The organism is Stenotrophomonas sp. STEN225, from assembly GCF_056756445.1.
On the sequence record NZ_JBRRBV010000003.1, the window covers coordinates 113,160 to 298,656 of the forward strand.

The window sequence follows — 185,497 nt, forward strand, 5'->3', positions numbered from 1 at the left end:
GGGTCTGGCCGTATGACCGACGGCCACTGCGACGCCGGCTGCGGGCTGCGATCATGGCGTGGTGTTTCCTCTGCTGAGCCTGACCATGTCTGTGATCTTCCGCCCTGCCCGTCCCCTGCTTGGCCTGGCCATCGTGCTGGCGCTGGCCGGCTGTGCCGCGTCTGCTGCCCGGCCGACCGCCGTCGAAGCCAACGTCACCACCAAGGCCGTGGGCTATCTGGACGCGCGCGCCGTACCGGCCAGCCTGGCCCTGGTTCCGGCGCCACCCACCGCGGGCTCGGCGGGCTTCGCCCTGGATGAACAGGTCAGCCGCGAAGCGCGTGCACTGCGCGGCAGCCCACGCTTCGCCCAGGCCACGCTGGATGCCGAACTGGCCTTTCCGGAAGGTGCCAACCAGTTCTCCTGCGCGGTCGACATCGATGTGGACGCGGTGAAGACGCCCGCGCTGTACCGCCTGCTGGAGCGCAGCCGGATCGACGCCAGCGCTGCCACCAAGGTCGCCAAGAACCACTACCAGCGCCCGCGCCCGTTCATGGTCAATGGCGAGCCGACCTGCACGCCGGATGATGAAGCGGGCCTGCGCAGCAACGGGTCCTATCCGTCCGGCCACACCTCGATCGGCTGGGCATGGGCCCTGATTCTGTCGGAGATCGCGCCGGATCGTGCCGATGCCATCCAGGCCCGTGGCCGCAACTATGGCGAGAGCCGCCTGGTGTGCAACGTGCACTGGCAGAGCGACATCCTCGAAGGCCGTTTCATGGGGGCTGCCGCCGTTGCCCGGCTGCATGACAATGCCGCGTTCCAGCGCGACCTGCTGGCGGCACGCAGCGAGATCGCCGCCGCGCGCAAGGCCGGCCTGCACTCCAGCCGCAACTGCACCGCCGAAGAGGCAGTGTTGAAGGTACGCCCGCAGAGCGCGCTGTAAGCGCTCGCGGCGCAGAGGTGGCGCCGGGCCATGCCCGGCGGACACCGAACGCAGAAGGGCCGGCATTGCGCCGGCCCTTCTGCATTGCCTCGGTACAGCGACCGCATCAGAACTTCGCGGTGAACTCCACGCCCCAGGTCCGCGGCTCGTTGAGGAAGCCGGTCAGGTTGTTGAAGTCGATCGCACCGACCACGCGGGTCTGGTTGGTGAGGTTGCGGCCGAACACCGCCACGTCGTACTGGCCGTACTCCCAGTTGTAGCCCAGGCGCAGGCCGCCTTCCAGCGAACTGCGGCTGCGGAACTCCGGCGACTCGTAGATGAAGAAGTTCACCGGGCTGCGGTAGGCCCAGTCGGTGTAGGCGTACAGCTCGCTGCCATCGGTGAGCGGGAAGCCCACGCGCAGGGTCATGTTGTGGATCCACTTCGGCGCCTGCGGCAGCGGATTGCCGTTGACCAGGGCGTAGGTGCCGCCGTTGATCACCGTGGTCGGGTCGGTGATGGTGCAGCCACCGCCGCAGATCGCCACGGCCAGGTTTCCGTCCTTGATCTCGGTGTCGTTGTAGCTGCTGCCCAGGGTCAGCAGGACGTTGTCGGCCAGGTAGGCTTCCAGGTCCAGCTCCACACCCTGGCCGATGGTCTTGTCGGCGTTGAGCAGGGTGGCGGTATTGTTGCTGCCGCCGACCGCGATCAGCTGCTGGCCGTCGACGTCGTAGCGGAACACGCTGAAGCCCAGGCGGGCGCGGCGATCGAACAGGTCGGCCTTGATGCCGGCTTCGTACGAGATCACCTTCTCGGAATCGGCCTGCGACACGCCACCGAAGGCCAGACGGCCCTGGATCGACGGCGCGCGGAAGCCCTTGGCCACGCGTGCATACGCATTGACGTTGTCGGTCAGCTTGTACACACCGCTGACATCCCAGCTGACGTCATCGACGTCGGTGTTGGCCAGGTACGGCCCGCTCACCGGGGTGCCGCCCTGCACGGCCTGCAGCACGCGCGCGGTGAAGTCCTTCTTGTCCTGCGTGTAGCGCACGCCGGCGCGCAGCTTGAAGCGGTCGGTGACATCGAAGTCGCCCGATGCGAACACCGCCCACGCCTTGTTGCGCTGGCTCTGCACGGCATGGCCGGTCTGCGGATTGCCCGGCGTCAGCGAGTCGTAGTTGAAGCTGTCGATGGTGACGTCTTCATCGAAGTAGAAGACACCGGCCTGCCAGTCGAAGCGGCCCCACTCATTGGATTCCACGCGGAATTCCTGGGTCCACTGGCGGTGGTGCGGCAGGCCATCGGCCGATTCGGACGGGAACGGAATGAAGCCTGGGCCATAATTGCCGGCGCCGAGGAACGAAGCACCGTAGCCACCGTCGATATCGCCGCGGTTGAGCGATTCGGCAGTCTCGTAGCCGGTGATGGAGTGCAGGGTCACCGAGCCGAGGTTCCACTGCAGGCGCGCGCTGCCGCCCCAGGTTTCCAGGTCGGAGAAGTTCACGCCGTCGTTGGCCACCTTGTCGCGGTCGAAGTTCTCGACCAGCGCGTTGCTGCCCTTCTGGATGATGTTGGCGCGGAACAGGCGGGCGGTGCCGTTGAGCTTGCGCTTGTGCAGGTTGAACAGGGCCTCGAAATCGTCGCCCTCGTACAGGAACTGCACGCGGCCGGCAGCCTCGTCATAGCCTTCAAAACCACTGTTGGGCGCGCCGACGCGGGTGTTGTCGACCCAGTCGTCGCGGCGCTGGTAGATCGCCGAAACGCGTGCCGACCAGCGGTCGGTCAGCGGGCCGCCGTAGGCGCCCTGCACGTTCCAGCTGTTGTAGCTGCCGTAGCCGACGCGGACGTAGCCATCGGCATCCTGCGACGGACGCGCCGAATCGAACTTGACCACGCCGGCCGGGGTGTTGCGGCCGAACAGGGTGCCCTGCGGCCCACGCAGCACTTCCACGTTGGCCAGGTCGAACAACGGGAAGCCCTTCAGCAGCGGGCTTTCCTGCACCACGTCGTCGTACACCAGCGAGACCGGCTGCGAGGCATTGAGGTCGAAGTCGGTGTTGCCGAGGCCGCGCATGTAGAAGCGCGGGAAGGCACGGCCATAGGACGATTCGATGTTGAGGCTGGGTACGCGCGCGGCCAGGAAGCGGATGTCGTCGCCGGCCGAGCCGAGCACATCAAGTTTCTCGCCCTGGATCGCGGTGATCGCGACCGGCACGTCCTTGGCATTCTCGACGCGGCGCTGGGCCGTCACCTGCAGGGTATCGAGCGCGACCGGATCCTTGGCGGCGGGGGTTTCCTGGGCGGCTGCAACCAGCGGCAGCAGGGCGGAGAGAGCGGCAACGAGGGGGCGCGCGACCGGAATACGGCCGCGGGAAGTGCGGGTCGGGGACATGGCGGTAGGCTGTGTTTGGAGGGGTGGTAAAACGGCGCTACCAGATAATTGTTGCAATACAGCACCTGCGCCGCAAATGGCCGCTGTTCATGGCGCGGTCGCGGGCCACCGGGGAGGGTCGCTAGACTCGGGCTTTCCCACCCCGACCCGGCGCACCGCCATGACCCAGTGGTACTTCCATTCCTCCGCCCAGGCCGACCGCATCGGGCCGCTCGATGACGAAGCCGCGCGCCGCTACGCGCAGGCCAACCCCCGCGCGCTGGCCTGGTGCCAGGGTATGAGCGGCTGGACCGCGATCGCCGAGGTGCCCGAGCTGCAGGCGCCCGCCCCGGGCATGCCCAACACGCCGCCACCCGTGCCGGGCGGGCCTGCGCGGGGCCGGGCCGACGACATCGACTTCCGCATCGTCGGCCATGAGATGCAGTTCGTGGAGATCGAGCTGGATCCCGGCGAGAGCGCCATCGCCGAAGCCGGCGCGCTGATGTTCAAGGACGCCTCGGTGCAGATGGATACGGTGTTCGGCGACGGCACGCACAGCGGCCAGGGCGGCGGCATCATGGACAAGCTGATGTCGGCCGGCAAACGCGTGCTGACCGGCGAGAGCCTGTTTGCCACGCTCTATACGCATACCGGGCAGGGCAAGGCCAAGGTCGCGTTCGCCGCGCCCTACCCCGGCACCGTGCTGGCCATGAAGCTGGACCAGCACGGCGGCCGCCTGGTCTGCCAGAAAGACAGTTTCCTGGCCGGGGCGCGCGGCGTGCAGATCGGCGTGCAGTTCCAGCGCAAGATCATGACCGGCCTGTTCGGCGGCGAAGGCTTCATCATGCAGAAGCTGGAAGGCGATGGCTGGGTGTTCATCCACGCCGGAGGCTGTGTGGTCGAGCGCGAACTGGCCGCCGGCGAGCGCCTGGACGTCGATACCGGCTGCGTGGTCGCCTACCACCCGACGGTGGACATGGACGTGCGCCGGGTCAGTGGCATCAAGAGCATGGTGTTCGGTGGCGAGGGCGTGTTCCTGGCAACCCTGACCGGACCGGGCAAGGTCTGGCTGCAATCGCTGCCGTTCTCGCGCCTGGCCGGCCGGATGTGGATGGCCGCGCCGCAGGGAGGTGGGCAGAACCGCGGTGAAGGCTCGGTGCTGGGCGGCATCGGCCGCATCCTCGACGGCGACAACCGGTTCTGATCGCCCGCGGGTAGCGCCGGGCCATGCCCGGCGAGCGCAGCGGCCCTGAACTGCCCGCCAGGCCATGCCCGGCGCTACCCATGGCGGTCCATGAATAGGGCGTCGTCCTGCCCTGCCCGGCCCGCCGTGGCTTCGGTATGCTGGCGCCCTTCCCTGAATCCGGCGCCGCGAGCGCATTGCCGATGAGCCTGTTCCGTCCCCGCGTGCTGCTGTCCGTTGCCCTGCTTGGCCTGCTGGCCGGTTGCGGTGGCGATCCGGTGCGTCCGGCGCCGCCGCCGGCGCCGACCGTGGTGCCGCAGGCCAAGCCGGTGAAGATCGGCATCGCGCTGGGCGGCGGCGCGGCCAAGGGCTTTGCCCACATCGGCGTGATCAAGATGCTCGAGGCCAACGGCTTCGAGCCGGTGGTGGTGTCCGGCACCAGCGCCGGCAGTGTGGTCGGCGCGTTGTACGCCAGCGGCATGGATGCGTTCCAGATGCAGAGCCGGGCCGTCGCGCTGGATGAAGCCAGCATCCGCGACGTGCGCCTGTTCTCCGGCGGGCTGGTGCAGGGCCAGAAGCTGCAGGACTACGTCAACGAGCAGGTCGCCAACCGTCCGGCAGAGCGCCTGAAGAAGCCGTTCGCCGCCGTCGCCACCCAGCTCGAAACCGGCGAACGCGCGATCTTCGTGCGCGGCAATGTGGGCCAGGCCGTCCGTGCGTCCAGCAGCATCCCCGGCGTGTTCGAGCCGGTGAAGATCGGCGGACGCAACTACGTCGATGGCGGCGTGGTGAGCCCGGTGCCGGTCGATGCCGCGCGCCAGCTCGGTGCCGACTTCGTGATCGCCGTGGACATCTCCAGCAAGGCCAGTGGCAAGGCACCGACTGACATGCTCGGCATCGTCAACCAGTCGATCGCGATCATGGGCCAGCGCCTGGGCGAGCAGGAACTGGCCCGCGCCGACATCGTGATCCGCCCGCGCGTGCTGGATATCGGTGCGGCTGATTTCAGCCAGCGCGGGACCGCGATCCTGGAGGGAGAAAAGGCGGCGATGGCCGCGATGCCGCAGATCCGCGCGAAGATCCAGCAGCTGCAGAAGGCGCGCGCCGCCGCGCTGGCACCGCCGCCGGTAGCCGCGCCGAAGTGCGAGGAGACCTCGCGGCTGGGCAGGCTGATGGGGCGCAAGGGCAAGTGCTGAGCCCTCGCCCGCGCTGAGCGGTGCTCAGGGTTCCAGCTGCGACAGTGGCAACGCCTGGAAGCCCTTCACCGTGCGCAGCACGAAGCTGGAATTGGCATCGGCCACGCCACCGGCATTGAGCAGGCGGTCCAGCAGGAAGCGCGAGAAGTGCTCGAGGTCGCGCACGTAGACGTGCAACAGGTAATCCATGTCGCCGGTGAGCGCATGGCAGGCCACCACTTCATCCCAGCCCTGCACGCTGTCCACGAAATGCGCGATGGCCGCCTGGTCGTGCTTTTCCAGTTGCACCCGCACGAACGCCTGCAGGCCCAGCCGCAGCTGCCGGGGTTCCAGGCGCGCGCCATAGCCGACGATCACACCCTCGCTCTCCAGCCGCTGCAGGCGGCGCAGGCAGGCGGAGGGGGAGAGGTTCACCCGGGCCGCGAGCTCGGCATTGGTGGCGCGACCATCCCGCTGGATTTCGGCCAGCAGGCGTATATCCGTGCGATCGAACTGGACTTCTCCGGCCATTGTTGCCCCGCAACATGGTGAGTACGCAAGGATATTGCGCCAGCAAGGTTATTCCGCGCAACTTTTGCAACCCTGTTGCGCCCGCACTGCCCTAGCATCGTGGACATCCCTTCAAGGAGCGTCCCATGGATCCCGCCCAGCCCCGCCGCGTCGAACACCAGCAGACCGACAAGGGCTACGTGCCGGTGTACACCACCGCGCTCGTCGAGCAGCCGTGGGATACCTACAGCGCCGATGACCATGCGACGTGGAGCACGCTGTACCAGCGCCAGCGCGAACTGCTGGTCGGCCGTGCGTGCCGGGAGTTCCTGGACGCGCAGGACGAGATGGGCATGAGCGCGCACATGATTCCGCGCTTCGACCAGCTGAATGAAGTACTCGGCGCAGCCACCGGCTGGACGCTGGTGGGCGTGGAGGGGCTGCTGCCGGAGCTGGACTTCTTCGACCACCTGGCCAACCGCCGCTTCCCGGTCACGTGGTGGATCCGTCGCCCCGACCAGATCGACTACATCGCCGAGCCGGACCTGTTCCACGATCTGTTCGGCCATGTGCCGCTGCTGATGAATCCGGTGTTTGCCGATTACATGGAGGCCTACGGCCGTGGCGGTGTCAAAGCCCACGCCATCGGCCCGGAGGCGCTGCAGAACCTCACGCGCCTGTACTGGTACACGGTGGAGTTCGGCCTGATCGATACCCCGGATGGCCTGCGCATCTACGGCGCCGGTATCGTCTCGTCAAAGGGCGAATCGCTGTACTCGCTGGAATCGGCCGCGCCCAACCGCATCGGCTTCGACCTGCAGCGCATCATGCGCACGCGCTACCGCATCGATACCTTCCAGAAGACCTACTTCGTCATCGACAGCTTCGAGCAGCTGATGCAGGCGACGTCGCCCGACTTCACCCCGATCTATGCCTCGCTGGCCGAGCAGCAGCACCTGCCGGCCGGTGACGTGCAGGCCGACGACCGTGTGTTCCAGAAGGGAACCGGCGAAGGCTGGGCCGACGGCGGCGACGTGTGATGCGGCAGGGGCATCCGTAAGGCCGGCTCCACGCCCGGCTCCACGGGTCAGCGCGGGTATGCCAGCAGCAGCACCAGATCCTCGTCACCCACCTGCTGCAGTGCATGCAAACTGCCTTTGCGCGTCAGCAGGGCATCGCCTGCGCTGACGTCGTACTGCGTGCCGTCCAGCACGTAGCTGCCCCGTCCGCTGACGATGTAGTAGATCTCGTCCTTGTGCTGCGGATGCAGGCCGATGCCTGCACCCTTGTGCAGCACGCGCTTGCGCAGCACGAACGGCAGGTTCTTCTCTCCGGCGAAGAACGGATAGGCCGTGGTCGGCCCGGCGCCACCATGCGGGCCGGGCTGGCGGATGGCGATGTCATGCTCATGGACCACGCGCGAGGGCTGCGCCGGTTGCCCGCCCTGCCCCGCCGCCGCGCCCACGTCACAGTCGATGTCGCGCACGAGTGCATCTTCCAGCCCCGGCTGCAGCACCCTCCACTCGCGCAGCACCAGGCAGGCAACGGCGTTGGCGCCGGCCACACTGAAGTGGGTGCCGTCGGCCTTGCCCTGCTCGGGCACGAACAGGAAGTAGGGGCGTGCACCCTGCTCGCCCAGCGCGCGTATCCAGCGCGTGCTGCGGTCGTTGAGTTCGATCAGGGCAACGCGCTCGCGCGCGGCCAGCTGCTGCATCGCCCGCGTGTAACGCGCATGTGTGTCCAGCAGCGAACCGAAGTCATACAGCAGCCGCGCCACCGGCGTGACCAGCACCGGCGTGGCGCCCTTGTCGCGCGCCACCTGCACGTAACGCATCAGCAGGCGCGGATAGTCGCTGTCCGGATCGGTATAGCGCGTGGGATCTTCGAACTTGGCGTCGTTATGGCCGAACTGGATCAGCAGCACGTCGCCGCGGCGCAGCTCGCTGGCGATCGCATCCAGGCGGCCTTCATCGATGAAGCTGCGCGTGCTGCGGCCTCCCCGGGCGTGGTTGCGCACTTCGAACCGCGCCGGATCGAGGTAGCTCTGCAGGGCCTGGCCCCAGCCCGCCTGCGGCGCGCGCTCGGGACCGTACTCGGCCGCGGTGGAGTCACCGGCGATGAACACCCGCACCGGCGCCGCCTGCGCGGTGGTGCACGACAGCAGCAACAACAGCAACAGCCTTCGCATCGCGGCACTCCTGTAGAGCCGAGCCATGCTCGGCTGTTTTTCGATCAGAGCGCGACAGCCGAGCATGGGCTCGGCTCTACAGACCGGTGTGCCTCAGCGCGCCAACCAGCCACCATCGACCGGCAGCACGGCGCCGTTGATGTAATCCGATGCGCTGGATGCCAGGAACACCGCCGCGCCGGCCAGATCCTCCGGTGTGCCCCAACGGCCGGCCGGAATGCGATCCAGGATCGCCTTGTTGCGGTCGGCGTCGGCACGTAGGGCCGCCGTGTTGTCCGTGGCCATGTAGCCCGGCGCGATCGCGTTGATGTTGACGCCCTTGCCGGCCCATTCGTTGGCCAGCAGGCGGGTGATGCCGGCGATGCCACTCTTGCTGGCGGTGTACGACGGCACCCGGATGCCGCCCTGGAACGACAGCATCGAGGCGATGTTGATGATCTTGCCGCTGCCCTGGGCGATGAAATGACGGCCCGCCGCCTGCGAGATGAAGAACGCCGACTTGAGGTTGACGTTCATCACGTCATCCCAGTCCTGTTCGCTGAACTCCACCGCGTCGGCGCGGCGGATCAGGCCGGCATTATTGACCAGGATATCCAGGCCACCCAGTCCCTCGATGGTTTCGCGCACCACGCGCTCGACCGGCTCGATGCTGATCAGGTTGGCTTCCACCGCCAGGCAGCGTCGGCCGAGCGCGGTGATCTTCTCGATGGTTTCGGTGGGCGGCGCGATGCCGGCCACGGCGACATCGGCGCCGGCGGTGGCCAGCGCAACCGCGATACCTTGGCCCAGACCGGTATTACCACCGGTTACCAGAGCGACTTTGCCTTCCAGGCTGAAGGGATTGGCCATTGCGTGTGCGTTCCTTGGTAGAGGTGTGCGTGATGCAGGCGAACGGCCACCGGCACGCGTGCGCGGCGGCCAGGCAGGACTTACTTGAGCTGGCAGATGTCCAGCACGTGCATGTCGGTGTAATCCAGGTTCTCGCCGCCCATCGCCCAGATGAAGGCGTAGTTGCTGGTACCGGCACCCATGTGGATCGACCACGGCGGCGATACCACGGCTTCGTTGTTCTGGATGACGATGTGGCGCTGCGCGTCCGGTTCGCCCATGAAGTGGTACACGCGGTCGTTGTCGCCCAGGTCGAAGTAGAAATAGACCTCGCTGCGGCGGTCATGCAGGTGCGGCGGCATGGTGTTCCACACGCTGCCGGGCTTGAGCACGGTCAGGCCCAGCAGCAGCTGCGAGGACTGGCAGGTGGCCGGCACGATGTACTGGTAGATGGTGCGCTCGTTGCTGGTCTCCAGCGCGCCGCGGTCCAGCGCTACCGCGTCCTTGATCGACAGCTGCTTGGTTTCAAAGCGCGCATGGGCCGGGGTCGAGGCCAGGTAGAACTGAGCGGGGTTGGCGGCGTCCTGCGAGGCGAACACGACGTCCTTGCTGCCCATCGCCACGTACAGGCCATCCTTCGGGCCCAGCGTGTAGACGGTGCCGTCGACGGTGACCGTACCGGTACCGCTGCCGACGTTGATCACGCCCAGCTCGCGACGCTCCAGGAACGGATGGCCGGCGGCCGACGCCGGTTCGGTCTGCACCGGCAGCGCCAGCGGCGCATCCAGGGGCGCCGCGCCACCGAGTACGAAGCGCTCGTAGTGGGTGTACTTCAGCGTCACCTGGCCGGGGTTGAACAGGCCGTCGAGCAGGTACAGCTCGCGCAGCTGGTCGTTGCTGGCGCCCTTGATGGCGTCGGGATGGGTGGCGTAGTGGGTCTTGCAGTACATGGCATCTCCAGAGCAGGGGGCGGGCCGATCATTCGGCCCCGGCACGGTTCAGGGGGATTCTAGCGACGTTGGTAACCGGTGTCATTTTGCGCCGCACGATAGCGCTCAACGGTCGCGGCAAGGTGAGGCGGCTTCAACGGAGTCGCAGGCAGGCCTGCGGGCTACCGGACTGATCCCCGCCGGATCAGTCCTCCGGCGGCTGGCAGGAGTCGCGCACGATCAGGTGCGGGCGCACGCTGGCGATCTGCAGCGCCGGCTGGCCGTCGGGCTGGATCAGCATCGCCGCAGCGGTGCGGCCGGTATCGCGGGTATGGCGCCGTACCGAGGTCAGCGACGGCCACAGGCGCGAGGCCAGCGGGCTGTCGTCGTAGCCGATGATGGACAGCTGGCGCGGGATGTTGATGCCTGCACGCAGCGCCACCTTGTAGATGCCCGCCGCCATTTCATCGTTCCCGGTGAAGATCGCGGTCGGCCGGCGCTTGCCCAGCAGCAGCTTCTCGGCGGCGGCCACGCCCGATTCAAAGGTGTAGCCCGCCTCGATGATGCGGTCCTTGGGCAGCTCGATGCCACGCTGCGACAGCGCATCGATGAAGCCGGCGGTACGCTCGTGCGCCGAACGATAGGCACTGGGCCCGGTCACCAGGGCGATGTCGCGGTGGCCCAGCGAGAGCAGGTAGTCGGCCGCTTCGGCGGCGCCGTCACGATCGTGGGTGACCACCATCTGCGAACTCTCGTCCAGCGGCAGCGCGGCCACGCGGGTGAAGCGGCAGCCGATCTCATCCAGCATGTCCGCCAGCGCCTGGTCCTCGGAGGCACGCGGTACCAGGATCACCCCATGCAGCTTCTGCTGCTGCACGAAGCGGCGCACGCCGTCGATGTAGCCCGGGCTGCGGCTGTCGCAGGGGTGCACGACCAGCTCGAAGCTGGAACCGCGCAGCGCGTCGAGTGCACCGTACTGCATGTCCACGATGTACTGGGCGGTGGGGTTGTCGTAGACCATGCCGATCAGGAAGGATCGACGGAAGGCCAGGCCGCGCGCCAGCGGATCGGGCGTATAGCCCACCTCGCGCATCAGGGCCTCTACCTTGTCGCGCGTGTCCTTGCGCACCAGCGGTGAGTTGTTGATGATCCTTGAAACCGTTTTCTTGGACACTCCGGACAGTCGCGCGATGTCGTTGATCGTGGCTGCCTTGCCTTTGGCCAATGCCGGCGTGGCGGCATCATTCTTGTTGCGCACTGACATGTAATGGACCAGGTAAGTCGGGGGATTTCCGGCCGCGCACTCAGTCCAGCGCGCGGTAGCGGAAGCTGCGGAAGGTCACCGCACCGTCACCGGCAGCGTACAGCGCCGGCTTCAGGGCGAGAAACTTACCAGCCACATTGTGATGGTAACCCGAGGTTTCCATCTGAACCGGGTACTTCTGCCAGGTCCGGCCGTCCATGCTGGTATGGAAGGTGACGATATGGCGGTTGTTGGTGACGCGCAGCCAGAGCCGCCCGCCGCGGTCGCTGGGCGCAAGGCGGGCAGGGCGTTCCTCGCCGTAACGGTGCATGATGAACTGCTCGCCGTTGCTGCCCACGCCCACATAGAGGCGGTCGCTGTAGAACAGCAGCGCGCCGCCGACTGCGCCTGGCGCTACCTCCAGCTCCACCTCGAACTGGTAGGCCGGATCGCCGGCGATGGTGGTCAGCGGAGACGCATCGCGCGGCGCACTGCCCTTGCCCTGCATCACCAGCCCATCGCCGCTGAAGCGCAGGCGCCGGTACTCGTCACTGCCCGGGTTGAAGAACGCCCACTGTGGCCCGAGCCTGCCGCCGCGGAAATCATCCGAAAGCGCCATGCCGTGCGGTGCCAGGGCGCTTCCGGAAGGCTTGCGCAGCGGTTGGCCGAGGTCACCGCCCCTGGCCACGAACCAGCCATCGTCGGTCCACTCGATCGGGTCCAGCAGGGTCTGCCGGCCCAGGGTCCAGAAGCCGTTCTCATACCCGTGGTACATCATCCACCAGCGACCGTCGGTGCCTTCGACCACCGTCGCATGGCCGCGTGACCACCACGGCTCGGCCGCCGACTGCGTGCGCGTGATCGGATTGTTCGGTGCGTTCTGCCAGGGCCCATGGATGGAGCGCGAGCGCGCAGTGATCACCATGTGCCCGGTGGGTGGGCCGGCGGTGCCTCCCACGGCGGTGGTCATGTAGTACCAGCCCTCGCGGAAGTGGATCTTCGGTCCTTCCTGCGCATAGGCCTCCACATCCCAGCTCTGCGGATAGCGCCAGCCGTCGTAGACATGCTTCGGTGTGCCGACCACGCTCAGCCCGTCATCGGCCAGCTGCACATAGTCGCCTCCACTGAGGAACAGGTAGCGCTTGCCGTCCTCGCCCACCGCATGGCCGGGGTCGATGTAGCCGCCCAGGCCGATGTCGATCGGATCGCTCCACGGCCCGCGGATGTCATCGGCCCACACCACGAAGTTGCTGCGGTGTTCGCCGGTCCGGGCCGGGAAGTAGATGAAGTAGCGACCCTGGTGCTTGACGATGTCCGGTGCCCAGATCGCACCCACGTTGCGGGTGATGGCATGACCCAGCGGCTGCCAGTTGACCAGATCCCGCGAATGCCAGATCGGCAGGCCGGGATAGGCGTCGAAGGAGGACAGGGTCAGGTAGTAGTCCTGTCCGTCCTTCAGTACCGACGGATCGGGGCGGTCGCCGGCCAGCACCGGGTTCAGGTAGGTGCCGTCGCCGAGATCGGCCTGGCGCTGGTTCTCCAGCCCACGTGCCCAGGTTGGTGAGGCCGGGCCGGAGGCCAGCGCCGGAAGCGCGGCCAGAAGCAGGCTGGCCAGGGCCACGGCAGGGATGCGGCGAAGCGGACGGTGCATGGCAGCGGTCTCCGGCTCAGCTGCGCAGCGTGGCCGGCAGCCACAGCGACAGGGCAGGGAAGAAGGTGACCACCAGCAGCACGCCCAGCGCAGCGAACCAGAACGGCCAGATGGTACGCATGCTCTGGCCCACGCTGATCTTGCCGATGGCGGTACCGATGAACAGCACCGAGCCCACCGGCGGTGTCACCAGGCCCAGGCCGCCGGTCAGCACCAGCACCAGCCCGAAGTGGATCGGATCGATGCCGTACGCGCGCGCCACCGGCAGGAAGATCGGCGTGCAGATCAGGATCATCGGTGCCAGGTCCATGAAGGTTCCCAGCAGCAACAGCATCACCACGATCATCAGCAGCACCATGAACTGGCTGTGCGCGAAGGACTGCAGGAAATCCACCGCCGCCGCCGGCACCTGCAGGTAGGCCAGCAGCCAGCCGAATACCGCAGCGGTGGCGATCACGAACAGGATCACGCCGGTGCTGCGTGCGGCGTGGACGACCGTGGCGAAGAACTCGCGCCAGCGCAGTTGCCGGTACAGCACCGTGGTCACCAGCAGTGCGTACACCACGGCGATCGCCGCGCTTTCCACCGCAGTGAAGATGCCGGCGCGGATGCCGACGAAGATCAGCGCGACCAGACCGAGGCCGGGCAGGGCGGAGATCATCCGCAGCAGCACCGCGCGCCAGCCCGGGAACACCTCCACGCCATAGCCGCGGCGGCGCGCGACGACGTAGCCGGTGATCATCAATGCCAGCGTCATCAGCAGTGCCGGAACGATGCCGGCCGCGAACAGATCGGCGATCGAGAGGCCGCCACCGGCTGCGGCCGAGAACAGGATCAGGTTGTGCGAGGGCGGAACCAGCAGCGCGACCAGGGCGGCGGTGATGCTGACATTGACGGCGAAATCGCGGTCATAGCCGCGCTTGACCATCTGCGGAATCATCGTGCCACCCACCGCCGAGACATCCGCGATGGCCGAGCCGGAGACGCCGCCGAAGAACAGCGAAGACAGGATCGAAACCTGGCCCAGGCCGCCACGCAGGCGCCCCACCAGCGAGGACGCCAGCGCGATCAGGCGCTCGGAGATGCCGCCGCGCATCATGATCTCGCCGGCGAAGATGAACAGTGGAATGGCGATCAGCGATGCGGACCCGGTGCCTGCCGAAATCTGCTGGACCAGAACGATGGACGGGATGTCCAGGTAGAGCAGGGTGGCAAGGGCGGCCGCAGCCAGCGCGTAGGCCACCGGCACGCCCAGCAGCAGGAACACCGCGAACACCGAGAACAGAATGGCGATACCCATGGATCAACGATCTCCTTCAGCGTCATCGGCGGCAGCGTCTGCCGGCGTGGACTGCGTGGCCTTCCACGCACGGTTCAGCGCGAACACCACCATCAGCACGCCGCCCAGCGCCAGCGGCAGGTAGTTGATGCTCTGCGGAAGCTCGGCACCGGCGGTCTTGATGTCCAGGCCGTCGAGAAGAAGCTCGGCCGACCACACTGCAATGAACGCGCCCAGCACGGCCACTACCAGCTGCACCAGCACGTCCACAGCGCGGCGCAGCGCCGGCGCCATGTAGGCATGCAGCAGGAAGAAGCCGAAGTGGCGGTTGGTGTGCACGCCACAGGCCGCGCCCAGGCTCATCGCGGTGCTGAGCAGCAGCAGGGTCACCGGCTCGGTCCAGCTCGGGGAATCGTTGATCACATAGCGCGCGAAGACCTGCCAGCCCTGCACCACCACCAGCCCCAGCAGGGCCGCCACGGCGGTGTAGATGGCAATGTCGGCGATGCGGTCCAGCAGGCGCTGCCCGGGGCCGGGTGGGGAAAATGTCGTCGTTTCGGTCATGGCTGTGTCCTCAGGCTGCACCGCGGATGCGATCGACCAGCGCGGCGATTTCCGCGTGCTGCAGGTACTGCTGCAGCAGGGGCTGCGCGGCGGCGCGGAACGCCGGCATGTCGACCTCGTTGGCCTTCACGCCGTACGCCAGCACCGCGCGTCGTGCCGCATCCTCGGAGGCATCCCACTGGTCGCGCATCACCTTCACCGACGCACGTGCGGTCTCCAGCAGCAGCTGGCGGTCATCCGGCTGCAGCCGCTCGAAACTGGCGCGTGACATCAGCAGCACGTCCGGTGCATAGGAGTGATCGCTCTGCGACCAGTAGTGCGCAGCCTCGAAGTGACGGCTGGAGTGGAAGCTGCGCATGTTGTTCTCGGCACCGTCGATCATGTGCGTCTCCATGCCGGAGAACGTATCGCCCAGCGACATCGGCGTCGGGTTGGCGCCGAGCAGCCGCATCAGCTGGATGAAGATGTCCGATGATGCGACGCGCAGCTTCAGTCCGTGCAGGTCACCGGGCTGCGTGATCGGATGCCGGGTGTTGTAGAAGCAGCGCGCACCGGAATCGTAGATGGCCAGGCCGACCAGGTCGCGGCGTTCGAAGCCGCGCAGCACGGCATCGGCCACGCCGCCATCAAGCGCTGCCCGCTGATGCGCCACCGATTCGAACACGTAGGGCAGGCACAGCGCCTGGGTCAGCGGAAACGCGTTGTTCAGCGCGCCCGCATAGACACGGGTGATGTCGATGGCGCCGAAGCGGGCCATGTCGATCGCTTCGGACTCGCGGCCGAGCTGGCCCGAGTGGTACTGGCGCAGACGCAGGCGTCCCTGGGTCTCACGCTGCAGGGTCTCGCCGATCCACTTCACCGCTGTCACGGTGGGGTAATCGGCCACGTGCACATCGGTCGCCGTCAGCAGTTGGCCGCCGGCTGCGTCAGGGCCCGGCCCGCGGCCACAGGCGGCGAGCAGGGGAGTGGCAAGTGCAGTGGCGCCACCGGCCAGGAAATGTCGTCGTGTGATCATCTGCGCCCTCCCGCGCGTGTTCACTGGTTCGTGCCGCGGCTTACCCGGCCGGCACGGCCCTGCAGGCAATCTCGCCGAAGCCGGCGAAGCGCACCAGCGCCGTTTGTCCTGCCTGGATGTCGTGGATGCCGGTCGCATTGCCGGTGGCGATCAGGTCGCCACGCCGCAGGGGCCGGCCGCGAAGCGCGGAACGGGACAACGCGAACGCGTATGCCGCGCGCAGGCCACCGGGCAGGCGGCTCGCGCCGCCGACCCCGACCACTTCACCCTCGATCAGGGTCTCGGCGCGCAACGCCGACTCATCGAGGGACGTCCAGTTGCCGATCTCCGGCCCCAGCACGAGGCCGTTGTTGTTGCCGAAGTCGGATACCACCACGCGCGGGCCCAGCTCGTTGATCGTTGCCAGCGGGCTGCTGGCAACCTCGACACCGAGGTACAGGCGGGCCGGCAACGCTTCAGCCTGTTCCGGCGACCAGTGCAGCTGGTCGGCGGGGGCATCCTCCAGCAGTTCCAGCACGTACTCGGCCTCGATCGCGGCGAAACCGCCGACGAACACCGGAACATCCGTTGTTCCACCGGTAGCATTTTTGAGCTGAGGCTTGAAGATCGGGCCCAGCAGCCGTTCGTCCCCGGACGCATCGCGGCGTTCGGCAGCGATGTAGCCGACCTTCCAGCCGACCACCGGCTGGTTCCAGCGGGCGATGGCCAGGTCCTGGACCTGGTAGGCCGCGACCAGGTCCGCCGGGATGTCGCCCGGGAACGCCTCCAGTGCCTGGCCCGCAAGGCGTGCGGTGGTGAAGGCCTGGGCAATCGCGGCCGCATCGGCCGGCGGCGTGTCCCCATGTGTGCCGTGTTCGTTGCTCAAGAACGTCTCCCTCTGGCGTTGTTGCGCTGCCTATCGACAGCGTCTGCAGGACGTGTATATGGTAAACCGGTGTCATCACGCAAGCGGCAGCGCATCACGCCGTCTTTGCCGACGCCGCCAGCGCCCTGTCCTGTCCTGTTGGAGCCCCGTCAGTCATGCGTCTGCCCATCGTGTTGCTGTGCCTGTCCCTCCTGCTGCCGGCGGCGCCCGCCTGCGCGGTCGACACGTCGTTGCGCGAAGGCGAGCGTGTGGCCCAGGCGTTGCCCGGCGAGCAGCTGCCGTTGTGGCCGGCAGGCGCAGTGCCGGGCGAACCCGGCCCCGCACGTCCGACGCGGGTGGTCGAGCGCAGTGCGGACCCTGCACGCCCGGACCGCTACGCCGACCAGATCGACGCGCCCTCTCTGCAGGTGTACACACCCGCCCGACCGAACGGCCGGGCCCTGCTGGTGATCCCCGGCGGCGGCTACCAGCGGGTGGTGATCGACAAGGAGGGCAGCGCGCTGGTTCCGTTCTGGGTGGACGGCGCCGGCTACACCCTGTTCGTCCTGCGCTACCGCCTGCCGCAGCCGGGGCGCGACCGCCAGGCCGCGCTTGCCGACGCGCAGCGCGCGCTGCGGGTGGTGCGCGACCAGGCGCGACGGCGCGGACTGGACGCGAACGACGTGGCGGTGATGGGCTTCTCGGCGGGCGGCCACGTCGCGGCGCGGCTGGCCACCGGCTTCGACATCGCCGTCCATCCCGCACGGGATGACCTCGACAGGCTGAGCGCCCGCCCGAGCCGTGCCGTGCTGGTCTACCCGGTGATCGACATGGGCGCGCATGCGCACAGCGGCTCGCGCGCCCGCCTGCTGGGCGAGCATCCGGGTAGCTCGCTGCAGGCAGACTATTCGATGCAGCAGCGGGTACGCGGCGACATGCCGCCGACGCTGCTGGTCCACGCCGCCGACGACGCCGTGGTGTCGGTGCGCAACAGTGAACTCATGGCGCAGGCACTGGCGGGTGCGGGTGTCGAGCACGAACTGCACGTCTTCGCCCATGGCGGCCACGGCTTTGGCATGGACATCCCCGCGCGGTCGACGCTGGCACTCTGGCCGCTGCTCGCGCAACGCTGGCTGGGCCCTGCGGAGGACGCGCGATGAACGATGCGCCGGCCGACCTGCAGCGCCGGCGGTTCCTGCGTGACAGCGCCCGCTGGGCCCTGGCCACCGCGTCCGCTACGGCTGCCTTCACTGCATTGCCAACGCTGGCCAGCGTGCCGGGTGTCCGCGACGACCGCCTGCCATTGGCCCGGGTCCGTGGCGGACGTGTGCGTGGCCAGCGCGAGCACGGGGTTCTGGTGTTCCGTGGCCTCCGCTATGGTGCCGATACCGCTCGCCACCGCTTCCAGCCGCCGCGGCATGAAGCTGCCTGGCGCGGCATCGCCGATGCACTGGAGTACGGTCCGGCCGCACCGCAGGGCGGCAGCGAAGGGCCCGGCAGCGAGGACTGCCTGTTCCTCAATGTGTGGACACCCGCGCTCGGCGACGGTGGACGCAGGCCGGTGCTGGTGTACGTTCACGGCGGTGGATTCAACAACGGGTCCGGCAGTGATCCGCTGTACGACGGCGCTGCGCTGTGCCGCCGCGGCGATGTGGTGGTGGTCACCCTCAATCATCGCCTGAACACGTTCGGCTATCTCTACCTGGGGGCGTTGGGCGATCCGCGCTACGCCGCCTCGGGCAACGTCGGCCAGCTCGACCTGGTACAGGCGCTGCAGTGGGTGCGGCAGCACGCGGCGGTCTTCGGTGGCGACGCGGCGAACATCACGGTGTTCGGGCAGTCCGGCGGGGGCGCCAAGATCGCCACGCTGATGGCGATGCCTGCGGCCCGAGGGCTGTTCCACCGCGCGTGGACGATGAGTGGCCAGCAGGTCACCGCTGCCGGACCGCGCGCGGCCGCGCAGCGGGCTGCGATCGCGATGCAGGCCGTTGCTGCACGTGATGTGCAGGCCCTGCTGGACCTGCCGGTCGACGTATTGCTGGAAGCCACCCGTGCGCGTGATCCCTCGCGCGTGGAAAGCACGTCGCTGTACTTCGGCCCGGTGCTGGACGATGTGGTGCTGCCGGTGCATCCGTTCTGGCCACAGGCGCCGCAGCAGTCGGCGGCGATTCCGATGGTGATCGGCAACACCCGCGACGAGACCCGCGCGTTCCTCGGCAACGATCCCGCCAACTTCGCCCTGACCTGGGAAACATTGCCGGCACAGCTCGAACGACAGCAGTTCGTCGATCTGCGGCCGGAGACCGTGATCGCCGAGTATCGCCGCCTGTATCCGCACTACACGCCGTCCGAAGTGTTTTTTGCTGCAACCACGGCTGGCCGCAGCTGGCGCGGAGCGGTGGAGGAACTGGAAGCGCGGGCGCGCCAGCCCGCGGGCGCAGCACCGACCTGGGCGTACCAGCTGGACTGGGGGTCGCCGGTGGAGGAGGGGCGCCTGCGTGCTTTCCATACGCTGGACATCCCGCTGGTCTTTGACAACGCAGGGTTGCCGGGCGCGCGCACCGGGGGTGGCGATGATGCCCGTGCGCTGGCGGCGACCATGAGCGAGGCCTTGATCGCCTTCGCCCGCAGTGGCGACCCCAATCACGCCGGATTGTCGCAATGGGCCCCTTATACGCTGCCGCAACGGCGGACAATGCTGTTCGATCGCACCAGTCGCGCGGTTGACGATCCGCGCGCAGGCGAGCGCGCGCTCTACGGAAAAGTGCCTTTCGTGCAGCGCGGCACGCAGTGATGACACCGCAGCACAAACATTCTGTTAACTCCGCTCGGCTAGAGTCGGGTCATGGGAGACACGTTCACGCCACTGCCGTTCGCCGGCCGGGAGCGCCTGCTTGCCGCCATTGATGGTGCGGTAGCACTGGCGGATCCGCACGCGATCACCGAGGGCCTGCAGCGCGTGCTGCGTGATGCCATCACCGATCCTTCGATACAGCTGCCGCCGTGTGTACGGCGACCGGTGCGTGGTCACTACGCACGTCGTGAACTGCACCGCAGCCGGACCCTGGGGTACAGCGTCATCGCCATGTGTTGGGGCCCGGGGCAGGGTACGCCGCTGCACGATCACGATGCGATGTGGTGCGTGGAAGGCGTCTGGCAGGGCGAACTGCTGGTCACGCCGTATGCGCTGCTGGAGCGGAAGGGCACTCGCCACCGCTTTGCCGCGCAGCCGACGCTGTACGGCCAGCGCGGCAGCGCCGGCAGCCTGATTCCCCCGCATGAATACCACACGCTGCGCAATGCCAGCGATGCCGACGTGGCCGTGTCGCTGCACGTCTACCAGGGCGTGATGGAGCGCAGCGCGGTGTTCGAGCCGCTGGGCGATGACTGGTACCAGCGACGGGTGAAGCGGATGGAGACCGACGCGGCATAGCCCGCGCCGGCCGCCGCGTTCAGCGCGGCACCTCCACGACGTTGTTGAGCAGGGTCACTTCCTCGCCACCGTCAGCGAGGGCCACGCGCACTCGCAGGCCACCCCGATGACCGGCGGGGATCATCAGTGTCACGTGGGTGGTCTTCGGTTCCAGGTCATCGGGTGCCGCCATCGCGGGCACATCGGTACGCGCGATCTCACGGCCCGTGGTGTCTTCCAGGATCGCCACGCCCGCGCCGGTGGCCACGTGGCCCAGGCTGTGCACGGTCACCCGCACACGCTGGCCGTCCACCTGCACATCACCGCGGCCGACGCCCAGGTCGGCGCGTGTTTCCACCGGGCTGCCGGCGACAACGCGCTCGAACTCGAACAGTTCCGTGCGCCCGGGACGGAACTGCATCGGCACCGCGCTGCTGGTTTCCAGCCGCACCGTGCGCTCCGTCGGCGTGCCATCGATGCGTCCATCTCCATCGGCATCCACGCCGGCACGGATGCGCCACGTGCCGCTGGCAACGTTCCAGCCGGTCATGTCGGCACTGATGGTGCGGTTACCCAGATTGTGGCTGGTGATGGTGAAGCGCTCGCGCGAGGGCGCGTGCACCAGCAGTGCAACCTGTTCGGCGGCACCGTCGCGATCGAAGCGCCAGCTGACCGTATGCCCGGGCCAGCTCTGGTTGCGCTTGAGCGCGATGCCCCCCAGCCGGGCACGCTGCAGGAACTCGCTGGGTGCTTCCACGCGATCGGACCACCAGTGGCCCTCGGTGTTCATGTAGGCCCGCAGCACCTTTGCCTGCAGTCCTTCGGCATGCAGTGCATCGATGTACTTCAGGTCACCACTGGCCTGCCAGGCCATCAGGCTGGCGAAACCGGTCTTTCCGGCGTCGGCTTCGGCAGTCAGCTGCGGATACCAGTCCTGCTGGCGTCCCAGCACCTCGACGATGTTCTCGCCGAGATTGGCCAGCGCGCCCGGTCCCCCGCGTGCCACGCGATAGTCCAGCGCCTGCAGGTACTTCGCATCGCCGGTCCAGCGCCAGGCGGCCCAGAAGGTATGCAGCGTGTCGCCGCCGCCGGAACCGTCGTTGAGTTCACCGCCGCGGGTGGCGCCGGTGGCCCAGTGGATCTCGTTGGGCAGGGTGAAGCGTCCTTTCGCGTCCGTGCCGGCATGGGCGAGATAGCTGTCGGCCAGGCCGGTCACCAGCCGGCGCCCGGTCGGATCGGCGTTGTACTGGCCCAGCAGGAACGCGGGGTGCAGCACCGGGAACGAATAAGGCTTCTGCCATTGCCAGTTCGGTTCGCGGTAGATCCTGTTGCCGCCGAACCAGTTGCTGGAGAACAGCAGGTGTCCCTGCGGATTGGGCAGGATGATCCGCTCGTCGAATGCCTTGACCGTCTCCATCAGCCGTTCCAGCGTCAGCGGATCACCCCAGTTGAGGTACAGCATCGCGCTGTTGGTGTTGATGCCCTCTTCGTAGGCATGCAGCTCATCGGTTTCGATGGTGCTCAGGCCGTTGCTGAACATGCCATTGCGATACACCGCATCGGACAGGGCGGTGAGCGAGGCATTGAGGCGGTCCGGCTGCACGCCCATCAGCGCCAGGCCCGGCCACTGCTGGGTGAGATCGGAATCATCGGAGATGCCGCCGCCGAAGTCGCCGTAGGGCACCTGGCGATGGTCGATCCACCAGTCGACGAAGCGACGCACCTGTGCGAGGTCCTGCACCTGGTGGAAGGCCCAGGCCGGCACACCGGCGGGCACCGCCGGTGCGGAGTAGGGCGGCCGGCCCTGGCTGTTGTAGCTGATGTAGTTCCAGTACTGCCGCCCCAGTGCGTGGTCCGGATCGACCCGCAGCAGGTCGCTCAGGTCGGCGTAGACGCGCGCATACAGGCGCTGTCGTTTGGAGGTGGTGTGCTCCTCCACCAGGAATCCCCAGTTGTCGCGCACCTGGTTGAAGCGGTCGGCCACGTGCTCCTTCAGCGCTTCCGCGCGCGGCTTGAACACCAGCCGGATCTGCGCGCCATCGAGCACCCGGGCATCGAAGCCGGGGGCGGCCGAGGCGATGCTCAACCACAGGCTGTCAGGGGTGAGGATGCGGTCGCGCAGGTCCAGCCACAGGGTGCGCTTCTGTCCCGGCTGCACCGAGACCGACACGTCGATCATGTCGCGCGCCGGCCAGATCGGGTCCTTGATGCGGATGTTGAGCGGAATCAGGCCTTCATGCGTGGCCGCCAGATCCAGCGCGGGAAGATCGATGGCAACGCCGTCCAGGCCGTCGTGCATGTTCTCCCAGCTGTAGGCCCAGCTGCGGATCAGCGGCTGGTCGGGCGGCGCATCGCCTACCCCGGAAGGAATGAGCACGTGCACGATCGGGCGCGGCTGCGCGGGCAGGGTAACGGCATCGCGGCGGCGTGAGCCGGCCCCCTTGGGCAGCGCCATCACCGTGCTGCGTTCGGCCTCGGGATAGCGACCGTCGATGTAGCGGCGCAGGGCATCCAGATTGGTGTAGTCAGGCAGCGCCTGGCTGTCGATCGTGTAGGTCTGCTTGACCGTGCCGTCCGGCTCGCTGCCCTCGCTCACGGCGTAGGCCCAGATTTCCTGGATCGGCGTTTCCTGCTCGACGTTGCTGAAGCGCAGCACGCCGCCGCTGAGGGACGGGATCGGATCGACGCTGCGCACCACGCCGCGCGGGCGGGTGAACAGGGTGCGGGTGGCGTGCGCGGCGTCGCTGCCATGTGCCAGCGTGCCGAAGGCCGCGCCGCGGATCTCGATGCGGTTGACCGTCTCGCCGTCCGGCAGCGTCAGGTCCAGGTGCTTTCCACCCTCCACGTAGGTGTTCCAGTCCGGCAGCTGGAAGTAGTCGTTGCGTCCGGGCAGCCGCGAGCGGTTGTAGACGCCGGGCCATGTGGTCTCGGCGATGCCGTCGGTGGCCTTCCACATCCACGCCTTCAGGTCGCGGGTGTCGGCGAATTCGACCTTGCGGATGCGGGTGGTCGGCGCGGTCAGCGCCGGTGGTGCGGTGCCGTCCCAGCCGAAGCGATGGCGCCAGGCACGCAGGCCTGCCTCGGGAACCTCGGCGGTGGTGGGCGTAACGCCACGGGCCAGCGCCGCCACGGCCGGCGCATCGAGCATGCGGTCGTAGATGCGGATGTGCTGGAAATCGCTGCCGCGCAGGAAGTTGTAACGGCTCTGTACCTGGTACGGTGCCATCACCCGACCGGCCAGGCCAAGCTGGTCCAGCGCGGCATCGTAGTCGCCGGTGGTCTGCGCGCGGGCCACTTCGCGTCCATCGATGAACAGGCGTACACCCTGGTCCTCGTCCCAGGCGAAGGCCAGATGCAGCCACTGGTCCGCGCGTGGCGGCGTGTCCATGCGGAACGAGACGCGGGTGCGGGCAAGATTGGCATCGGTGACGAACGCATCGAAACCGTGGCCGTTCCAGTCGATGCGCAGCCACGCCATGTCCCAGCTGCTGTGATCGGCATAGCCGACGCGGAAGATCACGAACGGGGCTTCGCCCACCGCGTACCGCGCCCGCCAATCGAAGGCCAGGGTGCCGCGCTGGGCCAGGATGTTGCCCGGCGCATCCCACGCCAGGACGCCATCGTCCTGCCATTGGATGGCCTTGCCGCGTACACCGTCATCGACCACCGCCACCCTGTCGCGGAAGTTCGGTATCGCCTCGCCGTGCGCCACGGTGGCCTGCAGGCCCTGGTTGGCGTCGACGTGGAACAGCAGGGTTGGGCCATCGGCAGCTGTCGCAGGGCCAGCAGCCAGGGCCACTGCCAGCAGCAGGCAGCGGGACAGGGTCGAGCGATGCGGCATCAGATGTTTCCTTTCAACGGGCGACAGCCGGCGTAGGGCCGCCGGACCGTAGCAAGGCCACGCCGCCACGGCACCTTGCGGCGCAGCAGCGGTCGTGGCGAACGGCGATGCACCGGTCGGCGCATCGCCGGCGCTGCTCAGAACTTGTAGCGCACGCCGAGCAGGAACTGACGGCCGGTCTCGGTGTACTGCAACGGCAGGCGGCCGGTCGCGGGCGAATACACCCACTCATCGGACGCTTCGTTGGTCAGGTTCACGCCTTCCAGGCTCAGTTCCAGCTGGTCACTGATCCGGTAACGGATCGACGCATCGATGACCGTGGTACCGGTCATGCCGTGGTAGCCGTCCAGATTGAAGCCGGTTTCCTGGCCCGGCACCTGGGTCAGGTAGTCATCGCGGTTGGTGGCCGAGATGCGCCCGGAGAAGGTGGTGCCTTCGTAGAACAGGGTCGCGTTCCACGAGGTGTTGGACAGGCCCAGCAGATCGTTCTTCATCACCGGCTGACCGGCCGAGTTGATGTACTGGATCTTCGAATCCACCCAGGTGTAGTTCAGCTGCAGACCGAGGTTGGCCCACTTGCCCGGCAGGAAGGTGAAGGGCTGGGTGTAGTTCGCTTCTGCGCCGAACAGCTCGCCACCCGGGGTGTTGACCGGACGGGTGAAGGTGAACTCATCGGTCGGCGATGCGCCGGTGCCGATCAGCAGTTCGGCAGGCAGGCCGCTGTCGGTGTACGGCCGATTCTCGCGCAGCGTCTGTACGGAGGTTTCGATGTCCTTGTAGAACAGGCCAAGGCCGGCCATGGCGCCTTCGGCGAAGTACCACTCGAAACTCAGATCGACATTGGTCGCGCGGGTCGGATCCAGGTTGGGGTTGCCGCTGGAGATGGTGCGTGCGCCACCGGCCACGGCCACAGTGGCACCCGGCGTCAGGCTGCCCAGGCCGGGTCGGGTCATCACCTTGGCCGCACCCAGGCGGATCAGGAAATCGGGGGTGACTTCGGCAACCAGGTTGAACGAGGGCAGGGTGTCGTCGTAGGTGCGGGTGGCGGTGGTGGACGTGGTGCCACTGGCCAGCGTCGACAGCCCGGTGGAGGACTGCTTGGTGCGCACATAGCGTACGCCGACGTTGCCGGACAGCGGCAGCGAGCCGATCTCGGTGGAGAACTCACCCATCAGGTAGGCACCGCGATCCTTCTCTTCCACGCTGCGCACGTTGTTGGCGCGCGGTGCGACGGCGTAGATGCCGCTGTTGCTGTAGATGTCGAACTGATCGGCGACGGCGTCCAGATCCGGCACCACCCAGTTCGAGGGATTGCCGCTGATGCCCTTCAGCCCGGCCTGTGTGGTCATGTCCACCGGAACGATCCTGCTGCCATCGGCGAAGGTGGGCACGGCCAGCTCGCTGCCACGGCGCAGTTCGGTGGTCTTGAACGTGTAATCCTTGGCCAGCACGCCACCCTTGAGGCGGAAGCCGGGGCTGATGTTCCAGTTGAAGTCGATCTGGCCGGTATCGAAATCATTGTCCACGTACTGCGGTCGCAGGCGGATCTCCGCCAGTTCCCAGCCGTTGGGATCGGTGGGATCGATGCCGTAGTTGAGGATCGGCGAGCGGTTGTTGCCCCGGTAGTCGTAGCTGTAGCCGTCGACGTCGTACTTGTCCATGATGATGGTGGTCTGCACCGGGTTCTCATGCCGGGACCGCGAGACCCCCAGCTTGCCGGACAGGGTGAAGTCGTCGCTGAAGCGGTGCTGGCCGTTGAGGCTGATCTGCTTGAACTCGGTGCTCCACTCGTCGTGGCGGTTCTCGCTGCGGATGTCGACGTTGTCGAACTCGCCGTAGACCAGCGCGTTGTTCTCGATGACGCCGTTCCTGACGATCATCGACGGCTTGCCGGCCAGGCGTGGCTGGCTGGTGTTGGCACCGCGGCTGAAGGAAATCGCCTCGATGTAGTGCTCGTCGCGGGTGGCATCGATTTTCGAGTACAGCGCGTCCAGCGAGATCTCGGTCGCGTCGCTGGGCTTCCACTGCAGCGTACCGGTCACGCCCAGGCGCTTCTGCTCATGTTCCATCTGCACGTAGCGCGGGAAGCGCGGGTGGTAGACGTCGGCACTGCGCGCGGCGGTGAACGGGGACGAGGCACTGAAGTTGCCGTTGCTCGGGCCGTTGGCCCAGCGGCCCGTGTTGGAGCCCTCCTCCAGCGCCTGGCGCTCGGAGTAGGCCACCGACAGCAGGGCGCCGAACGTACCGTCGGCGAAGATGTTCGACACCAGCGCGGCCATGCGCGGGTCGGCCTTCTCCGCCATCGCGTTGTAGCCGGCCTGGCCGCTGGCGGCGAAGGTGAAGCCGTCATAGTCGAACGGCCTCGCCGTGCGCAGATCGACGGTGGCGCCCAGCGAGCCTTCTTCGACATCGGCCGAAGCGGTCTTGCGCACCACCAGCTGCGAGAACAGGTCGGAGGCGAAGACATTGAAGTCGAAGCCACGGCCGCGGTTGGTACCACCGCTCTGATCACCGGCGCCGACGGTGGTCAGCGCCTCCATGCCGTTGATGCGCACGCGGGTGAAATCCGGGCCGAGGCCGCGCACCGAGATGTTGCGGCCCTCGCCGGCCTCGCGGGTGATGACCACACCCGGGATGCGCTGCAACGACTCGGCCAGGTTCAGATCCGGGAACTTGCCGATGTCCTCGGCGACGATGGCGTCGACCACGCCGGCCTCGCCACGCTTGATGTCCAGCGCCTTCTCCACGCTGGCGCGGTAGCCGGTGACGGTGACCGTATCCAGGTCCGTGGCGCCGGCGGCGCTGCTCTGCTGCTGGGCGGTCGCATTGGCCGCCAGGGCCAGTCCGACGGCCATAGCGAGCAAGGTAACCGGTGTCTTTTTTTGGTGGTTCCGAGACTGCATGCCTTTCCCCTCTCCCAAAGGTCTGGTGCTGCGGCTGTTTCAGCGTGATGACACCGCTGGTCAGAGCGGACGTTAGCAGCACGTCCCGGATCCGGCATCTTGCACCGCAACAGATCTGAAATGTCTCCAAGAGGCTTGCAGGACAATGCTTCCGTCAGTTCCTACGGGTGCGTGGGGCGCATCGGAAGGCTAGAATGACACCGATGGCCAAACGCCGCGCCGACGCGTGGTACACATTCACGCCGTGCAGTTTCACATGCTGGCGGCAAGCGGGGAGGAGTGGAGATGGGGCGTATCGTATGTTTCGGGGAACTGCTGCTGCGGCTCGGCGCGCCCGGTCGCGAGCTGCTGCTGCAGTCGCCGCAGCTGCAGGTGCACGTGGGCGGGGCGGAAGCAAACGTGGGTGTCTCGCTGTCCCGATTCGGACATGACGTGGCCATGGTCAGCACGGTGCCCGGCAATGCCCTGGGGGCGCACGCACTGGGTGAACTGCGCCGCCATGGCGTCGATACGCGGGCGGTGCGCGAGGTGGCGGACGGTCGCATGGGCCTGTACTTCCTCACCACCGGCGCGGTGCAACGTGCCAGCGAGGTGGTGTACGACCGGGCCGATTCAGCCTTCGCGCGCAGCACTGCAGCCGATCATGACTGGCCGGCGCTGCTGCAGGGCGCGGACTGGCTGCACCTGTCCGGCGTCAGCCCTGCGCTGGGGCCGCAGGTGGCCGAGGCGACGCTGGCGGCGGCATGCGCCGCGCGTGCCAGTGGCGTGCGCGTTTCCTTCGACGGCAATTTCCGGCCCACGCTGTGGCAGCGCTGGGGCGGCGACGCGCAGGCGATCCTGCATGCCCTGTTCGACCAGGCTGACATCGTGTTCGCCGACTACCGCGATATCGAAGTGATCCTGGGCCAGCGCTTTACCCAGGCCGGCGCCGTGGAGCGCGTGGACGCTGCCGCAGCGGCGGCATTCGCCGCGTTCCCGCGGCTGCAATGGCTGGCATGCACGCAACGGCAGGCGCTGAGCGTGGACCATCATGCGCTGGGCGCCCTGCTGCTGGGCCGCGAGGGCGTGCGTGCGCAGGCGCCCGTGCGGCAGCTGACCGGCATCATCGATCGCATCGGCGGCGGCGATGCCTTCGCGGCAGGCATCCTGCATGGCATCCTGTCAGGCTTCGATGCCGACGCCACCGTGCGTTTCGGCCTGGCTGCCGGCGGACTGAAGCATTCCATCCCCGGCGATTTCAATCCTGTCAGCGAAGCTGACGTGCTGGCCCAGATGGGCGAGGAGCGATTCGATGTCCGGCGCTGATCCGCGCGTTCGCGCGGTACTGAAACTGGCACCGGTGATTCCGGTGTTCACCCCCGATGATGTCGACGATGCCGTGCAGGTGGCGCAGGCGCTGTTCCGGGGCGGTCTGCCGGTGATCGAGGTCACCCTGCGCACACCCCGTGCGATGGATGCCATCCGGGCAATGGTCGAGGCCGTACCCGACGCGGTGGTGGGGGCCGGAACGGTGCTGACGCCCGCGCAGATGGAGGCGGCCAGGGCCGCAGGTGCGCGCTTCGCGGTGTCGCCGGGCGCAACGCCGACGCTGTACGCGGCCGCGCGCGATGCCGACCTGCCGTATCTGCCGGGCGTGGCCACGGGGTCCGAGCTGATCCTTGGCCTCGAGCATGGCCTGGATACCTTCAAGTTCTTCCCCGCGGTGCAGGCCGGCGGCGCGGCACTGCTGGCGGCCTGGCACGGCCCCTTCGCCGACGTGCGCTTCTGCCCGACCGGTGGCATCAGTGCCCAGACCGCGGCGCAGTTCCTGCACCTGCCGAACGTGCTGTGCGTGGGGGGTTCATGGCTGACCACGGCGGCCTTGCTGCAGACCCGCGACTGGGGCGCGATCGAACGCCTGGCACGCGAGGCGTCCGTGCTGGCGGGCTGAACCGGCAGGCAATCTTCCAGGATTTGATCGGGATCAAAGCGCCGGCCTCGTGCCGGCGTCACTCTGTCTGCAAGCGCACGACGGAGGAAAACCCATGAACAGAACCATGAAGGCCGCTGTCGTTCGCGAGTTCGGCAGCCCACTGGTCATCGAGGAAGTTCCGGTACCACGCCCGGGGGCGGGCGAGGTGTTGGTCAGGATCGAAGCCTGCGGTGTCTGCCACACCGACCTGCACGCCGCCGAGGGCGACTGGCCGGTGAAACCGGACCCGCCGTTCATCCCCGGCCACGAGGGCGTGGGGCACATCGTGGCCGTGGGCGGCGGGGTCGGGCATGTCAAGGAAGGCGACAGGGTCGGCATCCCCTGGTTGTACTCGGCGTGTGGCCATTGCGAACACTGCCTGGGCGGCTGGGAAACGCTGTGCGAGACGCAGCGCAACACCGGCTACTCGGTCAACGGCGGCTTCGCCGAGTTCGCACTGGCCGATGCCAACTATGTCGGCCTGCTTCCGAAGGAGGTGGGCTTCGTCGAGATCGCGCCGGTGCTGTGCGCCGGCGTGACGGTCTACAAGGGCCTGAAGGTGACGGACACGAAGCCCGGTGACTGGGTGGCGATCTCCGGCATCGGTGGCCTGGGCCACATGGCGGTGCAGTACGCGCGTGCGATGGGCCTGAACGTGGCTGCCATCGACGTGGAGGACAGCAAGCTGGCACTCGCGCGGCGGCTGGGCGCGCAGGTCACGGTCAACGCGCGCACGACCGATCCGGCAGCATTCCTGAAGAAGGAGATCGGTGGCGCACACGGGGCGCTGGTCACCGCGGTATCGCCCAAGGCCTTCGAGCAGGCGCTGGGCATGGTCCGGCGGGGCGGCACGGTCTCGCTCAACGGACTGCCACCGGGCAACTTCCCACTGGACATCTTCGGCATGGTCCTCAATGGCGTGACGGTGCGCGGTTCGATCGTCGGCACGCGGCTGGATCTGCAGGAGTCGCTGCAGTTCGCCGCCGAGGGCAAGGTCGCGGCCACGGTCAGCACCGACCGCCTGGAAAACATCAACGAGGTGTTTGCCCGCATGCGCGCGGGCACCATCGACGGGCGCGTGGTACTGGACATGGCCGCCTGACACCCGTGCATGGCCGCCGCGGCCCGGCACCCTCTCCCACGGGTGCGGCGGTCATGCCGATCGATGCGCGCCCGGCGTAGCTGCGCAGGTGGTCAGCGCTGTGACCCAGCGCGCCGGGCGGCAGCCGTCGCCCAGCGCGCCGCCACCACCGGAGCCGTGATGCACACCGCCTGGTCGGTCACCGTGGTCACCGCGCGTTCCAGCAGCTGGATGTCTGCCTCGTGCTGGCGTGCCACGTGCGGGTCCTCGAAGAAGATGGCGCGCTGGCAACGGCCCTCCAGCACGCGGTCGGCGATCTGCGCATCGCCCCCCATCGGTCCGCTCTGGTAGCGCGTCACCCAGGGCGTGTCGCTGGGCCAGCCGCGGCTCCATGCCAGCTCGTTGAGGCGCTGACCGGTGGTCCCGGTCGCCACCCGCTCGCCGAAGCGTGCCAGCACGTCGAAGTGCTCGTCGGCGAAGGCGAGCATCGCCGGCTTCATCGCATCATGCGCGATCAGTGCCAGGGTCTGGGTACCGAAGGCGTGCAGATCGTCGGCACCGGCGTCGGCCTGCAGGCCGGCGTGCACGCGCTCCACCTCGATCCAGTCGCGTGCGGTGGCTACCGTGGAAATGAAAGGTTTGCCGTGGATCACGCACTGCCGCTTGAGCGCGGTCGCTTCGGGAAACACCGAGGACGGATCGACCGGATCGATCAGATAGATGGCACCGTCGAGCGTGCGCTGCGGGCCCATGCCGACCACCTCCGCGACCAGCTTCATCAGCCCGCCCTCGCGGCCGTAGGGATAGCGATGGAGGCCGGCATAGCCGTCGAGGAAGCCGTGGCGCCCGATCGCATCATGGGTGCGGCCGACAGCGTGCAGCGTTATGCCCAGTTCGCGCAGGCCCGGTTCGCAGGCACGCAGCCAGCGGAACAGGGCGGCGCGCGCATCCTGGTGGTGGAGCCGGTTGGCGGCCAGGCCGATACGCATCGAACGCTCCGTGGGCTGGTAGAAGCGGCAGTTTATGTCGCGAATGGCCAATTCTGCGCGCTTTGCAACTTTCCTCATTGTTGCTGTGCCGTGCGTCGCTAGCGTGGCAGGCAGAGCGGTACCGCTGCGCGGCCGTCGTCTCCGCCTGCGATTCGAGGATGCCCATCGTGAATGCCGCCGGCCCTGCGGCCGCATCCATTGCACGCTCCTGCCCGTGGCTGCGATCCCGCATCGTGCTGCCTGCCCTGTTGCTGTGGCCCATGATCACGCGTGCCGACGGGTGCGACATGCCCCTGGTCGTGGCCTGGCCCAGTGACCGCCCGCCACTGTCCTTCAGCGCGCAGGGCCAGCCCGGCGGCCTGGTTGCCGACTACCTGCGGCGGCTGGGCGAGCAGATCGCGCTGCGTCCACATCCGCTTCCCGCCGCGGCCGGCGCGGCCGGGGCGCTGCCGGCCGGTACCCAGGCCGTGCTGGGATGGCCGCGCGAGCAGGTGCCCGACGGCTGGGTCGTGAGCAGGCCCTACCTGCAGCTGTCACAGGTGATCGTGCGCCGTCGCAACGACACGCCACTGCAGGGACTGGGCGGTCTGCGCGGCCGTCGCGTCGCCAGCCTCGACACGGTGCCACTGGCGGCCCACCTGCGTGAGCAGGCGCCGGGCGCATGGCTGCTGCAGGTCGACGCGCTCGATCATGCGCTGCAGCTGCTGGCCATCGGCCAGGTCGACGCGGTGGTTGCCACACTGGGCGAGGTGGAATCCGCATTGCGCAGGCCCGGCAGCGATGCCCTGGTGATCGCCGCGCCGGCCGGCTTCGATGATGCCTGGGTACTGGCGACTGCGCCGGCCTGTGCGGCCACCGTCGCCGCCTTCGACACCGTGCTGCACGAACTGGACGACGCGCAGCGGGCCGCGCTCCGCGCGGCGTGGGCGCCCAGCGGAGCACGCGCGCCGCCCGCACGGTCGCCGTTGCGCTGGCTGGTGCCGGTGCTGCTGGTCGCGCTGGCGCTGATCCTGGTGTATGCCTTCGGCTACTGGAGGCTGCATCGCGAAAGCAGCCAGCGCCGCGCGCTGGAACAGCGACTGCAGGAAGTGACCGCCAACCTGCCTGCGGTGGTCTACCGGGCGCGCCGCAGCGGCGAGGGCGACTACAGCCTGCCGCTGGTCGCCGGCGACGTGCAGTCGCTGTTCGGCATGAGCCTGGACAGTGTGCGGCTGGACCATCGCCGGCTCATGGCGGCGGTGCATGTCGACGATCGCAAGCCGGTGCTGGATCATCTGGAAGCCGCAGCGCGGGCCCGTGCGCCGATCGACATCACCTTCCGCACGCTGGGTCCCCATGGCTGGCGCTGGATCCGTTCGCATGGCAGGCCGTTGCCGGGCGAGAGCGACGACATCGAGTGGAGTGGCTACTGGATGGACGTCAGCCAGGCGCAGGCACGCACCCGTGCCCTGGCCGGGGCACGCCATCAGGCCGAAGAGACTGCAGCGGCGAAGACGCACTTCCTGGCCACCATGAGCCACCAGATCCGCACACCGATGAGCACGCTGCTGGGCATGCTCGAATGCCTGGCGGACAGCCCCCTGGACCCGTGCCAGCGGCAGGTCCTGTCCACCGTCGATGTGGCCGCGCAGATGCTGCGGCAGATTCTCGATGATGTGCTCGACAGTCATCGGTTGCAGGCGCTGCCGTTGCAGCTGCGTGCCACCGACATGGGTGCGCTGGCCACGGCCGTGCAGCAGCTGCTGGCACCGATGGCGGCCAGCCGTGCGTTGCACCTGCGGTGCGTGCTTGATCCTGCGCTGCAGCGGTGGCTGCTGGCCGATGGCCTGCGCGTGCGCCAGGTCCTGTTCAACCTGGTGGGCAACGCACTGAAGTTCACCCTGCACGGCGGTGTGGAACTGCGGCTGCGGGTGCTGCGGACGCAGGCGGCAGGACAATGCCTGCGCCTGCAGGTGAGCGACAGTGGCGTAGGCATCAGTCCCGAGCGGCAGCAGGCCGTGTTCGCCGATTACACCCAGGCCGAGCCGTCGACGGGGCGCCGGTTCGGCGGCAGCGGCCTGGGCCTGGCCATCTGCCGGGACCTGGTGGCCTCGATGGGCGGCGAGCTGCAGCTGCAAAGCTCGCCGGGCAAGGGCACGCGCATCTGGTTCGACCTGGAGTTCGCCAGCTGCCTGGCGCCACTGGAGGCGGTGCCGGCCATGGCCGAGGTGGTCGCGCGACTGCCTGCGGCACGGGTGCTGGTGGCCGAGGACCACCCGACCAACCTGCAACTGCTGGTGCAGCGGCTGCGCGAGCTGGGCCTGCAGGTGCACGCCACCGCCGATGGCCTGCAGGCGCTGGCGGCATGGCGGGCGCAGGGCTTCGATGTTGTCGTTACCGATTGCCACATGCCCGGCATGGACGGGTTCGCGCTGGCGCGTGCGATCCGCGAAGACCCGTGCCCTTCGCGTGCACGGGTGCCGATCATCGCGCTGACGGCCAGCGTGCTGGAGAGCACGCGCGAGGCCTGTCGTGCCGCCGGCATCGACCGGTTCCTGGCCAAGCCGGTCGACACCCAGGGGTTGCGCGCGACGCTGGCCGACGTACTGCCGGCAATGGAACCCGGCTCAGTTGGACAGTAGACGGACGATGCTGGCAGCGGCGTCGCGGCCTTCAGCCACAGCGGTTACCACCAGGTCGGCGCCGCGTACCGCATCACCGCCGGCGAACAGGCGCGGATGCGCGGTCTGGAAGGGCAGCCGGTCCTTGCCGCCGGCAACGATGCGACCGTTCGCCTGGCCCTGCACACCGTGTTCGGCCAGCCAGGCCGGAACGCTCGGCGCGAAACCGAAGGCGATGATGACCACGTCCGCCTCCAGCAGCGACTCGCTGCCCTCGATCGGCACCGCGTTGCGGCGTCCTTGGGCGTCGGCCTCACCCAACCGGGTTTCAACCACGGTCACGCCGATCGCTTCGTCGTCGGCGCCGGCTTCGATGGACAGCGGCTGCCGGTTGAACAGGAAGCGCACGCCTTCCTCGCGCGCATTGGCCACTTCACGCGCGCTGCCGGGCATGTTGGCCTCATCGCGACGGTAGGCGCAGGTGACCTTGGCCGCGCCCAGCCGCACCGCGCTGCGCACGCAGTCCATGCCGGTGTCGCCGCCGCCGAGCACGACCACGCGCTTGCCGTTGAGGTCGGGCAGGGCGATCTGGTCCTCCCAGCCGGCGATCGGCCGACCCTGCGGGTCATCGCCGCCGACGATGCGGCTGTTCTGCACCAGGAACGGCAGGGCCGGCAGCACCCCCTTCAGGTCCTGGCCCGGCAGGCCGCCGTCGGTGTAGCGGTAGGCCCCGGTGCCGACGAACACCGCGTCGTGGCTGTCCAGCAGCTGCTGCACGCTGATGTCGCGGCCGATCTCCACGCCCAGGCGGAACTGCACGCCCATCCCTTCGAGCACCTCGCGGCGACGATGGATGACGTCCTTGTCCAGCTTGAAGCTGGGGATGCCGAACTGCAGCAGGCCGCCGATCTGCTCGTAGCGGTCGTACACCACGGCGGTGATGCCGGCCCGGGCCAGGCGATCGGCACAGGCCAGACCCGCCGGACCGGCACCGATCACCGCCACGCTGTGGCCGGTGGGCTGCACGGCACCCAGGTCCGGACGCCAGCCGCTGGCGAGTGCTGTATCGACGATGTACTTCTCCACCGCACCGATGGTCACCGCACCGAATTCCTCCAGGGTGCAGCTGCCTTCGCACAGGCGATCCTGCGGGCAGACCCGGCCGCACACTTCCGGCAGCGGGTTGGTGCTGTGGCACAGCGTGGCGGCCTCGTGGATGCGGTTCTCCTGCACCAGCTGCAGCCACTGTGGAATGGCGTTGTGTACCGGGCATTTCCAGCTGCAGTAAGGGTTGCCGCAGTCCAGGCAGCGCCCGGCCTGGTACTGCGCATCCTCCTTGCCGAACTTTCCGTACAGCTCGCCCCAGTCGCCGGAGGTGCGCAGTTCAACCGGAATGCGCTGCGGCATGGTGCGGGGCAGATCGAGGAACTGGAAGGCGTGCTTGCGGCTCATGGCGGGCTCTGTGATTTCGATGGCCGGCCAGAGGCCGGCACTACTGCGGTGAGGGAGCAGGCGCGCGCCGGTTGCGGGCGACGCGCCGGAGGCGCTTACGCCGCGCGTCGAAGGGTCTCGGTCAGCGATTCGATGCTGGCGGCCTTCGGTTTGACCAGCCAGAACTTGCCGATGTAATCGCGGAACTCGTCCAGGATCTGCTGCGCCCAGATGCTGCCGGTCAGTTCGCGATGGCGGCCGATCAGGCGGTGCAGGTGCTGGCGGTAGTTCTCGAAGCCTTCGGCGGATACGCGATGGATGTCGATCAGCTCGTGGTTGTAACGGTCCACGAAGTCGCGGTCCACATCCAGCACGTAGGCCAACCCCCCGGTGAAGCCGGCACCGAAGTTCAGGCCGACCTTGCCCAGCACCAGCACCACGCCGTCGGTCATGTACTCGCAGCAATGATCGCCGGCGCCTTCCACGACCGCGAGCGCACCGGAATTGCGGACCGCGAAGCGCTCGCCGGCACGTCCGGCGGCGAAAAGCTCGCCACCGGTGGCGCCATACAGGCAGGTGTTGCCGATGATCGCAGTGCTGCGCGCCTCGAACCGCGCGCCGCGCGGCGGACGTACCACCAGGCGGCCGCCGGCCATGCCTTTGCCGACGTAGTCGTTGGCTTCGCCCTCCACTTCCAGATGCAGGCCGCCGACATTGAAGGCGCCGAAGCTCTGTCCGGCGCTGCCACGGAAGCGCAGCTCCAGGGGGGCGTCGGCCATGCCCTGGTTGCCGTGCGCGCGTGCCACCGCGCCGGCCAGGCGGGTGCCGATGCTGCGGTCGGTGTTGTGGATCAGGAAGCGATGTTCGCCCCCCCTGCGCTGTTCGATCGCGTCCGCCAGCAGGCCATCCATCTGCGTGGCCAGGCTGTCCGGAGATTCGTACAGCCGCTGCGCCGCGCAGTGGCTGCCTTCGTAGCGCGCATCTGCCAGCAGGCGCGACAGGTCCACGCGCACGCCGTCGCGCGGTGCGGCCTCGATTTGCCGCAGCAGGTCGGTGCGGCCGACGATCTCCTCCAGCGAACGCGCGCCCAGGTACGACAGCCAGCCACGCACTTCCTCGGCCAGCAGGCGGAAGAAATTCTCCACGCGCTCGGGCTGGCCGGTGAAGTGGTTCTCGCGCAGGCGTTCGTCCTGGGTGGCCACGCCGGTGGCGCAGTTGTTGAGGTGGCAGATGCGCAGGTACTTGCAGCCCAGCACGATCATCGGCGCGGTGCCGAAGCCGAAGCTGTCCGCACCCAGCAGCGCGGCCTTGACCACGTCCAGGCCGGTCTTCAGGCCACCATCGGTCTGCAGCAGGGTGCGCCCGCGCAGGTCGTTGGCCAGCAGCGCCTGGTGCGCTTCGGCCACGCCCAGCTCCCACGGCACACCGGCGTAGCGGATCGAGCTGACCGGCGAGGCACCGGTGCCGCCGTCGTGGCCGGAGATGGTGATCAGGTCCGCGCCGGCCTTGACCACGCCGGCGGCGATGGTGCCGACGCCGGCATGGCTGACCAGCTTCACCGATACCAGCGCGGTCGGGTTGACCTGCTTGAGATCGTAGATGAGCTGCGCCAGGTCCTCGATGGAATAGATGTCGTGGTGCGGTGGCGGCGAGATCAGGCCGATGCCCGGCCGCGCGTAGCGCAGGCGGGCGATCAGCTCGTTGACCTTGTGCCCCGGCAGCTGGCCGCCTTCGCCGGGCTTGGCGCCCTGCGCGACCTTGATCTGCAGCACCTCGGCATTGACCAGATACTCGGCGGTGACACCGAAGCGACCCGACGCCACCTGCTTGATCTTGCTGCGCCGTGGGGTGCCGTAGCGGGCCGGGTCTTCGCCACCTTCGCCGGAATTGCTGCGGCCGCCGAGGCGGTTCATCGCGATGGCCAGCGCCTCATGCGCTTCCGGCGACAGCGCGCCGAGGCTGATCGCGGCGGTGTCGAAGCGCGGGAACAGTTCGCTGGCCGGCGCCACCTCGTCCAGCGGCGTGGGTGTCGGCGCCGGCACCAGTTGCAGCAGGTCACGCAACGCCGATGGCGGCCGGGCATGCACGGCATCGCAGTATTGCTGCCAGGCGCGGGCATCACCACTGCGCGCCGCGCGCTGCAGGGTGGTGACCACGTCCGGGTTGTACATGTGGTACTCGCCGCCGTGCACGTACTTCAGCAGGCCGCCGACATCGACATCCTGCTGTGCATCCCAGGCCTGCGCGCACAGTTCGCGCGCATCGGCATCCAGCCGCGCGAAACCGGCGCCGCCGATGCGCGAGGCGGTGTCGGGGAAGCACAGCGCAACCACTTCCGGCTCCAGGCCGATGATCTCGAACAGCTGCGCGCCGCGGTAGCTGGCCACGGTACAGATGCCCATCTTTGAGATGATCTTCGACAGGCCCTTGTAGACACCCTTGCGGTAGCGGCGGCCGATCTGCGACTGCTCACCGCCCTTGCTGAGCTTGAGGATGCCGCGCCGGCCCAGGTCGAACAGGGTCTGGTAGGCAAGATACGGGTACACCGCGGTGGCCCCGAAGCCGAGCAGGCAGGCCATATGGTGCGGGTCGCGCGCAGTGCCGGTCTCGACGATCAGGTTGACGTCGCAGCGCAGCCCCAGCCGCGAGAGGTGATGATGCACCGCACTGGTGGCCAGCAGGGCGTGCACCATCGGTCGCCCGGCCACCGGATAGCGGTCGGACAGCAGCAGCATCACCATGCCTTCGCGTGCGGCGCGTTCGGCCTCCGCACAGATGCGCTCGATGCCGTTGCGCAGCCCTTCTTCCTCGCTGTAGGACAGGTCGAGCAGGCGGTTGGCCTGCAGGTACTGGTCCATCTTCAGCAGCTGGCGCAGCTTGCGTTGGCTGAGTACCGGCGAGTTGAGGATGACGTGGTTCACCGTCTCCGGGCCGGCATGGAAGATGTTGGTCTCCTTGCCGAGCTGGGTGGACAGGGACATGGCGCAGTCTTCGCGCAGCGGATCGATCGGCGGATTGGTGACCTGCGCGAATGCCTGCCGGAAGTAGTCGTACAGCGGCCGGCTGCGCTGGCTCAGTACCGCCATCGGCGTGTCATCGCCCATCGAGCCGGTGGCTTCCTGCTCGGTCTCGGCCAGCGGCCGCAGCACCTGCTCCACCTCCTCGCTGCTGAGCTGGTACAGCTTGTGGTAACTGCGCAGGGTGCCCTCGTCGAAGGGCTCCTCCACCAGCGAAGGATCGATCAGTTCGGTCTGCAGGTAGGTCACGCCCTGCTGCAGCCACTGCTTGTACGGTGCGCGGCCGCGGTTGATGCGGTCCACCGCGTCCGAATCGAGCAGGTCGCCGCGCTTGAGATCGATGGCCACCATTTCACCGGGGCCGAGCTTGCCCTTGCGTACCACGCGCTCGGTCGGCACTTCCCACACGCCCGCTTCGGAGGCGACCAGGAAGTGGCGGTCGGCGGTCAGCATCCAGCGCGCCGGGCGCAGGCCGTTGCGGTCCAGCGTACACACCGCATAGCGGCTGTCGCAGGCGACGATGCCGGCCGGGCCGTCCCAGGGCTCGCTGTTGAGGCCATGGAACTCGTAGAACGCGGCCAGGTCCGGATCCTTGAACTCCAGCGACTGCGTCGCCGGTGGCACCAGGATGCGCAGCGCCTGGATCAATTCCATGCCGCCGGCGACCATCAGTTCCAGCATGTTGTCCAGGCTCTGCGAGTCCGAGCCATGCATGGAGATCACCGGATCGAACTCGGCGATGTCGAAGCGCGGTGTCTTCCACACCTTGCTGCGCGCCTGCGCCCAGCGACGGTTGCCCTCGATGGTGTTGATCTCGCCGTTGTGCGCGAGCAGGCGGAACGGATGCGCCAGCGGCCAGCGCGGCAGCGTGTTGGTGGAGAAGCGCTGGTGGAACACGATCGCGCTGGAGGCCAGCTCGCGCCGCTGCAGGTCCGGATAGAAGCGGCTGAGCTTGTCCGGCAGGACCATGCCCTTGTAGCTGATCGCATCCGGGGTGAGCGTGGTGACGTAGAAATCGCCATGGTCGCGCAGCTGCTGTTCGCTGCGACGGCGTGCGAGGTACAGCGCCAGGGCGAAGCCGGTGCCGTCCTGGCCGACACCGGCATCGACGAACACCTGCTCGATGCGCGGCAGCGTATCGCGCGCGAGCTGGCCGCAGACACTGTCGTCGATGGGAACCTCGCGCCAGCCCGCCACGCGGCAGCCCACCGCTTCAAGCTGCACCTGCAGCTGCGTCCGGCAGGCCTGCGCGGCGTCGGCGTCGTGCGGAAGGAACACCAGGCCCGCCGCGAAGCGGGTGGCCACGGTGATGCCCGCTTCGCTGGCCAGCAGTTTCAGGAATGCATCGGGGCGACGCAGCAGCAGCCCGCAGCCATCACCGGTGAGCCCGTCAGCGGCGACGCCACCACGATGGGTCATCCGTGAAAGCGCGGCGATGGCGGTATCCACCAGCAGGCGCGACGGCTGGTCGTCGAGCTGCGCGACCATGCCGAATCCACAGGCATCGCGCTCGGAGCGCGGGTCGTAAAGCCCTTGGCGGTTGCGGGGGGCCATCTCTACCTCGATGCGGAATGAAATGAGCGGGGACACTCAAGCCCGCCCAATCCCTGGAGCGCATCGTGAGGCCACCGGATGCCTCGAATAAAGCACAGGTTGCTGCAGCGCCGCAATACACGGTTGCAGGTGCAACGGAAAGCGCCGGCGGTGATCCGCCGGCGCGGGCCGGGATCAGCCGCAGCGGACGCCGCTGACCACGTCCTTGGCGTCCACTTCGATGTTCAGGCGGTCGCCCAGGAACTCCATCGTGGTCGCGTCATTGGGGTGCAGCACGCGCACCTGCTGAGCACCGGCATCTTCCTGGGCCTGCTTGCCCAGCGCATCGGTGTAGGCCTGGCCGACCAGGCTCTGTACCTGGCTGGCGTCGCAGGTGCCCACCGGCGGTGCCTCGGTGGCCTTGCCGGCTTCATCGGCCGGTGCCTTGGCGGCTTCGGCGGCCTGCTGGGCGTGGGCCGTGGCCGAATCCTGTTCATCCAGCGCCGGCGCCTGGCAGGCGGACAAGGCCAGCACGGCCGGCAGCAGCAGGGCGGAGAGCGAACGGGCGCGAATCGGGAACGACATCATGACTCCGGAAGGGACTGTGAAAGCCGGAGCATAGCCGCGAACCCATCCTCACGTGTTTGTCTTGCGTTATTGACGCGGCCGCGTCATGTCGATCGCCACACTGCTGGCATGCCCACGTCCCCCACACCCGAGCGCGCGGCGGCGCGCGCGGCCGGCCTGCGCTACGTTGATGACACCCAACCGGGCTTCACCCGGCTGCGTGCAGGCAAAGGCTTCCGTTACCGTGATGCTGACGGCCACGCAGTGCGCGATGCGGCCACGCTGCGGCGTATCCGCGCATTGGCCATTCCCCCGGCTTACACCGCGGTATGGATCTGTGCGCATGCCAACGGCCACCTGCAGGCGACCGGCCGCGATGCGCGTGGCCGCAAGCAGTACCGGTATCACGCTGACTGGGCGAAGGTGCGCGATGCCGGCAAGTTCGATCGGATCATTGCGTTCGGCGAGGCACTGCCCACGCTGCGGCGGCGGCTGGCACGCGACCTGCGGCAGTCCGGATTTCCGCGGACCAAGGTGCTGGCCGTGGTGGTGGCGCTGCTGGCCGATACGCTGGTACGGATCGGCAATGAGACCTATGCCCGCGAGAACCGCTCGTTCGGGCTGACCACCCTGCGCAACCGCCACCTCGAGCTGCTTCGCGGCGGGCGGGTACGCATGCGGTTCCGGGGCAAGTCCGGCCAATTGCAGGAGGTGACGGTGGGTGACCGCCGCCTGGGCCAGATGGTGCGACGGTTGCAGCAGCTGCCGGGGCAGTCGTTGTTCCAGTACCGCGACGATGATGGCCAGGTGCAGCCGGTCGATTCCGGCGCAGTGAACGAGTACCTGCGCGATGTGATGGGTGAGGACTTCACCGCCAAGGATTTCCGTACCTGGGGCGGCACGGTGGCGGCGGTGCAGGCACTGGCTGCCACCGCGCTGCCCGAGCCCGCCAGCCAGCGCGCACTGGCCGCAGCACAGCGCGAGGTGGTCTGCCAGGTTGCCGCGCGTCTGGGCAACACCCCTGCGGTGTGCCGCAGGGCATATATCGATCCCTGTGTGTTCGCCGGCTGGGAGCGTGGCGAACTCACCGCGCTGGCGGGCCTGCGCGGCCCGCGGCAGTGGGAACAGGCCACGTTGCGTGTACTGCGGCGGGCACGCCGGCTCAGCCGCAGTAGATCGCCGTGATGTTGTTGGTGCGTCCCTTCTCGATGGTCAGGCGATCACCGCCTTCGCTGGCGGGCGGAACACGCGGACCGTCGTGGCGCAGCACCTGCACGTGCAGGCTGTCGCTGTCCACGCGTGCACGTTCAACGGTGGCCGCCGACGCTGCCAGACCGACGGCGCCGCGCACCATGTCGCTGTGGCACTGGCCGGAAATCACGCCGTCGATCGGTTGAACCTGTGCGATTGGCGTGCTGCTGCATGCGGCGACGGCAAAGGTCAGTGCGGCTACGCTGAATGCGCGGATCATGATCCTGCTCCATGGTGATGAGGACGCCAGCGTGCCGCGCGCGGCGTGGTGGCGGCATGAACGGCGTGCACATGCGGGACACGGTGCATTCACTGTCGCCGACAGCGGCGATGGCCACACTGCATGTACTGGCACGCCACGGAGGTATGACATGGCCACCTGTGATGTATGCGGCAACGACTACGACAAGAGTTTCACCCTGCAGCAGGGCGGGCGCAGCGGCACGTTCGACTCGTTCGAATGCGCGATCCACGCCTTCGCGCCACGCTGTGCGCACTGCAACTGCACCGTGATCGGCCACGGCGTCGAAGGCAACGGGCAGATCTTCTGCTGTGCGCACTGCGCTGGCCATGCCGGCGTGCAGGGCGTTGCCGATCGCGCCTGAGCCCACCCCATTCCCCACACCTGAAGGAGACCGCATGGCTACGAGCAAGAAGGTTCCCGCCCGCCGCAAGGCGTCGCCCAAAGTACGCAAGGGTACGAAGGCAGCTGCCGAGGGCAGCGCCGCAGCAGCGGCCGAACGCCCCCGCGTGGTGAAGACGGCAACCCGCAAGGCCGCCGCCGGTGATCCACGTGCCGCCCGGGTTGCGGCACGCCAGCGACGCCTGCAGGACCAGGAAAAGGCCAAGGATGCGCGTGCGGCGAAGAAGGCGACCAGGAAGAAGGCAACCCAGGCGGGCACGCGACGCCAGCCGGAGACCCTGCCTGCCCAGCACCTGGCCAAGCCGGGACATGAGCACGAACTGAACCTGGCCCCGCGCTTCCTGGCACCGGACTACGTCGGCAGCGGCAAGCTGCAGGGCATGCGCGCGATCGTCACCGGCGGCGATTCCGGGATCGGACGCGCCGTCGCTGTCCTGTTCGCGCGCGAGGGGGCGGACGTGGCGGTGCTGCACCTTGATGAGGCCGAGGATGCCGAGATCACCCGCCAGCATGTGGAGAGCGAGGGCGGACGCTGCGTGGTGATTGCGGGCGACGTGCGCGATCCGCGTTTCTGCAACAAGGCGGTGAAGCAGGTCGCCAAGGCCTTCGGGGGCGTCGACATCCTGGTCAACAACGCCGCGTTCCAGCTGCACTGCGAGCGCCTGGAGGACCTGGAGGACGAGCATCTGCAGGAGACGCTGCAGACCAATATCGGCGGCTACGTGCAGATGGCACGGGCCGTGCTGCCACACCTGGGCGAGGGCGCCAGCATCATCAACACGGGCTCGGAAACCGGCCTCTTCGGCAGCAAGGCGCTGATCGACTATTCGGCAACCAAGGGAGCGATCCACGCTTTCACCAAAGCCTTGGCCAGCCAGCTGCTGCCGCGTGGCATCCGGGTCAACTGCGTGGCCCCCGGCCCGGTGTGGACGCCGCTCAATCCTGCGGACAAGCAGGCCCCCGACGTGGCCGAGTTCGGCAAGGACAGTGACATGGGGCGCCCGGCACAGCCGGAGGAGCTGTCTCCGGCCTATGTGTTCCTGGCGTCACCGGCCTGTGCCAGCTACATCAGCGGGGTGATCCTGCCGGTGATGGGCGGCCCGCGGGGCTGACCGGGGGCGCATACAGATCGGCGATGCGCGGAATGAAGCGCTGCGGGTTGGCGCCGACCAGGTTGGTGAGCACCACCACGGCGATGCCGCGGTCAGGGTAGACGATGAAGGCCGAGCGCGCGCCACCGATGCCGGCGACCTGGCGGTCCGGCGCGCCCTGCAGTACCGGCCAGCCGGCAGACCACGGGCCCGCCCTGCCATCGGCCAGCGGCTCGGCGGTCCACATCCGTGTGCGCCCGTCCTCGTGCAGCAGTCGCCCGTCCAGCAGTGCGACCAGCCAGCGCGCGGTGTCATCGGCGGTGGTAAGGATGCCGCCGCCGGACCACAGGCTGGGCGGCACGTCGTAGAACCAGTGCGACAGCCGGGGCGGCGTATCGGCGGCTTCGGTCGCGCGCGGGGCCAGGCTGTACATCGTGGCGGCGTCTGGGATCAGGTCGTAACTGTCGCCGAAGGTGGTGCGTTCCATGCCAGCGGCGCCGAACTGCCGGCTGGCCAGGAAGCGGTCGTAGGGCATGCCCGACTGCCGCGCGATGATCCGCGCCAGGAGCAGATAGTTGGTCTGGTTGTAGGCGAAACGTTGGCCAGGTGCTGCATCCATCGGCTGTGCGGTCACGGCCTGCCAGGCCTGTGCCTCGGTGCCTCCGCCCAGCAGCCCGCGCTCGTCAAGGATGTCCGGCAGGCTGGAGGTGTGGGCCAGCAGCTGACGTACGCGCACGGTCTGCCAGGCGGCCGGAAGTGCATCCAGATAGCGCGACAGCGGTGCATCCAGATCCAGCCGGCCCTGCTGTGCCAGCTGTGCGGCGGCGACGCCGGTAAAGGCCTTGGTGGCGGAGTTCAACGGGAATCGCGTGCTGCGTGTGGCGGGCGCGCCGTTTTCCACGTTGGCCAGGCCGAACGCTTCGGACAGCACGACCTGGCCGTCCTTGACCACTGCGATCTGCAGGCCTGGAATGCGCTCGTCCTGCAATGTCTGGCGGATCAGGCGGCGAGCCTGTTCGTTCGCCGGCTCCGGGCTGGCTGACGCCGGCGAGAGGGGCAGAGCAGCAAGCAGCAGGAGCAGAAGGGGAAGCGATGGGCGGAACATGGGTTATTCCCGGCGGGATGTGCGGATGGGATGCAGCAGGCAGCAGGAGGGTTTAGATGCTGCCGTTGCGACTTTCCGGGAGGGAGGACATTCCAACGGGGCCGGCAGTCCACCCTGACTGCGTTGATGCCGATACTGACAGCGAACGGAGGATGCCTGCTGCCGGACTTGCTACAGTCCGTCCGCTGCACGCAACGCAGACCCATGCCCAGGAGGAAGGGCGGCGATGTCCGAACCGTACTCGGCTTTTCTCAGATTGAGGATTTCACGCGCAGATCTTGCGCGGTGGCTTGCGGCAGCACCGCCGGACGTGTCCCGCTGGTCGGACTGGCGCTCGATCGGCGGGCAGTGGAGTCTTCCCGGAGGCGGGGATCTTTCCGACCCGGATGCGCCGGGTCTGCAGACGCTCATTTCAGACTGCAACGCGATGTTGGCGCGTCATCGGGACAACCGCGCGGCACTGGAGTTCGTGCTGGGATCGGCAGAGGCGGAGAACATCAGGATTGCGGCCTATGACCATCAGGGAAGACACTTCGTTGCCGGGTCGTTGACCTATTCGGAGAGTCTCTACGACATCCTGTTCTTTCTGGCCCTGGGGCGCAGCGCAGCCGAGTTCCTGGCCACGGACGATGCCGGCCTGGTCGTTGTCCACGACTATCTGTGGGGCGAGGACGGCGAACGGAGAACGGTCGCCGCGCTTGGGCTTGCTGGAAACGGATACTCCGCATTCCTGGGGCCCGACGCCTCCGCTGCCGCCGCCCGCGAGTTCGACGAACGGGTCGAGGCGATGCTGGATGGACAGGACGATCCGGACTTCTTCCCGCGCGATCAGCTGCAGGATCTGCGGGACTGATCCCGCGCATCAGCTATTGTTGAAGGGCACATAGGGTGTAAACGGCCTGGAAGGATCGAAGTCCTTCTGGCCAGGGTACAGAAGGCAATAGAGCCTGCCTTCATGCACGACTGCCAACGGGTAACAGGCATCCTGCCTGCTCATTCCGCCTGCGCCGCATTCCTGGAGGCCTTCCAGCACCTCCATGGCGGTGCACTTTCCGGCCTTGCAGTCATGTTCCCGGATCGCGCTGAAGCCCTTTGAATAGAAGATCCGCGGTGCCCGATAGCCCTGCAGCGGTTGCAGGTGCTTGGCCAGGGCGGCGTAGGCCCTGTCCACTTCCTCCCGCTCACCCAGGTTGAACGTGGAAGGCGAGTCCGATGTGAACCTGAACTTCGCAGGATCCGTCTCGCACTCCCACGCATGTGAGGCGGGAATGTGCAGCACAAGCAATGCGAACGCACTGATCAAGGATCGGGGCATCATCACTCCTGGGCAGGTCTGCTGTTGCTCGATGGAGCCGCATGGGAACACGGGAAAGAGTGAACCAGCGCTTCCCGCGTCAGCGTCGATGCGTCTTCCTCGAGGCGGGCGCGCGGAAGCGCCTTCAGGTGGCTGTACACGCGATCCACAAGCTCATGGGGCAGGACCGTGGCTCGTCCACACCATTGCCCGGCGCTGCTGTCGGCGACTGCCGCGATGTAACCCTGGGCCCAGGACACCGCGCGAGCGCGGCACAGTGCGTCGCTGCACTCACGCCCCTCCTCGTTGCCTGTGATTCGCTCCAGCAGTGCGCGGCCACTGGAAAGTGCATTGCCTGCGTCTGCCGCATGCGCGGGCAGAGCGGCGGACAGGCACGCCGCAAGGAAGGAGGCTGTTGAAGGCCGCCGCAGCCAGCGGCCAACCGGAGTACGCATGCATGCGATTCCTGAAGATGGAGAAGAGAAGGCTCGTCGCCAGGGCCAACTCTATCGGATCGGCCTGCCCGACCGGGATGCACGCGCCCGGCGGAAGGGGGCGCCAGGAAACGCCGTGCACGGAGAGGAGACGGGGATGCTGCGCTTGCCCCCTACCGTTCGTCGGCCCATGACTTCCGGGGGGTTGACTACAGGTGTCGTCACGCCGACAGTGACGACACGTGTAGTCAAGGGAGGCTGTCATGCGCGGCAAAACCATCGGGGACCAGGAGCTGGCCCTGCTGCAGTACATCGATGAACATGCGCCGGCCAGTGTCGGCGAGGTCGCCAGCGGCTATGGCGAGGCGCGCGGGCTGGCCCGTTCCACCGTGCTGACGATGATGGAGCGGCTGCGCACCAAGGGGTACCTGCAGCGCCGGCAGCACGAAGGCCTGTACCGCTACCAGGCCACGCGTGGCCCTGACAGCGTGCTGCAGGGCGCGGTGGCCCAGTTCGTCGACAACACCCTGCAGGGCTCGGTGTCGCCGTTCGTGGCCTATCTTTCGCAGCGCCAGCAGGTCAGCGACAACGAGCTGGCCGAGCTGGAAGCGCTGGTCGCCCAACTCCAATCGCGTCGCCACGAGGGCTGAGTCATGGACACCACGATGCTGATCCCGATGCTGGAACGGCTGGGCTGGACCAGCCTGCAGACCGTGCTGCTGGTGGCGCTGGTGTATGCCGTGTGCCGGCTGATGCCGTCGCTGTCGGCCGCCACGCGTTGCCGGTTGTGGTGGCTGGTTTCGTTGCAGGCCGTGCTCGGCCTGGTGTGGAGCCAGCCGGTGCAGCTGCCCTGGTTGCCCGCGTCGCCGTCGGTGGCGATGACCGCTACCGATATCGCCGCCGATGTGGTCTATCCGCTGTCTGCGGAACGCTCCGCGCAGCTGCTGGCCACGATGCCGGCAGAGGTCGTGGCGACGCCCGCAACAGCGTGGTGGGCGCTTGCACTGGCCGCGCTGTGGGCCTCCGGTGTCCTGCTGATGGCCTGGCGCACCCTGGCGGAGTGGCGGCGTTGCCGCGCGCTGCTGGCCGCCGCGTATCCCTGCGAGGACGCGGCGCTGGTGCAGGCGCTGCACCTGGCCGCCGACGCGCATGGACTTCGCCGCCCGCCGCGCCTGTGGATGAGCGCACAGATCGATGCGCCGCAGCTGGTCGGGCCGCTGCGCCCGGTGCTGCTGCTGCCGGCCGGCGCCACTGCACTGCAGGGCGACGCGCTGGACCTGGCATTGACCCATGAACTGCAGCACCTGCAGCGCCGTGACCTGCAGTGGGGATTGTTGCCGGCACTGGCGCAGCACCTGTTCTTCTTCCACCCGCTGCTGCGGCTGTCTGTGCGTGAGTACGCCCAGGCCCGGGAAGAAGCGGTGGATGAGGCGGTGGTGGGCCAGCATGGGGCCAGTCGCCACGCGTACGGGCGTCTGCTGCTGCAGCTGGGCGTTGCACCGCAGCCGCACCTGGGCGTGGCCAGTGCCGCGCCGGACACGACCAGCCTCAAGCGCCGGCTGCTTTCGCTGCAGCCGCGCAAGGCCTGCCCGCGCGTGCTCGCGGTTGCCCTGACGGCCGTGGTGCTGGTGGTGGGTGTGGCACCCATGCGACTGGTCGCAGCGCCGGTGCCGCCGGCGCCTCCCGCACCGCCGGCGGCCCCGAAGCCCCTGTCGCCGCCGCCGGCTCCGAAGGCACCGCCGGCGCCGGCAGCGTCGGCGCACCTGCCGGCCGTGCCGGTTCCCCCCGCGCCGCCGGCTGACGTGACCGGGCCGGACGATGTGACCGGACCCGATGATGCCGATGTGGGGGCCTTCGACGATGGGACCGACGTGGACGAGGACCATGACGGCATGACCTCTACCGGCACCTCCATCACCACCTACGGGACGTTGGATCTGGGCGAGTCGCCGCGCCAGGCCTATGTGCTGGTGGATGGGGATTCGACCTTCGCCAATGGCGGCATCGATGACGTGGCGCAGGCCCGCAGGCAGCTCGGCAAGGGACCGGCACTGTGGTTCCGCCAGGGTGACAAGCGCTACGTGGTGCGTGATCCGATGCTGGTGCAGTCACTGCAACGTGCCTATGCCGGCGCGGCGGAACTGGGCCGTCAGCAGGGCGAACTGGGACGCCAGCAGAGCGTGCTGGGTCGCCAGCAGGGCGAGCTCGGCCGCCGGCAGGGCGAACTGGGCCGGTTGCAGAGCGAACATGCACGCCAGATCGCGCAGGATGCGATGCGCACTGCGCGCAGTGCGATGGCTGCCCATGACATCAATCGTGAAGCGGCGGCCGAAGCGGCCAGGGCCGCGCGTGACTCGGTCGACGATGCAGCGCTCGCGCGGCAGGCCGCCGCTGAAGCGCGGCGCGCCCTTCAGGCTGCTCGTGATGACGAACGCCAGTCGGGGCGGAGCAGCGAGATGGGTCGGCTGGCCGGAGAGCAGGCCGCGCTGGCCAGCCGCCAGGCGGCGCTGGGCAGCCAGCAGGCCGCGCTCGGCGAACGCCAGGCACGCCTGCACGAGCGGGCCTCGCGACAGGCGCAGCAGGTGATCGCCCGTGCGCTGGCCAATGGCAAGGCCCAGCAGCTGTGAAGCGGCGGTAGCGCCGGGCCATGCCCGGCGTGCCCAGCGCCGGGCATGCGGATGGAAACCGCCGGGCCATGCCCGGTGTTAGCGGCTCAACCGCAGTTGGCGCGCACGATCCGGTTCTGCGCGTCGACCTCGATGGTGACCCGGTCCTCGCGGAAATCCATGGTCACCGCCATGCCGGGCTTCACCACCCGCGCCGTGCGTGCACCACTGGCTTCAACCACCTGCTTCACCGTGGCCTCGTCGGCGGCCCTGCCTGCCAGCCCCTCCAGCTTTTCCGGGTTGCATCGCTGCGGGCTTCCTGCGACATGCGGAGGCCGGGGTGCAGGATCGCTGCTGCTGCCACTGCCTGCACTGCCGCCCGCATGGCTGCAGGCGGCCAGCGGCAGGGTACAACCGAGCATCAACCAGAGACTGGAACGCATCGCGGATCCTCCACGCATCAGGAGCCGACAGTCTCATCGATCGGGGCTTCAGGGGGCGTCAATACCCGTTCGGCGAGCTGTTCGATGCGGCCCAGCAGCTGCGCCAGCACGGCGTCGTCGTAAGGCAGCCAGCGGCGTGGCCGCGCCGGCAGGTCCGGCAAGGCCAGCGTCTGCCCGGCAAGGCTGGCGCGGGCGGTGGCCAGGTGCAGCCTGTAGTGGCCGACCTGCACATGGCGGCGCTGGAAGGTCATCAGGTCACGCTGCGGATGAGCGGCCAGCAGATGCTCCAGGGTTCGCCCGCGCAAGCGGACCATGCGGGCCGGCGGCAGTGGCATGCCCTCGCCACCGCATGCGCAGGTACTGGCCAGCAGGTCGAGTTCGCGCAGCAGTTCGGACGCCACCACTGCGGGCAGCTCGCGCGCCTGCACCGGTTGCCACGCGTCGCGATGCTGCCGCTGGAACTGGACGCGGCCGCTGCGGATCTCACCGGCAAGGCCATGCGACAGCGGTGCTGACAGCTGCCAGCCGATCCGCCACGGGCCTTTGGCCAACATCAGCTGGCCGCCGTCATCGCCGTGCCAGCCTTGCCGACGGGCCAGCCCGGCCAAGGTCGCCACCGACAGCGTCAGCCCATTGAATGCAGCGGTATCGGCGGGTTCGCCGCGGGCGTCCAGATAGTGTTCGCGGAACACCTGGCGAAGCGGTTGCCGGCAGCGCTGCTCGATCAGCCGCGCGCGCCAGGCGGCGCGCAGATGGGGTTGGCTGCGGGCGGGATGCCACAGGCGCAGGCGGTTGCGGCCCTGCAACGCGACCACGATGCCATGCGCATCGGCGAACGCCTCCGCGCCGTCCACCGGCATCGCATCGATCCAGTGCCCGCGCGCATCCGCGAGCTGCCAGACCAGGCCCTGCAGCAGAGTGGCCAATGCCGGTTGCCGGCACGCGTCGCGCCAGTCCTGCAGTGCCCACTCGCCGCCCAGCACGAACGTGGCCTCCAGGGCACGGGCCAGGCTGGCCAGTGAGCGCCTGCCGGCGGCAATGACCGGCAGGCGCAGCAGCAGTTGCGGGCGCTGTGCGAGGCGGCGTTCGGCGGCGGCCAGATGGCGGTCCAGCTTCCGCGCGATACCGGCATGGCGCACCTGCGACCGCGCCAGCGCCAGCGCGGCGATGGCCTCGGGGGTGGGCATCGCATTGACCGCCTTGGCCAGCGCCACAGCCACCGATTGCGAGGGCAGGGTCCGGGCGGCGGTCGGCGCAACGCACACCGGTGGCAGCACCTGCGCCAGCAAGGGCCGCAGCCAGGGCGCATCGCATTCCAGTGCCGCGCGCGTGGCACGCCAGAGCACACCGGCTTCGGCGATGCTGAAGGCACGGTCAGCGATGTAGGGCGCCTGGCCACTGTGGATCGCCTGCAGGCGCTGCGCTGCCTGCTGCAATGCGTGCTCGGCGAACTGCAGGTAGGTGTCGTGTTCGCTCAGTGGCTGCAGATCGGCGGGTGCCGGATCGATGTCGGCCTCGGTGGGGTACAGCTCGGCGATGCGGGCATGGCGCAACAGGTCCTGCAACGGCCAGTGCGCCACCAGGCGCAGCTCATCACGCAGCAGCGGGTGCGCGCTGCTGCCGTCCAGCAGCGAGGCCAGCGTTCCGCTGCCGTCGGCACCGGCACAGCGCGCCAACGCCAGCAGCGACAGTGCATCGCTGCCGGCTTCGACGCTTGCCCCGGCGTGCAGGCCGCAGTGCTGCAGCAATGCCAGCGCGGGCGCCTGCAGCCGCTCGTGGCCGGGCTCGGTGCAGCGCGCAAGCAGGGCCACGCCGTCGACCGGACGAAGCGCGCCCGACCGTGTACCGGTGCTGCGCCGGGACAAGCGCAGCAGTGCAGCGGCGCAGATCGCAACGGTAAGACGGGGCTGCCGCTGCGCGTCGGCGTCGAGAATGCGGTGCGCCCACTGGCGCGCGCTATCGGTGAGCGGCAGGCCGTCGCACCCCAGAGCCATCGGCAGCAGGCTGGCCAGTTGCCCGTCATCCAGCCGGGCCAGCAGCGCCGCCTGGTCCTCGCCATGGAATGCGGCCAGCGTGCTGGACGCCTCCGTGCCGGCCAGCAGGGCAGCAAGGGAGCGCAGCTGGGAGCCCGGGACCTGGGTGCTCATGGAACCTCCGTGTCGTGAGCCGCGCCAGTCTCCGGCGGGGCCGCCTGGGGGTCCAGCGGCAGGGCATCATTCTGCCAACCCCATCGCATTCAGTCATAAAGTGACACCGTCCGCGAACGCGCAGGACCCGGCTCAGGCCATGCCGGGCGGCGCCTGCAGGGCGAGCAGTTCGCGCTCCTGTGCTTCCTCGCGGACCAGCCGCTGCAGCAGCAGGGCCAGGGTCACCACGTCCTGGTGATTGTGATCGGCCACCCGGCGCAGGTTCACCGCGTCGCCGCCGCGCAGGAACCGCAGCCACGCGCCCGGTGCCTCCGATCCCGGCAGATCGTCTTCGCGGATCACGCGCAGCAGCTGGCGCTCGATGGTGGACAGCCTGCAGTTCTCCCAGGTGCCGCGATAGCGGCGGCGGGTCGGATACAGCAGGTCGACATGATCCAGGGCACTGATCGGGTCGCGCTGGCGCGCCAGCCGGTAGCGCGCTTTCAGCAGGGGCGCATCGTAGCTGCGGCCGTTGTAGCTGCAGAACACCGTGGAGGGCAGCAGCCAGCCGGCGAAGGTGGCCAGCATCGCCTCTTCGGCGGCCATCGTCGATATCAGCAACTGGCGGATGCGCAGGCCTTCGCCGCGCTGCGGGCAGGTGTACCAGTCGGCAGCACCGATCATGAAGGCGCGGGTACCGGTGCCGCCGGCCAGCCCGGTGGTCTCGGTATCGAAGAACAGCAGGTCGTGCGCGGCCACGTGCTCGTTCTCGCGCCGGGCGAACGCCAGCGACAGGGGAACCTTCGGAACCGGCTGCGGCTGCAGGGATTCGATCAGGAACAGGCCTGGCGAGATCTCCTCGCCCGGCAGCCGCCGGTCCTGTGCGGTCGCGTGCAGGGGCGCTGCGCTGCCGCGTGTGCGCAATCCCAGCAGGCGATGCAGGCTGCCGACGTGGGGCTGCCGCAACGGTGGCGTGGTGGGGGCGGGTGTCATGACGGCCGGGCCGGTCGGCTTGTGGCGGATCTCCTGTTCAACCCAGGCGAATACCGAGCGTTCGGCCGGTGGCTGCCGTGCGTCATTGGCCGCTGCCGGGACGACCGCTGCGGGCGCCGCTGCCGTGACAGCCGTCGGCCCGGCCTTCGGGTCGCCCGCCTGCTTCCGCAGCAGACGCAGCTTGTCCAGGCTCAGGCTCACGGTGCCAGCAGCTCCACGGCGCCACGGGCGGCGGGCACCGCATCGGGCACGTGCTGGCAGGCGTCGGCATCGAACAGGTCCAGCACGCGCAATGCCAGTGCGCGCGGCGAGGTCTCGTCCTCCTCCTGCGCCGCCAGTACCGGGCCGACGCAGGCCGGACAGCCCGCCGTGCAGTCGCAGCGCTGCACGAGTTCGCGCGCGCGCTGCACCAGCTCCGCCTGGCGCTGCCACAGGGGTTCGCTCAGGCCGACGCCGCCCGGGAAGTTGTCGTACAGGTACACGGTCGGCACGAACACCTGCAGCAGCTCGACCGCGCCCGGATCGCCATCGCTGCCGCGCAGCTGGCCGCGGCCGCTCTGGTCGGCTACCGCGAACCATGCACCGTCGCCATTGCCGACCGACTTCTGCAGATCGCGTGCGTCGGCCATCACCGCCACCGTAGCGACGATGTGCAGCGCGTAGGCGGCACCCAGGAAGCCATCCAGCGCGTCCTGCCGGCTGGCGAACGCACGCAGCAGCAGCGCCTGCGGCAGCTGCCACCACACTGCGGTGGTGTGCAGTTCCTGGTCGGGCAGGTTGACCGGGCCGTAGCCGATGTTCTCGTGGGTGTAGTACCGGATCTTCTTGTAGCCGGCCACGCGGCGCACCACGTGCACTTCGCCGTGGTGCGAATCGCCGCGACCGGCCACGCCGCCGTCGAAACGATCCAGCACCTTGAGCTTGGTGAAGTCGATGCTGTCGGTGTAGTAGTCCACGTGGGTGCGGGTGACGTAGGCCTTGCGCCCCTCCCAGTCCAGCGTCTCCACCTGGTACGGCGTGGACTGCACCATGTGGATGGCGCCCTCGTACAGGGTCAGCGCGGCGGCGGAGTAATCGACCTCGGCGATGATCTGCTGGCGGCCGTCGCTGCGGTCGACCACCACGAAGTTGCCGTCGGCCACCGCGCGCAGGCTCACCGCGTTGGCCGGATAGCTGTCGGCGATCCACTCCCAGCGCTCGCCTTCGCGATGGACCACGTCGGTCTCGGCCAGGGCTTCCAGGAACACCTCCGGATCGATCGGGCCGAAGCCATCGCCGACCCGGAACGGCAGCTCGAAGGCCGCGCAGCGGATGTGGTCGAACAGGATCAGTGGCTGGTCCGGGGCGATGCGCGCATGTTCGGGCGAGGCTTCGGCGAAGAAGTCCGGATGGCGTACCACGTACTGGTCCAGCGGCTGCGAACTGGCCACCATCACGCCCAGCGCGGGCTGCTGGCGGCGTCCGGCGCGGCCGAAACGCTGCCAGGTGGCGGCCACGCTGCCCGGATAGCCGTTGAGGATCACCACGTCCAGGCTGCCGATATCCACGCCCAGCTCCAGCGCCGAGGTGCTGACGATACCATCGATGCTGCCCGCGCGCATGGCGCGTTCGGTCTCGCGACGCTCGGTGGGCAGGTAACCGCCGCGATAGGCGCGTATGCGCGGTGGCTTGCGCGGATCGTGGTCGAAGATGTCCTTCAGGTACTTGGTGAGGACTTCGACCATCAGCCGCGTCTGCGCGAACACCAGGGTCTTGAGGCCGGACTTGATCGCGATGCGGGCGATGCGGTTGCTCTGCGAACGCGCCGATGCACGCAGGCCCAGGTCCGGGTTGATGACCGGCGGGTTCCACAGCAGCACCTGCTTCGGTCCGCTGGGCGCACCGGACTCGGTGATGGCGGTGACCGGTGCTTCGATCAGGGCCTCGGCATGTGCCTGCGGATTGCCGATGGTGGCCGAGCACAGGATGAACTGGGGTTGCACGCCATAGAACGCACAGATGCGCTTGAGCCGGCGCAGTACGTTGGTGACATGGCTGCCGAACACGCCGCGGTAGGTATGCACTTCGTCGATGACGATGTAGCGCAGGTTCTCGAAGAACTGCGCCCACTTGGTGTGATGCGGCAGGATCGCCTGGTGCAGCATGTCGGGATTGGATACCACGATGTCGCCATGCAGGCGGATCGCCTGCCGCGCGTCCCCGGGCGTGTCGCCATCGAAGGTGAACGCCTTCACCCCGAGATCGCCGGCGCGGTTGAGCTCCAGCAGTTCGGCCACCTGGTCCTGCGCCAGCGCCTTGGTGGGGAACAGGTACAGCGCCTTGGCGTCGTCCTGCATGGCCGCGCTGACCACCGGCAGGGTGTAGCACAGCGACTTGCCGCTGGCGGTCGGGGTAACGATGGCCACATGCTCGCCGCGCTGGCTGGCCTCCCAGGCCTCGGCCTGGTGGCTGTACAGCTGTTCGATGCCACGTGCCTTCAATGCGGCGGCAAGGGCCGGCGGTACCGATTCCGGAATGGGCGCATATCGGCCCTCGCGGCCGGGGATGGCAAAGCTGCCGGTGATGCGGTCGTGGTAGCGGCGCTGCAGGCGCGCGCTGAGCAGGGCACCGTCGCGGGCGGGCAGACCGTCGCGGGTCGCGAGTTGCTGCTCCGCGTCGGCGGTGCGCTTGGCGAGTTCGTAGGCCATGGGTGCACGGATTCCAGGGGGGCACATGGCACCACAGATGGGTCTCAGGATGTGAGACCCCGCAGCGGGACGGAGTGAACCGTTCAGTGCGCGGGCGGCAGCCGGACGTCGAATCCAGTGAAACGCCTGCCGCGTGCGCCGGAACAACGGGCTGGCCCGCCTCGAACAAATGACAGGTGCACCTCGCGGGCGCGGACGTGCAGTCCACTTCAGCGCGGGCTGAACAGCGCGCGCCGTTCCAACGAAATCTGAAGCCGCCATCCGTATCCTCAGGCGAAGGATGCAACCAACAGGGGCGGTAGGGGTGGCACGACGAGCAACGCAGGGAGCACTTCTGGCCGGCCTGGTGCTGGCCGGTACCGCGCAGGCGCAGCAGGCGCCATCACCCGTATCGGTGGTGCCCGAACCCGGGCAGACCGTCGCCGCACCGCCGGAGCCTGTCGTGACCCCCGAAGGCACGCCCGCGCAGGGCAACGTCACCACCCTCGGCGAAGTGCGCGCGCTGAAGCCTGAAGACGATCAGCCACTGGATCTGTACCGCTTCAGGAACCCGGTGAAGATCGAGAACAACCGCTTCAGCCGCAACTGGAGTGAACCGCCGACGCCCGAGCAGGTAAGCATGGCCGGCGGCTACGTGATGATGGGCGTGGTCAAGGGCTTGCTGGCGGCGGGCAAGGGCTTGAACAAGATCACCGGGGGGCCGGATCAGATCCAGTCCGCCATCGCACGGCCACCGCCGGAACTGAGCGCGGAACAGCAGCGTCGCGCGCTGCAGTTCTGTGCGCAGCAGGAGGGTTGCGGTGGTGCACCGCCGCTGAAGTGAGCGAAGGATGGGGGGAAGCTATGCCGTACGGGCAACGCCGGGCGGCCGCCGTTCCAGCCACCACAGCAGCGACGCACACAGCACGAAGGCCAGCCACCATGGCCAGCGTGATCCCGGCACGGGCTGTGTCGCCTGTGCCTTGACCGGTGCGGAGGTGGCCAGGGCCTGCGCCGTCGCATCGATCATTCCCTGCCGGTGCAGCGCCGCTGCATCCGTCCTGTCGAACACATAGCGCCAGTAGGAGCGTTCGCCCTGCTGCAACCGGTGCCAACCGGCCTCGCGTGGCCACCAGCCGGCACAGCGTGCGCTGCCGGTACCGCCGTCCACGATCAGCGCCACCGACGCGCCCTGTGCATCGAACACCTGCAACGGCGCCTGCACATCGCACAGGGCCTGTCGTTCCCCGGCCCACGCAATCGGCTGCGGCGACCACGGCGCGGTGCTGCCGCCCTGCGCGCGCGCCAGGGTGCCGACCACATCGCTCCACAGCTCGCCATGGCGATCGTCGCGGCCGGCCAGCACCCAGCGCCACGTGTCGGTCAGCGGCAGCAGGCCGATGCGGCCCTTGCCGGCATCGCGCCAGCCTCCGATGGCAGCGCCACTGCGGTCGTGCAGCAGTGCGGTGGTGGCAGGCACCTGCAGCGCAAGCTGTTCCAAGGTGGGCAGCGCGGCGGCATGCGAATCACGATCAGCCTCTTCGCCATCGCGGGTGGGCAGCGTGCCGGACGCCAGCGGACCGCGTCGGGCTGCCAGCATCGCGCTGTCACCATCGCCGGGCAGCGTGACGCTGCGGCTGGCGCCATCGCCCTGCACGGGCAGGCCGAGCTCACGCAGGCGTTGCCGCGCTCCGGCCGATGGCACGCCGGCACTGCGGACCAGCACACCCAGGCCCTCGTGCATGGCCTGGCGCACCGCTGCGAGCTGGCCACTCCCCAGCGTGGCCAGGCTGCGCTCGTCCAGCAGCAGCAGGTCGGTGCGCGCCAATGATGCCGCGTCCAGACCGACCTGACCTTCGCTGATGCTGAGGCCGGCGCCCGTGTCGGCCTGCATCTGCACGTCGATGCCGGCATCGGTGGCCCAGCGTCGCAGGTATTTCAGTTCGGGTCCCGGCGTGCCGGCGCGGATCTGCAGGCGGACCCGCGTGGCCGGCAGGGTCTGCTGGGGCACGGGAACGGTATCGACGACATGGCCTTCGCCATCCAGCAGGCGCAGGCGGAACACGCTGCGGCCTTCGGCACGGGCCACGCCACTCAGTCGTACCCGTCCGTCCTCGGTCAGCGGGGCGCGGTCGATCACCGTGTCAGCCGGGTCCAGCAGCTCAGCCTGTGCGCGGGGGACGCCGCGGGCCTGCGCCTGCACGTCGAAGCGCGCGCCAGGGGCGACATCCGCGGGCAGCTGCAGCGCGGTCCAGCCGCGAGGGGCGGGCGGTGCCTGCCAATGGACCTGCGCGGGCAGCGTGGCGTCGCGGTCGCGTGCCTCCAGGCCGGCGCCGACCAGGGTCAGCCGCGTCGAGGGATGCTGGCGCAGCGCGGTCGCCAGGTCCGGCACACGCGTCGCGCCCGGCACCTGGGCGGCTTCGGGCAACAGGATGAGCGGTCCCTCGCTTGCCGGCTGCGCGCTGGCCCTTCCGGCATCGGCACCCAGCACCACCAGGCCCGCAGCGGGCTGCTGCCGTGCGGGCGGCAGCAGGCATGCGTACAGCAGTGCAGCGGCGATGACCTGCAGGCCGAGCACGGCCAACAGCGGGCCACGCGGTCGCGCCGGTGCGCGCAGCTGGCGCGCGCTGGCGACGAACACGATCAGCACCAGGACAAGCGCGACCCACAGAGCCGGTGCCGACAGGTTCATGGCTGCGCCTCCAGTGCATCCAGGTATCGCTGCCCCATCGCATCGGCCGTGCTGCGACGTGTGGCCTGCGGCACGGGGCGCTGCAGCGCCCTCCACAGCTGTGCCCGCAGGCGCTGCCGGCAGTTGGCACAGCCCGGCTCGATGCGCAGCTGTTCGATGGCGGCCGCCAGGTCGAGCGCGTCGGGCAGGTAGGTCGCATTGCGCTGCTGCCAGTCCGCCAGCGCGTCCAGATCCGGCGTGCCGTCGCCGTCCCCCAGTCGTTGCCAGGCCTCGACGATGGCGGGGTCCGGTGCCGTGCGTGCCGTCAGTGGCAGCTGTCGGCTGGCCAGCCCGGCGCGGTCACCGCCCAGGCGCCGGCCCTCATCGATGGGCGGCAGTTCCGGGCCGACGCGGGCCAGGTAGATGCGTTCGGCCTGCTGGACCTGCTTGATGAATCCCAGTGCCTTGTAGGCGTACGGCAGCGCCTGCTCCGGGCGTCCCTGGCGCAGCTCGCCTTCGGAGGCCCACATCTGGTCGAGTGCCGCCTTCAACGTCGCGCGGGTCTGCGGATCGAGCAGGGTCGCCGCCTCGGCGTGGTCGTGCGTGTGGCCATACTCGGTCAGCACGTCCGTGGCGCTGCCGAACACCGGTGGCGTATCGGCGTTGCCTGCGTTGCCGCCGTGGTCGTGGCCATGCGCATCGTGGTCGCCGGCCTGCGGCTGCGCCGCGTGGTCGTGATCATGGTCGTGATCGCCGTCGTGGTCGTCTGCGGTGGGGATGTCACTGGTGGGCAGGTCGCTGGTCGGCGGTGGCTTCGGCGCGCCTTCGCTCTCTTCGCCAAGGAACTGGCCGTAGCGCAGGCGCAGGATGCGCTGGTCGACGCCGATGGCGTCGCTGCGCTTGACGAAGTCATCGGCGGCCAGGCTGCGCCGCTGGCGGATCAGCGCCTCCGCATCGAGGATGATCTGCCGTTGGCTGCGGAAGTAGGCCGGCAGGGTCTTCTTGATGCGGCCTTCCAGCTCAGCGCCCAGCACCGCCTCGCTGCTGGGCAGGCGCAGGATCACGCTGCTGCTGCGGCCGGTCTGGGGCGTCGGGGCATGGTTGTCGCGCACTTCCAGCTGCGCGATCACATCGTTGCCGGGCTGCGCTCCCAGTGCACCCAGATCCAGCGTGTGAGCGAACCGTCGCGCCGTTGCTTCGCCACTGCCGGTGAGCGTCACGCTGCGCTGGACGAAGGTGATGTTCTCGCCGCTGCCCTGGGTGAGGGTGATCGACAGGCGGGCCTGCGTGGCCACGCCGTGATCGTCGCTGGCCTCGAAGCGCAGTGCCCACTGGCGCTGCCCGGGCGTGCCCAGTACCAGGCTGGCAGCGGGCTCCAGCACGCGTACGGTCGGGGCGCGGTCCGCCACCACGTCCAGGCGGTACAGGCGTGTCGTGGCCAGTGCCGGTTCGCTGACCACGCGGTACAGCACCGGTGCACGGGCCACATCCTGCGCCTGCCAGTGGCCGTCGCGCTCGTTCAGCGGTACGCGCCGGCCATCGTGGAACTGCAGCCATGCGCTGCGGGGCGCACGATCGAAGCGCAGCGACCAGGACAGGCGGCTGTCGGCGGCGACCTTGGCATCGAGTGCGTTCTGGTTACGGGGTGGTTGACCCGTATAGGCCGGAGCCTCGATGCGCAGGCGGGTGGACTGCAGCTGCAACGGGCCCACAACTGCCGGGGCAGCGGGGCGCGACGAGGACACGCCCGGCATGGACGGACCAGACCGTGGCCAGCCCAACGCAAGCAGTGCGACGGCGATCCCTCCGACCCAGCACAGCAGCAACGCGCCGCGCGGCCAGCGCGGACGCAGTTCCGGCATGGCGCGTTCGAGCGCGGCCTGCACATGGTCGCGCTGGCGCTGCTGCAGCGGATTGAGTGCGGCAGGATCGGCGAACAGCAGGTCGGCGCTGTCTTCGCTGGCCCCGCTGCCGTCAAGCCGGCGCTGCACCCAGCGGCGATCCAGGCGGCGGGCACGGACCGTGGCCAGCACCGTGCAGGCGAGCAGAGTGGCCGTCGCAACGATGCAGGCGATATCGAAACCGCCCAGGCGCAGTGCAAGCGTGGTCGCGGCCAGCGCCCACGGCAGTCCCAGCAGCAGAGTGATGGCGCCGCTACGGCGCCGTGCGCGCTGCCAGGCGCGTTGCAGCATCGTCATGCGGGCAGCCTCCGCCGCGCGCTGCTGGCCATCCAGCGCTCCAGTGCAAACAACAACACGATGGCCAGCAGCAGCCAGGCGGTGGGCTCACGCACGGCAGGCGTGGCAGCCGGCAGGGCGACCTGGCGCGGTGCGTGATCCTGCGCATCGCCTGAGCGCGGCGGCGGCGCGGGTTGCAACGCCTGCAGCAGGGTGTGCGGCAGGCGGGCATCGCGCAGCGCGGCATTGCCTGCGGCGTTCCATTCGCCGGGCAGGAACAGCAGGCGGCCGTGGCCAACGCGCTGCTGCCACAGCAGCGTGGCGCCTTCGGCGTCGCGCAGCAGCGCGCGTGCATCCGCTGCCGGCCGGGCGGCGGTCAGCACGCTGCCACCGGCCTGCAGCCATGCCTGCCAGTGAGCGGGCAGCGCATCGGCGCGGCTCCAGACACCGACTTCGCCCGGAGCGGGCAGCGCATCCGCAGGCAGGACGGGCGCGGGTGATCGGGTGCCCCATGCGCGCTGCAGCGCAGCCAGCCAGCGCTGTGCCGCGGCCGGGGCATCAGCGTGCATGCGCAGTTGCGGCAGCGGGGTGGGCGCGGCCGTTGCGGCGGTCGCACGGGGATGTGTCTGCCATCGCACCGCCCGCGAGAGATGCAGGCGCATGCCGTCGAGGCCGGGCAGCGGATCGGGCACGTGCACGGTCAGCGCGGTGCCGGTCGGCAGCTGCGCATCCAGTTCGCGCAGCAGGCTGGGCAGGGCCACATCCGTGGCTGGTGGTGGCTGGTCGACGGTGGGGAATCCGGGCGCAAGCCAGCGCCAGTTGTCGTCGTCGGCAGGAGCGCCGGCATGCAGCGCGGTCGCATCCAGACCGGGTGCGACGACCGTCCATGCGCCGGTAGCCGGCGCCGGTCCGGTCAATGCCGGCCGCGCCAGCAGCACGGCCAGCGCGGCAAGCAGCAGCAACCGCACCAGCAGCAGCGGCCAGTCATCGAAGCGGACGCGCTGGCGCGGGCGGATCCGTGCACGCAGCCAGCGCAGCGCGGCGAAGTCCAGCGGCGTGTAGGGATGGCGACGCGCGAGATGGATCAGCAGCGGCAGCAGCCACGCCGCCAGTGCGGCCAGCCCGAGCGGAAACAGCAGGCTCACGCGCCGTCCCCGCGGCCGAACAGCGCCTGCAGCGGCTGGTCCACCGGTTGATCGAGCCAGCCGGTGGCACTGGCGATGCCACTGGCCTGCAGCCGCAGGTGCAGTGCCGTGTGTGCAGCGGTGAAACGCTGCAGGTAGTCGGCGCGGATCGCCGCGCCATCGCCGAGCAGTTCCTCGCCGGTTTCAGGGTCGCGGAACCGATGGCCGGCATCGAACGGGAAGTCGCGCTCGTCGGCGGTCAGCACCTGCAGCAGCAGTACCTCGCGGCGTGCACTGGCCAGCTGCTCCAGCAGCACGATGCCGGCGTCATCAAAACCATCGCCGATGGCCAGCAGCAGGTCGCCCGGGCGAACGCGCTCCCACAGCGGGCGCAGCGTGTCACGGGCGGGCCAGCCGCCTCGTGGCTGCAGGGCATGCAGTTGCAGGTGCACGCGGTCGCGCTGGCGTGCGCCCTGCGCTGCGGGTACCAGCTGCAGGCCGTCGCCGGTGACGGTCAGCAGGCCGAAATGATCGCCCTGCTGCAGTGCCAGCTCGCAGACACAGGCGGCCAGCATGCGCATGTGATCCAGGCGGCTGCGTGCCGGCGCGCCACGGTCGGACTGGCCGGCCGATGCGGTCGCATCGAGCAGCAGCCACACCGTGATCGGGCTTTCGCGCTCCGACTCGCGCACGAAGAAGCGGTCCGAGCGCGCGTACAGTTTCCAGTCGATCTGGCGCAGTTCATCGCCAGGTTCGTAGGCGCGGTACTGGGCGAATTCCAGGCCGGCGCCACGACTGCGGCTCGCGTGCTGGCCGATGCCGCTCGCGCCGCTGGCCAGACGTGGCCGCAACCGCAGCGCGCGCAGGCGCGCTCGCAGTTCGGGAGGCAGGACCAGCGTGCCAGCACTCACGCGTGGATCACCCGGGGAACGGCACGGCGTGCAGCAGAGCGGCGACCACGTCGTCGGCGCGCTTCTGTTCGGCTTCGGCGGCGAACGACAGCAGCAGGCGGTGGCGCATCACCGGTGCAGCCAGGGCCTGCACGTCCTCGCGGGTGGCGGCGAAGCGGCCCTGCAGCAACGCGCGCGCCTTGGCCGCGAGCACCAGCGATTGCCCGGCGCGTGGTCCCGCACCCCACTTAACCCACTGGTTGATCGCCGCGGGCGCTTCCGGCCCGGGTCGGCTGGCACGCACCAGCCGCGTGATCCAGGCCAGCACATCGGGGCTGACGTGCACCTGGCGCACTGCCGCCTGCAGGGCGATGACCGCAGCGGCGTCCATCACCTTCGGCACCGCCTCGCCGGCACCGCCGGTGGTCTGTTCCAGGATCTGGCGCTCCTCGGCCTCGCTGGGGTAATCGACCAGGACGTGCAGCAGGAAGCGGTCCAGCTGGGCCTCCGGCAGCGGATAGGTACCGGCCTGTTCGATCGGATTCTGCGTGGCCAGCACGAAGAACGGCGCGGGCAGCGCATAGGTGGTGCCGGCATAGCTGACGGTGCGTTCCTGCATGGCTTCCAGCAGCGCGGCCTGGGTCTTGGGTGGCGTGCGGTTGAGCTCATCCGCCAGCAGCAGATTGGTGAAGACCGGCCCCTGCTGGAAGCGGAAATGACGATGGCCGGTGCCGTGGTCTTCCTCCAGCAGCTCGGTACCCAGAATGTCGCTGGGCATCAGGTCCGGCGTGAACTGCACGCGTCGGAACTGCAGCTCCAGCGCCTGCCCCAGCGAACGCACCAGCAGGGTCTTGCCCAGGCCGGGCGCGCCTTCCAGCAGGCAGTGGCCGCCGGCCAGCAGTCCGATCAGCAGCTGCTCGACCACCGTGTGCTGGCCGACCACGGCACGGGCCAGGGCGGCGCGCAGATCGTGCAGGCGCGGCAGCAGGGAATCGAGATCAGGGCGGGTCATGGGGGGCTCTCACTCAATTGTTCAATGCGTACATCACGATGTTGACGCCGAAGCGCGTGTTGTCCTCGGCCAGGAAGCGCTTGTTGCGCCAGTCGTAATCCCACTCGCAGCCATAATCCTTGTTGCTGTACAGCACGCCCAGGCGGCCATCGACCTCGATGCCCTTCAGATAGTCGTGCACCAGATCGTCGCCCCAGCCGTTCAGCTCGAAGCTGGTGGCCGGTGGTCCATCGGGGAAGCGGAAGAAGCTGCGGTACAGCGCGTGGCTGTTGGGCAGCTTCTGCAGCGCCCGGGGCCCGAAGAGGCGGCCCATCTGCGCCTCGAACGAGGTTGCGAACAGGCCATCGATGTCATGGTTGCAGTCATCGACGAAGACGAAGCCTCCGTTGCGCACGTAGCGCACGAAGTTCTGCCGCTCGGCCGCGTTGAATTCCACCAGCGTGTGCCCGGCCAGGTAGCAGAAGGGGGCTTCCAGCATGCGTGGGTCGGCCAGTGCCACCACGTGTTCCTGCGGGTCCACGCGCAGCGAGGTGTAGTCGATCAGCGAAGTGATCAGGTTGGACGGCATGCGCGCGTCCACGTCCCAGTCGCCCGAGTCGTACTGCAGGCGGGTGAACCAGAAGTCGTAGCGCGAACTGCGCGGGCCTGCCTGTGCCCAGGCCGGAAGCGCGGCCGCCGAAGCGGCAGCAGCCAACCAGCGCAGGCAGGCCCGGCGATCCATCAGACGGCGTCGGACAACGAGGTGAAGGTGAAATCGCGCAGCTTCATCGGCGGGATCATCATCACGAAGCTCGACTCGTCGCCGGCCACGCGCACCGGCTTGCCCAGCTCTTCGATGTTGTTGAGCATGATCACCGGCGATTCGTTGAAGCGGAAGTTCTTCACCGGGTGCTTGATCTGGCCGTTCTCGATGTAGAAGGTGCCGTCACGGGTCAGGCCGGTCAGCAGCACGGTCTGCGGATCGACCATGCGGATGTACCAGGTGCGGGTGACCAGGATGCCCTTCTGGGTGCCACGCACCAGCTCGGCGGTGCTCTTCTCGCCGCCGCTCATCAGCAGGTTGCCCGGCGTGGCCTTGGCGGTCTTGCCCTGCTTCTGCGCCCAGAAGCGCGAGTAGTCCAGGTTGGCCACCTTGCCGTTCTCGATGATGGCCAGGCGCTCGCGCGGCATGCCCTCGTTGTCCCACGGCAGCACCGGCGCTTCCGGGTGCCACGGATCGGCATACATGTTCACGCGTGGGTCGTAGACCTGCTCACCGAGCTTGTTGCCGCCGCCCTTCTTCGACAGGAAGCTGCGGCCTTCGTCGGCCGAGCGCGCACTGAAGAAATTCATCATGAAGCTGATCAGGCCTGCGGCCGCGGCCGGCTCCAGGATGACCGTGTACTTGCCCGGCTCCAGCGCCTTGGCTTCGGCCGACTCGGTGGCCTTGCGCATGGCGATGCGGACATCCTGGTCGGCCTTGAAGTCCGCCGCGTCCTTCAGGTTGCGGCCGACCCAGCCCGATCCGCGGCCGTCCTCGGTACGCACGGTGCAGGTGTAGTCGAAGTTGGTGGTGCGCTGGTAACCGAAGTTGCCGTTGCTGTTGGCAGTGGCGTAGAAGCCCTGGCCATCTTCAAGGAAGCCTGCGGCAATCAGTCCGTTGCCACGGCAGGGCGCGATCGAATCGGCGGCCACCTTGGCGCGGAATGCCGGATCGATGGCGGCGGTGGACTCGCTGAAGGTCGGGCTCGGCCGGTAGGTCTGCTTGCCGATGGCGGGCATGAACTCCGGGTTCTCCGGTGCCAGGCGGGCCAGATCCTCGGCGCGGCGCACCACGCGTTCCAGTGCGGCGTCGTCGAACTCGTTGATCGAGGCGGTGCCTACGCGCTTGCCGAAGGCCACGGTAACGGCAAGCTCGGTGTTGTCCACGATGCCGCTGGTGGAAACGTTGTTCAGGGCGAAACGGATGTTGCCGGCGATCGATCCCGCCAGCACGGCGGTGCATTCATCGGCCTTGGACAGGGCGATGACCTTGTCGAGGATGGCCTTGGCCTGGGCTTCGGTGAAGATACTCATGGTGTAAGGGCTCCTGACCGGTCAGCCGAGGCTGCGTGCGGTGTTGATGACATTGATGCCGTTGAAGCGTGCGGTCGACGAGCCGTGCGAAACCGCCGAGACCTGGCCCGGCTGGCCCTTGCCGTCGAAGAACGAGCCGCCCAGGCGGTAATCGCGTTCGTCGGCCACGGCGGTGCAGGCGTTCCAGAACTCCGGCGTGCGGATCTGGTAGGCCACGTCCTCCAGCATGCGGGTGATCTGGCCGTTCTTGATCTCGTAGAACAGCTGGCCGCCGAACTGGGCGTTGTAGCGCTGCTGGTCGATCGAGAACGAGCCGTCGCCGATGATGTAGATGCCGTTCTCCACGTCCTTGATCAGGTCCGGCACGCTCAGCGGCGTCTTTCCCGGCGCCATCGACACGTTGGCCATGCGCTGGAACTGCACGCTGGACCACGAGTCGGCATAGCAGCAGCCATCGGACTCGGTCTTGCCGAGGATGTGGGCCTGGTCGCGGATGGTCTGGTAGTCGACCAGCTTGCCGTTGCTGATCAGGTCCCAGCGCTTGCACTTCACGCCTTCATCGTCGTACGCGACCGCGCCGAGGCTGCCCGGCTGGGTCTTGTCGGCGAACACGTTCACCAGCTCGCTGCCGTACTGGAAGCGCTGCTCGCGCTTGTCCAGGGTGGCGAAGCTGGTGCCGGCGTAGTTGGCCTCGTAGCCGAGCACGCGGTCCAGCTCCAGCGGATGGCCGATCGACTCGTGGATGGTCAGCCAGGTGTGCGACGGGTCCAGTACCAGGTCGTACTTGCCCGGCTTCACCGACGGCGCCTTCAGTTTCTCCTGCGCCTGCTTGGCGGCCGCGATGGCGTCCTCCTTCATGTCGTAGGAGGAACTGTAGTTGACCACGCCGTTGGGGCTGACGACCTTGCCGGCGGCGGCGCCGTCCAGATACTCGTAACCCAGGCCCATCGGCGCAGACAGGCCTTCGCGGGTGCGGAACTTGCCACTGGTCTTGTCGATGGCGGTGACGGTCATCGGTGCCCAGATGCGGTGCACGTCCTGGTCGATGTAGGAGCCATCGGTGGATGCGAAGTACTTCTGTTCATTGACCAGGAACAGCATCGAATTGACGAAGCTGGCACCGGCGCCGATCGCTGCGGCATTGACGTCCAGCAGCAGGTCGACCTTCTCCTTGATCGGCACCTCCATCGCATTCTTGCGGATCGGCGTGCGCCAGCTGACCTCGCCCACGCCGGGCGTGCTGGCCAGCTGCACCGGCGCGCTCTGCACGCCAGCGTTGGCCTTGGCGATGGCCGCAGCCTGCTGGGCGGCCCTGGCCACGTCGGCAGTACCCAGTGCGTTGGTGGCGGCGAAGCCCCAGGCACCGTTGACGATCACGCGGATGCCCACACCGGTGGACTCGGTGTTCACCACGTTCTGCACCTTGTCTTCGCGGGTGATCACGAACTGCCGCAGATAGCGGCCGATGCGCACGTCGCAGTAGGTGGCGCCGGCACTGCGGGCGGCCTGCAGGGCAGCATCGGCCAAGCGCTTCTTCAGCGCGGGGTCAAGGCTGGACTGCAGCTGCTCGGCGGCGATCACCTTGCCGAAGAAGGACGGCACGATCAGGCCGCCCGCGGTAAGCCCGGTCAGGGCCAGGAAGTCACGTCTGTGCAAGGCTGCTCTCCATGAACGATGGGGTGGCTCAAGCGCCGAGACTGCGCGCGGTGTTGATGATGTTGATGCCGTTGAAGCGGGTGGTGGACGAACCGTGCGACACCGCCGAGACCTGGCCCGGCTGGCCCTTGCCGTCGAAGAACGAGCCGCCAAGGCGGAAGTCGCGTTCGTCGCAGATGGCCGTACAGGCGTTCCAGAACTCCGGCGTGCGGATCTGGTAGGCCGCGTCCTCGACCATGCCGGCGATCTTTCCGTCCTTGATCTGGTAGTACAGCTGGCCGCCGAACTGCGCGTTGTAGCGCTGCTGGTCGATGGAATAGGAACCACGGCCGTGGATGTAGATGCCGTTCTCCACGTCCTTGATCATGTCCTCCACGCTCAGTGGCTGCTTGCCCGGCGCCAGTGAGACATTGGCCATGCGCTGGAACTGCACGCTGGACCAGGAATCGGCGTAGCTGCAGCCATGCGACGCATCGCGGCCGAGGATGTGTGCCTCATCGCGCGTGGCCTGGTAATCGACCAGGATGCCGTCGCGGACCAGGTCCCAGCGCAGCGTCTTGACGCCCTCGTCGTCATAGCCGACGGCACCGAGGCTGCCCGGTTGGGTCTTGTCGGCAAAGAAGTTGACGATGTCGCTGCCCCAGCGGAAGCCCGCATCGCGCTTGTCCAGCGTGGCGAAGCTGGTGCCGGCGTAGTTGGCCTCGTAGCCCAGCACGCGGTCCAGCTCCAACGGATGGCCGACGTTCTCGTGGATGGTCAGGAACAGGTTGGAGGGATCCAGTACCAGATCGTACTTGCCGGGCTTCACCGACGGCGCCTTCAGCTTCTCGCGCGCATGCCGCGCCGCTGCGATCGCATCTTCAACCGGATCGTAGGAGTCGCGGTAGGCGGTGATGCCGCCGGGCAGCTGCACCTTGCCGCGCGCGTCGCCATCGAGGAACTCGTAGCCCATGCCCATCGGCGAGGACAGACCGGCGCGGGTGCGGAACTTGCCGGTGGCCTTGTCGATGGCGGTGGCCGTGAAGGGCAGCCAGATGCGGTGGATGTCCTGGTCGATGAACGAGCCGTCGCTGGAGGCGAAGTACTTCTGCTCGTTGACCAGGAACAGGGTGGAATTGATGTAGTCGGCACCGGCGTTCATCGCCGCCGCATTCAGGCTCAGCAGCAGGTCGACCTTGTCCTGGATCGGCACTGCCATCGCGTTCTTGCGGATCGGGGTCTTCCAGCTCACATCGCCGACGCCGGTGACCGGTGCCAGCTGCACCGGCCGGCTCTGCAGGGGGGCGTTGGCGCGTGCGATGGCGGCGGCCTGCCCGACGGCGGCCAGGACCGCGGCGGGGGTCTGCTCGCGGGTGGCGGCGAAGCCCCATGCACCGTTGACGATGACCCGGATGCCGATGCCGGACGACTCGCTGTTGGTGACGTTCTGCACCCGCGCTTCGCGGGTGATCACGGCCTGGTTGAGGTAGCGGCCGATGCGCACATCGCAGTAGGTCGCCCCGGCCCGCTTGGCAGCGGCCAGCGCGGCCTCGGCCAGCACCTTCCTGCGGGCCATGTCGCCCGGTTCGAGCAGCTGCTCGGCGGCGATCAACCGCGCGTGCGGCAGCAGCAGGCCGGCCATGCCCAGACCGGATAAAGCCAGGAACTCACGTCGTTGCACAGCGCTCTCTCTCACTCGCGTGCGGCCGGCAACGGGCCAAGCCGATCACGTCAACTGCTCGACTTTCGCCAGCGGAGGGCAATCAGCACAAGTGACTGCAGTCATGGGTGGGGCGCGGCAGGGCTTGCCGCCCTGCACCTGCTGGAATCAACGTCAACGTCAAAAGCGGGCATTCCGTGGGATGGCGGGGTGCTGTGGGTTTGCGGGGGCGCCGTAAACCCGTCCATGGGGGCTTGGTCGCCGCATCCATGCGGCTCACACCCCGCAAACCCACAGCGCCCCACCTTCGACAGTTGGCCGGCGGCCAGCAGATCCACGCCATGCGTGGACGAAAGCTGTTGGATATCGAATCAAATTCCGGGGTCAGATCCGTTTTCCTGTGGAAAACGTATCAGACCCCAAGAGTATTTCCGACAGATCGCGGCCAACTGTCGAAGGCGGGGTGGGTCCGGTTGCGGGGGCGTGAGCGCCATGGATGGCGCGACCGAGGCTACAGGGACGTATTCACGCCGTCCCCCGCAACCGGACCCACCCCGCCAACCCACGGATAGTCCGCTTTTGACGTTGATGTTGCTTCGGTGGGTGCAGGGCGCAGCCCTGCCGGACACCCTCCCTCGTGCACAATGGCCCGACCCCGTCCGGTGCCGTCCCGATGTCGAGCAAGCCGTATTCAGAAGCCTGCGAACGCAACCGCGAACCGATCGCTGCCGCGCTCGATCCGTGGATGGGCGACCGCCACCGGGTACTGGAGATCGGCAGCGGCACCGGCCAGCACGCCGTGTTCTTCGCCGAACGCTGGCCCTGGCTGCGCTGGCAGCCCAGCGACCACCCGGACCATCTGCCGGGTATCGAGGCGTGGCGCGCCGAGGCGGCACTGCTGAACCTGCTGCCGCCGGTGGCGCTGCAGGTGGAACTGCCACCGGCAGCAGGGCTGCCGGTGCCCGAGGGCAGCCTGTTCGACGCCGCATTCAGTGCCAATACGCTGCACATCATGAGCTGGGCGCACGTGCAGGCGCTGTTTGCCGCGTTGCCGTCGGTGCTGCGACATGGCGCACTGCTGGCGGTGTATGGCCCTTTCAACTACGGCGGCCGCTACACCAGTGACAGCAACGCGCAGTTCGATGCCTGGCTGAAGGCGCGGGATCCGCGCAGCGGCATCCGCGATGCGGAGGCCGTGCAGGCGCTGGCCGCGGAAAGCGGCTTCACCCGCCTGCGCGATGTGGCGATGCCGGCCAACAACCGCCTGTTGGTGTGGCGGCTGGGGTGATCAGGTGGCTGCTGCCTGGACTTTCCGGATGAATCTTTCACAGGAAATGTGGATCTGTTCGACCAGGCGATGAAGAATCTCATGGGCGGTGCCTTGCTGCTCCATCAACTGATGAACGTCGCTGGCCTCCGCAGGTAGCTGGTATGCCATCAACGTCATTCGCTTCAGACAATCGGACGGATCCAGTCGCAGTTGTTCCGAGAGGGTCACCCAGTCATTCAAGCGTATGTCCCACCAGTTGTAGTGGCTGCCGATGCGCATGGCCATCCGGATTGCCCTGACATCGAGTTCCGGGTAGGCAAGCGCGCTTGAAATGTCATACAGCGGCGCGAGCCTTGTGTGGCCTCCACTGTCGATCAACAGGGAGTAGTTCTTCGCGTGGGCGTCGGTGCCACCAATGAAGTAGTTGAACGCCAGCGCGTCGAACAGGCGCTGTACGTCTTCCGTGGGATTGCCTGAGTGCTGCCACAGAACATTTCCGAGATCTGCCGGCCCCGGTCCACCTTGATTCTGATACTTCAGGTGGGGGCGAATACCAAGGGCTTGGCAGAAGTCCTCTTGGTGCAGGCGGAACCACTGACCATCGACCTGATAGCGGTCGTAACGTTCCACGCATATTGCCGACTCCGTGCCTATCTGAAGGCGGCTGCTGTTGGCAGTAGAGAGATCCATTTCCCTGGCCAATGCGAGGCAGAACATTTCGTTCTCCACGTATCCTCTGAAGTCGCCGCTAGGCGGTTTGAGAATATGTGTGGTTGGAATGCGCCCGGATGGGAGAGCCCATCCCTGTTCCGTATGCAGTAGCGCGATCTTTGCTTGGGCGCCTGCAAGGCTGAACTGGCCGAGATCGTCCGGCCTGCGAGTGGCTCCCACGTCTTGCCGGACTCGCTGCAGTCTCGCGGCGACGTCCTCGTCCGACAGTGGAGTTATTGCGTCGAGCGCGCCGGAAGCAACCAGATCAAGGCGGTCGTCGGTGATGAACTGCATTGCTCCGGCGCACTCTTCACCGACATGTGAAAGTATGCCGAGTGGATTGCGTGCAGAAACCTGGAAGGCGGAGGCCCACCGATCCAATGTGGCTTCATTGTCTGGCAGCAGGCCCCACAGAACAGCCGATACCGTCTGTGTGGGATGGACCTGCTGAGCCAGAGGAAGGCTCAGCGACAATGGCACCGCGTCCAATGAGGCAACCCATGATGGAGCATACGTGAGTTCGGGATGCCCATGGGTGTTTTGCTCCACGATCCCGACATTGCTGGCACCCATCAGCAGGTTGAGTTTCATTTTCTCTGCTTGCTCGGTGGTGGTGGCGTTGACTGCTCTCGTATGGCGGCAGAACGTTTTGATGCGGAACTCAACTCGTATTTGATCTCATCCATAATCCGGCTGAAATCCACTCCAGCGCCTACAGAACGGTTCGCACGCCGTGTTCCGGCTGCGGGAGGCGAAGTTGAGTGTGATGAACCTCGGTGGGACGCTACCACCGCGTCGATACTGGGGGCTTTGTGCGTAGAGGGAATGCGATCCGCAGTGGGCGCATCTGCGCTGAGCCTCAAGCCGAGGACATTCATTACCCGCAGTACCAGATGCATTTCGGCACGAGGCTTGCCCTTCTCGATATCAATGATCCACTGGCGGCTCACCCCCGCACGTTCGGCCAGTCCCGCTTGATCCCAGCCAAGCGCCCTGCGACGTTGACGGATGGTGAGTCCTAGATCGTCGGTCGTCTTTAGAAGTGCCATGTGCTCAATGTATGCGTATGACTACTTTTAGGCAATGGTCAATGAACGCTGACATTAATTTGACATCAATGCGTTAGATCACATTGACGTCAGCAAAGTCTACGTTCGATTACACCCTGTCAAATGTAATCGATCGTTGACATGCAACGTGATGTCTGCGTTCGCTTGCTTTACACCACCTGCACGATATGAAGCGCCTTCGGGTTGCGCCACTGCGCCAGCAGCGCAGCTTCCCGCGCCTTGGCGCTCTCCACATGCGCTTCCTTGACATGGCCGAAGCCGCGGATGTGCTCGGGGATGCTGGCGATCTCCACGGCCAACGCCAGGCGACCGTCGTCCAGCCCGTCCAGCAGCAGCTGCACGGTGGCTTCGTAGTCGCCGATCAGCTTGCGCTCCATGCGGCGCTCGGCAGTGCGGCCGAACACATCGAAGGCACCGCCCCGCAGGAACTTCAGCTTCGCCAGCAGGCCGAACGCCTTGAACATCCACGGACCGTACTCCTTCTTCTGCAGCCGGCCCTGTTCATCCTTCTTCGCGAACAGCGGCGGCGCCAGATGGAAGCGCAGCTGGTAGTCACCCTCGAACTGCTGCTGCAGCCGGCGCTGGAAATCACCGCTGGTGTACAGGCGGGCGACTTCGTATTCGTCCTTGTAGGCCATCAGCTTGAACAGATAGCGGGCCACGGTCTCGGTCAGCGCGGTCGAGCCGCCGATGCGTTCGCGTTCGGCGGCGCGCACGCGTTCGACCACGCTGCGGTAGCGATCGGCGTAGGCGGCGTCCTGGTAGTCGACCAGGAACGCGGCGCGGCGTTCGATCATTTCATCCAGCGAGCGCGACAGGCGCGCGTCGTCCAGCGGCAGGAAGGCAACCTCGCCGCCATGCGAGGGCAGGCCACGCAGTTCGCGTTCGTCGCCGGTGTTGCGTGGCGCAGCGGTGGCCCCCCACTCGTTGCCTTCCCATTCGCCCGGTGGCAGCGGATGCAGCGGGCCGGGCGTGGATTCGGTATCGGTATGGCGGTTGCGCACCAGGCCGGCGGCCTCCTGCACGGCCTGCGGATCGATCGCCGCCAGCCGGCCCCAGGCGAAGGCCTGCTGGTTCATCGCCACCGCCGCGGCGTTGAGCTCGATGGCACGCATCAGCGATTCGAACGACAGCGGCACCAGGCCCTGCTGCCAGGCGTAGCCGAGGATGAACAGGTTCGCGGCGATCGCATCGCCCAGCAGCGCCGTGGCCAGTTGGGTGGCATCGAGCAGCAGCGGCTCATCGCCGCCCAGCGCAACGCGCACGCCAGCGATGATGTCGGCCGCCGGGAACTGCATGTCGGGACGGGTGGTGAACGTGCCGGGCATCGCCTCGTAGGTGTTGAGCACGACCTGCGAGCGGCCCGCGCGCACCTTCGACAGTGCCCAGTAATCGTTGACCACCACCATGTCGCAGCCCAGTACGAGGTCGGCCTCACCGGCGGCGATGCGCACGGCGTGGATGTCCTCCGGCCGGCGTGCGATGCGGATATGGGTGGTCACCGCGCCGCCCTTCTGCGCCAGGCCGGTCTGGTCGAGCACCGTGGCGCCCTTGCCCTCCAGGTGGCCGGCCATGCCCAGCAACGCGCCGATGGTGACCACGCCGGTACCGCCCACGCCGGTGATGAGGATGTTCCAGGGCTGCTCCAGGCTGCCGCGCACCGTCGGCGCCGGCAGGTTGTCCAGCAGGGACGATGCATCGCGCCGGCTGCCCTTTCGCGGCTTCCCGCCATGCACCGTGACGAAACTCGGGCAGAAGCCATTCACGCACGAGTAGTCCTTGTTGCAGTTGGACTGGTCGATCTCGCGCTTGCGCCCGAACTCGGTTTCCTTCGGCAGCACCGATACGCAGAAGCTCTTCTTGCCACAGTCGCCGCAGCCCTCGCAGACCAGCGAGTTGATCATCACGCGCTTGGCCGGATCTTCCAGCTTGCCGCGCTTGCGGCGCCGCCGCTTCTCGGTGGCGCAGGTCTGTTCATAGATCAGGATCGAGACCCCCTTCACCTCGCGCAGGCGCTTCTGCACCTCGTCCAGCGCGCTGCGGTCGTGGAACTCGATGTCACTGGGGAAATGCTCGCGCTGGCGGGTCCACTTGGCGATGTCGTCGGACAGCACCACGATGGTGTGGATGCCTTCGGCGCGCATCTGCCGGGCGATATCCGGCACGCTGAGCGGGCCATCCACCGGCTGGCCACCGGTCATCGCCACCGCATCGTTGTAGAGGATCTTGTAGGTGATGTTGACGCCGGCCGCGATCGCCTGGCGGATCGCCAGCGAGCCGCTGTGGAAATAGGTGCCGTCGCCCAGATTCTGGAACACGTGCGGGGTATCGGTGAACGGCGCCTGCCCTGCCCAGGTCACGCCTTCGCCACCCATGTGGGTGAACGTGTCGGTGCTGCGGTCCATCCAGGTCACCATGTAATGGCAACCGATGCCGGCCAACGCACGTGAACCGTCCGGCACCGTGGTGGAGGTGTTGTGCGGGCAGCCCGAGCAGTAGTGCGGTACGCGCGGGAAGCTGGCGCGCGGCAACGCGAGCTCGGCCTCCTTCTGCTGCATCCACTGCAGGCGCTGTTCGATCGACTCGTTGTTGAAGAACCGCTGGATGCGCCGGCCGATCACGCCGGCGATGGTGGCCGGGGTCAGCTCGCCGGTGGACGGCAGGATCCATTCACCGGCTTCGTCGTACTTGCCGACGATGGACGGGCGCGGGCCCCAGCTGGCCGGCCAGTTGAAGAACTGCTCCTTCATCTGCCGCTCGATGAAGGCGCGCTTCTCCTCCACCACGATGATGTCGTCCAGGCCCTGCGCGAAGCGGGCGATGCCTTCCGGCTCCAGCGGCCAGGTCATGCCGACCTTGTAGACGCGGATGCCGATGTCGGCGCAGGCGGCCTCGTCCAGGCCCAGGTACTCCAGTGCCTGCAGCACATCCAGGTAGCTCTTGCCGGTGGTGACGATGCCCAGCCGTGCACGCGGCGCGTCCATCACCACCCGGTCGATGCCGTTGGCGCGGGCGAAGGCCTGCGCGGCCTTCACGGCATAGCGGTGCAGGCGCATCTCCTGGTCCAGCGGCGGGTCCGGCCAACGGATGTTGAGGCCGCCGGCCGGCATCGGGAAGTCGTCCGGCAGCACGATGCGACGCGCCAGCGGATCCACGTCGACCGATGCCGACGATTCCACCGTCTCGGCGATGGTCTTGAAGCCGACCCAGCGCCCGGTATACCGGCTCATCGCCCAGCCGAGCAGGCCCATGTCGAGAATGTCCTGCACGCCCGCCGGATTCAGCACCGGCATCATCGCGCTGACGAATTCATCCTCGCTGCCGTGCGGCAGGGTGGAGCTGCGGCAGGCATGGTCATCGGCCGCCAGCGCCAGCACGCCGCCATGACGGGACGTGCCTGCCGCATTGGCGTGCTTGAAGACGTCGCCGCAGCGGTCCACGCCCGGGCCCTTGCCGTACCACATGCCGAACACGCCCTGTACGTTGGCGCCGGGGAACAGGTTGGTCTGCTGGGTGCCCCAGACCATGGTGGCGCCCAGGTCCTCGTTCAGGCCCGGGGTGAACTTCACCCGCGCGGCCTCCAGGTGCGTGCGGGCGCGCCACAGTTCCAGATCGAAGCCGCCCAGGGGGCTGCCGCGGTAGCCGCTGATGAACCCCGCGCTATCGATGCCTTCGGCGGCATCCCGCAGCCGCTGCATCAGCGGCAGCCGCACCAGCGCCTGCACCCCGCTCAGGTAGATCCGTCCCTCGTTGCGGGTGTACTTGTGATCGAGCGTGTAATCACGGTCGATCAGGTCGGCGGAAGAGGGCGAGGTGAGTTGCGCGGTACTGGTCATGGCTGGCCCGGTCAGGATCGGCTGGCACCGGCCGCGTGCAGGCACGCGACGGGGAAGGCGCGAATTGTAGCAGTGAGGCCGCGCAGGCCCCGGCACTCGCGCCGGCGGCCATGCTGCGGTTAGGATCGGGAGGAGAGAGAGGGGCTGCGGTCGCAGCCCGGGGGAAGAAGGAATGTCAGTGGCAGTAAAGATCCTGACCGGCATCCTGCTGGTCTCGGGGGCGGCCTCCGCGTGGGCGGCGCCGGTATTGCCGGCGCCACAGGAGTTCTATTTCGACAACGATGCCGCGGCTGCGCCGATGGTGGTCGTGCAGCAGTCGCAGGGCGATGCCCTGGTGGCGCAGCTGCTCAAGCAGCGCGAGCGTGGCCGGCGCGTGGTGGAAGCCACCGTGCAGCTGGCCTCGGTGGCGATCGCGCAGGGCCGTACCGAACTTGGCGAGCAGCTGTACCGCGAAGCATTGAAGGATGCCCCGGTGCAGAGCAGCGTCGGTCGCGGCGTACGCTGGAACTATGGTTGGGACCTGCTGCGGCAGGGGCAGCCGGAGGCCGCGCTGGAGCAGTGGCAGGCCGCCGCCGGCAGTACGCTCAGCAAGCCGAGCTGGTTGCCGCCAAGCTACGCGTTGGCACTGTGGCGCCTGGGGCAGAAGGAGCAGGCAGTGCAGTGGTACGCCGCTGCCGTGCGCACCGAACCGTCGCAGTGGAGCGACAGCAGCCGCTACGCGCAGCTGCTGCCGCAGTGGCGCGAGGACGAGCGCGCGTCGCTGGCCGAAGTACAGCAGGCCTGGGCTGCCGCGCCGCCGGCCTGGCCCTGAGGGCAGGCGTGGTGCCGGGGTGCACCCGGCACCTGCAGAGGGCAACAGCCTGCGGCGCGGGTGGCAGACCGCTCAGTCGTCCGCAGACACCGTGCGACCGGACGCCCACTCGCGCAACGCCGCCACCTGCTCGGCCATCAGCACCGACAAGGGCCGTGTCGCCCGGATCTCGCCCATCAGCGTTTCGGTATCCAGCGGCCGGTTCTCGGCATGGGCCGCATACAGCCCGGCCACGATGGCCTGCTCGATCTCCGCACCGGAGAACCCGTTGGACGCTGCGGCAAGCGCCGGCAGCGCGAAGTCGTCCGCAGTGAGCTGGCGTCGCCCCAGGTGCAGGCGCAGCAGTTCCACCCGCACCTCGGGCGAGGGCAGGTCAACGAAGAAGATCTCGTCGAAGCGTCCCTTGCGCAGCAGCTCCGCGGGCAGCTCATGCACCTGGTTGGCGGTAGCGACGATGAACACCGGCGCCTTGCGTTCGGCCATCCAGGTCAGCAGGTAGCCAAGCACGCGGCGCGATACCCCACCGTCGTCGCCACCACTGGCCAGGCCCTTCTCGATCTCGTCCATCCACAGCACGCAGGGCGCCAGCTGCTCGGCCGAGGCCAGGGCCTGGCGCAGGTTGGACTCGGTCTCGCCGTGGTACTTGTTGTACAGCGCGCCCACGTCCAGGCGCAGCAGCGGTACGCCGAACCCGGCGGCGGTGGCCTTGGCCAGCATCGACTTGCCGCAGCCCTGCACGCCCAGCAGCAGCATGCCGCGCGGTGGATCCAGCCCTGCCGGTGCCGAGCCGGCGATGAAGGCGACACGGCGCTGGTTGATCCAGCGCTTGAGCCGGTTGGCGCCGGCCACGTCGCCGAAGCGCGCGCTGTCATGCTCGAAGAACAGGTGGCCGCTGCGGTTGAGCAGCTCGAACTTCAGCCGCGCCAGCTGTGGCAGGTCGTCGTCGCGCAGCGCACCGTCGGCGTAGATGAGCTGCCGGGCGATGCGCCGGGCGTCGACCAGGCTCAGGCCCTGCAGGTTCTTCAGGATCTTCTTCACCGCCTCGCTGTCGACCTCCACGCGGCGGCCGCCGTGCTCGCGTGCATAGGCATCGGCCTCTTCGCGCAGCATCTTCAGCAGTGCATTGGCGTCGGGCAGGCGCGGGTTGAAGCGCACCGCCAGGGCTTCCAGTTCGGCCGGCAGCTCGACCTTGGCGCCGATCAGCACCAGCACATGGGGTTCGCTGTGGCGGCGCTGGATCAGGTCGCGCAGCGCGCGCTGGTGGCTGGCATAGCCCAGATAGGGATGGAAATCGAGCAGCAGGTACACCCCGCGCTGGTCGGCCTGGCGGATCATCTGCAGCGCCGCGCTGGCATCGGGCGGTCCGACCGGCGCATCCTCGCTGTCCAGATCGATGCGGCGCAGGCCCTCGGTGATCGACCAGCGGTGCAGGGCCCGCCATACATGCATCAGTGTCTGCCGGAACAGCTCGACGATGCGGCCCTCGTCCTGGGTCTCCACCACGATCAGGGGGGTGTTGGCGCGGATCAGCGCGCTCAGGTCCTGCAGTTCGCTCATGCGGGTTCGATCCTTCGGGGGCGCCACCATAGCAAAGCCGATGCCGACAGGTTCAGCGCGGCTCTACCTCCCGTCACCATCGCCGGTGTACGCTCGGGGCACGTACCCGGAAGCGAGGCTGGCATGAAGACGATCCTGGTGGCCGGTTCCAAGGGCGGGGTGGGCAAGACCACCGTCGCCACCCACCTGGCCGCGTACGCGGCATTGCAGGGCAAGGCCACGGTGATCGCCGATGCCGACCCGCAGGGCTCCAGCACCCGCTGGGCACAGCGCCGCGCCGGCCTGGAAAGCGCGGTGCTGCCGATCGACGTGTACCGGAAGAAGCAATGGGCGCAGAAGCTGCCCGATGGCACCGAGACCGTCATCATCGATGCGCCTGCCGGCGCGTTGGCCGACGATATCCCCCATTTCCTTGATGCCGCCGATGCGGTGGTGGTGCCGGTGCTGCCCTCGGCGCTGGACATCGAAGCCATCGTCGGCTTCCTCAACAGCCTGGCCCAGGTGCCGCGCGTGCACAGCCGCAAGCTGCCGGTGGGGCTGGTGCTCAACCGCACCAAGCCCTGGACCCAGACCTCGCAGCAGGCGCTGCAGATGCTGGCCGAATGGCCGTACCCGGTGGTCGCACAGCTGCGCGACAGCCAGAGCTACGTGGTCATGACCGGCCTGGGCCGCAGCCTGTTCGACTATCGCTCCGCCCAGGTGCGCGAGCACCAGGCCGACTGGGAACCTCTGCTGTCCTGGCTGAAGCTGTGACCGTTCACGCCTGGGCCCTTGCTCCACTCCCCGATTCCATGGATATCCGCGATGCGTGAACTGATCCTGCTGCGCCATGCCCACGCCGAACCGGCCACCCCGGGCCAGGCCGACCTCGACCGGCCCCTGTCGCCGGTCGGGCTTGCCGAAGCCGAAGCCGCCGGCCGCTGGCTGAAGGAGAACAAGCTGCTGCCGGATTGCGTGCTGTGCTCGCCTGCGCGGCGGACCCGCGAAACCCTGGAAGCGGTGATGGCGGCCATCGGCTATGTCGAAAAGCGCCTGGAAGACCGCATCTACGAAGCCACCCCGGGCACCCTGGCGGCACTGGTGGATGAACGCCGCGATCTCGACCGCGTGCTGGTCGTGGGCCACAACCCCGGCCTGGAACGGCTGGTGGCCCTGATGACCGAAGGCAGCAGCAGCGATTACCGCGGCATGCCGCCGGCCGGCATCGCGGTGCTCGGCTTCCCGCGCGAAGCGGCGATCGAGCCGGGCGTGGCCAGCCTGAACGCCTTCTGGTGGCCGTGAGCCGATGAGCCTGCGGTGGCCCGGCCGCTGCCTGTTGCCCCTGCTGCTGGCACTCGCCCCGGCCTGGGCGGGCGTGCCCCAGCCAACCACGTTGCCTCCGGTGCGCGCCGATGGCCCCCGCGTGCTGCTGCTCGACACCCAGCATTCGCGCATCGGCTTCGAAGTACGCACCCGCTTCGGGCAGCGCATCGAGGGGGTGTTCCCGCAGTTCGAGGGGCGCATCGAGGTGCTCTCCGACGGCCGCCACCAGGTGCACCTGAAGATGTTCACCCGGTCGGTGGAGATTCCCGGCAAGGCCCGCTACACCGGCTGGATGCGGGGCGAGGAGTTCTTCGACGCCGGGCGGCACCCCATGGTGGAGTTCGATTCGCTGCCCTACTGGCCCGACACGGTGGCCGAAGGCGGCGACATCGAAGGCCGTCTGACCCTGCGCGGGGTCAGCCATCCTGAATCGCTGCGGGTCGAGAAGGCGCAGTGCGCCCGACCCGGCTATGATTGCGACGTCGTCAGCCGCGGTACCGTGCAACGAGGCCGGTATGGCATGGACAGCTGGCAGCTTGCCTTGAGTGACCGAGTGACCTTCGTATTGCGAGCGCGCCTGAGCGAGGCGCCGAAACCGTGAATCTGCTGCTGCGGGTGCTGGCGCTGGCAACGGTGTTGCTTGGCAGTGGCTGTGCGTCGCTGTCGCACGCCGAGCGCGACCGTGCCGAAGCGATTGCCGTGCAGGCGCGCTCCACCGAGGTCGAGTGCCAGCGTGCCGACCGCTGCGCGCAGGAGTCGCCGCTGCGCGCGCTCGCTGGCCGCGCATTCAGCGAGTCCACCGAAACCCGTCCCCGTCATTACGCCACCCTGCTGGACGAGGGAGAGGGCGCACTGGTCGCGCGCCTGAACCTGTTGCGCAGTGCCACCCGCAGCATCGATCTGCAGACCTATATCTTCGACAAGGACGACAGTGCCCGGCTGGTCATCGATGAACTGCTCGCCGCCTCGAAGCGGGGAGTGAAGGTGCGGCTGCTGATCGACCAGCTCTCGGCCATCTCCGACCTGCAGATTCTCGGCGCCCTGTCCGGCGCCCACGAGAACTTCCAGCTGCGGGTGTACAACCCGACCTTCGGCAAGGCGCGGCTGAACTACTTCGACTATGCCGGCAGCGTGCTGTGCTGTTTCCGCCGCTTCAACCAGCGCATGCACAACAAGCTGCTGGTGATTGATGACGCAATCGGCGTGGTTGGCGGCCGCAACTACCAGGACGACTATTACGACTGGGACCGCGAGTACAACTTCCGCGATCGCGACGTATTGATCGCCGGCCCGGAAGTGCGCGAGATGGCGGCCAACTTCGATGCGTTCTGGCGCGCCCGCCGCAGCGTGCCGGCCGAACGCCTGAACGACGTCGGACGCACGCTGCTGCGCGAGGGCGTGCCGGCCCTGCCGCCCGCCACCTTCCGCCGTCCCGAGCGGGTGCAGCGGGTCAGCGCGGAGGCCAACGACATGGACTTCGTCACCCGCTCCTTCGTCGACACCGCGTTGCCGGTGGCGTCGGTGCGCTACGTCGCCGACCTGCCGCGAAAGCATCGGCGCGAAAAGGTCGATGCGCCGCTGGCCAGCCAGCACGTCACCGAGCCACAGCTCGACGCACTGATCGCCAGCGCGCAGCACGAAGTGATCCTGCAGACGCCGTACCTGGTGCTGTCCAAACCCGCGCAGACATTGTTCCGCGATCTGCGCAAGCGTCCGCAGCCGCCGCGCGTGCTGGTGTCCACCAACAGCCTGGCGGCCACCGACAACCCGATCGTCTACGCGCTGTCGTACAAGTACAAGCGGCGCAACATGCGTGAGCTGGGCTTCAACATCTTCGAATACAAGCCGTTCCCGCTCGATGCGCCGGTCGACTACCGCAACCTGCTGCCGGACCCGATCGAGGCGCCGCCGGGCCAGGACAGTGGCGGACGCAATCCGCTGATCGGCGGCAGCGCTGCCGGCAGCAATGCCCGCAGCGGCGGTACGTCCACCGCCACCGACGCCGCCGCCGCCACCACGACTGGCGCCGACGAAGCGCCGGCGGTTTTCCGCCCCCGGACCGGCAGCGCCTACGAGAATGCGCGGGCGCGCCGCCGCGCCGCCGGCAGTGAAGTGGAAACGCGTCTGCTGCGCACCGAGACGCGGCCCTCGTTCCTGGGCAGCAAGGCGGTCAACAAGCCGCTGCCTGTGACCCGCAAGGGTGCGCGCATGGGGTTGCACGCGAAGTCGCTGGTGGTCGACCGCCGCATCGGCGTGGTCGGCACCCACAACTTCGATCCGCGCAGCGAGAACTACAACACCGAAGGTGCGGTGATCATCGACGATCCGGTGTTCGCCGAGCAGCTGGCGCAGAGCATCCTGCGCGACATCCACCCGCAGAACTCCTGGACGGTCGCGCCACGCGCCAAGCCGCCGGTGCTGTCCGGGCTCAACTACAGCGTCGGCAAGGCCTCCGAGGCCCTGCCGATCCTCGATTTCTGGCCGTGGCGCTACGCCACCGACTACGAGTTCAAGCCGGGTCCGGACTGCCCGCAGCCGCTGCCCCGGCAGAGCCCGGACTTCCACCAGTGCTACGTTGCCGTGGGCGACTTCCCCGAAGTCAACGTCGGACCGAAGTGGCTGCTGGTGCGCATGCTGACCGCGTTCGGCGCCGGCCTCGTCCCCATCCTCTGAAGGTGCCCGCATGACCCAGGTGTTCCGCGAAGCCGTATCCCTCGAGCAGCTCAATGCGCTCAGCCGCAACACGGCCATCGCGTCGCTGGGCATCGTCTTCAGCGCTGCCGGTGAAGACTGGCTGCAGGCCACCATGCCGGTGGACGAGCGCACCCGCCAGCCCTACGGAATTCTGCATGGCGGCGCATCGGTGGTGCTGGCCGAGACCCTGGGCAGCAGCGCGGGGAATCTGTGCGTGGAGGCCGGCAAGCAGATCTGCGTGGGCCTGGAGATCAACGCCAACCATGTGCGCGCGGTGCGTTCGGGCACCGTCACCGGTACCGCACGCGCGCTGCACGTGGGTCGCAGCACGCAGCTGTGGGAGATCCGCATCGAGGACGAGCAGGGGCGGCTGGTGTGCATCTCGCGGCTGACCTTGGCGGTGGTGGCTGCCGGCCACGGCTGAGCCCCCGGCCAGGCCCGCGACAGCGGCGGAACCCAGCGTTCCCCGCCGATTGCCCCGATCAAGCGGATTTATGGCCTGAACCAGCTGGCAGCGATGGCAGCCCTCCGGTATCGTGCGCGGATGACTTCCCCCACTCCGGCCCCCCGCGGCGGCGTGGCGCGTGTGTGCCGTTACCTGTACCGCGTACCGCTGCTGTTGGTCCACATCCTCGTGTTCCTGCCGCTCACCCTGCTGGGCATGCTCGCGCCGTGGGCGAACCTGCGCGTGGGCCAGGACCGTCTCGGTGCCAAAGTGGTGAACGCGTGGCAGGGCGGCCTGATGTGGATCTTCGGTTTCCGCCTGGTGCGCTTCGGCCAGCCGCTGCCCGGCGCGGTGCTGTTCGTCGCCAACCACGTCAGCTGGGTCGACATCAGCATCCTGCACAGCCAGCGCATGATGGGCTTCGTCGCCAAGCGCGAGATCGCCGGCTGGCCGGTGGTCGGCTGGCTGGCCGCGCGCGGCCAGACCATCTTCCACCAGCGTGGCAACACCGAGTCGCTCGGTGGGGTGATGCAGGTGATGGCCGATCGCCTGCGTGAAGGCAGGGCCGTGGGCGTGTTCCCGGAGGGGCGCACCCGCGGGGGCCACGAAGTGGGCCCGTTCCACGCCCGGATCTTCCAGGCGGCAGTCGAGACCGGTGTGCCGGTGCAGCCGGTGGCGCTGGTGTACGGAACGAAGGGCGACGCGCAGACGATCGTGGCCTTCGGCCCGGGCGAGAGTTTCTTCGCCAATTTCCTGCGCCTGCTCGGTGAGCCGGCGCGACGTGCGGAAGTGCACTTCCTGGCACCGATCGGTGCCCAGGACCTGGAAGGCCGTCGGCGCATCGCGGAGACCTCGCGCGCGCGCATCGTGGCGGCCATGAGCGGGGAGTGAGGCCGTGGTGGCCCTGGTCCCGCCACCGCCTGTCGACGCATCCGCGTCGATGCTGACTGCGGCCGATTACCAGCCGCCGCGCTGGCTGCGCAATCCCCACCTGCAGTCGATGCTCAGTTCCAGCCGCATGCGCCTGCAGCGCGGCCTGCTGCTGCTGGCCGCCACCGGCGCAGTCAGCGAGGAAATGATCCTCGATGGTGGCGAGGGCGTGCGCCTGCAGGGCTGGCACAGCCACGTCGAGGGGCGTGAGCCGCGTGGCATCGCACTGCTGCTGCATGGCTGGGAAGGCAGCGCCGAGTCCAGCTACATGCGCATGGCCGCCGCGCGCATGCTCGAGCAGGGCTTCGACGTGGTGCGGCTGAACTTCCGTGACCATGGCAACACCCATCACCTCAACCCCGGCATCTTCCATTCCAACCTGATCGACGAAGTGGTGCATGCCGCGGGCGACGTCGCCCAGCGCTGGCCGCACCTGCCGCTGGTCGCCGCTGGCTACTCGCTGGGAGGCAACTTCGTGCTGCGCCTGGCCCTGCGTGCGCCGGCAGCCGGCGTGCCGCTGCTGCGGGTGGCCTCGGTGTGCCCGGTGCTGGACCCGGCGTTGACCATGGAGAGCATCGAGAACGGCCCGGCGATGTACGACTGGTATTTCCGCCGCAAGTGGACCGTCTCGCTGCGCCGCAAGCGCGACCTGTTCCCCGAGTTGAGTGATTGCGACGATCGCGTGCTGAAGCTGGACATCCGCGCGCTGACCGCATGGCTGGTCGAGCGCCATACCACCTTCGGTTCGCTGCAGGCGTATTTCGACGGCTACTCGATTGCCGGTGATCGCCTGTCCGGGCTGCAGGTGCCGGCCGACATCCTGATGGCACAGGATGATCCGGTGATCCCGTATTCCACGTTCCGCGACTGGCAGCTGCCACGCCAGGCGCATCTGGAAACGGCGTGCTGGGGCGGTCACTGCGGTTTCCTGGAAAACTGGCGTGGTGACGGCTTCTCCGAGCGCTGGGTGGCGCAGCGCCTGCGGCGGGTTCTGCAGGCCTGAACCGGGACCGGCGCGCAGGCCGCTACAATGCGGGTTTGCCCTTGAACCGGACCGCCATGCAAGACCAGATCATCCAAGCGTTGCGCCAGAACGAGGCCGGCCAGGCCGTGCAGCTGGCCCAGGCGTGGACCCGTGACGAACCCGGCCTGGCCGCGGCCCACCGCTGGCTGGCGCTTGCGCTGCAGCAGCAGGGCAAGCCCGGCGACGCAATGGACGCCCTGCAGCAGGCGCTGCGGCTGGCCCCCGACGATGCCCAGCTGCATCTGCAGCATGCCGGCCTGCTGTTGGCGCTGCGCGAATACCAGGGCGCCGACGAGGCGCTGCTGCGTACCACCGATCTCAATCCGAACGCCTTTTCCGCCTACCTGATGCAGGCGCACCTGGCGATCGGCCGTAATGACTTCGATGAAGCCCAGCGCCTGTCGACCCTGGCCGCGCGCGTTGAACCGGATCACCCCGATCTGCTGCACATCGACGGCATGATCGCCCTGCGCCGTGACGATCCTGATCGCGCGCTGGTACTGCTGTCGCAGGCCAACCAGGCCCAGCCGAATGATCCGCGCGTGCTGTATGCACTGGGCTTTGCCTATCTGGGCAAGGACATGCTGGCATTCGCCGAGCAGGCCTTCCGCCGCGTGCTGGAGCTCAACCCGTCGCTGTCGTCCCTGCACGGGCTGGTCGTGCAGCTGGCGTTGCGGCAGGGCAATCTCGAGGCCGCCGCCGAGGCCATGCAGGTGGCGCTGCAGCAGCCAGGCATGGACCACGCATCGCTGCGGCGCCTGGCCGGTGAGCTGGCGCTGCGCAGCGGGCAGCCCTTGCAGGCGCTGGAGCACCTGCTGCCGCTGCTGGAATCGCAGCCGGCAGACCGGCAGATGCTGCAGCTGCTGCTGATGTCGTGGCAGCGGCTGGGCCGCGAGGAAGAAGCGCGCGCACGCCTGGATGCGGCGCTGGAAAACAACCCGCAGCTGCATGACCTGTGGCTGGCACGCCTGTCGGTGGAAGAGGTGGGCAGCGATGCGGCGGTTGCCGTGGTCGAGCGCTGGATCGAAGCGATGCCTGGCCATGTGCCCGCCCTGGAGGCGCGTCTGCGGCTGCACGACATGGCGGGTGAGCACGCACAGGCTGAAGGCATCGCAGAACGCATCGTCAGCCTCGAGCCGGGCCGTGTCAGCGCCGAGTCCCGCCTTGTCGAGGGCCTGCTGCAGCGCGACCCCGCTGCTGCCGTCGCCCGCGTGCAGGCGCTGATCGAACAGGCCGCGGAGGGCCATCGCGCTGACCTGCGCACCTGGCTGGGCGAGATCCAGGATCGCGCCGGGCAACCGGATGCCGCCCTGGCAACCTGGCTGGCGCTGCAGGCCGACCAGGCGCCGCAGCGCCTGCCGCTGCCGCCGCAGGCGAAGGCACCGCCGAGCTGGCCGGACAAGGGCAGTGTCGACGAATCCAACACGTCGGCGCCGATTTTCCTGTGGGGCGCACCGGGTTCGGGTGTGGAGCGCGTGGCGACCGGCCTGGCCGCTGCCAGCCCGGTGCTGCGCAGTGATCGCTACACCAGCAACCCGCCGGATGACGCGTTCCAGAACTACCACACGCTGCAGGACCTGGCGTCCGGCGTGCTGACGCCGGAGCGGCTGGTGCAGCGCTGGCGCGAGCAGCTGCCGGCGCGCGGCGTGCAGGGCGACACGATCATCGACTGGCTGCTGTGGTGGGACAACGCGCTGCTGTGGGCGCTGCGCCCGCAGCTGCCGCAGGGCCGCCTGCTGATCGTGCTGCGTGATCCGCGCGACATGCTGCTGGACTGGGTGGCCTATGGCGCTGCCGCGCCGCTGGCGATGACCTCGCTGGCCGAGGCCGGCGAATGGCTGGCGCGCGCGCTGGCCCAGGTCGCGACCCTCAACGAGGAAGATCTGTACCCGCATGTGCTGCTGCGGATCGACCACATCGGCAATGATGCGCAGGCAATGGCCGAGCTGCTGGGACGCCTGTTCGAGCGCCCCATGCCCGTGGCAGCCCAGCTTGGCGTGCCGCGCTTCCCGCCGGGCCACTGGCGCCACTACCGCGACGTGATGAGCGCCGCTTTCGCCCAGCTGACACCAATCGCGGTGCGCCTGGGCTACCCGGAAGAGTGAGGACCGTCCGATGAAACTGAGCAGCCACAGCCTGACCAACGGCGCACCGATCGACCGCGAATTCGCCGCCGGCGACACCGCCGGTTTCGCGCCGGACCGCAATCCCCACCTGGCCTGGAGCGATGTGCCCGAGGGCACCCGCTCGTTCGTGCTGATCTGCGTGGACCCGGATGTGCCGACGATGCCTGACACCGTCGGCCGCAGCGATATGACCGTGCCACGCGACCAGCCGCGCTGCGACTTCGTGCACTGGGTGATGGCCGACATCCCTGCCAGCGTGCACGAGATCGCCGCGGGCAGCTGCAGCGATGGCTTCGTGGTCAAGGGCAAGGCCGCACCGGCCGGTCCGGCCGGCAGCCGGCAGGGCCTGAACGACTTCACCGGCTGGTTCGCCGGCAATCCGGACATGGCCGGTGATTACCTGGGCTACGACGGCCCGTACCCGCCGTTCAACGACGAGCGGCTGCACCGCTACTTCTTCCGTGTGTTCGCGCTGGACGTGGCCGCGCTGGCGTTGCCGGAGCGCTTCACCGCCGCGGATGTCCATCGCGCGATGCATGGCCATGTGCTGGCCGAGGCGGCGCTGCACGGCACCTACACGTTGAATCCGGCGCTGGCCTGACCGCGCAGCGTGTTTCTGCAGCGCCGGGCAGTACGCCCAGCGGCAACGAAGAAGGGCGGCCCTGCGGCCGCCCTTCTGCATGCTTACTTCTTCTCGACGGCCGACTCGACCACCATGTCCAGCACATACGCCTGCGACGGCGCATCGGCCGGCGGGTTCTTCACCTCGTAGCGCTTCACCCGCACGACGTTGCGCACGCCGTCTTCGTGGGTGTAGCCCTCGATGTTGCCGTAGAAGTTCTCGAACTTGCCCGGCTCGCCCTGCTTGAGGCCCTTGTCGTCATACTTCACCTCGCGGACCTGCAGGCACTGGTAGTCCGGGATCAGCGGGTGCGAGCACTTCTCGGTCCGGGCGGCCACTTCCAGGAACACGGTTTCGCCGGCGCCGCCATAGCGGGTTTCAGCGGTGGGTTCCGGAGCGAAGACCAGCGTGTCGCCCTGTGCGCTGGTCAGGGTCAGCATGCCGGCGGCATCCTGCTCCGCCTTCAGTTCGCCCTGCAGGCGGCTGGATACGGCCTCGTCCAGCGCCATCAGCGACTTGTCCGCGCAGGCCATCATCGTCGAGGCCATCGCGCTGACACTCAGCTTTCCGTCGGCCAGGGTGTAACCGCCACTCATGCGGTTGCAGGTATTGCTGACCGACAGGCGGCCATCGACGAAGTCCAGGGTGACCGGCTTGTCTTCACGGGCGAACAGCGCGTCGATGCGCTTGCCGTCGGCGGCCGTGGCCTTCTGCAGCCGCCAGTGCTGGCTCTGCAGGCGCTGCGCGTCCAGGTGCGCCAGCGTCTGCTGGTCTGCCGCCTTGGTCGCCGCCGGGGCCACGTCGTCGCCGCCGGTTCCGGCCGGGGCCGGGGTCTGGCTGCAGGCGGCCAGCAGGGCCAGCGGGAGGAGCAGGGTGAGCTTGCGGTTCATGGTGATTCTCCTTGGGGAACCGAGGGGGAAACGGGGCGGGGCCGGCAACGGGGTTGCCGTTCCCCGCCGCTGTTCAGGTGCCGGACGGCAACCACAGCAGCAGTGCGGCACCCAGCGCGATGCGGTACAGGGCGAACGCGGTGAAGCGGTGCGATTTGATGTAGCCCAGCAGCCACTTCACTACGATGAAGCCGGTGATGACGGCGGCAACGAACGCCACGCCGACATCGGCCCAGTTCTCGCTGGCCAGTTGTCCCTTCTTGGCCAGCTCGAGGAACGCATAGGCGCTGGCGGCGAACATGGTGGGAATGCCGACCAGGAACACGAACTCTGCGGCGGCTGCGCGACGGCTCAGGCCCAGCAGCATGGCCAGGAAGATGGCCGACGCCGAGCGCGAGGTGCCGGGGAACACGCCGGCCACCACCTGTGCCAGACCGACACCGATCGCCACCGTCCAGGTGACCTGGTCGCGGTCGGGCAGGCGCGCGGTATACAGCTCCACCAGCAGCATCCAGATGCCGCCGATGATCAGCGCCCAGGCGATCGGGCTGACCGTTTCCGGAAGTTCCCAGCCGAGCAGGCGCACCGGCAGCCCGACCACGGCGGTGACCAGGAATGCCGCGCCCAGCTTGAACACGTAGTCGCGGTTCTCGCGCTGCCCCAGGCCGGTGGCCAGACTCCACAGGCGCTGGCGGAACACCAGCACCACGGCCAGGATCGCGCCGGCCTGGATGATGATGTTGAAGAAATCCGAACGTGCGCCCAGCCAATGCTGGGCGATCAGCAGGTGGCCGGTACTGGAGATCGGCAGGAATTCGGTCAAGCCTTCGAGGATGCCCAGCAGCAGGGCGGAGAGCAGGTCGGACATGGACAGTGCGGGCGCGTGCGGCGGAAGAAGGTCGAGAGGATAGACCATCCATGCCGCACCAAAGGGGTGCATCCGCGTGCCTGCGCACCCCTTTGGTGCAGGCTGTGCCGCACTAACTCAGTGCACGCTTTGTGAAATCAAGGACTTGCAGGGCGCAAAAAGTTGGCACGGTCATTGCTGTACCTCAGCAGGCATTCATTCCCATCCGAGGTCGTACCGATGTCCGTGGAAAACGTTGAGAAGCTGATCAAGGACAACCAGATCGAGTTCGTCGATCTGCGCTTTGTCGACATGCGCGGTGTCGAACAGCATGTCACCTTCCCGGTCAGCATCGTCGAAGCGTCGCTGTTCGAAGAAGGCAAGATGTTCGATGGCAGCTCGATCGCCGGCTGGAAGGGCATCAACGAATCGGACATGGTCCTGCTGCCGGATCCGTCCAGCGCCTATGTCGATCCGTTCTACGCCGATCCCACTCTGGTCATCAGCTGCGACATCCTCGATCCGGCCACCATGCAGGCCTACGGCCGCTGCCCGCGCGGCATCGCCAAGCGCGCCGAGGCCTACCTGAAGTCCTCGGGCATCGCCGAATCGGCGTTCTTCGGCCCGGAGCCGGAATTCTTCATCTTCGACTCGGTCCGTTTCGCCAATGAAATGGGCAACACCTTCTTCAAGGTCGACTCGGAAGAAGCCGCCTGGAACAGCGGCGCGAAGTACGACGGCGCCAACAGCGGCTACCGCCCGGGCGTGAAGGGCGGCTACTTCCCGGTGCCGCCGACCGACACCCTGCACGACCTGCGTGCGGAAATGTGCAAGACGCTGGAACAGGTCGGCATCGAAGTGGAAGTGCAGCACCACGAAGTGGCCACCGCCGGCCAGTGCGAGATCGGCACCAAGTTCAGCACCCTGGTGCAGAAGGCCGATGAGCTGCTGCGCATGAAGTACGTCATCAAGAACGTCGCGCACCGCAACGGCAAGACCGTCACCTTCATGCCCAAGCCGATCGTCGGCGACAACGGCAGCGGCATGCACGTGCACCAGTCGCTGTCCAAGGGCGGCGCCAACCTGTTCTCCGGCGACGGTTACGGCGGCCTGAGCCAGCTGGCGCTGTGGTACATCGGCGGCATCTTCAAGCATGCCCGCGCCATCAATGCCTTCGCCAACTCGGGCACCAACAGCTACAAGCGCCTGGTGCCGGGCTTCGAAGCACCGGTGATGCTGGCCTATTCGGCGCGCAACCGTTCGGCGTCGTGCCGCATTCCGTGGGTCTCCAACCCGAAGGCACGCCGCATCGAAATGCGCTTCCCCGATCCGATCCAGTCCGGCTACCTGACCTTCACCGCGCTGATGATGGCCGGCCTGGACGGCATCAAGAACCAGATCGACCCGGGCGCACCGAGCGACAAGGACCTGTACGACCTGCCGCCGGAAGAAGAGAAGCTGATTCCGCAGGTCTGCTCCTCGCTGGACCAGGCGCTGGAAGCGCTGGACAAGGACCGTGAGTTCCTGAAGGCCGGCGGCGTGATGAGCGATGACTTCATCGATGGCTACATCGCGCTGAAGATGCAGGAAGTGACCAAGTTCCGCGCGGCGACCCACCCGCTGGAATACCAGCTGTACTACGCCAGTTGACCGGGCGGCGATGGCGGCGGGCTTCCCCCTCCCACCCGCCGCCATCGCCTCCGATCTTTGCGGCTGGGGAGCCGCAGGGTGGGCTCCGGCCCACCGTGGTAGAGCGGACCGTGGGTCCGTTGATCCAGGGGCAAGAGAGACCGGATACGCGACATGGGCCGCCCTCCCTCCCGCGTCGGTCGTGCAAGGAGAGAGGCACGACCGTCCCGGCCCCGTTCGTGTCCGGTGCAACAGCCACGGCCATCGATGTGATGGCCCGTGGTTGCCTGATGCCATCGCGCGTTGGCGCGCTGGCCCCATCCACCATCGGGACATGCGCATGAAACTGATCTCCGCCATCATCCGACCGTTCAAGCTCGACGAGGTCCGCGAGGCCCTCTCCGATGCTGGCGTGTCGGGCATCACCGTGACCGAAGTGAAAGGCTTCGGCCGCCAGAAGGGCCATACCGAGCTGTACCGCGGCGCAGAGTACGTCGTCGATTTCCTGCCCAAGATCAAGATCGAAACCGTGGTCACCGACGAGCGCGCCGATGCGGTGATCGAGGCGATCCAATCGTCGGCAGGTACCGGCAAGATCGGTGACGGCAAGATCTTCGTCACCGCCGTCGAACAGGTCATCCGCATCCGCACCGGCGAAATCGGTGCAGACGCGCTGTAACCCCCTTCCGGAGACTCCCCCAATGAAGATGCGCCTTCTTACCGGGTGGCAAGCCCGGTTCCATCTCGTGTGCCTGCTGATGCTGCTCAGCGCGCTGGCCGCGGGCGTCTGGCCGGGCAACGCCCACGCCCAGGCCCAGGTGACACCGTTGAGCAGTGAACCGGTAGCGGTCGAGCCGCTGCAGGCACCGGCCGCCGCCGCTCCCGCGGCTGCCGAGGCTGCGGCCCCGGCCTTCGATCACGGCGACGTCGCCTGGATGCTGACCTCCACCCTGCTGGTGCTGTTGATGGTGGTGCCGGGCCTGGCCCTGTTCTACGGCGGCCTGGTGCGTTCGAAGAACGTGCTGTCCGTGCTGAGCCAGATCCTGGTGGTGTTCTCGCTGGTGCTGCTGCTGTGGGTGTCCTACGGCTACAGCGCGGTGTTCAGCGCCGGCAATCCGTTCTTCGGTTCATTCACCGAGTTCGCGTTCCTGAAGGGCTTCACGCCCGACTCGGTGGGCAACACGCCGATCGCGGGCCTGCCGGATTATCTGTTCGTCGCCTTCCAGTCGACTTTCGCCGGCATCACCACCGCGCTGATCGTCGGTGCCTTCGCCGAGCGCATCAAGTTCCGTGCGGTGCTGCTGTTCTCGGCATTGTGGTTCACCTTCAGCTACATCCCGATGGCGCATATCGTCTGGGGCGGTGGCTACCTGGGTGAGCTGGGCGCGATCGACTTCGCTGGCGGTACCGTGGTGCACATCAACGCCGGCGTTGCCGGCCTGGTCGCCGCGTGGTTCGTCGGCAAGCGCCTCGGCTACGGCCAGACCGCGCTGAAGCCGCACAACGTACCGTTCACCTACATCGGCGCGATGCTGCTGTGGGTGGGCTGGTTCGGCTTCAACGCCGGCTCCGCCGCCGCGGCCGATACCGTGGCATCGCTGGCCTTCCTCAACACCGTGCTGGCCACCGCCGCCGCAGTGCTGGGCTGGACGCTGGTGGAAGCCATCGGCAAGGGCAAGCCGTCGGCGCTGGGTGCGGCCTCCGGCGCGGTGGCCGGCCTGGTCGGCATCACGCCCGCGTGCGGCACGGTCGGGCCGCTGGGTGCCATCGTCATTGGTTTCGTCGCCGGCACCGTCTGCGTGTGGGGCGTCACCGGTCTCAAGCGCCTGCTGAAGGTGGATGACACGGCCGACGTGTTCGGCGTGCACGGCGTCGGCGGCATCGTCGGCGCGATCCTCACCGGTGTGTTCAGTGCGCAGTCGCTGGGCGGCACCAAGGCCGATCTGGATATCGGCCACCAGGTGTGGGTGCAGGTGGTCAGCGTCGGCCTGACGGTGGTCTGGTCCGCCGTGGTGACCGCGGTCATCCTGCTGCTGGTGAAGGTGGTGGTCGGCCTGCGCGTGACCGAAGAGGCCGAACGTACCGGCCTGGACGTCACCTCGCACGGCGAATCCGCATACGAGGCCTGATGCAGGGGCGGGCGGTCCGGAAGGGCCGCCCGCACGCTGTGCAGCCGGGCCATGCCCGGCTGCGTCCGTCAGGGCACCGGCCACGCGCCGCGTGCCCCTCCATGCACGATCCATCCCGATCGCGCACAATCAGGGGCATGCACCCGATCCGCACGTCCCTGCTGCTCTCGGCCTGCCTGCTGCTGGCCGCCTGTGCGTCCGCTCCGCCGGAGCCGCGCAATCCGCTCGCGACCTGGGTGCCCTCGCCGAACCACAACGCGCGGGGTCCGGTCATCATCGTCATCCACCACACCGAACAGGATTCGGTGCAGCAGAGCCTGCGCACGCTGCGCACCGCCAACAGTGGCGGCCGGGTCAGCGCGCATTACCTGATCGGCGCCGATGGCCATCGCTACCAGCTGGTGAGCGATCAACGTCGTGCCTGGCATGCCGGCACGGGCCGATGGGGCACCATCACCGACCTCAACTCGGCGTCCATCGGCATCGAGCTGGACAACAACGGCCGCACACCCTTCAGCGCGGCGCAGATCGAATCGTTGATCGTGCTGCTGCGCGACCTCACCGCGCGCCTGGACATTCCGCCGCGGCAGGTCATCGGCCACGCCGACCTGGCGCCGACGCGCAAGCAGGATCCCAGCCGTTTCTTCCCGTGGCAGCAGCTGGCAGAGGCCGGCTTCGGCGTGTGGCCGCGTGCCAGCGATGGTCCCGCACCGGAAGGCTTCGATGCCTGGAATGCGCTGGCCCGCTTCGGTTACCCGCTGGAAGATCGGGACGCGGCGGTGGCCGCGTTCCACCGTCGATTCCGTGGCAGCGATGATCTGCCGAAGACGCTGGATGCGGAAGACGCGCGCATCCTGTACTCGCTGCTGCTGCAGACGCCGTGACCGGCAGCGCCGGGTCGGAATGCCGGTAGCGCCGGGCCATGCCCGGCGAGCGCACAGCGCGGGACCCGCTTTCCGCCGGCCATGGGCCGGCGCTTCACCTGCATCAGGTTGCCGGGCCAGCACCCGCCCCACTACATTGCGACCATGATCACTGTTAAGTCGTTGCCGCACGCGCTGCTCCTCCTGCTCGGTGCAGCCCTGCTCGCCGCGTGTTCCACCACCGGCACCCGCCCAGGCACGCCTGCCGCTGCCACGCCCGCTGCGGCCACCTACGCCAGGGTTGAATGGAGTGCGCTGCCACCGGTCTCGGACAGCGACCTGCAGGCCGGCTTCGTCGCCTGGCGCAGCAGCTGCACCCGCCTGAAGAACGATGCGGTCTGGGCCAGACCCTGCGCCACAGCCGCTGCGGTTTCAGACAAGGACCCGGCCGACATCCGCCAGTTCCTGCAGCGTGATCTGGACGTCTATGCGCTGCGTGCGGGTGGCCAGCATGCCGAAGGCCTGATCACCGGCTACTACGAGCCGATCTACCCCGGCAGCCTCAGCCGCACGGACACGGCAACAGTGCCGGTCTATGGCACCCCCGATGATCTGATCGTGGTGCAGCTGGACAGCGTCTACCCCGAACTGAAGGGCAAGCGCCTGCGCGGCCGCCTGGACGGCAAGGTACTCAAGCCCTATGACGACGCAGGCACCATCGCCGGCAAGGGTGCCAAGGCGCCGGTACTGGCCTGGCTGACCGATCCGATGGATCTGCAGCTGCTGCAGATCCAGGGCTCGGGCCGGGTTCGCCTGGCCGATGGCACGCAGGTGCGGCTGGCCTACGCCGAGCAGAACGGCCATCCCTATCGCGCGATCGGCCGCTGGCTGGTGGAGCAGGGCGAGCTGCGCAAGGAAGACGTCACCATGGACGCCATCCGCACGTGGGCGAAGGCCAATCCCGCGCGTGTTCCGGAGCTGCTGCGCAGCAATCCCAGCTACGTGTTCTTCGTGCGCAGCGCCGACAGCCGGGAAGGCCCGCGCGGTTCGTTGAACGTACCGCTGACTGCCGGCTACAGCGTTGCCGTGGATCGCACCGTGGTACCGCTGGGCAGCCTGCTGTGGCTGTCGACCACCCGTCCGGACGGTACGCCGCTGGTACGCCCGGTGGCCGCGCAGGATACCGGTGGCGCCATTGCCGGCGAAGTCCGCGCCGACCTGTACTGGGGCACCGGTGATGCCGCTGGGAAGCTGGCCGGCGACATGAAGCAGCAGGGCAGCCTGTGGATGCTGTGGCCGAAGGGTGTGGCATTGCCGGCCCGCTGACCGCTGACCGCTGACCGGGCCGCGGCGATGCCCGCGCGAGGTAGTGGTCGCGGGCCATGGGGATTGGCGGACGAATGGTCAAATTTTAAGGACTTTACGTGGCAAATAGTCCTGGAAAGGGGCGCAAAGTGGACCTGTCGAAACCCACTCACTTCGCAGGAGATTCCACCATGAACACCGTCACCCGCACCCTGGCCGCCACTGCCCTGGCTCTGTCCCTGCAGGCCGGCCTGTCCGCCCAGGCTGCGCAAGCGGCGCCCTCCACCGCCGTCACCGCCGTCGCCCGTACCGCCAGCACCCTCACCACCGCCGATGGCGTGCAGCTCTACTACAAGGACTGGGGTCCGAAGGATGGCCCGGTGGTCACCTTCAGCCACGGCTGGCCGCTGGACTCGGACAGCTGGGAATCGCAGATGATCTTCCTGGCCGACCATGGCTACCGCGTGATCGCGCATGACCGCCGCGGTCATGGACGCTCCAGCCAGCCGTGGGAAGGCAACGACATGGACCACTATGCCGATGACCTGGCCACGGTGATCAACACGCTGGATCTGCATGACGTGACGCTGGTGGGCTTCTCCACCGGGGGGGGCGAAGTGGCGCGCTACATCGGCCGCCATGGTACCGGCCGGGTGAAGAAGGCCGTGCTGATCAGCTCGGTGCCGCCGCTCATGCTCAAGACCGCCGACAACCCCGGCGGCGTACCGATCGAAGTGTTCGATGGCCTGCGCAAGGCGCAGCTGGAAAACCGCTCGCAGCTGTACCGCGACATTCCCTCCGGCCCGTTCTATGGCTTCAACCGCCCCGGCGCGAAGGTTTCGCAGGCCATGATCGACGCCTGGTGGGCGCAGGGCATGCTGGGCGGGCACAAGAACACCTACGATTCGATCGCCGCATTCTCGGCAACCGATTTCCGCCAGGACCTGAAGAAGTTCGACGTGCCGACGCTGGTGATCCACGGTGATGACGATCAGATCGTGCCGATCGACGTTGCCGGCCGCATGTCGGCCAAGCTGATCAAGGGCGCCCGCCTGATCGTCTACCCGGGTGCGCCGCATGGCCTGACCGAAACCCACAAGGACAAGGTCAACCAGGACCTGCTGGTCTTCCTGCAGCAGAAGTGAGTGCAGGGCCCCGGCGGTGAGCCGGGGCCCTCTGCCGTGATCGACGGGCGCATGGCAGGTCATCGCAGGGCCCCTGCGGTGCCCGCTGGGCGATAATGCCGCCCTCTGAACTCTCCGGCTGCCTCCACAGCCAGGACTCCGGCAATGAAGAACGCAAAGAAGTACTACAAGCACTGGGCCGAATCGGGCCTCGGCAAGGGCAACGTGCTGATGGAAGCACGGGGCGACAGGATCGTCCGCCAGGTGGAGATCTACGGCTCCAAGCTGGTATGGGCCGATGAAAACGGCCAGAGCGATGACCGGTTCATGCTGGCCGACCAGCCCGTCTCGTTCCTGGAATTCGATTCCGACGACGAGATCAGCGCGCGCGAATTTGAAATCGCGTGGAAGAAGGCCAAGGAAGCGACCGGGTATCCGTCTGCCTGACGCCCGGCAAACCGGCGTCCCCGATGGCTGCCAGAACTGAAATGTTATAAAGTTTCATTTTGGCACTCCATCTCCTCCCCCATGAAGACCCCCACGCTGCTGGCCGCCCTGGCGGCGGCTCCCCTTGCCCCTGACGCATTGGCGCAGTCAGCCGACGCGGCGCTCACCCTGGGCAAGGTCGATGTCCACCAGCACCGGGAAGGCGCCCTCAGCGCGCACCAGGTACTCACCTCCGTTGACGTTCTGGGCGCAGACCAGATTGAAGACCGCACCGTGTCCCACAGCTGGGAACTGCTGGGGCAGATGCCCGGCATCCAGCTGACCGAAACACGCCAGGGTGCCGAGTCGGGCAAGGTCAGCTTCCGCGCCTTCAATGGCGAGGGTTACCTCAATGCCATCAAGACCCTGATCGATGGCATCCCGAGCAACGTCAACAGCGGCAACCAGCGCTTCATCGACATGCTGTTCCCGCTGGAAATCAGCTACATCGAGGTGGTGCGCGGGACCAACGATCCGCGTTATGGGCTGCACAACATCGGCGGCAACGTGAACTTCGGCACCCGCCAGGGCGGCAGTTACACCGATGCGCGGCTGGCCTATGGCAGCTACAACACGCGCGATGCGCAGCTGGCGGTGGGCCGCGAATCCAACGGCTTCGCGCAGAACTACTTCATCGGCACCCAGGCCAGCGACGGTTATCGCGAGCACGACACCTCCAGGAAATATTCGCTGGGCGGCAAGTGGTTCTACGGTTCACTGGACGATGGCCTGCGCGTGGGCCTGACCGCGCGCGCCTATCACCACGAGGCGGACGAGCCCGGCTTCATGACGGCCGAGGAACTGCGCACGCACCGCCGTGGCAGCGACCTGCGCAACGCCCATGACGGCGACGACCGCGACATGCGCCAGTTCGCTGCGCATCTGGACCTGAAGCTGTCCGACGCGCTCGTTCTCGGCACCCGGCTGTACTACAACCGTTACCAGGACGATCGGCGCGTGACCTTCAGCGACCTGCCCACCGGCAACCTGCCGCGCCAGCGGCGGCTGTGGGACGAGCGCCAGGCCGGCCTGCTCACCACGCTTACCTGGCAGCCCGCAGCCACGCTGACGGTGGAGGGCGGGTTGAACTACGAGCAGCAGGACAACGGTTACATCCGCGAGCGGTATGCCTACGCCGAACCCACCGATTTCACCCGCCCGCCGGCCCGCGTGCAGAACGACGACCGCCACAGCTTCGACAACGTGGGCGCTTATCTGCAGGCCATCTATCAGCCAGCCGCCGCCTGGAAGATCGTGCCGGCCTATCGCGTGGACCGCTTCAATGGTCGCACGCGGTTGATGGATGGCACCCGCGGGCGGCTGCAGGACTACGGCTCCATCGGCCAGCCCAAGCTGAGCGTCATCCACAGCCTGGGCGACACCACCCACGTCTACGCGAACTGGGGCCGCACGTTCCAGGTGCTGACCGGCGCCACCGCGCCGGCCTATCTCACGCCCGGGCAGACGCCGATGCGTCCTTCCACCAACACCGGCATGGAGCTGGGCCTGAAGTTCCAGCCCTTTGACGGCGCCCAGGCCCGCCTGGCGATATGGCAGCAGGATGCGGAGAACGAGGTGTCCAACATGCCGGCCACCGGCACCACCGTCACCCTGGGCAAGACCCGCCGCCGTGGCGTGGACGCGCAGTTGAGCCTGCAGGTGGGCGACGATTGGACGGTGTGGGCCTCGCATGCGTACCAGGAAGCGAAGATCACCCGCGACAACCGCGCCCCCGGCGTGTCCCTGCAGGGTCGCGAAGTGGCCGCCACCCCGCGCCACATCAGCAACCTGGGCGTGGACTACCAGGCCAGCCAGGCACTGCGGCTGGGCCTGCAGGCGCGCGCGCAGGGCGACTACTACCTGGAAGAGCGCAACGTGGCCGGCAGGTTCGGCGGCTTCGCCGTGCTCGACCTCACTGCCGCGTACCGGATCAATCCGCGCTGGAGCGTGGACCTGCAGCTGAAGAACGTCACCGGACGCGAGTACGCCTACGCGTGGTACGACAGCTTCTTCTGGGACAGTGCCCGGCCGATGTTCTCGCCTGCCCCCGGCCGCACCATCTTCGTCGGCCTCAGCATGAAGCTGTAGACCGGCGGGGCGCTTCGGGTCGCGGAAGGAACGCATCTGCCACGCTTTTGCACTACATTGGTGCAATGTCCGACCCCGCGCCGCCACCGTCCCTCGATGCCCTGGGTACCCCCTTGGCCTGGGCCGCTGCCGACGGCCGCATCATCGGCTGCAATCCGGCCTTCGGACGCTGGCTGGGCGTCAGCGGCCGTCGCCTGCTGGGCCAGCCCCTGGCGGCGCTGGAGGTGCAGGGCGAGGCGCTGGCCCACTTCCTGGCCCGCGACGAGCGTGACAGCCTGCGCCTGCACCGGCTGGCACTGGCGGTACCGGGAGAGGCACCCCGCTTCGCCGAAGGCTGGATGAGCCGCCGTGATGATGGCGGCTGGCTGCTGGAGGCGCATCCGGTCGATGAGTTCCCCGGGCTTGATCCCACCCAGGCCCTGCCCAGCGCACTCAGCGCGGCGCTGAAGGGCCTGGCCCACGAACTGCGCAACCCGCTGGCTGGCCTCAAAGGCGCGGCGCAGCTGCTGGCGCGCCGTGCCGCACAGCGCGATGCCAGCGAGCGCGAACTGATTGAACTGATCGGTTCGGAGATCGAACGCCTCAACGGGTTGCTTGACCAGCTGCTGTCGCCGGCGCCGGCGGCACCGCATGCCGCCTTGAACATCCATGCAGCACTGGAGCGCGTGCTGCGCCTGGCCGAGAACGAAGCGGGCTGGGCGGTGCGCCTGCAACGCGACTACGACCCCAGCATTCCCGAGCTGGATGGCGACGCCGACCGCCTTACCCAGGCAGTGTGGAACCTGGTGCGCAATGCGATCCAGGCCGGCGCGGGCACCATCACCCTGCGCACGCGCGTGGAGCATGGTGCGCGGGTTGCCGAGCGGCTGCATACGCTGGCGCTGCGGCTGGAGATCGCCGACGACGGTCGTGGCGTACCCGAGGAGCTGGCCGAACACCTGTTCCTGCCCCTGGTCAGTGGTCGCGCCGAAGGCACCGGCCTGGGCCTGGCGCTGGCCCAGCAGGTCGCGCGCGAGCATCGCGGCACGCTGACCTACCGCTCGCGGCCCGGCCACACCGTATTCACCCTGCTGCTGCCGATCGGCAGCGGCACCGTTCCGGCCGAGGAGGCCCCGCGCGATGTCTGACGCGTCCCCTTCACCCCAGCGGATCTGGGTGGTCGACGATGACCGCGCCGTGCGCTTCGTGCTGTGCACCGCGCTGCGCGAGGCGGGCTACCGGGTCGATGATTTCGACAGCGCCGCCGCCGCCCTTCAGGCGCTGGCCGAGGGGTCTCCGCCGGCACTGCTGTTCACCGATGTGCGCATGCCCGGCGATGACGGCCTGGTGCTGCTCGACAAGCTCAAGGCTGCCTTGCCACAGCTGCCGGTGGTGGTGATGTCGGCCTACACCGATGTCGCCAGCACGGCGGGCGCCTTCCGCGGCGGCGCGCACGAATTCCTGTCCAAGCCGTTCGATCTGGATGATGCCGTGGCGCTGGCCCAGCGCGTGCTGCCGGCGGTCGCGCCGGCACTGGCCGCGCCGGTACCGGCCACGGAGGCCTCCGCCGACCCGTCGCCGCAGCTGGTTGGCGATACGCCGCCGATGCGCGCGCTGTTCCGCGCCATCGGCCGGCTCGCGCAGGCGCCGCTGGCGGTGCTCATCACCGGTGAAACCGGCACCGGCAAGGAACTGGTGGCCAACGCGCTGCACCGCGAATCGCCGCGTGCGCAGGGCCCGTTCGTGGCATTGAACACCGCCGCCATTCCCGCCGAGCTGCTGGAGAGTGAACTGTTCGGCCATGAAGCCGGCGCATTCACCGGCGCACAGCGCCGGCACATCGGCCGCTTCGAGCAGGCCGACGGTGGCACCCTGTTCCTCGATGAAATCGGCGACATGCCCCTGCCGCTGCAGACGCGCCTGCTGCGCGTGCTGGCGCAGGGCGAGTTCTTCCGTGTCGGCGGTCGCGAACTGATCCGTGTCGATGTGCGCGTGATCGCAGCGACCCACCAGGACCTGGAAGGACGGGTGGCGCAGGGGCTGTTCCGCGCCGACCTGCTGCATCGCCTGGACGTGGTGCGCCTGCAGCTGCCGCCGCTGCGTGAGCGCCGCGAGGACATCGCGCAGCTGGCCACCACCTTCCTGGCGGCGGCCGCACGCCGGCTGGATACGCCGACCAAGCGCTTGACCGCCGCTGCCTTGCAGGCGCTGCGCGAGCACGACTGGCCGGGCAATGTGCGCGAACTGGAGAACGTGTGCTGGCGGATGGCCGCACTGGCCGCCGCCGACACCATCGGCGTGGCCGACGTGGATACCGCGCTCAACCGGGCACGCACCCGGCGCAGCAGCACCGGCGGCACCGACCCGGGGCAGTGGGAGGCGCTGCTGTCGGAGTGGGCGCGGCGGCAACTGGCGGAGGGCGTGGAAGGGCTGCATGCGCAGGTGCGCGAGCGCGTCGATCACGCCCTGCTGGACGCTGCCCTGCAGATCACCCACGGTCGCCGCGCGGAAGCAGCGGCGCGGCTGGGCCTGGGCCGCAACACGCTGACCCGCAAGCTGGGCGCAGGCCGCCGCCGCGGCCCCCATTGAACGGTCCCTGCACGCGATCCTCGCATCCGCTTGCCGAACCGTTGATCCCTCATGGACGATGCCGTCCGTAGTGTCACCTGCAAGGAGTCTTCGATGCGCCTGTTACCTGCCCTTCTTCCGCTGTCCGCCGCCGCGCTGCTGTCCGCGTGTGGCAGTACGCCGAAGCCGCAGCCCACGCCACCGCCGCCGGTCGTGACCAGTACCGCACAGCAGGCCGAGGCGAATCTGGCCCCGGCGTCGGCCAGCATCGTCAGTGGCCGGCTGGTGCTGAAGGTCGAACCGGCAGGCGTACATATCACCGGCCTGGTCGGTGGCCTGCAGCCGATGCAGCAGGCAGGCTTCCATATCCACGAGCGTGGTGATTGCAGCGCTGTGGATGCCAGCAGTGCGGGCAATCACTTCAATCCCGGCGGCGTCGCGCACGGGCGCGCCGGTGCCGGCACGCATCACCTGGGCGACATCGACAACCTGCGTGCCGATGCCCAGGGCCGCGCCAACGTCGACATCCACCTCAAGGGCGTTACTCTGGGCGGAGGCGCCGCCACCGATATCGCAGGACGCGCATTGGTCGTGCATGCCAATGCCGATGACTATCGCAGCCAGCCTGCCGGCAATGCCGGCGTTCGCATCGCCTGCGGCGTGATCCGCGTGACGCGCTGATCGCCGCCGGCCATCTTCCAAGGAGAGCATCCATGCGTCTGATCCATACTTCGCTGTTCGCGGCCATCGCCGCCCTGGGCCTGGCGGCCTGCGGCAAGCCGGCCGACACCCCGCAGACCGAGACGCAGCCGGCCGCGCCGGCCGAGAGCGCAACCACCGAACCGGCGCCCGCTGCAGAACCGGCGTCCACCGCCGATGCCTCGGCCACGGCCGAGCTGGCACCCACCCAGGGCAACGAGACCAAGGGCAGCGTCACCTTCAAGCGGGTTGACGGCAAAGTGCACGTCACGGGCCAGATCAGTGGCCTGAAGCCCGGCAGCGAACACGGTTTCCACATCCACGAGAAGGGCGACTGCAGTGCGCCGGACGGCACCAGCGCCGGCGGTCATTTCAACCCGGGCAAGCAGGACCATGGCAGCGTGGCCAGTGATCCGCACCACGGTGGCGACATGCCCAACATCAAGGCCGACGACAAGGGCGTGGCCACCATCGATGGCCCGGTGTCGAGCAACGTGAACATCGGCAAGGGCGATGATTTCGACATCATCGGCCGTGGCCTGATCGTCCACGCCGATCCGGATGACTACACCAGCCAGCCGACCGGCAACGCAGGTGCGCGCCTGGCCTGCGCAGTGATCCAGAAGGCCCCGTAAGGCCGGGCCCGCTGGATTGGAAAACGCCGGCGCAGGCCGGCGTTTTTCTTTGCATCCCTTTCTGTAGAGCCGAGCCCAGGCTCGGCTGCTTTTCCGGCGGCCTGAGCCGAGCATGGGCTCGGCTCTACAACACGCGGCCGCCGTTTCCTTGTCAGCGCGCCAGCAACTCGCGCGCGTCCTGTCCCGCCTCGCAATGCACGAACAGCACCGGCACACCGTGTGCTTCCAGCACTGCCGCCATCTGCCGCTGGCGCATCAGGAACTGCTCATAGATGCCCTGCAGGCGATCGCAGTCGCCACTGTCATGACTGTAGTGGGCGCACCAGCCGGCCGGATCGAACAACGCCATGCGCGCCTCGCCATGGCTGTAGCGCAGCAGCGGCTCCGGTGCGGCCTCAAGCCATTCATCCTCGCCCGGCGCCATGATCGCGGTCTCGATCAACGGCCACAGCGCGGCCAGGCCCTGGTTGTCGTACTGCATCGACATCATCGCGGCCAGGTCATTCACGGTGAAATAGCGCGCATGCTCGATGCGGGCACCGAAACTGTTCTGCGCCATCAGCGCGGTATCGGCATGGGCCATGCCATTGGCCAGCAGCACCTCTTCCAACGCATCGGCCACCGCACGGGTGGTCGCCACATCACTGCCGGTCAGCAGGAACGGCAGCACACGCAGGCCGCCACCCACCAGCGTCGAATCGGCCTGGAACGGCAGCGGCACATCGCCATTGGCATCGGTACCGAAGGCCAGCAGCCGCGGGCCCTGGTTGCGGCCCGGCGCGCGCATCTGCAGTTCTTCCAGACGGCGATGGATCGGCCAGCCCGGGCGCAGCACTTCGGCCGGGTCGAAATGGGCGGCGGCCAGGACCAGGTCCAGCTCGGCCACGGCCGGTACCAGCTTGGACAGGTCGCGGCCGACGCGCTCGGCCAGTTCACCGGCCTGGTCTGCGCTGAGTACCGCCTGGCGGGGGATCTCGCCGCCGGCCAGTTCCAGGGCCAGCACGCCAAGGGCATTCATCGCGGGGTCGGGTTTGCTCATGGTTCCACGGTTGGCCCATCACAGGGCGGCAGCTACACTTGGCCCCATTATGCCTGCTCTGTCGTGCAGGCCATGTTGCAGACACCCTCATCCATGCCAGGTATCTCCATGCCCAACGCTCGTCCCGTCGCCATTCTCGGTGGCGTCCGCATTCCGTTCTGCCGCCAGAACACCGCGTATTCGGATGTCGGCAACCTCGGCATGTCGGTCCGTACGCTGGGCGCGCTGGTCGAACGCTTCGGCCTGCACGGCCAGCAGCTGGGTGAAGTGGCGATGGGTGCGGTGATCAAGCACTCCAGCGACTGGAACCTGGGCCGCGAAGCCACGCTGTCCTCCGGACTGTCGCCGCTCACCCCGGGCATCACCCTTCAGCGTGCCTGCGGCACGTCGCTGGACAGCATCATCACCGTCGCCAACAAGATTGCCCTGGGCCAGATCGAATCGGGCATCGGCGGCGGGTCGGACACCACTTCCGACGTGCCGATCGTGTACGGCAAGAAGCTGCGTGCACGCCTGCTGGCCGCCAACCGCGCCAAGAGCACCGGCGACAAGATCCGCGCGCTGACCTCCGGCTTCAAGTTCTCCGAACTCAAGCCCGAGTTCCCGGGCGTGGCCGAACCGCGCACCGGCAAGAGCATGGGCGATCATTGCGAGGACATGGCCAAGGAATGGAACATCTCGCGTGACTCGCAGGACGAGTGGGCGGTGTCCTCGCACAAGAAGCTGGCCGCCGCCTATGAGCGTGGCTTCTTCAACGACCTGATCGCGCCGTTCCGCGGCGTGGAGCGCGACAACATCCTGCGCCCGGATACCTCGCTGGAAAAGCTGGCCACGCTGAAGCCTGCGTTCGACAAGGTGTCCGGCCGCGGCACCCTGACCGCCGCCAACTCCACGCCGCTCACCGATGGTGCCGCGGCGGTGCTGCTGGCCAGCGAGGAATGGGCCCGCGCCCACGGGCACGAGCCGCAGGCCTACCTGCGCGATGCGCATGTCTCGGCGGTCGATTTCGTGCACGGCGAAGGGCTGCTGATGGCACCGACCGTGGCCGTGCCCGAGATGCTCAAGCGCAACGGCCTGACCCTGCAGGACTTCGACATCTACGAAATCCACGAAGCGTTTGCCGCACAGGTGCTGTGCACCCTGCGCGCGTGGGAGAGCGAGGATTACTGCCGCAACCGGCTGGGCCTGGAGGCACCGCTGGGCCGCATCGATCCGGACAAGATCAATCTGCTGGGCTCGTCGCTGGCTACCGGTCACCCGTTTGCCGCTACCGGTGCGCGTGTGATCGCCACGGCCGCAAAGCAGCTGGCCGAACGCGGCGGCGGCCGCGCGCTGGTGTCGATCTGCACGGCAGGCGGCATGGGCGTGGTGGCGATCGTCGAGCGCTGATCGCTGCAGAAGGCTGTACATGGAAAAGCCGCCCGGATGGGCGGCTTTTTCGTTGCGGACCCGGTGGGGTGCCGATCCTTCGCCGGCACTGCACCGGTCAGGGAAGACGGGGGTTGCCGAACTCGTCGCGCTCTTCGTTGGCGTTGTACACCGGCGGTTGCGGCACCGTCGGCAGATCTTCCACGGTGGCGCGCGGCGGCACTTCATCGGCACCGGCCCCTGCCGTGCGCACCAGCGCCACACTGTCCTCGCCGCGCTGCAGGCGCAGCGCGTTGGCCAGGCACTGTGCAGCCAGGGCGTGTTCACCCCGCTGGGCGAACAGCTCACCCAGCGCTTCCCAGGCCGGGGCACCGGCGCCGCTGGCGATCGCTTCGTGCAGGAACGTATCGGCAGCGTCCCATTGCTGCTGGGCCAGGGCGACGCGGCCCTGTGCCAGGCGCAGCGCCGCCGAATCGTCATGCACGTTGCGCCAGCGCTGCAGGTTGGCCTGGCGGGTGGCGAGGCGTTCGGCCGGCAGGCGGCCATACAGGGCCACCAGTTCGTCGTCCCACCGCTGGTCCAGGGCGTGCTCCAGCGCCAGCAGCGCCGGCTCGTCCCAGTTCAGCGCCACCGCGCGGCTGGCATAGGCGCCCACCACGTCGGGGGTCGGCCGCAGCGCTTTCGGCGTGGCTTCCCACTGCGCGGCCAACGCATTGACGTCGGCCGCTTCCAGCAGCGCCTGCGCGGCCAGGCGCGCTTCCAGTTCGCTGTTGGATTCGGCCGGCAGCACCTTGCTCTGACGCAGGGCGCCCAGCTGTCCATACGCTTCGTGCGCACGACCGGCGCGGGCCAGTGCCTCGGTGCGCAGCCACAGGCCACGCGGCGGAAGCGGCTGGATCGCGGCCACATCCAGCACGTTGATCGCGTCCACCGGCAGGTCGCGCGCCAGCAGCTGCTCGGCGCGCAGCAGCGCCTGCAGGGTGGCATCGGATTCACCCAGCCGCTGCAGCAGCGCCTCACCTGCGCTGGCGTCAGCACGTGCCTGTGCACTGCGCACGGCATTGGCCAGCGCCACCGCGCTCACTTCCGGATCCTTGGCGGCGCCGTCGAGCAGCTTTTCCGCACGCTGCCACTGGCCGTGCTCGTAAGCCTGCAGGCCATCGATCAGGCGCACCCGGCCCTGCTTGCGGCGGTAGCGGCCCCACGCACGGAACGGTGCGGCGATCAGGCTCCACAGCAGCCACAGCACCAGGACTGCAATCACCGTCAGCAGCGCCACCTTCGGCAGGTTGCTGTGATAGTCGTAGCCGCCATAGCGCAGAATCACTTCGCCGTAGCGGTTGAGATCGTCGGTGCCGAGCCATTGCGCGGCGACCACACCAATGGCCACGGCCAGCAACAGCACGACCAGGGATTGCAGGGGTTTCATTCGGGTAGCCTCCGGTCGGTCTGGGTGCGCAGCTGTTGCAGGGTGCTGCCTAGGACGGTGTTGCTGGTCTGCAAGGGAAGCTCGCGCAAGGCCTGCAGTTCAGCACGCTGCGCGCGCAGGGCCGGTGAATCCGGCCAGCGCCGCTGTGCCCACTGCTCCACGCGCGACAGCGCGGCGTCACGGCCGGCACGGTCGCCGCGCTCGATCGCCGCCCGGGCCAGGGTCAGTTCCAGTTGCAGTGCATCGTCGGCGTTGCGCCGTTCGGCGGCGGTCAGCGGACCGTTCTGGCGGCTCGGGCTGATATCGACGAAGGGCGCCAAAGCGGCCTGCCACCACGCTCGCGTCTGGTCGCCGGCCGGCGTACTGGCCACCTGGGTCGGCAGCCCCTGCAGGGCGCCGGCCAACGCATCCAGTCGCTGCAGCGCCTGAACGCGGGGTCCGGCACCCAACGCATCGAGGGCATCGCGCTCCTGTACCAGCGCCTGGCGCAGGTTCAGGCCCTCGCTGTCAGGCAGCGCGGCCAGCGCGGTCGCGGCCTGTGCATAAAGACGGCGGGCACCTTCGACATCGTCGGCGTAGTTCAAGCGCTGTGCGGCCTGGGTCAGCAGCAGTTCGGCCTCGTCGCGCTGCACGGCCTGTCGGCCCTGGTTGGCGCTGTCGGCGAGCTTGGCGAGGTTTTCCTCCAGCAGCGCGCTGCGCTGCGACAGGCCCAGCATCTCGTCGCGCAGCACACGGTTGGTTGCGGCCGCGTCCTGCAGGCGTTGGCTGGTTGCGCGCTGGTCGCGACGCAGCGCATCCAGCGTGGCCTCCAGGCCCTGCAACTGCACCGCCATCGTCCGCGACTGTGCTTCCTGCTCATGCTGTTGCTGCTGCCAGAAACGCCAACCGGCATAGCCTCCTGCCCCGAGCACGGCCACCACCGCCAGCGGCAGCAGCCAGCGCAGGGAGCGGCGGGGTGGGGAAACGGGGGCGGTGTCGTTCATCAGGCTTCCTTGTCGGCGGCGTCGCCGGAAGGGTTCCGGCAGGCAGCGTCAAGCACAGCATCCCTGTTGCCGACGACAGCGGCAAGCGTGACCCACGTCCCTGTTCAGGTCGCTGCCGGCCCGGTGAGCGTGGTGTGTGCAGCGGCGATCAACTGCGGGGTGGTCGGCCCCGCGCTGCGTACCACCCGCAGGCCCAGCGCCTGCGCCTGCATGCCCAGCCGTTCGCTGGCGACCAGTGCGGTGGCATGGGCCTGCAGCCGCTGCTGCCACTGCGGCGACAGCTGCTCCCACACACGTTGCAGGGCTTCACCGCTGCTGACCGCCATCAGCCAGGGCGCAGAACACTCTCCCAGCCGTGACAGGGCGCGAGGCGACAGGCGCAGTGGTTGGCGCCGATAGACATCGGCACGTTCGATGCTGGCACCCGCCGCCTGCAGCCGGGCGGCAATCAGGCCCCGGCCACCGGGCGCGGTGACCAGCCCGATCCGCAGGCCCTGTACCGCCGCCAGTACCGGCAGGGCCAGCAGCCCCTCGCTGTCCATCCGCTGCGGCGCGTGGACCTCGCTGATGCCGTGCGCCTGCAACGCGCGTGTGGTGCCCTCGCCGACCGTCAGCCACGGGCTGTGCTGCGCCGGGCGCAGCGGCAGCAGCGCGGCAGCCGCCGTGACGGCTGCGGGGCTGGTGAACACCACCCGATCGCAGTTCAGCGCGCGTTGCAGCTGGCGCACCACGGCAGGGCCCTGCAAGCGTTGCAGCCGCCACGGCGACAGCGCCACCAGCTGCCCGCCGAGCCCAGCAACGGCGCGGCGCAGCGCCGAATGCTGGCCCTGCGGACGCAGCGAGATCAGCGTCCAGCCCGCGCCGCGGCACGCGCTGCCAGTGGGTATCGTATGGTCATCCATTGCCTGCATTATGCGGGCCCGCCGTTGTCGTGGTTGCTGCTCCGATGTCCGTTGATGCCCTGAGCTCCTCGTTGGCCTCCCTGCAGGAGGTGCTGGACTGCATGCCTGCGGTCCGTGCCATGCAGATCCGCCTGGACGGCTATGCCGATGGCGTGCTGCGCATCACCGCGCCGCTGACGGCGAACGTCAACGACAAGGGCAACGCCTTCGGCGGCAGCCTGGCCTCGGTGCTGACCCTGTCCGGCTGGGCGCTGGTCAGCCTGCGCCTGCGCCTGGCCGGCCACGACGCCGAGGTCTACGTGGCCGACAGCAACCTGCGCTACCTGGCACCGGTCTACGAAGACCTGCACGCGCAGGCCGAGGCGGCCGAAAGCGGTGCCTGGGACACCTTCCTGGCCACCTTCCGCCAGCGTCGCAAGGCCCGCATCAGCATCATCGCTACCCAGCCGGCCGCCGACGGCCGGGCCGCTGCCGAGTTCAGCGGTCGCTTCGTTGCCTTCGCCAAAGGGTAGGATGGCAGGCTGACGCCCTGCGGAAACCCCTGATGCGCCGCCTCATCCAGATCCTGTTGTGTTCCCTGCTGCTGGTCAGCGCCATGGCCGGTGCCGACGAGCTGAGCCGCAAGCAGCGCAAGATGCTGGAAGAGACCCAGATCGCCTACGGAGCGACGATCCGCTGGGGCAGCATGGACGACGCCATCGGCTACCTGGATCCGGTGCTGCGCAAGGAAAAGCCGCCCACCGAGTTCGAGCTCAACCGTTATGCACAGCTGCGGGTGTCCTCCTACCGCGAGCGCAGCAGCGCCTCGCTGCCCGATGGCCAGGTCGAGCGCCGGGTGGAAATCGGCGTCATCAACCAGAACACCCAGGCCGAGCGCACCGTGGTGGTGACCGAGCGGTGGCGCTGGGATGCCGAGGCCAAGCGCTGGTGGCAGGCCGGTGGCCTGCCGGATCTGTGGCAGGGGCAGTGACGGGCCGCGTCCGGCTTGTGCGACAATCGGCGCCCGCTTATCGACCCGTGACCTGAGTGAATTACGAAGAGTTGCTGGCCTTTGCAGGCCGAAACCCGATGCTGTCCGCGGCCCTGGTCGGCCTGACCGTGGCCCTCATCGTCACCGAAATCCGCCGCCTGTTCCGGGGCTTCAAGGGCATCAAGCCCGCCGAACTGACCCAGCTGATGAATGCGGGCGGCACGGTGGTGGTGGACCTGTCCGCCAGCGGTGACTTCGAAAAGGGCCACATCGCCGGCAGCCGCAATGCGCAGGCCAGCGCGTTCGGCCCGGAGCACAAGCTCGTGGCCAGCGCCAAGCAGGCGCCGGTGGTTCTGGTGTGCCGAAACGGCAACGCATCGGAAACCGCCGCCAAGGCGCTGAAGAAGGCCGGTTTCGAAAAGGTCTTCGTGCTCGAGGGCGGCATTCCCGCCTGGCAGCAGGCCGAACTGCCGCTGGTCAAGGGCCGCAACTGATTGCCGCAGGTGGCGGATCCGGCCTTGTATGGGCCTGATGCCGCCCCCATCGCAGTAATTCGACCCTAGTTTTCATTGCATTCACCTGGAGTTACTGGAAATGTCCGAAGAGATCACCAACGGCGCCGCTGCGCCGGTCGATGCCGCTACCGGCCCCGCTTTCACCGTCGAGAAGATCTACGTCAAGGACGTCTCCTTCGAGTCGCCGAACGCACCGACCATCTTCAATGACCAGGTGCAGCCGGAGCTGCAGCTGAATCTGAACCAGCAGGTGCAGCGCCTGGGTGAGAACGCGTTCGAAGTCGTGCTGGCCGTCACCCTGACCTGCCAGGCCGGTGAGCGCACCGCCTACGTGGCCGAAGTGAAGCAGGCCGGCGTGTTCGGCCTGGTCGGCCTGGACCCGCAGTCGATCGACGTGCTGCTCGGCACCCAGTGCCCGAACATCCTGTTCCCGTACGTGCGCCAGCTGGTCAGCGATCTGATCCAGGCCGGCGGCTTCCCGCCGTTCTTCCTGCAGCCGATCAACTTCGAAGGCCTGTACGCAGAAACCCTGCGCCAGCGCCAGGAGCAGGGCGACGCACCGTCGCTGGCTGACTCCGAGCCGGCCGGCAACGCCTGAATCCGTCGCGACGTCACGGATGAGCACTACCGCTGACAAGATCGCCGTGCTGGGCGCCGGTTCCTGGGGAACCGCGCTGGCCAGCCTGCTCGCCCGGCACGGTCATCCGACCGTGCTGTGGGGGCGTGATGCCGCCGTGGTCGAGGCCATCGACCAGCGCCACGAGAATCCGCGCTACCTGCCGGGCATTCCGCTGCCGGACAGCCTGCATGCCACCACCGACCTGGCGTCGGCGGTGCACGGTGCCGCCTGGATCCTGGTGGTGACCCCGTCGCACGCGTTCAACGAGACCGTGCGCGCGCTGGCGCCGCTGCGTCCGGCCGGTGCCGGCGTGGCCTGGGCGACCAAGGGTTTCGAGCCCGGCTCCGGCCGTTTCCTGCATGAAGTCGCGCGCGAGATCCTCGGCGAGGACGTGCCGCTGGCCGTCGTCACCGGGCCGTCGTTCGCCAAGGAAGTCACCCAGGGCCTGCCCACCGCGATCACCGTGCACGGCGACGTGCCGGCGTTCGCGCAGACCGTGGCCGAAGCGATGCATGGCCCGGCGTTCCGTGCCTACACCGGCGACGACATGGTCGGTGCCGAGCTGGGGGGCGCGATGAAGAACGTGCTGGCCGTGGCCACCGGCGTTGCCGATGGCATGCAGCTGGGCCTCAACGCCCGTGCCGGCCTGATCACCCGCGGCCTCAACGAGATGCTGCGGCTGGCCGCGGCAATCGGTGCCAAGCCGGAAACCCTGATGGGTCTGGCGGGCCTGGGCGATCTGGTGCTGACCTGCACCGGCGACCTGTCGCGCAACCGCCGCCTGGGCCTGGCCCTGGGCCGCGGGCAGACGCTGCAGGATGCCGTGCGCGAGATCGGGCAGGTGGTCGAATCGGTGCAGACGGCCGATGAGGTGATGCGTCAGGCACGCCGACACGGCATCGACCTGCCGATCTCCGATGGCGTACGCGCCGTACTGCACGGCGAGCAGACCCCGGCAGAGGGCCTGCGCGCATTGCTGGCGCGCGAACAGAAACCGGAATATCCGGACACGCTGTTCAAGTAACCGAAAACCCCGGCCATGCGTCGGGGTTTTTTCATCAGGGAGTACCCCATGCGGGTGCCGGACCGGACACAGGCTCTGGTCGGTGCCAAGCTTGCTTGGCATCACGCGCGCAGCATATCCACGCATGGCGTGGATCCACTGCAACGCCCGATCACCGCGCCCTTGGCGGCGCGTTGCCGTTGTCCATGTCCGAGAAGATCAGCCAGGGTCCATCGCCCGCGCGCGTCAGCGTCAGCGTGAACTTTCCGGTATCGCCGACGTTGCCGCCAAACGTGTAGGCACCAATGATGTAGGCCGTGCTCCTGTCCACCGCGTACGCCAGCGCACGCAGGCGCAGCGGGCTTCCACCCTGTCCGGCGTAGGCGGCCGCGATCGCGTCGCGCCCGCGCACCGGCGGCTGGTGGCTTTGCAGGATGAATCCGTCTTCGGCGAACAGCGCCGCCAGTGCCTTGCCATCGCCCGCGCTCCACGCCCGCTCGTAGTCGCGCAGCACGCGATCCAGTGCCGCAGGCAGTGCCACGTCGGGCAGGCGTTCAGCGGGCGGCGGTGCGCTGCTGGCGTGCTGCGCGAGGGCAGGACCGGCCAGCAGCACGGTGGTAAGAAGGATCGCGGCATGGAAGGGTCGGCGCATGCGAAGAGTCCCGGGCGGTGGCAGAAGCCTGGCCTCAAGAATAACCACACGGGCCGGCCCCGGATCACGCGGCCGAGGGTGCGCGAAACGTCCCTGTCAGCCCGGACGCAGCAAGGTGCCGGCCTGCACTGACAGTGACAGGCAGGCCATCACCAGTCCTTCCATCACGCGATCGCCCACGTACTGCTCCTCCGGCCCGTTCTGCCGGACACGCTCGGCGGCCAGCAGCATCTCCAGCGCCACCCGCAGGCCGGCGTGCGCGCAGTCGGCATCGGCCAGCGCCAGTTGACGGCCAGGCAGCGGATGGCGTTCCGGCCAGGGCAGGCCATCGGCGGCTGCGCCGCTGCCGATCCGTTTCAGCGTGGCGATGAAGGTGTTGGGGTCGGACGGGGACTGTTGGGGGGTCGCATCGGCGTCGTTGGCCGGCGCGCTGTCGGAATGCGGAGGGGGAAACTCGGGTGTGGTCATTGATGAGGCTCCGTGCAGGACAGACGGTAGCCGCCACGGATAAAGGTGGCGGGCGGAGACGTGGCTCGAAAACCGGGAGGTTGCTAGGCCGGCAGGCACAAGGCCTCCACGCTCCGCCCGCCATGGCCGGCGGACGCGTTGCCAGCCGGCACCACACGAGGTGACACCGGCTGGCAACCGTAATCAAGCAACTCCACGGGTTTTCGATGCCCGGCCACCTTTTGGGGTGGCACCGCATCTGTACCTGTGTCACTGCGCAACGCCAATGAGCCGAGTTGTATTCAACCCACGATGCTCGACGCTTTCAGCATCCTCGCACACGGTTAAGTAGTCGCAGACGTTGATGGCGCAAGGGCCTCACGCATTCGGGGAATTTGCGACACGAGTCGTGGTTGAGTGCTTCGGGGTGCCGCGAAACTTGGACGATTGCGACAGCGCGGGCCAGAAGCAGGCATCGGCCCTCTACGACCGCCCGCGGTCACCCGCACCATGCCTCTCGTACCAGCCTTCAGTACGGTTCACGATACGAACGACCGACAACATCACCGGCACCTCGATCAGCACACCGACAACGGTGGCCAGTGCGGCGCCCGAATGCACCCCGAAGAGCCCGACGGCGGTGGCGACCGCCAGCTCGAAGAAGTTGCTCGCGCCGATCAGCGCCGACGGGCCGGCCACGCAATGGGCGACGCCCAGACGACGGTTGAGCAGATAGGCCAGGCCCGAAGTGAAATAGACCTGGATCAGGATGGGCACGGCGATCAGCGCGATGACCAGCGGCTGCTCGACGATCTGCTGACCTTGAAAGCCGAACAGCAGCACCAGTGTCAGTAGAAGGGCCGACAGCGAAACCGGGCCGAGTCGGGTCAGCGCCAGCTGCAGACCGGCCTCGCCGCTGCGCGAAAGCATCCAGCGGCGCAGCAGGGTGGCAACACCGGCAGGTGCAACGATGTACAAACCCACTGACAGCAGCAGGGTGTCCCACGGAACAGTGATCGCGGACATGCCGAGCAGCAACGCGACCACCGGCGCATAGGCCACCACCATGATCGCGTCGTTCAGCGCGACCTGGCTCAACGTGAAGTTCGCATCGCCGCGGCACAGGTTGCTCCACACGAACACCATCGCGGTGCAGGGCGCGGCTGCCAGCAGGATCAGGCCGGCGATATAGCTGTCGATCTGGCCGGCTGGCAGCCATTCCGCGAAGAGGTGACGCAGGAATACCCAGCCCAGCAGTGCCATCGAAAAGGGCTTGACCGCCCAGTTGATGAACAACGTTACGCCGATGCCTTTCCAGTGCTGCTGCAACTGGCGCATTGCGCCGTAGTCGACCTTCAGCAGCATCGGGATGATCATCAGCCAGATCAGTGCCGCGACCGGCAGGTTGACCTTGGCCACTTCGGCGGACGCCAGTGCCGCAAAGGCGCCGGGCAGGAGGTGTCCCAGCAGGGTACCGGCCGCGATGCACAGCGCGACCCACAGGGTGAGGTAGCGCTCGAACAGGCGCATGCGCGCGGGCGCCGTCACGGTGTGCTGTCGGTCGGCTGCAACCGGCCGATCTGATCCAGAGCGTTCTGCATTGCCTCGCGGTCGGACCACAACGATCCGGGCAGATCGATCAACGCACGCAGCCGCGATTTCACGATGGCATGCGCGCGTGCAAACGCGGCTGCTTTCTCGGCATCGCTGCCTGCAACTGCGGCCGGATCCGGCTGGCCCCAGTGGCTGCGAATGAAGTCGCCAAACACCACCGGGCAGGCGTCTGCCGCAGCCGAATCGCACACGGTGATCACCAGGTCCATGGGCGCAGCATCCACGAACTCATCCCACGATTTGCTGCGCAGCCCATCGATGGTGATTCCTTCGGCCTGCAGCTGTGCGAGCGCGAATGGGTTGACCTGGCCGGTGGGGTGGCTGCCTGCGCTGAATGCATTGAAACGTTCAGCGCCCCAGGCTCGCAGCGTGGCCTCGGCAAGGACGCTGCGGGCGCTGTTGCCGGTACAGAGGAACAGGACGTTGCGTGTCATGGTGCAATCGTTGTGATGGCAGGAGGTTGGATCGGACTTCAGCACTTGCATGCGGGCGCAGTGGGCCCGCACTCCTCGCTCGGCGAACCCGCGCAGCAGTTGTGCGTGAGGTACTCGATCAAGCCGGTCATGGCGGCGAAGTTGGCGCGGTAACAGACATTGCGGCCCTGGCTCTCGTTCTCCACCAGGCCGGCCTGTACCAGCTCCTTCAGGTGGAAGCTGAGTGTGGCCGGTGGCACCTGCAGGGCCGCCGCGATGTCACCGGCCACGCGCCCCGCTGGACCGGCTTCCACCAGCAGGCGGAAGGCCGCCAGGCGGGTGGCGTGGCCCAACGCGGTGAGCGCGACGATTGCATTTGACGTTTCCATATTTCTAGAATAGTCGAATGAATAAGACGATCGCAAGTACCCAGCTGCCGAATCTGAGGGAAGCCTCGCTGCCCCGGCCCGACCCCAGCCTGCTCGCCGCGGGGAATCTGGGACCGCCCCGCATCCTGCTGCTCTACGGTTCGCTGAGGCCGCAGTCGTTCAGCCGCAAGCTGGCCCTGGAAGCCGAGCGGCTCCTGCAGCATCTGGGTTGCGAAACCCGGGTGTTCGATCCGCATGCGCTTCCGATGGTGGACAGCGTGGACAGGAGCCATCCCGAAGTGCAGCGGCTGCGCGCGTGGTCGCAGTGGTCTGAGGGGCAGGTGTGGGTCAGCCCGGAACGGCACGGTACCGTCACCGGCGTGTTCAAGAACCAGATCGACTGGCTGCCGCTGGAGGACGGCAGCGTGCGGCCCACGCAGGGCAGAACGTTGGCCGTGATGCAGGTGAGTGGCGGCTCCCAATCGTTCAACACCGTCAACACCCTGAGGGTGTTGGGGCGCTGGATGCGCATGCTGACCATCCCCAACCAGTCTTCGGTGGCCAAGGCCTGGCAGGAGTTCGATGAGGACGGACGAATGAAGCCCTCGCCATACTACGACCGGGTGGTGGATGTCATGGAGGAACTGGTGAAGTTCACCCTGTTGACGCGGGGCCGGGCGGACTACCTGGTGGATCGCTACAGCGAGCGCAAGGGCGACGCTGCAGCGGTAGTGCTGGCGCAGGCCGCAGGGGCGACGACCGCAGCCGGCACCGGGTGACGGCGCTGCGCGACGCCTCCCGGGTGCACCCGCCTCAGCTGGCAGCCCCCATCCGGCTGTGCCCCTCAAGGCGTGCCGCCGACAGATACCGGCAGTAGCGGCCGATGAAGATGCCGGTGAAACCACCGGACAGCAGCAGGTAGGCAGCGCTGAAACCTGCGTTCGCGCTCAGCGCGGGCGACACTGCGAGCGCCGTTTCGAAGCCATACTTCACCAGGAAAGTGATCAGCAGCAGCGGCAGCAGGCTGTAATCCGCGCTGCGCCACAGCCGTCCCGTCGCACTGTTCATGGCCACACGCGCCCGGCGCAGCAACAGCCAACCCAGGCCCGTTCCTGCGCCGACGCCGACCAGCCACTCGCCCCAGGCCGACCACGATGCGCCGTAGCGGTGGCTGATGGACCACACCCCCCATGCCGCGAACACCGCCGGCACGATCGCCAGCGTAGGCAACGAGGTTTCGCCGGGCTTCATGGCCGCGATGCCCCGGGTGATGAGAAACACCATCAGCACCCAGACCCAGATCGGAGTATGCGAAAGGAGTTGCTGGAACAGGCTCATGACAGGTCCCCTTGGGTGAGTGCCGGCGCAGTGGTGCCGGGCGGTGACGCGTACTATTCGCGCCGGAGCCTTTCCGAACCAGTGACAGGTGTCAGCCGCCTGAAGGGACATGACGGGTAGGTGGCGCTGGCATGCAGCAGCATGCGCTGTTAGACGGGCAAGCATAGGTTTGACCGCCTCTGCAACCAAAGGTCATACCGTCTAGCCCCGTCTACTCGCTCAACTATGGTTGCTTGGCAAGCATACGTTCGCCCCCGCTCAGGGCAGAACATAGGTCCAACAAAGACTTTGCGTCAGATGACGATCCTCGAGCAGAACTATGGTTGCCCCTATTCAGTTTAATCTGACGAAGCCTAAAGCATTCATAAATCTGAATAAGGCTTGCAATCCCACACCTCTTCACCTGCTAACTATTGGGACCGTTGTTGTGTCCTCGACTCAGTCCGCCGGCGCTTCCATTTCGTCGTGTTGCTCACGTGTGCGATGGGGCGCTCCAGCTTTATTGCGATCTTAAGAGGCGCACGACTAGGCCACGGAGCGTTGCCGGTTTTTGAACGGGGACTGGACTTCAGATGGAGATACTCGCCAATGCCCGCTCCTGGCCGGAAGCGGACATCAGCTCTGCGTCGGCGCTTGGCCTGGTGCTATTCTCCGCTTTCGACCCTAAGCGGACCTTGTTGCGTTCCCGTGAGCAAATTCCGGTAACTTGCACGGACTTGCACCAGGCGTAGGAGATGAAGGTGGGGGAATTTACGAAGCGAGTCCGCGACGGCGATATCGCCGGGCCGCTGAGGCGGGCATTCACGCCTGACAAGTGGAACCGCGCATTCGGTGACCTGCCCGCGCCGGACGCCGTAGATCACGACATACATGCCGCTGGGCTAGCCCTACACGAAAAGCTCGCGGTGATTCGCGGGGTCCTGAAGCTTTCCTCATCCGACACGATCTCCGCGACGACCAAACTTCGGGCGTTTCTTGCGATCGCGAACTACGACTTATTCGTCACGCGCGATAAGACCAAGCTCGCGATCGAGAAATTTCAGGCGGATAGAGAGGGCGAATCGGATGAGATCTACGCCATGGAGGAAATGGCGGGGGTGAAACTCAGCTTGCCAGGGGGATTCGACTGGATGCCCAACGAGGTCGTGGAAAGCCTTGTGGATGGAATCGAACTACCAATCCGGGTTGTTCTGCAAGCCAACCCTGGCTTGGCCGGCAATCCTCGAATGAATCAGATCCCGTGGATCGAGGCCGGCCGCGAGCTGAATCTAGGCATCCTGTATCGCTTCGCCGAGGACGTGTGGGATGACTGCCTCTGGAACAGTTACAAGATGGTCGACAAGGGGCGAGTCAAGGTTTTCCTGCCGCAGGATATCGATGTACTCCGCGCCTATCGAATAGGCCTGGCGCGCCGGACTTCGCTCTCAATGGCTTTTAACGTAGTGGCGACGCACTTCCAGCGCGACGTGCTCGCTAGCGGTGCGCGGCTGAGAGTCCGTGAGGTCTACGGCATCGAGCGTCGTGGTAAACGGCAAATCATCAAGGTCGCCAAGCACGGCGTCTCTACCGAGGTGATCCAGGACCTCACTGTCCTGCGCACCCATGCCGCCGAGCCGTATTACGGAGAGTTGCTTGAGGAACGTCTTGAATCTCTCCAAGGATTGACCTTGTCCGCGCTCATCGACGCCTGGACGGTCATCTCGCGCGCCGCGCATGTGCTGGTTCAGTCCATTGGCGAGAAACATGCCCGTAATGTTGGGGACGATCGTGTGCATGCCTGGATGCCCGAATACGCGCCCACGCTGCAGGTCGGTGCGCTAGTGGACGCACTAGCGGCCGCGACCGGGATCAACAAGCCGGAAGGTAGGCAAATCGTGGAGTTCTTCACGTTCCGTGGCAATGCGGGACAGGAGATCTGGGCGCAGCCACTGGTACCTGTTGGGCCGGAGACCGTGGTACCTATCTTCGCAGCGGTCGTATCCCCAAATTTGAGGCGGCTAGTCGATGTGTGGATGCGACAGGCCGGCGTGGACCTAGGCAGACGAGGACCCGCGTTCGAAACCCACATTCGGAAGGTTGTCATAGACGCAATTCGGGGATCGAAACTCTTGTCCCCCGTAGCCGCGTGCATTACGGACGACTATACGTTCAGAGCCGCTGGCAGCCGCGAGGAGCAGATCGATCTGATCTTCTCCATCGGCAACACCGTGTTCGTGGCGGAAGCCAAGTGCATCCTCGAGCCCACCGATGCCAAAGGCATCGCCATGCACCGCAAAACAGTGCTGGGCGCTGCCGAGCAGGCGTTGCGAAAGGCCAAAGCGCTTGAGGATAACCGCACTGCCTTCATTGGGGATGCGCGCCGGCTCGGCATGGCGTTGGCCGAAGACTTCAAGGTCAAACCCTTGGTCATCGTGAGCACCAGCACCCACGTTGGCATTGCCGCGCGGACTGTGCCTGTAATCGACGAGTACATTCTCGGCCGCTTTTTGGATGGCGAGCTGGAGGACATCGCCTATCAGCCGGGCGATCCGGCTTCCTCGAGGCGACTCAAGACCCGGTTCTACTCCAACGCTGCTGAAGCTGAAGAGCGCGCTCCCGGTTACTTTGCATCTCCGCCGCAGATGAAGCGCTTCATCGATGGTGTGCGCGGACGTGTCGTGCCGATCTGCGCCGCGAACGGAAGTGATTGGGAGGGCCACATCGTTACGATGGAATGCGTGACGGGAGGTGTCCCACTCTCACTTCAAAAGCAGGCGAGCTCGGAGATCGCAGTCGTACCCATCGCGGGAATCGCTCACGAAGACCAAGTCGGCGAGCCAAACGAAAATTGACCCGTCATCGCGCGCCGCAAGGTAGCTTCGGCTGACATTCGTTACGGGACACCTTTGCATGTCCGCCCGAGCATTGCTTGGGCCGAACTCATTAACAGACAGCTACTGGCCGCTCCTCGACCTTCGATTGGCGAGGAGAGACCCTTATGGACTCAGACATCGGTCTGCTCGCAATCTCTAAGGCATCATCGACCTCGATGCCTAGGTAACGCACGGTGCTCTTGAGCTTGTGTGCCCAAGCAATAGCTGGACAGCCCTGAGGCTTCGCGTCCTGCGGTAGATCAACGAAGCTTTGGTCCTGCGCATCGTGTGCGTGCCATAGGAGCCCGGCTCGAGACCAGCTTCCTCCACCCAGCGGTGGGCAATCCTAGCGTACTGCCTCGTCGAAAGGTGGGGCGAGTCCGACACGCGGCTCGCGAACAGGAAGTCCGAGGCCTTCAGGTCAGCATGAGTGATCCAAGCCTGTACAGCCTCGCGAGTCGATTGGGTAATTTCGAACTGGACAAGGCGACCGGTCTCTGTCGCATCACCATAACTCGCGAAGCCATCTGCCTGCCGTGAGATACATCGGACACCCGGAGTTTCACCATGTCGTAGGCGCGGAGCTAGGAGTCGATTGCCAGATTGAACAGGGCTAGATCTCGAACCTTGTGGCCAAGCTGAAGTCTGATCCGGATGGCCCAGATATCTTTCAGCTTGAGCGGCGCCTTCTGGCCGATCAGCTTTCCCTTGTTCCAGAGCTCGTGGGGCTGGTGTGTGTGAACAATTGCCATGACCTACTCCTGTTGAAGGGAGTGGTCAGGCTTCGCCCGAGCCTAGAAGCAAGGCGTGATGCGACCCGAAGGAGACGTTCACCAGCTTTCGGCTAGACCCAATCGAAGGTGCGGGTGCTCACCATGCCCGCGAGCAAAAAATGACTACTTTGTCGTATGCCTTGACGGAACAAGTATCGCGCACCAGGTGCGCGCGATTGACCTGCCCCCGCTAGTCCGTACCACGTGAAGCTGCAAAGTCCGTCGCCCCAAGAGGACGGACATGAAGAAGAGTCGATTCAGCACCGAGCAGATCATCGGTTTCATTAAGCAGGCTGATGCGGGCATGGGGTCGCCGAGCTGGGCCGGCAGCATGGCTTCAGCCCTGCCAGTTACTACGCTTGGAGGGCCAAGTACGCCGACGTGGCGCTGGAGCACCACGCGCACGGGGACGTGCTGGCGCAGTTCTTAAAAGCGCCTTTGGTCAAAGGCTGAGCCAAGTTCCACGACTCGAGTTGAGCTTGGCGATGCAAGCCAACTTCGGGCTCAGCGCTCGGCCCGCGACTAAAGGGGGGTGTCGGGCGCACAAGTCAAGGCAATACGACCGGCCGCAAGTCCAGCTGACGAACCACGAGCAGCGACTCAAATCCCAGCCCGGCGACGATGTCGTCCGCATCGACCTGCAGCAGGGCGATGACTTCCTCGACATCCATCAGGTGTCCGTCCTCGGGGTGTTTCCATTGCCTGGACGTTGCAAGCGAAATCATCAGGCAGCCCACTCGGCGCGCTTCCGGCACCATGTATCGACCCACCAGCTGGTCGCGCAGGGCCTTGCGCAAGTCCGCCACCGAGTAGTCCTTGTCACCCACCTTCAGCTCGATCACGGCCTCGATGGGATAGCCGGAGGAGCGCAGGCGAACGTCCGTTTCCTTCTCCTCTCCGGTGACTTGCTCTTGCGACACGCTGTACGCGCCGTTGGCCAGGTGCTCGAGCTCTGCGGCAACCAGCCGTCGCAGTTCCGTCTCTTCCCGAAGCCGAGCCCACAGTTGCCGCGGGGAGGAATCCTGGCGCAGCCGATCATCAAGCTCGCCCAGGCGATCAAGCAGCAAGGCCGCCATATCCGCCCGCGTAACTGGCGCCATGTCATGGATCGATTCGAGCGCGGCCACGTCCGACAGGCGATACAGCGGTGCATCCCATTCTTGCGCCATGGTCTGCTCCGCCAGGGCGGTGACGCGTTCTCTGAAGTGCGCCGCCAGGGGATCTCGCGCGAACTTCAACTTGTACTCCCAAGCGACCGCACCTTTGCTTTCGAACAAGAGTTGGGCCAGTCGGCTTCGGGCGACTTCGGCATTGCTGCGGGAATCTGATCGCCTAGGCCCATCGTTCTCGCGATCGTCAGCGACACGGACATGGCGGTAAGCCAGCAGCACTAGGCGATACAATAGCTCGGGGTCCGTCAGCAGCTCCGTGGTCACGGCCTCGCCGCGTGAGTGATGGCCGAACAGCACGCCGAGCCAATCGGTCACGATCGACATGAGGGCGGGCGTGACGGGCGCTGCCAACCGCTCCATCTCGTCCACAGCCTGGCGCGGGGCAAGCCGCAACAGCAGGGGCAGCCAGAACAACAGCCCTTGTTGATCCAGGCCACGCGCTATGAACGTTTGCGCGGCGGCAACAATCGACGCCGCATCTCCGGGCGTACCGTGGATGAGCAACAGGTCGATAGCCCGTTCGAACTTGTTGGATCCGTGGAGGGAGGCGCCGGAGGCCAAGGCAGCGGTGAGCCAGGCCCGGATCGTGTCCACGAACAGGGCGTTGACGCTGGGTCCGGAGTGTTCGGTGTACTGAAGCAGCGACGAATGCGTGGACTGCTCGCCGGTGTCGTTCAGTTGCGCCTCCAGTTCGGGCGCTAGCATGTCCCGGACGACTTCCGGGTGTGCCTGCACCAACGCGCCCACCCACGCTGGCAACCCGTTCATGGCCGTGAGCGCATAGCGCATCGCCAACTGCGCCTCGGCCTTCGTCAACCGTCGCGCCCAGTCCGGGTCTTCGGCCTCTGCATAGAGGCCGATCAGTCCCACCCGCCAGCTTTTGTAGTACCAGTTGCGTTGTTCTTCGGGACGCTCAGACGGCAAGGTGGGTGTGACCTTGCGCCACTGGTCGATCAGCAACTGGCGAAGCTGCGCAACCTTGTCGGGGAAAATGCGCTCGAGGAAGCCTCGATTCCAAGCGATGTGCTGGCTGCCGTCGCGCACGCGCGACATCACTTCGACCAAGTTAATAGCCGAGTTGGCGGCGCGATCTGCGGACAGGCGCTGGCCTTGGGCATCGTTCAACTCGCGGAAGAACAACTTCCAACTGGCGCGATCCTTGAATTGCTTGCGCGCGCGCTCGCGCATCTTCTTTTGGCTCTCCTCTGCCCACTGTGGCAGCGGCGGGGGATTTTCGATGTGGCCTACGGCTTCATCGAGATGGACCGCCAGCGCCGGGGTATCGCTCACCATCGGCCGCAGTGCCTTGAGCGTGGACAGGGCAAGAGCCGTGCCACGTACCGTTTGAATGAGGCAGTCCAGCACTAAGCGTCGCCGTGCAGGCGGTATGGCGATATCGCCCAGGGCCGCCTCCATCCAGGCTTGGTCCAAGGCTAGATCCAGCGCGAGCGAGGGCGCCCACAAGATGCGCACTAACCGATCATCGGCATCCTTGCCGGCCATCTTGCTGGCCAGCAGTGCATCTTGTTCCCAGAACACGGCGGCGCGCAACGAGGGGCGCGCGGTGATAAGCAGCTCGCGCAAGCGTCGGGTGTGATCGTCGGCGTAGTCGTCATCGCGCGACAGCTGCAAGACCAGGGCGACAGATTCGGCCAACGGGCCATCGGCGGCACGATCCCGTACTTGCAGCTCGCACACCCGCGTGAGCGGGCCGACAAGGTCGCGTCGACCGGTGCGCATGCGATAGTTAACAGGGTCCCATGCGCAGTCCGCGGTGACGTAATGCGTCAGTCCGTCGCGAAGCAGCTCCAAGCCGGCTGGGGCAGTTCGCGCGCGCGTGATTGCATCGGGCAGAAAACTCGAGATGCCGCCCGCGTCGAAGCGACGGTACTTCAGGGCACGCAGGGATCCCAACATCTGGACCAGGGTCATCTTGGCGGGGAACAAATACAAGATCGCCAGCTTGGCCAGATCTGGCGGCCAGCCGGCGTGCTGGGAGGCGATCTGGTCGAGTAGCCCGGTCAGACGCGGGTCATCGGTCGCCGCCAGGCCCTTGAGGCCGTCCAGGCGCTCGCGCACGTCGCGCGCGACATCCACCGCCACGTCAAAAGCGATGTCCGCGCAGGCATGGATCCGGCCGGTTTCGATCAGGTCGAGTAGCGTCTCGCGTACTTCGTCGTTTTCGATGCCCGCGTCCCACAGCTTGCGGATTGTGGGCGCCAGCTCCGGCGAGGCCAGGCGGCGCGCCTGCAGCGCCGGCACGTGCATGCCGCGCCAGCCACCGCCCCCATAGCGCTGGGCATACAGCTCTAGGGCTTGGACGCGCATCGCTGGTTGCAATGCGCCAGGATCGCCAAAACGCAGCAAGATGCTCGGATCGCGCTGCAGCACTTCATTGCGAATCGGGTCCAACAGCGAGGCCAGCCAGGCCGCCACCGGTTGCATGGTCGGACGCACGAGTTTCAGGCCGACGGGGGAGGTCACGAACAGCAAACGCTGCAGTGTGCGCATGCGCAAACCATGCTTCATCAGCCCGAGCAACCGGCAGGCCGCTAGGTACTCGATGGCGGAACGATTGTGAAAGCGCACGCGGCCATAGGACGCAAAGCCGAACAGCGGCCGTTCGAGCAGGGTTTGGATTTCCGCAGCGGTCCAATCCCTCAGGAGCGACTGGGGGTCAAGCGCGTCGGCGCCGTGTCCCCGGCCGGTTTCAGCGTCATGCCACAAGGTGAAATTGCGCGTCATCAGCGCCGCGAGAGCCAAGCGCTCGGCGCCCTCGCGCGCTTTGTTGGGCTGAAGATCCGCCGGTTCATCGCGCTCGCTGCGGGCGCGCGGTCGCAGCTTGACCGCGATGCTCGACTCCAACTGGTCGCGGTGACCGCGAATGCGGCCGTGGGCCTTCCAGTCCGCGCACAGCTCGACGAAGTCCAGCGGCCGCTTGCTAAATTCTTGGGCGTGCGCCGCCTCGATAGCTTTCAGTAGCTCGTCCGGATCGCCCACGCCTTCGATATGGGCCAACGCTCGCATCTGCGCTTCGTTCAGCGGCGCCAGTGCGACGAAGCGCAACCGCGGCATCGCGCTGGCGTCCTGGGGCAGCTCCACTCGCATGGCCACGTCGGCAAACGCTTCCTCCGCCTCTATTACGCGCACGACCTGTCGAAGAGGCAGCTCGTTCTCGACGATGGCACGATCGGCGGTGCCCGGTCGCGTCGTCAGCACGATACAGGCCCGGTCGAGATCGTCCCCTAAGGCATTGGCGAACTGGCGAAGCGTGAGGGCGAATGAGTGCGGGGTCAGCCGCAGCTCGTCGATGGAATCGAGGAAAAACACCGCTCGCTCGTTCTGCGCGCTCCGCCAGCTCTCCAATCGCTGGCGCTGTGCCGGCTTGAGTTGCGCTTCCGGCGTGGAATTGGCCAGGCTCGCCAGCTCCAGGTAGAACGCCGACTCGCCTTGCGCGAAGAGGCGCTCCTGCTGCGCCTTGCACTCGTAGGTTTTGCCAGCACCCGCCTCGGAGACGATCAACACCCGGTCCGCTTCCAGCAGCTCGTCCCAGGTCAGGTCCCCGCCGGGCAGCAGGCCGTAGAGGAATTCATAGTCTTGGGTCTCGGCATCGTCCTTCTTGGACAGGTCCAGGAACGATCGGGTCAGGGCGGAATCGGAAACAGGCATGCAGCACGCGCTGGGGGTAGCCAGCGCTCATCGGCAGAGGTGAATCAAAGTATGTGCCGACGCTGGCTCAGTCAATGCAAAAGCCCCCGCGCGCCGCCCCCCAGGAATCTGCCCGGCGAGAAGGAAGCGCGGCCCATGGCGTCGGTGAATTTCGCGGCGATCAGCTCAGAGCCCTTCTTCCTCGATGCAGTTCATTTGTCCGCCACTGCTTGTTGTCGTTGGTGCTACTGGACAAGGTCTTGCGAAGGTCCAGATGCTTGGCGTGGGCAGGTCAGAACAGCCCACTGCCGGCTGCCCCGTTAATGTCTGCTTCTGGCCGAAAGCGGACATTGGTGCGGCCGCCGCGGCAAGTGCTGGGTTCGGCTGTTTGCTGGCTCGTGCGGCGACCTAACTGCACTAAGATCGATTCGTATCAAGGGTGAGCCTGGGTCACACCGCCCAGCGTGGGGATTATCAACCTGCAGATTCTTAACTATCCCTCTCTCGCCTGCCAGAATGCCGAGACGACGTCTTTCCTCAGAGCGTCGAGATCCCTGGCGAGCTTGTCCCGTGGCAGGAATGCGACCATCAGCGAAGCGAATGCTACCACCAGTGCGAGAACAGTCAGCCATTCCATACGGCGTTGGGCTTTGATGCTCTCGCGAACACTGAGGACTGCAGATACTTGCTCGAAATGCTCACGTATCGAAACCTCCTCCTCGGTTAGTCGATTCGCCAGGTAATTGACTCCGCCGCGAATTTCCTCAGGCAATTCTCGCGGCTTGTCACCATCCCTCCAGCCTGGTGTGGTGAATGATGGGCAATCGTGATTGTACCAGCCCATATCTTTGGACTTCCGAGCAAGCTCCCTTGCGACTGCAGGTGATCCCAGTGTTCTATCGAAGAATTGGCTGATCTCGTGCAGCGAGCGCTTGACGCTACGTCGACCTGATCGTGCCTTCTTTAGGTTCTCGCGCGTAACGTTGATGTCTCGCAGTTGCTCCTTCAGATATTCGAGCGTCGATGCATGAATGAGAATTCCCTGAAGTTCCTCGTGGCACACATAGAGAACGGCATTCATGGTCTTGCCGCCGTAGAACTTCACCCTCTCCTCGGGGAAGGCCGCGACATCCAAGGCAGTCAGGACATGCAACCCTTCCTCTTCCGCCCTGAATCCTCCCATCGATAGCTGAAGCCCAGGCAAGTCCTTGTAGGTCCATGTTTCATGCCGAGAAACATTGGCCAATGCCCAGCGCCAGTTAGGAAATCCGTTGTTTGGCGAATGCTCTGGTTCATGAAAGATTGGCCCGCTCTGGGAGGTCAGCAATTCCATTGTTGGAAACCTCTCGGGGCGATTCAGTCCGCTGAAGAAGCCTGGAATGTGCTGCCCGAACCAGTTCCCGACCATGCGGCGAAGGTCCCTCCGGGCTACCTCGATAGCTTCGCGCTTCTGGTTCTCTGGGCCTATGGATTCGATCGATCGGCGAGACCGAAAGCTGCGCCGGCGGTAGGTCGTGCGGTCCCGGTTGAGCTCTGTCGCATAGCGCTGGGCCAAGGACTCATCCAGCTCGAATCCCACGACCATCGCAGTGAGGGACGAGGTGATCTGATGGACACGAACCATCAACGACTCCACTCCCGGCGGCAGCGTTGCGAAATTGTGGATCAATGAGGTGTTGCTGCGACGTTCTTTTCCTAGCACCGACCCCACGTTCAACCAAGCCTCTGCACCAAAGGACCGCCTCTCGCGGACCCACCTCAGCACGCTGTCCTTCTCGTTCCAGGCACCCGCGCCTTTCCAGCCAAGCTTTTCCAGTCCGCTATACAGGCCCTCTACTTCCGCCGATCCATAGAGTTCGACGCCCCAGATCACGTTTACCCTGAGATCCAGCTCGAGCGGCACGCGGATGCGTTCGTTCTGCTTCCGGTCGTGCTCGCGTTCGTAGTCACGATCCGACCGGTATGGACCCGGGATCAGATTGGGCAGAAGCCAGTGGGCTTGCCAGTGCAGTTGTCGCAACCACTTCCGCTTGGGGGAACCCTTGGATGGGGGAAGACCCGACGGACTATTAGTAGGGTCGTTCTTGGATAAGAGATTAGGTTGTTCGGATTCTGTCGGGGTGGCCATGTTCGACGGGCTAGCTCAGGCGAAAGGGTGAAACTGCCTTGACACGATGCCCTATCAGTATTCGAGACGCCCTTGGAGCAGGCAAGCTGGAGCTATTTGGCTATGGCCCCAGCTGCACCGTAGCCAGCGTTTCCCGGAACCTTGCATCAATGGCAGGAATCGGAGATTAGACCTGGCGGCGTCTGCAACGAATCTGAGAAGATCTTAAGGGAGACCGCATTGTGGTGGCCTCCCGATGTTTGGAGTTCAGTGCTAAGCCCGCTGAGCAGTTAGGTCAAGAAGGACCGCTTTTGGCCGGAAGCAGACATCAGCGCTGCGTCGGCGCCTGGTCTGGTGCTATTCTCCGCTTTCGACTCATTGCGGTCATTGGTGCGCCGAGACTACCGCTGGGTCCAGTTATACGGTTGCTTGTTAGCCGGATCCAGCCGTCCTAAGATCGAGCTATATTAACGGGAAAGCCCAGCACACGCTCCTTTGTGGGTAAGTCGTACAACCGGACCCAGGGGTCCGTCTATTAGGTAGTTAGCCAAGGGGAAGGCCATGTCCGTCACACCAGACCAAATTTACTCCCAGATAGAAGGCGCGGCTTCTGCGCTAGAGAAGCTTTCTTTAAAGGAGCGCGAGCAAAAGCCTCATCAGCAATTCGGTGATAACTATAACAACCTCCTATCATTGGCTAAGGAAGCCATGCCGAGTGTTGATGCGCGTCGCTGGACACCCGAGGTGGTTATTCATAAGCCCGCAATGGGGATTGCCACAGCGAATGCTACATATGTCGAGATACTTAGCTACTTCAAGCAACTGCTTGCCATATTGTCCGAAGGCATTGATCCGATCGGTGCTTTCACCGTTGGCTAAGAATTAATTCAAGGCGACGCCGTTTCGCGGCGCGTCACGGCGCGGTTTGGATCGGGAGTTAGGCTCCCCAAGGGCGACCCGATGAACTCGAACATTATTCTACTTACAGATCTAAGCTATGAGATCGGACTGATTGGGGTGGCCGAATACATTGAAAGGATGAAAATTGCAGAGTGGCTTTCGGAGCTTGGTGACGGCGTGCGCGATCCACGCCTCAACAGCGGCGAGGAAGCTCAATGTTGTGAACGCAAAGAGCTCGTCAAACAGCAAAAGACCGGAGACGACGCACGTTCAAGAGACAGCCTGGAAGAGGTCAATGATGAATCTCCCTACATGCAGTTTATGGCGCTTAACACTTGGATGTTCACCGTTGGCGATCGCGATTGTTACCCATCTGTTCCGCATGGCCACTTCAAAAGAAAGACAAATGAGTGGCCAAAGCTGAATCCATATGTCGGTCGAGTGTTCAGTGCCATGCACACTGAAGATGTAAGTGCTCGCCTCACAAGGGTGGAAATGAAAGCCCTCTGGAGCGACGAAGGTTTTGTGGACCACTGCCGGCACCAAGTGTTGTGGTACAGCGACTTCGCTCCTCGCTATACCTTCCCCAGTGCTCGCAGAGGAAGGCTCGTCTTTCCAAAATGGCTCTAGAGATGCCGAGCTATTCGTCCAAATCGACGCCGCTTCGCGGCGCGGATTGATTCCAAAGGTGGGCGCACTAATGAACATCGACGCGATACTGTACGAAAAGCTTGTTCAGCTTGCGAAGACGAAGTCTCTGGCCGCATACAGCGACGTCGCTCCACTGATAGACTTGGATATGTCAAAAGATAAAGATCGTGATGAGATTGCGAGGAAGCTCGGCGACATAGTTTTGTATGAGAATGAGAATTGCCGGCCAATGCTTACCGCGCTAATCGTCCACTATGGCAACGACAACAACCCTGGCGAAGGATTCTTTTCTGCTGCCGAGAAAATTGGGCTCTACAAGGGCAGTCGCGACCCCATCAAGCGTCTTACTTTTTGGTCAAATCAAGTTACTCTCGTGCACAACCATTGGGCGTCCTCCTAAGCATCTATTCCAGCCGAAGTCGCTACGCGGCGCGGCTTAGTTTCAGAGTTGAACGTCCGCTATTGGCATTAAGCAGCCGTGAGATTCAAGAGGAGCGAGGGGCGACAGCGTACGGCCCGTGGCGGACGAAACTCTGGCGATGTCGGCCACTACTGGTCCTGAGTCGCTAACGCCAACCGGATGCTTCGTTCGACTCCTAAGGCCGCGAACCTTCGTAGGGCACCTAAAGGATCTCCTTACTTGTTAAGGACCGACAAGTTTGGACCGACGTCAGGGCGGTGCTTGCCTCCTTGGCCGTTGGCGAGGGCCAATGAACCGCGGACGTCAGCTCTGCCCCTAATCCACTGCAACCATAGGTTTTCAGTCCTTGCGCAACCATAGGTTCAGCAAAAACGCAAACCTATGGTTGCCCGTCTACTGTCGACCAGCCCCGGAGTTCCCTGAACAGCAACTTCATTCATGTACCGGTCAGTTCAATATTCAGGGCTGATTTCGCCAACAAACGGATAATTCACACCTGTCGACCGCCTCTCCTCTCTCCCCCTCCCGGGAGGCGGTCGACGAAACCAAAATAATTAAAGGTGTGTCCCGATGAACAAGAATTCGCTGCTTGCCCTGGGTCTGCTGGCTGCCCTGCCGTTCGCTGCATCGGCTGCCGATGGCCTGTCGTACAACTACGTTGAAGGCGGCTACGTGAACACCGATGCCAAGGGCGGCGACGCCGATGGCTGGGGCGTGAAGGGCTCGGTGGCCGTCCACCCGAACTTCCACATCTTCGGCGACTACAGCGCGCAGGAAACCGACCGCTTCAAGAATGACGTCGACCAGTGGCGCCTGGGTGTCGGCTACAACTACGGCATCGCACCGAACACCGACCTGGTGGCCCGCGTGGCCTACCAGAAGTATGACGAGAAGCGCGGCCTGGACTTCAATGGCTACTCCACTGAAGTGGGCGTGCGCACCGCGTTCAACCCGTACCTGGAAGGCTACGCGCTGGCTGGCTACGAAGATTTCAGCAAGAAGCACGGCTACAACCCGGACGGCGAGTTCTACGGCCGCGTCGGTGCCACCGCCAAGTTCAACCAGAACTGGGGCCTGAGTGGCGAAGTGAAGCTGGCCAAGGCGGGCGACCGCGAGTGGTTCGTCGGCCCGCGCTTCACCTGGTAAGAAACGCTCTGTCGTTAGTGCGTGTAACTGGCGTGTGACTCTCTCTCTCTCCCGCACGCCATCGAAGCCCGGCCTAGCGCCGGGCTTCACTTTTCTGCGCCCCAAGCGGCTGGCGCGCGACTGAGAACCGCTCCGTCGCAGCGGAAGCCGTTCCGCTATGATCGCCCGCACATCGCCGCGCCATGCGCGATGCGCCCGCCTCAAGCCCGCAGGAACTGCCGTGAATTCCCAGCCCGCACCGATCACCGCCCTCAATCACACGCTCGACAACGAGCCGCAGCAGATCACTGCGCCGCTGACCCACTCGGCCGCCTTCCTGGTGCTGAAGGTGAAGGATGATGCGGACTCGATCGCGAAGGTGCGCGACGTGCTGGCCAGCACCGATGACCTGATCAAGAACACGGCCATCCGCGAGATCGAACGGACCTTCACCTGCAACGTGGCGATCGGCCACCGTGTGTGGCAGCCGCTGGTCGGCAGTACCCCGCCGCGCGAGCTGCATCCGTTCCGCGAGATCAAGGGCGCCACCCACACCGCGGTGTCGACCCCGGGCGATCTGCTGTACCACATCCGCGCACGCACGATGGACCTGATCGTGGCGTTCGAGCGCAACCTGCTGATGGCGTTCGGCGATGCGGTGGAGACGGTCGATGAGGTGGCCGGCTTCCGCTATTTCGACGGCCGCGACCTGCTCGATTTCGTGGACGGCACGGCCAATCCGGAAGGCTTGTCGCTGCCGGAAGCCACGATCGTCGGTGACGAGGATCCGGCCCATGCCGGCGGTAGCTACGTGGTGGTGCAGAAGTACCTGCACAACCTCGACGCATGGCGCGCGCAGAAGACCGAGGTGCAGGAGGCGATCATCGGCCGCACCAAGCACGACAACACCGAGCTGGACGATGCGCCGGCCGACGCGCAGAAGTCGCACAAGACGCTGTGCACCATCGAGGACGCCGACGGCGAGCACGACATCCTGCGCGACAACATGCCCTTCGCCAATCCGGGGCGCGGTGAGTACGGTACGTACTTCATCGGCTACACGCGCCGCCTGTGGGTGATCGAGAAGATGCTCGAGCGCATGTTCATCGGCAACCCTGCGCCGCTGCATGACCGCATCCTGGACTTCTCTACCGCGATGACCGGCGTGACCTTCTTCGCGCCTTCGCGCAAGGTGCTGGCCGACCTGGGCGGGTAATGCCTGCCCGCCATCTGCCTGTCATCCGCGCCGCCGACGATGGAGCGCTGGACGACTGCCTGAGGGTGCTGCCATGGAATCCGTACTTCGCGCCGACCGCCGCCGCTGGTGGCGACCGCTGGCGTCGCTGATCGGCCTTCTGGCGCTGGGCGGCGCCGGGGCCGTCTCGGCCGATGAGGCTCCACCGCACTGGATGGCCTACGCCGCCACGGCAGGCAGTGAGCTGCAGCAGCGCCTGCAGCAGGAGCAGGACCCGAAGGTGCAGCGCGTGCTGGCCTGGCTGCAGGCGCACCCACAGGTGCCCACGCCGCTGCCGGTCAGCCTCTGGATCGCAGCCGATGGCCGCATCGCGAAACTGGAATTCGACAGCCTCGGCGATGCGCAGGCGGACGCGGATCTGCGCGCGACGCTGCAGTCGGCGCCGCTGTCGTCGGCGCCACCGGGCGACATGCGCCAGCCGTTGCGGTTGGGGCTGGTGCTGCAGCCGAAGTGAGGTGTACCGCGCGGCACTACCGCGCCGGCAGCAGCTCGCGCTCCCGCGCCGCCGCACTCCAGGCGCGCAGGCCGAATACTGCCAGCCCCAGGAAGAACACATACAGCGCGGCCGTGACGTGCAGCGACTTGAACAGGTACGCGCCCACATAGACCACGTCCACCCCGATCCACACCCACCAGCACGCCACATGGCGGCGCGCCTGCCACCACTGGCCGACCAGGCTCAGGGCGGTCAGCATCGCGTCCAGCCATGGCAGCGCGGCATCGGTGAAGGTGTGCATGACCGTGCCCAGCGCCACGCCACCGCACAGGCCGATGATCAGGTCACGCAGCAGTTTCCCGCGCGCCAGCGGCACGATGCGGATGCTACCCTCGTCGGCGGCGTGCTGGCGCCAGTTGATCCAGCCATAGACCAGGAAGCCGGCGAAGGCGACCTGCAGCAGCGTGTCGGAGTACAGCCTGGCCTCGGCGAACACCAGGCCGTACAGCGCCACCGACAGCAGGCCGACCGGCCACGCTGCCAGCCGCCGGCGCGCCATCAGCCATACGCCCAGCACGCTGCACAGCGCGGCGGTCCACTCGAGCACGGCGCCGCTCACAGCGCGAACGTCACCGACAGGCGTGCCTGTCGCGGTGCGCCGGGGAACAGGTAGTAGTCACCGCCGCTGCTGCCGGTGTCGCGCCAGTAGAAGCGGTTGAACACGTTGTCCACCGACAGGTTCCAGGTCACGGCGCGCTCATGCACGCGGTGGCGGAAGCGCAGGCCGGCATCGAACACCGAATAGTCCGGCGCGCGTACGCCGCCGTCGGCACGGGCCACATTGGCGGCGGCATAGCGCCAGCCACCGGTGACATCCAGGCCCTGCACGAACGGCAGTGCGTAGGCCAGGTGCACACTGGCACGCACCTTCGGCACGTTCACCAGCTGATGGCCTTCCTGGCCCGGCGTGTCGGTATCGCGTGCACGCGCCTGCAGCACGCTGGCGCTGGCGACGATCTGCAGCGCATCGGTCAGCTGGCCGTTGGCGGTCAGCTCCAGGCCGGTATGGGTCTGCGTGCCGCGCTCGACGAAGGTGTAACCGGCATCGCTGTCATCCGGCATGGCGTACTGGTAGGGCTGCGAGATGCGGAACAGCGCGGCGCCCAGGGTGAGCGAGGCAGCTGGCACGTACTTGACGCCGGCTTCCAGCTGCCGTGACTGCACCGCCGGCAGGAAGGCATCGGCGTTGGAGGTCCAGAACGGTGCCTCTTGGCCCAGCGCAATGCCGCGCACATAACTGGCGTACGCATTGAGCTGGTCGGTGGCCTTCCATACCAGCGCGGTCTGCGGCAGGAAGCGCGACAGCCGGCTGTGCCGCTGCGGCGTGCCGCGCTTGTCGTACGCGCGCTCGTCCAGGCGGACGAAGCGGCCACCGGCCAGCCACTGCCAGTCATCGCCGAACTGCATGCGGTCCAGCACGAACACGGCGGTCTGGCGGCTGTCCAGACGCCGTGCGGACGGGCCGGGCATCAGCGGCGAGGGCTCGTACACCGGCACCTGCGTGTCGTGGATGTTGCTGCTGCCTACGTACTCGTTGACGCTCGGTCGCCTGTCCACCGTGCGGCGGAACGTGTCGGCGCCGACCGTCAGCTGGTGGCCGACGCTGCCGGTGTCGAAGCGGCCACGCAGCTCGGCGCGCGCCTGCTGGTTGCGGCGGGTATCGTCCGGACTGCGGTAGTCGTAGATGTCGTAGTCGCCGTTGGGGGCGAAGTAGTTGCCGGGCACGCTGCCATCAGCGCACGCGTCGGCGTAGTAGCAGCCATAGGCGAAGGCGACGTTGTCGTCGATCACCGAGCGGCTGTGGCCCACCGACAGCCGCGACTGCCAGCGCTCGTTGAAGTCGTAGGTGTGTACGGCGGTGATGTTGGTGCTGGCGATTTCCACCGGGCGCTGCCACGGCTGATAGCCCAGCAGGTGCTCGCGGTCGACGCCACGAGGCAGCTCCCGTGCGCCCAGCAGCTGGTAACCGGACACCGAGCGCTGCGAACTGGTCTGGTAGTTGGCGTCCACTTCCAGCTTGCCGCGCTCGCCGATCAGCCAGTCCGCTGCAAGCGAATAGAAGTTGCGGCGGCCGTCGGCGTGCTCGACGTAGGACTCGCTGCCCTCCCAGGCGGCATTGAGGCGGATGCCGAAACGCGGCGTGATCCAGTGGCCGACATCGACGGCGGCATAGCGCGAGCCTTCCGAATCGGTGCCAAGGGTAGCCGTGCGCACTTCGGCCGGGCGCTTGCCGATGTAGTTGATGATGCCGCCGGGTGCCATCACCCCCGCGGCGAGGCCGGCTTCACCCTTCAGGATCTCCACCGCCTGCACGTTCTCCAGCGCCAGCCGCTGTTCGCCGGCGATGGCCAGCCCGTTGAAGCGGTAGCCGGTGGCGGCATCGAGCGCGAAGCCGCGGATGGCGACGTTCTGGTAGTAGCCCACCGGCGCGTAGGCATCACCGAGCGAGGCGTCATTGCTGGCCAGTTCGGACAACGAGCGCACCTGTCGACGGTCGAGGTAGTCGCGTTCGAGCACGTTCACCGAGGCCGGGGTGTCCTTCCAGGAGCCGGCGCCGAATGCACTGACCCGCGCGCTGTCGGCCGCCGGCCTGCCGGCCTGCACGCGGACCGCTGCCAGCTCGGTGGGCGAACGTTCGCCGCTGTCGGCTGTCACGTCGGGGGAGGCTCCAGCCTCGCTGGCATGCAGCGGCAGCGCGGCACAGAGGGCGAGAGCGAGCAGGGTGGGACGCAGGCAGCGGTTCATTCGATTCGTCTTCGGACAACAGGGGAGACGAAGCGACGGCGCGCAGGTGCACCGGCCCGGAACGGGGGTGTGGCTGCGGCTCAAAGCTCCCTACGCCGGTGCAAACCGGATCAGGTTCCAAGGGACTCTCTCAGCCTGCAGATCCAGGCACCCCCGCTTCAGGCCGCTATTTCACTACAGATGGCAGGGATTTGCGAGCCGATGCCCTTCAGGCGGCGGCATGCAGCGCCTGCAGCAGGGCCTGGCCGGGTGCGCTGGCGAACCACGCGGCATGGCCCAGCATGAAGGGATACCAGGCGACATCGGCGTTCGCTGTCGAGCCGGTGATGCCTTCGAAGTACTCCACTTCGGACAGTGCGAAGTCGAAGTGGACCATCGGCAGCAGGTCCGCCAGCAGGTGCAGGCGGGTGGCCGACAACGGCAGCACTTCGCGGTAGCCGTCGAGCAGCGCCAGCGCGATGTCGATGCGCACCGCCTCATGGCCCCGCTCCAGCTCCAGCCAGGCCACGGCATTGCGCTCGATCGCGGTGGCCAGGTCGAACAGCGCGCTGGTAGGTGAGGCGAGGCCGAAATCCAGCACGGTGCTGACGTCGTCGCCGCGCCACAGCAGGTTGGAGACATGCCAGTCGTTGTGCGCCCACAGCGGCGGCTCGGCGGACAGGCGCTCGGCCAGGCCGGCATGCCAGGGCAGGACGTCGCGGCGCAGCTGCGCCTGCCACGGAATCCGCGCCAGGTAGCGCGCCAGTCCCGGGCGGTCGGGAAGACCCGCTTCCAGCGCGCTGATGGGGTCGGCGGCGCGGATCAGCTCGTCGCGTGCCACCAGGACATGCGTGCTGCGCTGTGGGGCCTGGTAGCTGGCGGCGGCCTGATGCAGCCGGGCCAGCATGCGTCCGGCAGAATGCGCCCGTGCGATGTCCGTCAGCAGCGTCCAGGAGGCGGCGTCGCGGTACAGATCGTCACCCACCCCCGGTGAATGCAGTTCATAGGTCCAAGGCCCATGCTCGATGGCGCTGTCGCCTCCGGCGGTGGGCAGAACCTTCACCACCGGCACGCCGGCAGCGTCCAGATGGGCGATGAAGCGGTGTTCCTCCTGCAGGCAGGCGGCACTGCGCACGCTGCGGTGGTGGCGCTTGATGAACACCCGGCCGCGGGTACCCTCGACCAGCGCGGCGGCCGACAACGGCCGGGGGCTGTGCCAACGCAGGGCGCTGTCCGCGTCCAGCACCGGATAACGGCGGGCCAGCCAGGCGACCTCGGCTGCATCGATCGCGGGCCAGTCGGCAGCGACCTCATCGTTGTTGAGGCCCTGCACGCGGTGGGCGGTGGAGGTCATGCGGGGGCCGGGGGCAAAGGAGTCATCCAGGGCTGCGCATTCAACGCCATGGACGGCCCGGACGCAAACGGGCGGGTCATCGACCCGCCCGTTTGCCGGTGATGCCGGGCAGTGCCGGCGAGGGTTACCAGCCGCGGTGGCGACCGCGGTCGTGGTAGTAGCGGCGGTCGCTGTCGCGCCAGCGGCGGTCATGACCGCGGTCCCGATAGCCATAGCCCCGGTCGTAGCCGCGCTGGTAGCCGCGGTCGTAGCGGCGGTCATAACGACGGTCGTGGCGGTCCGGGGTGGTCAGGTTGCCGATCGCGCCGCCGGCCACGGCACCGCCGACGGTGGCGGCCGGATCGCCATTGGAGATCAGGTGGCCGGCGACGCCGCCCACCACCGCACCGACGACGGTGCGCTTGTCCTTCCTCGACATGGCGCTGGCGTCGCTGACCACGGCGACACCGGCCAGCAGGGCCAGGGCCATCGCCACGCCACGGAAGCTGAGAGCGGAAGTACTGAGCATGTTCGGTTCTCCTGTAGGGGCATGCCACGGTGGGCAGGGAGGGCGCGGGCGCCCTGGCTGCCGTAGTGACCACGCTGGCGCCCGGAGATTGCCGGAACATTGCGTGGGCCACTGGGCGGCGTGCGTATTCATCTAGCGTCAGACGGCATGAAGCCTGCCTGAAAGTTCAATGGCCGGATGGCCAGGATTCAGATTTTGCCGTCACGCAGATAGTCGAACAGCTCCGCATCGCCTTTCAGGCCCAGCTTCAGCATCGCATCGCCCTTCTGCCGGCTGATGGTGCTGACGCTCTTGTGCAGCTGCACCGAGATCTCCTTCACCGTCATGCCGGTGCCGAGCAACCTCAGCACCTCCAGTTCGCGCGGCGACAGCGGTTTGCCGTCGCCTTCGCGCATGCGCCAGCTGCCGGCGGCCTCGACCCGCTCGCGCAGGCTGCGGCTGATATAGAGTTGGCCGCGGTTCACCGCCTGGATCGCCTGCGGCAGCTCGTCCATCGACGAACTCTTGTCGACCAGGCCGAGCACGCCGCTGTCGAGCACCATGCGCAGGATCGCCAGGTTGCTGGAAACGCTGAGCATCAGCACCTTGAGGTCGGGATGGCGGCGCCGGATCATGCCGATCATGGCGAAGCCATCGGCCTGGGGACTGCCGGGCATCGAATAGTCGGTGACCAGCAGGTCGCATGGCTGGCTGGTCAGCAGCGCCATCAGCGCCTGGGCGCTGTCGGCTTCACCGACGACTTGGCCAACGCCGCTGGACTCGATGACGGCGCGGGTTCCGATACGGACCACGGGGTGGTCGTCTGCGATGATGATGCGCAAGCTCATGCTCTAGTATGACCACCGGGCACGCCGGACCGCGACCATCGCGGCTCCTGGCAGGATTCTAGGAGATCAACGCCGATGCGTAGCTGGGCTGTTCGCGGGCGGGTCCTGCTGCTGGCCATGTTGGGTCCTGCCGTCGCTTGGGCGCAACTCGCGCCCGGCCCATTGCCGTTGAGTCCCCTGCAACGCGAATACCTGACCGCGCACCCTCGCATCGTCGTCGGGCAGTATGACAGCGGTTGGCCCCCTTTCGAGTCGATCCACGAAGGCCAGCAGGTCGGCCTGGGACCGGACTACTTGTCGCTTTTGGCTCGTCGTTTGGGCGTGAAAGTCGAGGCACGCCGCTATCCGGACTGGACATCCGTGCTGGACGCGGCATGCCGGGGCGAGATCGATGTGGTCATGAACATCGGCCTGAGTGCCGACCGAACCCGTTGCATGGTCTACACCTCGGCCTATGTCGAAGCGCCGCTGGCGGTGGTCGGACGACCTGGAGACCTGCGTGCTTCGGAGATGCCGGATCTTGACGGACTGCGCGTCGTGATCGAGCAGGATTTCCTGACCGCACCGCAGGTGCGTGCACGATTTCCACGCGCTCGACAACTTGTCGCAAATGGCACTTTGGCGGCGTTGCAGATGGTCAGAGACGACAAGGCCGACGTCTATATCGGTAATGCCTATGTCGCCACCGAGCTGATCGCGGCCCATCAGCTGAAGGGAGTGGTGCTGCTGCGGCCCAGCGATCTGCCGCCGGAGCGGGCGCACTTCGGCGTCCCCAACAGCAAGCAACCGCTGGCCGAGGCACTGGATCTTGCGCTGGCTGCCACCAGCCAGGCGCAGCGGGACGCGCTGGCCCAGCGCTGGCTGCGGCCTCCGGAATGGTCCGCGTCGGCGCAGCTGGCCCTGAGCCAGGCCGAAAAGCGGGTGCTGCAGCAGCCGTTGAAGATCACCTTCGCGCCCAATGCCGCGCCGCTTTCGTTCACCGACGACGACGGCCAGCCCAGCGGCCTGACCAGCGAGTACCTGCGGCGGCTGATCCAGGTCGGCGCCAACCTGAAGGTGGAAACCAGCCACGACTGGTTCGAGGTGCGCGAGAAGGCGCTGCAGGGTGAGGTGCAGGCGGTGATGGGCATTCCCACCGATTCGCGCTACCTGGGGCCGGACTGGGTGTTCAGCCAGCCCTTCATCAGCGTGCCGAGCGTGATCGTCGGCACGCGCGACAGCCCGGCGATCCTGGGGCTGGCCGATCTGCAGGGCAAGCGCGTGCTGCTGTCCGACCCGGAACGCCTGCGCGGCTACGTGCTGCAGCAGGCGCCACGGGCAAAGATCATTCCCGCGCGCAGTGGCGAGCAGGCGTTGCAGCGATTGGCCAATGGCGAGGCCGATGCCTACGTGGGCAACCTGGTCCTGGTCGATCACCTGTTGCGCAACCGCTTCCCGGGCCGTCTGCAGATCCTTGCGCCGGCCGGATTCGGCGACCAGCTGGCGCTGGCTGTCGACCGTCGCCATGCCGCCCTGGCGACCACCTTCGACCGCCTGCTGCTGCAGATGTCACCGCGGGAGCATGAGGCGCTGCGGGGCGACTGGCTGGCCGTGGAGTATCGCAGTGGCGTGGACTGGGACGCCGTGCTGCATTGGGGGCTTCCGCTGCTGCTGGTGCTGCTGACCGGGGCGGTGGTGCATGGCGTCGGTCACTGGCGGCTGCGCCGGGAGGTGGCCGGTCGCCGCCATCTGGAGCAGCGCCTGGCCGAGGTCACCGACAATCTGCCTGCGGTGGTCTACCAGGCACGTCGCGACGCGGACGGCAGCCTGGCCTTCCCCTTCATCGCCGGCGACCTGCAGGCACTGTTCGGCATTCCGCGGCAGCGTGCCGAGCAGGATGCGCAGGCGCTGCTGGCGCGGATCGAGGACACCGACCGCCAGGCCGTGCTGCAGGCCATCGACCAGGCGGCCCGCCAGTTCGCGCCGCTGGCCTTCGAGTTCCGCCTGCTGCCGGGTGATGACGGCACGCCCGCGCGCTGGGTACGCAGCCAGGCTCACCCTTACGTCACCGAGGCCGGTGCCGTCACCTGGAGCGGCTACTGGGTGGACGTGACCCAGGCACGCGCACAGGCCGATGCGCTGGCGGCGGCCAAGATCGAGGCGGAACAGGCGGCCGAGGCCAAATCACGCTTCCTGGCCACGATGAGTCATGAGATCCGCACGCCGATGAGCGGTGTACTGGGCATGCTGGAAGTGCTGGCGCACTCGCCGCTGGATGCAGAACAGCAGCGCATCCTTGCCGTGATCGAGGATTCTGCGCAGATGCTGCGGCAGATCCTCGATGACATCCTCGACTACTCGCGCATCGAAGCCGGTGCGCTGCGCCTGGAACCGGTGCCATTGTCACTGCGGACCCTGCTGGAAGGCGTGTGCCGGCTGATGTCGGCGCAGGCCAGCGCGCGTGGCCTGGCCCTGCACGTGCAGATCGATCCGCAGCTGGCTGCGGCGCATGAAGTGGATGGCGTGCGCCTGCGGCAGATCGTCTTCAACCTGCTCAGCAATGCCATCAAGTTCACCGCGCAGGGCGATGTGTGGCTGCGGCTGGAGGTGCTCGGGCCGACCACCGCCGATGGCAGTCAGCCGTTGTGCCTGAGCGTCATCGATACCGGCATGGGCATCGCGCCGGAACAGCTGCAGCACCTCTTCGCGCCGTTCACCCAGGCCGGTGCATACATCCAGCGCGACCATGGCGGAACCGGCCTGGGCCTGAGCATCTGCCAGCGGCTGGTGCAGATGATGGACGGCACGTTGACCCTGCAGAGCACGCTCGGCGAGGGCACCCGCGCGGAGGTCCGTCTGTCGCTGGTGGAAGCCGGCATCGAGGACGTCGCCGTGCTGGCGAGCGAGCACGAGCAGGCGGCGCTGCTGCCGACCGCGCTGCGCCAGAGCCGCGTGCTGGTGATCGAGGATCATCCGACCAACCAGGCGATGATGGCCTGGCGGCTGCAGCAGCTGGGCCTTCCGCACGTGCTGGTGAGTGATGGCCAGCAGGCGCTGGACCGGTTGGCGTCGGAACGCTTCGACCTGGTGATCACCGATTGCCGCATGCCGGTTCTCGATGGCTTTGCGTTCACCCGCCTGCTGCGCGAGCGCGAAGGCCGCCAGGGCCAGGCGCGCATGCCGGTACTGGCATTGACGGCCAGCGTGCTGGACGACGACGCGCGACGTTGCCGCGAGGCCGGCATGGATGAGGTGCTGGCCAAGCCGTTGTCGCTGGCTACGCTGCGCGCGGCGTTGATGCGATGGCTGCCGCAGGCGTCCGTGGCACCGGAGGCGACCGCCGAGTCGTCCGCAGCGGTGGAGGGCGACGCATCGCTGGACCTGGCGGGCCTGCAGCGGCGCTTCGGTTCGCATGCGGTCGCCGTGCAGCTGGCCGCCACCCTGCTGCAGGCCAGCGAGGTGGATATCGCGGCCGTGCAGCGTGCGGTGCAGGCCGGCGACCGCGAGGCCGCCGCCCTGCACCTGCATCGCCAGGCCGGGGGGCTCGGGGCGGTGGGTGCGCATGCGCTGGCAACGCAGGCCAATGCCCTGGTCGAACGCCTGGAAGACGCCGGAGAAGTGGACAGCGCGCCGTTGTTCGCCGAAGTCCAGGCGTTCCTGTCACGCCTGCAGCAGCAGCTGCAGGGGCTGTCTCACTGAGCAGACTGCTGCTGCAGGTAAGCGATCACCAGCGCACGTCGTTCGGCGCTGGGAAAAGCGTTGTACATGCGCGTGCCGGGCACCTGCTGCGTTGGTGACTGCAGGAAGGCATCCAGGGTCTGCGCGGTCCAGACGATATCGGCCCGGCGCATGCCCTGCGAATAGCCATAGTCGGGCAGGCTGCCAGCGCGGCGTCCGATCACACCGTGCAGGTTGGGGCCGAACCGGTGGATGCCACCGGCCTGCACCGTGTGGCAGCCCGCACACAGTTCGAACGCGCGCTGCATCGCCTGTTGTCGCGCCTGCTCAGGTGTGGCCGGTGGCGTGGCCGTGCGCTGGCAGCCGCTGCACGCCAGCAGCAGGACGAGGGCAGGGAGCAGACGGAAGGCACGCATGGGCGGAGAGGATAGCCGTGGCCGCCGCGGGCCGGGCTGCGACACGCGGTCGCAGCCCCCTGCGGTCACATGCCCGAGTAGTTCGGGCCGCCGCCGCCCTGCGGGGTCACCCAGACGATGTTCTGGGTGGGATCCTTGATGTCGCAGGTCTTGCAGTGCACGCAGTTCTGCGCGTTGATCTGCAGGCGTGCGTTGTCGGCTTCGCCAACGAACTCGTACACGCCGGCCGGGCAGTAGCGCGCTTCCGGGCCGGCGTACTCGGCCAGGTTCACCTTCACCGGAATGCTCGGGTCCTTCAGGGTCAGGTGGCTGGGCTGGTTCTCGTCGTGGTTGGTGCTGCTCAGGAACACCGAACTGAGACGGTCGAAGGTCAGCACCCCGTCCGGCTTCGGGTAGCTGATGCGGGTGTGCTGGGCCGCCGGCTCCAGGCAGGCGTGGTCCGGCTGCGTACGGTGCAGCGTCCACGGCGGGTTGCGCACGCCCAGCTTCGGCAGCAGCCACTGCTCCACACCGGTCATCAGCGTGGCCACGGTCTGGCCCTTCTTGAACCACTGCTTGAAGTTCTTGGCCTGCTGCAGTTCGGTGAACAGCCAGCTGGCTTCGAAGGCCTGCGGATAGGCGCTCAGTTCATCGTGCTGGCGATCGGCGGCCAGCGCGTCGAACGCGGCGTCGGCGCACAGCATGCCGGTCTTGATCGCGGCGTGGCTGCCCTTGATGCGGCTGGCGTTGAGATAACCGGCCTCGCAACCGACCAGCGCGCCACCGGGGAACACCGTCTTCGGCAGCGACAGCAGGCCGCCGGCGGTGATCGCACGCGCGCCGTAGCCGATGCGGGTACCGCCTTCCAGATGCTTGCGGATATCCGGATGGGTCTTGAAGCGCTGGAATTCCTCGAACGGGCTCAGCCATGGGTTCTTGTAGTCCAGGCCGACCACGTAGCCGATGGCGACCTTGCCGCCGTCGGCGTGGTACAGGAACGCGCCGCCGTAGGTGTCGCTGTCCAGCGGCCAGCCGGCGGCGTGCACCACCAGGCCCGGCTCATGCCTGGCCGGGTCGATCTGCCACAGTTCCTTGATGCCGATGCCGTAGGCCTGCGGGTCCTTGCCTTCGTCCAGCTTGTAGCGGGCGATCAGCTGGCGGCCGAGGTGGCCGCGCGCGCCTTCGGCGAAGACCGTGTACTTGGCGTGCAGTGCCATGCCGCGCTCGAAGGCCGGGCCGATGCTGCCGTCCTTCTCGATGCCCATGTCGCCGGTGGCCACGCCGATCACTTCGCCGTTGTCGCCGTACAGCACCTCGGCGGCGGCGAAGCCGGGGAAGATCGCCACTTCCAGCGCCTCGGCCTGCTGCGCCAGCCAGCGGGTCACTTCGCCCAGGCTGATGATGTAGTTGCCTTCGTTGTGGAAGCACTCCGGCAGCAGCGCATTGGGCGTGCTGCGCGACCCGGTCTCGCTGAGGAACAGGAACTCGTCGCGGGTGACCTTCTGCTTCAGCGGTGCGCCGCGTTCGGCCCAGTCCGGGAACAGTTCGGTCAGGGCGCGCGGGTCCATCACCGCACCGGACAGAACATGTGCACCGGGCTCGGAGCCCTTCTCCAGCACGCACACCGACAGTTCGCGGCCGGCTTCGATCGCACGCTGGCGCAGGCGGATCGCGGTGGCCAGCCCGGCTGGGCCGGCACCGACGATCACCACGTCGAACTCCATTACTTCACGCGGGGGCAGGGCGTTGGCTTCAGCGCTCATCGATTGCATGACTCGTGGGTAGTGCCGGTAGCAGGGCCACCGGCGGTTGCCTGGAAATCGCGCGTGCAGCCACGGCGAAACGGTTGTTTGAATGTGTCAGGGTACCGGGACGGGCGTGATCGAGCTAGATCGCCGATGTTCACGTCGTGATTGCTGCAGTGCAGCGTACGCCCGCAGCCGGATGGGAGCCGACCTTGGTCGGCACGCGCTTCCCGGATGACCGACAATGGCCCGGTCCCGACTGCGTGTGAGTGCCATGGCCCTGGATCCGTACGACCTGTTCGATGTCCGTTCCCTGCTCAGCGAGGAAGAGCGCGCAGTACAGGACAGCGTGGCGCGTTTCACCAACGAGCGCGTGCTGCCGATCATCGGCGATGCCTTCGACCAGGCGCGCTTCCCGGCCGAACTGGTACCGGAGATCGCATCGCTGGGCCTGCTGGGCGCGACACTGCCGGCCGAATACGGTGGCGGTGGCCTCGGCGCGGTCAGCTATGGCCTGATCTGCCAGGAGCTGGAGCGCGGCGATTCGGGCCTGCGCAGCTTCGTTTCGGTGCAGAGCTCGCTGTGCATGTATCCCATCTACGCGTACGGCAGCGAGGAACAGCGCCAGCAGTGGTTGCCGGCGATGGCACGCGGCGAACTGATCGGCTGCTTCGGCCTGACCGAGGCGCATGGGGGTTCCGACCCGGCCAGCATGAAGACCCGCGCCGTGCGCGACGGCAGTGACTGGCGCATCAGCGGCAGCAAGATGTGGATCACCAGCGGCCCGGTGGCCGATCTGGCCATCGTCTGGGCGCAGACCGAGGACGGTATCCAGGGCTTCGTGCTGGAGAAGGGCATGGCCGGTTTCACCACGCAGGAAATCAAGCACAAGATGAGCCTGCGCGCCTCGTTGACCGGCGCGCTGTTCTTCGACGATGTGCGCGTGCCCGACAGCCACCGCCTGCCGAACGTGAAGGGCCTGAAGGGGCCGCTCGGGTGCCTGACCCAGGCGCGTTACGGGATCAGCTGGGGCCCGATCGGCGCGGCCATCGCCTGCCTGGATGAAGCGCTGGGCTACGCCAAGGAGCGCGTGCTGTTCGGCCGCCCGCTGGCCGCCACCCAGAGCGCGCAGATCAAGCTGGCGGAAATGGCCCGCCGCATCACCACCGCCCAGCTGCTGGCCCTGCAACTGGGCCGGCTGAAGGAAGCCGGCCAGCTGCAGCCGCAGCAGGTCAGCCTGGCCAAGTGGAACAACTGCCGCATGGCCATCGACATCGCCCGCGAGTGTCGCGATCTGCTCGGTGGGGCTGGCATCACCACCGAACACGTGGCGATCCGGCACGCGCTGAACCTCGAATCGGTGATCACCTATGAAGGCACCGAGACCGTGCACCAGCTGGTGATCGGCCGCGAGCTGACCGGCATCAACGCGTTCTGAGTGCACCGGTAGTGCCGGCCGCTGGCCGGCGTTGCCGAGTAGGGTGGGCGACATCGGACGCCTATCCGGAGATGCAAGCTGAATGAAGAACAATCCCGTTGTAAGGCTGCTGTGTCTCCCGTTGCTCTTCCAAGCCTCCGTGCTGCAGATGGCGTGGGCAGGCGACGGAGATGATGGGGCATGGGCAGGCAGCTATTCGCAGGCGAGCGATCTGTGTACCGAACCTGGCAACGGACGTAGTTGCCGCGATGGGTTCAGGGACCGCCTGTCGATCGTCGAAGAATCACTAGGCTATAGGGTTGAGCTGCACAGTACCCAGGCGATGCAGCACGTCTGCTCCTTCGTGCTGCATATGAAGCCAGAAGGCGGAAAACTGATTCATCAGTCCGAACTAGGCACAGTGGCTATCGAGAAACATGCAGGTGCGCTGAGAGTCTCATCCGGCGGGATCGACCCGACGGTGACGGGCTTGGGCATGTGCGGTGCGCATGCCGATATTGATGGTCTGGAGTTTTCTTCTGTCGGCAATCGCACGCGCCCCGGGCAACGCAAGGGCGCCCACTCCTGATTGATCCAGGCGGAAGGCATCCACGCATGGCGTGGATCTACCGCGCGGCTGTTGGGTCCGCCTTGAAGCGAGCCGAGCACCGCAGGTCCGGCGGGGGCGAAGAGGCGCGGGTGTCTGAGCGCAGCGAGTTCCGCGCCGTCCCCCGGCGGGCCGAGGAGCGCAGGGTACCGGTGCGCAGCACCGGCTCGCGGGCGGCGGCGCGTTTCTTTGGTTACTTTCTTTGCGCGAGCAAAGAAAGTGACACACGCAAATTACGCGCCGCCGGCAAACCCGTGCTGCCGCCAGGCTTCATACATCACCACGGCAACGGTGTTGGAAAGATTGAGGCTGCGGTTGTCCGGCCGCATCGGCAGGCGCAGGCGCCGGCCCTCCGGCAAGGCATCGAGCACATCCTGCGGCAGGCCGCGGCTTTCCGGGCCGAACAGGAAGGCGTCGCCCTCTTCAAAGGCCACGCTGTCGTAACGAACGCTGGCGCGGGTACTGAGTGCGAACAACCGCTTCGGTGCAATCCGCGCCAGCGCGGTGTCCAGATCCGGATGCACCTGCAGGCGCGAGTACTCGTGGTAATCCAGGCCGGCGCGCTTGAGCTGCTTGTCTTCCAGTGCGAAGCCGAGTGGCTCGACCAGGTGCAGCTGCGCGCCGGTGTTGGCGCAGAGCCGGATCACATTGCCCGTGTTGGGCGGGATTTCCGGTTGGAACAGGATCACGTGGAACTGGGGTGCGGCATTCATCGGCGCAGTGTACCTGCGACGGCTGCCAGTACGGCGCACGCCCTGCCAGGGCAGGGCGGGCACCGCTTACGGGCGCAGCAGGACCTGGGCGGTTTCGGTGGCCAGGGCCTGCAGGTCGGCCGCGCTCGGACGCACCTGCAGGGTCGGCAGGTTGACGATCACCTGGTTGGCAACGCTGGTGGCGGCGGCGGCCAGGGTGGCTGCGTAGCGCTGTGCTTCCAGTTCGGCGGCCAGGGCAACGCGCTGTTCCAGGCTCGGGCGCACTTCCACCGCGGCCAGGGTGGTGATCGGCAGGGCGGCGGCGACCGGGGCGGCGGTGAAGCCGTCGCGTTCGGCCAGCTGCTCGGCGCTCGGCCGCACTTCCACGGTGGCCAGGGTCGGGATGCTGCTGGCGCGTTCCCAGGCCTGCTGGGCCAGCTGGTCGGCGGCCGGGCGAACCTGCACGGTGTCCAGGGTCTTGATGGATTCGGAGGCCTGCACCGACGAAACAACCGCGGTGCCGGCGATCAGGGCGATGGCGATGGCAATGGTCTTGGCGTTCATGACGGGGCCTGTTTAGTGTTGTTGAGCGGTGGTGTGGTAGTAAGGTAGAACACCAATTCGGGGGATGCAAGGGAAATTTTCGATTTCTTGCATTTGTTCAGTCTTCAGTCAGCTTTTGTCTGAAGCCCTTCTTGGCGCAGGAAGTACCAAGCAAACCCCGTGCCAACTTTTAATCATTGATTTGAAAGGGTTTTTATTCCGCCTGAAAGTGTCCGCGGGGCGGACACCTGTCCATCCGAGGGGGCGCGGACACTGTCCGGACGCGGGGGCGGGGGAGACGTGACTGCTGTCGGGGGCCGCCGACAAGGCCCTGAACGGCTGCGAGGGCAAACACCCCCAGTGACTGCTGGCGGATTCCGGGCCCCGGATGGGCACGCTAGGATCGGGCTTCACCAACGTGACCAAGGATCCGGAAATGTCTCTCGCCCTGCGCCCGCGTGCTGCACTTCTCGCTGTTGCCCTCAGCACTGCCCTGGGCACGCTCGCGCCCACTCCTGCACTGGCGGCCAAGACGGTCACGCCGGCCAAGGTCGATATTCCGTTCGAGCAGTTCACCCTGCCCAACGGGCTGCGCGTGATCGTGCATACCGATCGCAAGGCGCCGATCGTGGCGGTCAACGTCTGGTATCACGTCGGCAGCAAGGACGAGCCTGCGGGCCGCACCGGTTTCGCCCACCTGTTCGAACACCTGATGTTCCAGAGCAGCGAAAACCACGACGGCGAGTATTTCGAACCGTTCAAGCAGGTGGGTGCCACCGGCCAGAACGGCACCACCAATACCGATCGCACCAATTACTTCGAGAACGTGCCGACCACCGCGCTGGACATGGCGTTGTGGATGGAGTCGGACCGCATGGGCCATCTGCTCGGTGCGATCGACCAGGCCGCGCTGGACGAGCAGCGCGGCGTGGTGCAGAACGAGAAGCGCCAGGGCGAGAACCAGCCCTATGGCCAGGCCTGGGAGAAGCTCAACCGTGCGATGTACCCGGCCGGCCACCCGTATCACCACAGCGTGATCGGCTCGATGAACGACCTCAACGCGGCCTCGCTGGATGACGTCAAGACCTGGTTCCGCACCTGGTATGGCCCGAACAACGCGGTGCTGGTGCTGGCGGGCGATATCGACGTGGCCACCGCCAAGGAGAAGGTGGCCCGTTACTTCGGCAGCATCCCGGCCGGTCCGAGCATGGCGCAGCCGAAGGTCGACGTGGCCAAGCGCCCGGCCGACACCCGCGAGACGATGACCGACAAGGTGCCGCAGTCGCGCATCTACCGCGCCTGGAACGTGCCGCAGGTCGGCACCACCGACGTCGACCAGCTGCAGCTGCTGGCCTATGTGCTCGGCGGCGCCAAGTCCTCGCGCCTGAGCCAGCGACTGCAGCACCAGGACAAGCTGGTGGACAACATCAGCGCCGGCGCCTACGCCTCGCAGCTGGGTTCCAACTTCATCGTCATGGCCACGGTGAAGCAGGGCCAGGATCCGGCCAAGGTCGAGAAGATCATCGACGAAGAACTGGACCGGTTGATCAAGGAGGGCCCCACGGCCGACGAGCTGGCGCGTGCCAAGACCGGCTCGCGCGCAGCGTTCATCCGCGGCATCGAGCGCATCGGTGGTTTCGGTGGCAAGGCCGACGCACTGGCCGAATGCGCGGTCTACACCGGCGACCCGGGCTGCTTCCGCACGTCGCTGGCCAACATCGACAAGGCGACCGCGGCCGACCTGAAGCGCCTGGGCGCACAGTGGCTGGACGTCGGCAGCCACACGCTGGTGGTCGAACCGGGCGAGCGCGTGGCGCTGAAGGAAGATCCCTCACAGGCGCCGAAGCCGTTCAACGTGCCGGCCGTGGACCCGAAGTACAGCACCCTGCCGGAGCAGGTGGACCGCAAGGCCGGCGTGCCGCAGACCCGTGAATTCCCGCAGCTGAAGTTCCCCGCCCTGCAGCGCGCCACGCTGAAGAACGGCACCCAGGTGGTGCTGGCCGAGCGTCACGAGATTCCGGTGGTGCAGTTCAGCTACCAGTTCCCGGGTGGCTTCACCGCCGACCAGGGCCGCAAGCCGGGCACCGCCAACTTCACCATGAACCTGATGACCGAAGGCGCCGGCAAGCTCGGCTCGCTGGCCTTCGCCGATGCCGCCGATGCGCTGGGTGCCAGCCTGGACGCCGGTGCCGGCCTGGATTCGGTGACCGTGGACCTGTCGGCACTGAAGGAGAACCTGGTGCCATCGCTGGCCCTGTACCGCGATCTGCTGCGCGAGCCGCGCTTCGAACAGGCCGAGATCGACCGGGTCAAGGCCACCTGGATCGCCGGCATCCAGCAGGAGAAGGTCAACCCGAACGCGGTGGCCATGCGCGTGCTGCCGCCGCTGCTGTACGGCAAAGGCCATCCGTACGCCATTCCGTTCACTGGCAGCGGCGATGAAGCGGCCATCAGCAGCCTCACCCGCGAGGATCTGGTCGACTTCCACCGCGACTGGCTGCGTCCGCAGGACGGCACCCTGATCGTGGTTGGCGATACCACGCTGGCCGAGATCGTGCCCCTGCTGGACAAGCAGCTGGGCGACTGGAAGGCCACGGGCGATGCGCCGCAGGTGAAGGCGGCCACCGATGTGGCGCTGCCGAAGGGCCCGCGCGTGTTCCTGATCGATCAGCCGGGTGCGGTGCAGGCAAACCTGTTCGCCGGCCAGGTGGTGCCGCCGTCCAGTGACGCCAGCTCGACCCGCTTCGATATCGCCAACGGTGTGATCGGCGGTGACTTCACCTCGCGGCTGAACATGAACCTGCGCGAGGACAAGCACTGGTCCTATGGTGCGCGCAGCAGTGCGCCGAACTCGGTCGGACAGCGGCCGTGGGCGGCCAGTGCCCCCGTGCAGATCGACAAGACCGGCCCGGCGCTGGCCGAGATGCAGAAGGAAATCGTCGAGTTCAGCACGGGCAGCAAGCCGGCCACCGCTGCCGAGGTCAACCGCATCCGCAACATCCAGACGCTGAGCCTGCCGGGCGCCTATGAGACCGCCAGTGCGGTCGCCGCGACCATCAGCAGCATCGTGCAGTTCAAGCGGCCGGATGACTATGTGCTGCGTCGCAAGGCCGAGATCGAGGCGATGACGCCGGCCCAGGTGCAGCAGGCTGCGGCCGAGATCAAGCCGCAGGCGCTGACCTGGGTAGTGGTGGGCGACCTCAAGCAGACCGAGGCGGCCGTGCGCGCGCTGAACCTGGGCGAGGTGACCGTGCTGGATGCCGAAGGCAAGCCGGTCAAGAAGTAAGGGACAGGCCTGCCCGCCACGGCGGGCAGGCCTCCCGGCTACCCTCGATTCAGGCGGTTCAGGCAGAATCCCCCTCATACCCTTCCAGGATCTGCCCATGCGCGTTCTGCTGCTTTCCTCCCTGCTGCTCACCGTCACCGCCTGTACCTGGGTGCCGATCGAACCGGCCGGGAAGACCGTCCGCGTGCTGCCGGCCGGGCCGGCGCCGACCGGCTGCATCACCAAGGGCGAGGTGGTGGTCACCGTGAAGAGCAAGGTCGGCTTCTACAACCGCAACCCGCTGCGCGTGCAGGAAGAACTGGAAACGCTGGCCCGCAACGAGGCCCCCAGCGCCGGCGCCAATGCCGTACAGGCCGCCGCACCGCCGGCCGATGGCAGCCAGCGCTTTGCCGCCTTCCAGTGCCCGCCGCGCTGAATCCTTCACCATACGGGCAAGCCTGAATTCGTAAAGATGCGGTGAAGGCCCGGGGGGTTATAGAATAGCGCCCCCTTTTGCCTGAGCCTTGGCGCTAACCTCGATGCTCTTCAAGAATGTCTCGATCGCCGGCCTGGCACACGTCGATGCGCCTCATACGCTGACGACGAAGGAAATCAACGAACGCCTGCAGCCGACGCTGGACCGGCTGGGCATCCGCACCGACGTGCTCGGCGATATCGCCGGCATCCACGCCCGCCGCCTGTGGGACAACGGCGTGCTGGCCTCGGACGCGGCCACCATGGCCGGTCGCAAGGCACTGGAAGATGCCGGCATCGAAGCCACCCAGGTCGGCCTGCTGGTCAATACCTCGGTCAGCCGCGACTACCTGGAGCCGTCCACGGCCTCCATCGTCTCGGGCAATCTGGGTGTCAGCGACGAATGCATGACGTTCGATGTCGCAAATGCCTGCCTGGCCTTCATCAACGGCATGGACATCGCGGCGCGCATGATCGAGCGCGGTGACATCGACTATGCGCTGGTGGTGGATGGCGAAACCGCCAACCTGGTGTACGAGAAGACGCTGGAGCGCATGACCGCGCCGGACGTCACCGCCGACGATTTCCGCAACGAACTGGCGGCGCTGACCACCGGTTCAGGCGCTGCCGCCATGGTGATGGCGCGCTCGGAACTGGTGCCGGATGCCCCGCGCTACAAGGGCGGCGTCACCCGTTCGGCGACCGAATGGAACCAGCTGTGCCTGGGCAACCTGGACCGCATGGTGACCGACACCCGCCTGCTGCTGATCGAAGGCATCAAGCTGGCGCAGAAGACGTTCACTGCGGCCAAGATCGCGCTGGGCTGGGCGGTGGAAGAACTGGACCAGTTCGTCATCCACCAGGTCAGCCAGCCGCACACCGCAGCGTTCATCAAGAACTTCGGCATCGACCCGAAGAAGGTCATGACCATCTTCGGCGAGCACGGCAACATCGGCCCGGCGTCGGTACCGATCGTGCTGAGCAAGCTCAAGCAGCTGGGCAAGCTGAAGAAGGGTGATCGCATCGCGCTTCTGGGCATCGGCTCGGGCCTGAACTGCTCGATGGCCGAAGTGGTCTGGTAAACAGACCCCTGCGTTGAATCCTGGGGCCGGTACTACCGGCCCTTTTTACAGGTGCGACCCGATGTCCAGGCTTCCCGGTTACCCCGCCCATCCCCAACGCTTCGAGGTCCGCCCCGGCCTGTCGATGAACTATCTCGACGAGGGCCCGCGCGACGGTGAGGTGGTGGTGATGGTGCACGGCAATCCGTCGTGGAGCTATTACTGGCGCACGCTGGTGGCCGGCCTGTCGGACAAGTACCGTTGCATCGTGCCCGACCATATCGGCATGGGCCTGTCGGACAAGCCCGATGACCGTGGCTATGCGTACACGCTGCAATCGCGCGTGGATGACCTGGATGCGCTGCTCAGGCACCTGGGCATCACCGGCCCGGTGACCCTGGCCGTGCACGACTGGGGCGGCATGATCGGCTTTGGCTGGGCGCTGTCGCACCACGCGCAGGTCAAGCGGCTGGTGGTGCTCAACACCGCCGCGTTCCCGATGCCGGCAGCGAAGAAGATGCCGTGGCAGATCGCGCTCGGACGGCACTGGAAGATCGGCGAGTGGATCATCCGCACCTTCAATGCCTTCTCCGCCGGCGCATCGTGGCTGGGCGTGGAGCGGAAGATGCCCGCCGACGTGCGCCGCGCGTATGTATCGCCGTACAACAGCTACGCCAACCGCATCAGCACCATCCGCTTCATGCAGGACATTCCGCTGGGCCCGGCCGACAAGGCGTGGTCGCTGCTGGAGCGTGCAGGCAAGGCGCTGCCGTCGTTTGCCGATCGCCCGGCCTTCATAGGCTGGGGCCTGCGCGACTTCGTGTTCGACCACCATTTCCTGCAGGGCTTCCAGGCGGCGCTGCCGCAGGCCCAGGTGCATGCCTTCAAGGACGCGGGCCATTACGTGCTGGAAGACAAGCACGAGGTGCTGGTGCCGGAGATCCGCGCCTTCCTGGACGCGAACCCGATCTGATCGGATCCCTTCGGTAGCGCCGGGCCATGCCCGGCGTTGTCGTACAGGGGGTCAGAGCCCTTCCGTGCCGGAAACGGGCCCGACCCCGACCGTCACGCCGCGATCGGCGCCTGCGGCGGAGACGACGGGCTGCTGCCGTTGTCGTCCGGATGATCGTCGTCGTTGTCCGCCTCGTCGCGCCAGCGCCAGTCGGCCAGCGTCAGCGGGTCCAGGCCGTAGGCGATGCGGGCCTTGTCGCACTGCGGGCTGGCCTTGCCGTACTCCCATGAGGCATCCACTTCGCGGCACACGCTGGGCCGGTTGGGGTGGATCGTGCAGCGCGAATACACGCCGATCTGCGCATCCAGTGCCACGCAGCGCACCGGTTTGGAGTGGGTGCCGCGCATGCACAGGCGATGCGGGTCGAGCACTTCGGTCAGCTGGTGGGGCACGCCGCCCGGGGTGACCTCGTCCGATTCCATCCAGTGGAAGGCCACGCGGTACTGGGTGCAGCAGGCGCCGCAGGTCATGCAGGGGTGTTGCATGGGCAAGCCGCCTCGGGCGGCAGTCGGAATCGGGAACGAGGCTGCGGATTTTCCACGAAGTGAGCCGCCGCGCAAGAAATTCCGTAAGCGGCGACAATGAACGGATGAACCGACCCTGCAACATTGCTGCGCGGTTGCCTGAACTGGCCCGTGAACGCCCCGACCAGATCGCCATCCGCTGCCCCGGCCGCCGCGGCGCCGGCAACGGCATGGCGGCCTACGATGTGACCCTGGACTATCGGCAGCTGGATGCCCGCAGCGACGCCATGGCCGCCGGCCTGGCCGGCTACGGGATCGGGCGCGGCGTGCGCACGGTGGTGATGGTGCGGCCCTCGCCGGAGTTCTTCCTGCTGATGTTCGCCCTGTTCAAGCTGGGTGCGGTGCCGGTGCTGGTCGATCCCGGCATCGACCGGCGCGCGCTGAAGCAGTGCCTGGACGAAGCCCAGCCGGAGGCCTTCATCGGCATCCCGCTGGCCCACGTGGCACGGCTGGCGCTGCGCTGGGCGCCGTCGGCGACCCGCCTGGTCACGGTGGGTCGGCGGCTGGCCTGGGGCGGGACCACCCTGGCCGCGCTGGAGCGCGCGGGCGCGCAGGCCGGGCCGATGCTGGCGGCCACCGACGGCGAGGACATGGCCGCGATCCTGTTCACCAGCGGCTCTACGGGCGTGCCCAAGGGCGTGGTCTACCGCCATCGCCATTTCCTGGGCCAGATCGAGCTGCTGGGCAGCGCCTTCGGCATGGAGGCCGGCGGGGTGGACCTGCCGACCTTCCCGCCCTTCGCCCTGTTCGATCCCGCATTGGGGTTGACCTCGGTGATCCCGGACATGGACCCCACGCGGCCCGCGCAGGCCGATCCGGCACGCCTGCATGATGCGATCCAACGCTTCGGCGTGACCCAGCTGTTCGGCTCGCCTGCGCTGATGCGGGTCCTGGCCCGCCATGGCCGGCCGCTGCCGTCGGTGACCCGGGTGACCTCGGCCGGTGCCCCGGTTCCGCCGGATGTGGTCGCCACCATCCGTGGCCTGCTGCCGGCCGGCGCGCAGTTCTGGACGCCGTACGGTGCCACCGAATGCCTGCCGGTGGCGGTGGTGGAAGGCCATGAACTGGAGCGCACCCGTGCGGCCACCGAGGGCGGTGCGGGTACCTGCGTGGGCAACGTGGTGGCCCCGAACGAAGTGCGCATCATCGCCATCGACGATGCACCGCTGGCCGACTGGTCGCAGGTACGCGTGCTGGCCACCGGCGAGGTGGGCGAGATCACCGTGGCCGGCCCCACCGCCACCGACAGCTATTTCAATCGTCCGCAGGCCACCGCTGCGGCGAAGATTGCCGAAACGCTGGCCGATGGCAGTACCCGCATCGTGCATCGCATGGGCGATGTCGGCTATTTCGACGCGCAGGGCCGTCTGTGGTTCTGCGGACGCAAGACCCAGCGCGTGGAAACCCCGCACGGCCCGCTCTACACCGAACAGGTCGAGCCGGTGTTCAACACGGTGCAGGGCGTGGCACGCACCGCGCTGGTCGGCGTGGGTCCCGCGGGCGCGCAGGTGCCGGTCCTGTGCGTGGAGCTGCAGCGTGGACAGTCCGACAGCCCGGCGCTGCATGAAGCGCTGCGCGCCCTTGCCGGCGCACGCCTGCCCGAGGCCGGGCTGCAGCACTTCCTGGTGCATCCGGCGTTTCCCGTCGATATCCGTCACAACGCCAAGATCGGCCGCGAGAAGCTCGCCGTCTGGGCCAGCGCCGAACTGGAGAAGCGCGCATGAAGATCCTGGTCACCGGTGGTGGTGGTTTCCTTGGCCAGGCGCTGTGCCGCGGGCTGGTCGAGCGCGGCCACCAGGTGCTGGCATTCAACCGCAGCCACTACCCGGCGCTGCAGGCGCTGGGAGTGGGCCAGATCCGTGGCGACCTGGCGGACCCGCAGGCCGTGCTGCATGCGGTGGCCGGTGTCGATGCGGTATTCCACAACGGTGCCAAGGCCGGTGCCTGGGGAAGTTACGACAGCTACCACCAGGCCAATGTGGTCGGCACCGACAATGTCATCGCTGCCTGCCGTGCGCATGGCATCGGCAGGCTGGTCTATACCTCCACACCGAGCGTGACCCATCGTGCCACCCACCCGGTGGAAGGACTGGGCGCGGACGAGGTGCCCTACGGCGAGGATTTCCAGGCGCCGTACGCGGCGACCAAGGCGATCGCCGAACAACGGGTGCTGGCCGCCAACGACGCGACGTTGGCCACGGTGGCGCTGCGTCCGCGCCTGATCTGGGGGCCGGGCGACCAGCAGCTGGTGCCGCGCCTGGCCGAGCGCGCACGGCAGGGCCGGCTGCGCCTGGTCGGTGATGGCAGCAACAAGGTCGACACCACCTACATCGACAACGCCGCGCTGGCGCACTTCCTGGCATTCGAGGCGCTGGGCCCGGCGGCGGCCTGCGCCGGCAAGGCCTACTTCATCTCCAATGGCGAGCCACTGCCGATGCGCGAGCTGGTCAACAAGTTGCTGCAGGCCGTGGGCGCCCCCCCTGTGGAGAAGGCAATCAGCTTCAGGACCGCCTACCGGATCGGTGCGATCTGCGAGCGCCTGTGGCCGCTGCTGCGGTTGCGCGGCGAGCCGCCGTTGACGCGTTTCCTCGCCGAGCAGCTGTGCACGCCGCACTGGTACAGCATGGAGCCGGCGCGCCGTGATTTCGGCTATGTGCCGCAGGTCAGCATCGAGGAAGGGCTGCGTCGGCTGCAGGCCGCGTCGTCATGACGGCAGCCTCACGGCGCTGAAGACTTCATCGCGCGCAGAACCGGCCATCACCGGTTGCACACCGCCGGACCGGGAGGATGGACCCCACGCCACCCACGGCCGAATATCTGCGAGGAGCGCCATGCTGCATTACGCCGTCATTTTCTTCGTCATCGCCATCATCGCCGCCGTGCTCGGTTTCTCCGGCATCGCCGGCGCGGCCAGCAACATTGCCTGGATCCTGTTCGTGGTGTTCCTGGTCCTTGCGGTGATCTCGATGTTCCGCAAGCGCGGCTAGTGAGCCCCGGAGCAGTGCCGGTCGATGGCCGGTACTGCTCCGGCGGAAGCGGTTGTTTGCTGTAGTACCGGGTACTGCCTGGCCTACAGCAGCCTCTGATCGGCTTCGTGCCGTTCCAGCGCCAGTTCGATCAGGCGCGTGATCAGCGTGGTGTAATCCACGCCACTGGCGCCCCACAGCTTCGGGTACATGCTGATGCGGGTGAAGCCCGGCAGCGTGTTGACCTCGTTGATGACGACGCGGCCATCGCCGGTCAGGAACACATCCACTCTGGCCATGCCGGCGCACTCCAGCGCCTGATACGCCTGCAGGGCGATCTGCCTGATCCGCTGCTGGGTGGCATCATCGATGTCGGCCGGGACCACGACGTCGGCGCCGTTCTCGTTGAGGTACTTGGTGTCGTAGGCATAGAACTCGTCGTGCACCACCACTTCGCCACACACGCTGGCCTGCGGCTGCTCGTTGCCGAGCACCGCACATTCGATCTCGCGGCCGGCCACGGCCGCTTCCACCAGAACCTTGTGGTCGTAGCGCAGCGCCCGTTCCAGCGCGGCCGCGAAGCCGGCAGCGTCCTTGACCTTGCTCACCCCCACCGACGAACCCTGGTTGGCCGGCTTCACGAACAGCGGCAGACCGAGCTCGGCGATGACGCCGTCGACATCGATGTTCGCAGCCTGGTGGCGACGGATGCACTGCCAGGGCGCCACCTGCAGGCCGGCATCGCGCAGCAGGCGCTTGGTCACGTCCTTGTCCATGGCCACGGCCGAGCCCAGCACCGGTGAACCGACGAAGGGCAGGTTGGCCATGCGCAGCAGGCCCTGCAGCGCGCCATCCTCACCCAGCGGACCATGCACGATCGGCAGGACAACGTCGATCTGGCCGAGCACGGCAGCCGGATCGGCGGGCTGCAGCTGCGCCTGTCCGGCGCCCGGGTGCACCGACAGCGCGACGCCGGACCGGTGCAGCGCGATGCGCGCCGGATCATCGGCGTTGAGCAGGAAGCTCCCGGCCTGGCTCAGATGCCATCGGCCCTGCTTGTCGATGCCGATCAGCACCGGATCGAAGCGCTCGTGGTCGAGTGCGTCGAGGATGTTCTTCGCCGACTGCAGCGAGACTTCGTGCTCGGAGGACGTACCACCGAAAATGATGCCGACCCGGGTCCTGCTCATGGGCAATGCGATGTCCTGGACGTTGCGTGGCCCCACAGCATGGACCTTCCTTCGCCCGGCAGGTGAGGCGGAGATGAACCCGCACCCATCCGCGCTGCCCGGCCCAAGCCCGGCACCCACGAAGGTAGAATGGGGCCATGGCTCTTTCCCTGCTCAAGTCCCTCAAGCCGGTCGCCGGCCGTGCCCTGCAGATCGCCCTGAACCGCGCCCTGGCGCTGGATCCGGATACCCGCCATGCGTTGGCCGGTCTGGATGGCCGCCATATCGATCTGACCCTGGAGGCTCCTGCGCTGGCCATGCGCATCAGCGTTGACGGTGACCAGCTGCGGGTGGGGCCGGTGGATGCCCAGGAAGCCGATCTGGCCGTACGCAGCAGCTTGTCGGGGGTGCTGGCCCAGCTGCCGCTGCTGGCCAATGCCCGGCGCGCCGACAGCACCGGCAAGGGACGCGTGCGCGTGGCCGGCGATGCCGAGTTGGCGCGCCGCCTGCAGCAGCTGGCCAAGGGCTTCGACCCGGACTGGCAGCAGCCGTTCGTCAGCGTGTTCGGCGAGGTGCTGGGCGTACAGGTGGCCAACACACTGCGCGGCGCGCTGCAGCACGCCCGCCAGGGCGTGATCGATCTGGCGCACAGTGCAGCCGAATTCATTACCGAGGAATCGCGCGACGTGGTGCCGCGCGCCGAGCTGGACGCGTTCCACGACGATGTGGATGTGCTGCGCGATGATGTCGAGCGCCTGGGTGCACGCGTGCAGCGCCTGCGGGGTGCGGCATGAAGGCGGTGCTGCGGGCCAGCCGTATCGGCCGGGTGATCCTGCGCTACCGCCTGGATGACCTGCTGCAGGACACGCCGGCCGAACGCTGGCTGCGCCTGGCCAAACCCTTCGTTCCGCGGGCCTCTGCCGACATCGCCGCACAATCGCGTGGCGCACGCCTGCGCCTGGCGCTGCAGGACCTGGGTCCGATCTTCGTCAAGTTCGGGCAGATCCTGTCGACCCGTCGCGACCTGGTGCCGCCGGACGTGGCCAACGAACTGACCCTGCTGCAGGACCGGGTCAAGCCGTTCGACGGCGACACCGCGCGCCGCATCGTCGAGGACGCGCTGGGCCTGCCGGTCAGCGAAGCCTTTGCCAGCTTCGATACCGAACCGCTGGCGTCGGCCTCGATCGCGCAGGTCCATGCGGCCACGCTGGCCGATGGCCGCCAGGTGGTGGTCAAGGTGCTGCGCCCGGGCATCGAGAAGCAGATCGACGCCGATATCGCCCTGCTCAATTCACTGGCCGCGCTGGTTGAGCGCACCCACCCGCGTGCCGACAAGATCCGCCCGCGCGAAGTCGTGGCGGAAGTGGAGAACACCCTGGCCGCCGAGCTGGACCTGCAGCGCGAAGGCGCCAACGCCAGCGTGCTGCGCCGCTTCTGGGAGAACTCCGACGACCTGTACGTGCCGGAAGTGATCTGGAGCCACACGGCCGAGCGCGCGCTGACCCTGGAGCGCGTGTGGGGCATTCCCTCCGATGACATCGTGGCACTGGACGCCGCCGGGATCGATCGCAAGGCGCTGGCCGCCAAGGGCGTGCGGGTGTTCTACACCCAGGTGTTCCGCGACAACTTCTTCCACGCCGATGCGCATGCCGGCAACATCTGGGTCGACCCCGATCCGGCACGCCGCAGCGATCCGCGCTTCATCGCGCTGGACTTCGGCATCATGGGCCAGCTGTCGCAGGAAGATCAGTACTACCTGGCCGAGAACTTCATGGCCATCTTCAACCGCGACTACCGCCGCATCGCCGAGCTGCACGTGCAGGCGCGCTGGATGCCGGACCACGTGCGCATCGACGACCTGGAAGCGGCGGTGCGGTCGGTGTGCGAGCCGTACTTCACCCGCCCGCTGTCGCAGATCTCGCTGGCGGAAGTGCTGATGAAGCTGTTCCGCGTGGCGCAGCGCTACCAGCTGACGCTGCAGCCGCAGCTGATCCTGCTGCAGAAGACCCTGTTGAACATCGAAGGCGTCGGTCGCCAGCTCGACCCGCAGATCGATATCTGGGCGGTGGCCAAGCCGGTACTGGCGAAGATCCTGCGCGAGCGCTACAGCCCGCGCAGGGTGATGCGCGAGCTCGGCAAGCGCCTGCCGGAAATCATGACCCACGCACCGGACATGCCACGCCTGGTGCATGCCTGGCTGACCCAGCAGGTGGAGGGGCGTCATGAGCTGGCGATGCGCTCGCGCGATCTGGTATCGCTCGATGCCAGCGTGCAGCGCCTGCAGAAGCATGCGGTCGGTGCCATCACCGGTGTCGGCCTGCTTGCCATTGCCGCCTTGATGTACGTGCTGCAGCCGCCCGGCTGGTACTGGGGCGACCTGCCGATGTGGAGCTGGCTGTCGGGCGCGGTGGGTGTGGCCGCATTGGCCCGGGCGTGGTGGAAGTAGCCGCCGTGCTGCAGGCGCTCAAGGACGAACTGGCGCGCTTTGGCGCCGACAACGATGCGCGCGAAAGCGAGCGGGCCCGGCGCATGCTCAACATCACGCCGGATACCGGTGCGCTGCTGTCGCTGCTGGTACGTTTCGGACAGGCGCGGCGCGTGCTGGAGATCGGCACCTCCAACGGCTATTCCACGCTGTGGCTGGCCGAGGCTGCCGCTGCCATCGACGGCCATGTGACCACGCTGGAGTACGCTGCCGACAAGGTGGCCCTGGCCGGCGCGACCTTCGCCCGCAGCGGCCTGCAGGCGCATATCACCCTGATGCACGCTGACGCCGGGACGTGGCTGGCGCAGGCGGCCGATGCCAGCATCGACCTGCTGTTCCTCGATTCGGATCGCGAGCAGTACGCTGGCTGGTGGCCGCACCTGCGCCGCGTGCTGCGGCCCGGTGGCCTGCTGGTGGTGGACAACGTGATCTCCCACGCCGAACAGATGGAGCCGCTGCGGGCGCTGCTGGAGGCGGACGCGAACTTCAGCGTCAGCCTGGTGCCGGTGGGCAACGGTGAACTGCTGGCCGTGCGCAACGCCTGACTGCCTCGCGGCACAAACCCGGGGTCAGATCCCTTTTCCGCAGGAAAAGGGATCTGACCCCATACAGGCCGCCCGTATAATCGCGCGGTGAGCACCGAACCCGATACCCTCGCCGCGGTCGAGACCGACACCGCCCCCCTTCGGCTCCTGCACCTGGATGAACGCCTGGCGGTGGTCGACAAGCCGGCCGGGCTGATGGTCCATGACAGCAAGCTGGCCCGTGGCGAAGATGATTTCCTGGCCGATCGCCTGCGTGAGCAGCTCGGGCGCCCGATCTTTCTGGTGCATCGGCTGGATCGTGCCACCAGTGGCTGCCTGCTGCTGGCCTTCGACCGTGACACCGCCAGTGCGCTGGGCAAGGCCCTGATGGGCGGCGAGGTGGCCAAGGACTACCTGACCATCTGCCGCGGCTGGCCGGCCGAGGCGTCCTGGCGGGTCGACCACGACCTCGACGGCGGCCCCGGGAAACCGGTCAAGAAGCCTGCCATCACCGACTTCCAGTGCCTGGCTACCGGCGAGCTGCCGGTGCCGGTCGGCGAGTTCGCCCGTTCGCGCTATGCGCTGCTGCGCTGCCAGCCGCAGACCGGACGGTTCCGGCAGATCCGCCGGCATCTCAAGCATCTTTCGCACCACATGATCGGCGACACCAGCCACGGCGACGGCCGCCACAACCGCATCTTCCGCATGCAGGGGGTGCACCGCATGCTGCTGCACGCCGAGCGCCTGCGTTTTCCGCATCCCGAGGGCGGCACGGTGGATGTGCGGGCGCCGCTGGACCGGGAATTCCAGAAGGCCCTGGACCTGTTCGGCTGGCGGGTGGAGTGAAGGCAGCGCCGGGCATGGCCCGGCGCTACCGCCTCACTTCTTTTCCGGCTCGTTGACGATCGCTTCCAGATCCTTCTGCAGGTCGGCGAACAGCGGCTGCATGCGCGACTGGATGGCCACCATCACGTTCTGCATCAGCGCCGGGGTCTTGTCGAGCAGACTCTGGCCCGCCGGGCTCTCGTAGAACTCGGCCATCGCCAGCACGTCTTCCTTGCTGAAGGTCTTCTTGTAGAGATCCACGTACATCGGCCGCAGCTGCTGCCATGACAGGGCCTGGCGCAGGGTCTGGCTGGTCCGTGCCTGGATGCGCTTGAGCTGCTCCTGCTGCTGGGCATTGAGCTGGCGCTGCGACGCGACCTGCTGGAACTGCTGCTGCTGCATCGCCTCGATCTGCGGCAGCATGGTGTCGATCATGCTCTGCGCGCGGGAGGCCGACAGCAGGCGGTTGATGTCGCCGTCGGTCGGCGCGGCGGCCAGGACCGGGGCGCTGGCCACGGCAAGCGCCAGCAGAAGGGCAGCACGGCGCAGCAGGGCGGGCAGGGTGGATGCGGAGCGGATCATGCGAAGCTTCCTGCGGTACATGGGACGGCCAGCATACCCGCTGGCAAGGCGAAGGCGGCGTGTTCGGTGCCTGATCGGCGGCATACGGCGCGCGATGCCGCACTCCGCCACGTGGCTGCCGTTACAATGCGCGGATGGGCAGTGGACCGGTCACCATCAGCGCGCAGCTTGAGATCCCCGACGGCGAGATCGTCGAGCGTTTCGTGCGTGCCAGTGGTGCCGGTGGCCAGAACGTCAACAAGGTGTCCACCGCGGTGGAACTGCGTTTCGACGTGGCCAACTCGCCCTCGTTGCCCGAACCGTTGCGCGCGCGCCTGCTGGCGCGGCGTGACCGGCGGATGACCGGCGAAGGCGTGCTGGTCATCGACGCGCAACGCTTCCGGACCCAGGATCGCAATCGCGAGGATGCGCGCGAGCGGCTGGCGGCCTTCATCCAGGCCGGGTTGAGCGTGCCCAAACCGCGCAAGGCCACCAAGCCGACCCTCGGGTCGAAACTGCGTCGTCTGGACGCCAAACGCGGGCGCGCGCAGATCAAGCGCGGGCGCTCCTCACGTGACTGGGAGTGATTGCTTGAACAACCCGACTCCGTTGCTGCCGGCCATCCCGCCGAACATGCCGCAGGTCAGATCCAACCCGTTCCTGCGCTGGCTGGCGCGCTGCACCCTGCGCATGGGCGGCTGGAAGGTGGTCGGCACCCTGCCGGACATCCCGAAGCTGGTCTTCATCATCGCCCCGCATTCGTCCAACTGGGACGGGTTCTGGGGCATGGCGGCCAAGATCGCACTGGGCATGAAGGTCAAGGTGCTGGGCAAGGCGTCGCTGTTCTGGTGGCCGCTGGGCCCGCTGCTGCACCGGCTGGGCGTGATCCCGCTGGACCGCAGCTCGCCGCAGGGAACCGTCGGCCAGGCCGTGGACCTGATCCGCAACAACGACAGGATGTGGTTCGCGATCACCCCGGAAGGCACCCGCAAGGCGGTCAAGGAATGGAAGGCCGGATTCCTGAAGATCGCGCGGATGGCCGACGTGCCGATCCTGACCGCCTATTTCCATTATCCGGAGAAGGTCATCGGCGTCGGTCCGCTGTTCCATCCCACCGGCGATGACGTGGCCGACATGGCCGCCATCCGCGAGTTCTACCGGCCCTGGATCGGCAAGACCCGCGGTACGGTCTGAGCCGGCCGCCAGTGAAGGTCCAGACGCCACGTCCGGCACATGCCGGGCGAGCGCGACAGGAGTAGGGTGGACGGTCGGCATCCCATCCCGTCTGCCCAAGGAGCGTTTTACATGTCGCGTACCGTAGTCCTGGCCGCCGCCATCAGCCTGGCGCTGGCGGCCTGTTCCGGCAAGGAGTCCACCCCCGTGTCCGCAGCCCAGAATACCCCGGCCCAGCAGCCGGCCGATGCCTCCACCAACCCGCTGCTGAGCGCCAGCACGCTGCCGTTCCAGGCGCCGCCGTTCGACAAGATCAAGGACAGCGACTACCTGCCGGCGTTCGAGGAAGGCATGCGCCAGCACCTGGCCGACGTGCGCAAGATCGCCGACAACAGCGAGCCGGCCACCTTCGACAACACCATCGTGGCGATGGAGCGCAGCGGCGAGACCCTGACCCGCGTGTCGCGCATCTTCTTCGGCCTGGTGCAGGCCGATACCAACGATGCGCGCCAGAAGATCCAGGAAGAAGTCGCGCCGAAACTGGCCGCGCACCAGGACGAGATCAGCCTCGACCCGAAGCTGTTCGCACGCGTGAAGTCGCTGTACGACCAGCGTGACACGCTGGGCCTGGACCCGGTGCAGAAGCGCCTGGTCGAGCATTACTACGACGGCCTGGTGCGTGCCGGTGCGCAGCTGTCCGACGCCGACAAGGCCAGCCTGCGCAAGCTCAACGTGGAAGAGACCACGCTTTCCACCCAGTTCCATACCCGCCTGGTCGCCGCCACCGCTGCCGCTGCCGTCATCGTGGACGACAAGGCCAAGCTGGCCGGCCTGGATGAGAACGCGATCAACACCGCAGCTGCCGATGCGAAGGCGCGCAAGCTTGACGGCAAGTTCCTGCTGCCGCTGCAGAACACCACCCAGCAGCCGGTGCTTGGTTCGCTGAGCGACCGCGACCAGCGCGCCGCCGTGCTCAAGGCCTCGGAAACCCGCGCCGAGCGCGGTGATGCCAACGATACCCGCCAGACCGTGCAGCGCCTGGCCCAGCTGCGTGCGCAGAAGGCCAAGCTGCTGGGTTTCGACACCTTCGCCGACTACCAGCTGGGCGACCAGATGGCCAAGACCCCGGCCGCCGCGCTGAAGCTGCTGACCGACACCGTGCCGGCTGCCACCGCCAAGGCACGTGCCGAAGCCGGCGAGATCCAGAAGGTGATCGACGCGCAGAAGGGCGGTTTCCAGGTTGCGGCCTCGGACTGGGACTTCTACGCCGAGCAGGTACGCAAGGCCAAGTACGATCTGGATGAGTCGCAGATCAAGCCCTATTTCGAGCTGGACAACGTGCTGCAGAACGGCGTCTTCTACGCCGCCACCCAGCTGTACGGCATCACCTTCAAGCCACGTACCGACATCCCGACCTACCACCCGGACATGAAGGTGTATGAAGTGTTCGACAAGGACGGCACCTCGCTGGCCCTGTTCTACACCGACTACTTCAAGCGTGACAGCAAGTCCGGTGGCGCGTGGATGGACGTGTTCGTCGAGCAGGATGGCCTGACCGGCGCCAAGCCGGTGGTCTACAACGTCTGCAACTTCACCAAGCCGGCCGAAGGCCAGCCGGCGCTGCTGAGCTTCGACGACGTCACCACCCTGTTCCACGAGTTCGGCCACGCCCTGCACGGCATGTTCTCGAACGTGAAGTACCCCTCGATCGCCGGCACGGCCACCTCGCGCGATTTCGTCGAGTTCCCGTCGCAGTTCAACGAGCACTGGGCGCTGGATCCGAAGGTGTTCGCCAACTACGCCAAGAACTACAAGACCGGCGAGCCGATGCCGCAGGAACTGGTCGACAAGATCCTCAAGGCGCGCAGCTTCAACCAGGGCTACGCCACCACCGAGTACCTGTCGGCTGCGCTGCTGGACCTGGCCTGGCACACGCAGAAGGCCGACGCGCCGCTGCAGGATGTCGGAGCCTTCGAAGCCAGCGCGCTGAAGAAGTTCAAGGTCGATCTGCCGCAGGTTCCGCCGCGCTACCGCACCACCTACTTCGACCACATCTGGGGCGGTGGCTACTCGGCCGGCTACTACGCCTACTTCTGGGCGGAAGTGCTCGACCATGACGCCTTCCAGTGGTTCACCGAGAACGGCGGCCTGACCGCGGCCAATGGCCAGCAATTCCGCGACAAGATCCTCTCGCGCGGCAACAGCGTGGAGCTGTCGACCCTGTACCGCGATTTCCGCGGCAAGGACCCGTCGGTGGAACCGCTGCTGAAGTTCCGCGGGCTGAAGTAAGAAAGCGAAAACGGCGGGGGCGACCCCGCCGTTTTTCTTTCTGTAGCGTCGAGCCATGCTCGACGTTCTTCTGTAGAGCCGAGCCCATGCTCGGCTGATGTTTCCTGGAAAGGCAGCCGAGCATGGGCTCGGCTCTACAAACAGCGTTACGTCCCCACGTGCACCCGGTTCGCCTGTTCGGCAAGGCCCAGGTGATCCAGCGCGATATCCAGCGCCAGCACGTAGCTCTGCGCGCCATAGCCGGCGGCGATGCCCAGGCGCTGGCCGATGCCGGCCGGCAGACAGGGCTCAGCCACCGCGCCGTCGTCATGCACCTCCACGTAGGCGTTGTGCAGATAGGGCAGCAGGCGCTGCAGACGCAGGCTGCCGGCACACGCGCCGGGATCGAGCAATGTCACTTCGCCGCGGCTGTGATCGGCCACGCGCAGGGCATCCAGCAGTTCCTGTTCCGAACCGCAGGCACGGATGGCCACGCTGGTGCCGGCATCGATCGCACGGTGTACCAGCGACTTCAGTACCGGTGCCGGCAGCGGCAGTGCGGTACGGATCAATGTGCCGGCCGCTTCCGGGCCGCGGATGATGAAGATCGACATGGCTCAGCCCTCCTGCGCCAGGCGGCGGCCGACGATGGCCAGCGACAGCGGATAACCGGCCTGCTGGCTGCGCTGGTCGACCACCACCGCGGCCGGCCCATGCTGCAGGCGCAGGCGCGCGTCCAGGCCGGGTTCGCGGGCGCTCTGCAGCTCGATGTACTGCGCCGGCAGCCGCTCCAGGGCGGCCTGCAGCGCGCTGCCCTCGGCCTGCCATTGCGCCTCGTCGGCCACGCCCACGTCCAGCAGTACCCAGTCGGCCGAGCGCGCCTGCGGCTGGCACAGGCACTGGCGCACTTCGGACAGGCTGGCGCAGTCGCTGCACAGCACGCGGTGGCCGGACAACTGCGCCGGCAGCTGCGGACGCGGTGCCGATGAAGAGGCGTGGCGGATCACCAGGAGGGTCATACAACACCTTGCGGAAAGCGCCGTTCGGCGCGGTGGGCAGACGATGCGCGCAGTGCCCGTAAAGGTGCGATGGCGGGCGCCGGGCCCGGGCGTAAAACCTGCGTAACCCTGCATCGGCAGCGCCGGGCCATGCCCGGAGAGCACATGGCGCGGCCGTTCCAACACTCGGCCGGGCATGGCCCGGCGCGACCGGGAACCTCTTGCACCCGGATGGGGTCTGAAGACCCTGCCACCCCATCGGAACCTGACATGGATGCTGTTGCCCGACCGCCGTTCCCGCAACGCGCTCTCGCCTGGCTGAAGAAGGAGGCGCTGCCGCTGCTGCTCATGCTGGGCCTGCTCGCCGCCGCCCGCGACACCCTCGCCAATCATTACGTGGTGCCCAGTGGCTCGATGCAGCCGACCCTGCAGCCCGGTGACCGGGTGGTGGTGGACATGCGTGCCTATGGCCTGCGCCTGCCGTTCACCAACACGTCCCTGCTGTCCACCGGCCAGCCGCAGCGCGGCGAGGTGGCGGTATTCGATTCGCCTGCCGACGGCACCCGCCTGATCAAGCGGGTCGCCGCCGTGGCCGGCGACCACGTGCAACTGCACGAGGGCCACCTGAGCATCAACGGCCACCCGCTGCAGATGGCCGACCTGCAGGACGTGGAGGCCTTCGGCAGCCGCCGTGCGCGCCTGGACCTGGACATGGGCGGTGGTCCCGACATTGCGGACCTGGTGGTACCGGCCGGCAAGCTGCTGGTACTGGGGGATCATCGCGGCAACAGTTTCGATGGACGCTTCTTCGGCTTCGTCGACGCCGACAAGGTCTACGGGCGCGCGGTGGCCGTCTACTACCGCCGTGGCGATGGCTTCCAGTGGCAGCACCTGTGAGCTGAATCGATACGTCAGGGATATCAATCCTGACTTTTCAGGTTATGGATCGACTGGGTGGACGGGCCTAGTCTGGGGCCCGTTCCCTCCACCCCGGCCGCCCCCTACGGCCCTTCGATCCCATGACTGGCGAAACCGCCGCGGCCCCCGAACGTCGCTTCCCTCCTGCCGATTCCAGCCCCGAGACACGCATCCAGCAGGGCACGCCAGCGTTCCGCCGCACGGCGGTCGCGCTGTTCCTGGCCGGCTTCTCCACCTTTGGCCTGCTGTACACGGTGCAGCCGTTGCTGCCCGAGTTCAGCCGCCACTTCGGCGTCTCCGCCGCCGGCAGCGCGATGTCGCTGTCACTGACCACCGGCACGCTGGCCGTGGCGATGCTGCTGGCCGGGCTGCTGTCCGACGCCGTGGGCCGCAGGCCGTTGATGATCGTCGCCCTGCTGGCCTCGGCCATCCTCTCGCTGAGTACCGCCCTGGTCGATGACTGGACCACGCTGCTGGTGCTGCGCACCCTGCTGGGCCTGGCCCTGAGTGGCGTGCCGGCGGTGGCGATGACCTATCTGGTCGAAGAAATGGACAGCCGCGCACTGGGCCTGGCGATGGGCCTGTACATCGGCGGCAACGCGATCGGTGGCATGAGCGGGCGCCTGCTCGCCGGCATCATCGCCGACCATTGGGGGTGGCGCTGGGGCATCGGCGTGGTCTCGATCATCGCCGTGGCCAGCACCGTGCTGCTGTGGCTGCAGCTGCCGCCATCGCGGCATTTCCAGGCCCGTCGCGGCGGCCTGCGCCAGCTGCCGTCGCGCTGGCGCACGTTGTTCGCCGATCCCGGCCTGCCGTGGCTGTTCGCCACCTCCTTCGTGTTGATGGGCGTATTCGTCACCCTCTACAACTACCTCGGCTATCACCTGCTGGCGCCGCCGTACCACCTCAGCCAGACCGTGGTCGGGCTGATCTTCAGCGTCTACCTGGTCGGTACGTTCAGCTCGGCATGGATGGGCCAACAGGCCACGCGGTACGGCCGTGGGCGCGTCCTGTCGATCTCCTTCGTGCTTATCGGTGCCGGCATCGCGCTGCTGGCGATGCCGTGGCTGACCACGATGGCGCTGGGCATCGCGCTGGTGACCTTCGGCTTCTTCGGCGGTCATTCGGTCGCCAGCAGCTGGGTCGGCAGCCGGGCGGGCATGATGCGCGCGGAAGCCTCGGCACTGTATCTGTTCGCCTACTACCTGGGGTCGAGCGTGCTGGGCGGTGTGGGCGGGCTTGCCTACGCCGCGTGGGACTGGCTGGGGGTGTGCGCGTTCGCGGCAGTGCTGACCCTGCTTGGCGGTGGCATCGTCTGGGCGTTGCAGCAGCGGGCCCCGCAGCCGGTGACGGCCTGATGCTCGCCGGGCCATGCCCGGCGAGCGCGCAGCGCGGCGCTTCACTCTTCGGCGAATGCGCCGCGCAGCAGGCCGGCGAAGTTGCGGATCAGCGGCGTCACTCCCTCACGGCGCCATGCCAGCTGCACCTCCGAGTGCGCGCCGGCATCGGCCAGCGCGACAAAGCGCGCGCCTTCCACCCGGATGTGGTCGCACGAGGACGGCAGGATCGCCGCACCCAGGCCAGCCGCCGCCAGGCTGATCAGCGTGGACGCCTCACCGGCTTCCTGCACGATGCGTGGAGTGAATCCGGCAGCCGCGCACAGCGCGATCATGTGGTCATGGATGCCGGCGCCGGCACTGCGTCGAAATGCCACGAACGGTTCCTGCGCGAACGCACGCAGCGACAGCGTTCCCTGTTCCGGAAGCCGGCGCAGGGCAGGGTGGTCGGCATGCACGATCAACGCCAGCGGATCGACGAACAGGCTGTGCGCAACCAGTTCCGGCGGCAGCGCGCGCTTGCGGATGATGCCCACGTCCAGTGAACCGTCGAGCAGGGCGTCGATCTGCTGCAGCGTGTTCATCTCGCTCAGTTGCAGCCGCACCTGCGGATACTGCTGGCGGTAGCGCAGGATCGAGCGCGGAATCTGCGGCGACAGCGGTGTGGCCCGGGTCAGCCCGATATGCAGCTCACCCTGTTCGCCGCGCTGTGCGCGCTGCACCTCGTCCACTGCCGTCTCCACCTGCTGCACGATGGCCCGCGCGCGCTCCTGCAGCAGTTCACCGGCAGGCGTCAGCTGCACGCGGCGATGGCTGCGCACGAACAGGCGCGCCCCGATCAAGTCCTCCAGCTGGCGGATCTGCTGGCTGAGCGGCGGCTGCGACATGCCCAGCCGCTCGGCCGCCTGGCCGAAGTGCAGGGTCTCGGCAACGGCAAGGAAATAGCGCAGGTGGCGCAGTTCGATGGACATGCGCCCAGTCTATTCATCGCCGGCCGGAAATGAATCAGAGGTTGGATCCGACCCCGTGCCGACCAACGGTCGGCACCCGCCAACAGCAGCTGGCACTAAACAGCAGAGGGAAACTGTCGAAGGCGGGGTGGGTCCGGTTGCGGGGGTGTGAGCGGCATGGATGCCGCGACCAAGCCCCCATGGACGGGTTTACGGCGTCCCCCGCAACCGGACCCACCCCGCCGTCCCACACATAGCCAGCTGTTGCCGTTGCTTCGGCTTGAGGCTTCGGCAGATGCAGGGCGGCAGCCCTGCAAACCAGAACCCCCTCACCGCTCGGAATGCCCGCTCTGGTCGTAATCGCGCGGGCTGAACAGTTCCGGCTGGATCAGCTCGATGAACGCTCGTGCCTGCGCCGACAGCGCCTTGCCGCGGCGCACGATCACGCCATAGCTGCGCTCCGGGAACCAGCGCTTCATCGACCGCGCCGCCAGCCGCTCGTGGTCGGTCTCGTTCAGGCACAGCGCCGGCACGATGGAAATACCCATGCCCATCGCCACGTACTGCTTGATTACTTCCCAGCCGCCCACCTCGAGGGCGACGGTGTACGCGATGCGATGGCGCTGGAACACCTGGTCGACCAGACGGTAGGTGATCTGCCGCTTCGGCGGCAGCACCAGCGGATAGCGGGCGATGTCGGCCAGCTCCAGCTCCGCGCCCCGGGCCAGCGGATGGTCATGTGGCGCGATCAGCACCTGCTCGAAACGATAGGCCGGGGCGTAGCTGAGGTCGGCGGGCACGTCGGTCATCGAGCCGATGGCAAGGTCAGCGGCGTCCTCGCGCAGCAGGTCGGTGCCGTCCGCGCTGATCGCGTTGTGCAGGGTCAGGCGCACATCCGGGTGATGCATGCGGAAGCGCTCGACGATCTTCGGCAGCAGGTACAGGATGGTCGAACTGTTGGCCGCGATGTTCAGTTCGCCCGCATCCAGCCCGCGCACCTTGTCGCGGAAGCGCGCCTCCAGCCCGTCCAGGCTCTCCACCAGCGGTTGCGCCATTTCGTACAGCAGCTGGCCCTCGCGGCTGGGCACCAGGCGGCGGCCGCTGCGCTCGAACAGCGGTACGCCCAGCTCCCGCTCCAGCGCCTGCAATTGCAGGCTGATGGCCGGCTGGCTGACGAAAAGCGCCTCAGCCGCCCGTGAGACTGAACCCAGACGCACGGTCTGGCAGAACGCACGCAAGGGCTTCAGGCGGTCGGATTTGTAGGAAAAACGAGGACTTGGCGAGCTGCGCGTGGTCATGGCGTAACGAGTATTAGCACAATTTATGTAAAGCATTGCAAAAACTGTTTTGCCAAATACTGAGCGCCAGCGGCACGGTGGAGACGTTCCCCACTGCTGGAGTCGTCCCATGTCCGCCGTCGCTTCCGCTGTTCCCTCCCCCGCCACCAAGGCCACGCCCGGCATCGCCCTGGCGACCCGGGTGGCCGGCCAGGACACCCTGCTGCCGGCGCCGCTGCTGGCCCTGCTGGTGTCGCTGCACCGGGCGGTGGAGCCGGGTCGGCAGGCGCGGCTGCAGGCTCGCCGTGAGCGCCAGGCGTTCTTCGACCGCGGCGGCCTGCCGGACTTCCGTGAGGACACCGCCGCGATCCGCAGCGGCGACTGGACCGTCGCACCGCTGCCGGCCGCGCTGCAGGACCGCCGCGTCGAGATCACCGGCCCGACCGATCCGAAGATGGTCATCAACGCGCTGAACTCCGGCGCCAAGGTATTCATGGCCGACTTCGAGGATTCGACCTCGCCGACCTGGCGCAACCTGCTGGCCGGGCAGCAGTCGCTGGCCGCTGCGGTGCGTGGTGACCTGGAGTTCACCGCGGCCAACGGCAAGCACTACACCCTGCGCCCGTACGACGAGCAGGCCGTGCTGATCGTGCGCCCGCGTGGCTGGCATCTGGACGAGAAGCACGTCCGCATCGATGGCCAGTTCCTGGCCGGTGGGCTGTTCGACGCGGCGGTGTTCGCCTTCCACAACGCCCGCACGCTGCAGCGCAAGGATCGTGGCCCGTACTTCTACCTGCCCAAGCTGCAGAGCATGGAAGAGGCGGCCCTGTGGGAGACCGCGCTGTCGCACATCGAAGGCATGCTGGGCCTGCCGCACGGCCAGATCAAGGTGACCGTGCTGATCGAAACGCTGCCGGCGGTGTTCGAGATGGACGAGATCCTGCACGCGCTGCGCGACCGCATCGTCGGCCTGAACTGCGGGCGCTGGGACTACATCTTCTCTTACCTGAAGACCTTCCGCCGCCACGCCGACCGCGTGCTGCCCGAGCGCGGCCAGGTGACCATGACCCAGCCGTTCCTGAAGGCGTATTCGGAACTGCTGATCCAGACGTGCCACCGCCGGGGGGCACATGCGATGGGCGGCATGGCGGCGCAGATTCCGATCAACAACGACGCCGCTGCCAACGAGCAGGCGATGGCGCGTGTGCGTGCCGACAAGCTGCGCGAGGTGAGTGCAGGCCATGACGGCACCTGGGTCGCGCATCCGGCGCTGATTCCGGTGGCGATGGCGATCTTCGACGAGCACATGCCTGCGCCCAACCAGCACCACGTCCTGCGTCAGGACGTGCGCGTGGGCCGCGACGAACTGATCGCGCGTCCGCCGGGCACCATCACCCGCGCCGGCTTCGAGGGCAATGTCGAAGTCTGCGTGCGCTACCTGGCCGCGTGGCTGGACGGCAACGGTTGCGTGCCCATCCATCACCTGATGGAAGACGCGGCCACCGCCGAGATCAGCCGCAGCCAGTTGTGGCAGTGGTTGCATACCCCGGGCCAGCAGCTGGACGACGGCACTGCCATCGACCTGGCACTGCTCGACACCACCCTGGCGCAGCTGCCCGCACGCCTGGGTGATACCACGGCGCTGCCCGGCGGCGCGCGCATCGGCGAAGCCATCGCCCTGCTTGGCGAACTGAGCCGCAACGATGAACTGACCGACTTCCTGACCCTGCCGGCCTACGCGCGCATCGACTGATCCCCGCGCCCGCTCCACGCCGCTTCCCTTCCCGCTGCACGCACCACTGAACTGGAGATAGACATGAGCACCCTGCCCACTGCCGAACAGATCCAGCACGACTGGGATACCAACCCGCGCTGGGAAGGCATCCAGCGCAACTACAGCGCCGCCGACGTGGTGCGCCTGCGCGGCACTGTCCATATCGAGCATTCGCTGGCCCGGCTGGGCGCGGAGAAGCTGTGGAAATCGCTGCACGAGCGCGAGTTCGTCAACGCGCTGGGCGCACTGACCGGCAACCAGGCCATGCAGCAGGTCAAGGCCGGCCTGAAGGCGATCTACCTGTCCGGCTGGCAGGTGGCGGCCGATGCCAACCTGGCCGGGCAGATGTATCCGGACCAGTCGCTGTATCCGGCCGATTCGGTGCCGGCGGTGGTCAAGCGCATCAACAACACGCTGCTGCGCGCCGACCAGCTGCATCACGCTGAAGGCAAGGACGACATCGATTTCCTGCAGCCGATCGTAGCCGATGCCGAGGCCGGCTTCGGTGGCGTGCTCAATGCGTTCGAACTGATGAAGGCGATGATCGAAGCCGGCGCCGCGGGCGTGCATTTCGAGGACCAGCTGGCATCGGTGAAGAAGTGCGGCCACATGGGCGGCAAGGTGCTGGTGCCGACCCGCGAGGCCATCGAGAAGCTCAACGCGGCGCGGCTGGCGGCCGATGTGCTGGGTGTGCCGACCCTGCTGGTGGCGCGCACCGACGCAGAAGCGGCCGACCTGCTGACCAGTGACATCGACGGCAACGATAAGCCGTTCACCACCGGCGAGCGCACCGTCGAAGGCTTCTACAAGACCCGCAACGGCCTGGAACAGGCCATCAGCCGCGGCCTGGCCTATGCACCGTATGCCGATCTGGTGTGGTGCGAGACCGGCAAGCCGGACCTGGAGTTCGCGCGCAGGTTCGCCGAAGCCATTCATGCGAAGTTCCCCGGCAAGCTGCTGGCCTACAACTGCTCGCCGAGCTTCAACTGGAAGAAGAACCTGGACGACGCCACCATCGCCAAGTTCCAGAAGGAGCTGGGCAGCTATGGCTACAAGTTCCAGTTCATCACCCTGGCCGGTTTCCACGCGCTGAACTACGGCATGTTCAACCTGGCCCACGGTTACGCGCGCCGGCAGATGAGCGCCTTCGTCGAGTTGCAGGAGGCGGAGTTCGAAGCGGCCGAGCGCGGCTTCACCGCGGTCAAGCACCAGCGCGAGGTCGGCACCGGTTACTTCGACGCGGTCACCCAGGCGATCCAGCAGGGACAGTCCTCCACCACCGCGCTGACCGGTTCGACCGAAGAAGAGCAGTTCCACAGCGAACGCGCGGCCTGATCCAACGGTGGCCGTGCGATCGGCTGCCGACACCGCTCAGGGTGGCCAGGGAAGGGCCAGACAACGCCGGCCGGTCGGGGGACCTGCCGGCGTTGTTGTATCCCCTCGGCCCGGTCCCGCATGGCATCCGCGTCAATCGGGCGCACGCCTCGCCACGCAACTTGGCCCAAACCCTGTGAAGACGGGCATCAGCTTGATCCGGCAGGAATTTTTACGGACAGTCGTGCTCCCAAGGTGCAGCCCCCGGTCTCCACGCACCTACCGGCTGTCGATTCGTAAAAATGAGATAGGGCGCACACTTTAAAGCGGTGCTATGCTCCGCGGCTCACCAGGGGACGCTGGCGGCGGGTGCAGGGAATGACCGGCAGGGGTGCGGCCGAGAACACTGATGCAACGACCGGTATCGCCCATGTGGCGATGGCCGAGATCGTGCATGCGCTGCTGTCCGATGCCGAGGTCGCATTGTTCGCCAGATTCGGCCGGCCGCGCCGGCTCGAAGCCGGGCAGTGGCTGTTCCAGCGCGGCCATCGTGGCGAGCGCATGTACGTGATCCTGGAAGGCCGGATCGAACTGGATTTCGGCGAGGATCTGGTGATCAAGGTCCTCGGCCACCAGGAGTTCTTCGGCGAGCTGGGCCTGCTGGTCGGCGATCACCTGCGCAGTGCCGGTGCACGTGCGCTGGTCGATTGCCAGGTGCTGGAACTGGGGCCGGCCGATTTCCAGCGTCTGGTCGATGCCGATCCAGGGCTGGTGGCCTACTTCCTGCGCCGTACGATCATGCGCGTGCTGACCAACGAGCAGGCCCTGATCAGCCAGCTGCGGCGCCGCAACCACGATCTGGAAACGGCGCTCGACAATCTGTACATCACCACCCACCAGCTCACGCACACCCGCGAGCTGGTGCGTACCGACGAGCTGACCGGGCTGCACAACCGCCGCGGGCTGACCCTGTACCTGCAGGAGTGCCGGGCCGATGGGCGGGGCGCACCGCAGGGCCTGCTGCTGATCGACTGTGATCGCTTCAAGCAGATCAACGACCGGCACGGCCACCAGGCCGGCGACCGGGTGCTGCAGAGCATGGGCAACATCCTGCGCTCGATGGCCGGCGAACACGACCTGGCCTGCCGCCTGGGCGGCGATGAGTTCTGCCTCATCCTGCGGCGCGGCACCCACGAAATCGTGCAGCATGCCGCCGAGTTCATCCTCAGCGCGGTGCATGGTCTACTCGAACGCAGCCATGGCACGCCCCATGTGAGCCTGGTGAGCATCGGCGCCAGCCTGCTGGCGCCGGATGCGGACTGGAGCGAGTGGTATGCGCGTGCGGACCGAGCGCTGTACCAGGCCAAGCGCGATGGCGGCAACTGCCTGCGCTGGGTGGACGCGCCGGACGGGCACTAGAGCGGAGACACCGGTGATGAAGGGCGACAAAGGAACGTCGGCGCCACACAACCAGCAGCTGCGCGCGCTGCTGTTCACCGACCTGTGCGATTCGCTGCAGCTGGTTGAGCGGATCGGTGATGTGGCGGCGGCCGAGCTGTTCCAGCAGCATGACCGTCTGGTGCTGGGTCTGCAGCAGCGCTGGAACGGGCAGCTGATCGACCGTTCCGACGGCCTGTTCGTACTGTTCGAGCGCACCATCGATGGCGTCGGTTTTGCCCTGGCCTACCAGACTGCGGTGGAGGCGCTGGGGCGTGAGCGCGGCATCGTGCTGCGCGCGCGTGCGGGCCTGCATGTCGGTGACGTGCTGTTGTGGAACAACAGTGCCGAAGCAATGGCCCATGGCGCCAAGCCGGTGGAGGTGGAGGGCCTGGCCAAGCCGATGGCGGCGCGGCTGATGCAGCTGGCCTGGCCGGGCCAGGTGTTGCTGTCGGCCACCGCCGAGCAGATGGCACGGCGCGCTACCTCCACGCTGCCCTGGGCCAGCGAGGCGCTGCGCTGGAAGCACCATGGGCGCTGGCGCTTCAAGGGCATCACCGAGCGCCAGGATGTGTTCGAGATCGGCCTGCGTGGCAGTGCGCCGCTGCGTCGACCGCGCTCGGGCGAGAAGGCATGGCGCGATCTACCCTTGTGGCGGCGTCCCGCGGCTGTGGTCACCGAGGCCGCGCTGGCGGTGACGCTGGGCGTGCTGCTGTGGATGCTGCTGCGCCCGGCGCCGGCCATCGCCTTCGCCGAACGGGACTGGGTGATCCTGGCCGCGGTGCAGAACACCACCGCCTATCCGCAGCTGGACAGCAGCCTGGAGCAGGCGCTGTACATCAGCCTGGGTCAGTCACGCTTCGTCAACATCCTCAGCGAGTTGAAGGTGCGCGACACCCTGCAGCTGATGCAGCGCTCGCCACAGGCACGGCTCGACCGAGGCCTGGCCATCGAGGTGGCCCTGCGCGACGGCGCGCGCGCGGTGCTGGTACCGAGCGTGCTCGAACTCAACGGCAAGGTGCGGGTCAGTGTCGAAGTGGTCGATCCGCACAGCGGTCAGACCGTCTATACGCGCTACGCCGATGGTCGAGGCCTGGAATCGATCCTGACCTCCACCGACCACGTGGTGGCAGCGCTGCGCGCCGACCTGGGCGAAGCGTTGCGTGATGTCGGTCGCGATCAGCGACCGCTGCCCACCGTGGCGACGGCCAATCTCGATGCCCTGCATGCCTACGCCAAGGGCGTCGATGCCACGGCGGCCGCCCGCTACGACGACGCACTGATGTTCTACGAGCAGGCCACCCGGCTCGATCCCGCATTCGCCTTTGCCTATGTGGGGCAGATGACCATCCAGCACGCCAAGGGCAACCTGGAGCAGGCCGCCGTGCTGTACCGGAAGGCGGTCAGCCAGCGTGCCCACCTGACCGCACGCGACCAGCTGTACCTGGACGCGTGGGCAGCGGATTTCGCAGGTGCACCGCCCATGCGCATCGCCGACAAGTGGCGCCTGCTGACCGAGCTGTACCCGGACGACCCGGCCGGTTGGATGAACTACGCCAAGATCCTGTACACCCAGGGCGACTATGACGGCGCCCTGGCCGCAACACAGCCGCTGCTGGCCCGCCAGCATTCTCGGCGTGCACTGGTGCTGGTGTTCGTGGCGCGGGTGCAGCTGGCCCGTGGCGAAGTCGCCGCAGCCGAAGCGGCGCTGCGCGGCGCACGCCTTCATCCGGGCTGGAATGGCGATGGCATGGAGCCGGTGATCGCCGCGCTGGCCGGTGATTTCGAGGCCGCCAATGCCGGCTTTGCGGCGATGCCCGTATCGGGGCCGGGGACGCGCATGCTGCGCGCGGCGGTGCTGGCCATGCAGGAGCGCGCGCACGAGGCAGCCACCGACATGCGGCAGGTGGCTGCCCAGTGCACGACGGTCGGTGGGCTGTGCGACATCTACGCGCTGCAGGCACTGGCCTGGCGCGAACAGGAAGGCGACCACGTGACGGCGCAGGAATACCTGCGTGTGCTGGACCGGGCGCTGGCCGCGGTCGACCGTCGCCATCCTGCGCCAGCGCGCCGCAATGCATTCATCGCCCTGGCGGCGGCCTATCATGCCGCGCGCGCAGGCCACGCCTCGGTGGTGATGCAGCGCAGGGACCCGCTGCAGGCCCTGCCCGAGCGCGACGCGGATCCGCGTCTGCGCGAGCTCTGGAACCTGCTGCGTGCCCGCATGGCCTTCGACCAGGGTGACCTAGACCAGGCGCAGGACCTGCTGGCGCAGCAGCCGTCGGCGAACCTGTTCCAGTGGCGGGTGCTGCAGCTGGATCTGGTGACCGCGCGCGGCGACCAGGCCGCGGTCGCACGGCAGGCGGCGTGGCTGCAGCGCCACGCCGGCCTGGCATTTGCTGAAGACACCGGTGACTACGCTCTGTTGCCACTGAACGCGATGGATGTGCAGCGGCTGGCGGCAGGCCGCGCCGCCGCAGTGATGCCTGACAAGGGCACGGTGGCCGCGCCCTGAGGCCGGTCTATCGATCCAGGCCGGGCAGGCCATCCTCGAACAGGAACGGCACGGTGAACGAGGCACGCGCGTCCAGCAGCTCCCGCAGGCGCGGAGCGGCCTTGGCGAACTCGGCCTTGCTGCCCAGCGTGGCCAGCGGCGTATGGCAGGCGCGCACGCAGTCTTCATCGGCGCCCAGATCGAGCAGTGCCTGGCCCGGATCAGCGGCGAAAGCCTTGCGGAAGTCATCGTCGCTGGACAGGCGTTCCAGCAGCTGCTGGACGACGTGGGTGGGAAGCGGTGAAGAAGACATGGCGTGCAACCGACGGGCTGGGAAAATGGAAGTATCGGCGGCGATCGTGCGAAGTTGATGGCAGGCACGTGCATCGCGCTATGATCGGCGCCCCCGCAGGCCTTTCGATTGCACGCCGATGAGATTCCGCCGTTGCCGGACACTGTTCGTCGAGCCGGTCGAACGCCCGGCCTTTGCATTGGCCGACCTGATGGCCGGCGGCACCGGGGTGACCTTCGAGCAGCGGCTGCAGGTGCGTACCGCCCACCTGCCTTCGGCATGCGAGATCGATGCCGACAGCTGCGCCTGGCTGTTGGCCTGCAGCGCCGAGCATTGGCAGCCGATGCCGGAGGATGCGGCCTGCCGCCGCCGCGTACTGGCGCTGCTGCAGCAGGGACTGCTGGTCAGCGACGATCCGGCCCATGCCGAGGCCTGTGCGGCCGAGCAGCGCGTGCGCGACAGCCACTGGTGGCCGCTGTCGGCGCTGCACTACCAGCAATCCTGCTGGGATGGCGTGGACAGCAGCGCGGACATGCAGCGTCAGCAGTTGGTGACCGCGTGCGACCTGGTCCGCAGCTTCGGCAATCCGCCGCCGGAGGCGCCGCCACGCCAGCCCGGCGCGCTTGCGCTGCCCCGCTGCGATGATGATCCGATGCAGGAACTGCTGCAGGCGCGTGCCACCTGCCGGAATTTCGATGCGACCCGCGCGCTGCCGCTGCCGTTGCTGGCACGGCTGCTGCAGCAGGTGCTGATGGCGCAGGCACAGGTGGAAACCGATCCGGACGTGCGGTTCCTGAAGAAGAACGTGCCCTCGGCCGGCAGCCTGCATCCGCTGGAAGCCTATCTGATGGTGCGCGACGTGCAGGGCCTGGCGCCGGGGCTCTACCATTACCACGCAGTCGCGCATGAACTGGCCCCGCTGCCGGTGCAGCCCGACGATCCCGCAGGGTTCCGCCTGCGCCTGCTGGCGGGCCAGCACTGGTTCGCCGATGCCCACGTGCTGCTGGTACTGGTGTGCCGCTTCGAGCGCACCTTCTGGAAGTACCGCAACCACGCCAAGGCCTACCGTGCGGTCATGCTCGACGCCGGGCACATCTCGCAGGCGTTCTACAGCGCGGCCACCGCACAGGGCCTGGGCGCGTTCGTCACGGCGGCCATCAACGAGGCCGAGGCCGCGCGCGCGCTTGCCCTGCAGCCGATGGCGGAAGGCGCGCTGGCGGTATGCGGCTTCGGCTGGCGCGCGGCAACGATGCAGACCTCGGAGATGGACCCGGCGGGCCGTGTCTGGCCCGCCAGGATCACGCCGTAGCGTGGCTCAGGTCGCTTCGAAGTCGACCAGGACCGCGCCGTCCCCGACCTGGTCGCCGGCCTTCGCCCGGTAACCCTTCACTGTGCCGTCGGCCGGTGCCTGCAGGGTGTGCTCCATCTTCATCGCCTCGAGTACCACCAGCGGCGTGCCACGCTTGACCTGGGCACCGGCCTCGACCAGCGTGGCCACGATCCTGCCGGGCATCGGCGCCAGCAGGCTGCCTGCATCGGCCACCGCATGCTCCGACTCGCCGACCGGGTCGTGCAGGGTGAAGCGGTGCTGGCCATCGGCGCCGAACAGATACAGCTGGTCACCCTCGCGCAGCAGCTGCAGTGACCAGCGACGGCCGTCCAGCTGCACCGTCAGGTGCTGGCTGTCGAGGCAACCGAGCACCGACTGCGGGGCCGCATCATCACATTGCACACGCCAGCCATCGGCCTGTGCCCACACCTTCAGCACGTGCCGGCGCTCTCCCTGCTGCAGCGGCAGCACGCGGGGCGCGGGCGCACCCAGGCGCCAGCCATCCTGTGCGCGCCAAGGCGAATGGGGGTCGCGCGGGTCGCTGCCGGCGTCGGCCGTGCTGGCAACCGCGGCGACCGCGGCCAACTGCCACAGTGCATCGTCGCTGTCACCGATGGCGCTCAAGGCGGCCTGCTCGCGTTCGATCAGTGCGGTATCCAGCCGGGCGTGCGCGAATGAATCGGTGTGGACCAGCCGGCGCAGGAAACCGGCATTGGTGGTCACGCCCACCACCTGGCAGTCAGCCAGTGCCTGGCTCATGCGCCGCAATGCGCTGTCGCGGTCCACATCCCAGACGATCAGCTTGGCGATCATCGGGTCGTAATACGGCGTGATGGCGTCGCCTTCCTCCACGCCGGTATCCACGCGCACGTTGGCCGAGGCCGTCGGCAGGCGCAGTCGGCGCAGGGTACCGGTGGACGGCAGGAAGCCGCGGTCGGCATCTTCGGCGTACAGCCGTGCTTCGATCGCGTGGCCTTGGATGGCCAGCTGGTCCTGGCGCAGCGGCAGTGGCTGGCCGCAGGCCACGCGCAGCTGCCATTCCACCAGGTCGGTACCGGTGATGAACTCGGTGACCGGGTGCTCGACCTGCAGGCGGGTGTTCATTTCCATGAAGTAGAAATCACCGTCCGGGCCGGCGATGAACTCCACCGTGCCCGCGCCGACGTAGCCCACGGCGCGTGCAGCGTCGACCGCCGCCTGGCCCATCGCCGCGCGGCGCTCGGCACTCATGCCCGGTGCCGGGGCTTCTTCCAGTACCTTCTGGTGCCGGCGTTGCACCGAGCAGTCACGCTCGAACAGGTAGACCGCATCACCGTGGCTGTCGCCGAACACCTGGATCTCGATATGGCGCGGGCGCTCGACATACTTCTCGACCAGCACGTGGTCGTTGCCGAACGCCGAGGCGGCCTCGCGCTGGCAGCTGGCCAGCGCATCGATGAAGTCCTCGCTGCGTTCGACCTTGCGCATGCCCTTGCCGCCACCGCCGGCGCTGGCCTTGATCAGCACCGGATAGCCGATCGTATCGGCCTGCGCGCGCAGGAAGTCCGGCGCCTGCTGGTCACCGTGATAACCCGGCGTCAGCGGCACGCCGGCTTTGGCCATCAAGGCCTTGGCCGCGCTCTTGTCACCCATCGCGCGGATCGCGCTGGCCGGCGGCCCGATGAAGGTGATGCCGGCGGCGGCACAGGCATCGGCGAAGTCGGCGTTCTCGGACAGGAAGCCGTATCCGGGATGGATCGCCTGCGCGCCGCTCCGGCGTGCGGCGTCGAGTAGGGCCTCGCCGCGCAGATAGCTCTCGCGTGCGGCGGCCGGCCCGATGTGGATGGCCTCGTCGGCCAGGCGCACGTGGCGGGCGTTGCGGTCCGCATCGGAATACACGGCCACGGTGGCGATGCCGAGGCGGCGGCAGGTGGCGATGACGCGGCAGGCGATTTCGCCACGGTTGGCGATCAGGACTTTGGTGAACATGGCGACAGGCTCGGTCATGGCGCGGGTTACATGCGGAACACGCCGAAGCGCGTCTGCTGCGGGGCGGCGTTGAGGCTGGCCGACAGCGCCAGGGCCAACACCCGACGTGTATCGGCCGGATCGATCACGCCGTCGTCCCACAGGCGCGCGCTGGCGTAGTACGGGTGGCCCTGCTGCTCGAACTGCTCGCGGATCGGCGCCTTGAACGCGTCCTCTTCCGCGGCGGGCCATTGCCCGCCCTTGGCTTCGATGCCATCGCGACGCACCGTGGCCAGCACGCTGGCGGCCTGTTCGCCACCCATCACGCCGATGCGTGCGTTGGGCCACATCCACAGGAAATTCGGCGAATAGGCCCGCCCACACATGCCGTAGTTGCCGGCGCCGAAGGAGCCGCCGATCACCACGGTGAACTTGGGCACCTTCGCGCAGGCGACCGCCATCACCAGCTTGGCACCGTCCTTGGCGATACCGCCCTGTTCGTACTTGCGCCCGACCATGAAGCCGGTGATGTTCTGCAGGAACAGCAGCGGGATGCCGCGCTGGGTGCACAGCTCGATGAAGTGCGCGCCCTTCAGCGCGGACTCGGAGAACAGGATGCCGTTGTTGGCGATGATGCCGATCGGGTAGCCGTTCAGATGGGCGAAGCCGGTGACCAGGGTGGCGCCATAGCGCGGCTTGAACTCATCGAAGCGCGAGCCATCGACCAGGCGTGCGATCACCTCGCGCACGTCGTAGGGCTTGCGCGTATCGGCCGGGATCACGCCGTACAGTTCGTGCGCCGGCAGCAATGGTTCCTCCGGCGGCTGCATCGCCATCGCCGGTTCCGGCTTGCGCCAGTTCAGCTGGGCGATGATCGCGCGGACCCGTGCCAGCGCCTGCAGGTCGTTGTCGGCCATGTGGTCGGCCACGCCGGAAATGCGCGTGTGCACGTCCGCGCCGCCCAGTTCCTCGGCCGTTACCACTTCACCGGTGGCCGCCTTCACCAGCGGCGGGCCGCCGAGGAAGATGGTGCCCTGCTCGCGCACGATCACCGTTTCATCGCTCATCGCCGGCACGTAGGCCCCACCGGCGGTGCAGCTGCCCATGACGCAGGCGATCTGCGGGATGCCCTGCGCGGACAGGTTGGCCTGGTTGTAGAAGATGCGGCCGAAGTGGTCGCGGTCGGGGAACACCTCGTCCTGCAGCGGCAGGAAGGCGCCACCGGAGTCGACCAGATAGATGCACGGCAGGTGGTTCTGCTCGGCGATCTCCTGTGCACGCAGGTGCTTCTTCACCGTCATCGGGTAATAGGTGCCGCCCTTGACCGTGGCATCGTTGGCCACGATCACGCACTCCACGCCGCTGACCCGGCCGATACCGGCGACCACGCCGGCTGCCGGCACAGCGTCGTCATACATGCCATGAGCAGCCAGCGGCGCGATTTCCAGGAAGGCACTGCCGGCATCGAGCAGGGCGTCGATGCGGTCGCGTACCAGCAGCTTGCCGCGCGCGGTGTGCTTGGCGCGTGCCGCCTCGCTGCCGCCCAGGGCAGTGCGGGCGAGGGTGGCGTGCAGATCGTCGACCACGGCCTGCATCGCCGCGCGGTTGCTTTCAAACGTGTCGCTGCCCGGTTGCAGCTGGCTGTTCAGGACGGTCATGGGGTGGCCTTACAGGGTGCGCTGGAACAATTCACGGCCGATCAGCATGCGGCGGATCTCCGACGTGCCCGCACCGATCTCGTACAGCTTGGCGTCGCGCCACAGGCGGCCGGTCGGGTACTCGTTGATGTAGCCGTTGCCACCGAGGATCTGGATAGCCTGCCCGGTCAGCCAGGTGGCTTTCTCGGCGGCGTACAGGATCGCACCGGCCGCGTCCTGGCGGGTGGTACGGCCCTGGTCGCAGGCGCGCGCCACGGCGTACACGTAGGCGCGGCAGGCGCCCAGGCCCACGTACATGTCGGCGATCTTGGCCTGGATCAGCTGGAAGCTGCCGATCGCTTCGCCGAACTGGTGGCGTTCGTGCACGTACGGCATCACCACGTCCATGGCCGCAGCCATCAGCCCCAGCGGGCCGCCGGACAGCACCACGCGCTCGTAGTCCAGGCCGGACATCAGCACGCGCACGCCACCGCCGACGCTGCCGAGCACGTTCTCTTCGGGAATCTCGCAGTCCTGGAACACCAGTTCGCAGGTCGGCGAGGAGCGCATGCCCAGCTTGTCCAGCTTCTGCGCGGTGGAGAAACCCGGCATGCCCTTTTCAACCAGGAAGGCGGTGATGCCCCTGGCGCCGGCGTCCATGTCGGTTTTGGCATAGACCACCAGCACATCGGCGTCCGGGCCGTTGGTGATCCACATCTTGTTGCCGTTGAGGACATAGCGATCGCCACGCTTGTCGGCGCGCAGCTTCATCGATACCACGTCCGAACCGGCGCCGGGTTCGCTCATCGCCAGTGCGCCCACCTTGGCGCCGCTGCACAGGTCGGGCAGGAAGCGCTGCTTCTGCGCCTCGCTGCCGTTCTTGCGCAGCTGGTTCACGCACAGGTTGGAGTGCGCGCCATAGGACAGGCCGATGCCGCCGGAGGCGCGCGAGACCTCTTCCATCGCCACCACGTGGGCCAGGTAGCCCATGCCGGTACCGCCGTATTCTTCCTCGACGGTAAGGCCGAGCAGGCCCTGTTCGCCCAGTTTCGGCCACAGTGCCTGCGGGAACTGGTTGGTCGCATCGGCCTCGGCCGCCAGCGGCGCGATCTCGGCGGCGGCAAAATGGGCCACGCTCTGGCGCAGCAGGTCGATCTCTTCACCGAGATCGAAGTTCAGGGATGGCACGTGCATTACAGCGGCTCCACGGCGGCAAAGTGGGGGATGGACGCACCCAGGGCTTGCCGGCGATGGTTTCCAGGACCGCGCCGGCACGGGCGAGGCCCCAGCGTAACGGGGTTCGGGAAAGAAGTGAACACAAATTCAAAAATTGAAACCAGAATCAAAACATGGCCTACAAACGCTCTGCACTGATGGAAGAACGCCTGGCCGGGGCCCGCGAGCGGATCCTGCTGGCAACCCGTGAACGGGTCGCCACCGGCGGCTGGCGAAACGCCCCGGTGACCGCCGTGGCAACCCAGGCGGGGGTCTCCACCGGCCTGATCTACCGTCATTTCCCCTCCAAGGCCGACCTGTTCGTGGAGGTGCTCAACGCGGCGGTGGCCCATGAAGTGGCGATCATGGAACGCATCGCCAGCGGCCCGGAGGCCGCCAGCGAGCGCCTGCGGCTGGCCATCGCCGCCTTCGTGCGTCGCGCCCTGGCGGGTCCGGGGCTGGCCCACGCCTTCATCGTCGAACCGGTCGATCCGGACGTGGAAGCCGAGCGCATGCGCGGCCGCCGTGCCTTCGGCGATGTGTTCCTGCGCCTGGTGGAGGAAGGTGTGGCCGCCGGCGAACTGCCTGCGCAGGATGCGCATGTGGCGGCCGCGTGCCTGGTCGGGGCCTTCACCGAAGCGATGGTTGGCCCGACTGCGCCCAGCCGTGAAGCGCATCGCGACGAGGATGCGCTGGTCGACGCCATCTGCAGCTTCTGCCTGCGTGCCATCGGCGCACCGGTAAATCGGTAGCGCCGGGCCATGCCCGGTGGCTTGTGTTGCTGGGGTCAGGTCCCGTTTGCGGCGCAAAAGGGATCTGACCCCAGCCCCCGGCATGTTGCGCCGCACCAGCATTGACGCCTGTTGTCGCGCGCAGGGCGCGTTCTATACTCGGCCCATCACGCAGTCGCTCAGCCGTGGTCCAACGACTACCAGCCAGGGGTAACGAAGAGTGCGGAATTACGATCTGGAGTTCCTGAAACGCTTCTCCATGGTGATCGCGCTGTTGATGGCCATCACTCTGGGTCTGATCTTCCTTGCCGCCTTCCTGCACACCCGGATTCCGCCCGAGGTGTCGCCCACTGCGGCCAAACGCACCGAACAGCGCATCGCGCCGACCGGAGCGGTGTACGCCGGCAGTACCGGTGCAGCCGCGCAGGCGGCGGCCAAGGCGGCCGCGCTGGCCAAGGCCGCCTCGCAGGTGGCCTACGGCGGCACCACCGATGGCAAGGTCATCTTCGACAACCTGTGCACCGCCTGCCACACCACCGGGGTGGGCCAGGCGCCGACCCTGGACCGCGCGCACTGGGACCAGCGCATCACGCAGGGCAAGGACACGCTCTACAAGCACGCCATCGAGGGCTACACCGGCCCGGACGGCGGCATCATGCCTCCCAAGGGCGGCAACCCGGCGCTGACCGAGGAACAGATCCACGCCACCGTGGACTGGATGCTGGGCAACCTGAAGTAGGGCCTTTCCGCAGCGCCGGGCCTGCCCTCGGCAGCCTCTGCTCCACCTGCATGGGCGGCTGCCGGGCATGGGCCCGGCGCTGCGATCCCGTCGTCGACGGCCCCCGGGGCTTTGCCCACCTGGGCAGATCGCCGGGCTGCAGTCGGGCGTTCGTATTTCGGGGTTAGTCTGTGCCCCCATTCCGTGGAGTCTGCCCGTCGATGCGCCGCCGTTCCCTTGTTCTCGTCCTGTCCCTGCTGCTGCCGGCATCTGCCTTTGCCCAGGCCCAGCCGCAGGCCATGCCGGCCCCGGCGACGTCCACCCCACGCAACTCCACCGTTGTACTGGCCACCGCGCCGGCCGACTGGCGCGCGCTGGACGGCCAGCGTGTGCGCATCGCTGCGCCGCTGACCCTGGCCGGCACCGACGCTCTGGAACGCTCCGGCCAGCTGACGGTCGCCTTCGGCGGTCGCCTGTGGCAGCCGACCGAAGTGGCCGCGCCAGGCACCGCCGGCATCGAACAGGTGATGGCTGACAACCTGCGCCGCCGCCTGGTCCTGGACGATGGCAGCGACGTGCGTGATCCGGGCAGCGTGGCCTACCTGCCGGGCAACCCGGTGCTGCGCACCGGCATGCTGCTGCGCAATGTGGAAGGCACTGTCCGCGTGGACGCGCAGGGCCGCCCCCAGCTGCGGGTCGAAGGCACGCTGAGCCTGCCCGCACTGCAGCGGCCGGCGGTGCCGGAGGTGCCTGGCAGCCTGCGTATCGCGGCGTTCAACCTGGAAAACTACTTCAATGGCGACGGCCAGGGCGGCGGCTTCCCGACGTTGCGCGGTGCCCGCACGCTCGAGGAGCACAAGGCCCAGGTAGCCAAGCTGGTCGCCACCATCAATGCACTCGATACCCACATCGCCGCCCTGATGGAGCTGGAGAACGATGGCTACGGACCGCAGTCGGCCATTGCCGAGCTGCTGGCCGCGCTCAATGACCGGCCGCACGCCGGACCGGACGACGCATGGGTGGCGGTCGATCCGGGCGAAGGCCCCGGCACCAATCCCATCCGCGTCGGCATCATCTACAAGCGCGGTGCGTTCAAGACATTGGGCCCGCCGTTGACCAAGCTTGATGGCCCGTTTGCCGAGCACAGCCGCGCACCGCTGGCGCAGGCTTTCCAGGGCAAGGGCGCGCCGTTCATGGTGGTCGCCAACCACTTCAAGTCCAAGGGTTGCCGCGACGCCAGCGGTGCCGACGCCGACCGCAACGATGGCCAGGGCTGCTGGAATGCGACGCGCGTCGAATCGGCCCGCCAGCTCAACCAGTGGGTGCAGGCCGAAGCCGCGCGCCTGAAGGTGAAGGATGTGGTGATGCTGGGCGATTTCAACGCCTATGCGATGGAGGATCCGATCCGCACGCTGCACACGCTGGGCTGGCAGGACGCCTTCAAGGTGGCCAAGGTCGAACATCCCTACAGCTACGTCTACAACGGCTACAGCGGCCGCCTCGACCACGCCCTGCTGAGTCCGTCCATGGCACGCCGCCTGGCGGGCGCCGCCGAATGGCACAGCAATGCCGACGAGCAGGACGCCAGCGGCTACCAGGGGCGCAATGTGCCCGGCCCATGGCGCAGTTCCGACCACGACCCGCTGCTGCTGGGCTTCGACAAGTAATGCCCAACGCCGGGGTGGGGGGCCCAACCAAACCAAAGAGGTGCCCACCCCCCCCCCCAACAACACCCCCCCCAGAAAAAACCAAACCCCCACCACA

The 185,497-nt window shown here is 67.4% G+C and carries 156 protein-coding genes, 1 pseudogene and 1 riboswitch; of the genes and pseudogenes, 83 read left to right on the forward strand and 74 right to left on the reverse strand.

Features of this window, described 5'->3' with window-relative positions:
• Positions 1-85: 85 nt before the first annotated feature.
• Positions 86-925: an acid phosphatase gene (locus tag ACVOJ1_RS04520; RefSeq protein ID WP_263176682.1), complete on the forward strand. Its 840-nt coding sequence runs from the start codon at positions 86-88 to the stop codon at positions 923-925.
• Between the two features lie 106 nt (positions 926-1,031).
• Here the strand turns inward: ACVOJ1_RS04520 and ACVOJ1_RS04525 are convergent, their stop codons facing one another.
• Positions 1,032-3,299 (reverse strand): TonB-dependent receptor, encoded by a 2,268-nt coding sequence (locus ACVOJ1_RS04525; protein WP_193395692.1) that lies wholly within the window; start codon positions 3,297-3,299, stop codon positions 1,032-1,034.
• A 160-nt stretch (positions 3,300-3,459) separates the two neighbouring features.
• Between ACVOJ1_RS04525 and ACVOJ1_RS04530 the strand changes: the two genes are divergently transcribed.
• Both ACVOJ1_RS04530 and ACVOJ1_RS04535 read left to right on the forward strand, forming a co-directional pair.
• A complete protein-coding gene (locus ACVOJ1_RS04530; RefSeq protein ID WP_053516031.1) occupies positions 3,460-4,482 on the forward strand; it encodes a TIGR00266 family protein in 1,023 nt (340 codons plus the stop codon).
• 182 nt (positions 4,483-4,664) lie between these two features.
• The gene (locus ACVOJ1_RS04535) at positions 4,665-5,657 is read left to right on the forward strand and encodes a patatin-like phospholipase family protein (RefSeq protein WP_253118388.1); all 993 of its coding nucleotides are present in this window, start codon (positions 4,665-4,667) and stop codon (positions 5,655-5,657) included.
• 24 nt (positions 5,658-5,681) lie between these two features.
• Here ACVOJ1_RS04535 and ACVOJ1_RS04540 read toward each other — a convergent pair whose 3' ends face one another.
• Positions 5,682-6,167: an Lrp/AsnC family transcriptional regulator gene (locus ACVOJ1_RS04540; RefSeq protein ID WP_053516027.1), complete on the reverse strand. Its 486-nt coding sequence runs from the start codon at positions 6,165-6,167 to the stop codon at positions 5,682-5,684.
• 125 nt (positions 6,168-6,292) lie between these two features.
• Here ACVOJ1_RS04540 and phhA point away from each other — a divergent pair, with 125 nt between their 5' ends.
• On the forward strand, positions 6,293-7,186 hold the full coding sequence (phhA, locus tag ACVOJ1_RS04545) for a phenylalanine 4-monooxygenase (protein ID WP_053516024.1): 894 nt from the start codon (positions 6,293-6,295) through the stop codon (positions 7,184-7,186).
• 47 nt (positions 7,187-7,233) lie between these two features.
• Here the strand turns inward: phhA and ACVOJ1_RS04550 are convergent, their stop codons facing one another.
• From ACVOJ1_RS04550 to ACVOJ1_RS04590, 9 genes are all read right to left on the reverse strand, one after another.
• Complete coding sequence (locus ACVOJ1_RS04550; protein WP_346480064.1) at positions 7,234-8,334, reverse strand: GDSL-type esterase/lipase family protein; 1,101 nt, start codon at positions 8,332-8,334, stop codon at positions 7,234-7,236.
• A 93-nt stretch (positions 8,335-8,427) separates the two neighbouring features.
• Positions 8,428-9,183, reverse strand: coding sequence for a 2-dehydro-3-deoxy-D-gluconate 5-dehydrogenase KduD (gene kduD, locus ACVOJ1_RS04555; protein WP_346480065.1), 756 nt, complete (start codon positions 9,181-9,183; stop codon positions 8,428-8,430).
• Between the two features lie 80 nt (positions 9,184-9,263).
• The gene (kduI, locus tag ACVOJ1_RS04560; protein WP_053516019.1) at positions 9,264-10,112 is read right to left on the reverse strand and encodes a 5-dehydro-4-deoxy-D-glucuronate isomerase; all 849 of its coding nucleotides are present in this window, start codon (positions 10,110-10,112) and stop codon (positions 9,264-9,266) included.
• A gap of 184 nt (positions 10,113-10,296) precedes the next feature.
• Positions 10,297-11,355 carry a LacI family DNA-binding transcriptional regulator gene (locus ACVOJ1_RS04565; RefSeq protein WP_053516017.1) on the reverse strand — a complete coding sequence of 353 codons (1,059 nt, stop codon included), beginning with the start codon at positions 11,353-11,355 and terminating at the stop codon, positions 10,297-10,299.
• A 40-nt stretch (positions 11,356-11,395) separates the two neighbouring features.
• Positions 11,396-12,985, reverse strand: a complete 1,590-nt coding sequence (locus ACVOJ1_RS04570; RefSeq protein WP_346480066.1) for a family 43 glycosylhydrolase — start codon at positions 12,983-12,985, stop codon at positions 11,396-11,398.
• Between the two features lie 16 nt (positions 12,986-13,001).
• On the reverse strand, positions 13,002-14,285 hold the full coding sequence (locus ACVOJ1_RS04575; protein WP_065174099.1) for a TRAP transporter large permease: 1,284 nt from the start codon (positions 14,283-14,285) through the stop codon (positions 13,002-13,004).
• 3 nt (positions 14,286-14,288) lie between these two features.
• Positions 14,289-14,828 (reverse strand): TRAP transporter small permease, encoded by a 540-nt coding sequence (locus ACVOJ1_RS04580; RefSeq protein ID WP_164151498.1) that lies wholly within the window; start codon positions 14,826-14,828, stop codon positions 14,289-14,291.
• 10 nt (positions 14,829-14,838) lie between these two features.
• Entirely contained in the window at positions 14,839-15,843 is a 1,005-nt protein-coding gene (locus tag ACVOJ1_RS04585) for a TRAP transporter substrate-binding protein (RefSeq protein ID WP_065182105.1), read from the reverse strand.
• Between the two features lie 40 nt (positions 15,844-15,883).
• Positions 15,884-16,708: a 2-keto-4-pentenoate hydratase gene (locus ACVOJ1_RS04590; RefSeq protein WP_346480067.1), complete on the reverse strand. Its 825-nt coding sequence runs from the start codon at positions 16,706-16,708 to the stop codon at positions 15,884-15,886.
• Between the two features lie 155 nt (positions 16,709-16,863).
• Here ACVOJ1_RS04590 and ACVOJ1_RS04595 point away from each other — a divergent pair, with 155 nt between their 5' ends.
• From ACVOJ1_RS04595 to ACVOJ1_RS04605, 3 genes are read left to right on the forward strand one after another with little or no spacing between them, the layout of a single operon-like run.
• Positions 16,864-17,847: an alpha/beta hydrolase gene (locus tag ACVOJ1_RS04595; RefSeq protein WP_481558697.1), complete on the forward strand. Its 984-nt coding sequence runs from the start codon at positions 16,864-16,866 to the stop codon at positions 17,845-17,847.
• On the forward strand, positions 17,844-19,481 hold the full coding sequence (locus ACVOJ1_RS04600; RefSeq protein ID WP_263176695.1) for a carboxylesterase/lipase family protein: 1,638 nt from the start codon (positions 17,844-17,846) through the stop codon (positions 19,479-19,481). Before ACVOJ1_RS04595 ends, ACVOJ1_RS04600 begins: the two co-directional genes overlap by 4 nt.
• Positions 19,482-19,532: 51 nt before the next feature.
• The gene (locus ACVOJ1_RS04605) at positions 19,533-20,120 is read left to right on the forward strand and encodes a cysteine dioxygenase family protein (protein WP_053516003.1); all 588 of its coding nucleotides are present in this window, start codon (positions 19,533-19,535) and stop codon (positions 20,118-20,120) included.
• 19 nt (positions 20,121-20,139) lie between these two features.
• On the opposite strand, the gene ACVOJ1_RS04610 is transcribed toward ACVOJ1_RS04605, so the two are convergent.
• Entirely contained in the window at positions 20,140-23,940 is a 3,801-nt protein-coding gene (locus tag ACVOJ1_RS04610; RefSeq protein ID WP_346480068.1) for a LamG-like jellyroll fold domain-containing protein, read from the reverse strand.
• A 137-nt stretch (positions 23,941-24,077) separates the two neighbouring features.
• A complete protein-coding gene (locus tag ACVOJ1_RS04615; protein ID WP_065182101.1) occupies positions 24,078-26,843 on the reverse strand; it encodes a TonB-dependent receptor in 2,766 nt (921 codons plus the stop codon).
• A gap of 285 nt (positions 26,844-27,128) precedes the next feature.
• On the opposite strand from ACVOJ1_RS04615, the gene ACVOJ1_RS04620 reads away from it, so the two are divergent.
• The 3 genes from ACVOJ1_RS04620 to adhP all read left to right on the forward strand — a co-directional run bounded on the left by ACVOJ1_RS04620 (position 27,129) and on the right by adhP (position 29,896).
• Positions 27,129-28,148, forward strand: coding sequence for a sugar kinase (locus ACVOJ1_RS04620; protein WP_053515997.1), 1,020 nt, complete (start codon positions 27,129-27,131; stop codon positions 28,146-28,148).
• Positions 28,135-28,773, forward strand: coding sequence for a bifunctional 4-hydroxy-2-oxoglutarate aldolase/2-dehydro-3-deoxy-phosphogluconate aldolase (gene eda / locus ACVOJ1_RS04625; protein WP_065174105.1), 639 nt, complete (start codon positions 28,135-28,137; stop codon positions 28,771-28,773). The genes ACVOJ1_RS04620 and eda overlap by 14 nt, the downstream gene beginning before the upstream one ends.
• A 94-nt stretch (positions 28,774-28,867) precedes the next feature.
• Positions 28,868-29,896, forward strand: coding sequence for an alcohol dehydrogenase AdhP (gene adhP / locus ACVOJ1_RS04630; RefSeq protein WP_053515992.1), 1,029 nt, complete (start codon positions 28,868-28,870; stop codon positions 29,894-29,896).
• A 92-nt stretch (positions 29,897-29,988) separates the two neighbouring features.
• On the opposite strand, the gene ACVOJ1_RS04635 is transcribed toward adhP, so the two are convergent.
• Positions 29,989-30,864, reverse strand: a complete 876-nt coding sequence (locus ACVOJ1_RS04635) for a methylglyoxal synthase (RefSeq protein WP_065174107.1) — start codon at positions 30,862-30,864, stop codon at positions 29,989-29,991.
• A gap of 260 nt (positions 30,865-31,124) precedes the next feature.
• Between ACVOJ1_RS04635 and ACVOJ1_RS04640 the strand changes: the two genes are divergently transcribed.
• Entirely contained in the window at positions 31,125-33,485 is a 2,361-nt protein-coding gene (locus tag ACVOJ1_RS04640; protein ID WP_346480069.1) for an ATP-binding protein, read from the forward strand.
• Here ACVOJ1_RS04640 and ACVOJ1_RS04645 read toward each other — a convergent pair.
• The 3 genes from ACVOJ1_RS04645 to ACVOJ1_RS04655 all read right to left on the reverse strand — a co-directional run bounded on the left by ACVOJ1_RS04645 (position 33,471) and on the right by ACVOJ1_RS04655 (position 40,030).
• Positions 33,471-34,916: an FAD-dependent oxidoreductase gene (locus tag ACVOJ1_RS04645; protein ID WP_065182099.1), complete on the reverse strand. Its 1,446-nt coding sequence runs from the start codon at positions 34,914-34,916 to the stop codon at positions 33,471-33,473. The genes ACVOJ1_RS04640 and ACVOJ1_RS04645 overlap by 15 nt on opposite strands.
• A 95-nt stretch (positions 34,917-35,011) precedes the next feature.
• Positions 35,012-39,466, reverse strand: a complete 4,455-nt coding sequence (gene gltB / locus ACVOJ1_RS04650; RefSeq protein ID WP_053515986.1) for a glutamate synthase large subunit — start codon at positions 39,464-39,466, stop codon at positions 35,012-35,014.
• A 174-nt stretch (positions 39,467-39,640) separates the two neighbouring features.
• Positions 39,641-40,030: an I78 family peptidase inhibitor gene (locus ACVOJ1_RS04655; protein ID WP_053515984.1), complete on the reverse strand. Its 390-nt coding sequence runs from the start codon at positions 40,028-40,030 to the stop codon at positions 39,641-39,643.
• 111 nt (positions 40,031-40,141) lie between these two features.
• Between ACVOJ1_RS04655 and ACVOJ1_RS04660 the strand changes: the two genes are divergently transcribed.
• Positions 40,142-41,197, forward strand: a complete 1,056-nt coding sequence (locus tag ACVOJ1_RS04660; RefSeq protein ID WP_193395702.1) for a DNA topoisomerase IB — start codon at positions 40,142-40,144, stop codon at positions 41,195-41,197.
• Here the strand turns inward: ACVOJ1_RS04660 and ACVOJ1_RS04665 are convergent.
• The gene (locus ACVOJ1_RS04665; protein WP_128987665.1) at positions 41,175-41,483 is read right to left on the reverse strand and encodes a hypothetical protein; all 309 of its coding nucleotides are present in this window, start codon (positions 41,481-41,483) and stop codon (positions 41,175-41,177) included. The two genes, ACVOJ1_RS04660 and ACVOJ1_RS04665, sit on opposite strands and share 23 nt — an antisense overlap.
• A 151-nt stretch (positions 41,484-41,634) precedes the next feature.
• Between ACVOJ1_RS04665 and ACVOJ1_RS04670 the strand changes: the two genes are divergently transcribed.
• Both ACVOJ1_RS04670 and ACVOJ1_RS04675 read left to right on the forward strand, forming a co-directional pair.
• Positions 41,635-41,868 (forward strand): hypothetical protein, encoded by a 234-nt coding sequence (locus ACVOJ1_RS04670; protein ID WP_053516095.1) that lies wholly within the window; start codon positions 41,635-41,637, stop codon positions 41,866-41,868.
• Between the two features lie 34 nt (positions 41,869-41,902).
• A complete protein-coding gene (locus ACVOJ1_RS04675; RefSeq protein WP_111187066.1) occupies positions 41,903-43,018 on the forward strand; it encodes an SDR family oxidoreductase in 1,116 nt (371 codons plus the stop codon).
• Here ACVOJ1_RS04675 and ACVOJ1_RS04680 read toward each other — a convergent pair.
• The gene (locus ACVOJ1_RS04680; protein WP_346480102.1) at positions 42,975-44,072 is read right to left on the reverse strand and encodes a serine hydrolase domain-containing protein; all 1,098 of its coding nucleotides are present in this window, start codon (positions 44,070-44,072) and stop codon (positions 42,975-42,977) included. The two genes, ACVOJ1_RS04675 and ACVOJ1_RS04680, sit on opposite strands and share 44 nt — an antisense overlap.
• A gap of 256 nt (positions 44,073-44,328) precedes the next feature.
• On the opposite strand from ACVOJ1_RS04680, the gene ACVOJ1_RS04685 reads away from it, so the two are divergent.
• Positions 44,329-44,955, forward strand: a complete 627-nt coding sequence (locus ACVOJ1_RS04685) for a hypothetical protein (protein ID WP_263176710.1) — start codon at positions 44,329-44,331, stop codon at positions 44,953-44,955.
• Positions 44,956-44,964: 9 nt separating this feature from the next.
• On the opposite strand, the gene ACVOJ1_RS04690 is transcribed toward ACVOJ1_RS04685, so the two are convergent.
• Complete coding sequence (locus ACVOJ1_RS04690) at positions 44,965-45,405, reverse strand: hypothetical protein (RefSeq protein WP_346480070.1); 441 nt, start codon at positions 45,403-45,405, stop codon at positions 44,965-44,967.
• Between the two features lie 14 nt (positions 45,406-45,419).
• Positions 45,420-45,851 (reverse strand): Rap1a/Tai family immunity protein, encoded by a 432-nt coding sequence (locus tag ACVOJ1_RS04695; protein WP_193395705.1) that lies wholly within the window; start codon positions 45,849-45,851, stop codon positions 45,420-45,422.
• 242 nt (positions 45,852-46,093) lie between these two features.
• Between ACVOJ1_RS04695 and ACVOJ1_RS04700 the strand changes: the two genes are divergently transcribed.
• Positions 46,094-46,480, forward strand: coding sequence for a BlaI/MecI/CopY family transcriptional regulator (locus tag ACVOJ1_RS04700; RefSeq protein ID WP_053515971.1), 387 nt, complete (start codon positions 46,094-46,096; stop codon positions 46,478-46,480).
• Positions 46,481-46,483: 3 nt separating this feature from the next.
• Entirely contained in the window at positions 46,484-48,457 is a 1,974-nt protein-coding gene (locus ACVOJ1_RS04705) for a M56 family metallopeptidase (RefSeq protein ID WP_346480071.1), read from the forward strand.
• An 86-nt stretch (positions 48,458-48,543) separates the two neighbouring features.
• Here the strand turns inward: ACVOJ1_RS04705 and ACVOJ1_RS04710 are convergent, their stop codons facing one another.
• The 4 genes from ACVOJ1_RS04710 to ACVOJ1_RS04725 all read right to left on the reverse strand — a co-directional run bounded on the left by ACVOJ1_RS04710 (position 48,544) and on the right by ACVOJ1_RS04725 (position 54,685).
• Positions 48,544-48,879, reverse strand: a complete 336-nt coding sequence (locus ACVOJ1_RS04710) for an I78 family peptidase inhibitor (protein WP_111187061.1) — start codon at positions 48,877-48,879, stop codon at positions 48,544-48,546.
• A 17-nt stretch (positions 48,880-48,896) separates the two neighbouring features.
• On the reverse strand, positions 48,897-51,026 hold the full coding sequence (locus ACVOJ1_RS04715) for a DUF4132 domain-containing protein (RefSeq protein ID WP_346480072.1): 2,130 nt from the start codon (positions 51,024-51,026) through the stop codon (positions 48,897-48,899).
• 132 nt (positions 51,027-51,158) lie between these two features.
• Entirely contained in the window at positions 51,159-52,199 is a 1,041-nt protein-coding gene (locus ACVOJ1_RS04720) for a ribonuclease H-like domain-containing protein (RefSeq protein WP_346480073.1), read from the reverse strand.
• Positions 52,196-54,685, reverse strand: a complete 2,490-nt coding sequence (locus ACVOJ1_RS04725) for a DEAD/DEAH box helicase (protein ID WP_346480074.1) — start codon at positions 54,683-54,685, stop codon at positions 52,196-52,198. Before ACVOJ1_RS04725 ends, ACVOJ1_RS04720 begins: the two co-directional genes overlap by 4 nt.
• A gap of 280 nt (positions 54,686-54,965) precedes the next feature.
• Here ACVOJ1_RS04725 and ACVOJ1_RS04730 point away from each other — a divergent pair, with 280 nt between their 5' ends.
• Positions 54,966-55,508, forward strand: a complete 543-nt coding sequence (locus ACVOJ1_RS04730) for a hypothetical protein (RefSeq protein WP_197572009.1) — start codon at positions 54,966-54,968, stop codon at positions 55,506-55,508.
• An 18-nt stretch (positions 55,509-55,526) separates the two neighbouring features.
• Here ACVOJ1_RS04730 and ACVOJ1_RS04735 read toward each other — a convergent pair whose 3' ends face one another.
• Genes ACVOJ1_RS04735 through ACVOJ1_RS04775 form a run of 9 tightly spaced genes read right to left on the reverse strand, consistent with a single transcriptional unit; the run spans position 55,527 to position 67,909 of the window.
• Positions 55,527-57,356, reverse strand: coding sequence for a hypothetical protein (locus ACVOJ1_RS04735; protein WP_065182087.1), 1,830 nt, complete (start codon positions 57,354-57,356; stop codon positions 55,527-55,529).
• Positions 57,353-59,533: a hypothetical protein gene (locus tag ACVOJ1_RS04740; RefSeq protein WP_346480075.1), complete on the reverse strand. Its 2,181-nt coding sequence runs from the start codon at positions 59,531-59,533 to the stop codon at positions 57,353-57,355. Before ACVOJ1_RS04740 ends, ACVOJ1_RS04735 begins: the two co-directional genes overlap by 4 nt.
• Positions 59,530-60,657 (reverse strand): BatA domain-containing protein, encoded by a 1,128-nt coding sequence (locus ACVOJ1_RS04745; RefSeq protein ID WP_346480076.1) that lies wholly within the window; start codon positions 60,655-60,657, stop codon positions 59,530-59,532. Before ACVOJ1_RS04745 ends, ACVOJ1_RS04740 begins: the two co-directional genes overlap by 4 nt.
• A complete protein-coding gene (locus tag ACVOJ1_RS04750; RefSeq protein ID WP_346480077.1) occupies positions 60,654-61,547 on the reverse strand; it encodes a DUF58 domain-containing protein in 894 nt (297 codons plus the stop codon). The genes ACVOJ1_RS04745 and ACVOJ1_RS04750 overlap by 4 nt, the downstream gene beginning before the upstream one ends.
• Positions 61,548-61,554: 7 nt before the next feature.
• Positions 61,555-62,538 carry an AAA family ATPase gene (locus ACVOJ1_RS04755; RefSeq protein ID WP_053515950.1) on the reverse strand — a complete coding sequence of 328 codons (984 nt, stop codon included), beginning with the start codon at positions 62,536-62,538 and terminating at the stop codon, positions 61,555-61,557.
• 13 nt (positions 62,539-62,551) lie between these two features.
• The gene (locus tag ACVOJ1_RS04760) at positions 62,552-63,259 is read right to left on the reverse strand and encodes a DUF4159 domain-containing protein (protein ID WP_065174125.1); all 708 of its coding nucleotides are present in this window, start codon (positions 63,257-63,259) and stop codon (positions 62,552-62,554) included.
• Positions 63,259-64,593: a TldD/PmbA family protein gene (locus tag ACVOJ1_RS04765; protein ID WP_053515946.1), complete on the reverse strand. Its 1,335-nt coding sequence runs from the start codon at positions 64,591-64,593 to the stop codon at positions 63,259-63,261. The genes ACVOJ1_RS04760 and ACVOJ1_RS04765 overlap by 1 nt, the downstream gene beginning before the upstream one ends.
• 21 nt (positions 64,594-64,614) lie before the next feature.
• Positions 64,615-66,249 (reverse strand): TldD/PmbA family protein, encoded by a 1,635-nt coding sequence (locus tag ACVOJ1_RS04770; RefSeq protein WP_074902370.1) that lies wholly within the window; start codon positions 66,247-66,249, stop codon positions 64,615-64,617.
• 28 nt (positions 66,250-66,277) lie between these two features.
• Positions 66,278-67,909 carry a TldD/PmbA family protein gene (locus tag ACVOJ1_RS04775; protein ID WP_065182083.1) on the reverse strand — a complete coding sequence of 544 codons (1,632 nt, stop codon included), beginning with the start codon at positions 67,907-67,909 and terminating at the stop codon, positions 66,278-66,280.
• A gap of 652 nt (positions 67,910-68,561) precedes the next feature.
• On the opposite strand from ACVOJ1_RS04775, the gene ACVOJ1_RS04780 reads away from it, so the two are divergent.
• Entirely contained in the window at positions 68,562-69,176 is a 615-nt protein-coding gene (locus tag ACVOJ1_RS04780) for a class I SAM-dependent methyltransferase (RefSeq protein WP_263176730.1), read from the forward strand.
• Here ACVOJ1_RS04780 and ACVOJ1_RS04785 read toward each other — a convergent pair whose 3' ends face one another.
• The 3 genes from ACVOJ1_RS04785 to ACVOJ1_RS04795 all read right to left on the reverse strand — a co-directional run bounded on the left by ACVOJ1_RS04785 (position 69,177) and on the right by ACVOJ1_RS04795 (position 74,775).
• On the reverse strand, positions 69,177-70,460 hold the full coding sequence (locus ACVOJ1_RS04785; RefSeq protein WP_263176731.1) for a type II toxin-antitoxin system HipA family toxin: 1,284 nt from the start codon (positions 70,458-70,460) through the stop codon (positions 69,177-69,179). It lies immediately after the preceding gene.
• Positions 70,457-70,918, reverse strand: coding sequence for a helix-turn-helix transcriptional regulator (locus tag ACVOJ1_RS04790; RefSeq protein WP_263176733.1), 462 nt, complete (start codon positions 70,916-70,918; stop codon positions 70,457-70,459). Before ACVOJ1_RS04790 ends, ACVOJ1_RS04785 begins: the two co-directional genes overlap by 4 nt.
• A gap of 170 nt (positions 70,919-71,088) precedes the next feature.
• Positions 71,089-74,775, reverse strand: coding sequence for an indolepyruvate ferredoxin oxidoreductase family protein (locus ACVOJ1_RS04795; protein ID WP_346480078.1), 3,687 nt, complete (start codon positions 74,773-74,775; stop codon positions 71,089-71,091).
• A gap of 172 nt (positions 74,776-74,947) precedes the next feature.
• On the opposite strand from ACVOJ1_RS04795, the gene ACVOJ1_RS04800 reads away from it, so the two are divergent.
• Positions 74,948-75,586, forward strand: a complete 639-nt coding sequence (locus ACVOJ1_RS04800) for a tetratricopeptide repeat protein (protein WP_065182080.1) — start codon at positions 74,948-74,950, stop codon at positions 75,584-75,586.
• A 72-nt stretch (positions 75,587-75,658) separates the two neighbouring features.
• Here ACVOJ1_RS04800 and ACVOJ1_RS04805 read toward each other — a convergent pair whose 3' ends face one another.
• Positions 75,659-77,143, reverse strand: coding sequence for an AAA family ATPase (locus tag ACVOJ1_RS04805; protein WP_065182079.1), 1,485 nt, complete (start codon positions 77,141-77,143; stop codon positions 75,659-75,661).
• Between the two features lie 123 nt (positions 77,144-77,266).
• Here ACVOJ1_RS04805 and ACVOJ1_RS04810 point away from each other — a divergent pair, with 123 nt between their 5' ends.
• The 9 genes from ACVOJ1_RS04810 to ACVOJ1_RS04850 all read left to right on the forward strand — a co-directional run bounded on the left by ACVOJ1_RS04810 (position 77,267) and on the right by ACVOJ1_RS04850 (position 86,265).
• Positions 77,267-77,896, forward strand: a complete 630-nt coding sequence (locus tag ACVOJ1_RS04810) for a ParA family protein (protein WP_053519980.1) — start codon at positions 77,267-77,269, stop codon at positions 77,894-77,896.
• A gap of 51 nt (positions 77,897-77,947) precedes the next feature.
• Positions 77,948-78,424 (forward strand): SixA phosphatase family protein, encoded by a 477-nt coding sequence (locus ACVOJ1_RS04815; RefSeq protein WP_065174130.1) that lies wholly within the window; start codon positions 77,948-77,950, stop codon positions 78,422-78,424.
• 4 nt (positions 78,425-78,428) lie between these two features.
• On the forward strand, positions 78,429-79,046 hold the full coding sequence (locus ACVOJ1_RS04820; RefSeq protein WP_065174131.1) for a YceI family protein: 618 nt from the start codon (positions 78,429-78,431) through the stop codon (positions 79,044-79,046).
• On the forward strand, positions 79,043-81,118 hold the full coding sequence (locus ACVOJ1_RS04825; RefSeq protein ID WP_340044190.1) for a phospholipase D family protein: 2,076 nt from the start codon (positions 79,043-79,045) through the stop codon (positions 81,116-81,118). Before ACVOJ1_RS04820 ends, ACVOJ1_RS04825 begins: the two co-directional genes overlap by 4 nt.
• Before the next feature lie 10 nt (positions 81,119-81,128).
• Positions 81,129-81,563 carry a hotdog fold thioesterase gene (locus ACVOJ1_RS04830; protein ID WP_053519976.1) on the forward strand — a complete coding sequence of 145 codons (435 nt, stop codon included), beginning with the start codon at positions 81,129-81,131 and terminating at the stop codon, positions 81,561-81,563.
• Between the two features lie 120 nt (positions 81,564-81,683).
• Positions 81,684-82,475 carry a lysophospholipid acyltransferase family protein gene (locus ACVOJ1_RS04835; RefSeq protein ID WP_128990207.1) on the forward strand — a complete coding sequence of 264 codons (792 nt, stop codon included), beginning with the start codon at positions 81,684-81,686 and terminating at the stop codon, positions 82,473-82,475.
• A 7-nt stretch (positions 82,476-82,482) separates the two neighbouring features.
• Positions 82,483-83,517, forward strand: a complete 1,035-nt coding sequence (locus ACVOJ1_RS04840; protein WP_080375346.1) for a YheT family hydrolase — start codon at positions 82,483-82,485, stop codon at positions 83,515-83,517.
• A 56-nt stretch (positions 83,518-83,573) separates the two neighbouring features.
• Positions 83,574-85,643: a tetratricopeptide repeat protein gene (locus ACVOJ1_RS04845; RefSeq protein WP_065182076.1), complete on the forward strand. Its 2,070-nt coding sequence runs from the start codon at positions 83,574-83,576 to the stop codon at positions 85,641-85,643.
• Positions 85,644-85,653: 10 nt separating this feature from the next.
• Positions 85,654-86,265, forward strand: coding sequence for a YbhB/YbcL family Raf kinase inhibitor-like protein (locus ACVOJ1_RS04850; RefSeq protein WP_346480079.1), 612 nt, complete (start codon positions 85,654-85,656; stop codon positions 86,263-86,265).
• Between the two features lie 83 nt (positions 86,266-86,348).
• Here the strand turns inward: ACVOJ1_RS04850 and ACVOJ1_RS04855 are convergent, their stop codons facing one another.
• A complete protein-coding gene (locus tag ACVOJ1_RS04855; RefSeq protein ID WP_065182074.1) occupies positions 86,349-87,176 on the reverse strand; it encodes an META and DUF4377 domain-containing protein in 828 nt (275 codons plus the stop codon).
• A gap of 73 nt (positions 87,177-87,249) precedes the next feature.
• Positions 87,250-88,044: an undecaprenyl-diphosphate phosphatase gene (locus tag ACVOJ1_RS04860; RefSeq protein WP_053520271.1), complete on the reverse strand. Its 795-nt coding sequence runs from the start codon at positions 88,042-88,044 to the stop codon at positions 87,250-87,252.
• Positions 88,045-88,263: 219 nt separating this feature from the next.
• Here ACVOJ1_RS04860 and glnA point away from each other — a divergent pair, with 219 nt between their 5' ends.
• From glnA to ACVOJ1_RS04920, 12 genes are all read left to right on the forward strand, one after another.
• On the forward strand, positions 88,264-89,673 hold the full coding sequence (gene glnA / locus ACVOJ1_RS04865; RefSeq protein ID WP_053520266.1) for a type I glutamate--ammonia ligase: 1,410 nt from the start codon (positions 88,264-88,266) through the stop codon (positions 89,671-89,673).
• 319 nt (positions 89,674-89,992) lie between these two features.
• Positions 89,993-90,331, forward strand: a complete 339-nt coding sequence (locus ACVOJ1_RS04870) for a P-II family nitrogen regulator (RefSeq protein WP_004134334.1) — start codon at positions 89,993-89,995, stop codon at positions 90,329-90,331.
• Positions 90,332-90,353: 22 nt separating this feature from the next.
• The gene (gene amt, locus ACVOJ1_RS04875; RefSeq protein ID WP_053520267.1) at positions 90,354-91,781 is read left to right on the forward strand and encodes an ammonium transporter; all 1,428 of its coding nucleotides are present in this window, start codon (positions 90,354-90,356) and stop codon (positions 91,779-91,781) included.
• Between the two features lie 137 nt (positions 91,782-91,918).
• A complete protein-coding gene (locus ACVOJ1_RS04880) occupies positions 91,919-92,665 on the forward strand; it encodes an N-acetylmuramoyl-L-alanine amidase (protein ID WP_065182073.1) in 747 nt (248 codons plus the stop codon).
• Between the two features lie 144 nt (positions 92,666-92,809).
• Entirely contained in the window at positions 92,810-93,970 is a 1,161-nt protein-coding gene (gene mltA, locus ACVOJ1_RS04885) for a murein transglycosylase A (protein ID WP_346480080.1), read from the forward strand.
• A 170-nt stretch (positions 93,971-94,140) separates the two neighbouring features.
• On the forward strand, positions 94,141-95,094 hold the full coding sequence (locus tag ACVOJ1_RS04890) for an alpha/beta fold hydrolase (RefSeq protein ID WP_346480081.1): 954 nt from the start codon (positions 94,141-94,143) through the stop codon (positions 95,092-95,094).
• 144 nt (positions 95,095-95,238) lie between these two features.
• Positions 95,239-95,520: a hypothetical protein gene (locus tag ACVOJ1_RS04895; RefSeq protein ID WP_346480082.1), complete on the forward strand. Its 282-nt coding sequence runs from the start codon at positions 95,239-95,241 to the stop codon at positions 95,518-95,520.
• An 81-nt stretch (positions 95,521-95,601) separates the two neighbouring features.
• A complete protein-coding gene (locus ACVOJ1_RS04900; RefSeq protein WP_346480083.1) occupies positions 95,602-97,647 on the forward strand; it encodes a TonB-dependent receptor in 2,046 nt (681 codons plus the stop codon).
• A 65-nt stretch (positions 97,648-97,712) separates the two neighbouring features.
• Positions 97,713-98,774, forward strand: a complete 1,062-nt coding sequence (locus tag ACVOJ1_RS04905) for a two-component system sensor histidine kinase NtrB (protein WP_346475819.1) — start codon at positions 97,713-97,715, stop codon at positions 98,772-98,774.
• Positions 98,767-100,215, forward strand: a complete 1,449-nt coding sequence (ntrC, locus tag ACVOJ1_RS04910; RefSeq protein ID WP_065174140.1) for a nitrogen regulation protein NR(I) — start codon at positions 98,767-98,769, stop codon at positions 100,213-100,215. The genes ACVOJ1_RS04905 and ntrC overlap by 8 nt, the downstream gene beginning before the upstream one ends.
• A gap of 93 nt (positions 100,216-100,308) precedes the next feature.
• The gene (locus ACVOJ1_RS04915) at positions 100,309-100,875 is read left to right on the forward strand and encodes a superoxide dismutase family protein (RefSeq protein WP_053518061.1); all 567 of its coding nucleotides are present in this window, start codon (positions 100,309-100,311) and stop codon (positions 100,873-100,875) included.
• A gap of 32 nt (positions 100,876-100,907) precedes the next feature.
• The gene (locus ACVOJ1_RS04920; RefSeq protein ID WP_197571207.1) at positions 100,908-101,528 is read left to right on the forward strand and encodes a superoxide dismutase family protein; all 621 of its coding nucleotides are present in this window, start codon (positions 100,908-100,910) and stop codon (positions 101,526-101,528) included.
• 151 nt (positions 101,529-101,679) lie between these two features.
• Here ACVOJ1_RS04920 and ACVOJ1_RS04925 read toward each other — a convergent pair whose 3' ends face one another.
• Complete coding sequence (locus ACVOJ1_RS04925) at positions 101,680-102,567, reverse strand: hypothetical protein (protein ID WP_053518057.1); 888 nt, start codon at positions 102,565-102,567, stop codon at positions 101,680-101,682.
• A gap of 93 nt (positions 102,568-102,660) precedes the next feature.
• On the opposite strand from ACVOJ1_RS04925, the gene ACVOJ1_RS04930 reads away from it, so the two are divergent.
• A complete protein-coding gene (locus ACVOJ1_RS04930; RefSeq protein WP_111186508.1) occupies positions 102,661-103,956 on the forward strand; it encodes an acetyl-CoA C-acetyltransferase in 1,296 nt (431 codons plus the stop codon).
• Between the two features lie 97 nt (positions 103,957-104,053).
• Here the strand turns inward: ACVOJ1_RS04930 and ACVOJ1_RS04935 are convergent, their stop codons facing one another.
• The 3 genes from ACVOJ1_RS04935 to ACVOJ1_RS04945 form a co-directional block, all read right to left on the reverse strand.
• Complete coding sequence (locus tag ACVOJ1_RS04935) at positions 104,054-105,364, reverse strand: heme biosynthesis HemY N-terminal domain-containing protein (RefSeq protein WP_053518053.1); 1,311 nt, start codon at positions 105,362-105,364, stop codon at positions 104,054-104,056.
• A complete protein-coding gene (locus tag ACVOJ1_RS04940) occupies positions 105,361-106,347 on the reverse strand; it encodes a uroporphyrinogen-III C-methyltransferase (RefSeq protein WP_065182067.1) in 987 nt (328 codons plus the stop codon). The genes ACVOJ1_RS04935 and ACVOJ1_RS04940 overlap by 4 nt, the downstream gene beginning before the upstream one ends.
• Positions 106,348-106,451: 104 nt before the next feature.
• On the reverse strand, positions 106,452-107,258 hold the full coding sequence (locus ACVOJ1_RS04945; protein ID WP_197571202.1) for a uroporphyrinogen-III synthase: 807 nt from the start codon (positions 107,256-107,258) through the stop codon (positions 106,452-106,454).
• 35 nt (positions 107,259-107,293) lie between these two features.
• Between ACVOJ1_RS04945 and ACVOJ1_RS04950 the strand changes: the two genes are divergently transcribed.
• From ACVOJ1_RS04950 to ACVOJ1_RS04970, 5 genes are all read left to right on the forward strand, one after another.
• Positions 107,294-107,761, forward strand: a complete 468-nt coding sequence (locus ACVOJ1_RS04950; protein ID WP_053518047.1) for a YiiD C-terminal domain-containing protein — start codon at positions 107,294-107,296, stop codon at positions 107,759-107,761.
• Between the two features lie 32 nt (positions 107,762-107,793).
• The gene (locus ACVOJ1_RS04955) at positions 107,794-108,219 is read left to right on the forward strand and encodes a hypothetical protein (RefSeq protein WP_053518045.1); all 426 of its coding nucleotides are present in this window, start codon (positions 107,794-107,796) and stop codon (positions 108,217-108,219) included.
• A 56-nt stretch (positions 108,220-108,275) separates the two neighbouring features.
• Positions 108,276-108,713, forward strand: coding sequence for a rhodanese-like domain-containing protein (locus ACVOJ1_RS04960; protein WP_053518043.1), 438 nt, complete (start codon positions 108,276-108,278; stop codon positions 108,711-108,713).
• A gap of 100 nt (positions 108,714-108,813) precedes the next feature.
• Positions 108,814-109,332, forward strand: a complete 519-nt coding sequence (secB, locus tag ACVOJ1_RS04965; protein ID WP_004153553.1) for a protein-export chaperone SecB — start codon at positions 108,814-108,816, stop codon at positions 109,330-109,332.
• 19 nt (positions 109,333-109,351) lie between these two features.
• Positions 109,352-110,377, forward strand: a complete 1,026-nt coding sequence (locus tag ACVOJ1_RS04970; RefSeq protein ID WP_053518041.1) for an NAD(P)H-dependent glycerol-3-phosphate dehydrogenase — start codon at positions 109,352-109,354, stop codon at positions 110,375-110,377.
• A gap of 151 nt (positions 110,378-110,528) precedes the next feature.
• On the opposite strand, the gene ACVOJ1_RS04975 is transcribed toward ACVOJ1_RS04970, so the two are convergent.
• The 5 genes from ACVOJ1_RS04975 to ACVOJ1_RS04995 all read right to left on the reverse strand — a co-directional run bounded on the left by ACVOJ1_RS04975 (position 110,529) and on the right by ACVOJ1_RS04995 (position 113,871).
• Positions 110,529-111,008 carry an SgcJ/EcaC family oxidoreductase gene (locus tag ACVOJ1_RS04975; protein WP_197571198.1) on the reverse strand — a complete coding sequence of 160 codons (480 nt, stop codon included), beginning with the start codon at positions 111,006-111,008 and terminating at the stop codon, positions 110,529-110,531.
• Positions 111,009-111,104: 96 nt separating this feature from the next.
• Positions 111,105-111,476: a hypothetical protein gene (locus tag ACVOJ1_RS04980; protein ID WP_065174145.1), complete on the reverse strand. Its 372-nt coding sequence runs from the start codon at positions 111,474-111,476 to the stop codon at positions 111,105-111,107.
• 462 nt (positions 111,477-111,938) lie between these two features.
• Positions 111,939-112,985: an ACR3 family arsenite efflux transporter gene (gene arsB, locus ACVOJ1_RS04985; RefSeq protein WP_346480084.1), complete on the reverse strand. Its 1,047-nt coding sequence runs from the start codon at positions 112,983-112,985 to the stop codon at positions 111,939-111,941.
• 14 nt (positions 112,986-112,999) lie between these two features.
• Positions 113,000-113,503, reverse strand: coding sequence for an arsenate reductase ArsC (locus ACVOJ1_RS04990; protein ID WP_065182163.1), 504 nt, complete (start codon positions 113,501-113,503; stop codon positions 113,000-113,002).
• Between the two features lie 38 nt (positions 113,504-113,541).
• Positions 113,542-113,871 (reverse strand): ArsR/SmtB family transcription factor, encoded by a 330-nt coding sequence (locus ACVOJ1_RS04995; RefSeq protein WP_053518034.1) that lies wholly within the window; start codon positions 113,869-113,871, stop codon positions 113,542-113,544.
• Positions 113,872-113,888: 17 nt separating this feature from the next.
• Here ACVOJ1_RS04995 and arsH point away from each other — a divergent pair, with 17 nt between their 5' ends.
• Positions 113,889-114,629, forward strand: a complete 741-nt coding sequence (gene arsH / locus ACVOJ1_RS05000; protein ID WP_346480085.1) for an arsenical resistance protein ArsH — start codon at positions 113,889-113,891, stop codon at positions 114,627-114,629.
• A 34-nt stretch (positions 114,630-114,663) separates the two neighbouring features.
• Here the strand turns inward: arsH and ACVOJ1_RS05005 are convergent, their stop codons facing one another.
• Positions 114,664-115,188, reverse strand: coding sequence for a DUF6622 family protein (locus tag ACVOJ1_RS05005; protein WP_346480086.1), 525 nt, complete (start codon positions 115,186-115,188; stop codon positions 114,664-114,666).
• 734 nt (positions 115,189-115,922) lie between these two features.
• Between ACVOJ1_RS05005 and ACVOJ1_RS05010 the strand changes: the two genes are divergently transcribed.
• Positions 115,923-118,019: a hypothetical protein gene (locus ACVOJ1_RS05010; protein ID WP_346480087.1), complete on the forward strand. Its 2,097-nt coding sequence runs from the start codon at positions 115,923-115,925 to the stop codon at positions 118,017-118,019.
• A 201-nt stretch (positions 118,020-118,220) separates the two neighbouring features.
• On the opposite strand, the gene ACVOJ1_RS05015 is transcribed toward ACVOJ1_RS05010, so the two are convergent.
• Together ACVOJ1_RS05015 and ACVOJ1_RS05020 are read right to left on the reverse strand one after the other, a co-directional pair.
• Positions 118,221-118,703 (reverse strand): tyrosine-type recombinase/integrase, encoded by a 483-nt coding sequence (locus tag ACVOJ1_RS05015; protein WP_346480103.1) that lies wholly within the window; start codon positions 118,701-118,703, stop codon positions 118,221-118,223.
• A complete protein-coding gene (locus tag ACVOJ1_RS05020; RefSeq protein ID WP_346480088.1) occupies positions 118,625-118,792 on the reverse strand; it encodes an integrase in 168 nt (55 codons plus the stop codon). The genes ACVOJ1_RS05015 and ACVOJ1_RS05020 overlap by 79 nt, the downstream gene beginning before the upstream one ends.
• A gap of 262 nt (positions 118,793-119,054) precedes the next feature.
• Here ACVOJ1_RS05020 and ACVOJ1_RS05025 point away from each other — a divergent pair.
• Positions 119,055-119,203, forward strand: a pseudogene (locus tag ACVOJ1_RS05025) (transposase); the annotation flags it as partial.
• 158 nt (positions 119,204-119,361) lie between these two features.
• Here ACVOJ1_RS05025 and ACVOJ1_RS05030 read toward each other — a convergent pair.
• Positions 119,362-123,654, reverse strand: coding sequence for a hypothetical protein (locus ACVOJ1_RS05030; RefSeq protein WP_346480089.1), 4,293 nt, complete (start codon positions 123,652-123,654; stop codon positions 119,362-119,364).
• A 472-nt stretch (positions 123,655-124,126) separates the two neighbouring features.
• A complete protein-coding gene (locus ACVOJ1_RS05035; protein ID WP_346480090.1) occupies positions 124,127-125,653 on the reverse strand; it encodes a hypothetical protein in 1,527 nt (508 codons plus the stop codon).
• Positions 125,654-126,301: 648 nt separating this feature from the next.
• On the opposite strand from ACVOJ1_RS05035, the gene ACVOJ1_RS05040 reads away from it, so the two are divergent.
• The 6 genes from ACVOJ1_RS05040 (at position 126,302) to ACVOJ1_RS05065 (ending at position 130,546) form a co-directional block, all read left to right on the forward strand.
• A complete protein-coding gene (locus tag ACVOJ1_RS05040) occupies positions 126,302-126,619 on the forward strand; it encodes a hypothetical protein (protein WP_346480091.1) in 318 nt (105 codons plus the stop codon).
• A gap of 81 nt (positions 126,620-126,700) precedes the next feature.
• Positions 126,701-127,270: a hypothetical protein gene (locus ACVOJ1_RS05045; protein ID WP_346480092.1), complete on the forward strand. Its 570-nt coding sequence runs from the start codon at positions 126,701-126,703 to the stop codon at positions 127,268-127,270.
• A 70-nt stretch (positions 127,271-127,340) separates the two neighbouring features.
• Positions 127,341-127,691, forward strand: coding sequence for a hypothetical protein (locus ACVOJ1_RS05050; RefSeq protein ID WP_346480093.1), 351 nt, complete (start codon positions 127,341-127,343; stop codon positions 127,689-127,691).
• A gap of 591 nt (positions 127,692-128,282) precedes the next feature.
• A complete protein-coding gene (locus tag ACVOJ1_RS05055) occupies positions 128,283-128,858 on the forward strand; it encodes an OmpO family porin (protein WP_065174160.1) in 576 nt (191 codons plus the stop codon).
• A gap of 220 nt (positions 128,859-129,078) precedes the next feature.
• Entirely contained in the window at positions 129,079-130,053 is a 975-nt protein-coding gene (locus tag ACVOJ1_RS05060; protein WP_074902309.1) for a Dyp-type peroxidase, read from the forward strand.
• A gap of 73 nt (positions 130,054-130,126) precedes the next feature.
• Positions 130,127-130,546 carry a hypothetical protein gene (locus ACVOJ1_RS05065; RefSeq protein ID WP_340044206.1) on the forward strand — a complete coding sequence of 140 codons (420 nt, stop codon included), beginning with the start codon at positions 130,127-130,129 and terminating at the stop codon, positions 130,544-130,546.
• Between the two features lie 16 nt (positions 130,547-130,562).
• Here ACVOJ1_RS05065 and pnuC read toward each other — a convergent pair whose 3' ends face one another.
• The 5 genes from pnuC to ACVOJ1_RS05090 form a co-directional block, all read right to left on the reverse strand.
• A complete protein-coding gene (gene pnuC, locus ACVOJ1_RS05070; RefSeq protein WP_053518445.1) occupies positions 130,563-131,135 on the reverse strand; it encodes a nicotinamide riboside transporter PnuC in 573 nt (190 codons plus the stop codon).
• An 8-nt stretch (positions 131,136-131,143) separates the two neighbouring features.
• Positions 131,144-133,333, reverse strand: coding sequence for a TonB-dependent receptor (locus ACVOJ1_RS05075; protein WP_346480094.1), 2,190 nt, complete (start codon positions 133,331-133,333; stop codon positions 131,144-131,146).
• Between the two features lie 70 nt (positions 133,334-133,403).
• Positions 133,404-133,498, reverse strand: a riboswitch (TPP riboswitch).
• A 43-nt stretch (positions 133,499-133,541) separates the two neighbouring features.
• A complete protein-coding gene (locus tag ACVOJ1_RS05080) occupies positions 133,542-134,666 on the reverse strand; it encodes a phosphotransferase enzyme family protein (protein WP_065182057.1) in 1,125 nt (374 codons plus the stop codon).
• Between the two features lie 124 nt (positions 134,667-134,790).
• On the reverse strand, positions 134,791-135,174 hold the full coding sequence (locus ACVOJ1_RS05085) for a glycine zipper 2TM domain-containing protein (RefSeq protein WP_074902303.1): 384 nt from the start codon (positions 135,172-135,174) through the stop codon (positions 134,791-134,793).
• A gap of 188 nt (positions 135,175-135,362) precedes the next feature.
• Positions 135,363-136,001: a response regulator gene (locus ACVOJ1_RS05090; RefSeq protein ID WP_053518414.1), complete on the reverse strand. Its 639-nt coding sequence runs from the start codon at positions 135,999-136,001 to the stop codon at positions 135,363-135,365.
• Positions 136,002-136,076: 75 nt separating this feature from the next.
• Between ACVOJ1_RS05090 and ACVOJ1_RS05095 the strand changes: the two genes are divergently transcribed.
• A complete protein-coding gene (locus ACVOJ1_RS05095; protein WP_346480095.1) occupies positions 136,077-139,679 on the forward strand; it encodes an ATP-binding protein in 3,603 nt (1,200 codons plus the stop codon).
• Here ACVOJ1_RS05095 and ACVOJ1_RS05100 read toward each other — a convergent pair.
• On the reverse strand, positions 139,673-140,074 hold the full coding sequence (locus ACVOJ1_RS05100; RefSeq protein ID WP_053518416.1) for a c-type cytochrome: 402 nt from the start codon (positions 140,072-140,074) through the stop codon (positions 139,673-139,675). The genes ACVOJ1_RS05095 and ACVOJ1_RS05100 overlap by 7 nt on opposite strands.
• A gap of 65 nt (positions 140,075-140,139) precedes the next feature.
• Positions 140,140-141,816, reverse strand: a complete 1,677-nt coding sequence (locus tag ACVOJ1_RS05105) for an electron transfer flavoprotein-ubiquinone oxidoreductase (RefSeq protein ID WP_340044210.1) — start codon at positions 141,814-141,816, stop codon at positions 140,140-140,142.
• A 256-nt stretch (positions 141,817-142,072) separates the two neighbouring features.
• Between ACVOJ1_RS05105 and ACVOJ1_RS05110 the strand changes: the two genes are divergently transcribed.
• Entirely contained in the window at positions 142,073-143,236 is a 1,164-nt protein-coding gene (locus ACVOJ1_RS05110) for an acyl-CoA dehydrogenase family protein (protein ID WP_053518446.1), read from the forward strand.
• Between the two features lie 82 nt (positions 143,237-143,318).
• On the forward strand, positions 143,319-143,804 hold the full coding sequence (locus ACVOJ1_RS05115; protein WP_346480096.1) for a hypothetical protein: 486 nt from the start codon (positions 143,319-143,321) through the stop codon (positions 143,802-143,804).
• A gap of 251 nt (positions 143,805-144,055) precedes the next feature.
• On the opposite strand, the gene ACVOJ1_RS05120 is transcribed toward ACVOJ1_RS05115, so the two are convergent.
• A complete protein-coding gene (locus tag ACVOJ1_RS05120; protein ID WP_340044211.1) occupies positions 144,056-144,535 on the reverse strand; it encodes a tRNA (cytidine(34)-2'-O)-methyltransferase in 480 nt (159 codons plus the stop codon).
• A 66-nt stretch (positions 144,536-144,601) separates the two neighbouring features.
• Positions 144,602-145,078 (reverse strand): XAC0231 family protein, encoded by a 477-nt coding sequence (locus ACVOJ1_RS05125; RefSeq protein ID WP_346480097.1) that lies wholly within the window; start codon positions 145,076-145,078, stop codon positions 144,602-144,604.
• Between the two features lie 415 nt (positions 145,079-145,493).
• On the opposite strand from ACVOJ1_RS05125, the gene ACVOJ1_RS05130 reads away from it, so the two are divergent.
• The 4 genes from ACVOJ1_RS05130 (at position 145,494) to ACVOJ1_RS05145 (ending at position 150,830) form a co-directional block, all read left to right on the forward strand.
• Positions 145,494-148,343, forward strand: coding sequence for a M16 family metallopeptidase (locus tag ACVOJ1_RS05130; protein WP_053518421.1), 2,850 nt, complete (start codon positions 145,494-145,496; stop codon positions 148,341-148,343).
• A gap of 97 nt (positions 148,344-148,440) precedes the next feature.
• Complete coding sequence (locus ACVOJ1_RS05135) at positions 148,441-148,758, forward strand: DUF4156 domain-containing protein (protein ID WP_053518422.1); 318 nt, start codon at positions 148,441-148,443, stop codon at positions 148,756-148,758.
• A gap of 103 nt (positions 148,759-148,861) precedes the next feature.
• Entirely contained in the window at positions 148,862-149,878 is a 1,017-nt protein-coding gene (locus tag ACVOJ1_RS05140) for a 3-oxoacyl-ACP synthase III (RefSeq protein WP_008264841.1), read from the forward strand.
• Positions 149,879-149,939: 61 nt separating this feature from the next.
• Entirely contained in the window at positions 149,940-150,830 is an 891-nt protein-coding gene (locus tag ACVOJ1_RS05145; protein ID WP_346480098.1) for an alpha/beta fold hydrolase, read from the forward strand.
• Positions 150,831-150,922: 92 nt separating this feature from the next.
• Here the strand turns inward: ACVOJ1_RS05145 and ACVOJ1_RS05150 are convergent, their stop codons facing one another.
• Entirely contained in the window at positions 150,923-151,354 is a 432-nt protein-coding gene (locus ACVOJ1_RS05150) for a YkgJ family cysteine cluster protein (protein ID WP_053518425.1), read from the reverse strand.
• Positions 151,355-151,458: 104 nt separating this feature from the next.
• Between ACVOJ1_RS05150 and oleC the strand changes: the two genes are divergently transcribed.
• From oleC to ACVOJ1_RS05165, 3 genes are all read left to right on the forward strand, one after another.
• Positions 151,459-153,117, forward strand: a complete 1,659-nt coding sequence (gene oleC, locus ACVOJ1_RS05155) for an olefin beta-lactone synthetase (RefSeq protein WP_053518426.1) — start codon at positions 151,459-151,461, stop codon at positions 153,115-153,117.
• Entirely contained in the window at positions 153,114-154,103 is a 990-nt protein-coding gene (gene oleD, locus ACVOJ1_RS05160; RefSeq protein ID WP_111186525.1) for a 2-alkyl-3-oxoalkanoate reductase, read from the forward strand. Before oleC ends, oleD begins: the two co-directional genes overlap by 4 nt.
• A 121-nt stretch (positions 154,104-154,224) precedes the next feature.
• Positions 154,225-154,380 carry a DUF1328 domain-containing protein gene (locus tag ACVOJ1_RS05165; protein WP_004153593.1) on the forward strand — a complete coding sequence of 52 codons (156 nt, stop codon included), beginning with the start codon at positions 154,225-154,227 and terminating at the stop codon, positions 154,378-154,380.
• Between the two features lie 83 nt (positions 154,381-154,463).
• Here ACVOJ1_RS05165 and ddlA read toward each other — a convergent pair whose 3' ends face one another.
• Entirely contained in the window at positions 154,464-155,549 is a 1,086-nt protein-coding gene (ddlA, locus tag ACVOJ1_RS05170) for a D-alanine--D-alanine ligase (protein ID WP_346480099.1), read from the reverse strand.
• A 137-nt stretch (positions 155,550-155,686) separates the two neighbouring features.
• Between ddlA and ACVOJ1_RS05175 the strand changes: the two genes are divergently transcribed.
• From ACVOJ1_RS05175 to ACVOJ1_RS05190, 4 genes are all read left to right on the forward strand, one after another.
• Entirely contained in the window at positions 155,687-156,322 is a 636-nt protein-coding gene (locus ACVOJ1_RS05175; RefSeq protein WP_053518430.1) for a ubiquinone biosynthesis accessory factor UbiJ, read from the forward strand.
• Positions 156,319-157,974, forward strand: coding sequence for a ubiquinone biosynthesis regulatory protein kinase UbiB (gene ubiB / locus ACVOJ1_RS05180; protein WP_065174173.1), 1,656 nt, complete (start codon positions 156,319-156,321; stop codon positions 157,972-157,974). Before ACVOJ1_RS05175 ends, ubiB begins: the two co-directional genes overlap by 4 nt.
• Positions 157,975-157,979: 5 nt before the next feature.
• The gene (locus ACVOJ1_RS05185; RefSeq protein ID WP_322523091.1) at positions 157,980-158,558 is read left to right on the forward strand and encodes an O-methyltransferase; all 579 of its coding nucleotides are present in this window, start codon (positions 157,980-157,982) and stop codon (positions 158,556-158,558) included.
• A gap of 87 nt (positions 158,559-158,645) precedes the next feature.
• Entirely contained in the window at positions 158,646-159,383 is a 738-nt protein-coding gene (locus ACVOJ1_RS05190) for a pseudouridine synthase (RefSeq protein WP_053518434.1), read from the forward strand.
• Positions 159,384-159,416: 33 nt separating this feature from the next.
• Here the strand turns inward: ACVOJ1_RS05190 and ACVOJ1_RS05195 are convergent, their stop codons facing one another.
• On the reverse strand, positions 159,417-159,944 hold the full coding sequence (locus ACVOJ1_RS05195; RefSeq protein ID WP_065174175.1) for a DUF2059 domain-containing protein: 528 nt from the start codon (positions 159,942-159,944) through the stop codon (positions 159,417-159,419).
• Between the two features lie 134 nt (positions 159,945-160,078).
• Between ACVOJ1_RS05195 and arfB the strand changes: the two genes are divergently transcribed.
• From arfB to dcp, 3 genes are all read left to right on the forward strand, one after another.
• Positions 160,079-160,510 (forward strand): alternative ribosome rescue aminoacyl-tRNA hydrolase ArfB, encoded by a 432-nt coding sequence (arfB, locus tag ACVOJ1_RS05200; RefSeq protein WP_005420755.1) that lies wholly within the window; start codon positions 160,079-160,081, stop codon positions 160,508-160,510.
• A 4-nt stretch (positions 160,511-160,514) separates the two neighbouring features.
• The gene (locus ACVOJ1_RS05205; protein WP_053518437.1) at positions 160,515-161,117 is read left to right on the forward strand and encodes a lysophospholipid acyltransferase family protein; all 603 of its coding nucleotides are present in this window, start codon (positions 160,515-160,517) and stop codon (positions 161,115-161,117) included.
• Between the two features lie 111 nt (positions 161,118-161,228).
• A complete protein-coding gene (dcp, locus tag ACVOJ1_RS05210; protein ID WP_065174176.1) occupies positions 161,229-163,385 on the forward strand; it encodes a peptidyl-dipeptidase Dcp in 2,157 nt (718 codons plus the stop codon).
• 146 nt (positions 163,386-163,531) lie between these two features.
• Here the strand turns inward: dcp and ACVOJ1_RS05215 are convergent, their stop codons facing one another.
• Together ACVOJ1_RS05215 and ACVOJ1_RS05220 are read right to left on the reverse strand one after the other, a co-directional pair.
• Positions 163,532-163,978, reverse strand: coding sequence for a hypothetical protein (locus tag ACVOJ1_RS05215; protein ID WP_053518439.1), 447 nt, complete (start codon positions 163,976-163,978; stop codon positions 163,532-163,534).
• Between the two features lie 3 nt (positions 163,979-163,981).
• Positions 163,982-164,383, reverse strand: coding sequence for a hypothetical protein (locus ACVOJ1_RS05220; RefSeq protein WP_065174177.1), 402 nt, complete (start codon positions 164,381-164,383; stop codon positions 163,982-163,984).
• Between the two features lie 249 nt (positions 164,384-164,632).
• On the opposite strand from ACVOJ1_RS05220, the gene lepB reads away from it, so the two are divergent.
• Positions 164,633-165,259, forward strand: a complete 627-nt coding sequence (gene lepB / locus ACVOJ1_RS05225) for a signal peptidase I (protein ID WP_065174178.1) — start codon at positions 164,633-164,635, stop codon at positions 165,257-165,259.
• 122 nt (positions 165,260-165,381) lie between these two features.
• Positions 165,382-166,638 carry an MFS transporter gene (locus ACVOJ1_RS05230; RefSeq protein WP_065182046.1) on the forward strand — a complete coding sequence of 419 codons (1,257 nt, stop codon included), beginning with the start codon at positions 165,382-165,384 and terminating at the stop codon, positions 166,636-166,638.
• Between the two features lie 41 nt (positions 166,639-166,679).
• Here the strand turns inward: ACVOJ1_RS05230 and ACVOJ1_RS05235 are convergent, their stop codons facing one another.
• Positions 166,680-167,588 carry a LysR family transcriptional regulator gene (locus ACVOJ1_RS05235; protein WP_053520468.1) on the reverse strand — a complete coding sequence of 303 codons (909 nt, stop codon included), beginning with the start codon at positions 167,586-167,588 and terminating at the stop codon, positions 166,680-166,682.
• Between the two features lie 308 nt (positions 167,589-167,896).
• Positions 167,897-168,865, reverse strand: a complete 969-nt coding sequence (locus tag ACVOJ1_RS05240) for a LysR family transcriptional regulator (RefSeq protein WP_053518611.1) — start codon at positions 168,863-168,865, stop codon at positions 167,897-167,899.
• Between the two features lie 109 nt (positions 168,866-168,974).
• Between ACVOJ1_RS05240 and aceB the strand changes: the two genes are divergently transcribed.
• The 4 genes from aceB (at position 168,975) to ACVOJ1_RS05260 (ending at position 175,884) form a co-directional block, all read left to right on the forward strand.
• Entirely contained in the window at positions 168,975-170,597 is a 1,623-nt protein-coding gene (gene aceB, locus ACVOJ1_RS05245; RefSeq protein WP_180876417.1) for a malate synthase A, read from the forward strand.
• A gap of 63 nt (positions 170,598-170,660) precedes the next feature.
• On the forward strand, positions 170,661-171,953 hold the full coding sequence (aceA, locus tag ACVOJ1_RS05250; RefSeq protein WP_053518608.1) for an isocitrate lyase: 1,293 nt from the start codon (positions 170,661-170,663) through the stop codon (positions 171,951-171,953).
• 357 nt (positions 171,954-172,310) lie between these two features.
• Entirely contained in the window at positions 172,311-173,351 is a 1,041-nt protein-coding gene (locus tag ACVOJ1_RS05255; protein WP_262100925.1) for a GGDEF domain-containing protein, read from the forward strand.
• A 16-nt stretch (positions 173,352-173,367) separates the two neighbouring features.
• Positions 173,368-175,884 carry a putative peptide modification system cyclase gene (locus ACVOJ1_RS05260; protein WP_164151113.1) on the forward strand — a complete coding sequence of 839 codons (2,517 nt, stop codon included), beginning with the start codon at positions 173,368-173,370 and terminating at the stop codon, positions 175,882-175,884.
• A gap of 7 nt (positions 175,885-175,891) precedes the next feature.
• Here ACVOJ1_RS05260 and ACVOJ1_RS05265 read toward each other — a convergent pair whose 3' ends face one another.
• Positions 175,892-176,176 (reverse strand): NHLP-related RiPP peptide, encoded by a 285-nt coding sequence (locus tag ACVOJ1_RS05265; RefSeq protein ID WP_053518604.1) that lies wholly within the window; start codon positions 176,174-176,176, stop codon positions 175,892-175,894.
• Between the two features lie 118 nt (positions 176,177-176,294).
• Between ACVOJ1_RS05265 and ACVOJ1_RS05270 the strand changes: the two genes are divergently transcribed.
• Positions 176,295-177,464 carry a putative peptide maturation dehydrogenase gene (locus ACVOJ1_RS05270; protein ID WP_346480100.1) on the forward strand — a complete coding sequence of 390 codons (1,170 nt, stop codon included), beginning with the start codon at positions 176,295-176,297 and terminating at the stop codon, positions 177,462-177,464.
• A 6-nt stretch (positions 177,465-177,470) separates the two neighbouring features.
• Here ACVOJ1_RS05270 and ACVOJ1_RS05275 read toward each other — a convergent pair whose 3' ends face one another.
• From ACVOJ1_RS05275 to ACVOJ1_RS05285, 3 genes are read right to left on the reverse strand one after another with little or no spacing between them, the layout of a single operon-like run.
• Positions 177,471-179,453 carry an acetyl-CoA carboxylase biotin carboxylase subunit gene (locus tag ACVOJ1_RS05275; protein WP_262100924.1) on the reverse strand — a complete coding sequence of 661 codons (1,983 nt, stop codon included), beginning with the start codon at positions 179,451-179,453 and terminating at the stop codon, positions 177,471-177,473.
• A 26-nt stretch (positions 179,454-179,479) separates the two neighbouring features.
• Positions 179,480-181,090, reverse strand: a complete 1,611-nt coding sequence (locus tag ACVOJ1_RS05280; RefSeq protein WP_065174183.1) for a carboxyl transferase domain-containing protein — start codon at positions 181,088-181,090, stop codon at positions 179,480-179,482.
• Between the two features lie 9 nt (positions 181,091-181,099).
• Positions 181,100-182,263, reverse strand: a complete 1,164-nt coding sequence (locus ACVOJ1_RS05285; protein ID WP_053518598.1) for an isovaleryl-CoA dehydrogenase — start codon at positions 182,261-182,263, stop codon at positions 181,100-181,102.
• Positions 182,264-182,418: 155 nt separating this feature from the next.
• Here ACVOJ1_RS05285 and ACVOJ1_RS05290 point away from each other — a divergent pair, with 155 nt between their 5' ends.
• From ACVOJ1_RS05290 to ACVOJ1_RS05300, 3 genes are all read left to right on the forward strand, one after another.
• Positions 182,419-183,036 (forward strand): TetR/AcrR family transcriptional regulator, encoded by a 618-nt coding sequence (locus ACVOJ1_RS05290; RefSeq protein WP_053518597.1) that lies wholly within the window; start codon positions 182,419-182,421, stop codon positions 183,034-183,036.
• Between the two features lie 199 nt (positions 183,037-183,235).
• Positions 183,236-183,754 (forward strand): c-type cytochrome, encoded by a 519-nt coding sequence (locus tag ACVOJ1_RS05295; protein ID WP_053518595.1) that lies wholly within the window; start codon positions 183,236-183,238, stop codon positions 183,752-183,754.
• Between the two features lie 200 nt (positions 183,755-183,954).
• Positions 183,955-185,400 carry an ExeM/NucH family extracellular endonuclease gene (locus ACVOJ1_RS05300; protein ID WP_065174184.1) on the forward strand — a complete coding sequence of 482 codons (1,446 nt, stop codon included), beginning with the start codon at positions 183,955-183,957 and terminating at the stop codon, positions 185,398-185,400.
• Positions 185,401-185,497 lie beyond the last annotated feature (97 nt).

Excerpts from the sequence above, each read along its gene's own strand:
- ACVOJ1_RS05020 (WP_346480088.1), bottom strand. The coding sequence starts at position 118,792 with ATGGCAATTGTTCACACACACCAGCCCCACGAGCTCTGGAACAAGGGA.
- ACVOJ1_RS04955 (WP_053518045.1), top strand. The coding sequence starts at position 107,794 with ATGCGCCGCCTCATCCAGATCCTGTTGTGTTCCCTGCTGCTGGTCAGC.
- oleC (WP_053518426.1), top strand. The coding sequence starts at position 151,459 with ATGAACCGACCCTGCAACATTGCTGCGCGGTTGCCTGAACTGGCCCGT.
- ACVOJ1_RS04870 (WP_004134334.1), top strand. The coding sequence starts at position 89,993 with ATGAAACTGATCTCCGCCATCATCCGACCGTTCAAGCTCGACGAGGTC.
- ACVOJ1_RS04620 (WP_053515997.1), top strand. The coding sequence starts at position 27,129 with ATGGGGCGTATCGTATGTTTCGGGGAACTGCTGCTGCGGCTCGGCGCG.
- ACVOJ1_RS05260 (WP_164151113.1), top strand. The coding sequence starts at position 173,368 with ATGAAGGGCGACAAAGGAACGTCGGCGCCACACAACCAGCAGCTGCGC.
- ACVOJ1_RS04525 (WP_193395692.1), bottom strand. The coding sequence starts at position 3,299 with ATGTCCCCGACCCGCACTTCCCGCGGCCGTATTCCGGTCGCGCGCCCC.
- lepB (WP_065174178.1), top strand. The coding sequence starts at position 164,633 with ATGGATGCTGTTGCCCGACCGCCGTTCCCGCAACGCGCTCTCGCCTGG.
- ACVOJ1_RS05145 (WP_346480098.1), top strand. The coding sequence starts at position 149,940 with ATGTCCAGGCTTCCCGGTTACCCCGCCCATCCCCAACGCTTCGAGGTC.
- ACVOJ1_RS04895 (WP_346480082.1), top strand. The coding sequence starts at position 95,239 with ATGAAGAACGCAAAGAAGTACTACAAGCACTGGGCCGAATCGGGCCTC.
- ACVOJ1_RS04660 (WP_193395702.1), top strand. The coding sequence starts at position 40,142 with ATGCCCACGTCCCCCACACCCGAGCGCGCGGCGGCGCGCGCGGCCGGC.
- ACVOJ1_RS05140 (WP_008264841.1), top strand. The coding sequence starts at position 148,862 with ATGCTCTTCAAGAATGTCTCGATCGCCGGCCTGGCACACGTCGATGCG.
- ACVOJ1_RS04705 (WP_346480071.1), top strand. The coding sequence starts at position 46,484 with ATGGACACCACGATGCTGATCCCGATGCTGGAACGGCTGGGCTGGACC.
- ACVOJ1_RS05100 (WP_053518416.1), bottom strand. The coding sequence starts at position 140,074 with ATGCGTGCCTTCCGTCTGCTCCCTGCCCTCGTCCTGCTGCTGGCGTGC.
- ACVOJ1_RS05115 (WP_346480096.1), top strand. The coding sequence starts at position 143,319 with ATGAAGAACAATCCCGTTGTAAGGCTGCTGTGTCTCCCGTTGCTCTTC.
- ACVOJ1_RS04890 (WP_346480081.1), top strand. The coding sequence starts at position 94,141 with ATGAACACCGTCACCCGCACCCTGGCCGCCACTGCCCTGGCTCTGTCC.
- adhP (WP_053515992.1), top strand. The coding sequence starts at position 28,868 with ATGAACAGAACCATGAAGGCCGCTGTCGTTCGCGAGTTCGGCAGCCCA.
- ntrC (WP_065174140.1), top strand. The coding sequence starts at position 98,767 with ATGTCTGACGCGTCCCCTTCACCCCAGCGGATCTGGGTGGTCGACGAT.
- ACVOJ1_RS04520 (WP_263176682.1), top strand. The coding sequence starts at position 86 with ATGTCTGTGATCTTCCGCCCTGCCCGTCCCCTGCTTGGCCTGGCCATC.
- ACVOJ1_RS05265 (WP_053518604.1), bottom strand. The coding sequence starts at position 176,176 with ATGTCTTCTTCACCGCTTCCCACCCACGTCGTCCAGCAGCTGCTGGAA.
- ACVOJ1_RS04670 (WP_053516095.1), top strand. The coding sequence starts at position 41,635 with ATGGCCACCTGTGATGTATGCGGCAACGACTACGACAAGAGTTTCACC.
- ACVOJ1_RS05055 (WP_065174160.1), top strand. The coding sequence starts at position 128,283 with ATGAACAAGAATTCGCTGCTTGCCCTGGGTCTGCTGGCTGCCCTGCCG.
- ACVOJ1_RS05090 (WP_053518414.1), bottom strand. The coding sequence starts at position 136,001 with ATGAGCTTGCGCATCATCATCGCAGACGACCACCCCGTGGTCCGTATC.
- kduD (WP_346480065.1), bottom strand. The coding sequence starts at position 9,183 with ATGGCCAATCCCTTCAGCCTGGAAGGCAAAGTCGCTCTGGTAACCGGT.
- ACVOJ1_RS04580 (WP_164151498.1), bottom strand. The coding sequence starts at position 14,828 with ATGACCGAAACGACGACATTTTCCCCACCCGGCCCCGGGCAGCGCCTG.
- ACVOJ1_RS05080 (WP_065182057.1), bottom strand. The coding sequence starts at position 134,666 with ATGACCTCCACCGCCCACCGCGTGCAGGGCCTCAACAACGATGAGGTC.
- ACVOJ1_RS04850 (WP_346480079.1), top strand. The coding sequence starts at position 85,654 with ATGAAACTGAGCAGCCACAGCCTGACCAACGGCGCACCGATCGACCGC.
- ACVOJ1_RS04735 (WP_065182087.1), bottom strand. The coding sequence starts at position 57,356 with ATGAACCTGTCGGCACCGGCTCTGTGGGTCGCGCTTGTCCTGGTGCTG.
- ACVOJ1_RS04675 (WP_111187066.1), top strand. The coding sequence starts at position 41,903 with ATGGCTACGAGCAAGAAGGTTCCCGCCCGCCGCAAGGCGTCGCCCAAA.
- ACVOJ1_RS04730 (WP_197572009.1), top strand. The coding sequence starts at position 54,966 with ATGCAACCAACAGGGGCGGTAGGGGTGGCACGACGAGCAACGCAGGGA.
- ACVOJ1_RS05030 (WP_346480089.1), bottom strand. The coding sequence starts at position 123,654 with ATGCCTGTTTCCGATTCCGCCCTGACCCGATCGTTCCTGGACCTGTCC.
- mltA (WP_346480080.1), top strand. The coding sequence starts at position 92,810 with ATGATCACTGTTAAGTCGTTGCCGCACGCGCTGCTCCTCCTGCTCGGT.
- ACVOJ1_RS05095 (WP_346480095.1), top strand. The coding sequence starts at position 136,077 with ATGCGTAGCTGGGCTGTTCGCGGGCGGGTCCTGCTGCTGGCCATGTTG.
- ACVOJ1_RS05220 (WP_065174177.1), bottom strand. The coding sequence starts at position 164,383 with ATGACCCTCCTGGTGATCCGCCACGCCTCTTCATCGGCACCGCGTCCG.
- ACVOJ1_RS05135 (WP_053518422.1), top strand. The coding sequence starts at position 148,441 with ATGCGCGTTCTGCTGCTTTCCTCCCTGCTGCTCACCGTCACCGCCTGT.
- ACVOJ1_RS04725 (WP_346480074.1), bottom strand. The coding sequence starts at position 54,685 with ATGGCCTACGAACTCGCCAAGCGCACCGCCGACGCGGAGCAGCAACTC.
- arfB (WP_005420755.1), top strand. The coding sequence starts at position 160,079 with ATGGGCAGTGGACCGGTCACCATCAGCGCGCAGCTTGAGATCCCCGAC.
- ACVOJ1_RS05005 (WP_346480086.1), bottom strand. The coding sequence starts at position 115,188 with ATGAGCCTGTTCCAGCAACTCCTTTCGCATACTCCGATCTGGGTCTGG.
- ACVOJ1_RS04975 (WP_197571198.1), bottom strand. The coding sequence starts at position 111,008 with ATGCGCCGACCCTTCCATGCCGCGATCCTTCTTACCACCGTGCTGCTG.
- ACVOJ1_RS04790 (WP_263176733.1), bottom strand. The coding sequence starts at position 70,918 with ATGGCACTTCTAAAGACGACCGACGATCTAGGACTCACCATCCGTCAA.
- kduI (WP_053516019.1), bottom strand. The coding sequence starts at position 10,112 with ATGTACTGCAAGACCCACTACGCCACCCATCCCGACGCCATCAAGGGC.
- oleD (WP_111186525.1), top strand. The coding sequence starts at position 153,114 with ATGAAGATCCTGGTCACCGGTGGTGGTGGTTTCCTTGGCCAGGCGCTG.
- ACVOJ1_RS04950 (WP_053518047.1), top strand. The coding sequence starts at position 107,294 with ATGTCCGTTGATGCCCTGAGCTCCTCGTTGGCCTCCCTGCAGGAGGTG.
- arsB (WP_346480084.1), bottom strand. The coding sequence starts at position 112,985 with ATGCGCCTGTTCGAGCGCTACCTCACCCTGTGGGTCGCGCTGTGCATC.
- amt (WP_053520267.1), top strand. The coding sequence starts at position 90,354 with ATGAAGATGCGCCTTCTTACCGGGTGGCAAGCCCGGTTCCATCTCGTG.
- ACVOJ1_RS04550 (WP_346480064.1), bottom strand. The coding sequence starts at position 8,334 with ATGCGAAGGCTGTTGCTGTTGTTGCTGCTGTCGTGCACCACCGCGCAG.
- ACVOJ1_RS04900 (WP_346480083.1), top strand. The coding sequence starts at position 95,602 with ATGAAGACCCCCACGCTGCTGGCCGCCCTGGCGGCGGCTCCCCTTGCC.
- ACVOJ1_RS04765 (WP_053515946.1), bottom strand. The coding sequence starts at position 64,593 with ATGAGTATCTTCACCGAAGCCCAGGCCAAGGCCATCCTCGACAAGGTC.
- ACVOJ1_RS04935 (WP_053518053.1), bottom strand. The coding sequence starts at position 105,364 with ATGAAACCCCTGCAATCCCTGGTCGTGCTGTTGCTGGCCGTGGCCATT.
- ACVOJ1_RS04920 (WP_197571207.1), top strand. The coding sequence starts at position 100,908 with ATGCGTCTGATCCATACTTCGCTGTTCGCGGCCATCGCCGCCCTGGGC.
- ACVOJ1_RS05125 (WP_346480097.1), bottom strand. The coding sequence starts at position 145,078 with ATGAACGCCAAGACCATTGCCATCGCCATCGCCCTGATCGCCGGCACC.
- ACVOJ1_RS05085 (WP_074902303.1), bottom strand. The coding sequence starts at position 135,174 with ATGCTCAGTACTTCCGCTCTCAGCTTCCGTGGCGTGGCGATGGCCCTG.
- ddlA (WP_346480099.1), bottom strand. The coding sequence starts at position 155,549 with ATGAGCAGGACCCGGGTCGGCATCATTTTCGGTGGTACGTCCTCCGAG.
- ACVOJ1_RS05050 (WP_346480093.1), top strand. The coding sequence starts at position 127,341 with ATGAACATCGACGCGATACTGTACGAAAAGCTTGTTCAGCTTGCGAAG.
- ACVOJ1_RS05230 (WP_065182046.1), top strand. The coding sequence starts at position 165,382 with ATGACTGGCGAAACCGCCGCGGCCCCCGAACGTCGCTTCCCTCCTGCC.
- ACVOJ1_RS04635 (WP_065174107.1), bottom strand. The coding sequence starts at position 30,864 with ATGCGTATCGGCCTGGCCGCCAACCGGCTCCACCACCAGGATGCGCGC.
- ACVOJ1_RS04970 (WP_053518041.1), top strand. The coding sequence starts at position 109,352 with ATGAGCACTACCGCTGACAAGATCGCCGTGCTGGGCGCCGGTTCCTGG.
- ACVOJ1_RS04810 (WP_053519980.1), top strand. The coding sequence starts at position 77,267 with ATGAAGACGATCCTGGTGGCCGGTTCCAAGGGCGGGGTGGGCAAGACC.
- ACVOJ1_RS05165 (WP_004153593.1), top strand. The coding sequence starts at position 154,225 with ATGCTGCATTACGCCGTCATTTTCTTCGTCATCGCCATCATCGCCGCC.
- ACVOJ1_RS04535 (WP_253118388.1), top strand. The coding sequence starts at position 4,665 with ATGAGCCTGTTCCGTCCCCGCGTGCTGCTGTCCGTTGCCCTGCTTGGC.
- ACVOJ1_RS04945 (WP_197571202.1), bottom strand. The coding sequence starts at position 107,258 with ATGCAGGCAATGGATGACCATACGATACCCACTGGCAGCGCGTGCCGC.
- ACVOJ1_RS05300 (WP_065174184.1), top strand. The coding sequence starts at position 183,955 with ATGCGCCGCCGTTCCCTTGTTCTCGTCCTGTCCCTGCTGCTGCCGGCA.
- ACVOJ1_RS04855 (WP_065182074.1), bottom strand. The coding sequence starts at position 87,176 with ATGAACCGCAAGCTCACCCTGCTCCTCCCGCTGGCCCTGCTGGCCGCC.
- ACVOJ1_RS04980 (WP_065174145.1), bottom strand. The coding sequence starts at position 111,476 with ATGACCACACCCGAGTTTCCCCCTCCGCATTCCGACAGCGCGCCGGCC.
- ACVOJ1_RS05290 (WP_053518597.1), top strand. The coding sequence starts at position 182,419 with ATGGCCTACAAACGCTCTGCACTGATGGAAGAACGCCTGGCCGGGGCC.
- ACVOJ1_RS04780 (WP_263176730.1), top strand. The coding sequence starts at position 68,562 with ATGTCGAGCAAGCCGTATTCAGAAGCCTGCGAACGCAACCGCGAACCG.
- aceB (WP_180876417.1), top strand. The coding sequence starts at position 168,975 with ATGTCCGCCGTCGCTTCCGCTGTTCCCTCCCCCGCCACCAAGGCCACG.
- ACVOJ1_RS04715 (WP_346480072.1), bottom strand. The coding sequence starts at position 51,026 with ATGAGCACCCAGGTCCCGGGCTCCCAGCTGCGCTCCCTTGCTGCCCTG.
- ACVOJ1_RS05040 (WP_346480091.1), top strand. The coding sequence starts at position 126,302 with ATGTCCGTCACACCAGACCAAATTTACTCCCAGATAGAAGGCGCGGCT.
- ACVOJ1_RS04605 (WP_053516003.1), top strand. The coding sequence starts at position 19,533 with ATGGGAGACACGTTCACGCCACTGCCGTTCGCCGGCCGGGAGCGCCTG.
- ACVOJ1_RS05270 (WP_346480100.1), top strand. The coding sequence starts at position 176,295 with ATGAGATTCCGCCGTTGCCGGACACTGTTCGTCGAGCCGGTCGAACGC.
- ACVOJ1_RS04925 (WP_053518057.1), bottom strand. The coding sequence starts at position 102,567 with ATGAGCAAACCCGACCCCGCGATGAATGCCCTTGGCGTGCTGGCCCTG.
- ACVOJ1_RS05280 (WP_065174183.1), bottom strand. The coding sequence starts at position 181,090 with ATGACCGTCCTGAACAGCCAGCTGCAACCGGGCAGCGACACGTTTGAA.
- ACVOJ1_RS05255 (WP_262100925.1), top strand. The coding sequence starts at position 172,311 with ATGACCGGCAGGGGTGCGGCCGAGAACACTGATGCAACGACCGGTATC.
- ACVOJ1_RS04615 (WP_065182101.1), bottom strand. The coding sequence starts at position 26,843 with ATGCAGTCTCGGAACCACCAAAAAAAGACACCGGTTACCTTGCTCGCT.
- ACVOJ1_RS04785 (WP_263176731.1), bottom strand. The coding sequence starts at position 70,460 with ATGAAACTCAACCTGCTGATGGGTGCCAGCAATGTCGGGATCGTGGAG.
- ACVOJ1_RS05215 (WP_053518439.1), bottom strand. The coding sequence starts at position 163,978 with ATGTCGATCTTCATCATCCGCGGCCCGGAAGCGGCCGGCACATTGATC.
- ACVOJ1_RS05150 (WP_053518425.1), bottom strand. The coding sequence starts at position 151,354 with ATGCAACACCCCTGCATGACCTGCGGCGCCTGCTGCACCCAGTACCGC.
- ACVOJ1_RS05075 (WP_346480094.1), bottom strand. The coding sequence starts at position 133,333 with ATGAACCGCTGCCTGCGTCCCACCCTGCTCGCTCTCGCCCTCTGTGCC.
- ACVOJ1_RS05045 (WP_346480092.1), top strand. The coding sequence starts at position 126,701 with ATGAACTCGAACATTATTCTACTTACAGATCTAAGCTATGAGATCGGA.
- ACVOJ1_RS04565 (WP_053516017.1), bottom strand. The coding sequence starts at position 11,355 with ATGTCAGTGCGCAACAAGAATGATGCCGCCACGCCGGCATTGGCCAAA.
- ACVOJ1_RS04815 (WP_065174130.1), top strand. The coding sequence starts at position 77,948 with ATGCGTGAACTGATCCTGCTGCGCCATGCCCACGCCGAACCGGCCACC.
- ACVOJ1_RS04695 (WP_193395705.1), bottom strand. The coding sequence starts at position 45,851 with ATGCGTACTCCGGTTGGCCGCTGGCTGCGGCGGCCTTCAACAGCCTCC.
- ACVOJ1_RS05130 (WP_053518421.1), top strand. The coding sequence starts at position 145,494 with ATGTCTCTCGCCCTGCGCCCGCGTGCTGCACTTCTCGCTGTTGCCCTC.
- ACVOJ1_RS04760 (WP_065174125.1), bottom strand. The coding sequence starts at position 63,259 with ATGGATCGCCGGGCCTGCCTGCGCTGGTTGGCTGCTGCCGCTTCGGCG.
- ACVOJ1_RS04930 (WP_111186508.1), top strand. The coding sequence starts at position 102,661 with ATGCCAGGTATCTCCATGCCCAACGCTCGTCCCGTCGCCATTCTCGGT.
- ACVOJ1_RS04530 (WP_053516031.1), top strand. The coding sequence starts at position 3,460 with ATGACCCAGTGGTACTTCCATTCCTCCGCCCAGGCCGACCGCATCGGG.
- ACVOJ1_RS04595 (WP_481558697.1), top strand. The coding sequence starts at position 16,864 with ATGCGTCTGCCCATCGTGTTGCTGTGCCTGTCCCTCCTGCTGCCGGCG.
- ACVOJ1_RS04665 (WP_128987665.1), bottom strand. The coding sequence starts at position 41,483 with ATGATCCGCGCATTCAGCGTAGCCGCACTGACCTTTGCCGTCGCCGCA.
- ACVOJ1_RS04540 (WP_053516027.1), bottom strand. The coding sequence starts at position 6,167 with ATGGCCGGAGAAGTCCAGTTCGATCGCACGGATATACGCCTGCTGGCC.
- phhA (WP_053516024.1), top strand. The coding sequence starts at position 6,293 with ATGGATCCCGCCCAGCCCCGCCGCGTCGAACACCAGCAGACCGACAAG.
- ACVOJ1_RS04645 (WP_065182099.1), bottom strand. The coding sequence starts at position 34,916 with ATGAGCCGCAAGCACGCCTTCCAGTTCCTCGATCTGCCCCGCACCATG.
- ACVOJ1_RS04845 (WP_065182076.1), top strand. The coding sequence starts at position 83,574 with ATGCAAGACCAGATCATCCAAGCGTTGCGCCAGAACGAGGCCGGCCAG.
- secB (WP_004153553.1), top strand. The coding sequence starts at position 108,814 with ATGTCCGAAGAGATCACCAACGGCGCCGCTGCGCCGGTCGATGCCGCT.
- ACVOJ1_RS04830 (WP_053519976.1), top strand. The coding sequence starts at position 81,129 with ATGACCCAGGTGTTCCGCGAAGCCGTATCCCTCGAGCAGCTCAATGCG.
- ACVOJ1_RS04600 (WP_263176695.1), top strand. The coding sequence starts at position 17,844 with ATGAACGATGCGCCGGCCGACCTGCAGCGCCGGCGGTTCCTGCGTGAC.
- ACVOJ1_RS04570 (WP_346480066.1), bottom strand. The coding sequence starts at position 12,985 with ATGCACCGTCCGCTTCGCCGCATCCCTGCCGTGGCCCTGGCCAGCCTG.
- arsH (WP_346480085.1), top strand. The coding sequence starts at position 113,889 with ATGAATAAGACGATCGCAAGTACCCAGCTGCCGAATCTGAGGGAAGCC.
- ACVOJ1_RS05285 (WP_053518598.1), bottom strand. The coding sequence starts at position 182,263 with ATGCACGTGCCATCCCTGAACTTCGATCTCGGTGAAGAGATCGACCTG.
- ACVOJ1_RS05235 (WP_053520468.1), bottom strand. The coding sequence starts at position 167,588 with ATGTCCATCGAACTGCGCCACCTGCGCTATTTCCTTGCCGTTGCCGAG.
- gltB (WP_053515986.1), bottom strand. The coding sequence starts at position 39,466 with ATGGCCCCCCGCAACCGCCAAGGGCTTTACGACCCGCGCTCCGAGCGC.
- dcp (WP_065174176.1), top strand. The coding sequence starts at position 161,229 with ATGTCGCGTACCGTAGTCCTGGCCGCCGCCATCAGCCTGGCGCTGGCG.
- aceA (WP_053518608.1), top strand. The coding sequence starts at position 170,661 with ATGAGCACCCTGCCCACTGCCGAACAGATCCAGCACGACTGGGATACC.
- ACVOJ1_RS04805 (WP_065182079.1), bottom strand. The coding sequence starts at position 77,143 with ATGAGCGAACTGCAGGACCTGAGCGCGCTGATCCGCGCCAACACCCCC.
- ACVOJ1_RS04610 (WP_346480068.1), bottom strand. The coding sequence starts at position 23,940 with ATGCCGCATCGCTCGACCCTGTCCCGCTGCCTGCTGCTGGCAGTGGCC.
- ACVOJ1_RS05110 (WP_053518446.1), top strand. The coding sequence starts at position 142,073 with ATGGCCCTGGATCCGTACGACCTGTTCGATGTCCGTTCCCTGCTCAGC.
- ACVOJ1_RS04740 (WP_346480075.1), bottom strand. The coding sequence starts at position 59,533 with ATGACGATGCTGCAACGCGCCTGGCAGCGCGCACGGCGCCGTAGCGGC.
- ACVOJ1_RS04575 (WP_065174099.1), bottom strand. The coding sequence starts at position 14,285 with ATGGGTATCGCCATTCTGTTCTCGGTGTTCGCGGTGTTCCTGCTGCTG.
- ACVOJ1_RS04640 (WP_346480069.1), top strand. The coding sequence starts at position 31,125 with ATGATCACGCGTGCCGACGGGTGCGACATGCCCCTGGTCGTGGCCTGG.
- ACVOJ1_RS04905 (WP_346475819.1), top strand. The coding sequence starts at position 97,713 with ATGTCCGACCCCGCGCCGCCACCGTCCCTCGATGCCCTGGGTACCCCC.
- glnA (WP_053520266.1), top strand. The coding sequence starts at position 88,264 with ATGTCCGTGGAAAACGTTGAGAAGCTGATCAAGGACAACCAGATCGAG.
- ACVOJ1_RS04820 (WP_065174131.1), top strand. The coding sequence starts at position 78,429 with ATGAGCCTGCGGTGGCCCGGCCGCTGCCTGTTGCCCCTGCTGCTGGCA.
- ACVOJ1_RS04585 (WP_065182105.1), bottom strand. The coding sequence starts at position 15,843 with ATGATCACACGACGACATTTCCTGGCCGGTGGCGCCACTGCACTTGCC.
- ACVOJ1_RS05010 (WP_346480087.1), top strand. The coding sequence starts at position 115,923 with ATGAAGGTGGGGGAATTTACGAAGCGAGTCCGCGACGGCGATATCGCC.
- ACVOJ1_RS04835 (WP_128990207.1), top strand. The coding sequence starts at position 81,684 with ATGACTTCCCCCACTCCGGCCCCCCGCGGCGGCGTGGCGCGTGTGTGC.
- ACVOJ1_RS05120 (WP_340044211.1), bottom strand. The coding sequence starts at position 144,535 with ATGAATGCCGCACCCCAGTTCCACGTGATCCTGTTCCAACCGGAAATC.
- ACVOJ1_RS04655 (WP_053515984.1), bottom strand. The coding sequence starts at position 40,030 with ATGTCGTTCCCGATTCGCGCCCGTTCGCTCTCCGCCCTGCTGCTGCCG.
- ACVOJ1_RS04795 (WP_346480078.1), bottom strand. The coding sequence starts at position 74,775 with ATGACCAGTACCGCGCAACTCACCTCGCCCTCTTCCGCCGACCTGATC.
- ACVOJ1_RS05065 (WP_340044206.1), top strand. The coding sequence starts at position 130,127 with ATGGAATCCGTACTTCGCGCCGACCGCCGCCGCTGGTGGCGACCGCTG.
- ACVOJ1_RS04800 (WP_065182080.1), top strand. The coding sequence starts at position 74,948 with ATGTCAGTGGCAGTAAAGATCCTGACCGGCATCCTGCTGGTCTCGGGG.
- ACVOJ1_RS04915 (WP_053518061.1), top strand. The coding sequence starts at position 100,309 with ATGCGCCTGTTACCTGCCCTTCTTCCGCTGTCCGCCGCCGCGCTGCTG.
- ACVOJ1_RS04700 (WP_053515971.1), top strand. The coding sequence starts at position 46,094 with ATGCGCGGCAAAACCATCGGGGACCAGGAGCTGGCCCTGCTGCAGTAC.
- ACVOJ1_RS04755 (WP_053515950.1), bottom strand. The coding sequence starts at position 62,538 with ATGACCCGCCCTGATCTCGATTCCCTGCTGCCGCGCCTGCACGATCTG.
- ubiB (WP_065174173.1), top strand. The coding sequence starts at position 156,319 with ATGAAGGCGGTGCTGCGGGCCAGCCGTATCGGCCGGGTGATCCTGCGC.
- ACVOJ1_RS05195 (WP_065174175.1), bottom strand. The coding sequence starts at position 159,944 with ATGATCCGCTCCGCATCCACCCTGCCCGCCCTGCTGCGCCGTGCTGCC.
- ACVOJ1_RS04995 (WP_053518034.1), bottom strand. The coding sequence starts at position 113,871 with ATGGAAACGTCAAATGCAATCGTCGCGCTCACCGCGTTGGGCCACGCC.
- ACVOJ1_RS04710 (WP_111187061.1), bottom strand. The coding sequence starts at position 48,879 with ATGCGTTCCAGTCTCTGGTTGATGCTCGGTTGTACCCTGCCGCTGGCC.
- ACVOJ1_RS05105 (WP_340044210.1), bottom strand. The coding sequence starts at position 141,816 with ATGAGCGCTGAAGCCAACGCCCTGCCCCCGCGTGAAGTAATGGAGTTC.
- ACVOJ1_RS05275 (WP_262100924.1), bottom strand. The coding sequence starts at position 179,453 with ATGTTCACCAAAGTCCTGATCGCCAACCGTGGCGAAATCGCCTGCCGC.
- ACVOJ1_RS04940 (WP_065182067.1), bottom strand. The coding sequence starts at position 106,347 with ATGAACGACACCGCCCCCGTTTCCCCACCCCGCCGCTCCCTGCGCTGG.
- ACVOJ1_RS04685 (WP_263176710.1), top strand. The coding sequence starts at position 44,329 with ATGTCCGAACCGTACTCGGCTTTTCTCAGATTGAGGATTTCACGCGCA.
- ACVOJ1_RS05175 (WP_053518430.1), top strand. The coding sequence starts at position 155,687 with ATGGCTCTTTCCCTGCTCAAGTCCCTCAAGCCGGTCGCCGGCCGTGCC.
- ACVOJ1_RS04860 (WP_053520271.1), bottom strand. The coding sequence starts at position 88,044 with ATGTCCGACCTGCTCTCCGCCCTGCTGCTGGGCATCCTCGAAGGCTTG.
- ACVOJ1_RS04990 (WP_065182163.1), bottom strand. The coding sequence starts at position 113,503 with ATGACACGCAACGTCCTGTTCCTCTGTACCGGCAACAGCGCCCGCAGC.
- eda (WP_065174105.1), top strand. The coding sequence starts at position 28,135 with ATGTCCGGCGCTGATCCGCGCGTTCGCGCGGTACTGAAACTGGCACCG.
- ACVOJ1_RS04880 (WP_065182073.1), top strand. The coding sequence starts at position 91,919 with ATGCACCCGATCCGCACGTCCCTGCTGCTCTCGGCCTGCCTGCTGCTG.
- ACVOJ1_RS05240 (WP_053518611.1), bottom strand. The coding sequence starts at position 168,865 with ATGACCACGCGCAGCTCGCCAAGTCCTCGTTTTTCCTACAAATCCGAC.